Origin of the sequence: Edaphobacter modestus (assembly GCF_004217555.1) — a bacterium.
GTDB classification, from domain to species: Bacteria; Acidobacteriota; Terriglobia; order Terriglobales; family Acidobacteriaceae; genus Edaphobacter; species Edaphobacter modestus.
The window spans coordinates 922,747-1,153,432 of sequence record NZ_SHKW01000001.1 but is presented as its reverse complement, the minus strand read 5'-3'; the positions used below and the strand labels follow the sequence as shown (position 1 = coordinate 1,153,432).

Here is a 230,686-nt window from a genome sequence, read left to right as displayed (position 1 = left end):
GCAAAGCAAGAAAATAGACCCAGATGTCAGAAGTGGTTCAGCAGCTCGGAGAAGGCAGCCAGTTCGAGCAGATGCTGCCCTGCTGGAGGTTGTTGCACGGTCTCGTGTTCCAGAATCCAGGTGAAGCTGTGCGGAATGAAGATCGCATGAAGACCGGCTGCGAGCGCGGGATTGATATCGGAGCGCGGACTGTTTCCTATCATCCATGTGCAGGCTGCATCGCACCGATGATGTGCGGAGAGCGCGAGATAAGCCTGGTCGTGCTTTTCAGGGAGAACTTCTACAGCACTGAAGTTAGGCGCGAGACCTGAGCGCTCGAGCTTTCCGGTTTGTTCCGTGGGATCACCCTTCGTGACGAGGATGAGCCGGTGGCGGGTTGAGAGTTCGGCGAGAGTTTCGGAGACCCCGGGAAGCAGTTCAATCTCGTGATGCGCGATCAAGTCGGCAAACCCGTGGATACGCCGGTGCTGTTCGTCGGTGACGGAGGAGCCGGAGAGCTGTTCGAAGCAATTAACAAGGGAACGGCGGAAGCTTCGAAGACCATAACCATGGGCGGCAATCGTTGCATGTTCGCAGTGATTGAGGTGTTCGCGGACCTCCGCCGCGGTATGCACCTTGTGATCGAGATAGGAGATGAAGGCGGCGATGGCGCGCTCAAAATAGACGTTGTTTTCCCATAAGGTATCGTCGGCATCGATCAGCAGGGTATGGCCCGGGGATCGTCGTGAGTGCTGCGAGGAGTGTGCCACATGGTCATTATAAAGAGTTCGGCGCTGGAGAATCTTCGACAGGAGGCAGCAACCCCGCGCTGTCCTATCCTGTAGAGGGGTACCTATGCATTTGAGAATGATTGGATCGACCCTGCTGCTGGGATTGTGTTCTGTCACTCTGCTGTTCGGGCAGACTGCGAACGAATCTGTGCCGGGAAGAGAGGCGCCGGGGAGTATTCAAATTCCTCCTCCTTCCATGGCCGGAGTCTCACCGCTGGCAGGCTCGATTCGAGCCGAGGGGATACCCGATGAAATTGTGTCCCTGAACTGCGTCGCACTGATCTCGTCGCTGAAGATCGAGAAGAACGTCGTTACCTTCAGCGGGATCAACCATCTCTCAGCTGCACAACAGGTTCATATCCTGAAGCTGAACCGAGCCACATATCTCAACGACGCCACCTTGACGGTATTAGCCGCGACGCCGGTCTCTTTTACGGCAGCGTTTTCTCATCCCGACGTCTCTCCGATCAGCGATGGTGGAACGGCCCTGCGTACGGATTGTGGAGCGAAGGCGAGCTTTCGCAGCGATCAGAAGGTGGATGTGTTTCACAACAATCTGAACTACTTCAGGCGGCATCTCTCCTCGGATATCGGGTTATTCACCTACGATAATTTTCTTCCCCTCGAACAGGATGCGCACTATACGTTTTCGACGTTCAGCGCGCCGAGCTACAGCTGGGGCAACCATGGCGGTTGGGGAGTACAGAAGGATCGTCATCAGGAGGTCGTTTTCAACAGCCGCGGAATCGCCCAAGCAAACACTCTGTGGTGTCACAAGCACGGAACGGGTGACGTGGCATGCGGCGATTACGTATATGGGTATACCGATGGCGGAAGCACGGCGCAGTCCGATGAGGGTTTTACCGTGGATACACGGCAGGGTGGCGAGAGTGACGCCTACTTTCACGGAACCGTTGGCAAGGGCGCTACGGCGGGAGCGACCGTTCTTCCTGTCGTGTTCAGCTCCGGACAGGAGACAACAACCGACGGTGCATTTCTGCTCGATATCACCAAGGGAAGACTGTCGGGGACGGTTTCGGGAGTCGATGCTCTGGTGGACGGAACATCCGTCCATGTCCTTCCGGTGAGCCTTGCGGGAGAGCAGCATCTGACCGCCTCAACCGGAATCGGTATTATTCAGACGCCGCTTCCCATCATCGCAGTCGCGAACATTCCCGAGACCATCACGCTCGAGATCAAACTTACGAGTGGATCGTTCAAGCCGGGAGTGGCCTGCCTTGCTGGAGGCTGGTATCCGGAACATGTTTCGATTACGGCGGTGGAGCCTCCCGCAGGGCAGAGGCAGAGAGTTACCGTGATTCACAAGAATCCCAATCCTACAGCGGAGACCGACCCCAGCAATCCTTCGTCGTTATGGCAGGGGAGCGTCTGCGGCGATTACCTTAGCCTCGACAGGAATTTAGCTCGGGATGGTTTTCGGACCAGCTACGCGATTGTAGGGGCTACTGATCCCGAGCATATTGCTTACGTGTGGAATGTGAACGGATCGGTTCGTCAGAACGGAATCAAGCTCTATTCCGCACCGGTACCGTTGAAACAACTGGTAAGAAAGGGGGGCGTTGTGACGGCGAACTTTGCGAGAGCGAATACATCTTTCCTCTACAACCAGGCACCTTCTGTGGTGATCGCCGATGCTGCTAATCCCAGCTTCAACGGGACGGTGTCCTCGCCGGTCTATGTGGGCGGACAAAATGTCTCCGTAAGCTGGAAGCAGCCCGGTCCGGACGCGACCTCTGCTTCAGCGACGATAGATCTTCCGGCAAGCTCCTACGGATTCCATCTCTATCCGGGGGCGGAGATTCTGGCACCGCAGACTCCAGAGGGGGTTTCGTTGGAGCCAAACACTGTGGCATGGGAGGCCGGAGACATTATCGAGAATCCTCACAATCCCAGCTTCCAGATGCGCTTTCGTACAACCGGGGTAACACAGCATACGCCGCCCAGCGGAGCCGATTCCCGTGGCGAGCTCTGGACGTTTCGAGGGGCGGGAATCTCCGCCAACTTCCGTCCCTCGACATGGGTCAACACCAATCCATGCAAGCTTTACATGGGATGTGGCGGCACCCTGGACCCGATCATCTGGACGACCCATCGTGGACCGTATGGGATTCTGAACCGTATTGACAGTGCGCCGATGAACGGCGGTGTGCTTTTCCGCGTGGGCTGCGATTCCCTTGGGTGCGATCATCCTGCTCCCTACGCGTTGTTCGTTATGCAGAACGGATATATCTCCTACGATCCGGCGACGAGCACGGTGAGTACGGCGGCCTTCAAAGCGGACGCGCTCACTTCGAAGAGACTTCAGGTAGAGGGCGCCAGTATCGACAAGCTGTCTCTTCCGAAGACCGGGGACAATGATTGTCTCGGAGTGAAGGACCACGTTCTTGTCTCCGGCAGGTCCCAGCCGCAGGGCGCACCCTGTATCGCTTCGATTCATTGGCGTGGAGGCAATGGATTGACGGTGCAGCAGTCTGGCAGCGCAGCGGAGCCAACCTACACGATCGTTCCGGAGGCTGGGTACTATATTCCGAAGCTGGGCAACAGGGGGAACGCTGAGCCACCGCCCTCTTCCGCTTCCACGCCAGTGGCCGCAAGCTTCACGGTGGCAGTGGCCAATGCTGGCGGAAGCATCAGCTGCGCCGCTGGATACCGATGCAGTGCCGAGCGTGGCCGGATCGAACTGGCTTCCAACAGAAACGCGGCTGCAGGGAAGATCGTTCGCGTTCAGGCAAGGCTGGAAGCCGGAGAGGTATGTACGGCCACGCAGAATGGCGGCACAGCATTCTTCGGCATCGGTAGCGGAGGCGAGAGCGTGGCGGGGTTTGATATTACTTCAGGTCTCGCAATCTCTGGAAAGGTCGTGATCGACTATTTCTGCCGTTGAGCCGGGTGGCACTCGATTGCAAGAAGGGGATCAAACATCGGGTGTTCCAAGCCAGGTTCTTTTCGCACACACCACGTTGGAGATACACTGCGAATCATGGCTGCCTCGATGTACATCGTGGTTGAAGGAGAAGATCCGGGCTTCGATATCTTCGTGAACGGGCGCGCCCTGGCTCGCAACGAGGACGCCCTGGAGAAGCTTGCTCTCCGCCTCGGAGTTCGACCGCTGATCGAGTTTTTTTCCGCGGACGAGAACTCGATGTCGCTTTTGATTGAAGAAGGCGCGGGGAATCGGGAGCTGATGCATCGACTTCCGCCGCCGCAGTGGTATACGGCGAGCGATGGTTTGGCGAGCGTGGAGGCGTTGATCGGCGCGCTTGAGCACGAGCCACAGCAGCTAGGCTCGGAGGGAGAGCAGATACTCGGTGAATTGCTGGAGTACAGACAGGTTCTCGGGAAGACCAGGCAGCGCGAGATGCGTTGGCATCTTGCCGTGAGCTGGCGCTAGAGGGCGACCGGGTGGGTCGCATGCGAAACATAGCTGGTTGCGTATCGGGAGCTGCCTTCGATCAGGGCGGCGATCTCTTCGATTGTTCCGATGCCTCCGCGGGCTCCCACTGCGGTGCAGTTGAGCGCGGCGGCGGCACAGGCGAAGTCGAGCTGACGGCTGAGAGGCCAGTCCTGAAGAAGCCCGAAGATAAACCCTGCGTGAAAGATGTCTCCCGCTCCTGTGGTATCGGCTACGGGAACGCAATAGGCAGCAGCATGGTGAAACTCATTTCCATCGAAGGCAAGGACGCCCTCGTGGCCGAGGGTGGCGGCGGCAAGCCGACAGCCGTAACGCGAACGCATGACGCTCAGCGCAGTCTCGAGAACGGGCTCTCCGGTAAGACGGGTGGGAAAGTCGCGGCTGACAATGAGGTAGTCGATGTTTTCGAGGAGCTGGTCCACCTCTGGATAGATCTCATCGAGATCCGCGATTACGGGCACGCCCGCGGAGCGAGCCCATCGCGCTGCAACGGTCGCTGCTGCGGTGTCGTAGCCGTCCACGTGAAGAGCACGGGCGTTGACGATCCATTCCCTATTAAGTTCCGCGGGACGCAGCGCGAGACCTTCGTCCCGGCGCGACAGGACGGTACGTTCCCCCTGGGCGTCGACGAGGACGATGGATTGCTGGCTTGCGCAGCCGGTTGCCGTAAAGAGATGAGTCTCGACTCCCGCACGCGCGAAGGCGTCGCGATGGAGCTTTGCGGCGCTGTCGTCACCCAGCTTGCCGACGTAGCGCGTCTGTAGACCCCATTGCTGACACGCGATGACGGTTGTAGCAACCTGTCCGCCGGGAAGAATCGTCTTTTCGCGAAACTCGATCTTGGAACCTGGGGAGGGGAAGCTGGGGATGGGAATTACCGTATCCGTAGCATTCAACCCGACGCCGACCAGGTCAACCTTCGACGTTTTCATCATCTTTTCAATGTAAATGAAATGGTCCCGGCGCGTCCGGCCGGGTGTCTGTTGGAACTGGGCGTCGGTCTAGCGGGTAGCATCCGTGACGAGATCTCCTTCGCCAAGTTTGCGATGAAAGACGACCAGCACAATTCCGTAAAGGGAGCGGGCGGGCGAGTTCGGGATCGTAGCGGGGGGTTTTGGTCCCGCATGAGGGCAATGAGCACCGTTGACCTTGTGCCAACTAAGCCGGATGCCAAGCTCATCGAGGCGGGCGAGTACCATCAGGCGGTCTTAGAGAGGGATCTGGGGATCCTGGCGACCCCCAAGATTATAAGCAACTCACCCCGTATGTCCGGAGGTGTTTAGTCCCGGCATTTGATGGATGGGATCGAGAGTAAATTGATCCGGTTCAGTTTGCCAGCATTTGCAGATGGCTTCGTAGGGTGTGAGGCCACAGAGGGTCTTGAGTCTCCTGGCGAAGTTGTAGGCGGACAAGTGCGCTTTGAGTTGTTGGTGCGTGTCGTAGAAGAAGCGTTTGACCGTGGCTTCCTTGATGGTGCGGTTCATCCGTTGGACCTGTCCGTTGGTCCAGGGATGGTTCGGCTTGGTGAGGCGGTGTTCGATTCCGTGGACATGGCAGGTCCGATCGAAGGGATGGCCGCGGAAGCGGGCGGTTGGACCCTGGCGATTCTTCTCCGATGCGGCCATTCGTGAAATCCGCGATATACAGGTTTCCAGCAGGATCAAAGGCCAGTGCCGTGGGGAAGCTCAAGGATTGGCTCCACCCGTTGATACTCAGGACGGAAACAACTCCTCCAGGCGTCATCACCAATACTCTGCTGGCTGTACGCTCGCCAGCTTTGTGCGACTTTGAGAGATCCAGATACGTCACAGACGCCATGCGCTGAGATCTTGATTGCGGAACTGATCTCGAAGGAAAAGTTCACAAAATGGCACCGTCAACTTGAAGGGTGTCCTCTTATTCCACCACATTTCGATGAAGCTCTTCAATCACCATAGCCATAGCCACGAGGCCAGAAAGCTCACACCCTGTATCGGAATACGTCAGATCACAGAGCAGGTCGGGATCTTGGCAATCATCTCCTTTTCGCGGAAGCTGTGCGGAGGTATACCGGAACCCTTTGATTTATATGAAGTGTTGATGATTCGAAATCGGACTCTTGCACTCGCTGTCTCAAAAAGTACGAAGGATTCTGCAACTTAGAGGCGAATTGAGTGTCTTTTATTAAAGACGAATTGTTGGGTTGTTTGACCCTTCACACCTGGTCAGGAGAACCCGTTGCAAGTTGATCCAAACGAACACTCTACAATCGGCCCCGATCACCACCGACCTTCCCCTACCGCAAAAAAAACTCACCAGCGATTGATGCGGATTGGCGTGTGGTTTCTATTGCTGCTTATCTTCGGTGCAGGGTTCTTTCTCGTGCTGCGGCATCACGACGACACGAAAAGACGTACAACATCCTCACGTCGTGGTGCCGCTGGAGGAACCGCCACGGTAACCCCTGTCGCGGCACAAAAGGGTGATATCGGGGTCTATCTCGATGCCATTGGGACTGTGACGCCTGTCTATACCTCCTCCATTACGAGCCAGGTGAATGGGATAGTGACCGAAGTGCATTACAAAGAGGGACAGATGGTACATAAGGGCGATCCTTTGATCGAGATCGATTCGCGCCCTTATCGTGCAACCCTGTTGCAGGCGCAAGGCATTCTGGAACGGGATGAAGGGGTATTGGCGCAGGCCAGGATGGATCTGGATCGATATCGTGCTGCGTGGGCCCGCAATGCGATTCCCAAACAGACGCTGGATGATCAAGAAAAGCTTGTGTCGCAGGACGAGGGAACCGTAAAGGACGATCAGGGCACGGTTCAGTTCGACCAGATCCAGGTCGACTACTGTCACATCGTCGCTCCCATCACGGGTCGGATCGGTTTGCGTCTGGTAGATCCCGGCAACGTCGTTCAGGCGACAGGAGCGACGACCCTTGCGGTCATCACGCAGATACAGCCGATCACTGTCATCTTTACCATTCCTGAAGACAGTCTCGAACAAGTCCAGCCTCGTCTCCGCGCGAGGACGAACCTTGTGGTCGACGCCTTTGACCGGTCGGCCCAGAAGCAGATTGCGTCCGGCACACTGTTGACGCTCGACAATCAAATCGATACGACGACCGGAACGGTAAAGGCTCGAGCTTCTTTCGTCAATAAAGATGCGTCTCTCTACCCTAACGAATTCGTGAATACACGGCTGCTTGTCAATACGTTGCACAATGCGACTTTGATTCCCTCTTCAGCGATTCAACATAACGGCCAGGCATCGTATGTGTACGTTCTTCAAAACAACACCGCTCACATGCGAAGCATCAAGCAGGGCGTGACCGATGGCGGCACGACCGAGGTTGAAGGCATCAATCCGGGAGATGTTTTAGCCAACAGCAGCTTCGATAAGTTGCAGGACAACTCCAAGATCGTCGTATCCACAAAACAAATTGCGGCCAGCACCAGTGGGAGTACGGCTCCTTGAGTCCTTCGCGTCCTTTCATTCTCCGTCCCGTCGCGACGGCACTCCTTATGGCCGCAATCCTGTTAGTTGGCATTGTCGGTTACACCCAGCTCCCTGTCTCCGCTTTGCCCGAGGTCGATTATCCGACCATTCAAGTTCTCACGTTTTATCCGGGGGCAAGCCCGGACGTGATGGCGACGACTGTGACTGCTCCGCTGGAGCGTCAGTTCGGCGAATTGCAGGGCCTGAGCCAGATGACCTCGACAAGCTCTGGTGGCAACTCAGTCATTGTGCTGCAGTTCAATCTCAACCTGAATATCGATGTTGCGGAAGAGGAAGTGCAGTCAGCGATCAATGCTTCGCAGAGCTTTCTTCCTGCGAATCTTCCGGCTCCTCCGATTTATAGCAAGACGAATCCGGCCGATGCTCCAGTGCTGACGCTGGCAGTCACGTCGAATACGATTCCGCTTTCTCAGGTGGAGGACCTCGTCGACACGCGGTTGGCTCCCAAGATCTCGCAGCTCAATGGCGTGGGTCTCGTAAGTATCAGCGGCGGACAGAAGCCGGCGGTACGGATTCAAGCAAACCCGACCGCACTGTCTTCCTACGGCATTGGCCTCGAAGATCTCCGCACTGCCGTTACCAACTCGAGTGTCAACGCTGCGAAGGGAAACTTCGATGGGCCTCGTCAGGACTATCAAATTGACGCGAACGACCAGCTCGTTACCAGCCATGACTACAACAAAGTAGTTGTCGCCTATCGCAATGGAGCGCCGGTGATGTTGACCGATGTGGCCAAGATCATTGATGGAGTTGAGAACAGCACCCAGGCAGCCTGGATGAACCAGACTCCAGCGATCATCCTCAATGTACAGCGGCAACCGGGCGGCAATACCATTAGTGTCGTCAAGAGCATAAAGAAGCTGTTGCCACAACTGGAGGCGAATCTTCCCAAGGGAGTTCAGGTCACAACACTCACCGACTTGACGACGCCCATTCAGGCGTCTGTTAACGATGTTGAGTTTGAACTCCTGCTGACGATCGGACTGGTCGTCCTGGTTATCTTTCTCTTTCTGCGAAATCTCTCTGCGACGATCATTCCGAGTGTGGCCGTGCCGCTATCGATTGTTGGCACCTTCGCGGCGATGTATGCGCTTGGATACAGCCTCGATAACTTATCTCTGATGGCCTTGACCATTTCGACAGGCTTCGTTGTCGACGACGCTATCGTGATGGTCGAGAATATCTCCCGCTACCTTGAGGAGGGCGAATCTCCCATGCAGGCGGCGCTGAAGGGCGCCGAGCAGATCGGGTTCACCATTCTTTCGCTGACCGTCTCGCTCATCGCGGTGCTGATTCCACTGCTCTTTATGGGTGACGTGGTGGGGCGCCTTTTTCGCGAGTTTGCGGTCACGCTCGCTGTGACCATCGTGATCTCGGCAGTCGTCTCGCTGACGCTGACACCGATGATGGCGTCGCGAATCCTGAAGCACGACCCGGAAGACCAGCAGGGGCGCTTCTACAGGGCTTCCGAACATGTCTTCGAACGGATGATTGCGTTTTATGGGCGAACGCTGAAGTTCGTGCTTCGCTACCAGACCATCACGCTGCTTGTCGCATTGGCTACGTTGATGTTGACGGTGTACCTCTACATCATTATCCCCAAGGGCTTCTTTCCAGTGCAGGATACAGGCGTTATCCAGGGCATTTCGCAGGCTCCGCAGACCATCGGCTCCAAAGCCATGGCGGAGAAACAGAAGGAACTCGCGAAGGTCGTTCTGGATGACCCCGCCGTTGAAAGCCTGTCATCTTTTATCGGCGCCGATGGCACCAATACCACCACCAACAGCGGCAGAATGTCGATCAATCTGAAGCCACTGGAGCAGCGCAAGCTAAGCGCAGCAGATGTTATCCGCAGGCTTCAGACCAAGCTCAGCAAGGTGGACGGCATTCAACTCTTCATGCAGCCGGTGCAAAACATCTCGGTCGATGACCGCGTCAGCCGTACACAATATCAGTACACGCTTGAAGATCCCGATCAGAATGAATTGAACGATTGGACGAATCGTTTTGTTGCGCGCCTGAAGCAGTTGCCGGAACTGGAAGATGTTGCCACCGACCAACAGATGGGCGGCTTGGCAGTATCTTTGGTGATCGATCGCCCAACGGCCTCTCGCCTGGGTATCGCTCCCACGACGATCGACAATACGCTCTATGACGCCTTTGGGCAGCGGCAGATCAACACGATGTACACGCAGCTGAATCAGTACCATGTGATTCTGGAGGCGCAACCGCAGTTCCAAGTCGATCCCAACAAGCTGAACCAGCTTTACATCCAGGCCAATGCGGCCTCAGGGACAAGCGGAGCCGGAGCCTCTACCTCTTCGGGAAAGGGTTCCACCTCAGCCGGGTCGAATGCCCTTACCACTTCTGCGCTGTATACGGCTTCAGCGAACACTCTCACACCGCCAGCCAACGCTCTTACCTCGAGTACGGCCGCATCCAGCGGCGGAGCGACCTCTGCCGGCGGCACAAGTTCAGCCACGAACAACGCTGTTCCGTTGGGCGCCTTCTCTCATTTTGAGACGACAACAGAACCACTTTCGATAACGCACCAGGGGCAGTTCCCGTCGATCACCGTCTCATTCAATCTTGCCCCGAATGCTGCGCTGGGTGGTGCCATTACAGCCATCGACAAGGTCCAGAAGGACATGCACATGCCGGCAAGCCTGCAGGCCGACTTTCAGGGCACGGCAGCCTCTTTCAGAAATTCACTCTCTAACGAGCCTCTGCTGATTCTGGCGGCTCTTGTTACGGTCTATATTGTCCTGGGCGTTCTTTATGAGAGCTTCATTCACCCGATTACCATCCTGTCGACGCTTCCTTCAGCAGGCGTCGGAGCCTTCCTCTCGCTCATTCTCTTTCACCAGGATCTGAGTGTCGTCGCCATCATCGGCATCGTCCTGCTTATCGGCATCGTTAAAAAGAACGGCATCATGATGGTCGACTTCGCCCTGGAGGCAGAGCGGCAGCATGGCAAGAGCTCTACTGAGGCGATCTACGAGGCTTGCCTGCTTCGATTCCGTCCCATCATGATGACCACGATGGCTGCGCTTCTAGGCGGCCTTCCACTGGCATTCGGAACTGGCATCGGCTCAGAACTTCGCAGACCGCTTGGCATCGCGATGGTTGGCGGCCTGCTGCTCAGCCAGGTGCTCACACTCTATACAACTCCGGTTATCTATATCTTCTTCGACAACCTGGCGCGCCGCTTCTCTCGCAAACCGGCGCGGGTTCACGGCAGCGATGAACCACAACCGGCGGGGCAGGCGTGAGCATCTCCGCGCCCTTTATCCATCGTCCGGTAGCAACGACACTGCTCACAGTTGCCATTGCCATCGCCGGGGCAATTGCGTTCCAGGTGCTTCCGGTCTCGCCCTTGCCTCAGGTAGACTTCCCCACGATCTCCGTCAGTGCAAGTCTTCCGGGTGCGAGTGCGGAGATCATGGCGTCTTCCGTCGCTACACCTCTCGAGCGGCAGTTCGGCCACATAGCGGGTGTCACCGAGATGACCTCTTCCAGCAGTTTGAGCTCTACCTCGGTAACCATTCAGTTCGATCTCAGCCGCAATATCGATGGCGCAGCGCGCGATGTGGAAGCAGCCATCAACGCAGCCAGAACGTATCTGCCCGCCAATCTTCCTGCCAATCCGACCTATCGCAAGGTCAATCCGGCCGATGCTCCCATCATGATCCTCGGTCTCACCTCGGACAAGTATGGCCCCGACAAGCTCTACGATGAAGCCTCCACCGTAATGCAACAGAAGCTATCCCAAATTCAAGGCGTGGGGCAGGTGAATGCTGGGGGTGGGGCCTTGCCCTCTGTTCGAGTGGAGGTGAATCCCACCAAGCTGGCCAGCTATGGACTTGCGATGTCCAATATCCAGTCTGTGCTGAGCCTGCAGAACTCCAATCTGGCCCGAGGGCAGATCTCCAACGGCGATATCAGCGCCGATATCGTCGTCAATGGCCAGATCACGCACGCCGAGGACTATAAGCCGATCATTGTCGGTTACAACAAGGGGGCAGCGGTACGTCTCTCCGATGTGGCCGATGTCGTCGATTCGGTGCAGAACGTACGCGCTGCAGGCTATCTGAACGGCAAACGTGCCGTGACGCTCGTCATTTTTCGGCAACCAGGCGCCAACATCATCGACACAGTAGACCGCATTCGAGCACAACTGCCTTCGCTCGAAGCGTCCATCCCGCATGGCATCGATACAACGGTCGTTCTTGACCGAACAACGACGATCCGCGCATCGGTCCACGATGTTGAGCGAACCCTTATTATCTCGGTCGGCCTGGTCATCCTCGTCGTGTTTATCTTCCTGCGCAACGGCCGGGCTACCCTTATCCCTGCGGTCGCCGTGCCTGTTTCATTGATCGGCACCTTTGCGGTCATGTATCTGTTCGGCTATAGCCTCGATAACCTCTCGTTGATGGCGTTGACCATTTCCACGGGATTCGTCGTGGACGACGCCATCGTCGTCATGGAAAACATTGCGCGCCACCTGGAAGATGGCATGGACCCCTTCGCAGCCGCATTGAGGGGAGCGAAAGAGATCGGCTTCACGGTGGTGTCCATCAGCATTTCGCTGATCGCAGTCTTTATCCCGCTTCTGTTGATGGGGGGAATCGTAGGCCGCCTCTTCCGCGAATTTGCTGTCACGCTCTCCACGGCCATTCTTGTGTCGATGGTCATCTCGCTGACGACCACTCCAATGATGTGCGCCTACCTGCTGAAGAGCGAGCACGAAAAAAAGCATGGCCGCCTCTACATGGCCACGGACAGGTTTTTCGAATGGATCCTTGATATCTATCGGCACAGCCTGCATTGGGTTCTCGATAATCCGGGATTGACCCTCACCGTTTTATTCCTCACGGTTGCACTCAACGTCGCCATCGTCATCAAGATCCCGAAGGGCTTCTTTCCACAGCAGGACACAGGTGCGCTCGCCGGCGGAGTACAGGGTCCCCAGGACTCATCCTTCCCGGCGATGAACAGCTCTATCCAGCAGTTAGAAAATGTGGTCAAGAGCGACCCCGCGGTCGAAAACGTGATCGCCTTCACCGGCGGAAACGGCGCCACCAACACCGGAAATCTCTTCATTGCACTGAAGCCTCTTGAAGAGAGAAAGATCGGCGCTCCGGAGATCATTAACCGTATTCGGCCGAAGTTGAATCGGCTGCCGGTTGCATCGGCCTTCCTGCAAGCTTCGCAGGATCTTCGAATCGGAGGGCGGTCGAGCAATGCGCTCTATCAATACACGATTCAGGCGGACAATGTCACCGATCTGAAGACCTGGGGTCCAAAGCTGCTTGCAGAGATGAAGCGCCTGCCCGGTCTTCAGGATGTCAACTCAGACCAGCAGAACGGTGGCCTCGATGAGTTGTTGACCTACGATCGCGTCACCGCCGCCAGGCTCGGCCAGTCGGCCCAGTCGCTTGATGCTGGCTTGTACGCGGCCTTCGGTCAGTCCGAAGTCTCTCTTATCTATACGCAGTTGAATCAGTATTACGTCATTCTGGAGGTTGCACCTCAATACTGGCAAAGCCCTGAAGGCTTGAAAGATGTCTACTTCCACTCGGCCAACAGCAGCAGCACTACCGCCAGTGGCAACGCGCCGCTCTTCACCATGGCTACCAGCCGGGCCAGTACGACTCCTTTGGCACTCAACCACACCGGCCTCTTTCCTTCTGTTACCGTATCCTTCAATCTTGCGCCTGGGGTTTCACTCAGCGATGCTACGGTGGCCATCGACGACATGCAGCAGCGGCTGGGAACACCCTCGTCTGTTCGAGGCTTCTTCGCCGGGACGTTGCAGGCCTACCAGCAATCGCTGGGCACGGAGCCTCTGCTGATTCTGACGGCTCTCTTTGCGGTATACATCGTCCTTGGTGTTCTCTACGAGAGCCTCATGCATCCGCTCACGATTCTTTCAACGCTACCCTCGGCAAGCGTTGGCGCCATGCTTGCTCTCATGCTCTTCAAAGAAGATCTCAATGTAATCTCCATCATCGGCATTGTGCTGCTCATTGGGATCGTCAAGAAGAATGCCATCATGATGATCGACTTTGCCCTGCAGGCAGAGCGTGAGGGTGGCATGAACACCCAGGACGCCATCTTCGAAGCCTGCATGCTCCGTTTTCGTCCCATCCTGATGACCACGATGGCTGCTCTCTTCGGCGCTCTTCCTCTGGCCTTCGGAACGGGTACGGGCTCTGAGCTTCGCCGCCCGCTCGGCATCACCATCGTTGGCGGTCTCATCGTAAGCCAGCTTCTCACGCTCTACACCACGCCGGTCGTGTATCTCACTCTCGATAAACTCCGCTTGCGAATGCTCGGCAAGGAACATGACACCTTCAATCCCTCGGATGGCGCAATGTCCTCCAGCGCAGATTAATTCGACGAATCACGGATGTATAAATTATGACCACCCTTCGCGTCCACGTTGCAATCTCCTCTGCTATCGCGATGTTGTTGCTGACAGGCTGCAGAGTCGGCCCTAAATATCAGATGCCTCCCGCTACGGCGCAGGCCCCTCCGGTCTCCTACAAGGAGTCCCCAACTCAGTTCACGGACACCGATGGATGGAAGGTCGCACAGCCGCAGGATGCGATGCTGCATGGCAGATGGTGGGAGATCTACAACGATCCTGAGCTGAACGCTCTCGAAGATCGATTGAACATCGACAATCAGAACATCAAGCAGTTCTTTGAGAACTTCATGGAAGCCCGCAACCTCATCGCCCAGGCGCGCGCGCAGCTCTATCCCACGCTCGCAACCTCTCCGGCTTATCAGCGCTCCCGCACCTCTTCCAATCTGACGAACTCGGCCTCAGCCAACACTGGCCACGAGAGCTCTGTCGGCGATCTTGCGTTCTCCGCCTCGTGGGAGCCCGATCTATGGGGCAAGGTCCGCAATACCATACGCGAACAGCAATACAACGCACAGCTCAGTGCCGCCGACATGGAAAACGAGCGCCTCACCGAGCAGGCCAGCCTCGCGATCTTCTTCTTCGAGCTTCGGGGGCAAGACGCCCTCAGGGAGATTCTCGACAACACCATTACCGCCGATCAGAAGTCTCTCGATTACACCCGCGCCCAATACGAGACTGGTGTTGGCGATGAGATCTCCGTAGTCGAGGCGCAGAATACACTGCAGAACGTCCAGTCCGCGGACACCAACCTCGGCGTCGCCCGCGCCCAGTTCGAGCACGCGATCGCGGTCCTCATCGGGACGCCAGCCTCCGGCTTTTCGATACCTGTAAAACCTCTTCTCACCACCGCGCCATCCATCCCCATCGGAGTGCCGTCCCAGCTTCTGGAGCGTAGACCCGACATCGCCGCCGCCGAGCGCAACATGGCGTCGGCCAACGCCCAGATTGGCGTCGCCACCGCGGCCTTCTACCCGAACCTTACGCTGTCAGCTGAAGGCGGCCTTCAGAGCTCCACCTTCGAACACTTCCTGGATTGGCCCAGTCGCTTCTGGTCCATCGGCCCGTCGGTCTCTGAGACCATCTTTGATGCGGGCCTCCGGCGCGCCACCGTGAATCAGTTCATCGCCGTCTACAACGCCGACGTCGCCGGCTATCGCCAAACCGTCCTCACCGCATTCCAGCAGGTCGAAGATAACCTGGCCGCAGTTCGCATCCTGTCGACGCAGATGCAGCAGCAACAGGCGGCGCAGCAATCCGCAGAGCAGTACGTCAGCCTCGCGATGGCGCGATACCAAACCGGCATCGACCCATACATCAACGTCGTCATAGCGCAATCCACCCTGCTTGCCGACCAGCAGACGCTCGCCACGCTGCACATTCAACAGATGACGGCCTCCGTACAGTTGATAGAAGCTCTTGGCGGAGGATGGGATAACTCGCAGCTACCGACACCGGCACAAGTCTCAAGAAAGCTGACCAGAACGGAAACTACTATTCAGAAGTGATCTGTGGAAGTCAGGTGAGACAAACTTCGGCCGAGTGGATTGCTCTCGAGTGGGGAGGCAATTTGAGAGGGTTGGCGGAGAACGTCGTGCCGCGTTGTCGCTATTGAACTCACAAGGCGTAAGGGAGAGGCTGCGTGATATCAAGCAGGTTTGCCCCAACCGCCACCTCCGGGAGTCTCTACTCTGATGCGGTCCTCTGTTGAAGCCTCGATGCTGCATTTCGGAGGAAGTTCTCGAGTTTCGCTTTGATGTTTGCAGCAACGTGAGTCCAGCTTTGCATCTTCTCCTCCATAAGCCCATAAGGGAGAAAGTACGTCTCTCGGTGAGAAGCGTAATCCGGGTAGGGCAGAGAACCTCGATCTCGCGAACAATTCCATCGCCTCCACGGTATAGACCCTCCCCGCCGGAGCCGTCGCGATAGCTGTATTGGCGCACGCGGAACGGATAGGAGTACTCAAGCGCCTCGACAGGAGTATTGAGGGAGTTCGTCATGTGCGTATGGATGCCGGAGATGCCATCAGACGTAGGGCGTGTCCCCATGCCACCGGCGATAGTCTCATAGTAGGCGAAGGATCGCCGGTACGAGGATCGATGCCTCCGATGGTCAGGTTGTTCATTGTGCCTGAGCTGGCTGCCGGAACGCGGTTCGGGAGAGCCTTGGAGAGAGCGCGCAGCAATACATCGACGATGCGCTGCGAGGTCTCCACGTTTCCTTCTGCGACCGTTGCGGGCAGAGCGGCGTCGACGATGGTGCGCGGTTCGGTGAGCACGGTGATCGGCCGCATGAGCCCTGCAGTGGCGGGCGCATCCTCGGACAGCAGGCAGCGCATTACATAGTAGACAGCTGAGTACGTAATGGAATAGAAAGCACTGATACTGCTCTGCACCTGTGGGTGGCAGCCCTCGAAGGAAACGACAGCCGTACGTGCATCGGCATCCAGATGGAGTACGACGCCGATGCGTAGCGGTGTATCGCTGAAGCCGTCGCTGTCCAGAAAATCCTCCGCACTGAAACTGCCGCTCTGCACCTGGGCGAGTTGTGTGCGCATGAGCCGCTCGGAGTAGTCAAGTAGCTCGATGGCGAGTTGCTGTGTGCGTCCGAGGCCAAACTTGGCGAAGAGCTCTTGCACGCGGAGCTCTCCGACCCGGCAAGCTCCAACCTGGGACATTAGGTCTCCGCGGCGCTCGTCGGGAGTGCGGACGTTGTTCAACAGGAGAGTGAGCAGGGACTCATTCAGAACGCCGCTCTCGACGAGACGTATGGGCGGAATGCGTAGCCCTTTCTGATAAATCTCCCGGCAGAGTCCCATTGATCCGGGACAGAGTCCACCGACGTCAGCATGATGGGCGCGCACCGCGAGGAAGGCCTGAGGCTCATCCGGCTGATCGGCAACAAAGACGGCTAGAACCATAGTGATATCCGGAAGGTGCGTTCCGCCGTTGTAGGGATCGTTTAGGATGGCGACGTCGCCGGTACGAAGGGTCATGGCCTGGCGCGCGGCTCTGACCGACATGGGCATGGAGCCGAGATGAGCGGGCACATGATCGCGCATGGCGATGACCTGGCCGGATCTATCGAAGACGGCGCAAGAGTAGTCTCGGCGCTCCTTGATTCCTAAACGCTCACTTTCTTGACCAGGACTCTGCAAGATGGAAAGCACCATCCATCTACGAATCGAATGGTCGTTCTTGACCCAGACAAAATCAGTAGGGACTACATCGAGTTGGCGGGTGTGAGTATCGATACAACTTTTCACGGTGGAAAATCCCGGCCCTAGACCAAAGAAGAACCCGGTGGAAAGATATTTGGTCCCTGGTACCTCCTCAGACAGAGAAATGCTATTAGGTATTCGTTCTAAGCTATTGATTTTATGAGCTCGGGTTGATCGAGACCAGAATCCGCTGACGTTGGCCCGACACTCGCTAGTGAAGTCCTGCTCGACAAGCGTGGTCTCAAAGTGGGGCGTGAGACGTTGCGGACGTGATGGTCGACGATGGATTGTGGCTGTCAGGCAGCGCGAAATTTCTGTGCCACAGGCCCTGAGAAGCAACGCTTAGGGGTTTCCCTAAATTTGTAATTTATTCCTTTCTGGTTGAAAACTATTGCTCTCCGTCATACACTTCTGCGCATGAACGAAGCGAGTACCTTTTACGGTTCAGCTTCAATCGCCAGCCTCTCTCTCTACACATCCGTGAGGCGACTCTTTTCCTTCGTTCGTAATCTGCTTTATTGCTGCATCCCGTTTGTGCTGGCTACTCCGGCATTCGCCTCAGGAAAAGACACAAGCATCTTCTCGCCGGCCTCTCCTTCGGCCGATTCGATCTCGTCGCTTGGCATCTTCACGCTTGTTCTTACGCTTGGAATTTTTATCGTCGTTGCAGGAATGCTGACCTACGCTATCGTCCGCTATCGCACTCGCCCCGGCGACGACGGCAGTGAGCCTCCCCAGGTCTACGGGAGCACGCAGATCGAACTCTCCTGGACGATCATTCCTGTCCTCATCGTGACGGTACTTTTCCTTGCGACTGCGCGCGTCATCTTCGCCATTCAGGACGCACCCAAGCCTGTCTCCGCTCTCGACGTCACTGTTATAGGCCATCAGTTCTGGTGGGAGTTCCGCTATCCCAGGCTCAACATCGTCACAGCCAACGAGTTGCATGTGCCAGTTAGCAGTGCGGCGTCGGTTGCGCCAACCTTTCTTAAGCTGACCTCGGCGGATGTCATTCATAGCTTCTGGATACCACGCCTCTCCGGGAAGACCGACCTCGTTCCCAACCGCATCAATGAACTCTGGATGGAGCCCAGGGAGACAGGTTTGTACGAAGGACAATGCGCTCAATTCTGTGGCATTGAGCACGCCAAGATGTTGCTCCGCGTCTACGTCGATACGCCCGAGCAATTCGCGGCATGGGTACGTCAACAACAACTGCCCGCCACCGAGCCTGCAACGGACGCCGCCATCGCGGGGCGCCGCCAGTTTGAGTCACAGGCCTGCATCAATTGCCACGCCGTCGGCGGAACTGTAGCGAATGGACGCTTTGGACCAGACCTGACTCACCTGATGAGCCGAAAAACGATTGCCTCTGGAGCCGCACTGAATACGCCTGAGAACCTGGCCGATTGGATCGACAACCCCGATCACTTCAAGACTGGATCGCTTATGCCATCGATGCACCTGGGCCAGGCTCAGGTCGAACAGATCACCGCTTACCTCACGACCCTCAACTGAGACGAGGGTGCTTATAAGTGCACAGCTGCGAACAGATTGAGAAGGAGAGAGTTGATGGCTGGCTCAAGCATTCCACTTCCCGGTGGTGTCTCCGAGGCTGAGCAGCATGCTCACCCCAGCGGTCTCGCGACGGTGCTCGAGACGCTCCACAGTTGGGTTATCACCGTCGATCATAAGAAGATCGGCATCCTCTACATTCTTTACTCTCTTCTGATGTTCGTCGTTGGCGGCATCGAAGTTCTGTTCATCCGCTTGCAACTCGCTGCTCCGGGGAATCACGTTGTCTCTCCCGAGACCTACAACCAGCTCTTCACCATGCACGGAACCACCATGATCTTCTTCGTTGCCATGCCGATTCTTTTCGGCATTGGTAACTATCTTGTGCCCCTCATGCTTGGGGTCCGCGACATGGCCTTTCCCCGCCTCAACGCCTTCAGCTTATGGATGACGGTCTTCGGCGGCCTCCTCCTTTACTACAGCTTCATCGGTGGCAGCGGCCTGCAGGGAGCCGGAACCGCTCCGGATATAGGATGGTTCGCGTACGCTCCTCTCTCTGAGCGAGCTTTCTCTCGCGGCCATAGCACGGACTACTGGGCGCTGGCACTTATCGTCAGCGGCTTCGGTTCCATTGGTACCGCAATCAACTTCATCGCTACCACTTTTTCCATGCGATGCAGGGGGATGACCCTTTTCCGGATGCCGCTGCTGGTATGGCTCTACCTCGTCAGCTCCGGGCTTGTCATTCTTGCTGTCAGCCCGCTCACTGCCGCACAGTTCATGCTTATCATCGATCGATATCTCGGTGGCCATTTCTTCGACACGCAGGCAGGAGGTTCGGCCCTCGTCTGGGTGCATTTCTTCTGGATCTTCGGCCACCCGGAGGTCTACGTTCTAGTGATGCCCGCCTTCGGCATCGCCAGCGAGATCATTCCTGTCTTCTCCCGCAAAGCCATCTTCGGATACGCTGCGATGGTTGCGGCTTCGGTCGCCATCGGTCTCGTCAGCATCAGTGTATGGGCCCATCACATGTTCACGGTAGGCATGAGCTCAGTCTCCAACGCTTTTTTCACGCTTTCCACCATGCTTGTCGGCATACCAACGGGTATTAAAATCTTCAACTGGTTAGCGACCCTCTGGGGCGGAAAGATCCGCTTCGCCACGCCCATGCTCTTTTCTCTTGCCTTTCTCTTTCAGTTTCTGATTGCCGGGCTCACCGGGATCATGCTCTCCGTGGCCCCATTTAACTGGCAGCTTCACAACTCCTATTTCGTCATCGCGCACTTTCATTACGTTATCGTCGGGGCGATCCTCTTCATGATCTTTGCCGGGTTCTACTACTGGTACCCCAAGGTCACCGGCCGCATCTTGAATGAGCACCTCGGCAAGCTTCACTTCTGGATCTTCCTGATCGGCTTCCACATAACCTTCGACTTCATGCACATCCCCGGCATTTTGGGAATGCCGCGTTCGATCTACACCTACGAGGCCGACCGCGGCTGGGGCACCTGGAATCTCATCGTTACCGTCGGAGCCTTCATACAGGCAATCGCCATCGCGATCTTCGTCTACAACCTCATCGTCTCCTACTTTCGGGGAGATAAGGCTGGTCCTGATCCATGGGATGCCTGGACTTTGGAATGGACTACACCTTCGCCGCCACCGTCCTACAACTTTGAGGCTGAACCCGTCGTATCGAGCCGCCGTCCTCTTTGGGACCTCAAGCATCCTGAAGACCCGGACTCCTTTGACTGAGAGAGCAGCATGAGCACAGTATCCATTCAAGCTCCGAGCACTACCGACTGGCATCTTCCCTACAAGGGTCGCGTCGGCATGTTCACCTTGATCTTCGCCGAGACCGCTGTCTTCACAATCTTCGTGGTTGCTTATATCTACTACATCGGCAGGAGCCTCTCAGGCCCAACGCCGCGTGAGGTCCTCGAGCTCCCCATCCTTAATACCGTCTTCCTGCTCTCGTCAAGCCTTACCATCGTGATGGCCGAGCGCGCTTTAGTTCGTCGTGCGATGGGTGCTTTCAACACCTGGTGGGGACTAACGATTCTTCTTGGCCTCATCTTCCTCTTGGGTACGGCTCGCGAATGGCACAAACTCATCACGGTCGATGGGCTTACCATCAGCACGAACCTCTTCGGTACGACTTACTACTCATTGGTAGGACTACATGCCACGCACGTCGTCGTCGGCCTCATCATGTTGCTCATCGTGCTCATCTTTTCTGTATCGGGAAGCCTTCACCCCAAACACACCGATCGCGTGGAGACACTAGCGCTCTACTGGCACTTTGTCGATGCCGTATGGGTTGTCGTATTCACCGTTGTCTATGTGGTTGGGAGGTAGCAGCGCATGGCCCATTCTCAACAACAGGTACACGGCGATGGTGGCCACGTTGTACTGCCCTCGCCAACAGCGTGGCCGCTCGTCCTGGCTGTCGGACTTGCTCTCGGCTTCACCGGTCTCGTTACGAGCTTCTCCATCACGGGCATCGGCATTGTCCTAGCGGTAGTGGGCATCGTAGGCTGGGCACGCCAGGTACTGCCGGACGAACAGCACGAAGCCGTGACGATCGTCCCATATGCGCTAGCTGTGGAGACGGCCGGGCGCCGCGTGACCCACATCGAAGGCGATGCCACGCACCGCGCCACGCTTCCTCTTGAAACCTACACGATCGCCTCAGGCATCAAGGGCGGTTTCGCCGGTGGCACGGTCATGATTCTGCTGGCGGAGCTTTACAGCGTCCTCAAATACCACAATATCTGGTACGTGGTGAATCTGTTGGGTGGCGCTGGGGTCGCCGAATGGACAAATCCTACACCGGCTGAGCTTTCTTCCTTCCACCTTTCAGCTTTCGTGATTGCTGTTGTCATTCACACATCAACGTCCTTCCTCGTTGGCCTGCTCTACGGCGCTCTTCTCCCCATCATGCCTCGACGTCCAATTCTTCTTGGAGGCCTGATCGGACCGGCTCTCTGGACGGGCTTGCTCCACTCCATCCTCGGTATCGTCAATCCATTCTTTGACTCCCGTATCAACTGGTGGTGGTTCGCGCTATCGCAGGTAGGCTACGGTGTCGTAGCCGGTTGGGTAGTGACGACCCAGGGGCGTATCAAACGCATGCAGGGAGCTCCACTGCGTGTCCGGCTTGGTCTGGAGATGCAGGAGCCAAGACCCGAATCGCATAAAGAGGGAGAATGAGACGGTCTGTCCAAATCGCGGCTCTCGGGCTTCTTTGTCTCGCATTGTCGGGATGCGATCAGCTTCCCGGCAAGCCCGGCCCAGAGCCCGAAGTTCCACGGCCCGACGCCGTGCTCTCTTTCACGACTCTCTATCGCCAGAGTTGCGCCGGCTGTCACGGCGATGACGGCGTCAAAGGAGTCGCAACTCCCATCGGCCTTCCCGAATATCAGGCCCTGGTCGGCGATGCTGCATTGCGCAACGTAATCGCCAACGGTGTTCCCGGAACCTCCATGCCCGGTTTCTCCCGTGCAGTTGGAGGAACTCTGACTGCGCAGCAGATCGACGCTCTCGTTCGCGGTGTACGCTCCACCTGGTCTAAAGGCAATGTCTTCAGCGGAGTGCATCCGCCAGCGTATGCGGACGCAACACCCGGCGACCCTGTGGCCGGCGCGAAAGTATACGACGATTCCTGCGCTCGCTGTCACGGCAAAGTTAGTGGTCCGGTCGGTCGCGACGGCTCCGTGCTGAACACGTCGTTCCTTGCGCTCGTCTCCCCGCAAATGCTTCGTACGACAGTCATTATCGGTCGCCCTGACTTCGATAAGCCCGGCTGGCGTAGTATCAATCCAAATCACGCCCTCAGCGACGAGGAGATACGCGATGTCGTCGCCTTCCAGCTCTCGAAGCGTAGTCCTACACCGGGCCAGCCTTATCCGTTGCAACCCAACTACGCGCCTCATTCGGGAGGCAAGCCATGAGGCCTCGCATCCCCCTTCTTCGTTATAGCGCTCGCACAAAGCCGCGCCAAGGAGCATCGCAATGAACCAGGAACCCGAACACCCGCCACCCGTCGAGCCCGCGGTCTCGAGTGTGGCGGAACAGGACCATCGAGGGGAAAGCCGGCGCAGCTTTCTCTTCAAGCTCTCCATCGCCATCAACGGAGCCGTCGCTCTGCTTGTTGCCACTCCTGTCATCCGCTATCTGCTCGGACCGGTGCGCAGCAAAGGAGATTACGACTCATGGATTGTGCTAGGCAAAGTCGATGACTACAAGCCCGGCAACACCGTGCTGGCAACCTATCGCAATCCATACAGTCACCCGTGGGACGGCGAAACAGCCAACGTCGCCTGCTACGTCCGCCGTCAGTCGGCTACCAGCTTCACGATTTTCGCCGTCAACTGTGCTCATCTTGGGTGCCCGGTTCGCTGGTTCCCTCAGTCGCAGCTCTTCCTCTGTCCCTGCCACGGCGGAGCCTACTACGCTGATGGATCTCGCGCAGCCGGCCCACCCGAGCGCGACCTCTTCACCTATCAGTACCGGATCGATGGTGACACACTGATGCTTCGAGCCGGCCAGATGCCAACACTCTCGAACGAGGCGCGCCTACGCTCTCCCGGCGGATGTGCCGGTATGCAGTCATCCGGGGTAGCGAACTCTCAGCTCGTCAAAGGAATTACGCCATGTCCCAAAGCGCCAGTCCCTGGTACAAGCGAATCTACGATTGGGTAGAGAACCGTGTTCAGCTCGCGGACTTCGTTCGTGAATCCGCCGAGCACCCGGTACCTGCGAAGACCGCATCCTGGTGGTACGTCTTCGGCAGCGCCAGCTTTGTTCTGTTGATGTTGCAAATCGTTACCGGCATTTTGCTCGCGATGGTCTACGTCCCATCCGCCGGAGAAGCATGGAACAGCCTGCAGGTCCTCAACCATCAGCTTCCCCTCGGATGGTTTCTTCGAGCCATGCACGGATGGGGCTCGAACTTCATGGTTGCTGTCGTCCTCATCCACATGGCACAGGTCTTTCTCTTTGGAGCCTATAAATTTCCCCGCGAGCTTACCTGGCTGCTCGGAGTCTTTCTGCTGCTGATGACTCTCGGCATGGCCTTCTCAGGACAGGTCCTGCGCTTCGATCAGGACGCTTACTGGGGACTAGGCATTGGCGCCTCTATCACCGGCCGCGTGCCGTTCCTAGGAGGCCAGCTCGTCCACCTCTTGCTTGGGGGGCCCATCATCGCCGGCGCGACGCTGAGCCGTTTCTTTGCTCTGCACGTCTTCGTTCTTCCAGCCACGATGCTCGCCTTCGCAGGTCTGCACGTTTGGCTCGTGCTCAAGCTCGGCATCAATGAGTGGCCTACCCCGGGTCGCCTCGTCAAACGCGAAACCTACATTAAGGAGTACAACGAGCTATCGCACAAACATGGCCTCCCCTTCGTGCCTGGAGCCGTCTGGAAGGACGCGATGTTTGCCGCAGCCATCGTCTTCGCAGTCGCTTTCTGCGCGGCCATCTTCGGTCCCTACGGCCCTACCGGAACTCCTGATCCCACCATCATCCAGACTGTCCCCAAGCCCGACTTCTTCTTCCTCTGGATCTACAGCGCTCTTGCCTTTCTTCCCCCGGATCTCGAAACGCCTCTCATCTTTATCGTTCCGGTCATCGGCATCGGCATACTTCTCGCGCTGCCTTTCGTTGCGGGCCTGGGCGAAAAGAGCTGGTATCGCCGCCCTGTCGGTGTGCTCACTGTGACCGTGCTTGCAGTCGGCCTGGCTACGCTTACCAACCTCGGAACCTACACTCCGTGGAGTCCGCACATGGACGCCTGGAGCGCGGACACCATCCCCGTCCGTTATCTTCGCGACAGCACGCCGCTCGAGCGGCAAGGCGCGCTCGTCTTTCAGGTCAAGCAGTGCCGCAACTGCCACGAGCTCGGCGGTACTGGAGGCCAGCGAGGCCCTGCTCTCGACAAGGTCGCAACACGCCTGACAGAAGATCAGATCATCCGTCAGGTTATTCAGGGAGGCGGCAACATGCCAGCTTATGGCGCGGCGCTCTCTCCAGCCGAGGTAACAGCTCTCGTCGCCTTCCTCGACACAATGCATCCGCCCAACCAGAAGCCAGCTACCGACGCGTCACGAAGCATCGCTGAAACGGACAAGCCTGCATCTGGGCAGCCGGTCGAATCCATCAAGCGCTAGTCATATCGTTCGCTGCTCCCATGGTCCCTCAGCTCTCCACTGCTTCTTCGTCCGCCATCCAGCAAGCCCTCGCCAGCTCATGGGCGATCCCTCCGTGGACGACTCTCCTCCTGCTGCTTACAGCCTTGGTCTATCTGCGCGGCTGGCGCAAAGGCCACGCGCTCCGCCCAGGTGAACTTCCATCATGGCGCGCAGCGTGCTTTTTTTTCGGCTTGGCCTCGCTCTGGTTGGCGATAGCATCGCCTCTCGATGCCCTCAGTCGTTTCCTGCTTTTGGCGCACATGGTCCAGCATCTGGTGCTGATGACTGTCGCTCCGCCACTGCTGCTCCTCGGAGCGCCATCGGTTCCACTACTCCGTGGATTACCGCGCGCGCTTATCCAGGAGTTTCTCGGCCCCCTCCTGAGCATCCGTCTTCTGCGCCGTGCGGCTCACATCCTGCTGCACCCCGCCTTCGCCTGGCTTGCGATGAACATTGCCTACCTCGGATGGCACGTTCCCGCAGCCTACGAGCTCACCCTTCGCTCCGATGCCTGGCACGAATTCGAGCACGCATGTTTCTTCATCACATCGCTGCTCTTCTGGTGGACGGTGCTTCAGCCGTGGCCTTCACGATCCGTATGGTCGCGTTGGGCCGCCGTCCCCTATCTCATCACCGCCGATCTGGTGAACACCGGCCTCTCCGCCTTCCTTGCCTTTAGCGGCCGTGTCCTTTATCCCACCTACGCTGCCTCGCCCCGTATCTTCGATATCTCTGCTCTCAACGACCAGATCGCAGCCGGAGCCTTCATGTGGGTTGCCGGCTCGACGCTCTACCTTGTTCCCGCAGTGGCAATCGTCTTCCATCTGCTCTCTTCACCGCGCTACCGCCAGCACGCAAAGCCCGCTGGGAAATTCGTCATCCTTCAGCCGAAGCCTTCAGCAGCTACCCGCTTCGATATCCTCAAACTTCCGGTCATCGGCTACCTGCTCAGAGCGCGTTATGGCCGACAGATGCTTCAAGCCGTAAGTCTCCTCCTGATTGCACTCGTCATCGCTCACGGCCTCATGCCAAACCAGATGGCGGCGATGAACCTGGCGGGCGTCTTTACGTGGAACATCGTGCGCGCCCTCGCCCTGCTTGCAATCCTCTTCGCCGGAAACCTCTTCTGCATGGCCTGCCCCTTCATGCTCCCGCGCGAGGTGGGACATCGGCTCGGGCTCGCCCGTTTCCGCTGGCCCTCCTGGTTGCGCCTCAAGTGGATCGGCATAGCACTCATCGCTGTCTTCTTCTTCTCTTATGAACGCTTCTCCCTCTGGGACAACCCCACCCGCACCGCCTGGCTGCTCATCGCCTACTTCGCCACGGCTTTTGCTGTAGACACCTTCTTCAAGGGAGCGAGCTTCTGCAAATACGTCTGCCCTATCGGCCAGTTCAACTTCGCAGCATCGCTCGTCTCGCCCATCACCCTCGATGTCTCCAGCCAGTCCACCTGCACCGCCTGCACCACTCGTGATTGCATCCGAGGCAACCCGCAACAAAGAGGCTGTGAGCTAGATCTCTATCTACCGCAGAAGGTAGGCAATCTCGACTGCACGCTTTGCATGGACTGCGTCAAAGCCTGCCCGCACGACAACATCGGTCTCTACCCGCGTTCCCCTGCAGTCGACATCCTCGACTCACATCCTCGCTCGTCGCTCGGTTCGCTGGCTGGCCGCATCGACATTGCGGTCCTTACTCTCGTCCTGATCTTCGCGGCCTTCGCCAATGCTGCCGTCATGGTCGCACCCGGCAGACGCCTGCTTCAGACATTCGCTTCCAGGCTTCCATTCACTGCTACGACCTTCGGGAGTGCCTTTGCAGTAGCGTTCCCCTTCATTCTTGCACTGGCAATCTTCGTTCTGCTCACACGCATGATGCACCGATCATCCCGCTCGACCGAACCCACCCGCACCTTCTTCACCCGCTATGCTTTAGCTCTTCTCCCGCTGGGTCTTGGACTCTGGGCAGCTCATCTGCTCTTCCATCTCGTGACGAGCTTGCCCACGATCCCACTGGTCTTCCTTCAGGCCCTGCACGATCTAGGCTTATCTGCGGTCACTCTGCCAGCATGGAACTCCATGGCCACATTCTCTGGAGCGTCCTTGCTGCAGTTTCAGCTTGCTCTGCTCGATGGAGGCCTGCTCCTCGCTCTCTACCTAGGCTGGCGACTCTCATGCCAATTAGCTCCCGACCGGCGCTGGTCTGCCTGCGCGCCTTTCTCTCTCACCACGATCGCGCTCTATGCTCTGGCCTTCTGGCTCCTTCTGCAGCCTATGGAGATGCGCAACATGATGAACATGGCGTGGTCGCTTCTCGAGCCGATGGCAGGGAATTCCGTATGATCGCCCGTCGAGCCAGCTCTCTCATTGCGTTATTCTTCACGCTCTCTCTCTTCGGCATCGAGACCGCGTCGGCTGACGGAGGCCGCCTGCAATTCCGCGAACCATGCGGACCCTTCCTTGTCTCCCTCTTCGCCCAGCCCGACAATCTTCTGCTGGGTCCAGCCGACCTCAGCGTGCTCGTACAGAATAACGGCGGTCACAATGGCTCTGGAAAGATCGCATTCGATAGCCGCGTCGTCCTTGTCCTCACTCCGCCTGCTCCATCCCCCCAACATCCAATGACCGTCACCTTATCTCATCAAACTGCCACCAACCACCTCCTGCAAGCCGCACAAGTTCAATTCACACAGTCCGGTCCATGGAAGGTAACGGTAAGGGTTTCAGAAGGGGCAAGTCAGGGCCAGTGCTCCACTACTCTTCTGGTGGGTCACCGAAAAACCGATCCTGTCACGACATGGCTATTTCTTGCCATCCCCGCTCTGCTCGTTCTTGTTTATGCCATTGCTCAGACGAATCGGCCAATTCGGCCACCACCTGATATGGTGAACCCGTCTCTGATAGACGACCTTGGCGCAACCAGCCGGGTAATGTGAGTGCGCATTGGCCCGCTGAGCGTATCGAGGGATACGTATCGTCGGACACAAGAATCAAGGCTTCGATTCCTCGTGTTCTATCGAAAGGTATCACGCATACACGCGCGCCCCTTTTGGCTGGAAGACTCCTTTCTTACGCGGGCTGTGGCAGGAAGCGCGAAGAAGGGAATCCATGAAAGCGAAGCTGGAGACAACGCCAGGACTCCACCGAATAAAGCACAATCTTGTGGTAGATCGCGTACTCATCGGGCCAACCAGAGGGGTGGGTACTCCAGTCGATGTTGAGCGAAGGCTGCCGATGATTGAATGCCATGAGGATGAGCGAAGTGCGGCCGAGGTGATAAGGCGAGCTGATGACCTCGGCCGACGACCAGCGCTGCTGGCGCATGATCTGCGCGGAATAGAAGATGTTCTGAATGGTGTTCTGCGCCTGCGCCTCTTCGACGATGTCCGCAGGTGGAACGCCCTGGCTTGCCGCGAACTGCGCCATGCTGTGCGCTTCGACGAAGTGGTTATGGGCCGCGCCGCCGGTCATGATGATATGCGATGCGACGCCTGCCTTGTACTCGCGAACTCCCTCGAGCACTCGCTCGCGCTGCTCCGGCGACGGTGTACCGTCAAGGCGCGACGGTGTACCAAGGACGACGATCGTGTCGAAGTGGGTCGCGGCGGTGTTGTGACGGGCAATCGTAAGGAAATTGCCGTAAAGGACGAGTGCAAAAATCCAGACACATAAAAAAAGAACGAAGAACGTCTGTCGAAATAGCTTCACGCGATTAAGGTAGCAGAGCTCTTGTCTTGTTGGATGAATTCAAGCATGCTGTGAACCTCCGCAAGGAGCTTGGGGAGAGAAAACGGCTTGGGTAGAAACTTCCAGCCATGCGTCTTCATCTGGTCAAGCTGTCCGGAAGACACGATAACTCCGGACATAATGAGCACGCGAAGCGAGGGCCGGATGGACTTCAACTCCCGGGCAAGATCGAAGCCGGAGCGTTGCGGCATCGAATAATCCGTGATGACCAGATCGATACCCGGGGAGCGGCTGAAGAGCTTGGCTGCTCGGTCGGCATCTCCTGAAACATGGACGGTGTGACCTTCGTGTTCAAGGAAGGTGCGGATCAGTGAGCGAATGTCGGGATCGTCGTCGACTACAAGAATTTTTGCGGATCTTTTCTTACTGGATAGCGAATCGAGATGCATTTGATTCCAACTCTAGAGTGCTTCAGGTTATGACTCTGTTTTGGATGCACCGGACAGTTCTTTAATTGCCTGTGCCTTTTCAATCTTTCCCTTAGGTTAAGACGGCGGCAGCCTGTGGATGTGAGCGAGGTTACCGTTGCATGAATCAACAGCCATTTCCCGGTTCATGCTGTGAGACAGACGAGTCGACCACCCTCGGAGAAGCGCTCCGGATGAATCGCCGCGGCGAGATGTGCAAGTCCTTGTGTAAGAGAAGCGATTGCGGGAGTGTTGAGATATTCATCGGGAACGCAGTAGACTCGACGATTGCGCACTGCGCGCAGGTGGCCCCAGTTTCGTTGAGCGATGACACGGTCAAGCGGAACGCGACTGCCGGCCCCGCACCACGCGAAGATCAGCACGTCGGGGTCGGCCGCTGCGATCTCTTCCGGAGTCGTCCGGCTGCCCGGGGAACCAAGAAAGATTCCCCCGCTGGCCTCGATCAACTCCGCAATCCATGCCTGCGAGTGGATCAGAGGCTTGCCCCATTCTTCGCAATAGATTGTAACCTTCTCCAGATGGGCCGTAGCGGCCCGCATCTCGGCAAGGGCCTTCTGAAAATCTTCGATAAGCCATTCGGCCTGGAGCACACGATCGACCTGTCGCGCGATCAGGCGTGTGTCGTGCATGACATCTGCCAGGGAGTGAGGGGCAAGCGCCAGCAGCGGAATCCCTGCTTTGAGAATTGCCGCGAGGGATTCCAGACGGTATGGGACCGAGGCGATAATCAGGTCCGGATCGATGCCGTCCAGCTCCGCCGTGCCTGTGTTCCAGGAATCTCGAACGATGGGCAGTTTCAACTCTGCGAGCGATGGTAAGGCTTCCAGGCAATATTTCGTATGGGCGCAGAGCTCATCCAGCCGCCCAAGAGCGGCAAGGGTGAGAGTGATCGATGGTTGAAGACTGACAATACGCACGAATGACCTCCTTTAGCTGAAGAGAAACTCCTTCGTGCGAAGCTCCTTCACTGTATCCCGCAGCTTGGCTGCTTTCTCAAACTCGAACTTCTTGGCAGCTTCACGCATCTCGTTCTCAAGTCTTACGATATAGGTGTCGAGCTCCTGCTGCGTTGCGAATTCCGGCATATCGCTCATCTCTTCGGTGAGATCGGCATAGTCGGCATTGAGAATTCCTGCCAGCGTCATCTCTGTCGGACGAATGATCGACTGCGGTGTGATGCCATTCTCTTCGTTGTAGACCTGCTGAATCTCGCGGCGGCGGTCCGTCTCATCGATCGCTCGCTTCATCGATTCGGTCATCCTGTCGGCGTAAAGGATGGCCCGCCCCTCGAGATGGCGGGCAGCGCGACCGATCGTCTGGATGAGGGAGCCTTGCGAGCGCAAGAATCCTTCTTTGTCGGCATCGAGAATTGCAACCAGAGAGACTTCGGGAAGATCGAGACCTTCACGGAGTAGATTGATCCCGATCAGCACATCGTATTCGCCCTTTCGAAGGTCACGGAGCAGCTTGATGCGTTCCAGAGTTTCGATCTCCGAATGCATATAGCGGCACCGCACGCCCACCTCGGTGTAGTATCCGGCGAGATCTTCCGCCATTCGCTTGGTGAGAGTGGTGACAAGAACTCTCTGGTTCTTCTGGGTGCGATCTCGAATCTCTGCGAGCAGATCGTCGATCTGTCCTTTGACAGGGCGGATCTCGACGATGGGATCCGTCAGACCTGTAGGCCGGATAATCTGCTCCACCACAACACCGGCGGCCTTCGTCAGTTCATAGGGTCCCGGTGTCGCAGACACGTAGATGATTTGACTGGTTCGCCCCTCAAACTCTTCAAAGCGCAGCGGGCGATTATCCAGAGCGGAGGGAAGACGAAATCCATAATCGATCAGATTCTGCTTGCGTGAGCGGTCGCCATGCCACATGCCGTGAAGCTGCGGAACGGTGACGTGCGACTCATCGATGAAGATAAGAAAGTCGCGAGGGAAGTAGTCGAGCAGCGTTGGCGGGGGCTCCCCCGGAAGCCGTCCGGAGAAATGCCGAGAGTAGTTTTCGATTCCGTGGCAGTAGCCGACGGACTTGATCATCTCAAGATCGAAACGGGTGCGCTGATGAATGCGCTGCGATTCGACCAGCCGCCCTTCTTTCTCGAGCTGAGCTTCCCATTCGAACAGCTCGGCAAGAATAGAATCGATCGCCGTGGCTTTGCGTTCCGGCTGCACGACATAGTGGCTCTTGGGATAGATGGGAAGGCGCGAGTACTTCTGCTTCACCGAGCCGAAGAGGGGATCGATCTGCGAAAGGGAATCGATCTCGTCGCCGAAGAGCTCGATCCGGTATGCGTTTTCGTCATACGTGGGATAGACCTCGATGACGTCTCCTCGTACACGAAACGTTCCGCGGCGAAAGTCGACGTCGTTGCGCTCATAGAGGATCTCGACCAGCCGACGCGTAATATCCTCGCGCCGCACGCGCTGACCCTTTTCGAGCATCAGGAGCATGCCGTAGTAAGCTTCGGGCGAGCCGAGACCGTAGATGCAGGAGACGGAGGAGACGATGATGGCATCGCGTCGCTCGAACAAGGATCGCGTCGCCGAAAGCCTCAGCTTATCCAGCTCTTCGTTGATGGTGGCCTCTTTTTCGATGTAGAGGTCGCCGGACGGAATGTATGCCTCGGGCTGGTAGTAGTCGTAATAGGAGACGAAATACTCGACCGCGTTGTTGGGGAAGAATTGTTTGAACTCGTGGTAGAGTTGGGCGGCCAGGGTCTTGTTGTGCGCGAGGATGAGCGCAGGCCGGTTCAATTCTGCAATGACCTTCGCCATGGTGAAGGTCTTTCCAGAGCCGGTGACTCCGAGCAGAACCTGATCTTTTTCGCCTGCGTTCAGGCCGGAGACAAGTTCGCCAATCGCGCGAGGCTGGTCACCCTGCGGTTTGTAGGTCGTGGTGAGCTGAAAGTCCATCTGCACATAAGATAGTGGAAGTGACAGGGAGGTTGCGGAATGAATGAAGGAACCCAGTTATGGCTGATTCGCCATGGCGAGACGGAATGGAGCCTCAGCGGGCAGCACACGAGCCGGACCGACATCCCCCTGACGGAGCATGGCCGGCGCCGGGCAGAGGAACTGCGGGATTATCTTGAGGGCACAAGCTTCAACGCAGTGTTTGTCAGCCCGATGCAACGAGCGCGGGAGACCTGCGCGATCGCCGGGTTCGGGGACCAGGCGGTCATCGACGACGGATTGAAAGAGTGGGACTACGGCATCTACGAAGGGAAGACGACGGCGCAGATCCGCGCGGAGGTTCCCGGCTGGAGCGTGTGGAAAGACCCGATTATCGACGGCGAGACCGCCGACCAGGTTGGTGTGCGCGCCGACGGCGTGATTGCGCGGTCCCTGGCGGCATCGCCCGGAGGTGGGAAGGTCGCTCTTTTCGCCCATGCGCATATTTTGCGAATTCTTGCCGCCCGATGGCTGACGCTTGCAGCCAGGCAGGGAAGCCTCTTTGCGCTTGGCACCGGAAGCGTCAGCGTGTTGGGGTGGGAGAGAGAGAACCGCGTCATCGAGTCCTGGAACCGCAGTTTCGAATAGTCACGATTTTCAGCCGCCGCGATTTAGCGGTTGTACGGGCTGTGCATGGAGCTTGCGGATTAAGAGTCCGGCAGCTACGGGGTTACACGATTGCGTGGGGCGATGTGCTCGGGCTGGAGACCCATGCCGATCAGGCGTGCAGTGAGATATTTGAAGCCGGGGATCTGTACGATCAGACGGAAGATCAGGGGCGGATGAACGGGGCCCGGATTCTGCAGGACACGATTGAGGATGCGGTGCGCAAAGACCTGAAACGCCTGGGTTCGGCGAACCGCTTTCTGCCGATACTGCTGGACCTGACCGAGGTGATGCGGGGTGAGCGAGTTGAACCGCAGAGCCTCGGAGAGGATGTTGGCGGTAGCGACCGCGTCCTGTAAAGCGATATTGATGCCTATTCCGCCGACGGGCGACATGGCATGGGCTGCATCGCCGATACAGAGCAGGCCCGGTGAAGACCATCGCTGAAGGCGGTTGACCTGCACCGTGAGTAATTTCACTTTGTCCCACGAGTCGATCTCGGCCACCCGATCGCTGAGAAACGGAACGATACGCGCGAGGCTCTCCTGAAAGGCACCTATTCCCGCTTGCTGTAGCTGCGGAAAGGTGTCCTTTGCGATGAGGTAAGCGACTTGAAAGTAGTCGATGCGATTGATGAGGACGACGAGGCGGCCGTAGTTCACGTAGCCCAGCCCGTTTTCCGGATCGGAGTCATGGCGGGGAAGACGCAACCAGAGCACGTCGATCGGTACGCCCTCTTCGAGGAGAGGAAGGTGAGCGGCCTGGCGAGAGAGGGCATGGCGTCCATCGCAGCCGACGGTGAGTTCGGCGGGAATCTCGACAGTACCATCGGGTGTGCGGGCCACAACGCCTGTGGTGACGCCATCGGCTTGAATCAGGCCGGTTGCCTCCCAGCCCATGCGAAGCGTGAAGGTGGGAAGCTTCGCTCCTTCGGCGGCGAGGAAGTCCAGGAAATCCCACTGCGGCATCAGGGCGATGTACTTCGCGTGGGTTGGAAGATGAGAAAAGTCGGCCATCGTGACGTTGAAGTTACCGAACCAGCCGGACATATGCGCAATCTTGGAGTGGCGGATGGCAAGCAGCTTATCCAGAAGGCCAAGCTCGTAAAGAAGCTCGAGCGTAGAGGGATGAATGGTATCGCCGCGAAAGTCGCGAAAGAAGTCCTTGTGTTTTTCGAGGACAGTAACGGGGATGCCTTCCCGGGCGAGCAGAAAGCCCAGCATGATTCCGGCGGGGCCGCCGCCGATGATGCAGCACGTGGTCTTTGCGGGGGAAATATCTGTCTCGCCCATAGGTGCGATGAAGGTAGCAGGGCTGTTTTGCGGGGTCAATGATGGAGAAGCTGGCGGACCATGTTAGATTCGAGCCATTCCCACTCTTTCAGGAGACAGGCATGCGATGGCTGCGCTCGATGTGCGTTGTGGCTGCAAGCGTTGTTTTGGGCAGTACGTTGGTATCGGCTGAAGACACTGGAAGCGACCTGGCCAGGGGACAGGAGTGGTGGGCGGTTGTTCAAGCGCTGGCCAATGACTCCATGCGGGGGCGGTTGACCGGAAGCGACGACTACCTGAGGGCCGCCGCCTATGTCGTCGATCGATTTAAATCGTACGGTCTCGAGCCTGCCGGTCTGAATGGAGGCTTCTATCAGCCGGTCAAGTTTGATGTGCAGCGTGTGCTGGCGGACAAGTCGTCGATGAGTCTGGTCGTCGACGGCATGGTTGAGCCGCTGTCGCTGGGGATGGATGTCGTACTCGGCGCGCGTTCGGCGCAGGTGGACCAGGTGGATGCTCCGCTGGTTTTTATCGGATATGGACTGCATTTGCCTGAGGCGAAGTATGACGACTTCGACTCGGCTGCGGTGCCGTGGAAGTCTCTTAAGGGCAAGATTGTCGTTTACATCAATGGCGGTCCCTCCGATCTGCCGGGACCACTGAAATCGTATGCTCGCACGGCTCCATTTGCGAAAGCGCTGCGCGATGCCGGTGCGGTGGGAGCGATTTCGATTCCAACGCCGAAGTCGATGGACTTCGGATGGCAGCGGGTTGCGAGCGGGGCATCGCAGCCCGGGATGCGGCTGGCGGCGACTTCGGATGCGGCCGCGGTGGCGGCGAAGCATCCTGCGTTGGCTGACGATCACGCGTCCATGTTCTCGGCTACGTTCAATCCGGCGGAGGCGGAGAAGCTGTTTGCCGGAACAGGTCACACCTTCGCGGAGATTCTGGCGCTGGCAGATGCGCAGAAGCCTCTGCCGCGGTTCGCCCTGGGCAAGAGCGTGCGCGCGACCGTGGTGGGAGAGCATAGCCAGGTCGAGTCACCGAACATTGTCGCGAAGCTGGAGGGTTCGGATCCAAAGCTCTCCAAGGAATACGTAGTGGTCTCAGCGCACCTGGATCACCTCGGTGTTGGAGCTCCGATCCACGGGAAGACGATCTACAACGGCGCGATGGACGATGCTTCGGGCGTCGCGAGCGTGCTGGAGACGGCGAAGGCGTTCAGCCAGGCGAAGACCCGGCCGAAGCGCTCGATTCTTTTCGTGATCTTCACGGCCGAGGAGAAGGGTCTGCTCGGCTCGCGTTACTTTGCCGGTCATCCAACCGTTCCCGAGAGCTCGATCAAGGCGGATCTGAATCTCGATATGTTCATGCCGCTGTTTGCGCTGAAGAAGCTGCATGTGCAGGGTCTGGAGCAGTCGACACTGGCGGAGGATGCGAAGAAGGTTGGTGAAGCGCACCACATCGTCATCGCACCGGATCCGGAGCCTGACAGGAATTCGTTCATTCGCACAGACCAGTACAGCTTTGTGCAGGCCGGTGTTCCGGCCTTGGCATTCAAGTTCGGCTGGGAGGCCGGTTCGCCGGAGTACAAGGCGTGGCGTGGATGGCTGGCGGAGCGGTATCACTCGACTGCAGACGATCTGTCGCAGCCGGTGGACCTGGTTGCGGCGGCGCAGTTCAACAGCTTTTACGCTGATCTGGCCAGAACGGTGGCGGATAATCCAGCGACGCCGCACTACTTCGAGACGAGTTTCTTCCGCCGGTTCGAGACGAAGCGCTGATCTGCTTCGCCTGCCTCAGCCGTCACGCAGATGGAGACCGGGCGCTGGCGGTCGCGCCCGTATAAGCTGGAGATATGTCTGCTCCTTCTCCGCGGCTTATTGTCTTCGACCTGGACGGAACCCTGATCGATTCGCGCCAGGATCTTTGCAACTCGGTCAATGCGATGCTCGATCATCTCGGGAAGCCGGAGCTACCCGATGAAGTGATTGCGAGCTACATCGGCGATGGAGCTTCGATGTTGGTGCGGCGCGCGCTGGGCGATCCTGAGGGCGACGCTCACGACGAGGAGGACGTTGCCAGGGCAGTGCATTACTTCCTCGAGTACTACAGGGTTCATAAGCTGGACTTCACCTATGTCTATCCGGGCGTGATGGATTCGCTGGCTGCGATCCGGGCGGCGCGGCACGAGACCTTGATGGCTGTGCTCACCAACAAGCCGGTCAATCCGTCGCGGGATATCTGCGACTACTTCGGGCTGTCGGATTACTTCTTTCAGAATTATGGCGGTAACAGCTTCCATACGAAGAAGCCTGATCCTCATGGCCTGGTGGCGCTGATCGCCGAGGCCTCGGCGCTGGCGGGCTCCCGGATCGCTCCGGCGGAGACACTGATGATCGGGGATACCGACGTGGATGTGCTGACGGCGCGCGCAGCTGGCGCGGTCTCGGTGGGGTGCAGCTTTGGCCTGGCTCCTGAGCGGCTGGCAGCGGCAAGGCCTGACTTCATGGTGGACTCTCCGGCCGGCTGGACCCGCGTTGCGGGAGTACCCTCCCCCCTGTCTTAATTGTGCAAAGTCTTCAAAAGATTGCATTTGACTCCGGATCTGGTTCAGACGGGCTCCAAAAACATAAAAACGCGCCTCGGTCGACCGGGGCGCGTTCGTTTTTTGCAGCTGAGTTAATTGTAGAACAGGAGAGAGAACGGATCGGCAGTGTTAATCCCTATTGATTTCAGTTGTTTGCGCTATTCCGGGACTTGACACGTCGGTGAGCCCATTTCGAGCCGGTAAGATACGCATCTTCGTCTATCGGATGGTGATATCTCCCGAGCCGGTGTTGGCGTGGATGAGCGGACCACCCCCATTGACCGAGCCGTTGATGTGATGGCGATTGAGACTGCCCTGCATGGAGATGGGCTGCGCGACATTGACCGAGCCCGATCCGGTGTCGGCCACGAGATTGAATTTAGCACCGCTGCCAATCGCCATCTGGATGGAACCGGAACCCGTGGAGAGCTTCCAGTCGGTGGTGGGCTGACCTTCGACATCGATATCGCCGGATCCTGTGGAGGCTTTGAGGCCTCCGTTGACGCCGTGCAGATGCACGGAGCCCGAGCCGGTTTCGGCACGGACATCGCCGGGACCCGACTGGCGGAGCTCAACGTCACCTGAGCCCGAGCCTAAGGTCGCTGCTCCCTGGATTCCGCTGGCATGAACCGATCCCGAGCCGGTTTGAGCCTTGAGGGTTGCACCTACATTGTCGATGTTGAGATCGCCGGAGCCAGTGGCAGCCGTGATATTGGAGGCTTTGGGAAGGGTGACGTCATAGTCGATGGAGATATTGCGGAACAGGTCGTTGGAGTGCCGCTCGCCGACCGTGATCTCATTTCCATTTTGAACGATGGGAGGGTTGCTCGCGATCTGACGGACCCGGGCCTCGGCATCGCCGCCCATCCAACTGTTGTTGCTATGAACGTGGCCGACGATGTGAACCTGATTGTCCGAACCGGGCTTGAGACGGATGTAGCCGGAGCCGGTGGAGACGGAAACATTGGGCGAGCCGCTGACGTTGAGGGTCCGGTCGAAGTTGCCCTCTGCGGCGAAGGCGGTGGTTGCGATAGAGAGTGTGGCGATCGCGAGGAGGGATCGTGCGGTCATGGTGTTGCCTCCGAATGCTGTTGTTTACGCAGGGTGGAGCAGGTTTGTTCCGGTGTTTTTTGGCGTGTGGTTTGTGTTGTTCTGGTGGGGATGGCTGTGGCCACGTCTCCTGGCGACGATGAAACGGCCGCGAGATGGATACATGGCGTCGGAAGCCAAGGGTACACGTGCTGCAGTGGCGATTCGGGAGAAATACTGAGATTCTTCGCTTCGCTCAGAATGACGACTTCTTAGCACTCCCTTGTTCCTTTAGGACGCTCCTGCTACTGCTGTAGGATGACGGTTTCGCCGGCGTTGAGACCGGAGAGGACCTCGGTACGGGTTCCGTTGGAGATTCCGGCCTTGATGGCGACCTTGCGGCGACCCTTCTTCTCCTTGGGATCGGGCACTTCGACGGAGGCGCTGCGGTCCTTATCGTAGAGGACAGCCTGTTCCGGGATGGTGAAAACGGCCTTGTGCTCTTCCAGAAGAATCTCGGCGTTGGCAGTCATGTTGGCTTTGAGCTCGCCGCCGGGATTGTCGATGGAGACGCGGACTTCGAAGGTGGTGACGTTGTCTTTCTCGACGCCGAGAGGAGCGATCTTGGTGACCTTGCCGAGGAAGGTTTTGTCCTTGAAGGATTCGACCTTGATGCGAGCGGGCTGGCTCATGTAGACCTTGCCGATGTCGGATTCGTCGACCTTTCCCTGTACGTAGACCTGGGTGGTATCGCCGATGGTCATCACGAGCGTGGCGGTTGAGCCCATAACGAGAATGGAGCTGACGGCGTCGCCAAGCTCGACGTCGCGGGAGAGAATGACGCCGTCCATCGGGGAGGTGATGGTGGTGTAGCTGAGCTGCTCCTCAAGCTGCTTGAGCGAGGCCTGGGATTGCTGAACCTGGGCCAGCGCCTGCTGGAGCTTGGAGGTATCGACGGCGATCTGGGCGACGGCCTTGTCGCGGGTGTTGGCGGCGGCAAGATACTTCTGCTGCGCGTCGTCGAGGGCCTGCTGGGAGACGACGCCATCCCTGGACATGGAGAGGGCGCGGTCGTAGGTGTGTTTGTACATGGGCAGGTCGGGCGCCTCGGCGTTGACCTTGTCGTACTCGATGGCTGCCTGGGCGGCGCGGGCGTTGGATTCGGCCGCGGCGAGCTGGGCCTTCTGGGCATTGACCTGGGCGAGGATCTCGACCTGGTCGAGCTGAGCCAGCACCTGGCCCTGCTTAACGTGCTGGTTGATATCGACGTCGAGCCGGGTGACGATACCGGAGGCCTTGGATTTGAGCTCGACCTTGGTGATGGGCTGCACCTTGCCGGTGGCGACGACGGATCGGGCGATATCTCCCTTTTCGACCTTCGCAAGCTGTGAGGGTTCAAGCTTGGCGCTATTTCCGCGCGCAGCCACGGCGACGCCGAGAATCACGGCGATAACCAGACCGATAACACCGGACCAGATCCATACTTTTCGCTTTTGTTTCCGTTGTGTGGCCAAGGTCGTACTCCCCCGCAGGTTACTGTTGCGTTCAGTGGAAGATGTTGCGTTCTCGCAGTGTGACTACGCAACGATGCGGCGCCTGGTTCCCTAAAAGTTTAGAGAAAGGGAGCGAGGGGCCGGAGACTGAGAGTACAGCTTTTGCGGGAGAGGAAGGAAGAGCAGAGTTCGGGTCAGGCGTACTTGCGCAGGACTCCGAGAACCTTACCCTGGATGCTGACGCTGGAAGCCGGGGCGAAGATAGGCGCCATCTCGGTGTTGGATGGCTGGAGACGTATCATACTGCCCTCGCGATAGAAGCGCTTGAGGGTGGCGTCGGACCCGTCGATGAGAGCGACGATGATCTCTCCTTCGCGGGCGGTGCGGGTGCGCTCGACAAGGACGTAGTCGCCGGAGACGATGTGCTCGTCGCGCATCGAGTCGCCGCGAACCTCAAGGGCAAAGACCTCGCGGTTGCCGATGATGTCGCCAAGCGAGATGCTCTCCGCGGTTTCGATGGCCTCGACTGGCCTGCCTGCGGCGATTCGGCCGAGCAGAGGAAGGCGGTCGGCACGCTTGTTCCCACGCGCAGGAAGGACATCGATAGAACGGCTGCGGTTGTGTGCGCGTTGCAGCAGCCCCTTGTTCTGAAGATTGGTGACGTGTTTGTGGACCGTAGCGAGCGAGCTGAGGCCGAGACCGCTGGCGATTTCCTCATAGGAGGGGGAGTATCCGTTCTTCTGAGTAAAGCCGGAGAGAAAGTCGAGAACCTCTTTTTGCCGCCTCGTGATTGCCATGCAGGAATTGTAGCGAATAAAAAGCGAATTGCAAGCTACTTTGTTGATGCCCCCTTCACCGCAGGCTTTCCTCTTCATTTCTGAGAAAACCCTTATGACTGATTCCCGTTTTGAAATGTCATGTGCAAATAACTGCATATGACACTTGTAAGCGTGCTGCCGATACACCAAGGTAATAAAACACCGCAGGGCACTGAGCGAACAGATACCGGGCCGTCGGTGCGCAAGGGAGGCGACATGCAGGTTTTGATTGTGGAAGACGATGCTGCGTTGGGATTGTTTCTGGAAAAGGGATTGAAACTCGAGGGCCACGACGTCACGCGGGTCGGGGATGGCGAGGCGGCGCTGGAGCGGCTGGATGAATCCAGCCCTGATCTCCTGGTGCTGGACCTGAGCCTTCCGAAGCGAGATGGCGTCGAGGTGCTGATGGAGATGCAGGGCCGTTTCGAGAACACCGCAGTGCTGGTGCTGACGGGACGAGGCATGGTGGAGGAGCGGGTAAAGTGCCTGAACTTAGGAGCGGATGACTTCCTGCTGAAACCGTTCAGCTTTCACGAGCTGACCGCCCGATGCAGGGCGCTCCTGCGAAGACGCGAGCGTTTCGCGGACCCGGTGCTGCGACACGGAGACGTGGAGCTGAACCGGATGGAGCGACGCGTGAAGCGGAACGGCACCGTGGTGGACCTGACGGCAAAGGAGTTCAGCCTGCTGGAGTATTTGGTCCAGCGGAAGGAACGTTGCTGCAGCCGGGCGGAGCTGCTAAGCGGGGTCTGGCAGATGTCGCCGGATGCAGGCACCAATGTGGTGGATGTTTATGTGAACTACCTGAGGAAGAAGCTGGGTGCTGCGGCCGTGGAGGATGACGATGGGCACGCGGTGATCGAGACGATCCGGGGCGAGGGATATCGCATGAGCAGCGTGGCGAAGAAACAGCCGAGACGAGCGCAGATTTTTACGGTGGGCTCGGCGTGGGCGGAGGCGTAACGGGATGGAAGGGATGCTTGTCGGGAAGCTTGTGGAACAGATAGACGGCCTGCTGCATGGGCTTTGTCAGCCGCTCACGGTGCTGCAGTGCAGGCTTGCCCTGGGGGAGCTGAGCGGCGAGCCGTCGGCGATGCGCACGGCCATCGGAGCGGCTCTGGGAGAATGCGCCCGGCTCAATGAGAAGGTAGGCGCGATGCGGGAGATGTTGCAGGCAGCCGAGAGGCAGGGGAGTTAGATGGCGATGGCGATGGCGGGCGAGGCGGCGATGGTGGTGGGGACAGGAATGATAGGGACAGGGGTTCTGCTGGGCGCGGCGTCGACGCGCAAGGTGGTCCTGGCGAGCGCGGACGCAGGATTACGGGGGAGGCTGAAGAACTCGCTGGCCGGGATGCGCTGGGAGGTCTATGAGGCCGCGGGAGGAGCGGAGGCGATGGCACGGCTGGACGAGGTGCGGCCCGAAGCCCTGCTGGTTGACAGTTGGCTGCCGGACCTGGAGGTCGGTGAGTTCGCGGGACAGATTCGAATGCTCTACCCGGCAGTGGAGCTGATGCGGATGGATGGAGGTGCGGATGGGAAGGCGCGGAGTCCGCGACGGAACGAGCTGCTGCATGCTTTGCGCGAGGCGCAGGGGCCGGTGGCGAACGATACAGCGGCGTGGAACGCGGCTCCAGTGGCCGTGCCCGTGGTCCCCGTCGTGACGCGAATCGTGGAGAGCGATGCGAGACGGTCACCGGAGGCAGGGATGATGCTGCCGGAGATGATCGGCGAGAGCGCCGCGATGCGCGAGCTCGCGCGGCTGATCCGGCTGGTCGCGGCGCGATCGACGACGGTGTTGATTGAAGGGGAGACGGGAGCCGGGAAAGAGGTGGTTGCGAAGGCGATTCATCGTCTGAGCGATCGCGTGAGCAAGCCGTTCGCGGTGCTGAATTGTGCGGCGATTCCAGAGGCACTGCTTGAGGCGGAGCTGTTCGGACATACGCGCGGAGCCTTCACGGGCGCGGTGCAGTCGCGCACGGGGCGCATTGAAGCCGCGCATGGAGGAACGCTGTTTCTCGACGAGATTGGAGAGATGCCGCTGGCCCTGCAGGCGAAGATGCTGCGCTTCCTGGAGTGCGGGGAGCTGCAGCGCGTCGGAGACAATGAGACCACGCGGGTGGATGTCCGGATTATTGCGGCGACCCACCAGCCGCTGGAGAAGAGATCGGCAGAGGGAACGTTTCGATTAGATCTTTATCATCGTCTGGCGGTCTTTCCGGTGGAGGTTCCCGCTCTGCGGGAGCGTATGGAGGATCTTGGACTTCTGGTGGAACACATTCTCGCGAAGATGGGTGAGCGCATGCCGCGCAAGAGATTGAGTGAAGCCGCGATGGCACGGCTCAGGGAGCACTGCTGGCCGGGAAACGTTCGCGAGCTGATGCATGTGCTGGAGCGCGCGACGATTCTGGCCGGAGACGCGATGGAGATTGGCGCGGAGGAGATCCGCTATCGACGAACGCCGCGATGAGAACAGGAACGAAGAAACCCGCTGGTGAAGCATATTCCCCGATCCGCGCTGAATTTCCGATCGATATAACAGGGTCTTCAACAGATTGCTCAGGACGGGATCGAAGCAATCGGAGACGAGATGTAGTTTGCAATAGATCCAATCGCTTAGAGCGCTCTCATCTGAGAGCGCATTTTTTTGGCGCGTGAGGTGCATAGGCAAAGGTGGAGGTCTTGCGATGCAGGTAACGACACCTTTGAGCGATTCGCTGACACGCTATCTGGATCTGACGACGGAACAGATGAAGCTGACGGCGGAAAACATGGCGAACGTGGATACGCCCGGCTACAAGACGAAGGGCTTCGACTTCGAGCAGGAGTTTTCCCGGCAGATGAACCTTTCGAATGCGCCCACTCAGGCAGAGGCTCAGCAGCAGGAGGTGGATGGGCTGGTCTCGCGGCCGGACGGCAACAACGTTTCGATGGACCGCGAGGGAGTACAGCTGGCGAAGGCGCAGTTGCAGTTCAAGCTGGGTGTGCAGTTGTTGAAGAACGAGTATTCGTCGGTGATGAGCGCGATTCATGCGGAGGCGAAGTAAGCGATGAATTTATTTGGAGTGATGGATGTTAGCTCCTCGGCCCTGAAGGCCGAGAGAGTGCGGGCCGAGGTGGTGGCCTCGAATATGGCCAACGCGGAGACGACGCGGACGCCGGAGGGCGGACCGTATCAGCGCCATCATGTGGTCTTCGAGGCCGAAGGGGATGGAGGGTTCCATCAGTCGCTGGTGAGCCATCTCGTCGGCAACGGTCTTGCTTCGCTGCACGGCTCGACGCTGTTCGGAGAAGGAATGACCGACGCGAAGAGCACTCCGGGCGGAGTGGCGGTAACGGGTGTGATCAGCGATGGGAGCGCGCCGCTGCGGCGATTCGATCCACAGCACCCGGATGCGGGAGCGGATGGATATGTGTCGTATCCGGACATCAATCCTCTGACCGAGATGGTGGATCTGATGGGAGCGACCAGGTCGTATGGCATGAATGCTTCGGCGGTACAGGCAGAGAAGAACATGGTGTCTTCGTCGCTTGAGATTTTGAAGTAAATTTGCGGTTTTGATTTTGAGATTTTCTTGAGGTGAACGGATGAGCGATGTGTTGATGGGAAGCAAGATTTCGGCGGCGAACGGGTTCAACTCGATCGTGTCGCAGGGTAGTGGTGTGGCAGGGGGCGTGAACGGGAAGGATGAAACCGGCACACCGTTTGCGGGACTGCTGCAGTCGATGGTGCAGCAGACGTCGGCGCTCGATGACCAGGCCTCGACGGCGGTGAGCGGACTGCTGAGCGGTCAGGGTGTGGACATTCACCAGGCGATGATCGCGACCCAGAAGGCCAACATGGCCTTTGAGCTGGCCCTGCAGGTGAGGAACAAGGCCGTGGGGGCGTATCAGCAGATGATGGGCATGCAGTTCTGAGACCGGATTGCCGGGAGCAAGCAACACTCTGGCGTGCGGTGCGCCGCATGTTGGAGCACGAGTAAGAGCGAGCGGACGGAATGGCTGAGACGGGGCAGGAAGAGAAGACAGGATTGCAGCGGCCGGAGCCGGTGGTGATGAATCCGGCTGACGGCATTGTGGGCAGGGCAGCAGCGGTTGCCTCGAGGATGCGTGACAGGATCATGTCGCTGCCTGCCGGCAAGCGGACATGGCTGATGGCGTCGGCGGCGTTCATCGCGGCGATGGCTGTCGCGATGGCATGGTATGCCGGGCGCACAGACTGGAAGCCGCTGTTCACGGGGCTTGACGGCAAAGACGTGCAGCAGGTGTCGCAGGAGCTGGCATCGGCAGGGATCCCTTACCAGACCACACCGGACGGCGGCAGCATCGAAGTTCCGGCGGAGATGGTGGACAAGGCCCGCATGGAGGTCGCGACGAAGGGCATGCCGCAGAGTGGCCGGCTGGGTTTCGAGCTCTTCGACAAGCCGAACTGGGTAGGCAGTGAGTTTGATGAACGGGTGAACTACCAGAGGGCACTCGAGGGCGAGCTGGAGCACACGATCGGCACGTTGGGCGTGGTGCGATCGGCGAGGGTGCACCTTGTTCTGCCGAAGCAGTCCTTATTTACGAGCGAGGAGCGGGCGGCGAAGGCCTCGGTGGTGCTGAAGCTGAAGCGGTCCTTCCTTGGAGAGGAACAGGCGGACGCGATTCGCAGCCTGGTGGCGGGAGCAGTGGAGAATCTGAGTCCGGACGACGTAAACCTCGTAGACGCGGATGGGCGCGCGAATCTGAAGCCGAAGTCGAAGAACGCCGTAGCCGCCGATGTCGAGCAGGAGATGGAGGCGAAGCTGGTGGCGATGCTCGAGCCGCTGGCAGGACACGACAACGTTCGCGCGACCGTGAATGTGAGTTACGAGCAGGGAAATGAAGAGCGCACCGACGAGATCTATGATCCGAACCAGTCGGTGGCGCTGAGTTTGCAGAAGAGCGAACAGGTCTCCGAACAGCCACAGCGAGCGACGGGAGTTCCGGGGACGGCGAGCAACTCGCCATCGGGAGCTCCGGTGGGCGCGGTGCAGGGCTCGCAGGCGGCAGCGGCGCCGGGAACGCCGCCGTTGCTGCAGAAGGAGGCGCTGCCGGTGTACCCGCAGCAGGGAGGCGGCGCAGGGCAAAGCCTCCGTGAGGAGAGCGGGACCTACGGAGTGACCAAGCATGTGGTGCATACCGAAGAGGGACCGGGACGGGTGCGCAGGGTTACGGCGGCCGTCGTGGTGAACGATCGGAGCCTGGTGGATGGCACAGGCAAGATGCAGCACACCGTATGGAAGCCGCGAAGCGCGGACGAGATGCGACGGCTGCAGCAACTGGCGCAGGCGGCGGTGGGCTTTGATCTGAAGCGCGGTGACCAGGTGGTGGTGGAGAATGTGAGCTTCAGTTCGAATTCTCCGGAAGCTCGTCCTGCTGCGATGGAGCAGGTGCTGGAACAGGCGCGTACGCTGGCGCGAACGCAGCCGGGACTTGCGAAGACGGCGGTCCTTGGACTTTGTGCGATTTTGCTGGTGCTGTGTGTTCTGCGGCCGATGGCGCGGCAGATTGCGGAGACGCTGCGCGAGCCTGCACTGTTGCCCGCGGGAGCCGAGGTGGCGACGCTTGAGGCCGGGCATGAAGTCGCTTCTCTGGAGATGGCGGGTGTTTCTCCGCTGACACTGCCGGGTAAGACGAAGGAGATGATGCAGCACCAGGGGGTCTTCGAACAGGTGGCCGAACACATTCGGCGTGAACCCGTGCAGAGTACCCGGCTGCTGGAGGCCTGGATCGGTTCTACAGAGGAGATGGATTGATGGCGCAGCGAGGACAGGTAGCAGCCGCACAGACAGCGCAGCGGACTCCGCTGATGCTTCCCGAATCGTCGGGTTTCGAGCCGCTGGAGGCCTCAGGCCTGCGCAAGGCGGCGATCCTGATGGTGGCGCTCGGAGACGAGTTGGCGAAGACGCTGTTTCAAAGCCTCTCGGAGAGCGATGTTCACCGCGTGACCGAGGAGATTACGCGGCTTGGGGAGATTCGAGCGCAGCAGCTGACGCAGGTGCTGACGGAGTTTTACGGTCTGCTGGAGACGCAGCAGTACATGGTTCGCGGAGGACCGGAGTATGCGCTGCGCGTGCTGACAGAGGCCTTCGGGCCGTCGAAGGCAGAGGCCTTGCTGGCACAGGTGAAACGGATTCGGGAGCGAGCGCACGGCGACATGGCAGCGCTGCAGAAGATGGACGCTCAGCAGCTGAGCAAGTTCCTGGAGAGTGAGCATCCGCAGACGATTGCGCTGGTACTGGCTCATGTGGATGCGAAGCGTGGATCAATGATCCTGATGCAACTGCAACCGTCCATGCGCGTGGACGTGGTGAAGAGGCTGGCAGAGATGCGGCAGTTTTCGCCCGAGATGGCGCAGAAGGTTGCGCTGGTGCTGCACCAGAGGATGGAGGGCATGGGGAACGGCGGAAGGAAATCGTACTCCGGGTTCAAGGCTGTGGCGGAGCTGCTGAATCGGGTGGATCAAACCGCGAGCAAGGTGATTCTTGAGGAGATTGAGCAGGAGGAGCCGAAGCTGGCGATCGGGATTCGCAATCTCATGTTTACCTTCGAAGACCTGCTGACGGTTCCGGCGGAGAGCATCCGCGAGTTTATCGCGGCCGCGGACAAGAGGGTTCTGGCCATGGCGCTGAAGGGCGGACGCGAGAACCTGAAGGCACATCTGTTCAAGGCGATGAGCTCGCGTGCAGTGGAGATGCTGAAGGAAGACATGGACGTCATGGGACCGGTGCGAATGAAGGATGTCGGGCTGGCACAGCAGGAGCTGCTGGCACTGGCACGTCAACTGGAGAGTGAAGGCAGGATGATGCTGAAGATGGGAGCCGACGATGATCTCGCCGTCTGAGCCTGTACTGGAAGCAGTAGGCGGCCTGCGTGTCGTATTGCCGCTTGAGTTTGAGGAGCTAAAGGAATTGTCGGGCAATGAGCCCGGCGAACCCGTATTGGAGAGGCCGATCTTTGAAAGTGAGAGCGGAGAAGAAGATGCTCTCACCGAACTGGAAGCACGCTTGAGTCTTCAGACGGAGAACAGCCAGAGACAGATCGATGAAGTGAGGCAGCAGACGCGGGTCGAGGTTCGCGAAGAGCTTGCCGAGGAGCTTGAGAAGAAGATCACGCAGGAACGGGAGTCGGTCGCCAGATTGTGCGAGCGATTTTCCAGAGAGCGGACACGATACTTCGCGGAGGTAGAAGCCGAAGTTGTTCGGCTGGCCCTGGCGATTGCGGGGCGCGTGCTGCATCGAGAGATTGCGTTGGATCCGCTGCTGCTGCAGGGAGCTGTGAGGGTCGCACTTGAAAAGGTACAGGAGAACGGCTCGGTCCGATTGCATGTGCCTGAAGGACAGAAAGAGAAGTGGGGCCTTATTCTTGCTCGCGCACATCACGACGACGTGGTGGTCGAGGCCGACAGGCGGTTGGAGCCGGGAGAGTGCTTTCTGGAGACGAGCGTGGGACGGGTCGATCTGGGAGTGAAGGCGCAGCTGGAGGAGATTGAGAAGGGCTTCTTCGATCTGCTCCAACAGAGGCCGGCGTAATGACTTCGTCCGTGAGTACAGAACAGGGATCCTTGTTGTCGCCGTACTTCGCGCGGCTGGAGCGTGGTCCTTCCTGGCGCTGGAGCGGCCGCGTCATCGAGGCGAACGGACAGACCGTGGAATCGGAGGGCCCGTTGTGCTCGGTAGGGGAGTGCTGCGAGATCCTCGACGCGGAAGGACGCCGACATCGGGGCGAGGTCATTGGATTTCGTGGCCGCAATGTGTTGGCCATGCCGCTGGAGGCGACGCGCGGAATCCGGTATGGCGATGCGCTCTTCGCTACGGGCGTGACGCCGGGGATCGCGGTGGGCGAGGGCATGGAGGGAAGAATTCTGGATTCGCTGGGGATGCCGCTCGATGGGCTTCCTGCGCTGCGGGCACGGGAGCTGCGCCCATTGGATGGAGTGATTCCGCAGCCGATGGAGAGAGTTCCGATCAGGGAACCGCTGAGCACGGGAGTGCGTGTGCTGGATGGGATGCTGACGGTTGGACGTGGCCAGAGAATCGGCATCTTCGGCGGATCGGGTGTGGGAAAGAGCACTTTGATTGGCATGATGACTCGGAATACAGCTGCCGATCTGACCGTGGTGGGGCTGGTCGGCGAGCGCGGTCGCGAGGTGCGGGAGTTTGTGGAGGACTCGCTGGGCGAGGAGGGGATGCGTCGCGCGATCGTGCTGGTCTCGAGCTCCGATCAAAGTCCTCTGCTGCGAATGCGTGCGGCGCTCGCGGCCACGGCGGTTGCGGAGTTCCATGCGGCACAGGGAAAGCACGTCTTGCTGGTGCTGGATTCGCTGACACGCTATGCGATGGCGGCTCGTGAGATTGGCCTGGCTGCGGGTGAGCCTCCGGCGACGAAAGGCTATACGCCATCTGTGTTCACGCGGCTGGCAAAGCTGGTAGAGCGGGCCGGAAACTTCGAGCGCGGAAGCATTACGGCTTTCTATACCGTGCTGATGGAGGGAGACGATCAACAGGATCCGGTGGTGGATTCAGTGAGGTCGTTTGTGGACGGGCACGTGGTTCTGTCGCGGTCGATGGCGTCGGCAGGATGGTATCCGCCGGTGAACGTGCTCGATTCGCTGAGTCGTTTGATGCCGGCGGTTGTGAGCCGCGAGCACAAGAGCCAGGCGACGTTGATGCGAACGCTGCTGGCGGCGCATGCGCGGTCCGAAGATCTGATTCGGATTGGAGCGTACAAGCAAGGTGCCGATGAAGATCTGGATCGCGCGATACGCGCGATGCCGGCGATGCGGGCGTTTCTCGAGCAGGACAGCCAGGAGCGCATCAGCCTGGAGGACACGGTGGAACGGCTGACGGCGATGGTGTTATAGCGATGCAGCGACTGATGGCGTTGAGGCGGCTTGGCGCGGTGTACGGGCTGATCGAAGAGATTCATTCGATCGAGGCTCGAATGGCCGCGGCGGATGTCGGTGAAGCCGAGACGGCGATCCGCGCCGAGACCAACACGCTGCACCTGGCGTGGAGAGAAGAACGCGAGGCGATGCGAGGACAGGATAGCCTCGGCCGATCGGCGATGGCCGCCCGGGAAGAGGTTGCGATTCGCAAGACAAGGCAGCTGGAACCGATCCTTGAGAGGCGAAGAGAGATCAGAGAAGCAGCGAAGACCAGACACATGGACAGCAGGCTGTGGAGCGAGCGAATGAAGAGCCTGATCGACGGTGAAGCTGGGAAGATTGCAGCTCTGGAACAGCGGCGGCTACAGGCCGCATCGGACGACCGCTTTCTGGCCCAGAGAAAGGGAAAGAAGAGGAGAGCAGATCTGTTGCGAGAGAGACCGGAAGAGAGATGAGTCTCTCTTAAGAATCAGGACTGAGGTTTTGGCAATGTGCGTGCCTTTCTAAAAAGTGGAGAACGAACGGGATGAAGATTGCAGGAGTCCTCGGAACGGAAGAGATGCGTGGCAGCCTGATTGTGCCCGGACATGCGGGATCGAATCCCCAGAGTATGTCGTTCGCCGAAAGTTTTGGAAAGGACGTGACCGCTGGCGCGGAAAAGGAGCTTCTTTCCGAACGCAATCTTCGAGTGGGGATTCCGGTCCGTGGTGACGCGGCAACGAAGAATCCGATTCCGGCGTGGACGACCGAGCCGGAGCTGACTGGTACTGCCTTTACAGGGCAGGCAGGTGAGGGCTCTGTTCCAACCCCGACGATGCGGATTGCCTCGCAGTTGACGAAGAATATCGCCGATGGTGTCACGAGACAGGACACCGCGAGCCCGGCTGAAGGGAGTTCGCCTGCGGAGGAGGCAAGTATCCTGCCGTCTGCGGAGGGCGTTTCCACTGATATAGCGGGGAAGGCCCTTGCCGGGCAGAAGAGCTCTCTTGCGGTGCCGCCGGAGCCACAGAGTATGCCGAAGGCAGAGGATGCGGCTGCAGCGAAGCAGGAGCTTCCAGTGCCCAATGCCGGAACACCACGGATCGGTGTGGGACTGGCGGATGCTTTGATCGTTGCACTGAAGAGTGGCACCGGGCAGGCACCGGGTCATCGTCTTGGGGAGGATAAAAGCGAGGTCAAGTCTCGAGGAGACGGGACGCACCCAAAAGTGATGAAGAAGATCAGCAATGGGGATTCCGCCGCGGGCGCAGTGGTTGTAGAAGACACGCAGGCAATGACCGTCGCCCCGGTCTCCCAGGCAGTCACCGTCGCGTCAACAGAGGTACTACCGAAAGCGGCGGCGACTGAGTCTGCCGCAACAGGAGAACTCGCTTCCGTATCCCCGGTTGGCACGGCGACTCGAAAGGAAGCGGGTGGTGTGCAGAAGACGCAGGCGACGGGTGCTGCCGATTCTTCGGTACCGGTGAAAGCTGAGAGGACCACGGAGCGGGAGAACACCGTGGTGCTTCCGCCAAAAGATTCGGGTACGGATACGCACGACACGAGATCGGCCACAGAGCAACGAGGCCCAGGCGACGCGAGTGATGCACTTCATCAGCCGGAGAAGACGCATGCAGGCGTGACAGAAGTTCCGCCGGGTATGACATCGACTGTGACCCAGGTTCATGAGCATGCGTTGACGATTCCGTCGGGCGAGAAAGGCGCACCCGCCAACGTACACCCTGAGAGCGGGCAAGGCGATGCGGTTTCTACGTCGTCCCACCTTGACGGATCGGGCGAACACAAGGTTTTGACGGCGACGCCAACAGCGCTTGAAGTAGGAGTTCCCGGCGGCACGCATGGCTGGCTGAAGGTTCGCGCCGAGCTGGCTGACGATGGAGCCGTTCACGCCTCCGTGTCCTCGAGCTCTGCTGCCGGAACGGAGATGCTGCGACGCGATCTGCCGTCGCTGACGAGCTATCTACACCAGGAGCAGGTTGCGGTTAACTCCGTCGTTGTCCATCCACCCTCGAGCGTCATGGATCAGACGAATCTGTCCGGTGGCGGGAGCCAGAACCATGAGGCAGGGCGAGGCTCGTCCGACCCCCAGGCTGACTCCGGTCGTCAGAGTGCATCCGGGATGAGCCGCAACGAGGATGGCTCGCGCCAGGGAAGTACAGAGGACGAAGGCGGAGCAGTCTGGCCATCTTCGGTTGGGTATGCAGGGGCTGGCGGTTGGCTCAGTGTACGAGCCTAAAACAATGTTGTTTACGAGACGGAGGAAAAGATGGATCTATCGCAGTTGAATTCCCTTGTAGGAAATGGAAAGGCGGCGGACCGAGTGGCTACGGCGCTCGCTCCGAAGCCAAAGGCGGAGGTCTCGGCGAAGGACGCGACCGGAAGCGGATCGGACACGGGCAGCAGTTCGACCACGGATAACTCGACGATCACTGCGAACGATTTCCTCACGCTGCTGGTCACGGAGTTGAAGAACCAGGACCCGACGCAGCCTACGGATCCGAACGCTTATATCCAGCAGCTGGTTGGGGTGAACAGTCTCCAGCAGCTGATTTCGATCAACCAGGGGCTGGGAAGTCTTGAAACTACTATCGGTGATGCGGTAACGGGCTAACAGGCATCGTCGCTAACAGAGAGCACTCACGTTCCGCGTTTCTGGAAACGTAAAACAGAGCGGACTCCTTCGGGAGGGGCTGCGAAGAGATTCAACCAAGGAGAGAAGTATGGGATCGTTTTCCATTGCACTGAGCGGCCTGCAGGCCGATACAACTTCACTGAATACCATCGGGAATAACCTCGCAAACCTGAACACGACGGCCTATAAGGATCAGGCGACGTCGTTTGAGGATTTGTTTTACCAGCAGATCGGGACTTCGGGTTCCAACAACCCGTTGCAGGTCGGCTCGGGAACACGGGTCTCCGGAACCACAACCGACTATACCCAGGGCACACTTTTGCCGACGGGGCAGTCTTCGGATATGGCGCTGAGCGGCAACGGCTTCTTTGTCGTGAATCAGAACGGGGTGCAGCAGTTGACCCGGGCAGGCGACTTTCAGCTTAGCCAGCAGGGCAACCTGACGACGTCGGGCGGCGCAAGCGTGATGGGCTATCCCGCAACGAACGGCGTTGTGAATGTGAATGCCGGGCTTGTTCCGCTCTCGCTTCCGGTCGGCGTCACCCAGGCGGCGCAGGCGACTCAGAATATCTCGATTACGGCAAACCTGAATGCTGCGGCGACAGTCGGAACGGCGTTTACAACGCCGGTGAAGGTCTATGACTCGCTGGGCAACAGCCATGCGCTGACCGTGACCTATACCAAGACCGGGCAGAACCAGTGGGACTATAGCGTCTCGATGCCTGCGGGCGAGGCGACGGGAGCACCGACAAACAACACCGGCACGCTGACCTTCGATTCGAACGGAAACCTTACGGCTCCCACGGGGACGATCAGCAACATCACCTTCCCCACGCTCTCCGACGGGGCGAGCGATCTAAGCTTCAACTGGAACCTCGCCAGTGGCGGAAGTCCGACGATTTCGCAGACGACGGCGCCCTCCACCACAGGCGCCGCCTCGCAGGACGGATTCGCCAGCGGCAACTATGCGGGCTTTACGGTAGACCCGAACGGCGTGGTGACCGCGAAGTTCGACAACAACCATACCCAGGTGGTCGGGCAGGTCGCCGTGGCTTCGGTGACCAACACCCAGGGCATGGTGAGAGTCGGTAATAACAGCTACGAGACTACGGCAGCCTCAGGCGATGCGGTGGTTGGTGTGGCTGGCACCGGCGGACGCGGAACGATCGAAGATTCGACGCTCGAACAGTCGAATGTGGACATCTCGACTGAGTTTGCAAACCTGATTGTCGCGCAGCGATCTTTCGAGGCGAACTCGAAGACGATCACCACCTTCGATTCGCTAACGCAGACAACATTGGGAATGATTCGCTAACGAAGTACGGAAGAGGGAAAAGAGGGTGGCTGCGGCCGCCCTCTCTTTTTTTGATTTCACGACCTTTCCGGAATCGTGAAGTTTCCCTAATCGAGATAGAGCGATCGATGGCCTGCAGATTGCATGAAGAAGATGCATCATGGCTACTACACCTCCCGTTATCCAGGCAAAGATTACATCGGATCCGGTAAAGCTTCCGATGATGCCACTGCTGGCCGCCGTTGTACTTGGAGTGGTCGTCTCAACCGTCGCGGTCGGCGGTTTCCTTTACTACATGCTTCGTTCAGGGAAGCTTCCGATCCGGACCACAGCTGCACCAGCGGCACCGGCGGCGCTGCCGGCCAAAACCCATATGACGACGCTCGAGCCCCTGTTGGTGAACCTGGCCGATGCTTCCGGAACTAGTTTTCTGAAGATCGGACTCACCCTGGAGGTGGCAGATCCCGACGAGAAAGCTGAAAAGGAATCGAAGGGCGAGGGAGCTAAACCTGCCGGTCGCGAGGCCGATGCCGCGGTGCGTGATACGGCGCTGACGGTTTTGGGGCGGGAGACATCGGAGCAGCTGCTGGCCTCGGGCGGGAAGGAGCACCTGAAGAAGGAGCTCAAGGACGCCTTGGTGGACCGCCATCCCGAAATCAAGGTTGTGGATCTGTTCTTCACCGAGTTCCTGGTTCAACGGTAATAGAGAGCGCAGGAGAGAGATCGATGGCAGAGATAGAGCTGGCGAGAGTTGAATCCGCTGCACCGGTCGCGCCGCCGCAACAGGCGGCCGCGCCAGTTGCCCTTTTCGCGCAACCGTGGATCGCGCGAATCGAAGAGCACGCCTCGTGGCCGCTGCTTTCGCAGATGACGGTTGCGATGACCGCGGGAATCCCGCTGAGCGGATTCAAGATTGGTGATCTGTTGCGGCTGGAGCCGGGACAGATTGTGGAGAGCGCTTGTCCCCATACGGAGGACATTCCGCTGAAGGCCGGCCGGATGCAGGTGGCATGGAGCGAATTCGAAGTGGTGGATCAGCACCTGATGGTTCGGCTGACGCGGCTGGCGTAGCAGGGATAGAGAGCGATGGGAATAGGAATGCGAAGTTTGTCATGGAAGAGCGAGCCGGTGGAGAGCGCCATCCAGCATGGTCTTGCAGGTGTGCTGCTGCGGATGTGGGCCAATCGGCGATCTGCGAAGGCAGTGCGTCCGCGAGAGATAGAACTGCTGGAGACGTTTTCGCTCGGAGGGCGGCGCGAGTTGATGCTGGTTCGCTGCGCCGGCGAACGGTTCCTCGTGGGAGGAAGTTTCGACCGCATTGAGACCATGGTGAAGCTGGAAGCTGGGAGTGCGGAAGCTACACAGCGGGATGGACTATGCGGGTAAGACGTGCAGTGGTATGCCTGGCGGCTTTGCTGGGATGGTGTGGGCCATTGCTGTTCGGGCAGACCGGAACACAGGTCGCGCGAAACCGGACGGACTCGTTCTGGGTAAAGCGTCAACCAGTGGCACTGCGCACAGCGCATGAAGGCAACAGGAAGGCAACGGGCAAGACGGATCCCCGTAAGACCGCTTCGCATGAGGCCTCGACCGCAAAGGAGACTGCTCCTGCGATCCATGCGAAGGAGTCCATCGAAGATGCGATGAAGATCAATCACAGCGTACCGTGGTCGATTGTGCTCGGACTCACGCTGCTCACATTGATTCCGGCGCTGCTGCTTTCGATCACGCCGCTGGTGCGTCTGCTGGTGGTCTTTCACTTCCTGCGACAGGCGCTGGGAACGCAGACTGCGCCTTCGAACCAGGTGCTGATGGGGCTTGCGCTGATGATGACGTGGTTCCTGATGACTCCGGTTCTGCTGCAGGTGGAGCAGCAGGCAGTGAATCCCTATCGTGCGGGAACGATCTCGGGCGAGGATGCGCTGAGCCGCGGCATCCAGCCGGTCAAGCAATACATGCTGCGCTATGCGCGCGAGAAGGATCTCGCGGTCTTCGCGTCGGCGGGAATGACCGCGCGACCCCAGACCAAGGACGATCTTCCCGTGCAGGTGGTTGTACCTGCTTATATTTTGAGTGAGCTGAAGGCCGGGTTTCAGATCGGTGCGGTGCTCTTTCTTCCGTTCCTGCTGGTGGACCTGGTGGTGGCGAGCATAACCACGTCGATCGGAATGATGCAGCTTCCGCCGGTGGTGATCTCGACACCGCTGAAGATTCTTCTGTTCGTGATGGTCGATGGATGGAACCTGCTGGCAGACCAGTTGATCAAGAGTTTTTGAAGTGGAGAGGAACAGGATGGGACCGGATCAGACCGTCGAAATGATGCGCAGGCTGCTTGTGGAGGCGATGTTGCTGAGTGCGCCGCTGCTGATCAGCGCCTGCCTTGTGAGTCTGCTGGTGAGCCTGGCGCAGACGCTTACCGGTGTGCAGGAGCAGACGCTGACTGCGGTGCCGCGACTGGTGGTGGTATTCGTCGTCTCCATGCTTGCACTGCCGTGGATGATTCACCGGATGGTGGAGTACTCGATCCGTCTGTTTCACGACTTTCACCGATATCTGGGATAGAGATGGACGAACTGACAAAGACGATTCCGGTAGATTGGCCACGGTTCCTTACGGTCGCGCTGCTGGTGATGATTCGGATGAGTGGGCTGATGGTGTTCGCCCCGCTCTTTTCCTCCGTTGCCATTGCTCCCCGCATCAAGGCGGGCTTTGTCTTCGCAGTGACCCTGTTGCTGGCGCCTGCTGTTGGTGCTGTGCCGGATGCGAGGTCCTCACTGGACATGATGGCGGTGCTGGGTGAGCTGGGCGTCGGGCTTGTCTTCGGACTTGCTCTGATGATGCTCAATGAAGCCCTGATGTTTGCCGGAACTCTGCTGGGAATGCAGTTCAGCTTTTCGCTTGTGAACCTGCTGGACCCGAACTCGAAGATCGAGACCCCGGTGCTGGGGCAGATGTTGAACTGGCTCGGCCTGCTGGTTCTGATCGGAGCCGGACTGGATCGAACTTTGCTGGCCGCGATGGTGAGCAGCTTTCGATCGGTTCCAGTGGGGCACGCGATGATTCAGGCGAAGACAGGCGTGGCCGTGGCGGGGATGGCGGGAGGGATCTTTCTTGCAGGCTTGCAGCTTGCTGCGCCGGTGATCGCAGCGGCATTGGTTGTCGAGATCACGATTGCCCTGGTGAGCCGGATGGCTCCGCAGCTTCCGGCGATGGTGCTTGGAATTCCTGTGAAGACGCTGGTCTCCTTCGGCGTGTTGGTGGGGAGCCTGGCGTTGTGGCCGGGTTGGATTGAAGGCCACTTTACGGCGCTTCTGGATGCGGCGGGAAGGTTGATCGCGAAGGCATGAGCGGACAGGCAACCGAGAAGGCGACACCGCAACGGAAGAAAAAAGCCAGAGAGAAGGGCGACGGTGTTCGCAGCCGTGAGCTGCTCTCCGCGATGGCCATGCTGGGCGGCGTGCTGATGCTGGGTGCAACGGCACATGGATTCCAAGGAAGCTGGGGCAAGGTGTATCTCGAAAGCCTGCGGTCGGCCGGAGTTGGCGAGGTGAGTGGCGAACGAGGATGGATCGAGGCGGTGCGTCACATGATTCAGCCTGCTCTGCTGCCGGTGGGTCTGGTGCTAACCGCGAGCTTCGGTTGTGCGCTGATGGCAGGTGTGGCGCAAGCGGGTGGGGTGCAGATTTATGCGAGCGCAGTTGAGCCGAAGTTTTCGCGCCTGAATCCTGCGTCGAACCTCAAGAATCTCTTCAGTCTGCGGCAGGCGATGCGGCTTGTGAAATCGCTGGTCCCTGCAACGGTCATGGTGGCCCTGGGGTGGAGCACGCTGAAGGCGACGATGCTCTCGATGCCGGCGATGAGCATGGTTCGGCTGCCGACGACCTTTTCGAGTGCGTATGGGCTGGCCCTCGATGCTGCATGGCTGATGCTGGCGTGGTCGGCGTTGGATTACGCGATCGAATGGCGAAGCTGGAACGAGCGGCTGAAGATGAGCAAGCAGGAGATCCGCGAAGAACTGAGAGATTCGATGGGGAATCCGGAGATCAAGGGAAAGATCCGCCAGATCCAGCACGCGATGCGCAGGCGCAAGGTAAAGGCCGATATGTCCCGCGCCAGCGTCGTGATTACAAATCCGACGCATTATGCGGTTGCGCTCGAGTTCAGCTTCGAGACGATGCAGGCTCCGGTGGTGCTTGCCAAGGGGCGCGATCTGTTCGCGGCGGAGATCCGCGAAGAGGCGAAGTGGGCCGGAGTTCCGATCATTGAAAACCCTCCACTGGCAAGGAGTCTGTACAGGATGGTCGAGCCGGGTCATTCGATTCCATTCGAGCTGTACTCGGCCGTGGCGGGAATTCTGGCTTACCTGTACCGGCAGAAGGTGGAAGAGCGGATGCGCAGGCAGCGCCAGTCGCCTCCGGCACAAACAAGGAATAACTACCCGACAGCGATGGTCATGGGAATGCGTGGAGTGGGAGGTGGGATGTGAGCGCAGTAAAGACGGCGGGTGGCTGGACGCCCGCGAAGATGCAGGCGTTTATTTTGCCGGTGGCGGCGATCAGCGTGGTCTTTGTGATGCTGATTCCCATTCCGAGCTTCGTGCTGGATCTGCTGCTGGCCGCTTCGATTACCGCATCGGTGATCGTGTTTCTTACGGCAGTGCAGGTGCGGCGGGCGGTGGACTTCTCGGTATTTCCTACGCTGCTTTTGTTGCTGACGTTGTTCCGGCTGTCGCTGAATCTTGCCTCGAGCAGGAGAATTCTGCTGCACGGCCATGAAGGCACGGCGGCCGCGGGCTCGGTGATCGAGGCGTTCGGGCAGTTTGTCGTCGGGGGCAACTACGTCGTCGGCTTCGTCCTGTTTCTCGCGTTGATTGCGATCCAGTTTCTCGTGATAAGCCATGGCGCGGTGAGGACCGCCGAGGTAACGGCACGCTTCACGCTCGATGCTCTACCGGGCAAGCAGATGGCGATCGACGCGGATATGAACGCCGGGCTCATCGACGAGCAACAGGCCCGCAAGCGGCGGCAGGCGATCGCGCGCGAAGCCGAGTTCTACGGCGCAATGGATGGCGCCGCGCGATTCAATCAACGCGATTCGATGGCGACGATCCTGATAACGGTGATCAATATTGTCGCTGGTCTGCTGATCGGTGTGATTCAGCAGGGCGCGGACCTGGCGACGGCGGTGAAGACGTACACCATCCTCACTGTGGGCGATGGCCTGGTGACGATGATCCCGAGTCTCCTGGTCTCGGTAGCCGGAGGCATGGTGTTGACGCGAGCCTCTTCTTCGGGGGCTCTCGACCAGGAGCTGGGAGCACAGTTGCTCAAGGGGCGGAACACGTTGTGGATCGCGTGCGGCGTCCTGATTGCTTTGGCCCTGATTCCCGGCTTGCCGAAGCTGGCGTTCGTGTTAATGGCGGCGGGTGTAGCTCTGATCGCCCGGAAGCTGCCGGCGGCGCAGCCGCAGACCGCGGGAGCCGAGGCGGATTCCATGCCTGCGGGCAAGGCAAAGGCCGCCGCGGCCGCAACGGGAGAGAACCTCGCTTCGCTGTTGAAGATCGACGAACTGACACTGGAGATCGGCTTTCAGCTGATCTCCCTCGTGGACGAAAAACAGGGCGGGCAGATGCTGAACCGCGTGCGCGCGCTCCGCCGGCACCTGGCAACGGAGTTGGGCTTCATCGTTCCCTCTGTCCACATCACGGACAATCTGCGCCTGAAGCCGCGCGAGTATGTTGTGAGCCTGCGAGGTGTAGAGATCGCTCGCTGGCAGACGGAGCAGAACTGCCTGCTGGCTGTGAACGCGGATCCGAAGGCGCGGCCGCTTCCCGGTGTCGAGACCAGGGAGCCTGCCTTCGGTGTGAATGCGCGGTGGATCCAGCAGGGACTGGAAGAACAGGCGCTCGCGTCAGGCTACTCTGTGGTCGACCAGACGACCGTGATCGGAACCCATATGGGAGAGCTGATTCGGCGCCATGCGCATGAGCTGTTGGGACGACAGGAGGTGAAGCGTCTTCTGGACAGCATGAATGAGAGCCATCCGAAGCTGGTGGAGGAGCTGGTTCCGAAGCTCTTGTCTCTCGGCGAGGTGCAGCGCGTTCTGCAACAGCTGTTGCGCGAGCAGGTGTCGATCCGCGACCTGGGAGCGATCCTCGAATCCCTTGTGGAGTCGGCACAGCAGTCGAAAAACCTGGTTCATCTGGTTGAAGCCGCACGCCAGTCGCTTGGTCGCGGGCTGGTGCATCCACTACTCGAGAGTGATGGCGGGCTCAAGGTCCTAATGCTGGAACAGGCAGTCGAGAGCGAGCTTATCAACACCTTCGACCCGCAGAGCGCAGGGCTGCTGCTCGGCGACGGCTCCCGCAGCGCCGGACTCCCTGCGGATTTCCTGCGGCGGCTTGTGGATTCTGTGAAGCGGTTAACCGGAACCGTGCCAGGATCGGCCCTCCCCGTGCTCTTATGTCCGAGTCCGGCGCGTTATCACGTGCGGCGTTGGCTGGAGCCCTTTCTTCCCAAGGTAACCGTCCTCTCGCCGGTGGAGATTCCACCAGAGGTGAGGGTCAGAAGCATAGGCACGGTCGGCTAAGAGCAGGCAGGAACAGCAACAACTGGAGTCGGTGTTTGAAGGACGGAGGCAAGGATGAACGCAGGACGAACCATACCGCTCGACGTTGCGGCGGAAGCATGTGCAGGCAGACCGCAGTGGTTTGCAGAGGGAAATGAGGAGGCCGGCGAGATGTCTGCAGGTAAGTTGTTTACAGAACCCGCAGCGGGCTCAGATCAATCGGTAGGAACAGCGTCCGCGAACGAGCGGGATCTACTGTTGATGGAGCATCTCCCCACGGTTCGATATATCGCTCGCCGCATCCATGAGCGGCTGCCGCAGCATGTCGATCTGGATGATCTGGTTTCGGCGGGCGTCGTGGGTTTGATCGATGCATTCTCAAAGTTCGATCTCACCAAGAAGGTGCAGTTTAAAAGCTACGCACAGTTTCGGATACGCGGCGCTATTCTCGATTCGCTGCGAACACTGGACTGGAGTCCGCGTGAGCTGAGGCGCAAGGGCAGGGCTGTTGAAGAGGCCATCCGCGCCGTGACGCAGCGGTTGCGACGTGCTCCATCGGAGCAGGAGATCGCCTCGGAGATGAAGCTGACCCTCGCCGAGTACCAGCAGCTGCTGGGAGACCTGAAGGGGCTGGAGATCGGAAGCCTCCATATGGAGCGGTCCGAGGACTCGGGGGACGAAGAACTGGCCTACATCCCAGGATCGCCCGAAGAAGACCCGTTATTTCGCTGCCTGAAGGGCGAGATGAAGCAGCGACTGACGGATGCGATCGACGAACTGCCGGAGAAGGAGCGCATGGTGCTGACGCTCTACTACTACGAAGAGCTGACGATGAAAGAGATCGGTCTCACGCTGGGAGTCGTGGAATCACGCGTATCTCAGATTCACTCCTCGGCCGTGCTGCGGTTGCGAAGCTCGCTTGCCGGATTGCGGACCGCCAGTACAGAGAAGAGTTCAAAGACAGAACGTAGACGGCGCGCAACGGAGCGCTGACCGGAACCTCGGCTGCGGTGGATGAAGGAGAGGAACGATGGAAAAGAATCTCGGACAGGATGATATCGACGCGCTGTTTGCCGCAGCGGCAAACGCATCGGCGAAGTCGACCAAGGTTGAAGTAGACAAGGGGCCGGAGAAGTATGTCTTCAGCCGCGCCGGACAGATCAGCAACGACCAGCTGCGAGCCATCACTACGGTGAACGACCTGTTTGCGAGGAACCTGATGCACTCCATGGGAGCCTGGCTTCGGATGCCGTTTCGCGTGAAGCTGGTCGCGGGCGAGCAGCTTCCCTTCAGCGAATTTCTGGAGAGGCTCTCCGCGATGGCCTACATCTGCTCCCTGCGTCTGGAGCCCTTGGGAGCGGTTGGACTGCTCGAACTGGACCTGGCGCTGGTAGCGCCGGTAGTGGACGTCCTGCTTGGCGGTGTCGGCCGCGCAGCGCCACGGCGCGAGCCCACCGACATTGAAGAAGCCATCATGCGGGCGGTCATCGAGATGATCGTGCAGGAGCTGACCCTGGCCTGGCAGGCGGTGGGTCTCGAGTTCGCGTTTGAAAAACGCGAGACTGAAGCGCAGGCAGCCCGAACGATGACCCTGGGCGAGAAGACGTTATGCGTGAGCTTCGAGATACGAATGCCCGAGGTGCAGGGAGTCGTCAACCTCTGTCTGCCGGCGGTCGTGTTGAATGCGATCCTGCGTCGTTTGATTGCGGAGGGCGACCGGCCACGGCGCAGATCGAAGGAGTCGGCGGCCCGGATGCGAGAGCTGCTGGCTGAGTCGAAGGTGGAGGTGCTGCTGCAGCTTCCTGCGGCTCGTCTGCGTGCCAAAGACATCGTTGCGCTTGAACCCGGAATGGTCCTTCGGCTACCGGTGGCGCGACACGAGACCTCCGACTTGGTCGTCGGCGGACTGACGATGGCCAAGGCAAGCCCTGTGAGAAGCGGAGAACATCGCGGAGCGAGGCTGGAAGGTTTGATTCAGGGAGCGATGGCAAATGGGTCGCTCCACTCCGTAGCGCAGGCACGTGTGAACTAAACAGGAGAGCGAGATGGAACAGGCAGGAATTGAGGCAGCGAATACGGGACGCGAGTCGAAGATGGACTTGTTGTGCGATATCGATCTGGATGCAACACTCCGGTTCGGTGCGCGAGAGATGGCACTGCATGAAGTACTGGAACTCGGTCCGGGAACTGTAGTCGAGCTCGACCGCCATGTGACGGAACCGGTCGATCTGGTAGTAGGGGACAGGATCGTTGCACGCGGAGAGGTCGTTGTGATGAACGGCAACTTCGCTCTGCGTGTAACGGAAGTAGCGGCGCCGCAACTGCGGCTGGAGAGCATACGATGCTTTTTCTAAAGCGAACGGAAGCGGATCCCATGGGGACTTCCATACAGCCTGGCAGTCCAATCTCCTGGGATGAAGATAGCTATCGCACTTCGAGCGGCGTTCCCAGGTTAGCCCCCATCCCGCCGCGAACCTGTGCAAGCCAACAGTGTGCGACAACATGGACGGCCCCGTGGCGCAGCCGCAAGCGGCCGATCTTTGAGGATCAATGGGGCTGCAACGGACGATGTGTCCTAGAGATCGTAAGAACGGCGGTACGGCGCGAATCTGCAAGCCAAATGACGAATGCGTCGATGCAGCACAACCATCGGATGCCTCTCGGCTTACTTCTGCTGGCGCAGGGATGGATCACGCATCCACAGCTGCAATATGCGCTCGACGTTCAGCGCCAACAGGGCGGCCGCATCGGTGAAGTGCTGGTGGCCGAGTGCGGTATAGAGGCAGACAAGATTACGCGCGGCCTCAGCCTGCAGTGGAGCTGCCCTGTGTTGAACGCCAATGGCTTCTCCCCACGTGAGATGGCACTGGTTGCCCCGAAGATCTTCGTCGAACAGTGGGGCGCCTTACCGCTCAGGGTTGCCGGATCCCGAATCCTCTATCTGGGATTTGAAGACCGGCTGGACGCCACGGTTGCGTTCGCGCTGGAGCAGATGACTGGACTGAAGGTTGAAAGCGGCCTGATGAAGACGGAAGAATATCTGGCGAGTCGTATCGCCCTGCTCGGAAACAACGGCGTGGAACTGAGGGAGGAGGCCTGCGGAGAGACCGATGCCATGGCTGCAAAGATCACCGCACTGCTCGAACAGAAGCAGCCGGTTGCCTCGAAGCTGGTCCGCGTTCACCATCGCTATTGGCTGCGTTTCTGGCTGGAGACAGGAACAAAAGGCCACCATGGCACTCTGCCTCTCCATGGTGAAGACATGCTTGATTACGTTTTCACCATCGAACAGTAGAGCCGGACCGCATAGAAAGCTGCCCTCGCATTCGCGAGGGCAGTTCATTTTAGGGGATTGCTTTTTAGTGAGAGGTGGGGTCCAACGATAACCGGGAAACTCTACCGTTGAGAAGGATTGGCATCGGCAGAGCTCTCAGCGACCGTCTGCGATGCGGAGACTGTTGCAGCCGCCGGAAGGGAAGCAGCTTGCGATGGCCCCAGGCCGAGCTTGATGATGGCGCGGGAGTCGGGCATCAGCTTCGTCTGCCAGCCATTGTCGGCCTGAAACTTCTGCATGGCGCTCTCTGTAGCCGAATCCCAGTGACCACTCGGTTCGGTCATGTAGCCGGAATGCACGAGGGCCTGTTGAATCTGGGTGGCGCGGCTGTCGTCGATCGAGCGCTGGCCGAGATGTTTTGCTGCCGGCTTGGTTGTTGCGCGACGTTTGGTCTTGGCCACGCAGGGGGTAAGTGCAGTTGCTAGAAGCAAAACAGAGCTTAGGAGTCGGCCTGGCCGCATGAAATAGAAACCTCGCGCTACAGTGTGGGGCAGAGTGCCGTTCGTTTCTGCCGAACTCTTATCTAAGGGTATCCCGGTGGAGTGGAGGATGCAAGAAAAAGGTTGTCCAAAGATATACCTGCTTCCCGGTACAGGAAGCAGGTAGGGTCAACTTATGGTTCTCTTGCGGGAGGCGGCTTCTGGAGCTACCTCCCGCAAGGCGCTTTATCCGTTTCCTTACGGGAGGGTTCCTCCGACGTAGGTGCTTCCGCCGTCCTTCCGGAAGGGGGAGTGGATGACGAAGACCACGTCGTCCTTCGACTTCAAGGCATTGACGACAGCTCGGTACGAGGCTTCGTCGGTCACCGGTTTCTTGTTGATCTCGGTGATGATAGCTCCCTTGGCCAAACCGATTTCGTCGGCGAACGAGCCAGGCCGGACGGTTGTGACGATAACACCGTGGCTGATTCCGGTCTTCTGGCCTACCGAAGGCGGAATGGTTGAAACCGTGATGCCGAGCTTGCTCTGTCCGGCGTCGGATTCCTGCGGAGTATTGTCGTCGTCGTTATTGTCCCCTGCGAGATCGGCATAGGTCTTGGCGCGATCTCCAATCGTGATGTCCGCTGTGCTCTGCTTTCCGTTGCGGAGATACCCGATCTTGACGGTGCTCCCAACCTTGCGGGAGGAGATATCGTTCACCAGGTCGTCACCATCCTTGATGGGACGTCCCTCGATCGAGACGATGACATCACCGGGCTGGATGCCGGCCTTCGCGGCACCGCCATTGGGCGTAACGGTGGAGACGATGATTCCGTTCTTGAATCCGTACATGCGTCCAACCGCCGAGCTCATGGCGGACTGGAAGCTGATGCCGATTGAGCCGCGGACGACCTTATGTTCCGGTCCAATCAGCATGTTGTAGACATTGGCGATGATGTTGGACGGCATCGCGAAGCCGACGCCCTGCGATCCCATCGACTGAGTGTAGATCGCCGTATTCATGCCAACGACTTGTCCAGACATGTCGACCAGTGGGCCGCCGGAGTTGCCGGGGTTAATGGCCGCGTCGGTCTGGATGAAGCGCTGAAATTGCGTCTGCGAAACTCCAGTCGGTCCAGGAGCCTCGTCAATAGCACGGTTCTTGGCTGAAACAATGCCCGCCGAAACAGTCTGCGAGAGACCGAAAGGGCTGCCAACGGCGAGAACCCAATCACCAACCTGGGCGCCGTCGGAGTTGCCAAGTTTGATGGTGGGCAGAGGCTTGTCGGGTTCGATCTTGATGACGGCGATGTCGGTGTCCTTATCGACGCCGATTACCTTGGCAGGCCGTCCTTCTGTGTCCGGGCCATTATTCGGATCGGTGGAGAGACGGACAAAAATCTTGTCGGCTTTATCGACCACGTGGTTGTTGGTGATGATGTAGCCGCTGGGATCGACGATGAATCCCGAGCCGAGAGCGCGGCGCTCTCCACCTGCCGGACCATCACCATCGTCATCTCCACCGCCCGGGTTTCCGAAGAAGCGGTTGAAGAAGTCCTGCATGTCGCCCGGCTGCTGATCGTCATCATCTCCAGGGGTTCCCGGAGTTCCCGGAACAGGACCGCGCTGCGTGCCACGACGGCCGCGGCGGGTTTGAGACTGCTTCGGAAGCGACTCGGTATTGATGTTGACGACGGCAGGACCCACTTGTTTGGCGATCTGTGAGAAGCCATTGGAGAGGGTGGTCGCAGAGGGGATAACCAGCGGCTTCACGTCCGAGGTGTTGGGGGCCTGCTCTTTGCCGCTGACGCCGTGGGTGATCACCGAGCCGACGAGGATGCCGGCCGACAGTGTGGCCAAGAGGGCGAAGGTCGTAGTAAGACGATGGCTGCGCATACGCTCGAGCCAGCTCGTGAATTTGCTTGTCGGTGTATCCATCAAGAAATCGATCCTCTTTCGTGTGCTTCCTATCGCCCACCAGGGGCGGAACTGGCGAAGAGTTAAGTATAGTCCCCGGAGGCTTGGGAGATGCTGCGTCGCTGCCGAGTTCCTTCCGTGTTTAGACGCGAAGAGGAGGCAAAAGTATTCCTCAACATAGGCAAGATTAGGACAGATCTTGTGGACCGCCGGGCTCGTGCACTTTCTACAGCGGATGTTCCGATATGGGTGAGGGGGAAGGGAGAAGCTCTGTGAGCAGTATGCCAGTCAGGATCAGGAGCGCCCCCGTGAGGGAGCGGGAACTGAGGCGTTCGCCGAGAAAGAAGAATGAGGTTAGCCAGGCGAAGACAGGCTCCAGGGTAAGCAGAAGAGCTGTATGTGCCGGGGGAAGATGTTGCTGGGCCCAGCTTTGGATCGTAAAGGCTGCCGCCGTGGCGAACAGACCCGTGATCACGACAGCAACGACCAGGCGGGGCGTTATCGAGAGAGAAACGGGGCCTCCGAACGGCAGCGTGACCGCCATGATCAAGGCGGCGACCAGGATCTGCAGCGTTGCGAGCTGAGGAATGGGCACACGGGGCGACGTGTGAGCCAGTGCGAGCAGGTGTCCGGCAAAGGCGATTGCGCACAACAGAGTCAGCAGATCCCCGGGGCCGATGGAGCTGAAGAGATTCGACCACCTTGTTCCCGTGGGGGTGGTGAGAAGCAGCAGCCCACTGAAAGCAAGAAACGCTCCGAGGACGGTAACGATCCCCGGAGCGGGAGCCGATTGAGGACGCAGCCCAGGGATCGCCGTCAAAAGCGGAACGAAGACTACGACAAGACCCGTGATGAAGGCGGACTTCGCCGCTGTCGTTCGGGCCAGCCCGGCGGTCTGAAACTGATAACCGGCTGCAAGGAAGATGCCGACGATCGCCCCGGCCGCGACGGTTCGGCGGGAGATCTTGCGGAGCTGGCGATGATTCATGATCGCCAGAGCCATTGCAGCCAGGCTCATGCGAAGCAGATTGAAGAGCAGGGGGGAGGCATCGTGCAGGGCATCCTTTACCAGCACAAAGGTGAAACCCCAGAGGGCAACGACCGCGAGAAGCAAGAGGTGCGCGAGCGCAGATGGAGTGAGTCGGGACAAATGGCTCCTGAGAGGTGCAGATCTATCTCAAAGATAGCGGAGGCCGCGACGACTTCAGGGCTCTCGCGGGACGGCGGCGTCGGATCCCGCAGCCGACCATTCGAGCGCGAGTTGCGGCGCAATCTGCGTGGACGCGAGTAGAAGAAGAAGAATGCGACGCAGGGCGATCTCCCGGCCATTCGGGTCATACCACTCTTCGAGAGTGTGGATGCCGCCGCCGGTTCCACCGGTTCCGATGGCAAGCGCGGGAACTCCGAGCGAGAGTGGAAGATTGGCATCGGTCGATCCCAGGCGCAGCTCCGTGTTGAGGTTGAGATGGCGGTCGACGGCGCGAAGGGTCGAGATCAAAGACGAATCGTTGGACAGGGCGGCGGCGGGGCGGTCGCCGATGGGTTCCAGCAGAAGGGTTGGCGGATGGGGTGTCGATGCGAAGGGGGCGACAGCCTCGTCGGCGAGGCGGCGGATTTCGACGGCAGCCTGATGGAGAGGGTGGGCCTCGCTCGAGCGAAGTTCGATAAGAGCGCTGGCGGAGGAGGGAATCGAGTTGACCGATGTTCCCCCAGAGATGAAACCGACGTTGAGAGTGGTAAGGGGAGCGGAAGGGAGCGGAAGGTCGGAGATGGCGGTCAGCGCGCGGCTAAGCAGAAGGATGGGGTTGGGTGTTCCGGCATCGGACCACGAGTGGCCGCCGGGGCCTGCAACGGTGAAACGGAAGCGCAGGCTGCCGAGTGCACGGGTCACTACAGCCGTGCCGCTGCCCTCCAGAGCGATGGCTGCCGCTATGCGGCCGCGATACGGGCCATGCTGGAAGAGATGACGCATGCCGCGAAGGTCGCCCTCGCCCTCCTCTCCGACATTTGCGGCAAACAGAATCGTCGCCGGAGGATTGATGCGCGCATGACGAAGGGCAGCGGCGAGTGCCAGCAACGCGGATAGCCCCGCCGCGTTATCGCAGACGCCTGGACCGTGGATACGCGAACTATCGGTTCGCTCGATGGGCTCGCATGGTGTGCCTGCGGGAAATACGGTGTCGAGATGCGCCGATAGCAGGATCACCGGCGAGGCTGAGTCGGAATCGCCCTCGGGCGCGAGCTCGGCCAGCGCATTGCCTTCGTCGTCCAGGTGAACATTCGCGAGCCCAAGCGAACGGAAACGCTCTAGAAACCAGGCTGCCCGGGGTTGTTCTCCAAAGGGCGGGGCGGCGATTCGAACCATCTCGAGGAGCCAGCGGCGAACCTGCGGCTGGTGCAGGTGAAGCCAGTGAAAGGCTCGATGCACCGCGGTAAGGGCTGCCAGATTGGAGATGCGTTGATGGGCGGAGGCAGACATTGGTTCTTTGAAGGTTAGCGCGATTCGTCCCCGGGCCCGTAATCGACAGTGACAAGAAAGAGTCCCTGGGGAGGAGCGGTTGGGCCGGCGGCCGATCGGGATCGAGCAGCAAGGATAGCCGGAAGGGAGGTAGCGGGAGTGCGTCCCCGCCCGACGTCGATGAAGGTTCCAACGAGATTACGCACCATGTGGTGAAGGAAGCCGGAGCCGGTGACACGATAAATGAGCAATTCGGATTCGAGATTCCAATCGGAGGCAAAGATGGTGCGAATCGCAGTCCTCCCAGCGGGCAGGGAGGAGCATTCCTCCCCCTCCGCACCACCGCGAGCCGCCAGGTCGGGATCTGTGGCGGCAAAGGAGGTGAAGTCGTGGGTGCCGATAACGTTCCCAGCGGCCTGCTGCATGGCGGAAAGGTCGAGAGGCCAGGTGCAATTCCAGACAAACGGGGCCAGCGTCGGGGGACAGATCCGCTGTGGAGAGACACGGTACTCATAGGTCTTGCGCCGTGCGCTGTGGCGAGCGTGAAACTCCTGCGGGATGGAATCGACGGATAGAATCCGGATACTCGCAGGCAGGATATGGTTGAGAGCGCGCTGCAGATTCCCTGCCGGAATGGGAGATTCCAGCACGAAGGACGCAACCTGCGCCAGCGCGTGAACTCCAGTATCGGTGCGGCCGGAGCCCTGGGGGAGCACCCGTTCGCCGGTAATATGGTGCAGTGCCACAGCGAGAGTGCCTTGAACGGTAGGCAGGCCAGGCTGTATCTGCCAGCCGTGATAGGGGGTGCCATCGTAGGCAATCGTGAGCTTCCAGTGAGGCATGGGACAGATTGGACGGTAACACGGCGGGTGCGGGAAATGGGACGGGATCGGGTCCGGGCAAGGTTCTAACGCCAACTAACAAACGAAGGTTGCTATACTTAGCGGGCTACGAAACAGAAATTTTTCGGGCAGCCCCCGGAACGAAATGGCGCCGGTGTGCGTATCAGTGCCCAGTCGTACCTTTTCTCGAACACATCAGCAGGGAGTAACCAGCGGGTCATCATCTTTAAAGAGTCCTAAGCAAGGCACTGTGCGTCTTTAGTAAAACACTGGAAAGTAAAAAGAACGGTCGCGCCCCGTCCTCGGTCGTGATGGGGCTGACAAGGGAAAGTATCCCGGTGAGCTCTCTCCCGAGTGGGGGAGTGCCCGGTCAGAATCAAAGGGAAGCTTGGAGATCGCATCGTGAGACTAAGGGATATGCAGGCAGCAGCGTGCATCGGACTGCTGCTGATGAGCGTGATTACACAGCCGTTGGTGGCGCAGCAGACGAACGTACAGCCGCAGACAAATCCTCAGCCCCAGACCCAGACCAGCCCGACCGCTCCTGCACCAGAACAGCCGGTGGTTACGGACACAACGGGTACACCTGGCCTTCCACAGGCTCCTCTGCCCAAGCCGACCGAGCCTTTCTTTTTGAGGGACACGGAGGTGGACTATACCAAGCCGAAGAGCCACTTGTGGAACCCGATCGCACCCTACACCGCGACCAACGTTCCCCAGGCGCGCCTTGGAAATACCCCCCAGTTGGATCAGCTGGTGCGCGACGGCAAGATCTACCTGAGCCTGAATGATGCGGTCACCCTGGCGCTCCAGAACAACTACGACATAGAGATCGCAAGAATCAATCTGGATATCGCCGACACCGATATTCTCCGGACCAAAGCCGGCGGCACCATTCGCGGTGTCAACACCGGTCTGGTGCAGGGAACGATCGGCGGAACGACGCAGACGGTTACGGGCGGCGGCGGCCCCGGTGGCACGTCGACCGCAGTCGGCGGCGGAGCAGCGGGTGCTACAGGTATCGTTTTGAGCACCAACGGCGGCGGTCCGCTCCCTATAAATCTGGACCCTGTGTTGACCGGACAGCTGCAATATGAGGCCGCCAATACTCAACAGACGACGACCTTTATCACCGGTACCGATACGCTGCAGCAGAATACCGGCACGTATAACTTCGGTTACCAGCAGGGATTTATAAGTGGGACGACGTTCAACTTCACCTTCAATAATTCACGTTCAACAACCAACAGTATTCGTTCCAATTACAGCCCGCAGCTGAACTCCCTGTTTCAGGCCAGAGTCACGCAGAATCTGTTGCAGGGCTTCGGTCCGGGACTCAACGGGCGTCTCATGCTTCAGGCGAGGAACGACCGTCGTATTACGGACTCGGCCTTCCGCCAGCAGTTGTTGTTTACAGTTACCCAGGTAGAGGACATCTACTGGGGCCTGGTAAGTGCTTATGAAGATGAGCAGGCAAAAGAACGGGCACTTGCGCAGTCAACACAATTAACGGCAGACAATCGCAGGCAGCTTGAGATCGGTACCCTAGCTCCGCTGGATGTAGTGAACTCCGATGCAGCCGTGGCGAGTGATAAACAGCTCCTGGTCGCTTCGCAGACCAATCTTGAGTACCAGCAGCTTCTGATGAAACAGGCGATCGCTCGCAACCTGAACGATCCCCAACTCTCGAACGCCCCAGTGATTCCGACCGATCGAATTAGCCTGGACCGTCTTCCTGAGGAAGATACCCCTATTGAAGATCTGGTAAGGCAGGCTTATGCGAACAATCCGCAGATCGAACAGGCCGCGCTGAACATGAAGAACAACGAGATTACGATCAAGGCCTTCAAGAACAATCTGCTTCCGACGGTGAATGCGTATGCTTTCTACGGCGGGTCGGCACTGGGTGGTCAGCAAAATCCAGTCGTGACCTGTTCGGATCCCAACACTGGCCTCCCGATCCCTTGCAACATTCCTCAAAGCGGTTACAGCGATGTCTTGGGTAACACCTTTAATGGCAAATACCCGGACAAGGGGGCAGGCGTCAACATCAACATTCCGCTGCGCAACCGCATCGCACAGGCGGATCAGGCCCGTTCGCAGATGGAATATCGTCAGTCGGAGATGCGGCTGCAGCAGCTCTACACGCAGACACGGATCAATGTGATCAACGGGCAATACGCTTTGACCAACGACCGCGCCCAGGTGCAGGCGGCGCAGGCCTCGCGCGATTTCGCGGTGCAGAGTTTGGATGCGGAACAGAAAAAATACAAGCTTGGAGCTTCGACAACAGCGCTGGTTCTGCAGCAGCAGAGGAACCTGGCAATCGCCGCCAACAACCTGATCTCGGCGACAGCGGTCTACGCAAAGGATCGTGTGGCGCTTGGGCAGCTTCTCTCCACTCTGCTGGATAAGTATGGCATCAACATTGTGGATGCCGCGACGGGGAATATCACCCATCCGCTGGCGATTCCCGGACTTACCGCGCCGAAGCCACAGGAGACGCCGCAGCCCCTGTCGACCGCTCCAGCCGCTCCTCCGCAGTAAGCTGAGAGCGACGTTTGTACGAGAGCCCGGACGATGTCCGGGCTCTCTTGTTTGTACACGAAGTGAGCGGGCCACCAGAGATTTGATCGCCATCGCTGCACTACACTGAAGGTATGAGTGAAGGACACAAGACACCGTCGGAAAACGCACTTGCAAATGCAGCCTCCGCCTACCTGCGATCCGCAATCCATCAGCCGGTAAACTGGCACGAGTGGGGTGAGGAGGCCTTTGCCCGCGCCAGGGCCGAGGACAAGCCGGTCCTTCTGGATATCGGCGCCGTGTGGTGTCACTGGTGTCATGTCATGGATCGGGAGTCCTACGAGAATCCCGAGACGGCAAAGCTCATCAACGAACATTTTGTGGCCGTGAAGGTGGACCGGGACGAGCGTCCCGATGTCGATACGCGTTATCAGGCTGCTGTCTCGGCTATAAGCGGACAGGGAGGATGGCCTCTGACCGCCTTCCTGACTCCTGATGGGAAGCCCTTCTTCGGCGGAACCTACTTCCCACCCGAGGATCGGCATGGCCGGCCCGGGCTCCCGCGCGTTCTGCTGACGATGGCAGAGGCCTTCCAGAAGAAGCGAGGAGAGGTGGACGACTCCGCCGTCAGTGTGATGGCCGCGATCGAGCATAGTGAATCATTCATGGGCCGGGCCGGTAATCCGGGGCCCGAGCTGGTCGCCAAGCTGATCGATTCGGCGTTGAAGCAGTTCGACGCGCGGTCGGGAGGCTTCGGGTCGCAACCGAAGTTCCCCCATTCCGGAGCCATCGATCTTCTGCTCGACGTCGCATCGCGAGGTTCTTCGCTGGCCGCTCCAGAGACAGCCGATCAGGCAAAGACGGCGGCGCTGGTGACGCTCGAGAAGATGTCTCGCGGAGGAATCTACGACCATCTGGCCGGAGGATTCCATCGGTATTCGGTCGATGACCGCTGGGTGGTTCCCCACTTTGAAAAGATGGCATACGACAACAGCGAGCTGCTGAAGAACTATGCCCATGCCTTCCAGAGCTTTGGCGAGCCAGAGTGCGCACGTGTAGCGAAAGAGATCATCCGCTGGATGGACGAATGGCTGAGCGACCGTGAGCACGGGGGCTTCTATTCCTCGCAGGACGCAGATTTCTCGCTCGATGACGATGGCGACTACTTCACCTGGACCCGCGAGGAGGCTGCAGCCGTTCTCACACCTGAGGAGTTCGCGATGGCCGGAGCGTTTTACGATATTGGCGAGATCGGGGACATGCACCACAACCCGGCGAAGAATGTGCTGCATGTCCGGACGACGTTCGAGAACATCGCCAGGGCAAACGGCATCGGGTTCGACGTGGCGAGAGATCTTCTCGCATCGGCAAAGACGAAGATGTATGCCGCGCGCCAGAAGAGGCCGATCCCATATATCGACAAGACGATGTACGTCGGCTGGAACGGGATGTGCATCTCGGCCTATCTTGAAGGGGGGCGAATCCTCGACCTGCCCGAGGTTCGCGACTTCGCCTTGAAGTCTCTGGACCGCGTGCTTGCATCTGCGTGGGACGATACCGGGCTGGCGCACGTCGTCGCCTATGGAGAAGGTGTCGGTGGTCAGCGGGTTGCGGGATCACTCGAAGACTATGCCTTCCTCGGCAACGCCGCGCTCGATGCGTGGGAGGCCACTGGGGAGATGCGTTATTACGACGCCGCCCAAAACATCGCGGAAGCACTCGTTACCCGTTTTTATGACAACGTTGGTGGCGGTTTCTTCGACACCGAGATGGCGGCCGCGGGCCAGCAGAAGCTAGGCGCTTTGACCGTACGAAGGAAGCCACTGCAGGATTCGCCCACGCCGGCGGGAAACTCCATTGCGGCTACATTGCTGCTTCGCCTTGCAGCCCTCAACGACCGTGACGACTACACTGCGAAGGCACTCGAGACGCTCGAGACCTTTGCCGGAATCGTGGAACACTTCGGCCTTTTCGCAGCCAGTTATGGTCTCGCGCTGCAGCGCATGGTGAAGGGACCGGCGCAGATCATTATCCTTGGCGAGGACGCACAGGCACGCCAGCTCGAGACGGCTGCGCGCTCGCCCTATGCGGCTAATAAGAGTGTCATTCGTCTGCGAAGAGAGCAGCTCAGCTCGCTTCCTCCATCGCTAGCAGAGACACTCCCTCATCTGCCCGGCATCAAGGATGGATCGTTGGAGAGCATAGCCGTTGTTTGCACCGGAAGAGGGTGTCTGCCTCCAGTAAAGACAGTCGAAGAACTGATGGAATCCCTGACTCGAACTTTGTAGGACGCTGTGACTCGATTGTCGCGCGCGCAGATTTCGTTCTGGACGACATTGCAAAAGGGCTGATGTTACCCCCCGAGTGTCGGAGCTGCCGGAGGTGCAGTGGGATCAGCCTTCTGCTGCATCACCAGCATGTTCGACGAGATGCCCAGCGGGATGCCTTCTTTTTCGAAAGCCAGGATGATGCGGCGGCGAAGCTCACGCAACACGCCGTCCCGTTGATTCACGCGAACCCGGATATTGATGGGATAGATGACCTCGCGGCCGCGAATTTCGTTGACTCCAAGAATCTCCGGGTCGGATATGACGACATCTTTGAAGGCGGAGTCTCCGCGAACCCCGTCCGCCAGCTTTCGAAGCAGATCCATAACGTGGTCCGGATTGGCGCTCGCATCGACTGAAACCGAAAGCTGCGCGACGGAGAAGTCTCGTGACTGGTTGGAAACTGTTGCAATCTGGCTGTTGGGAATGACGTAGAGCGTGCCGTCTCCATCGCGAAGGCGCGTGCTGCGCAGGGAGAGATCCTCGACGGTGCCCTTCAAACCGGCAATGGCGACCACCTCGCCGACGTTGTACTGATCCTCCAACAGAATAAAAATGCCGTTCAGCATGTCCTTGAAGATAGACTGTGCACCCAGGCCGATGCCCACACCGAGAATTCCCGCGGACGCCAGAAGCGGTTCGTAGGGGATGCCGAAGAGAGTCAGAATCTGCAGGAAAGCCAGGAAACCAATGACTCCAAAGGAGGTAGCTCGCAGGATTGACGCCATTGTGCGCATCTGCGCCGCGCGATGAAAGTTGCCCACCTGCTGCGCCGCCCGCCGCTGCAATCGTGTTACGAAGAACCGAACGAGCCGCAGAAGTATAAAGGCGACAATAAGAACAGCAACAAGTTGCGGCGCCTTATCGCGAACAAAGACAACAACATACTGATGCCATTGGTTGGAAACGATGTAGGAGAGACGTTCTTCCTGGGGTGTTCCTTGCAGGGCCGTGGCCAGATGGAGCATGATACTGGCATCTCGCTTTCGCAGTGGAGTTGTGTCCCTCCAGCATGCAGGAACTTCACGATTGGATGCAATTGGCGAAGGGCGAGAGGAGGAGGCCGTATGAAGAGACTACGGTTCACCGGCACGTGGATTTTGGTTGCCTTAGGAAGTTCGCTGGTAGCTGGGCAGGGCCAGAGGCAAGGCGGTACTCTGCCTCCAATTCAGCAGGTCCCTTCCAGATCCAATTTCCCTCCGATGGGGGCAACCGGGCCGATGGGGAGTGGCGATCCATCGGCAGGTCCGGATATTCTCGGCTCGCGCATAGCCGAGCAGCAGGCACGCTCGCGGAATAACGAGCGTCAGAGGCGGTTGGAGTCGGACACCGACAAGCTGGTGGGTCTGGTGAACGACTTTAAACAGCAGCTTCAGGACGAAAAGCAACTCTCGCCGGCCGATGTAAGCAAACGAGCCGAGGAGATTGAAAAACTGGCCCGAAGCGTCAAGGACAGGATGAAAGGCTGATTCTGCCGTTATGGTTATGGTTGCGTAAAGTACGCAGCCACGCTCACCTGTGGAAACGGCAGAGTCGAGGTTCCCGGTATGGCCGTGGATCGCAGCGTATCGACGATGGTGGCGGCGGGCCAGTCCGGATGGGCGGCACGCAAGAGGGCGGCGGCCCCGGCTACCAGCGGAGCAGAAGCGCTGGTCCCGATAGCCTGAACGTATGCAGCATGGCCGAGATTGAAGCATCCGAAGCTGTGGGCGGAGTCAGAAGGCATTCCCGACAGCGTGCCCGGAAGCCCGGAACTGCAGGCTCCGCGCACCCACCCGCTGACATCCATGTCACCACCGGAAGGATAGCTTCCTCCTGGAGCCGCGAGTGCATTGAGCGGCGCTCCATAGTTGCTGTAGTAGGCGAGCGAAGACGGGCCCGCCACGCAGGTCGATCCCGCACTGATGTTTTCCGTGCATTCAGGATTGGTTGACGCGACTACGGCAAGCACGCCGCGAGACTGTGCGGGAATCTCGACATATCGAGGGTTGGTAAGGTTGGTCCCGTCGTTGCCAGACGCCGCTACAAGAACCGCACCTGCCTGAGCGGCCGCATAGGTAATGCGGTCAAATGCTGTCTTCGTTCCAGCTCCGTCGCCAGTCGAGAGATCGAGCATCGTGCCAAGCGACATGGAGATGACGTCGGCATGGTTGGCAATCGCATCGTCGATCCCCTGGATTACCCAGCTCAGCAGGCCACTCGCCTCTCCAGCATTGCAACGAGCCTGATCGCTCGTTCCGGTTGTCGCGGGCATCCGTTCCAGCACCTTGATGTTGAGCAGTGTTGCTGCGGGCGCAACTCCCACGGTCTTCCCGCTGCCGGGGCCCAGCGCTGCGGCAGCAAGGGAAGCGGTCCAGGTTCCATGCCCGTCCTGATCCTGGGGCGACCCGCTGTCGCACACGCTGGGCAGCTCGGCCGGGTTGACGTCCGAGAGATTCAACGCGAGGTTGGGCGCGATATCTGGGTGTGAGGCGTCCACGCCACTGTCCAGAATGGCGATGCGGACGCCTTGGCCTCGTGTCGTATCCCAGGGCCCGTGGATCGGGCCTCCGGGGATGCTGCCGCCGTAGCCGCCTACCTGGCGCACGGCCCATCCCTGCGGCGAGTTGTAGTAGGTGTCGAAACTGGAGGCACCCACCGCAACCGAGAAGATGGAATCCGCTACTGGCTGCACGCGGAGATGGTGCGCGGTCACGATCCGATCGTGGAGCACAAATTCCACGTCCGGCTGCGCAGCCAGAAGGCGCATGGCCGCTGCATCGTCTTCGGTCGCCGCTTGCGCGGACGAGCCCGCCAGCCTGGGATGCGAGGTACGCTGAAGCGTCTGAATGGCGGCGATACCAAATCGTGCGTGCCGCTCCATCAAGTGTGCGCCAATCGCCTGAGCACGGGCGTCTGCATCGGAGGGCACAATGCCGTCCCGATAGACCACCAGATACCGATTGGGAACGATCGCATCCGCCGATGCATTTACCGATGTACTCTGCGACGACTGAGAGAAGAGTCCTGGCGCGGCCGCGAGCAATGCGCAGAGATGGAGACGGCGAAGGAAAGAAGCGGGCACGAACAGCACCTCGATCGTTTGGGCTGATCTTCTGATCGGCAAAAAAGAAACTCGGCGTAGTCGGCGCGAAAGAATGTGTTATTACTTTGGTTTATCAGGCAGGCTCGGGTTTGAAGAACGCATCAGGCCCTGCATTGACCCTGTTTGAGGCAGCATGCTCTAATTGGCCGCTCTGCGGAGCCAACCCAGGAAAGTCCGCTGAAGATGCAGATTGCTGATTCAAGGAGACCTTTGCATGCATGCAGTAAGCCTTTTGGCTATTTTGTTTCAAGAGCAGGTTCCTTACACACCTGCGACGGGAGATGCAAGTGATGGGCGGATATGGCTCTGGATCGCGCTTGGGGTAGGAATGCTTGCGCTGGTCGCAGCCGTAGCTCTGGCCCGCACCGTAATCGCTGCTGATGCCGGAACCGCGGACATGCAGGTGATCTCAAACGCCATCCGCGAGGGCGCCGAGGCCTTTTTGAAGCGCCAGTACCGGACGATCGGCGTGATTGCAATCATCCTGGCAGTAGTACTCTTCATCGGCTATCACATGTCGGATCGAACGGCGCCTTACGCAGTCAAGACGGTGGTGAGCTTTCTGACGGGAGCGATCTGTTCTGCGCTCGCTGGATACACGGGGATGTACTGCTCCATCCGCGCCAACATCCGCACCGCCTCGGCGGCTCGTACGAGCCTGAACCTGGCCCTGCAGATGGCACTGCGCGGAGGCGCAGTCACGGGACTGGTGGTTGTTGCGCTCTCGCTACTTGGTATCGGAGTACTGTTTCTCCTCTTCGGTGGTCTTGAAAATCCCAGGGCTGTGCCGTACCAGCTGGTGGGCTTCGGCTTTGGGGCGTCCCTTGTGGCGCTCTTCGCCCAGCTCGGAGGCGGCATCTATACCAAGGCCGCGGACGTGGGCGCCGATCTGGTAGGGAAGGTGGAGGCCGGAATACCGGAGGACGACCCCCGCAATCCCGCAGTAATCGCGGACCTCGTTGGAGACAACGTCGGCGATTGTGCCGGCCGTGGAGCCGACCTGTTCGAGTCCACTGCCGCCGAAAACGTGGGCGCGATGGTCCTCGGCGCTGCCCTGTATCCCGTCTTCGGCATCAAGGGAATCCTCTTTCCCCTCATCGTGCACGCGGTCAACCTGATCGCCAGCATCGCCGGCGTCTTTGTGGTGAAGTGCAGTGAGCACGAAGATCCCATGCACGCACTCAACCGCGGCTTCTATCTCACGTCGGGGCTGGCTCTGCTCGGCTTTGCGGGCGCGGTATACACCATGCTGAACGGACCGGCGGTCGAACCTCTCTGGCTCCTGGGCTGCGGTGTTATCGGTCTGGCGACGGCATTCCTCTTTGTGTGGATCACTGAGTACTACACAGAGTCGATCTATCGTCCGGTAAAATCCATCGCCGAGGCTTCGCTGACCGGACCGGCAACCAACATCATCAGCGGTATCGCCGTGGGCATGGAGACCCCGGCAGTTCCCGTCATTGTCATCTCGGCCGCGCTTCTGCTCAGTTACTACTTCGGTGTGCGCGGGCTGGCTGGCATCGTCGGCATCAGCGAGTACGAGAAGGGCATCTACGGCACTGCCATCGCAACGATGGGCATGTTGAGCTGTGCTGCCTACATTCTCGCGATGGATACCTTCGGTCCTATCACTGACAACGCCGGCGGCATCATTGAAATGTCGCATCAGCCGCATGAGATTCGCGAGCGCACCGACAAGCTGGACTCAGCGGGCAACACGACCAAGGCGCTTACCAAGGGATACGCCATAGGGTCGGCATCCCTGGCGGCGTTCCTCCTCTTCTCCGCATATCTCGAGGAGATCAAGACCATCGTCACCGATAAGGTTTTGAGCGCAGGGGGCTATATGCCCGCAGGATGGAGCTTCACCGATATCAATCTCGCTCAGGTCCCTGTCTTCGTCGGCGCGCTGCTGGGTGCGATGCTGACCTACCTGTTCAGCTCGCTCGCCATCAAGGCTGTGGGCCGTACTGCGCAGATGGTCGTTCAGGATGTAAGGGCACAGTTCCGTGAGAATCCGGGAATTATGGCGGGGACATCGAAGCCGGACTACGGTCGCTGCGTCCACATCGTCACCGGGGCCGCACTGCGTGAGATGGTCGTCCCAGGTCTACTCGCGGTTGGATTGCCGGTGGCGGTCGGGCTGATCTTCCGGCACCTCAGCCCCAGCTATCACGCCAATACGACTGTCTATGCCCCCGGAACCATTCTTCCTGTCCCGGCGATTGCCGGTCACGCCGTTAACCTTGCCGGAGCGGAGGCGGTAGCCGGCCTGTTGATGGTGGGCACGATCTCCGGTGTTCTCCTTGCCATGCTGATGAACAACGGCGGCGGCGCCTGGGATAACGCGAAGAAGTTTATCGAGACGGGGCAGTATGGCGGAAAGAAGAGTGAGGCACACAAAGCAGCCGTCGTTGGCGACACGGTGGGCGATCCCTTCAAGGACACCGCTGGCCCCAGCCTGCACGTGCTCATCAAACTTCTGGCGACCATCACACTGGTTCTTGCTCCACTGTTTGTCTAGAACAACCCAGGTCGATGGTGAGATCTGACGAAACTCAGGATCTCGCCATCGACCTGCCCTCACAGCCAACGCAGGTGTCGCAGGTCCCGTATACCGGTACTCAATTTTTTAGAGTCCAGCGTGAGAGAGTGTTGACATCATGGCTTGGTTTCGCTTATTCCTGTGTGCCCGGTGCAACTCAATTCGGTTGCATAACCGGTACAATCTTCTTCGGGAGCGTGAGTTTCGCGCTGGCCCAGGATAAAGTGCATGGCCCGTCAATCTGGAAGTGGAGTTGCCGAAAAGAAGAAGGCTGCTGGTGCAGTAAGCGGAACCACGCTTACGCGGGGGCAGCTGGTTGAATTCTATCGGCTGATGTATCTTTCCCGGCGAACAGACGATCGCGAGATCGTTCTCAAACGTCAGCAGAAAATCTTCTTCCAGATCTCCTGTGCGGGTCACGAGGCTTTGCTGGTGGCGGCAGGTATGGCGATGCGGCCGGGCTACGACTGGTTCTTTCCGTACTATCGCGACCGCGCCATCTGCCTGGCTCTCGGCAATACCGTCGAGGACCAGTTCCTGCAGGCCGTCGGTGCAGCAAGCGATCCGGCAAGCGGAGGACGTCAGATGCCATCGCATTGGTCCAGTCCGAAGCTGCACATCGTCAGCCCGTCTTCCTCGACTGCGACCCAGTGCCTGCATGCCGTCGGTTGCGCCGAAGCGGGACGCTATTTCGCCAAACATCCTGAAGCGGCCGCAAAGCACGACGGAGAGTATCGCCAGTTCAAGGACGTCGTCTTTCATGGCGATGAGGTCACCTATGTCTCGATCGGTGAGGGCTCAACCAGTCAGGGTGAGTTCTGGGAGGCATTGAATACGGCGAGTAACGGCAAGCTGCCGGTTCTGTTCGTCGTGGAAGACAACGGTTATGCCATCTCCACGCCGGTGGAGGCGAATACTCCCGGTGGAAACATCTCGCACCTGGTGGCGAACTTTCCGAACTTCCACTTCGCCGAAATTGACGGCACCGACGCTATCGCCAGCTACAACGCGATGGTTGAGGCCGTGGGGTATTGCCGTGCAGGCAAGGGACCCGCTCTGGTGCACGGACACGTCATTCGTCCCTATTCGCACTCGCTGAGCGATGATGAGCGACTCTACCGCACCGTCGCAGAGCTTGAGGCGGACGCCTTGCGCGACCCGATCTCACGTTTGCAGATGTGGCTTCTCCGTGAGGGAATTCTGGACGCCGAAGCGATCAATCGTCTCGAACGGCAGGTCGATGAAGAGGTGCAGCGCGCCGCGGATAAGGCTGTCATGGCCACGCTCCCCACTCCCGACACCATCCTGCGTCACGTCTACTCCGAAAACCTGACACCGATGGATCGGCGTTTTGAGCGGCAGCCGGAGATCACGGCCGACCGGAACGAACGTACGATGGCTGACCTGATCAATCTCTGCCTCAAGGACGAGATGCGCCGCGACGACAGAATCGTCGTCTTCGGAGAGGATGTCGCCGATGCCACACGCGATCAGCCGCTGCGAGAAGGCAAGCTGAAAGGGAAGGGAGGCGTCTTCAAGCTGACCTCCGGCTTGCAACTCGAATTCGGCAACGATCGTGTGTGGAACTCGCCACTTGCTGAGGCAAACATCGTAGGCCGCGCCATCGGTATGGCAGTGCGCGGACTAAAACCCGTCGTCGAGATCCAGTTCTTCGACTACATCTGGCCGGCGATGCACCAGATGAGAAACGAAATGGCCGTCCTGCGCTGGAGATCGAACGACGGCTTCAGCTGCCCGCTCGTGATGAGGGTTCCCATAGGGGGGTATCTCACCGGCGGCTCCATCTATCATTCGCAGTCAGGCGAGAGCATCTTCACGCACACGCCCGGCGTGCGCATTGTGATGCCCTCGAACGCACTCGACGCTCTGGGCCTTCTTCGTACCGCCATCCGCTGCGACGATCCCGTCCTGTTTCTCGAGCACAAGCGCCTCTACCGTGAGACCTTCGGCAGGGCAATCTATCCCGGCCCGGACTATACGATTCCGTTCGGAAAGGCGAATGTCGTGCGGCCAGGAAAAGACATTACGGTCGTGACCTATGGCGCTGTGGTTCCGAGAGCGCTGCAGGCCGCACAAAAGATTCATCGTGACAAAGGCATCGATGTGGAACTGATCGATCTGCGAAGCCTGGCCCCCTACGACTGGGAGACCGTCACCGAGAGCGTGCGCAAGACCAGCCGCGTCATCATCGCCCATGAGGACATGATGAGCTGGGGCTATGGTGCCGAGATCGCAGCGCGCATTGCCGACGAGCTCTTCCACGATCTCGATGCCCCCGTGCGTCGCGTGGCTGCCATGGATACCTTCGTCGCCTATCAACCTCTTCTCGAGGATGTCATTCTTCCGCAGTCCCACGACATCTATGAAGCAATTGCCGATCTCGCCGCATTTTGAATCCAGGATGTGTGTGAAGATTGTTGGGCCTGGCGAAACATCCGCCCGGAGATGGAGTTGTTAAGACAAGGACTTTAGCAATCGGCACTGACTGCTTCCACGAGAGGTCTCATGGCGAATCCATCCATCACAAGACGGGGTTTCATGAAGGACGGCGCACTAGCGCTGGTTGGAACCTCCGTTATCCCCAGCTTCCTTGCGCGCAGCGTGATGGCACAGGCAACTACAGCGGCGGCCAACAATAAAAAGCTGATTGTGCTGTTTCAGCGGGGAGCGGCCGATGGATTGAATATTGTCGTGCCCTACCGCGAAAAGAACTACTACGCCATGCGCCCCTCCATCGCGATCCGCCAGCAGGAGGTGCTGGACCTGGACGGCTTCTTCGGCCTGCATCCCGCCCTGGCTTCGCTCAAGCCGCTGTATGATCAGCGCCATCTGGCGATGGTGCATGCCGCTGGATCGCCTGACATGACCCGCTCCCACTTCGACGCGCAGGATTATATGGAGAGTGGAACGCCAGGAGTGAAGGTCACTGCGGATGGCTGGCTCAACCGGGCGCTGCAGGAAGAAGATCGCCATCGGGCTTCGTCACCCTTTCGTGCCGTGGCTCTCGGGGCTCAGTTGCCCAGAACGCTTGAGGGGCGTGTGCCGGCGATCGCAATGAACCACCTGAAGGACTTTTCCATTGCAGGTCAGGGCCAGCAGGCCTCGCCGATCAGCAATGCCTTTCAGGCCATGTACGACTCCAGCTCAAACTCCATCCTGCATGGCACCGGCCGGGAGACCTTCGAGGCCGTCAAGATGCTTAGGGCGGCAGACCCCTCAAAATACCAGCCGGCGACTGGGGTGACCTACCCAGGAACCTCCTTCGGCAACAGCCTGCGGCAGCTCGCCCAGCTTTTGAAGTCCAACCTCGGTGTGGAGGCAGCGTTTTCCGATATTGGAGGGTGGGATACCCATCAAAATCAGGGAAATAGCCAGGGACAACTTGCCAATCGGCTCCGCGAGTTCTCCGACTCCATCTCCGCCTTCTGGAAAGATATGGATGGCGACGCTGGTAATGTCACTTTAGTTACCATGTCGGAGTTTGGCCGTACCGCTCGCCAGAACGGGACCGGGGGAACTGATCACGGACATGCGAATGTGATGTTCGTTCTAGGGGGAGATGTAAGAGGTGGAAAGGTCTATGGTCAGTGGCCTGGACTGGATAACGAAAGGTTGAACGAAGGCCGGGATCTTGCTGTAACCACAGATTTTAGGAGAGTCCTTGGAGAAGCGGCGGCACATTCGCTTGGAAGCCGGAACCTTGATCTTGTCTTTCCTGGGGGAGCTCTCGAACGTTCCGGGTTCCTCGGGATTCTGGGCTAGCTAAACCTCGCTACCCGCTTCTGGCGTATCCCGTTTTTAGAATACCCTCCAGTTGCATATTCAAAAAAATGTAAGAAACCCACACAACTTTTCATTGCCCTTGGCGTCTTATTGGATGTAGCACATAAACGCCGAGGTTAGCGGTCCCCACAGCTTCGGCTTCACCTATCCGCAACAAACTCCCCCACCCAATGTGAGGCCTCCAGTGTATCGGGGGCCTTCTCGCCTTTTATAATCAGGTGGTTGTCAGGCAAAACCGAGTCGTCGGTCCAGCGAGCACACCCCAGCTCCATAGAAAAGCAGCATAAGCGCGATCACCATCAATGCCATGGAGTACTCGGAACCGGCGTATCCGTGATGCCGGTTGACCATGACGACCGCGACGAGCATGTTGATGGCCAGGAGGAATGCAGCGAACCGGGTAAAGAGTCCCAGAAGAATGAGGATCCCGCCGAAGAATTCCGCGAGCGCAGAGACAGTTCCCATCCAATATGGAAGTCCCAGCGAAGCCACAAAGCGGCTGTGGTGTTCGATCGCAGCAAAGGTATTTCCGCCATGAAATCCTCCTGCGGGGATTACCTTGCCATAGCCGTGATAGACCATTGCGGCCCCGAGGACCAGCCGGAGAAAAAAAGCGCCCCACGGCTGCAGATTATTCAGTGATTTAGACATAGTTTCCGCCTATCAGGGGATACCTTCGAGCCTAGCGCAATCGGGAACCGTTCAGCGCAGTTTTGTCTCTCCGGGTGCCGCAGAAGGCACGACTCCATATTGGTCAAGAAAGCGGGTGACGGCCTCATGGAAGAGCCCGTCGGAACTCGCGTCGAGCGAAACCGTAATCTTTGGCTCTGCCGCCGTGCGAAAGGCGGTGGCCGTTGTGCCATGATCGCGTGCTATCAGAAGCTTTGGCTTTTGAAGCCGCGACAGAGGCTCCGTCAGCGGAAAGTCTTCGTGGAACAGAAGACTGGTAGGCAGCAGCCGGAAGCGGGGATCCTGGCCAACGACCTCATCCAGATCGGCATAGGGTGAATCGAGGATAATACCGGGAATCTCCGCATGGGTCATAGCCAGGCTTGTCGCCAGCGACGCCCCCACGCCGACGCCATAGGGGATGATCGCTTCCCCGCGAATCTTTCGGGTGTTCGTCAGGTAGTTCCAGGCGGCCTCGCTGTCTTCGGTCATACGGCGCTGATCCGGATGGACGTTTGCGCTCTGACCGTAGCCACGATAGTCAAAGGCAAAGACATTGAGACCTGCGCGCTGGAGGGCCGTCTGTGTCTCCGCAAAGGCCGCTTCCGTTCTGTCGCCTGCGGAGAGGAACAGGATGGTGAGTCCTCCATAGCGGCTATCCACGTCTGCAGCCAGCCACTTACCTGTAAGTTGTGGCTGCCCCGAATCTCCCGGCGCGAAATGGATCAGAGAGCTCTGGGCTAATTCCTGAACGGAAGTGCGAACCGGATGCAGCACCACCTGCCACTGCGCCCGATAGAAGAGAAAGCAGAGCGTCAGGTAGGTGCATACGGCGGCGGCCACAAAGATGGCGGCGAGCGCCTTCAGAAGCCAGGCTACTTCCACAGTCTCTGCACGCTGTCGTTTTTGTTTGGGTTTCGAAGCAGAGTGAGGCATCGGCAGTTCCGTTATGACTTTAGCATTTCATCGCGATTCTCCCGAACCCGTTAGCATGAAGAAGGAAGGAGTAGGAATTGGCAAAGTGGGTTAGACTGTGCGGCCTCGCGGAGGCTCCTGCTCCCGGCGCTGTCGCAGAGGCAGAGGTAGACGGTATTGCGGTCTGCCTGGCGAATGTTGGAGGGGAACTGTCCGCTCTCGACAACTGGTGTCCTCATCGCCGCGGCCCACTCGGTCAGGGATGGGTGGAGCGCGACTGCGTTGTGTGCCCGTGGCACTCGTGGACCTTTCACGCAAAAAACGGCAAGGCCGAGTTTCCGCCAAACGAGCGGGTTGAGATCTTTCCCCTGCGTGTTGAAGGGGACGACGTCCTGATCGATCTCGAGTAGTCTCTTCCGCGTTTCGAGCGACACACCCGATGCAGGCCAACTCTTGTTATCCTTCACTCAGCAATGGCCAACAAACCTATCGTCCTAACGATTCTCGACGGTTGGGGCTACCGTCCCGACACTCACGGCAACGCAATCGCGCTGGCTCGCAAGCCGAACTATGACCGGCTGATGGAAGACTTTCCCAATACGCTGATTCACGCCAGCGATCGATTCGTCGGTCTACCCGATGGCCAGATGGGTAACTCAGAGGTCGGCCATCTCAATCTCGGCGCCGGCCGCGTCGTCCGCATGGACATCACACGGATCGACGAGGCTATCGCCGATGGCAGCTTCTTTGAGAATCCCGCGCTTGTTCAGGCTGTCACGCTCGCTGCCCAGGACAACCGCGCGCTGCATCTTCTTGGTCTCGTCTCCGATGGCGGTGTGCATTCGCAGCAGCGACACCTCTATGCGCTGCTGCGCCTCGCAGCCAGGCACAAGCTCACGCGCGTCTTCGTTCATGCCTTCACAGATGGTCGCGACACGATGCCCACCAGCGGCCTTGGTTATCTTGAAGCCCTCGAGCAGCAGATTCGCGAGATCGGTGTCGGCCAGATCGCTTCGGTATCAGGCCGCTACTACGCCATGGACCGCGACCTTCGCTGGGAAAAAGAGCGCCAGGCCTTTGATGCGATCGTCACCGGCTCTCCCCAGGGAGGAACCTGCACCGATCCGCTGGCCCGGATCCGTGAGTTCTATAGCAACGAGATCACCGACGAGTTCATCCCGCCCTTCACGGTCGTCAATCAGCATGGAACTCCTATCGGACCGATTCGCTCGAACGACGTCTGCATCTGCTTCAACTATCGCGCCGACCGCGTTCGCCAGATTACACGTGTACTTGCCCGCAACTGCGACCTTCCCGGCGGCCTGGCCGCGAACGACGCCCGCGATCTGCCCAAAGCCTCCGAACTCGATCTCGAGATCCCTCGCGTCGAGGCTCCTTCCAACATTCACTACGTGTGCATGACGCAGTACGACAAGAACTTCACCGTCCCGGTCGTTATTCCATCTGAGTCGATGGACAATCTCCTCGCGAACGTCATGGCCGATGCCAACCTGCGCAACCTTCGCGTCGCCGAGACCGAAAAGTACGCCCACGTCACCTACTTCTTCAACGGAGGCATCGAGAAGCCATTTCCCGGCGAGGACCGCGTTCTCATTCCATCGCAGAAGGTGGCAACGTATGATCTCGCCCCGGAGATGTCCGCTGCCGGGATCGCGGATGCCGTCATCAAGGCCGTCAACGACACGGCCTTCGACGTCATCATCGTCAACTTCGCCAACGCCGACATGGTTGGGCACTCCGGCAGGATCGAGCCCACCGTTCGCGCCGTGGAGACCGTCGACACACACCTAGGACGCATCTTCCAGGCGGTCAAGCAGCGTTGCGGAGCTCTTCTGGTCACTGCCGATCACGGTAACGCCGAGTTGCTCATCGATCCTGTGACCGGCGGACCCCATACAGCTCACACAACCAACCCGGTGCCCTTCATCCTCGTTACCGACGAGTGCGACACCAGCCACCACGCGATCCTTCGTCCCGGCGGAAGCCTGCGCGATATCTCGCCCACCATCCTCAAGCTACTCGGCTTGCAAAAGCCGTACGAGATGACGGGGGATGGCCTGCAAAACACCTGATCGCGCTGCACCTCAAGATGTAAAGTAGGAATGGCAGCGATTTTCTTCGCTGCCATTCCTACTTGTTCCATTTTTTGAAGAGACTCCGTCGTGCCTTTCCGCTGAAGCTAGCTCAAGATGCTGACGGCGCCTTCCGGGGTCTTCGTAAAGCCATGAATCACCTTGCCGGCCTGATCCATATGCAGCAGCGTCAGCTTGTCGGGAGCGATCTGAAGGTGGCTGAAGCCGTAAACCTTCGCAGCATAGGGTCCGCGTTGCGCCTCGTCGATCTTCAGGGTGTAGAGATCGGCGCCGCCGCCTCCTGACATCACGAACGAGGTGGGATGCCCATCGAACTCCAGATGCTGCATATCGTGGTCGTGCCCGGCAAGGTAGAGATGAGCCTTGTGCTCGCGCAGCAGAGGCTCCCAATCGGCGATCAGAACCTTATGGTCGCCATGCGGCCCATTCGAATAAATCGGATGGTGCGCGATTACGATGAGATACGGCGTGCGCCGCGGCTTCTCCAACTCAGTCTTCAACCAGCGAAGCTGCTCGGCCTGCTCCTCCGGGGTGAGAGTGAAGTTGACACCTGGGGCCTTGTTTCCCTGGGGATGCGGCATGTTGCTGTCCAGCGCGATGACCGTCACCAGCGGCTTGGCCGAGGGAAATTCAAAGCTGTACCAGCGCGAGGGCATCGTCCACCGCGTTCCATTCTTCTTGGCGTAAGCAAGTTCGGCCTCGACCTTACTCTCCGGCATCCGTTGATAGTCGTGATTTCCCAGCACCCCGTAGGCAGGGCAATCAAAGCTCGAGCGCGGGTACATCTCTTCAAACTGCGTCTTCCAGCGCGGAGAGTCCACTCCACCCGTCAAGTCGCCGTACCAGTTGTCGCCAAGCATCAACAGGGCGTCGGGCTTCAGCCGATGCTCATGAACGTAAGCCTGCATAGCCTCGGCAACGGTCTTCTGGGCCGTGAAGTTCTCATAGCCCCAATCCCCGACCATCAACCACTGCAATCCTTCCGCTTGTTCATGAGGCTTGGCGAGCGAGGGCAGGGAACCAAATCCAAGACCGGCAATTGCACTAAATGCAAAGCTTTGACGAAGAAAACCACGACGACTAAGAGTCCCATTCATATCGCGCTTATATCACCTGAAAGTAAAATTAGTTTGAATGGAAGCCTAGAGCTCGCGCCGTCCTTCAAGCGCGCGCGACATCGTCACCTCATCCGCGTATTCGATGTCGCTGCCCGCGGGAACACCCGTCGCAATCCGCGTCACTTTTACGCGAGTATTGGAGCGGCGAATCTCATCGACCAGATAACGTGCCGTCGCTTCGCCTTCGGTTGTGGGCGAGGTCGCAAGAATCACTTCATCGACCTCCGGAAGTCGAGTCATCAGGTTCGCAATGCGAAGCTGCTCCGGTCCCACGCCTCCAATCGGCGACAGTGTTCCGTGCAGCACGTGGTACACGCCTGCAAAGCTCCGCGTCTTCTCGATGGTTGCAATGTTGGTCGGTTCCTCCAATACGCATATGAGCCGCTGATCGCGTACCGCACTGGTGCAATAGCTGCACGGATCGACGTCGGTGATGTTGTTGCAGATCGAACACAGCCGCAGATGCGCCTTCAGCTCTCGAATCGCGCCTGCGAGCTTCTCCGCGTCCTCCGCCGACGACCGGAGCACATGGAATGCCAGGCGCTGGGCGCTCTTCGTCCCGATCCCCGGCAGCTTGCGCAGCTCATCGATCAGCCGCGTCATCGGCTCGGCAAATCGCGCCACTAGGTGAGCCCCGGCAGGTTCAAGCCGCCCATCATGCCCGCAACATTGGCCTTCATGGCATCATCGGCGCGCCGTCCGGCTTCGTTGACTGCGGCGATGATCAGGTCTTCCAGAAGCTCCAGGTCGCCTGCCGAACTTCCGATGGCCGTGGGATCGATCTTCAGTCGCAGCACTTCCTTTTTTCCGTTCATCTTCACCGAGACCACGCCGCCGCCGCTTGTGGCTTCAACCGTTGTCTCTGCGAGCTTGCGCTCCATCTGCTCCTGCATCTGGCGCGCCTGCCCCATCATCTCTTTCATCTTGCCGAGATCTGAGAAATCCATATCCAGTCCTTCTTCCTAATCGTTGTCGCGAAGATCGATCACGTTGCGAATCTCGGCGTTGAACAGGCGCTGCGCCTGCTGCACGACGGGGTGTTCCATGGCCTTGGCCTGGGCGCTTCCCGTCTTCGCCGCTCGCGGCTTTTTGGCGGCCGCGGCGTTTGCCGCGCCCGGCAGAAGTACCAGCTTGAGCTGGCCCGCGCCCGAGCTGCGTAGCGCCGTGCGAACGATCCGGTCTGCGTCCGCGTTGATCACCATGGGCAGCATCGTCTTCGATAACTCGGTCTGCACACGGATCTCGTCCCCGGTGACCGTCCATTCAGCGTCAGCGAGCGCATCCGCCGCGGATCCCTGGCTCCTGGCCGCCGATAAGGCTTCAATGGCCAGCCGCTGCAGATCCTCCGCTGACCGGCTTCCGGCCGCGGGCGGTTCCGCCATTGTTTTCGCAGGAGGAGCAGTCTCCGGTTCGAGGATTGCAGCAGGAACCGACCCCGCTCCCAGCATCTCCGCAGCGACTTCGATCGCAGTAATCTCGGCAACAGGATCAGTCTCAAGGATAGAAACCGCAGGAGCCGGAGGCGGTGGCAGCTCGGGCTGAATCATGACCTCGCGCTCGACCGGGGGAGTTTGTGGCACTACCGGAGCGGAAGCTTGCGGCGGAGCCGGAGCGGGAGTCCGTGGCGCTATCGGAGTTGGCTCGTCGAAAGTCTTCCGGTTGCGATCAGCAGCAAAGGGAGAAAATGCAGGCTTCGAAGGAGCTGGCGGCGGAGAAGAAGGCGAAGCAAAGGCAGGAGCTGGGCGCGGTACAGGAGTCGATGGTGCCGAGGCACGTGGCCGTGGCGACTCCGCCCCGCCGGAACCTCCCGTCGTCGGGAAGCGGCTCAAGAGCTCCTCCACTGGCAGCAGTCGCTGCAGATGAACCAGCTTCAGAAGCCCGAGCTCGAAGTGGAACCGCTGCTCCTGGCGATATCCCAACTCATCGAAGGTGCGCAGCATCACCTGGAGAAACCGCGTCAGCTCCTCCTCTGTAAACAACGCCGCCGACCGGCCCGCACGGCGCTGTTCATCGGCGGAGATCTGCAGCAGCTCCGTTGAACCGCCGTCCGCCTCCACGCCGGCGATCTTGGCGATCACGCAGTTGCGCAGATAGCGCACGAACTGCCGTGCCAACTGCGCCGGGCTGTTACCGGCATCCAGCAGGTCATTGGCGATCGTCATCACCTCTGCGCTACGGTTGCCATGAATGCCCTCGAGCACGCGCTCAAAGACTGCATTCGCAACCGTCCCCATCAGCTCGCGAATCTGCGATGCGTCGAGCCGCGGTCGGCCATCTTCCACAGGCGCGCTGGCGATCGCCTGATCCATGATGGAGAGAGCGTCGCGCATCGACCCATCCCCGGCCTCTGCGAGCAGCGCCAGGGCACCTTCGTCGGCGTCAACCCCCTCCTGCGCGGCGATCCCCCGGATCTGCGCAAGAATATCGACCAGCTTCACCGCGTGAAAGCTGAAGTGCTGGCAGCGCGAGCGCACCGTCTGCGGAATATCCTCCGGCTGCGTCGTGGCCATCATGAAGACGATATGGTCCGGCGGCTCTTCCAATGTCTTAAGCAGGGCATTGAAGGCCGCGTCGGTAATCTGGTGCGCCTCGTCGAGGATATAAATCTTGTAACGGTCGCGTGCGGGCCGGTACCTCGCCGCATCGCGCAGCTCGCGAATCTCGTCGATGCCGCGATTGGTGGCGGCGTCGATCTCGATCACGTCGACGGCGTTTCCCGCACGAATCTCCACGCACGATTCGCAGACCTCGCAGGGCTCGGCCGTGGGCCGCTCAGCACTGCCGATCATAGTGCGGCAGTTCAACGCCATCGCCAGAATGCGGGCGATCGTCGTCTTTCCGATACCTCGGTGTCCGCTGAAGATATAACCGTGGGCGATCCGACCCTGCGTGAGCGCATTCATCAGCGTCACGGTCACATGATCCTGCCCCGCGACATCGGCGAAGCGCTGCGGACGATACTTTCTCGCTAAAACCTGGTATGCCATAAACGCTGGCGGCGCTTAGCCGCATCTCGCTATTGTAGCGTCCGCAGGAGCCTCAGGCTTTTGCGGCGCGGCGAGCCTTGCGAGCCCGGCGCTTCACCTCGTCCTCGCTGAACATGGTTCCCCTGCACTTGGCCGACCCGCAGTGGCAATCCGCGTCGTCGTCATCACTGTCGTGCAGATGGTATTCGTAGGTCAGCTCCTCGCCCGGAGCGACGTCGCGAGTCGCGATGATCCATATCTCATCCCCGATGTGCTCGGTCTCGCAGTTCGGATCGCAGGAATGATTGATGAACATCGCCGTGCCGAAGCCGTCGATCACGTCGCCGTTTCCGGTGCTGAACAGGTACGTGATAAAGCGATCCTTGTAGCGCTCATCTGCCTCATCCTTGGTGAAGCGTGGCCCGTCATACCGAATCACCTTGCTTCCCTTACGAATGCGCCGCGTCGTGTAGCAACCGGCAGCGTGGATGGACGAAGAGCGAATCATCAGGCCAGGGATCATCGAGAACTCATTCTGAATGTGTGGATTTTGAAGCAGAGGAACACGCGTCCGGCGGAGCAAAAAAAGTCTTTTTTTACAAGCCGGCCATGCTGAATATAACAAACCTGCGCGCCCAGGCGTCAAACCGTCGAGACGCGTAGTCTAAATAAATAACGATGATGAGCCGCCTTTCGATTCGCGTCCTCCCGCTCATCGCCCTCTTCGCGATGACCGCACTCGTGTGCGCTCAGACGCCCCTGCCCGCTGCTCCATGTCCGCAAAAGACCGATAAGGCCTCCGGCAGCTCCGAGGGCAAACCTCAGCCCGGCAACGATCCCTGTGCCGCTTCTACAGGAAAAGAGGCCCCCACCGCGCAGCGCTTTCCGTTCCCCGGCGAGTCCGACCCCCCGAAGACGCAGCCGCAGCAGAACCCGCCCGATGCTCCCGCGCCGGGAAAACCACCTTCCACAGCCGATAAGTTCCCATTCCCGACCTCGGCTCCGCCCATGCCCGGTTCTGAACCCGGCAGCTCGAGCAGCGGCTCCAGCTCCTCCAGCTCCGACGATCCTGCAAATACTCCCTCCGCCGACAAACCCCCGCTCGACGATAAAGCGGACAGTCCCAAACCCTCGGGACGGCGGCGACTTCCCAAGGTCGAAAAGCTCCAGACCGACGAAGACCGAGCCGAGGAAGACCTGAAGGTATCCAAGTTCTATGAGGATGCAGGCAATCTCAACGCCGCCTATCTCCGCGCTCAGGATGCGGTAAAGTCTCTGCCCTCCGACCCCGAGACACACTTCGCTCTTGCTCACGTCGCCGAGAAGCTCGAGAAGCGTGAGGAGGCCATCGCGGAGTACAACGCTTACCTCAAACTGAATCCCGACGGTCTCAGGATCAAGCAGGCGCGCAAAGCCCTGGAGCAGCTCCAGCACTAACCGGGAGTTCGATTACGACAGGTGGTTGAACAGATTATCCTGCTGCAGCGCGGTGATCACGCTAAGCAGCGCCTGATACTGCGTCTGGCTCGCCTGTAACCCCGTCGCCACAGCTGCAGGATCGGATGCGACCAGAGAACCCTGTTGCACCTTCAACTGTGCCTCCTGCGTCTGCGCATAGGTGCTCGTGGACTGAATTGTGCTCAAGGAGTTGTTTAGAACGCTGCGTTGCGTCGAAACCGTACTCAACGCATCCGTCAACGCAGAGCTGTCCGCCGAGATGTTCGCCGTGGGCGCCCCGCTCGTAAGGTCCGACACCAGCTGATTCAAAACTCCCAGAACCCCCGAGCTGCCCGAGCCGAAGATCGACGAGCCCGGCAGGCTAATCTGAATCTTCTGGCCTCCCGGAGTCACGATCGTCTGAACGTTGCTGTCACCTTGGTAGTTTGTCGTCGCGGGTGTCGTCGTCGTATTGAGGCTGAAAGGCGTCGTCGTTCCCTGGCTTCCCGAGAACAGAAAGCTTCCCTGGTAGCTGCTGTTGGCCAGCGAAAGCACGTTATCGCGAATCGACGTGACCTGTTGTGCGATCGAGTCCAGATTCGCACTGTTGAGTGTGCCGTTTGCCGCGCCCACCGCAAGCGAGATCGCAGAGGTCACCTGCGAGACAACCTCGCCCAGAGTAGAATCCGTCATCTGCAGCCGCGACGAAACGCCCGAAGCCGTCTGCACGAAGGTGTCGATGCCTGCGATCGTGCCATCCAGCCGCAGGCTCTGTGTGGCCGCGGCAGGGTCGTCGGAGAGAGAACCAACACGCAGGCCACTGGATAGCTCCGCAGCAAGATTGTTCGAGTTGTTCATCGCGTTGTTGAGTGACTGGACAACGCTATTGAAGTAAGTAGGGTCTGCTCTCATGGTCTTCGCTCCCTTGTCTTTCGCTTACGAGACGGACGTGGTTACACCAAGGTTGATCGCGCTCGCCATCAGCTCATCGGTGATCGAAAAGATCTTGGCCGCGGCCTGATATGCCCGTTGATATTGCGTAAGGTTGGCCGCTTCTTCATCGAGCGAGACACTGGAGAGCGAATTGCGCTGACTCGTCAACTGGGTCAACGTGGCCTGTTGGACGGTGTTGTCCGACGAAGCCGAGGCCGCGGCGTTTCCGATCTGTCCCATCAGGCTCGTCAAAAAGTCCAGCGGGGTCTGGCCCGAGACCGTCGCTCCATTCGCCAGCCCGGCCAGCAGCAGGGCATTGCTGGTTCCCGTGGAGCCCTCGCCGACCGCCGCCGCAGCGATCGACTGCGGATCCGTCGTTGCCATCCCGATCAGGACCGCTGCGCCATTTGCGCTGCCCGGAAGCTGAAAGATGGCCGCGCCCGGATTCCCATTTCCATCCAGTCCCTGCGCATTGACCTGGTTGACTTGGGTTCCTATCTGATAGGCAAGCTCGTCCAGCGAGCTCTGGTACTGGGGCAGCAGCTGGTCTCTCGCCTCGAGGGCTCCGCCAAGTGCGCCTCCCGTTAATCCTGCCGTCACATCCTGCGGCGGAATCCCGGCCATGATGTGGGTCTGTCCCGAGATCTGAGACGTGCTCATCGCGTAGGATTGCGCGCCGCTCACCAGCACCGCGCCGTTGGTCGTGGTCAGGGTAATCTGGTTGTTCTCGTTGGTGATCTGATCGAGACCGATGTACTGCGAAAGCTGCGCGATCGCCTGTTGTCTCTGGTCCTCGAGCACGCCGGCGTCGCTGTTCGGGCTGGAGTTTGAGATCTTCTGGTTCAGGGTCGCGATCGTTGAAAGCAGGCCGTTCACATTGTCGACGTACCCCGAGACCTGCTTGTCCAGATCCGAGGCGACGCCCGCCATCTGGTTCGACGTGGAGTTGAAGGCGCCCACCAGGTTGCTTGCCGCCGAAATAACCTTCTGGCGTGTCGCCGAATCCGACGGATTCGCCGTGAGCGACGACAGCGCGTTGTAGAAACCGTTCAAAGCCGTGCCCAGAGCCGTCGAGCTGGCAGAGGTCGAGCTTGAACTGAGCCCGAAGATACTCTGAACCTGGTTGAGAGCGTCCTCAAGCGACTGGCTCTGCGCCTGCACCTGGGTCTGCTGCTGTACCCTCTTCTCAAGAATGAGGTCGCGCTGCGAGGCCGCCGCGCCGATGCTCGCTCCCTGGCCTACGGAGACGTTGCCGATCGTCACGCTGTCGTTCTCCGTCCAGGTTGCAACCTCCCGCGTGTATCCGGGAGTGTTCTGGTTTGCAACATTGTTCGCGGTGATATTGAGTGCCGTCTGATTTGCCATCAGGGCCTGTTGCGCCAACGCCAGTGCGGAAGCCAGTGTTCCCATCTCTTGTATTCCTCTCCCCTTCTAAGCCTTCGAAGCACCTTCGTTGCGTTCCTCCGGTCGGAACCCCGGATCTCACAAGCAGCATCCTTCGCTCTTCGAGCGTAAGCATCCTCTCGAGATCGAAACGCGACAGCGCCTCGATCGTTCCTTCCAGCATCCCGGACATCGTCTTCTCCGTCGTGCTCACAGCGTCACTTCAGAAGCGAGTCCATGACCTTGCCGGCAACATCGGAGGACGAAACGTTATAACTTCCATCGGCGATCGCCTTTTGCAGCGCCTCCACCTTCGAGGACCGTACATCCGATCCGCCGAGGGCCTGGGAGATCAACTCGCCCGTGGGGCTCAGTGTCGCGGCGTCTGTCCCGGTGCGGCCGGCGGGCTGTGCTTCGGCGGTCTTTGCCTCGGCAGGACGGGTCTGTGAAGCGGATGCAGGGGCGATCGGGTTCGAAACCTGCATCCTGTCGCCAATTCCATTTGAGTAGCTCATTCATTCCTCCAGCTACGTGAGTTCATCGGCAGGGATGGGGCAAACTTTAGTACCGTAAGTGATGAAAATCGTAACCACGCCCAAGGAACGATCGTTTGCCTTCTACCCAGAAAGATTTCTTTCCGAAGCCCACAAAGGCTGTAACATCCCCGGCCTCGCTTAGCTGTGGAAGGTAGAAACCCAATCCTCCGGATCTTTCGACAAAGACCTCTTGCCTCTGGCTGCGGTACGATTCTCTTCGAATGACCTCGTATGCTCTTCCGGCTCGGTTCAGTCCCAAATCCTTCGTGCCTATACCGCTCTGCTACAACTCCGTCCCGACTGGGGAGGTGCCCTCATCCTCTCCCTTGGGCTCTCGCCGGATGGCGCAGCTCTCGCCGCCGCCGCCAACATTGCCGGTGCGGTCTCTCTCTCAATCGACAACGCCCCAGGCCGCATCCGTGAGATTGTCCGCGCCGGAGCCGTAGCCTTCGTCGTCCATACGCTGGATGAGGCGATTCGCGCCATGAAGAACGAGGTCCGCAAACGCGCCTCGCTCTCTGTCGCCCTCAGCGCCGATCCTCTCGCGAGCCTCGAAGAGGCGGCCGCACGCGGTCTCGCACCGCAGCTCTTCTCGAGCCTCCTTCCTCTCGATCCGAAGATCTCCGAAATTGCCTGCCGGTTTCAGGCCTTGGGAGCGGACCTCGTCGCCTTTGCCGAGAACCCCGGCTCGCTCCCGGCCGGTTTCCGCAGCAGCGAATCCATCCTCGCTCCGTTCCTCGAGAGCCGCTCCTGGCAACTCCGCACCTGCGCCTTCGAGAGCCCCACGGACCTCCGAACCTTCGATCGTCGTGCCCTCGCACTGATCCCGCCGGAAGACACGCTTCGACGCACGTGGCTTGAATCAGCACCCCGCATCCTTCAGCGTCAGCGTCCGTCCGAACGCTCCCTTTGGCTTTCTTCTGTGGAAGAAGAGGCCCTGCAGTGAAGGCTGTCAAGCAGCAATCTTGTATAAGTGCATGAAATGCAGATATTTATCGAATGCCGATCAGTTCCATCTCATTCCGTAAAATAGGAAGTTCTGGAAGAAATTCTGGTTGGGTCGAAAAACGGGTCGTTGAAGCAGGTACCGATAAACCTCATTTTATGAATACTTTGTGCAAAAAATTCAGGGGGAGGGCCTACTCCGCGACCGCCTGGATGCGCTGCCACAGCGCGGGAATTCCCGCGCTGGTCTTCGACGAGACAGGAAGAATCTCTTCCACTCCATGCTCCTCTTTCAATGCCGCCAGATTCTTCGCCAGGACGTTTTTGGAAAGCCGATCCGCCTTCGTCCCTACGACGACAAAGGGCCGCTGCGTCTGCTGAAGGTAATTGATCAGCAGTCCATCGCTCGCCTGCGGTGGAATATTGGTATCGACCAGGCAGACACAGAGCGCCAGAGTCTCCCGCTCCCCGAGATAGGGCTCGATGAACTGTGGCCACTCCGCCGAGATCGACTTCGAGATCTTCGCGTACCCGTACCCCGGAAGGTCGGCAAAGATGATCGAGGGCACAGTCTTCTGCTTCCCCCCGGAACCTTCATGCAGGGCAAAAAAGTTGATCGCACGCGTTCTTCCCGGGGTTGAGGAGACACGAGCCTCCTTGGACCCCAGCAGCGCATTGATCAACGACGATTTGCCCACGTTGGACCGCCCCAGGAACGCGACCTCGGGCCTGCCATGAGTCTTCGACTCGGTGGGGAAGTGAGCTGCATCGGTAGCAGAGAGAAGAAAGACAGGATTCAGCCGCATGGTTCCAGTCTATCGGGACCGGGCTGTGCGGGATACCCAACGAAAAAGAGGCGCCCCCGCGAAGGGACGCCTCGATGTACAGAGGAAGTTATCTAGTTATGGTGAGCGGAGCCTGCAGGGTAAACGCGACCACGGACTCAGCTGGGATCACAATGTCCTTGTTGCCGGTCATTGCCGCACCTGCCGTTCCGGCTCCAGCGCCAACCAGACCGCCTATCAGCGCGCCCTTTCCGCCACCAGCCAGGCCGCCGATCAGGGCGCCTGCACCCGCACCACCACCGACCATGCCGGCGGTCCGCTTGCCTTTGCCCTTCTCCGTCTTAAGGTAAGAGTCGGTCGTTACCGCGTGTCCGCCGATCGAGGTGACCTCGATGGCAAGATTGCCCTCACCCTTGAACTTGCCTCGGCCTTTTGCGGCTGTCACAGTTCCTTCAACTGGAGTTCCTTTAGGCAGAACCGTCTTGCCGCTGGAGGAAGTCAGTGGCGCGGACAACTCGCCGCTGAAGGGTTGGCCAACATCGCTGTTCTTTGCGCTTAGCTGCTGTGAGATCACCACCGAGACGTGTGCTCCCGTTGGAGCAGTGACACGAACAGGCGCAGGAGGTGCAGGGGCTGGGGCGGGTGCTGGTGCAGCCGCCGACTCAGGTGCTGCTGCTGGTCCAGCGGTTGGGGCAGTGGCCGGAGTGGCCGCCGGGGCTGCAGCATTCGATGCTGCCTGGTCTGCGGGAGGGGGAGCGGCCGGGGCCGCCTGTGATGCTGCGTCATTGGCCGGGGCCGCGGGCGTCGAACTCTTGCATCCTCCCAGGAGGAGAACAGTGGTCAAGGCAAACGTGGTTGCCAGATTCCGTTGCATAGCGCGCATGAAGTCTCTCCGGGTACTGAAAATCTCGGTAGCAATATACTCCCCATAGAGTACATCTGTGGCTGGGAGGTTGTATGTAACTCTTTCTACAGCTACTTTTTCATTTTTGACGATTCGATGCTGCGGCGGATTTATGTCCGCTTCCCCTCAAAGTATTGCTCGATCTCTTCGAGAGTCTTCCCCTTGGTCTCCGGCAGAAAGAAAGCGGCCACGATAAAGTAGATCACCGTAAATCCTGCGAAGAGAAAGAACATGAACGAGTAACCATACTTGCTGACGACGGGAAGGAAGATTCCTGCCAGTGTCGTCGAGACCAGCTGATTGATGACCAGCGCAATGCTCATGCCATTGGACCGGATTCGGGTTGGCATGAGCTCTGAGAGAGCCAGCCAGACGCCGACGCCAGGACCGATGGCATAGAACGACATGAAGAGATACAGCCCGATGGCAACCAGCCAGCCATGATGTGAATCGGGAACCCGGCCCACGAGCGCGCGGTCGATCTTGAGTGGAGCTGTGCGAGCCGCGTCTAGATCGGCAAAAGGATTCTTGAAGAACGCCTCGACCCTGTTTGTGGGAACAGCGCTCTCGCGCGTGATCCGAATCGGCGCCGCGCTCGGATCGTCAGAGCGGACGAAGCTCGTGGCTGCGGTGAAGTCTCCGTAGGAGTAGATGACTGCCAGGGATGCGCGCTGACTATCGATGGAGCCTGCTTTGCCGCCGGCGTTGTCGAGCAGATGTCTTGCCTCGGCCGGATTAAAGGCAAGGTTGACAGTCTGATCGGGAGTCACCATCGCTTGTACGGCGTCGCGGCAGTCCTGATTGAGCTTCTCCGTGCCGAGAAACAGCAGGCCTACGCCAACCAGGGAGACGATGATGCCCGAGGTCCCCACGATGAAGAGGAACTTGCGCCCCTTACGATCGATCAGGGTCATGCCGACGATCGTCATCAAGAAATTGACGATGGTGAAAACCACGTAGCCCCAGTGGGCATGCAGGTCCGAGAGCCCACTCTGCAGCAGAATGGCGGTGTTGTAGCCGATGATCGAGTTAATTCCCGTCGCGGTATTGCAGAACAGGATGATGCATGCCAGAAGGAAGGGAATCACGTACTTCCTCCGCAGAAGCGAATCCTTGAAGGCCTCGCCTGAGCGCGGAGATGCCTTCGCGGCAGCGATGCGCTCCATCTCCTTCATCTCGATCTCTGCCTGCTCCGTCTCGCGCGAACGAAGTAATGACGCCATCGCCTTCTCGCGGCGGCCGCGCAGGAAAAGCCATCGGGGCGACTCGGCCACAAAAAAACTCCCGAGGACAAACAGGACTCCCGGGGGGAGGGACACCCAGAAGATTCGCCGCCAGGCCTGGTCCTTGAAGGCGAAGACGGTGGCGGCGTCGGAGATCCGGGTCACGGTTTCGACGCGGTAACTGTAGTAAATCCCGATCAGCGCGGCGGAGACGATGCCGAGGGTCAGCAGCCATTGAAAGACGGCAGTGCCTTTGCCTCGATTGCTTGCCGGCAGACACTCGGCAAGGTACAGCGGAACGACGACGCCGATGAGTCCGCCACTGATGCCCTGCAGGAGCCGTCCAAAGAAGAGAGGTCCATAGCCATGGGCGACTGCGATCATGGGAATGCTGAGGACGAAGGTGAGCCCACTGATCATCATCAGCGGCCGACGGCCCATCCAGTCGGCCAGAAGACCGGCGAAGAGGGTCGAGATGACGCTGCCGAGCAGCACCGCCGCTACGATGATAGAGAGCTGGCCTGCATTCAGCCCGGAAGTTGCTTCCAGGTAAGGTAGCGCTCCCCCGATAATGCCGACGTCTACGCCGTACAGCAGGCCACCAAGTCCCGCCACCAAAAGAAGAAAACGGTTGTATTTGGAATTCATCCCGACAGGCTGGGCAGGAGTGGAATGCGATGCGTTAGAGGTCATAGGCCATCGAAGTTTGAACTTGTGTTATGCAGCATGAAAGCGGGTCCACGAAGAAAAAGCGCACAAAAAATCGTTGTTTCGGAATCGATGGGCCTTGTCGATCTCCGCGCGCTCCCGGCGCACTCTACAAGACCGTCGACTGTCATCCCTTTTCGAATTCACCTATGCTGAACACGATATCAGTCCTCGGCGAGATAGGAAACGCAGAACTCTATCGGAGACCGTTGTGGCATGCAGACGACGAATTCCCTTCACGGATCGTTCTGGTTCTGCAGGCTGAAGAATCTTCCATCCGGACTTATTGCTGGACGGAGAGGTATTTCGTCGGACGTAATCCTGCCCGCGAAAACATGGCTGGTCGGGGTCACTTAGGAGCTTGTTGAAATAGGTTCTGGCTTCGTCTGATCTGGGTGTTGGTCCGTCTCTGTTGTATGCGTGGCGACGAGCGGGTTCAGGGTGAGATGTTCAGTTGTGTGACGTTGGAGCAGCGGGTTCCACAGGATCATCCTTTGCGCGAGATTCGCAAGTTGACGGATGCAGTTCTGGTGTCGCTGAACGAGGATTTCGATGCGCTATATTCGGCATCAGGCCGTCCTTCGATTGCGCCCGAGTATGTGCTGCGGGCGCTGTTGTTGCAGGCGTTTTATTCGGTGCGTTCGGAGCGCCAGTTAGTCGAGCAGCTGAACTACAACCTGCTGTTCCGCTGGTTCGTCGGCCTGGGCATGGACGACGCGGTGTGGAACCATGCCGTGTTTTCCAAGAACCGCGACCGGCTGCTGACGTCGGACGTGGCGCAGCGGTTCTTCGCCGAGGTGAACGTGCTGGCGAAGCGCTTCATGAGTGACGAGCACTTCACCGTGGACGGCACGCTGATCCAGGCCTGGGCATCGCAGAAGAGCTTCCGGCCGAAGGATGGCTCCGATGATGGCGACGGCACTAACTTCCGTGGGCAGAAGAGGTCGAACGAGACCCATCAATCGACTACCGATCCGGAGGCGCGGCTCTACAAGAAGAGCTATGGCAAGGAGTCGAAGCTCGCGTACCTGGGCCATGCGCTGGTGGAGAACCGCAACGGCCTGATCGCCGCCGCGATGGCGACCCAGGCCGACGGCCATGCCGAGCGCGACGCCGCCCTGCTGATGCTCGACGAGCGGCAGAAGAACAGCTCGCGGCGCATCACGGTTGGTGCCGACAAGGCCTACGACGCGAAGGACTTCATCGCCGGAGCCCGCGCCCTCAACGTCACCGCACATGTGCAGAAGAACGACAAGGGACGCCGCTCGAACCTCGATGGCAGGACCACCCGGCACGCCGGCTATGCGCTCAGCCTCAGCCGCCGCTGGCTCGTGGAGAAGACATTTGGCTGGTTGAAGCAGACCGGTCCGCTCGACCAGCTGAAGGTGCGAGGACTCGCCAAGGTCGACTGGATCTTCGTCTTCAGCTGCGCCGCACATAACCTGCTGCGTCTGCCAAGGCTCATCCAAAGCCATACTCAGCAGGACCCACAGCAGCAGTGCGCCTGAAGGCCGGTTGAGTCTTCAACCCGGCAAGAAAACATGCCGCAGAATCCGCCAGCCAGCCGTCATAAACAACCCAACTCCCCTGCATCAACCCAAAACCTCATCAGTAAAGGAGTCAGCTCTAGCTATTTCAACAAGCTCCTAGAAGCGTTGCGGCACCGAGCGACCGACGGGATTGGCCATCCGTTGGAAACGAGGTATGCTTCTGAGGAACGGTATTTCAATATATGAGTGAATCCTTTTACCTGGAAAACAAGGTAGCTCTCGTCACAGGCGGCGCCAGCGGCATCGGGGCTGCAACGGCACGGGAGCTTTCACGCGCCGGTGCGCAAATCATCCTTGCGGATATCCATCTTCCGGCGGCGGAGGCGCTGGCGGCCGAGCTTCCGGGTTCGCGTGCGGTGAAGATGGACGTAACCGACTCGGCTTCGATCGCGCTCGCCTTCGCCGGGATTCCTTCTCTCGATATCCTTGTGAATAACGCAGGCATTGGCCTGGTGGGCGATATCTCGCGCACGTTGGAAGAGGACTTCGAGCGGGTGATGCGGGTGAACGTCAGCAGTGTCTTTCTTGTCACCAAGGCTGCTCTGCCGCTGTTGCTGGCTGCACGAGGATCCATCGTCAATATAGGCTCCGTAGCGGGCTCGGTCGGTGTGAAACAGCGATTCGCGTACTGTGCCAGCAAAGGTGCGGTTCAGGCAATGACACGACAGATTGCGGTGGACTACCCGAAAGAGCTGCGCGTCAACTGCATCGCCCCAGGTACTGTCCAGACCCCCTTCGTCGAAGGCTATCTCGAAAAGTACCACGCGCACGAGAAGGAAAAGGTACGTGCCGAGCTGGTTTCGCGCCAGCCGATCGGAAGGCTTGGAACCCCTGAGGACATTGCATCCCTTGTCCGCTTTCTTTGCTCGAAAGAAGCGGAGTTTATCAACGGCGCCGTTATCCCCATCGATGGCGGATGGACTGCCGCATAAACGGCAGACACCGCTTTTATGATCTGTACTCTTTATATTCCGAAGAAGGGAAGGTCTGAGCCTTGAATGAGATTTTGATTACCGGTTTTCGCGTCATCGATCTTCGCTTTCCCACCTCACGCGAGCACATCGGCTCTGACGCAGTCAATAAGGATCCTGACTACTCGGCGGCTTATTGCGTTCTCGAGACCAACGCCGGCCTGACCGGCCACGGCCTTACGTTTACGCTTGGGCGTGGCACCGATCTCGTGGTTCAGGCGGCAAAGTATCTGTCGCGCTACGTGGTCAATCGTTCCCTCGGTTCCATCACCGACGACCTCTGCGCCTTCTCGCGCCAACTGACCGAAGATACACAGTTCAGGTGGCTGGGGCCAGAAAAGGGTGTGATTCATCTGGCCGCAGGCGCTCTCATCAATGCGGTCTGGGATCTCTACGCCCGTGTCGAGAAGAAGCCGTTATGGCAGCTCCTCTCCGACCTTGAACCTCGCCATCTGCTCAAGGCGGTCGATTTTCGTTACATCGATGACGCCCTCTCGCCGGATGAAGCAAGGGAGATTCTCGAGCAGGCGCGCAGCGGCAAAGCAGACCGCCTGGCCCGGTTAAAAGAAACAGGCTACCCGGCCTACACCACCTCGGTGGGATGGTTTGGTTACTCCGAAGAGAAGATTCGGCGCCTTTGCCACGAAGCTCTTGCCGAGGGCTGGACACACTTCAAATTGAAGGTCGGCGGAGATCCGGCTGAGGATCTTCGACGCGGCCGCATCGTTCGTGAAGAGATCGGCTGGACGAATAAGTTGATGGTGGATGCCAATCAGAAGTGGGGCGTGCTTGAGGCCATCGATCGCACCCGCCAACTCGCAGAGCTGAAGCCCTGGTGGATGGAGGAGCCGACGAATCCCGACGATATTCTCGGCCATGCGCGCATTCGCCATGAGGTTCCCGCGGTTCGCATCGCAACCGGCGAGCACTGTCACAATCGAGTCATGTTCAAACAGTTCCTCCAGGCGAAGGCGCTCGATGTCGTTCAGCTCGATAGCTGTCGCGTGGCCGGGGTGAACGAGAATCTCGCTATACTTCTACTGGCAGCGAAGTTCAACACTCCCGTCTGTCCGCACGCAGGCGGAGTTGGGCTCTGCGAGTACGTCCAGCATCTGTCGATGTTCGACTTTCTCTCCGTCTCCACGACCATGGAAGATAGGGTCATCGAGTTCGTCGACCATCTTCATGAACACTTTGTCACCCCGGTTCATATTCGGAACGGTCACTATCAAGTGCCGAGCGAAGCGGGATACAGTATCGAGATTCGCGAAGAGTCTCTCAACCGCTTTGCGTATCCGCAGGGCGAGGCATGGAGCGGGCAGGCATGAAGTTCGTTACGTTCTCAGGAAAAGACTCTTCAACCCAGAATCCTTCCGTGGCTTTCAGTCGCGATGTGCCTACGCCAGGCGTGTTGATCGACAGCGAGATCGTCGATCTTACGGGTCTCGCGTACCCAAGTGTTCTCGCCATTCTTGAAGGTGGCAACCTTGCGCTGGCCGAGGTTCGAGCGAAACTGGATAAGGCGCCACGCGTCGCTCTCTCCGAGGTTACGCTGCACGCGCCCCTCCGTCCGCCTCGCATCTTTGCTGTAGGGCTCAACTATGCCAGCCATGCCGCTGAATCGAAGATGGCGGTGCAGAAGGTACCGACTGTCTTCATGAAGCTGTCGAGCTCCGTCGTTGGCCCGGATGCGCCTGTGATTCTGCCGAAGGTCAGCAGCCAGCCTGATTACGAGGCCGAGCTCGGGGTCGTCATCGGAAAGGCCGGTTACCAGATCGCAGCCTCCAACTGGCAGCAGTACGTCGCTGGGTACACGATCGTCAATGACGTCAGCGCGCGTGACATTCAGCTTGCGACCTCGCAGTGGACCCTTGGCAAATCCTTCCCAAGTTTTAGTCCACTTGGCCCGGCCGTCGTCACTGCCGACGAAGTTGCCGATCCGCACGCTCTCGATATCTCCCTCACCATCGACGGCGAGACGCTGCAGTCGGCGAATACCCGCGATCTCATCTTCAAGATTCCCGCTCTGATTGAATACATCTCCAGTACAACGCCGCTCGAGGTCGGTGATGTCATCAGCACCGGCACACCCGAGGGAGTCGGTCTTGGGCGAACGCCGCAGCGCTGGCTGAAACCGGGAGAAGAGATGGTGATCACGATTGAGAAGCTGGGTAGCCTTCGAAATCGCACCGTCGCCGAAGAATAGCTTCAGGACAACGCAGCGGTACGATCTGCACGGCACATCGTGGCGAAGTTCGTAATGACGCTCACAGGGGATACGAAGACTTCAGACCTTCGTGTACTCTCTGCGGTATCTGCCATGATTTTCTGGAGCACCTTTCAACAGCATCGTCACCTGACGTCTCGTCTGTGGGCGTCTTTTTGCTTGATGATGCTGTTGTCTGTAGCTGCTGAAGCACAGACTCTCGCAACAAGTGTTCCGCTCCTGTTGCCTTCGGCGATCGCTTTTGATTCCCAGGGCAACCTCTACATCGCCGAGACGGCGAATCATGTTATCCGCAAAGTTGACCGCGAGGGCGGCATCACGGCAGTAGCTGGAACAGGAACCCAGGGATACGACGGGGATAACTCCGCGGCCATCTCTGCGTTGCTCGATTCGCCGCAAGGTCTGGCAGTGGACGCGCATGGCCTCTACATCGCGGACACTCACAACCATCGCGTTCGCAGGGTTGATCTCATCAACGGCATAATCACCACGATCGCAGGTAGTTCCACGGCTGGCGCGGCAGGAGACAACGGTCCGGCAGCCGCTGCGCTGCTCGATCGTCCGGGTGCGCTTGCCCTCGATGGAAAGAGCAACCTCTACATCGCTGATTCCGGCAGCCATCGCATCCGCCGTATCGATGCCGGAACGGGAGTCATCACAACCGTTGCGGGGGCAGGAGCTCAGGGATACGAGGGCGATAACGCCCGCGCCGTGTCCGCCCTGCTGGATTCACCGCAGGGAATTGCAGTAGACACCGGCGGCAATCTCTACGTGGCCGACACGAACAACCATCGCATTCGCCGCATCGACGCTGTGACAGGCATCATTACGACCCTTGCCGGCACCGGCGTCTTCGGCTATGCGGGCGATTCGAGCTCTTCTGCCGCAGCGAGACTGGCGCTTCCGCAGGGCCTCTCTGTGGGTTCGGACGGGAACATCTATCTTGCGGACACTGCAAATCATCGCATTCGCCGCATCGACGGAACGACTGGCATGATCACGACAGTGGCCGGAGATGGCACGCAGGGCTTTTCCGGTGACGGCGGCGCGCCGGTGTCTGCCTCCCTGGACAGCCCGCGCGCCACAACTCTCTCTTCTTCCGGCCTCGTTACCATTGCGGATAGAGGAAACCAGAGGGTTCGCCAGCTCTCCGGGGATACGATCCAGACCATTGCGGGCCTTGGATCGGCCATCCCGGTTCAGATATCGCTGTCTGGAGCCGGCACGGTCTCCTATGGCTCGGGAGAATTGACGGCATCGCTCACCTCATCGACCGAGGCGACGGGTAGTGTCGTCTTCTTCGATCAATACGCCGGGACCTCCGGTGCCAGCGTTGTGGTTCCGCTCTCTTCGAACGCGGCGGTGTTCGACATGTCCGTGCTGCAGGCCGGTCAGCATACCATTACGGCTTCCTACAGCGGCGATGCATCTCACAGTGCCGCGCAGAGTACTGCCTTCTCGTTGATGGTCAACCAGCTTCCCGTCACGGCCATCGTTGCGCCGGCCTCGCTTCGTTATGGAGACGATCTCCCGTCGCTCCAGGGGAGCCTCAGCGGGGTTCTTCCGCGCGATCAGTCCAGCATTTCGGCGACCTATTCGGTCGATCTGCCAGTACATCCCGGGGTTGGAGTCTATCCCGTTGGCGTGGCGCTGACGGGATCGGCAGCAGGGAACTATACTGTCTCGTCGGCGCCTACCCTGACGATTACGAAGGCCGCCACCATCACAACTCTGAACGTGGCCACCGCGACCCTCGTCTCTGCCAGCAGCGTCGACGCCGGTCAGCCTGTTCAGTTCAGCGTTCACGTAAGTACGACGACCACCGTAACTCCGACGGGAACCATCCTTCTCTCAGATGGCGCAACCCTGCTCACGGCGGCAAGCCCAAACCGATCAGGCGATCTGACCTTTGCAACCTCGGCTCTTGCCGCTGGTCCTCACAGCCTCAGCGCAGTCTATTCGGGCGATGCGAACTTCCTGTCGAGTACATCACCTACCGCACTTTTTGTCGTCGATACGCCGCAGGTCGGACCTGGCGACTTCACGCTGGCGCCGAGCAGTGCGACCACGCAGACGGTTGTCTCCGGTGGCTCTGCCGACTTTTCGCTGGTCGTCAATACGAACGGGAATATCTCCAGTCCCGTAACTCTATCTGCGTCAGGCTTACCCGATCTCGCTACGGCCTCGTTCAATCCAGGCAGCCTTCCGCCCGGAACGCCTTCAGGGTCCTTCGTCATGACCATCGCAACGCCAAAGACCGCACATGTAGGGCGGGAGATGAATCGCCTGGTCTTTGCAGGGTTCTTTCTCGTCTTTCTTCCGTGGGCCGGCCGACGATATGGATCCTCGCGCCCGAGACTGATTGCAGTTCTTCTCTTCTCGTCACTGCCGCTCTTTACTGGTTGCGGCGACCGCATTCGAACGGGAAGTGACACCACAGTTCCACCGAAGTCTTACACGATCACGGTTACCGGGACCGCCTTGGGCAATGCCGGAACGACTCTTCAGCACACGGCCACCGTGACCCTCATCGTTCAGGCCGCAAATTAGGCCGGAGCCAACAGCTTCAGCAAAAAGAACACCGCAACCCCTGCGAAGAAGATCAGCGCCATCCGAATCCCAGGTTCACGGTTCACCTCCGGCACGAGATCGGTTGCGGCCACATAGATGGTCACCCCTGCTGACAGCGGCAATCCTGCCCGCACCCAACCGGGCTTCAGGTTGATGACGAAAACCCCCAACAGCGTCATGGCGCCAAGAATCATCGCCGAATTGAGTGCAGCACGCTTTCCTCGGCCGCTTGCCAGCATGACGCTGGCTACCGTGAAGCCTTCAGGCAGCTTATGCAGGAATACCGCGATAAAGATGACCCATCCCAGCCAATGGGAGAGCACAAAGCCGGATCCGATCGCAATGCCGTCGAAGAATGTGTGTGCCGCAAGTCCTAACAGAACCGAATAGCTTGTCTTTGCCGAGAGAAATTCGTGATGGTGCGTCTCCTCGCCAAAGTGAAAGTGGGGGACCAGCGTGTGCTCGAGCAAATGCACGCCACAGTAACCGGCGAGAATCAGAATTGGCGCCCATCGAGGATTCAGGGCCAGGCCCTCCGGCACCATCTCCAGCACCGCCGCGGCGAGCATAAACCCTGCTCCCAGCGCAACAAAGTAGCGTAGCGCGCGTGCTGAGGGGGAGCGTCGTACAAGAAGCAGACCTCCAAGATAGTCCGCGAGTCCTGCCGCTGCTCCCAGCGTCAGGCTCAACCAAAGCGATGACATCGTCTATCCGTTCCTGGCGGAGCGTAAGGGTCCGCCGTCTTCCACAAGATAGCGTTCGAGCCAGGTGGCCCTCATCGCAATGAATCTAAGGTTCATATCCTGCTAATTTTACCTGTCTCCGGCCATTGCGATTCGCGGGCCAGCACCAGCACCACGCCTATCCCGCAGAGCAGGACCAGCCCTTCAAGCCGCTCGGACCAGACGTGCAGCCGTTCGAAATCGATTCGCGCGGGGGAGGAGATGTCGGCCGTTTCGATAGCGCCACCTGCCGCGATTCGATCCCGTTCCATGGAAGGAAGAATCTGGAACTGAGAATACGCCGTGACCGCAAGCATGATTCCGGCCAGGACCATCTCGATCGCGAAACCGACTCGCGCCGGTACCTCGGCACGGAACCAGAGGGTCGCGGTGGCGAGACAGAACAGGACCCCGCCAACGAGACCGATCCAGTGCAGGATCGAGAGAGAGCCTCCCACCACAAGTCCAGCATCGTGTGTGCTTGGCAGCCGGCCGAAGGCGACCGGAGCCACTACAAACGCAAAGAAGGCCAGCCCACCAACCCAGGCTGTCATCGCCAGCAATCGCAAGGCCCGAAGAATTCGTTCGAACACTAGACCAGATCCCTCCCGATCAGGCGTTGTATCCGATCTTTGATCGGAGGATGCGTGGAGAACAGATTGGCGAATCCGCCACTACCCAGCAGCGGCGCAACAATAAATAGGTGCGCCGTCGTAGGCGAAGCCTGCAGGGGAATTCGCCGGGAATAGTTGTCAAGCTTTTGCAATGCGCGCGCCAGTGCATACGGATTTCCCGTCTCTTTCGCCCCCGTCGCATCTGCTTCGTATTCGCGCGAACGCGAGATCGCAAGCTGAATCAAAGTCGCCGCAATCGGCGCCAGGATAAGCATGAGCAGGCCGGTCAGGCCTCCGCCCCCGCGGTCCCGGTCGTCGCGGCCGCCGTAGCCTCCGAAGAGGGACGCAAAGTATCCCATACGCGCCACCATCGTGATGGCGCCGGCCAGCGTCGCCGCAATGGAGCTGGTGAGGATGTCGCGATTCTTGACGTGCCCCAGCTCATGCGCAAGCACACCTTCGAGCTCCTCATCGTCCAGAAGATTCAGGATACCGTGCGTTACCGCGACCGAGGCGTGCTTTGGATTTCTACCCGTGGCAAACGCATTCGGGCTCTCGCTTGGAATCACGTAAACCTTGGGCATGGGGAGCCCCTGCTTCGCCGCCAGCCGTTCTACGACGTTGTACACGCGCGGTAACTCTTCTCGTGTGGCCGGTTGGGCGCGGTACATCGCAAGAGCCAGCTTGTCGGAGAAGAAATAGGTGCCGAAATTGAATGCAACCGACAGCACAAACGCCAATACCATCCCGTTCCGTCCGCCGAAGTGGTCTCCGATGAAGACCAGAAATACGGTCAGTAGTACCAGAAGGAGCGTCGTTTTGAAGGTATTCATCTCACCCTCGCAGAGGTTTTACCTCTTGAGTATTAGACGTCCCGGCCCGTTCTCTGCGTGACAGCGCCCGCTTCAGCACAACCTCGAGCGCCGCCTTTTGTTCAGCATACTCTGCTTCGCCCAGCCTGCCCTCCAACCTGTCGGTTTCGACAGCAAACAGCTCCTCCTTCAGACTTGTGAGCAACGCACCGGGACCGGTGGGAACATTCATTCCCCCTGACAGCACGCCGACTGTGGCATCGGCGCTCTGCGGATTGTTCTTCAACATGAAGCCCGCGCCTGCTGCCATGGCCAGCCCTAAGCCGCCAAGAATCCACCACTTGTACTTCGACCACGGATCATTGGTCCCTTCAGGGTCAATCGGATTCCCCAGTCCCCCTCCAGGGCGGGTATCGGTCGCCGCCGTACCAGCCTGCTGTGGCGCGCCGGCGGATCCCGGTTGTCCACCCTCTGCCGCCGGGGTTGCCGCGCTATCGCGAGGAAGCTGTCCGGTTCCCGAGATCGTGAATCCCAAGGGCTGGGATGGCGACACATTACGCGCCACATAGGTCTGAGCCGTCGTCTCCTCGGTCACGGGTGTATAGCTCGCCGACGGTCCCGGCTGAAAGCTCATGCTCTTCGGCATCATGATGGCGACCGTGTCGGTGTTCATCGTGGGCTTCGGAGCAAGCTTCAGACTTCCGTCGTAGGGAAGCCGATACGTGATCTGAAAGCGGGTCTCGCCGGGGCGAATCGGGAAGACGAAGGTGTAGTGATTCGCGTCGCTCAGGGGCATCGGCGAGGCCTGTACCGGCATCCCTCCCGGTCCCAGTGCCGCCGAGCCTTCGACCACCGCGCCCGCGGGAAGATAGAACTCGAAGGGACGATCGCCGAACTGCGTCTTCGGTGGGGTCGAATCGTTCTTCACGAAGAAGTTCTCCACCACGCGCAGCGACTTCCCGCTCTCATCGGTCTGGATGCGCATGACGTCGGCCTCGCTACTTATCCCCGCGACCTTCGCTGCGGCGTCGTAGACCTCTACGTCAACCGACTGCGTTCCTGGAGGCGCTGGCCGAAAGTAGTTCGCCTTATCATGGGTCACGCGGATCAGGTGCACTCCGGCGTCCGGAAGCTCCAACGTAAACTGTCCCTTCGCGTCGGTCTTGGTCCTGGTGGACTCCTGCATACCCTGGGCAAGGCGAATCAGCACGACATCGTCCCCAGCCGCGGGCTTGTTATTGGTCTTATTGGTAACGGTGCCGGTGATGGACTCGGCGAGGGCGAAACCGGAGAAGGCTGCAGCCATGGCTGCAATTGCCGCCAGGCGTCGAAGGCTGAAAGATGAGCAGGTCACACTTCAAGTCTACGTCAAACGAAGACAATCGCGGACGGAGGAACTAGGCACGGCTGCCGCGTGCACTCATGCCCTTCTGTTCAAGCAAATCCATCTCTGCGATTACCTTGGCGGCTTCGTCTTCGAGCGCAGAGCGTTGCTCTTCGTAGTCCTGCTCAGGATACTTGCCCGCCAGATATTCGAAGTTCAGATCGCGTAGGTTTTCGTAGATCACATCCTTGCGTTCGCGCAGATAGTCAACGCGGGTCTTGTCGGCCTGAAAGAACGGATTCCGTTCTGGCCAGAAGATGAACGCGAAGAGTGCAATAGCAAGAACAACTCCGGCAATAGCTCCCATCAGTACTCCGTCTCCCGGCGGATACGCGCCCGCACGGCATCATCGGTGGCCTTCAGATCGTCGGGGCCTCCCGCGGACACCAGACGCCCGGCGCTGCGCTTCCGCCATATCGTTATCAGAAACCCCGTACCGGCGGTCGCAAGCAAAAAGACGGCCATCGGGGCGATCCATGCGACATTATCGAAGCCCCCGCGAATCGGAGCTGCCAGCACCGTAGGGCCGTACTTCGCCGCGAACCAGTTGAGGATCAAAGTATCCGTGCCTCCGGAGCCGATCTGCTGCCGCAGCTCTCCGATCATGCGGTCCGAGTCCGGGCACCCCACATGATTGCACTCCAGCAGAATCTGCCCGCAGCCGCATACGCACATCATCTCGTGACCCAGCCTGCCGAAGCGCGAGCTCGAATCGGCCGCACCCAGCATCATCACGGCAAGCAGGCATATCGCCGCCCCCTGCCACCAACGTCTGGGGGTGATCAGCCTAAGCATGATTCACCTCGGCCTCGCCCACAGGTAAGGGAACCGCAACTCTCGCCTGGGCGGGAACGCGTGTCAGGTTCGGCACCAGCGCAAGGAAGGTGCCCATGACCACGATCAGCACTCCGATCCAGATCCAGTTCATCAGTGGATTGATGAAGACCTTGATGATCGGCTTGTCGGTGTCGGGATTCTTACCCTCGTAGATGACGTACAGGTCCTCGGCCAGCGTCGAGCGCAGCGCTACCATCGTCGAGCTCGTCTGGCTTGCATGGTAGAAACGTCTCTCGGGAGCAAGCTGCGTAATCTTCTTCGATCCCTTGAATACATCCAGCAGGGCATACTCGGTGTCGTAGTTCGGGTTTGAATCCTGCGTAAAGCTCTGGCACACCAGACGGTAGGCTCCCATCGTCATCGAATCACCGAAGCCCATCTCCTGCTCGCGCGACTGATTGAATGCCCCGCCGGCAATCCCGATAAACATCACGACGATGCCGAAATGAACGATGTAGCCGCCGTAGCGCCGGGTATTGCGGCGTACCAGCAGTACCGTCGAAGCAGCCAGGTTCTTTCCCGTCTGGGTCTGCACAACTCCGGCGCCGCGCAGAAACTCCGCGCCGATTGCCGTAATCACACCCGCGGCCAGCGTGAAGGTGATCAACGAGAAGAGCTCCGCGTGCATATCGTCGCCTGCGCTCCAGGGACGCACACCGCAGGCGATCACCACCACAAAGGTGACGGCCATCGCGATCAAGGGCAGAACGAAGTTACGCCGGATCGAACGCAGCGAGGTCGAACGCCAGGCCAGCAGGGGACCAATGCCTGTGAGGAAGAGAAGGAACAATCCAATAGGAAGGTTGACCCGGTTGTAGAACGGCGCGCCGACGGTGACCTTCGAACCCTGCACATACTCGCTCAGAACGGGGAACAGTGTTCCCCAGAGGACCGTGAAGCACGCCGTCAGCAGTATGAGATTGTTGAACAGGAAGCTCGACTCGCGGCTGACCAGAGACTCCAGCCGGTTCTCGCTCTTCAGATGATCCTTCTGCCTGAAGAACGTAAACAAACAGACCGAGAACACCACGAGGATAAACCCATAGAACCAGCCACCGATGGAAGATTGCGCGAAGGCATGCACGCTGCTCACAATGCCCGAGCGCGTAAGCAGGGTTCCGAGGATCGTCAGCAGGAAGGTCGAGAAGATCAGCCAGACGTTCCACGTCTTCATCATCCCGCGCTTCTCCTGCATCATCACCGAGTGCAGAAACGCCGTCCCTGTCAGCCACGGCATCAGGCTGGCATTCTCAACCGGATCCCAGCCCCAATACCCGCCCCAGCCCAGAACGCTGTACGCCCAGTGTGCCCCAAGAAAGATACCGCAGGTCAGGAACATCCACGTCACCATCGTCCAGCGGCGCGTGATATGGATCCATTTTTCGCCGGGATACCGCATCATCAGTGCGCCCAGCGCAAAGGCAAACGGAACCGAGAACCCTACATAGCCGAGGTACAGCATCGGCGGATGGATCACCATCTCCGGATACTGCAGCAGAGGATTCAGTCCGAAACCATCCAATGCGACCGGTCCCGGCTGAATGGCAAAGGGAGGAGCAGCAAAGTTCAACAGAAGAAGAAAGAAGACCTGTACCCCGGCGAGGATGGTCGAGGCATATGCCGAAAGCCGCACATCCACCTTGTGCCGCAGCCGCAGGACAAACCCGTAGGCGCTCAACAGCCACGCCCAGAGGAGAAGCGATCCCTCCTGGCCGCTCCACAAGGCTGAAAACTTATAGGCCGTGCTTAGATCCCGGTTGGTGTGGTGCAGGATGTAGCTGACCGAATAATCGTTCGTAAAGGCGGCCCATACCAGCGCAAAGGCCGCACAGGTCAACGCAATAAAACTCGCAAGGCCTGCCCGCCGTGCCGTTTCGCCCAGCCGTCCGGCTCCGTCGCCGCCAGCGGTAAGACCTGTAGCTGATCGGGAGCGCCAGAGCGCGATTGCGCCAAACACCAGCGTATAGGTACTCAGGGCAAGGGCCAGGAGCAGGGCAAAACTCCCGAACTCAGGCATGGGGTGGGTTCGCATGAAGTCCTCTCCTGCATTCTCTCAAGCGTTTGGCAGATCAAGCAATGAAAGAAGAGAACATGGCGGTTATCGCGCAGCCTTCAGGCGGGTGCGGCAATCACAAGCGGTACTGCGGAATCGTCGATGACAGCAGCGCCCGCCATTTGCTCCACGCAGGCCAGCAAATGCTCTGGTTGGAGCGGCTTCATCCGAAACTCGACATCGAGTCCTTCGTACTCACCTTCCGCCTCTTCCAACCCGCTGATCACCAGGACTGGAATCTGTGGCATCAAATTTCGAATTTCGCGGGCAAATTGACTGCCGCTCATGCCGGGCATGATGTGATCGGTGATTACAAGATGGACTTCCGACGGAAGTTCACCACTACGAAACTGTTCCAGAGCATAGGTCGGGTTCAGTGCCGTAATCACGAAGTAGCCATTTAGCTTCAAAATGGCCTGACGTGCCGCAGCTTGCACGGCATTGTCGTCTACGAGAAGAATTGTCCTTGTTAGCATCTACAACTCCGGGGAGAATCTCGGCAGGCGTGCATACGGATCACACTCTCCCCACATGGAATAAATTTGAGACGGAGAAAATGATCCGCAAAGAGAACTACACAAGTGTCATTCAAACTTGGCAACTTTTGTTCCGCTCCACGGCGGACTCAAACATTGTTGCAAACTGTACTTTCTAACTGCGATGCGTCCGGCGGCTCTCGGGTTTTCCGGCTGTCTCCGAGAATTCTGGTTATCGCGGGTTTCGCTCTCATATCGGGGCCTGACGAGGGAAGGCACCCGATTCCATCGTGCCGTTCCCGAAGAATGACTCGAGGCCGACCTGCCATACGCTAGACGAGGAAAGGTTAACGATTTAGAGTGACCCCAACAGCAAAGCTTGCGGAATCAAAAGGGAAACAGTGACTCTGTCCATTATTGACTGGCTGATCATGCTGGTCTATTTCGTCTTCGTCCTTGGGATCGGGTTCGCCCTCAAGCGCTACATGCGCACGTCGAACGATTTCTTCCTCGCCGGACGGTCCATTCCGGCCTGGGTCTGCGGCCTCGCCTTCATCTCGGCGAATCTGGGTGCACAGGAAGTCATCGGTATGGGGGCTTCGGGCGCGAAGTATGGCATCAACACCAGCCACTTTTACTGGATCGGTGCTATCCCGGCGATGGTCTTCGTCGGCATCTTCATGATGCCTTTCTATTACGGATCCAAGGCCCGATCGGTGCCGGAGTATCTCCGCATGCGCTTCGATGAGAAGACCCGCGCGCTAAACGCCTTCTCCTTCGCCATGATGACCGTGCTCTCCTCCGGCATCTCGATGTATGCCATGGCGCTGCTCATTCAGACCCTCGGGCTCTTTCGCGGGATTATTCCCGACCAGTACATCTTTCACGTCTCGGTCTTCCTCTCCGCGATCATCGTTCTTGCCTACATCTTCCTCGGGGGCCTCACCAGCGCCATCTACAACGAAGTCCTGCAATTCTTTCTTATCGTCGCCGGATTCGCTCCCCTGGTCTGGATCGGTCTCCGCAATGTAGGTGGATGGCAGGGAATCAAGCACACCTTACCTGCTGCGATGACGCATTCGTGGCGGGGCATGGCCCATGCCAGCACCAATACCCTCGGTGTCGAATGGATCGGCCTCTCCATGGGGCTCGGTTTTGTGCTCAGCTTCGGGTACTGGTGTACCGATTTTCTCGTCATTCAGCGCGCCATGGCGGCGGACTCCGAGGTCTCCGCGCGCCGTGTACCGCTCATCGCGGCCATTCCAAAGATGTTCTTTCCGTTCCTGGTCATCCTCCCGGGACTCATCGCCGTCAGCATTACTTCAAAGGTGGTGACACCCGAGCAGAAAGTCCTCTCCTCTGGAAATCCCGTCACAGGCGTTCGCTCCTCCTCTCCGTCCGCTGCCGCTGTTGTTTCCTCGAAGAATCCGACCGTTCTGGACGATTCCCACCCTCACGGTATCGTTCCGGAAAAGACCAACCCTCTCACTGGTCAGCCAGTCCTCGATAGCAATGGTCAGCCGGTCTATAACTACGATCTCGCCATTCCTGTCCTCCTGCTTCACTACTTCCCGACAGGAATTCTTGGCCTCGGTCTTACCGCCCTGCTTGCCAGTTTCATGTCGGGCATGGCCGGGAATGTGACCGCCTTCAACACCGTCTGGACCTACGACATCTATCAGGCCTACATCAACAAAAAGGCTACCGACGCCCACTATCTGTGGATGGGCCGCATGGCGACCGTAGGCGGTATCCTGCTCTCCATCGCGGCCGCTTATGCCGCCACCAGCTTCAACAACATCATGGACGCGCTGCAGCTGGTCTTCTCCTTCGTGAACGCGCCCCTGTTCGCCACCTTCCTGCTGGGAATGTTCTGGAAGCGCACCACGGGCCACGCCGCCTTTACCGGTCTGCTTTCAGGAACTGCGGCGGCCCTGATTCATCACGGCCTCACCATCCCTGCCGATACGGCTCCTGGAATCCACGGCGGCTGGATCACTATCGTCCATCGGTATCCGAGTGACATGGCGCAAAACTTCTGGACGGCTATCTTTGCCTTCTCGGTCAACCTGATCATCACAGTCGCGGTCAGCCTCGTCACCAGGCCGCGCGAAGACCACGAGCTGGTAGGGCTCGTCTACTCGTTGACTCCCAGGCCAGTGGAGAGTCACCTGAACTGGTATCAGAAGCCTTCCACACTGGCCTATGGTGTTCTCGCTATGTTGATCATCCTCAATCTTGTCTTCGCATGATCTCATTGCGTTCGCCTTACCTTTGTAACTCTGTATCCTCGTAGCAGGAGCACGCACCCATGGGACTCGACATCCGCCTTCCGCTCGGCCTTATCTTTCTCGTCCTCGGCGGCATTATGACTGGTTACGGCTTCGTGACTCGTCACTCGGCCATCTATGGACGCTCGCTCGATGTAAATCTCAACCTCGACTGGGGGCTGGTCATGCTCCTCTTCGGCGCGGTCATGTACCTTGTGGGCCGCCGTCAGCGATGGCAGGACGATCCAGTCAATCCCCGCCCCTGGGAGCGCAAGGGCTCCGCACCGCGCCCTTAGTCTCTTACCGTCCTGATCCGGGAATAGAGTGCCAGTCGCAGGCGCGTAATTCAACCATGCTCATCTTTCCCACGCATTCGCTTGCAATAATGGAGACATGAAGCGGCGCATCATCCGGCAGTATGAGTTTATCCGCAAGATCGGCGCGGGTGGCAGTGGCGTTGTCTTTCAGGCCAACGACACCCTGCTCCAGCGCCCTGTCGTCATCAAGCTGCTCAAACGCGGCAACCTCACCATCGAGCAGATGCGTGCCACCCAGCTTCGCGAGGCCCGCCTGGCCTCTGCCATCGACCACCCCAACGTCTGCGCCATCTACGACGTCGGCGAGGCTCCCGCTGAATCCGGCGACGCCGAAGAAGCGTATATCGTCATGCAGTACATTCCCGGCAAATCCCTCGACAAGATCATCGCCGAGGGAGCTTCCAGTCTCCAACTCGTCCTCTCCGCCGGAATCCAGATAGCCGACGGCCTTTCAGCCGCACACTCGCTCGGCATCTTTCATCGCGACCTGAAGCCGGCCAACGTTATGCTCACAGACGGCGGCCTTATCAAGATCCTCGACTTCGGTCTCGCCCGTCGCCTCTCGCTCGACAAGACCGACTTCGACCCCTCAGGCCCCTCCGATCCTCGATCGCTTCCTCCACTGGGCGCAACCTACACCGCGCGGGGTGGAACCATCGCCTACATGGCGCCGGAGCAGTTCGTCACGGGACAATCGTCGGTCCAGTCCGACCTCTTTGCCCTCGGACTCATCCTCTACGAGCTCTCCACCGGTCGTCATCCGTTTCATCGCCCCGACGCCCCCGACTTCCAGACCATTCGCGCCACCCAGTTCGCGGATCCACCGCCTCTGCGGGAGATCAACCCCGCGCTCCCGGTGGAACTCGAAAGCGTCATCCTGCGCTGTCTCGAGAAACAGCCTGCCGCGCGTTTCGCGTCTGCCGCAGACATTCGCGAGTCGCTCAAGACCGTCATGCGTTCCATGCAGCTCGATACCGTCCTCATGCCCGGCGGCGAATCGCTTTCGCTTCACTCGCAGGGCCGCCGTGCGCTCGAGCCGCCCGAAGAGGAGAAGCGCACCACTGGCATTCTCTCGATGCTCGCCGAGCGCTTCCGCGAGTCCGGCTCCTCGGCAGCCAGCAAGGAGACCAACAGCATCGTCGTGCTTCCGTTCATCAACTACGGTCCCGCCGACGTCGCGCCCCTGTACGGCTACGCCCTCGCCGATGCCATCGCAACCCGCCTGGCACGCGTAACGTCGCTCGTCGTTCGTCCGTCGAGTTCGCTCACCTCCATCCCCACCCAGCAGCTCGATCCTCTCAGCGTGGGAAAGAAGCTGCTCGTGGATTTCGTCCTTGCCGGAAACTTTCTTCGTTCCGAGAAAGGCTTCGACCTCAACTGGCAGCTGCTCGACGTCTCGCGACAGAGTGTGCGTGCCGGTGGATCCATCAACGTCGCCTCTTTTGATCTGGTCAGCGTTCAGACCGAGATATGCAATGAGGTCTTCAGCACGCTCCAGGGAGTCGGTGGATTCAGTGGAACACAGGAGAATCACCGCTCACCCTCCCTCACCGAAGATCTCTCCGAGGAGTACCTCCAGGCCCGCGCGCTTCTCTCCTCCTTCATGACCCGTACCGGAAGCCGCGACGATCTCGATCGCGCCCGTGAGCTCTTCGAATCTGTCATCAAGGCCAACGAAAATTACGCACCCGCCTGGTCCGGTCTTGGAGTCACGCACCTTCAGTACACACGTCACGGTCTCGGCGGCCAGATGCATGTCCTCGAAGCGCGCCGCGCCTTCGATCGCGCATTGCAGCTCGACCCCGGCTCCGTGGAGGCCAATCTCTATCGCGTCTATATGCTTCTTTCCCGTGGCGAAAAGGAATCCGCGCGCCATGGAATCGAACATCTCCTCCACACTGCCGGCAACGACTGGAACGTCCGTATGGTGGCCGGAATCACGCTCCGCCTCGACGGCATGTACGAGGATGCGCTCGAGCAGTTCAACGCTTCGTTGCGAATGAACCCTTCGAACGCGGCCATGATCTACAACCATCGGGCTCGCGTGTACCAGTACCAGAACCAGCTCGAGCTCGCCGACGAAGAGATCGAGAAGGGGCTTACCCTCGAGCCTCGTCAACCGCTGCTGCGCATCTCGCGCGGCTATCAGCAGATGCGTACCGGCGATCTGCCTGCCGCCATCGAGACCCTCGAAAACGTGATCCGAGACGAGCAATCCCTGCGGATCGTCTTTCCGACTATTGCGCTCTGTTATGTACAGCTCGGCAATCGGGAGAAGGCCGCGACCTTCATCATCGACGAGACCCTGGCCGCGGCCGAAGCCGACAGCGAGATGGCCTACCGCCTTGCTACATACTTTGCAGTCGATGGCGACGAGAGCGAGGCCCTGCACTGGCTGCGCCGCGCGATCTACCTGGGCAACGAAAACTATCCGTGGTTCTTGAAGAATCCGGCCTGGAAACGGCTCTCCGGCCATAACGACTTCGAGCGTATCCTCGAGGATCTCAAAAAGAGCTACCGCCGCAATCAGAAGAACTGGAAGCGCTTGCTCGCCCAGGTTCGAGACTAAAGTAGATCTGCAAAAGCAAAGAGGAGCGAGGCGATGCCCGCTCCTCTTCTGAACCGCTCCAGCAGTTCTTATTCGCTGGCAGCTCTGAGGGCAGTCCCCGCATCCGTGTTCATCGCCGTTCCCTGGGCTGCGTCCACCTGCTTCAGCGTCAGCGGCATCGTCATGCTGAACACCAGCCGTGAACCTTGGTCGAGCGTCGCCTGACGCTCCTGCTTCAACCACATCACAGTGCTTACGCCAGCTCCTACTCCGGCTCCCACGACGGCTCCAACGCCTCCGCCGAGCATGGCTCCGGCCACCGCTCCGCCGCCGGTCGCCAGGGCCGCCACCGCCAGGGTCTCCTTCGCGCGATCCCGGCGCTTCAACGTTCCTTCGCGATCGACATTGAAGTTCCCCAGGGTCGTATCGATGAGTTGTGCATGAATGGGGTACACCGTTCCATCGGGCAGGGTTACATGCTCCGGCTCCAGGTGCAGCGAGGCTACGCCTGAGATGCGGCGGCCTGCATGAACTGCCGTGACGTGCCCTTCAAGAACCGATCCGATCGGGATGATGACCCGTCCATGGTTTGTGATAGCTTCCATCACTTCTGCGGTGAACTTTGCGCCCGGTTCCGTCGTGGCCGTCGAAAGCTGCTCACGCATCCGGACATGTAACAGAGTGCCTTCGTTGATCTCGCCTTCGCGTTCCGGCACGCTGGTAACGATCTGGGCGTCCACGTCTACCGCAGCAGCCGGGGCGGCCGTCTGTGCAACGGCAGCGTTTTTATAAGGGACATAAGGTCCGTAGGTCTCGCCCGCGGTCTCAGGCTTTGCAGCCGAGGGCTTTGCCTGCGTCAGGGGACGTCGAGTCGTCTCTGTCTCACTCTTGGCTGACGAAGCTGCCGCATCTCCGTTGTCCGCGTCGATCGTGACGGGTTCCGGGTTGGAAACCCCTGTCCGTCCGGTTTGCGCCGCCAGTGGCAGTGTTGCGACAACGAGCGCAGCTGCAGGAATCATCCGAATCTTCATGGGCCAGCATCCTCCAGGTACGGCATGGCACTTCGCACATGCCTTCCTCATTTCAGTTTAAGACTTCAAAGAGCGGCTTTCCTAAAATCCCTTCAAGGGAATCGATCCTGCTACTACGTCTCTGAGCACCCATCGGCTATCGTTTTACCCTCTTGTTCGTCGGTCCCGACAGGGCACAGAACCCTTTGCTAAAATCCAACAGGTGACGTTCCCGGGCGCGAAGATCGTGGAGACAATCGGTTTAGCTGGCGGTCGGAGCATCTCCGTAGACCGCCGCCCGAAGCTTAACGAGCGCCTCACCCACCGCATTATTCCCCAAAACTTCGAATCACCTAACGACAGGAGCAACATGACTGAGATCGTCTCGATTCACGCCCGCGAAATCCTCGACTCCCGCGGTAATCCCACCGTCGAAGCCGACGTCGTTCTTGACGGGGGAGCCCGCGGACGCGCCGCAGTTCCCAGTGGAGCCTCTACCGGCGAGCATGAGGCCGTCGAGTTGCGTGACGGCGATAAAGAGCACTACCTGGGCAAAGGCGTTCTCAAGGCGGTCGAAAACGTCGAATCCATCCTCTCTCCCGAGCTGACCGGCATGGATGCCTCCAATCAGCGCCTCATCGACGCGACCATGATCGCGATTGACGGCACCGAAAACAAATCCAAGCTCGGAGCCAACGCCATCCTTGCTGTCTCCATGGCGGTCGCCCGCGCATCCGCCGAAGCCCTCAAGCTTCCGCTCTACCGCTATCTCGGGGGCGTCAATGCCTGTATTCTCCCAACGCCCATGATGAACATCATCAACGGCGGCTCCCATGCCGACTCCAACGTCGACTTTCAGGAGTTCATGGTCATGCCCGTCGGCGCCGAGACCTTCTCCGATGCCCTGCGCTGGGGAACCGAAACCTTCCATACCCTGAAGAGCGTTCTCAAGAAGAAGGGATATAACACCGCCGTCGGCGACGAGGGCGGCTTCGCCCCGAATCTGAAGTCCAACGAAGAGGCCCTCGACCTCATCCTCGAGGCGATTCAGCTTGCCGGCTATCAGCCCGGAGAAGACATCGCGATCGCCCTCGATCCCGCTTCCAGCGAGTTCTACAACAAGGAGACCGGAAAGTACGTCTTCAAGAAGTCTGACAAGCGCGAGCTGTCTTCCGCCGAGATGGCCGCCTTCTGGCAGCAGTGGACCGAGCGCTATCCCATCATCTCCATCGAAGACGGCCTCGCCGAAGACGACTGGGACGGCTGGCAGATCCTCACCACCGCCATTGGCGATAAGGTGCAGCTTGTCGGAGACGACCTCTTCGTCACCAACACCCGCCGGTTGCAGCAGGGAATCGATCAGAAGATCGCGAACTCCATCCTGATCAAGGTGAACCAGATAGGAACCGTATCCGAGACGCTCGATGCAATCGAGCTCGCTCGTCGCTACGGATACACTTCCATCATCAGCCACCGCTCCGGCGAGACCGAGGACGTCTTTATCGCCGACCTCGCGGTTGCCACCGGCGCCGGACAGATCAAGACGGGATCCGCATCCCGTACCGATCGCATCGCAAAGTACAACCAGCTCCTCCGCATCGAAGAAGAGCTTGGCCAGGCCGCCGAGTTCCTCGGGATCGAGTCCGTCAACTTCGGCGAGTAACGCCTCTCCATCCCAATGCGCTGGTGCCCTTCGGCATCGGCGCATTGTTTTTTTACAAATCCTTCAAATAGGAGATACTGTCTCGGTCCCAGTTGCTTGCAAACGGCCAGAGCCATACGACGATTCCGCACAATCGGTCATCCTATCCACAAGAATCTCCAGAAGTTTTGCTGTAACTGATCGGGATATCCGCCGGTCAAACTTAGCGGACGCTCAAAATAAAGGAGAAACCGATGCAGCTTGGCATGGTAGGTCTTGGAAGAATGGGTGCGAACATGGTTCGCAGGCTGGCTGCACACGGACATGAATGTGTCGTCTACGATCGTTCCGCTGATGCCGTTGCTGAGCTCGCAAAGGTGAAGGGCGTTACCGGCGCTTCCTCTGCCGAAGATCTTGTGAGCAAACTCACTCCGCCTCGTCCCATCTGGCTGATGATTCCCGCCGGGGTCGTCGATCACTCTCTGGCCGAGTTTGTCCCTCACCTCAAGTCCAACGACATCCTCATCGATGGCGGCAACTCCTACTACATCGACGACATCCGCCGTTCCAAAGACCTGTCTCCCAAAGGCATCCATTATGTCGATGTCGGCACAAGCGGTGGAGTCTGGGGCCTCGAGCGTGGCTACTGCATGATGATCGGTGGTGAGAATGAGGTCGTCCAGCACCTCGATCCCATCTTTCAAGCCATCGCTCCCGGTCCCGGCGACGTTCCCCGTACACCTGGTTTCGACAATATAGGTGGCACCGCCGAGCAGGGTTATCTCCACTGCGGAGCCAACGGCGCTGGCCACTTCGTCAAGATGGTGCACAACGGAATCGAGTACGGCATGATGGCTGCCTACGCAGAAGGGCTCGGCGTTCTCAAGGGAGCCAACATCGGCAAGCACACCGAAGAGATCGACGCCGAGACCACGCCACTGCGCGATCCTGAGCACTACCAGTACGACTTCAATCTTCCTGCAGTCACCGAAGTCTGGCGTCGCGGTTCCGTCATCGCCTCCTGGCTGCTCGACCTCACCGCCTCCGCGCTGGCCGAAGACCCCCAGCTCTCAAAATTCAGCGGACGCGTCTCCGACTCCGGGGAAGGACGCTGGACGGTCAAGGCGGGCATCGACGAAGGTGTTCCGATTCCCGTCCTCACTACGGCTCTCTACGAGCGTTTCAGCTCTCGCGGTCTCGCCGGCTTCTCCGATAAGCTTCTCTCCGCCATGCGCTACGAGTTCGGCGGCCATCTCGAGAAGCCGGCCACCAAGTAACCCCTAAGCTACAAGGAGAGATTCTTTGAGCACGCAAGCTCCCACTGTCCAGCCCGCCGTTCCCTCCGATGCACTCGTCTTCTTCGGCGCCACCGGAGATCTCGCCTACAAGAAGATCTTTCCCGCCCTGCAGGCGATGACCAAACGAGGACACCTCAACGTACCGGTCATAGGAGTCGCCAAGGCAGGCTGGAATCTCGATCAGCTCAAGGCGCGCGCGCAGGATTCGCTTGAGAAACACGGCGGTGTCGACCACGACGCTTGGCAGAAACTCTCCTCGCTGCTCCGTTATGTCGATGGTGATTATGAGGATCCGGCAACCTTCGCTGCCGTCCGCAAGGAATTGGGCGCGGCCCGGCATCCTGCGCACTACCTCGCCATTCCGCCCTCTCTCTTCGAGAAAGTAGTCGAGCAACTCGTCAGCTCCGGCTGCTCCAGCGGTGGCCGCATGATCGTCGAGAAGCCCTTCGGTCACGATCTCGCATCCGCACAGGAACTGAACCGCGTGCTGCTCTCGGCGTTCCCCGAGTCCGCCATCTTCCGCATCGACCACTACCTCGCCAAGGGACCCGTGCACAACATGGTCTCCTTCCGATTCTCCAACGCTTTCCTTGAGCCTCTCTGGCATCGCGACTACATCGAAAGCGTGCAAATCACCATGGCCGAGAACTTCGGCATCCAGGGCCGCGGGGCCTTCTACGATCAGAATGGCGCTATCCGCGACGTTATCGAAAACCACATCTTTCAGGTCATGTGCAATCTCGCCATGGAGTGTCCCGCGCGCCGTGATAGCGAATCCATCCGCGACGAGAAGGTAAAGGTCCTCAAAGCCATCCCTCCCATTGAGCCCTGCAATCTCGTCCGAGGTCAGTTCATCGGCTATGACGATGAGAAGGGCGTTGCGCCAGACTCCACCGTCGAGACCTACGCCGCCATGCGCCTCGAGATCAAATCCTGGCGGTGGGATGACGTCCCCTTCTACATCCGCGCAGGAAAGAATCTGCCCACCACCTGCACCGAAGTCATCGCGCGGCTCCGGCGCCCTCCGCAGACGCATCTTACCGATCCCGGTCCGCAGAACTACATGCGCTTCCGCATCATGCCCGAAATGACCATCGCCCTCGCTGTCTCGATAACTGCGGGAGACGAAAACAGCCCGCGCCTGCCGGTCGAACTCGAAGCCTGCCGTCATCCACGTCCCGAAGAGATGGAAGCCTACGAACGCGTCCTCACGGATGCAATGGCTGGCGACGCGACCCTCTTCGCGCGCCAGGATTATGTCGAAGAGGCCTGGCGGATCGTCGATCCGATCCTCAAAGCGGCTACGCCAGTCTATCCCTATGCTCCCGATACATGGGGACCCACCGATGTTCCCCTCCAGGTACAAGCCAACGTCACTCCTCCGGGTGGTTGGCAGATTCCAGCATCCGATTCGTAGCAGCACACATCTAACCGTTTGTTGCGTCACGAATTACTAGCTACGTCTCTCCATGTGAGCTCGAGGATCAGGGCCCACGCCAACACGTTCACGTTGTTGCAGCGTCGTTGCCGCACGCATTGCATGTGGCCGACGCTGCTTTTGCATGCCTCGCGATGACATTTCAACAGTCAAGCATATAATCGTTATCCCCGCAGGATCCACGTATAGGAGGATGCCAATCGTGGCAATCGACGAAAAACAGGATAAGGACACCGCAACATCCCTTGGCAGGCTTACACGCCGCTCCTTCCTCTCGCGGATGGGTGCTGCCGGAGTCGCAACCGCAGCCGCCCCGCTCGCTGCAGCGACTGCGACGGCAGAGCCCGCAGCACAGACCGCAACCGCCGCGCCGGCGATCCCCGGAACCATTCCCGTGACCCTCAAGGTCAATGGAGAATCGCACGCTGTCCAGATCGATCCCCGCGCCACACTCCTCGACACGCTGCGCGAGACCCTCCATCTCACCGGTACCAAGAAGGGCTGCGATCACGGACAGTGCGGAGCCTGTACCGTGCACCTCGATGGTCGTCGCGTCAATAGCTGCCTGACCTTCGCCGCTATGCATCAGAACTCGGAGATCACGACCATCGAAGGACTCGGCACCCCCGAGCATCTTCATCCCATGCAGGCTGCCTTCGTTGCTCACGACGGTTTCCAGTGCGGCTACTGCACCTCCGGTCAGATCATGTCCGCTTCCGCCATGGTCAAGGAGCCCTGGGGGCCTGCCGACACAGACGTGAAAGAAGGCATGAGTGGCAACATCTGCCGCTGCGGAGCCTACCCCAACATCGTCGCTGCCGTGCAATCGGTCCGTCGATCTGCGTAGAAAAGGAATAGAGCGATGGAACTCTTTGAACTCGTTACCCCCCGAACCGTTCCTGAGGCCGTCAAGGCTCAGGCCCGTTCGAACACGGCACAAAATCGTGCCGACGTCCGCTTCATCGCCGGAGGCACCAATCTCGTCGACTACATGAAGCTCAATGTCGAGACGCCCAGGCAACTCATCGACATCAACTCTCTCCCTCTCACCCAGATCGAGTCCACGCCCGATGGCGGAATGAAGATCGGCGCGCTCGCACGCAACTCCGATGTCGCCAATCATGCTGCCGTCAAGGCCCAATCCGCTGTACTCTCCGAGGCACTGCTCGCTGGAGCCTCGCCGCAGCTTCGCAACATGGCCACGACCGCAGGCAATCTTCTTCAGAAGACACGCTGCGTCTACTACCGCGACACCACCACTGCCTGCAACAAGCGCGAGCCCGGTTCGGGTTGCTCCGCCATTGGCGGATACAACCGCATGCTCGCCATCCTCGGCACCAGCGAGCACTGCATCGCCTCCAACCCCTCCGATCAGAACGTCGCCCTCACCGCACTCGAGGCAACGATTCATATTGAAGGCTCCAAGGGTCCTCGTGCTATTCCCATCGCCGACTTTTACCTCCTCCCTGGAACAACGCCTCAGAACGAGACGGTTCTGGAGCCCGGCGACCTCATCACCCATGTCACGATTCCCGCACTGCCCGCAGGGGCAAAGAGTTACTATCTCAAGCTGCGCGACCGTGCCTCCTACGAGTTCGCGCTGGCCTCTGCCGCCATCGTCATGAAACAGTCCGGCGGCAAGGTCGACTTCATCCGTGTCGCGATGGGCGGTGTAGGAACCCGTCCCTGGCGCTCCCTCGAGGCGGAAAAGTCACTGCACGGCAAAACCGCCACACCCGCAAACTTCCGTGCCGCCGCAGAGGCTGCCTTGCACGGCGCAAAGCCTCAGAGCCAGAACGGTTTCAAGGTCGAGCTGGCAAAGCGGTGTCTCGTTCACGCGATGGCCCAGGCGAGCCAGAACGCCTAAGGATAAGGACTATGGATCAGATTAAGGAATCGAAGGTGATTGGCGTCGCAACGCCTCGCGTTGATGGCCCACTCAAGGTTTCGGGTTCGGCGATGTATGCCTCCGACCACCACTTTCCGGGCATGGTCTACGCGTGGCCGGTGTGCGCGACCATCTCCAGCGGAACCCTCACGGGGCTCGACACTGCTACAGCAGAGAAGATGCCCGGCGTCATCGCCATCTATCATCGCCAAAACATCGGCAAGCTCTACCGCACGCCACCGAGTGCCGGCTTCACGATGATCGTCGACGAGAAGCGTCCTCCCTTTGAGGACGACACCATCCGCTACCACGGCCAGTACGTCGCGGTAGCCGTCGCACAGACGGTGGAGCAGGCTCGTGCCGCCGCCGAATGCGTGAAGACCACCTACAACAAGCAGACACACAATGTAGATGGAAAGCTTCTGAACAGCGCGCTCACCTCACCGAAGCCCGAGGAGAAGAGCAAGCGCGGCGATACGGCTGCAGCGCTCAAAGACGCGAAGTTCAAGGTCAACGAGGTCTACACCATGCCGGTGGAGACTCATAACCCCATCGAGCTTCACGCCTCGGTCGCGGTTTATGACGGCGATAAGTTCACCCTCTACGAGACCTCGCAGGCCGTCGTGAACCATCGTGACGTGATGGCTGCGATGCTCGGCGTTCCACCGGAGAAGGTTCAGGTCATCACCCGCTTCCTAGGCTCCGGCTTCGGTGGCAAGCTCTGGCCCTGGCCCCACGGCCTGCTCGCAGCCGCATGTGCGCGCAACCTCAAGCGGCCGGTCAAGCTCGTCGTCAGCCGCCAGATGATGTTCCAGAGCGTCGGTCACCGTCCTGCCATCGATCAGCGCATCCAGCTTGCAGCTACACCTGACGGCAAGCTCACCGCAGTCCAGCAGGACTACGTCAACCACACCTCCATCCTCGACGACTACGACGAGGGCTGCGGCGAGATCACGCCCTTCATTTACAGCACACCCAATCTGCTCGTCACCGGTGGTCTTGCCCGCCGCAACGTCGGCAACCCCACCGCCATGCGTGGCCCTGGAGCCGTCCCCGGACTCTACGCTCTCGAATCCGCCATGGATGAGCTCGCGATTCAGCTCAAGATGGATCCCGTCGAACTCCGCATCAAAAATGAGCCCACGATGGATGAGAGCCTTGGGATTCCATTCTCCTCTCGTCACCTCAAAGAATGCCTCACCACCGGCGCGGAGAAGTTCGGCTGGTCGCGCCGTACCCCCGGCATCGGCTCCATGAAGCAGGATGGACTCACCCTCGGCTGGGGAGTCGCCGCGTGCTCCTGGATCGCCGCTCGCATTGAGACCGAGGCCTCCGTCGAGCTACGCCAGGACGGTACCGCTCGCATCGCCTGCGGGACTCAGGACATTGGCGGCGGAACCTACACCGTCATGGCCCAGGTCGTTAGCCACGAGACCGGACTTCCTCTCAACAAGATCGATGTGGTCCTCGGGGATTCGTCCCTTCCTCCCGGTCCAATCTCGGGTGGTTCCTGGGTTACCGCTTCCATGACCCCATCCGTCCTTGAAGCTGCACAGAAGGCATCGAAGTCTCTCCTCCAGGTGGCGACCACCTCCGAGGGATCCCCCTTCAAAGGCAAAAAGCAGGATGAGCTCGAGCTGGCCGACGGCATGGTCCGCATCAAGGGGCAGGCTCAGGGAGCTGTACCCATGGGCGAGATCCTCCGCGCTGCGAAGATCAATGCCGTCTCCGGTACGGGCAAATCCGATGGAACTCTCGGCGGTAAGCCGAAGTTCTCCTTCCACTCCTACGGAGCGCAGTTTGCCGAGGTTACCTGGCAGCCCGAGATCGCCCGTCTCCGCGTCAGCCGCGTCGTCACCGTCATCGATGCCGGTCGCATCCTCAACCCGCCCCCAGCCCGCAACCAGATCGAAGGCGCGGTCATGATGGGTGTCGGCATGGCCCTCTTCGAGGAGACGATGTACGATCCCCGCACGGGTGCCCCGATCAACAACAACCTTGCCGACTATGTCGTCGCGGTGAACGCCGACACTCCCAACATCGACGTCACCTTCCTCGACTACCCGGACTACAACCTCAACGCGCTCGGCGCCCGCGGCGTAGGCGAGATCGGCCTTGCAGGCATCGCTGCCGCGATCACCGGTGCCGTTCATCATGCAACCGGCGTGCGCGTGCGCAATCTCCCCATCCGCATCGAAGACCTGCTCGATCCCGTGAGCAAAACAACCCACGTCGCTTAATTGGATTGGAACGCAACCTGCGTTCCAATCCACAGCACACCCCTTGACGCACCCGATAAAATAAATTCAGAAGACAGAAAGGCCCGGAGCAACATTCCGGGCCCTCCTTTTTTGCCGCGAAGACTACCGCGAGCGATCGAGGTCCGGACCTATCTCTCTTTGTTCGAAGATTTTGCGCAATTAACGCCGGGTGGGGATGCACCTGTTGAAACCGCAACCAGGCGCCGCGGCATGGCCGAGCAGAGCACCCGAGGAAGCTGTTAGAATCTATTAAATCCACTCCTCGGAGAGGCAATGCAAGCAATCTTGGCGCTCGAAGACGGGCGCATCTTTCGCGGCAAAAGTTTTGGCGCACGGGCGGAGTGCTCCGGCGAAGTGGTCTTCAATACATCCCTGACCGGCTATCAGGAGATCTTTACCGATCCCTCCTACGCGGGGCAGATCGTCGTCCTTACCAATCCACACATCGGCAACTACGGAACCACACCGCACGATGCCGAATCGAAGAAGCCTTACATCGAAGGCCTCGTCACCCGCGAGTTCTCGCCGGTCAGCTCCAACTGGCGCTCGACCCAGGTCGCTGACGAGTACCTCGAACGCTATGGCGTTCCTGTCATCGCCGAGGTAGACACCCGCGCGATCGTCCGCCACCTCCGTGCCAATGGAGTGATGCGCGGCGTCATCGCCAGCGGCGACAACCTCGACGCGGAAGCCCTCGTCGCCAAGGCCCGCTCCATCCCCAGGATGGAAGGCACCGATCTGGCCAGCGTTGTCACTACAAAGGAACCGTACAAGTGGGACGCGACCGAGCCCAAGAACCAGACCGGCGATCCGCTTCTGAAGCCGTCTGCGGATGGTGACGCCCTCCACGTCGTCGCCTACGACTTCGGCATCAAGGAAAACATCCTGCGCATGCTCGCGCGCGAGAACATCAACGTCACCGTCGTCCCGGCAAAAACACCTGCCGACGAAGTCCTGGCGATGAATCCCGACGGCATCTTCTTCTCCAACGGCCCTGGCGACCCGGAGCCACTCGACTACGCCATCAAGAACGTGCAGAAGCTGCAGGGCAAGAAGCCCATGTTTGGAATCTGCCTCGGCCACCAGATCTTCGGCCTCGCCCTCGGCGGCAAGACCTACAAGCTGAAGTTCGGTCATCACGGCGGCAACCATCCGATCATGAATCATCAGACCGGTAAGGTTGAGATCACCGCCCAGAATCACAACTTCAACGTCGACCCGGACTCGCTGCCCGATAACGTCGAGAAGACTCACACCAACCTCAACGACCAGACGCTCGCCGGGCTGAAACACAAGACCGATCCAATGTTCAGCGTCCAGTACCATCCCGAGGCCAGTCCAGGTCCTCACGACTCCCACTACCTCTTCAAAGACTTCCGCAAGATGATGGAAGAGTGGAAGAAGTAGCAATCTTGATCTCGGGCATTACAACAAAGGGCGCAGATTGAAGCGCCCTTTGAAACGCCAGCAGGTTTCAGCAACAAGAAAGACGTAGAGATGCCACGCAGAAATGACATCGCGAAGATCCTTGTGATCGGCTCCGGGCCGATCGTGATTGGCCAGTCGGCGGAGTTCGACTACTCCGGCACACAGGCGTGCAAGGCGCTCAAGGCCGAAGGTTATGAAGTTGTCCTGATCAACTCGAATCCGGCCTCGATCATGACCGATCCCGAGGTCGCCGACCGCACGTACATCGAGCCGCTCAACGTCGCCTATCTTGAAGAGATCATCCGAATTGAAGTGGAGATGATGTCGGCAGGCTCGGGGAAGTTCGCCGTGCTTCCCACCGTTGGCGGACAGACGGCCCTGAATCTTGCAGTCGACCTCGCCGACTCGGGCTTTCTCGAGAAGTACGGCGTCGAGTTGATCGGCGCGAAGCTTGAGGCAATCAAGAAAGCCGAGGATCGTCTCCTGTTCAAGGATGCGATGAATAAGATCGGCCTCGATATGCCGAAGTCGCAGCTTGTAAACACCGTGAGCGCAGGACTCGAGTTCGCTGCAAAGATCGGTTTTCCCGCTGTTATCCGTCCGAGTTTCACGCTCGGCGGCTCCGGCGGAGGTATCGCCTACAACCGCGAAGAGATGACCGAGATCCTCTCGCGCGGTCTCGACCTCAGCCCAGTGCACGAGTGCCTGATTGAGGAAAGCGTGCTTGGATGGAAGGAGTACGAGCTTGAGGTGGTGCGCGACCTCAAGGACAACGTCATCATCATCTGCTCGATCGAAAACTTCGATCCGATGGGAGTTCATACCGGTGACTCGATTACGGTTGCACCCGCGCAGACCCTGACCGACCGCGAGTATCAGGTGATGCGTGACGCGGCGATCCGCGTGATTCGCGAGATCGGTGTGGAGACCGGCGGAAGCAATGTGCAGTTCGCCGTCAACCCGATCACGGGTCGCATGACTGTAATCGAGATGAACCCGCGCGTCTCACGTTCCAGCGCTCTGGCCTCGAAGGCTACCGGCTTTCCAATTGCGAAGATCGCGGCACGGCTCGCCGTCGGGTACACACTCGATGAGATCCAGAACGACATCACCAAGGCAACGCCTGCCTGCTTCGAGCCCACCATCGACTACGTCGTGGTGAAGATTCCAAAATGGCAGTTTGAAAAATTCCCTGGCGCCGACGAGACTCTGGGGCCGCAGATGAAATCGGTCGGCGAAGTGATGGCGATTGGACGCACCTTCAAGGAAGCGATGATGAAGGCTGTGCGTTCGCTCGAAACCGGCAAAAAAGCCTCGGCCGACGACATCGAGCCGCGCCGCTTGACGCAGCGTCTGGTTACTCCGCATCCCGAGCGCCTCGCTTACATCCGCTACGCCTTCGAGAAGGGTATGACCATCCGCGAGGTCGCGCGCGCGACAACGATGGACCCCTGGTTCCTGCATCAGATCAAGCAGATCACCGATGAGATCAGGGCCATCGGGGGAGTCGGCATCGATGAAGTAACAGCCGATCAGCTTCGCACCGCCAAGCGAATGGGTATCTCGGACGAACGGCTTGCTGCCGTCTGGGGCTTGACTGGCGCGGAAGGCACTGCGAAGGTACGTGCGTTGCGCAAGAAACTCGGCGTCCAGCCGGTCTATAAGCTCGTCGATACCTGTGCCGCGGAGTTCGAAAGCTTTACGCCTTATCTCTACAGCTGCTACGACGAGGAGGACGAGGCTGCGCCGACGTCGAAGAAGAAGATTCTCATTCTTGGCAGCGGGCCAAATCGAATCGGGCAGGGAATCGAGTTCGATTACTGTTGCTGCCACGCCGCGTTCGCTCTGCGCGAAGACGGCTACGAGACCATCATGGTCAACTGCAACCCGGAGACTGTCTCGACCGACTACGATACCAGCGACCGGCTCTACTTCGAGCCGTTGACGCTTGAGGACGTGCTTGCAGTCTATGAACATGAGGCATCGTCCGGTGCCGAGATCGGAATGATCGTACAGTTCGGAGGGCAGACGCCGTTGAACCTGTCGCTTCCGCTCAAGAAGGCGGGTGTGCCGATCATCGGAACGTCGCCGGAATCCATCGACCTGGCAGAGGATCGCAAGCGCTTCGGCAAGCTGATTGAAGAGTTGGAGATTCCGCAGCCGCAGGGCGCGATGGCGACCAACGTGGAAGAGGCGGTTGCAGGTGCAAATCGTGTAGGCTACCCCGTGCTGGTGCGCCCCTCCTACGTTCTGGGCGGACGGGCGATGGTCATCGCGTATGACGATGCCGCAGTGGTCCGCTACATGACGACTGCAATCGAATACTCGCAGGAACGTCCGGTGCTGATCGATCATTTCCTTGAGGACGCGACCGAGGTCGATGTCGATGCTCTATGCGATGGCGATGACGTGGTAATTGCAGGCATCATGGAGCACATCGAAGAGGCCGGCATTCACTCCGGAGATTCTTCCTGCGTGCTTCCAGCCGTCGATATTGCTCCCGAAGTTCTGAATACGATTCGCGATTACACACGCAAACTTGCCATGTCGCTCGAGGTTCGCGGTCTCGTCAATATTCAGTTTGCGATCCAGCGCGGCACGGTCTTCGTGATCGAGGTGAATCCTCGGGCGTCGCGCACGGTTCCGTATGTCTCCAAGGCGACTGGAATTCCGCTGGCGAAGATTGCTTCGCGGATCATGGTAGGGCAAAAGCTCAAGCAGCTTCTGCCGGAGCAGGTCGTGTCTGGAAAGGACCTTGGAACAGGTTCGCACTTCTTCGTCAAATCTCCTGTCTTTCCATGGGGCAAGTTCCAGGGCGTCGATCCGGTGCTGGGACCGGAGATGCGTTCGACCGGTGAGGTCATGGGAGTTGCGGACAACTTCGGCGAAGCGTTTGCCAAGGCTCAGATCGCCGCAGGACAGCAGCTTCCAATGAAGGGAACAGTCTTTCTTAGCGTGAATGATCACGACAAGAAAGGAGCAGTGCCACTCGCTCGGCAGTTCGTCGAGATGGGCTTCCACCTTGTGGCTACGCATGGAACCGCGGAAGTGCTTGAGGCTGCCGGGCTGCAGCCAGAGCGTGTTTATAAGGTCAAAGAGGGCAGGCCCAACGTTGTGGACCTGATCAAAGGCGATCGGATTCAGTTGATCGTCAACACTCCACGCGGGCAGGACACGTTCTTCGACGAGAAGGCAATTCGTCGAGCGGCGGTGCAGGCTCGAATTCCTACGATCACCACTCTGGCCGCAGCGCGCGCTGCTGCGGAGGGAATCTCGGCTTTGCAGCGCGGAACGCTGAGTGTCTTCAGTCTGCAGGAACTGCACGCTGGCCGGTTGAGAAAGGACTATATCAGTGCTACTTGAAGGCCTTCATCTTCCGCTGACCACACCCTTCTATCCCGATGGCCGGCTGAATCTTCGTAAGATCGAGCACAATGTGGACCGCTACTCGAGGACACCGGCGGCCGGTCTGGTCGTTCTCAGTGAGACCGGCGAGGCGGCGATGCTCTCGGACGCTGAGAGGCGCGAGGCGCTCCAGACCGCGATGGGTGCTGCTGGCGAGACCAAGGTGATGATTGCGGGCGTCTCACGCGGAAGCGTGGCGGGAACGCTGGAACTGGCGGAGTTCGCCGCGACTGTTGGATACGATGCGATTCTGGTGAACCGTCCGGCGTTTCTGAGGGAGGAGCAGCATCGCGAGACCCTGACCTTCTTTCAGGCGATCGCCGATCGCTCGCCTGTGCCGGTGATCCTGTACTCCGTCGCGTCCGCTCCGCTTTCGGTTGAGACAATCGCCGAGCTTGCGGCGCATCCGGGCGTGATTGGATTGGCGGATGAGGATGCTTCCGGCGGACGGATCGAGAGGATACGCGAGCGGACCTCCTCGGTCCGGCGGGACGTTACGGTGACGACGGTCTTTGCCGCGGTCACCGGGCGCATGCTGGCGGTGAAGGAGGCCGCCGGCGGGGCGACGTTTGTTTCGGCTGAGAGCCTGGGTGGCGGCGCGGCGTTGGCGACGGCTCCTCCTAAGCCTGCGATCAAGACTCGGTCGAAGACGGTCAGCTTCCAGGTTGTCTGCGCCAGCTCGGCTGGGATGCTCGCAGGCTTGCGTTCCGGGGCTGTGGGGGCCATGCCGGGGTTTGCGGCTTCGGCTCCTCAGGCGTGCTATGAGGTTTATGCAGCCTGGAAGGATGAGGACCAGCCTCTGGCCGAAGAGAAGCAGGCACGGATTGCGCCGGCGATCGCGAAGGTCGAGTTGGAGCTGGGCGTGCCGGGAGTTCGCTTCGGCTGCGATCTGAACGGATACTTCGGCGGCCGTCCTCGGCTTCCGCTGCTGCCGCTGACCGAGACTCAGCGAAGTGACGTCGAGAGGGTGATGGCAGGCATACGGAACTGACCCTCCCCCATACTGATATGTTGCAAAATCTTCCAAAGATTAGACTTAGCCTGGTACTTCGGTACAGGTCTGAGTCTGCGGTATGGTTCTGGAAGTCTTTTTCTTCTTGCTTTATGTTTTAAGGCTAACAGCAGGGGCGAAACTGATCGGCAATTTTATGTTCCTGAATCATCGGCATTTAGGGGCGATATGGCCTTGACAGGTTTTTCTGGTTTTGCACTCGGCAGGCATTCCGCAAAAAATACTTAGATTCTTCGCTTCGCTCAGAATGACGGTTTTGGAAGATGTTTTGGCGGTTGGAGGAGAAAACGAATGGTGTTTATCTGTGGGAGGAGGAACGCAGATCCCTCCACTCCGCTTCGCTCCGGTCGGGATGACACCTCATGGGGGTGATATCGCACTGATCGGGATGAGACCTCATGGCGTGGCATCGCACTGGTGGGGAGGACATCTCACGGGGTTACACCGCACTGATCGGGATGATGCCTCATGGGGTGGCACCGTACTGGTCGGAATGACATCACGGGGATGAGACCTCACTTTGGCAGCTTCAGTTTTTCCGTCTTCCTCTCTTTCTTCCTTCTTCATACTTCCCCTCCTAGTGAACAGCCTGACTACAAGGAGCATTTTGTCAGCTACGGGCAGGGTAACGCCCGTAGACAGCCTGTCTACATGTCTACAGGTCCATGCAAACCATGGGGAGGCCTGCAAACCGTGGGCCGCCAACTGCTAGAGTGCATAGGCAGCGGGGATCAGCAGGAGTGCTGGAACCGGAATAGGCTGGGAAAGGTTTGGTATTGCAGAAGATAAAAGGGGAAGGGTGTTGCGAGAGTAGATCTAACGCTTGGGGACGACGGTGACACCCATGCCGCTCAGCTTGCTGCGGGCCTGCATGGCTTCGGGAGAGTTTGGAAAACGCTGGATGAGGGCGCGAAGCTCTCGAATGCCGGCGTCGTTCTGCTTAAGGGCGATCAATGCCTGGCCCTTATGGAGGTGGGAGACGGGAACCTTGTTGCTGTCGGCGTACTGCTCGATGACGCGGTCGTATTCCTTGATGGCGTCCTGGTAGCGGCTGGCGCGATAGGCGATCTCGCCCTGGTAGAAGGAGGCATTTCCGGCCAGGGGATGGTCGGGATAGGACTTGACTACGTCGGCAAACTCAGAAGAGGCGAGCTGATATTTTGCTCCCATGTAATCGCCGAGGGCGGTCTTGTAGAGATCGTCAACTGGCGGTGCGGCTGGTGCGGCGGTTGCGGTGGGAGACTCGGGTGCCGGCGCCGCCTCTGACAGGGGCGTGCCGGCTGAGGGCTTTCCCCTGCGAACCGGCGCGGGGCTCGTGACGGGCGGCGGCGTATTGGCAGGCGGGGCGGCGTTGTCAGCGGGGATTCCGCCGGTCGCGGGAGGCATGTTCGAGTTCATCTGCTGCTGCTGGCTCTGGATGTCCTGGGTGAGCTTTTCAAGGCGGGCGAACCGGGCCTTTACCTCATCGAGGGAATCATTGAGCGACTGGATCTGGCCAGAGACCTGGTCAAGCTTCGAGTCCTGCGCCTGCTGGCGGGTTTGGAGCTGCTTCTGCAGACCGTCGATGTTGACGGACATGCGGTTGACCGAGTCCGCGCTCTGCTGGACGAGATCCTTCATGACGCCCATACGCTCGTCATTGGACTGCTGGAGACGGGCTATGGCGTCCTGAAGCTGCTGGACCTGGGTCTGAAGCTGCACGATCTCCTTGCTTACGGCGAAGGCAGGAGCGGTTGGAAGGAGAAGGGACGCCCCGAGGACGGCGCAGGCCATCGAGACCGAACGTCTGAAGATGGGGATAGGGATGTTCATGGCGGCTTTTGTGCCTCGTATTTCTTTGTTTCAGCGTGCCGATGATTTAGACCCTCGCGCTGCCTGAAAGCGAGCGGCAGACGCGAGGGCCGTAGGTTGTGCGACCTTGCCTTGATTAGCGATCGAGCGAGAACTGGGCCCGGCGATTCTGCTGCCAGCAGCTCTCGTTCTGCTCGGTGCAGAACTGCTTCTCTTTGCCGTAGCTGATGACGCGGACGCGCGATGCGGCTACGCCGGCGTTGACCAGCGCGGTCTTGGCTGCATTGGCGCGGTTTTCGCCGAGAGCCAGATTGTACTCAGCCGATCCGCGCTCGTCGCAGTAACCGCCGATGACGATCTTGATGGCGGGGTGCGAGTTGAGGTAGGAGGCAGCGGTCTGCGACGAGCCCTGTGCGTCGGGGCGGAGATCGTAGCTGTCGTAGTCAAAGAAGATGTCTTTGACGTTCTGGTGGAATGCCGCCTCGGAGCCCATGTCGCCACTGTCGGAGGGCGCGGAGGGCGCCTGGGGAACTCGGACGGTTACGCGGACGTTCGAGTCGGCGGTGCCACCGTCACCCTTGGCGGTGAGATGGAAATCGGTCGAGGTAGAGGGCGAGACGGTCTGGGTGCCGTTGACGGGGACCTCGCCGATGCCGTCGATGGTGACGGAGGTGGCGTTGGTGGTACGCCAGTTCAGCACAACGGACTGGCCGACATCGATGGCAACTGGATCGGCCGTAAGGGTGGCAGTAGGCGCGGGGGAAGATGTCGGCATGGGGCCGAGCGAAGCGGGGTTAACCGCCTTATCTTTCTTATGGCAGCCAGTGACTGTGCAAAGGGCGGCCACAATAGCAGCCATAACCAGAGCCTTGCGGTAATTTGCGGGCGATACGTTCATTGGAGGGTTCTCCTGCTCTTTCTTTTTCTCAACCAGATGGAACTAAGGTTTCAGGTTATCTGCGAGGAGTGGAACTTCTCGCAGGGGAGAGTTGCATAACTACTTCCAGCTCCAGTTTGGCATGTCGGCTCCTGCGCCGGTCAGGTTACGGCGACCGGTGCCGTCGGCCAGCACGCTGACGATTCGTGTGCTGGAGGCACGACCGTCAGGTGAGTTGGCGAAGACAAGGTGGCGGCCATCGGGAGACCACGAGGGGAAGTCGCAACGGCCAATTTCATGGGTGACCTGAATCCAGCGCTTGGTGGCGACCTCCATCACGTAGATGTCCTGCCCGCCGGGCGCTCCGGGGCCGTACTTGCGATCCCAGGCGAAGGCGAGGAACTGGCCATTGGGCGACCACGAGGGCGAGGTGGCATAACCGCCGTCGGTCATGCGCGTGACGGCCGAGCCGTCGGCATCCATGACGTAGAGCTGGGGCAGATGGGTGCGTCCGCTGACCCATGCGATCTGCGATCCGGTCTTGGGGTTGAAGACGGGCGAGACGTCGGGTCCGCGGAAGCTGGTGACCCGGCGCACGGATCCGCCGTTGGAGTCGGTGATATAGATCTCAGGATCGCTGGTACGCGAGGAAGAGAAGGCGATGTCGTGCCCGTTGGGAGACCATGCGGGTGAGAGGTTGGTTCCGCCGGCGGATGGGAAGTTGACCATTCGGTTGAGCAGAAGCGAGTACATGCGGATCTGGAAGCCATCGCGACCGAGCGAAGAGAAGGCTATGCGGCTGTTGTCGGGCGCGACGCGAGGCGAGATGGAGACGGTGCCCAGATGGGTGATCTCGTGCTGATTGGCGCCGTCGTAGTCCATTGCCCAGATCTCTTTATTTCCGCCGGCAAACTTGACGTAGTAGATCTTGGTCTCGGCGATGCCGGGGACGCCGCCGCCGAGGCGGAAGATGATCTCGTCGGCGAAGCGATGGGCGACCTGGCGGGCCATCTCATCGTTGGCCTCTTCGTTGTACTGCTTGGAGAGGACTTGAGGGAACTGGGTGTTCTTCGCGTCGAAGAGAAAGCCGTTGACGGTGATGAGGCCGCCGGAGGTTCCGAAGGCTCCGAAGGCGATCATGGCAGCGTTGGCGGGTGCGACGGACCATTGGGCGAGGTTGATCTCGCCGGGCGCTCCCGGGGAGGCCTGCGGCAGAAGACTCTTCGATACGACGTCGAAGATGCCGGCGTTGGTCAGATCGTTGAAGAGTGTGGTGTCGAAGGTCTGCTTGAGAGGTGTGGTCTGCGCGTCGGCGGCGACGGGTTTGAAGTCGGCGACCGCGATGCGGATGTTGGAGACGCCGGCGGAGGTTTCGGTCTTAAACCAGTCCTGGGCATGCAAAGTCTCCGAGGGGAGGGAGAGCAGAGCGAAGGCTATGAGGAGGAGCCCGGCGGGACGCAGAAGAAGTTGTGACAAAGGTCGAGCCTGACGATAGATCATCTCTTTTATCGTAGACGCAAAGAGGGCGGACAGGGTTATTTTTGATGTGCGAAACGCGAACCAATCTTTATACAGCCATGAGTTTCTATCGTTTAGCGTCGCCCTGTTTCTTGTGGATGGACCAGAGGATACTGCGCCGGATGAGGTTGTAAAGGATCGGATTCTCGTAATCCTCTTTGCGGTGGCCGAGGGCAAGGTAGACCTCGCGGCTGCTATCGAAGGTCTGGAACCAGGCGAGGGGCAAGGGATTTGGGTAGCTGTTCGGCTCGGTGCGCATCTTTTCGAGGCCAGCGAGTTTGGTTCGATCGGTGGTCAGGAAAGGGTGGATACCAGGGCTGAGGTGATCGGTGAAGTAGCACTCATCGGTCCAGGAGAAGTCGGTTGCCAAACCTCGTGTGGCCGGAAAAGCAGGGTCGGCTACGTGAATCGTGAAGGTTTGCAGACGAGGGTGCTCCGTAAATTTTCCGCCTACAACCTGCCAGTAGTAGGGCCACGCTCGCTCTGAGCCTGAGGCCGAATGGATGGCGACGAAGCTGTGGTGGGATTGGATGTAACGCTTGAACGCCGCACGCTGGTCATCGGTGGTGAAGGCTTCGTTATTGCTGTTGGCGAAGATGAGGGCGGCGTATTGGCGCAGATTGGCATCGGTGAATACGTCGGACGAGTCGGAAGAGTCAACGCTGAAGTGGCTCTCAGCTCCCATCTTTTTGATGGCTTCGACGCTGGTGGCGATGTTGTCGTGGACGTAGCCCTTGCCGTCAGGGGTGTAGTTGCGGGTGTACACGAGCACTTTAGTTTCCGCGTGGAGAACGGCCGCGGACAGGCTCAGGACGAGCAGAGAAGAGGCAATTCGGGGAAAGATGGACACGGACGATTATGCCGTCAGGGCTGGGTGTAATGGAAGGTGTATTCGACGGTGATGTGGTCTCCGGCGGGAAGGGGACCGAAGCCTTCGACTCGCTGCACGGCACGCAGGGCCGACTGGTCCAGGGAGGGAGAACCGCTGCGTGTCTCGAGGCGTGGGTTGGATGGAGCTCCGGAGCGGTCGATATCAAACAGGACAGTTACGCTTTTGCCGACGGAGGCACGAGGATCGGCCTCCTGGGTGTACCAGTTCTGCGCGACGGTGCGGTTGACGATGTTGACGTAGTAGGCGAAGCGGCTGCCGAAGGCACGGTCCTGCACCATGGCGGAGGCGGTGCCGTTTTTGAGCTCGAGGGTGGCCTGCGGGATGCGGATGCCCGCAGTCTCGCCGGTAGCGGCCTTGTTGGGCTGGGGCGGCGTGGGCTGCGGATGCTTGGGAGGCGCAGGCGTGGGCTTCTCGGCGACCTTGGGCGGCTTCGCCTTCTCCGGAATCGTCACTTCGTGGGGCTCGGGCGGAGGCTCGGTCTTTTCCGGTGCGATGAGGGGCGCAGGACTGGGATTTTCGGAGGTGAGGACGCCGGTGTCGAGCTCACGCTGCTTGGGGGGCAAAGGAAGCGCGGCGACCATCGTGGCCTGGATCGCGCCTGCGGTTGAGGCATTTTCTCCCCAGTTATGACCGCGATTGTGGAAGTAGGCGAGTCCACCGATGAGAGCGGCAACGGCAAGATGGAGCACGAGCGAGCCGACGAAATTTTTGCGCAGGTTGTCGTCTGCAAGTTGCTCGTCGGGATTCCAGGTGAGATCTGCCATGTCTTCTTCGGTCAGGTTTTATGGTGCTACTTATTTTCGATGGGTCGAGTGACGATGCTGATGTTGGTGATGCCGGCCAGCTTGACTGCGTCCATGACGGAGGCAAAGGCTCCGAAGGGGACACGCTCGTCGGCGCGAAGATAGATGACGCGCTTGGCCGGGTCACCTTTGCCGGTGGTGCGCAGGCGCGCGGGAAGCTCGTTGACGTTGACGGGCTTGTCCTGCAGGAAGACATTCTGCTCGCGGTCGATCGTGACGACCATGCGGTCTTCGGTGACCTGGCTGACGGTACGGGTCTTCGGGATGGCGACGTCGATGCCGGACTGCAGGACGGGCGCGGTGAGCATGAAGATGAGCAGGAGCACGAGGACGACGTCGACGAGCGGCGTGATGTTGATCTCGGCGAGTGCGGTCTGGGTGCGTCCCTTTGCGCTGAATGCCATGGCTAAAAGGCCCTCCTGCGGGGCAGCTCTTCGGCGGCATAGGTCGGGGTCGGGGGCTGGGGCGGCTGCGTCGGCGTGACCATGGCTGCGTTCTCGATAGCGTTGAGAAGCTCGCGACCGAAGTCGTCCATGCGCGCACCCTGTTCACGGAGGCGAGCGGTGAGCTGGTTGTATCCGATGACGGCGGGGACAGCGACGACGAGGCCGGCGGCGGTGGTGATGAGGGCCTCAGAGATTCCGGGGGCTACGGCGCGGAGAGTGGCGGCGCCTGCGGTGCCGAGTCCGTGGAAGGCATCGATGATTCCCCAGACGGTTCCGAAGAGACCGATGAAGGGTGCGATGGCGGCGATCGTGGCAAGCCAGGTCATGCGCGACTCCATGAGGGTGAGGGATTCGCTGGACGCGGTTGCGGCGGCGCGTTCGAGCGCGATGGGGTTGCGTGGGAGCCCGCGGCCACCGTTCTGACGCTGGTACTCGTCGTGGATCTCGTTGAAGACGGAGACGAGCGGGCTGGGCCGGAACTGTTCGGCGACAGTGGCGACTTCGCTGAGACGGCTGGACTTGCGGAAGGCGCGGAGGAACCGCTTGCTCTGCTTGTCGGCGCGGCCCAGACCCGACCATTTGGAGAGCATGATGGTCCAGGAGAAGATGCTAGCCAGCAGAAGGAGAACGAGCACGGCGAAAGCGACCGGTCCGCTGTTGTGGATCATCTCGGCAATTGCGCTGGAGCTGGCTGTGTTGGCCGGAGGAACGGAGGCGGCGTCTTCCTGAAGGAAGTGAAGGGCGAGGGCTAGGGTCCAGACCATAGTTATTTGTCCACCAGAAAGTAGTGTAAATCGTTGGACGCGGCGTAAACAGGCAAGGGCAGCATACAGTCAGATACATGACGGGTACGAGAGGCATGGAAGGCTTGTTCGCCCGCGAGGTGGATCGGGAGAGGAGTAGGATACTTTGACTCAGCAAGATTGGGCCTCGAGGATTCCCTTTGTGAGTGAAAGCTCGGAGAAGACGGGCGGACTACCGGTTTGCGTGGACGTGCGCGCGCCGGAAGATGAAGTGCATTTCCAGCAGATTGCCAACTCGGCGCCGGTCCTGATCTGGCTGTCCGGAACCGATGCTCAGTACACCTGGTTCAATAAGCCATGGCTGGAGTTTCGCGGGTGCACCCTGGAGCAGGAGTTTGGAAAGGGGTGGATGGCCGGCGTCCATCCCGACGATCTCGATCGCTGTCTGAAGGTTTATGCGGAACACTTCGAGACGCAGGAGCCGTTCCAGATGGAATACCGCCTGCGGCGCAGGGACGGTGTCTATCGCTGGGTTCTCGATCATGGCTTACCGAGATTCGGGGCATCGGAGGAGTTCCTGGGCTTCATCGGATCGTGCACCGATATCACAGAGATGAAGATGGCCGAGATCGCATTGCGCGAATCGGAGAAACTCGCGATTGTGGGGAGGCTTGCATCCTCGATCGCGCATGAGATCAATAATCCGCTTGAAGCGGTCACGAATCTTTTGTATCTGGCCGCGCAATCGGCGGATGAGGCGACGAGGGCCAACATTGAGGCCGCGCAGCAGGAGTTGATGCGAGTCTCCCACATCACAGCCCAGACGCTGCAGTTCCGCAGGCAGAGAAGCTCTCCTGAATCCGTCAATATCGTGGATCTGCTGCATTCGGTCCTATCCCTGTACCGGGGGAGATTCACTCAGGCGAGCATTGCGGTAGAGAGCGAAGAGGTCGATGCACCGCACCTGATCTGTTATGCGGGAGAGATCCGGCAACTGCTTGCCAACCTGATTGGGAATGCGCTGGATGCGATGCCGATGGGAGGGAAGCTGCGCATCCGGGTTCGTACGGCGCGCGATTGGCGGGACGGCAGCCGTGGAGTGCGGATTACGCTGGCGGACAACGGGTACGGAATGGACGCGGAGACCAGGCAGCACATCTACGACCCGTTCTTTACGACGAAAGAGGTTACCGGGACTGGCCTTGGACTCTGGGTGAGCGCAGGCATCGCCGAGAAACACCATGGAAGCATCAGTGTGCGGAGCAGCAAAAGGCCCGGCGAGTCTGGCACCGTGTTCTCGGTGATCTTTCCTTACCGCGGCGCATTGTCCGATAAAGATCCGGTTCGGCGATCCTAGGCTGAGGTTGTGCCGGGTGTTTTGTGGGACGAGCTTCGGTCGTTTCTCCTGGGATGAAGCGGATGCGGTACCTCTTGCCCCGCCTGCATGACGCGCATGAAACAATAGAGGTCGAGGCATTCTCGCTGTGAATCCCGCGGTCGGCTTATACCTTTCCATCCCGTTCTGCAAGGCGAAGTGCAGCTTCTGCAACTTTGCTTCGGATGCATTCGGGGCCACGCGGATGGATGCCTATGTGGATCGGCTGTGCGAAGAGATACGCGAGGCGCGGCGAACGGCGGAAGCCCTGGGAGCGCAGTTGGAGAGCGTGACCGACTCCCTGTACTTCGGAGGCGGGACACCGAGCCTGCTGTCAGCAGAGCAGTTTCAGCGCATCTTTTCGGCGATACGCGATAGGTTCGAGATTGCCGCCGGCGCCGAGGTGACGCTGGAGTGTGCGCCAGGACAGCTCGCAGACAAGACGCTGGAGGAGCTTCTGCGTCAGGGGACGAACCGCATCAGCCTGGGCGTGCAGTCGTTCGTGGATCACGAGGCTAAGGCAGTGGGCCGGCTGCATACAGGAGCGATGTGCGAGACGGAGATTGAACGGCTGCGAGCGGCGGGAGTTCCAAAGATCGGCATGGACCTCATTGTCGGGTTGCCGCATCAGACGGAGGCGACGTGGAGAGAATCGCTGGAACGCACATTGGCCAGCGGTGTGACCCATGCGAGCGTATACATGCTGGAGGTTGATGAAGAGTCGCGGTTAGGACGCGAAGTACTCTCCGGGGGAGGAAGGTATGGCGCTGCGAGTGTTCCCGAAGAGGACGAGACGGCTGCGTGGTATGAGATTGGCTGCGAGATTCTGAATGGAAACGGAATGCGGCAGTACGAGATCTCGAACTTCGCGCGCGAGGGATATACGTCGCGGCACAACATGAAGTACTGGAGGCGCTTGCCCTATGTCGGCTTCGGGCTCGACGCGCATTCGATGTTGGCAGCTGGGGAAGACGCTGTTCGATTTCAGAATGTGGATGACCTGGATGTCTACGTGGGCGACGCCGCACAAGGGCCATTGGCTATCTTTGCGGATAAGGAAAAGAGACCTGAGCCGGAATGGGTAGGAAGGGAAGCGGCTTTCGAAGAGTCGCTGTTCCTTGGACTCCGGCTGATCGAGGGCGTAGACCTCGGCTCCCTGCGTGAGAAGTTCGGTCGAGCGATGGTTGCCGGGACGATGCCCGGTTTGAGCGATGCTCGCGAGGCCGGGTTTCTTGCAGGGCATGGCGATCGAGTCTGGCTTACGGCGCGAGGGCGGCTGGCCTCCAATGAGGTCTTCAGCCGTCTGCTGGCTCCCGCAACGACCTAGAAGCATGAGTGAAAGGACAGGAGAGAAAGAGAGCATGATCGATCTGCGCAGCGATACCGTGACACGACCAACAGAGGCGATGCGAAAGGCTATGGCCGAGGCTGAAGTGGGGGATGACGTGTACGGCGAAGACCCGACGGTGAACCGGCTGGAGAAGGAGGCCGCAACCGTCTTTGGCAGGGAGGCTGCGATCTTTGTCCCGACGGGAACGATGGGAAACCAGATTGCGATCCGTCTGCATACGGAGCATGGGCAGGAGGTCATCTGCGAATCGCGGTCGCACGTGCTGGACTGGGAGATGGCCATGATGGCCGCCTTTGCGGGCTGCCAGGCGCGCACCGTCGAAGGGGAGCGTGGAATTTTGACGTGGGAAAAGATCCGCCACGCGATCGGACCGAAGATCTATTACCGTCAGCCCACGGGGCTGGTGTGTCTTGAGAATAGCCACAATATGGCGGGCGGAACGGTTACTCCGCTGGAAGTGCTGAAGGAGATCTGGCGTGGAGCGAAGGCAGTAGGGCTGCCGGTGCACCTGGACGGGGCGCGGGTGTTCAATGCCGCGACCGCGCTGAATCTGACCGTGGCCGAGTTGACGGAGGGATTCGATACGGTGATGTTCTGCCTGTCGAAGGGACTGGGAGCGCCGGTGGGATCTATGCTGGTGGGCTCGACAAAGGCGATAGAACGGGCGAGGATCTTCCGCAAGGCGCTGGGTGGAGGAATGCGGCAAGCGGGAGTGATTGCGGCGGCAGGCCTGATCGCCTTGAAGGATATGACAAAGCGGCTTGCGGACGATCATTCCAATGCGAGGTTGCTGGCGGAGGCGGTGGCGGAACAGGCCAGCGCGGAGATCGACCTGAATGCCGTGGAGACGAACATCGTAATCTTCGACTTACGCGGAGAGGCCGATGCGGCAGCCTTTTGCGCGGCGTTGAAGCGGAAGGGCGTGCTGGCGAGCGCGATCGGGCCGCATCGTGTCCGCTTTGTGACGCACTACGACGTTAGCCGTGAAGACTGCCGGGAAGCTGCGGGAGTTGTGGCGACCGAGCTTGGAGCGTTCTAAAGCTGCGGCAGAGCTGCTGCAGTAGCGATCTCCGGTTTTTCTGACAGGGATACGGTGACGACGGTGCCGTGGGAGCCGGCACTGGTGTCGCTGGCGATCTCAATCCTTCCACCGTGTTTACTGACGATGCCGCGGCTGACCCACAGGCCGAGCCCGGTCCCGTGCTCCCCCTTGGTTGTGAAAAAGGGCCGGAAGAGCTGCGATCGGACAACTTCGGGGATCCCCGCGCCGTTATCGGAGATGGTCACGAGGGCTCCAGGTCCTCCAGCCCCGGTGACTGAAACGTGGATCTCCCCGCCGGGACTGGCAGCTTCCGCCGCGTTGGTGATGAGGTTGGTAAAGACCTGGCGGAGCTCCGCGGGAAAAGCTTCGACGACGACCGGAGAGGGGAGATCGGTACGGATTCCGACGCCGAGCTCGTGAAAGCGGTGCTCCATGAGAAGAAGAATGTCTTCGAGGATGCTCTTGAGATCGACAGGGACGGGAGCGCGAGACTCGCGATAGAGGCCCAGCATCGCGCGGCTGATCTGTGTAACCCGAGCCAGCTCGCTTTCGGCCATGTCAATGAACTGCCGAGATTCCTCCTCGGTGCCGCCGGTTCGTAAAAGGTAGAGAAGGTTCGATACGGCGTCGAGGGGGTTATGGATCTCGTGCGCGATGGTGGCGGCGAGGCGTCCGGCTACGGCAAGCTTTTCGTTGGCGAGAAGAGTTTCCTGAGTACGGCGTTCGAGCGTGATATCGCGGAATACAAGGACGATGCCAACGATCTCGCCCGTCTGATCGGGGATCGGAGCGCCGCTGTCGGCGATGAGAATCCGTGTTCCATCTTTACGGATGAGTGCAGTGTCATGGGCCAGGCCCACAACGCCACCAAGGCGCTTGACTTTGGCGACCGGAGTTTCGACGACTGCGCCGGTCTTCTCGTTGACGATGCGGAAGACGTCTTCGAGCAGGCAGTTGAAGGCTTCTTGCTGGCTCCAGCCCGTAAGCTCGGCGGCCACCGGGTTCATCATCTGGATGCGACCTTCGAAATCACAGGTGATCACACCGTCTCCGATAGAGGCCAGGGTGGTGCGCAGACGCTGTTCTGACTGGAAGATCTCCTCCGCGCGATGGCTGAGGACCTCAAGGGAGGTTCGATAGGCCGAGGAGACAGCATTGAGCCTGCTGCGAGTGAAGAGCCCGATGAGGACGCCCATTCCAAGGGCGATGGCGATGAGAGCCTCCACCATGTTCAGGACCTGGCGGTGCCACTCCCGGATGCGAACGGATCGACTGCCCTCGGCATGCTTTGTAATGGCGCCGAGATCCTCCCGAACCTTATTCATCAGCGTCTTGCCATAGAGATTGAGATCGACGTCGTTTGCCTTTCCTCCGGCCCGGACGGTGGCCATGATGGGAAGAGCGAAGGCGTCATGCCAGTTCTGATATTCGTTGAGGAGATCCTGGAGATTGTCCCTTTGCACGGGGTCTAGGCGAACGGCCGAGGAGAGGTTGTCCAGTTCCGCAGGGATGTTGGCTTCGGCCTGGCGAAAATCCGCCAGAAAACGATCATCTCCTGTGGCTTCATAGCCACGCAGGCCGGATTCTTCGTCGGCGATGAGTTTGGCGACCTGTGCAGCCTGCGCAATGTTTGCGTCGGCCTTCTGGATGAGCCGAACGGTCTCATTGGCTCCGCGTACCTGCAGGTACAGTGCTCCAGCCGTGATCAGCAGAGCGATGACGGGAAGCAAAAAGACCTGCCGCAGGATTCGATTGAACTGGGTAAGATTCACGTCGTCGGTGGCCTGTCTCGGTTACTGCGTCGTTACGGATTGTCGCAGCAGGCTCTGAAGCTTTTGCAGCAGAATGGGAGCCCCTTCCCCCTTGGTCATGTATAGGTCGACCAGAGAGGTAACTTCTGAGGGGAGACCAATATACGCAGAGAGAAGAAGAATCGGAACCTGGGGCTTGATCTGGCGCATACGTCCTGCGACCTCACCACCATGCATTCCGGGCATGGAATAGTCGAGTACAACGGCTTCAACCGGCTCTGTCTCGAAGAGACGAAGTCCGCTTGTGCCATCGAGGGCGGTGAGGACCTGGTAGCCGGCCCGCTCAAGGAGAATCTTTCGGACCTTGAGTCCGACCAGTTCGTCATCGACACAGAGAACGAGGTGGGGGTTCTGCACCATAAAATTCATTCCATCAAGGGCGAGCATTGTTCTGTTGGAACGAGAGGGAAAGTCTAGCAGACGCCCTTCTCAGTATACGTACGCAGGTCCCTCGAAACCAGTCACCGAGGATTTACCGTACGTTAGCAATTCTGGAACTCTTATTACGCTAAGCTGTAGACGGAAACGTCGCGTAATTCGGTTGAGGTCGATCCCTTTGAGTCAGACGATTTTTCTGTTGGAAGATGACGCCGATATCTCTCGGCTGGTGCAATATCACTTGGAAAGTTCCGGATTCACGGTCCGTCCCTATCTTGCTGTAGGACAGGTACTTCCCGATGCAGAGCGTCAACCCCCCGCTCTATTTCTTCTGGATATCATGGTCCCGGGTGGAGATGGCCTGGATCTTTGCCGCAGACTGCGGCAGAATCCTACGTTGAGCGTGGTGCCGATCATCTTCCTGACTGCGCGCGCGGCGGAGAGCGATCGGGTACACGGTCTTGATCTAGGGGCAGACGACTACATCACGAAGCCTTTCGGAACGCGCGAGCTGGTGGCGCGAGTGAAGGCCGTGTTGCGTCGGTTTGAACGGCCAACCACGCCGTCCGTGGTGAAGTTTGAGAATATTGAGATTGATGGCGGCGCGATGCAGCTTCGTGTCGGTGGCGATCTGGTGACGACGACGGCGACGGAGTTTCGCCTTCTCGATTATCTTGCTCGGCATCCTGGACGAGTCTTCAGCCGTGACCACTTGCTTGATGCGGTCTGGGGCGATGCGCGATTCGTAACGCCGCGCTCGGTCGACGTGTATGTGCGTAGAATTCGGGAGAAGATCGAGCTGGACGCTGAGACGCCACGTTTTCTTAAGACGATGCGCGGTGCAGGATACCGATTTGAAATCCCGAAGACGGCGCAGATTCCGGCTTAAAGAGGGTTAGCCGTGACGCGTCGTCTGTTTTTCTCGTTTTTTCTATGCATAACGGTCGCGTTGGCCTTCGTTGCTTTACTGGGACTCGACGGATGGCTCGTTAAAATGCTGGTCGTCCTGGGATGCGGCGTGTTCGTTGCCGTCCTGGCGTCGCGTCTGCCGCAGCGAGACCTCGCAAACTTCGAAACTGCCGCGGCGGCCATCGGCACGAGTCCTGTGGTCGTTCCGACTCCGCGGTTCAGTGACTTCGAGGGGCTGGCTCAGGCGATTTCGCACTCTTCCAATCATGTTGAACAGATGCTGACCAACGCCGCCGAGAGCAGGCGGGAGCTGGAAGCGATGATCGACAGCATGCAAGATGCCGTCGTTGCGGTCGATGTGGCGGGACGCATCCAGTGGACGAATCAGCGAATGCAAAAACTGATTCCGGGGACGCCGTTTTCGAGCTCCGTCCGGATAGGTCACGCGCTGGTGCAGACCATTCGCGACCCTGAAGTGCTGGAGTGCGTGCGGCTTGCCCTGGAGCAACGTGTGGTGAGCGAGCGGCGGTCTACCTCGCTTTTGCCGGGCCGGATCTTCGAGGTGGCTGCCTCGCCAATGCCGGGAGGCGGAGCTGTCGCCGTGCTCCACGACATTACCCGGATCGAGCAGATGGAACGGACCCAGCGCGAGTTTGTCGCGAATGTGAGCCATGAGCTGCGGACGCCGCTGACCTCGATTACAGGATACGTAGAGACCTTATTGGACCATGAGGACAGCCTGAGCCCTCAGGCTCGCGAGTTTTTATCGACGATCCATAAGAACGCGACGCGTATGAATCGCCTGACCGAGGATCTTCTGGTGATGGCGAGGGTTGAGTCGTCCGAGCAGGAGCTTCATCCGGCCGCGGTTCGCGCCGATATGCTCGTGCGCGATGCAGTTCAGGCGATGAGCGGGATGGTGCAGGATGAAGAGGCTGTTCTTAGGATAGGGGAGGCGACGGACTGTGAAGTCTATGCGGATCAGGATGCGGTCGTTCAGGTGTTAAGCAATCTGATTGAAAATGCAATCAAGTATGGGAAGCCACGCCCGGAAGAGCCGAGCCGGGTGCTCGTCAGCGTGAAGGCTGAGATCGAGGGGGTAGAATTCCGTGTCCAGGACTTCGGTCAGGGAATCGCTTCCGAGCACCAGTCGAGGATCTTTGAGAGGTTCTATCGGGTGGACAAAGCTCGGTCGCGAGAGTCAGGGGGAACCGGGCTTGGATTGGCGATTGCCCGCCATGTCGTGGAGACGCAGGGGGGAACGATCCGGGTGGAGAGCGAGCTTGGTACCGGAAGCACCTTTATTTTCACTCTGCCAAGAGCTTCGAGTGGGGCTATCTAGCCTGTTTTCGTCGTTTCACTGCGATGTAACCTTGCCGTAACAATTCCCGCGCACACTTAAATGCAGGTATGCGGGTTCAGCCTGCATATTATTTGCGAGGGGGAAGTGTGAAAAAGAGCATCATTGCAGCAGGCGTGTTGGCTTTCGCGGCCATCGGAGCCGGCGCACAGAACTTGAACGGGGCTGGAGCTACGTTTCCGTATCCGATCTATTCGAAGTGGTTCAGCGAGTATAACCAGCAGCATCCTTCGGTGAAGATCAACTACCAGTCCATCGGTTCGGGCGGCGGGATTCGCCAGGTATCGGACGGAATCGTAGACTTCGGTGCGTCGGATGTCACGATGACCGACGAGCAACTCGCGCAGGCGAAGGTCAAGGTCATGGCCATTCCTACTGTTCTAGGCGCGGTGGTTCCCGTGTATAACCTGCCCGGCGTGAATAAAGATTTGAACTTTTCGGGCGATGTGATCGCCGACATCTATCTCGGCAAGATCACCAAGTGGAATGACGGCCGTATCGCTAAAGATAATCCGGGTGTAAGCCTGCCGGATAAGGCGATTCTTCCCGTCTACCGCTCTGAAGGAAGCGGAACGACCTTTATTTTTACAGACTATCTCTCGAAGGTCAGCCCTGACTGGCTGAGCAAAGTCGGTAGGAACGCTTCAGTCAAATGGCCCACCGGCATCGGGCAGAAGGGCAATGAGGGCGTCGCTGGAATGGTCCGCCAGTCGCCGAATTCGTTCGGTTACGTGGAACTGATCTACGCGTTGCAGAACAAGATGTCGTTCGGTTCGGTGAAGAACGCATCGGGCAAGTTTGTAAAGGCCTCGACCGATGGCGTGACTGCGGCGGCTGCATCTGCAGCGAAATCGATGCCTGCTGACTATCGCGTATCGATCACCAATGCGCAGGGAGCAGCTTCGTACCCGATCTCCAGCTTCACGTGGCTGCTGGTTCCGATCCATTCCACCGATGCAGCGAAGACAAAAGCGCTGAAAGACTTTTTGAACTGGATGCTCGATCGCGGCGAGCCTGAGGCTTCAGCTTTGAGTTATGCCTCGTTGCCGAAGCAGGTGCAGGACATGGTTCGCAAGACGGTTGCTCAGATCAAATAATGGAATCGCGCCGCGCGTGTTTTGCTATCGGGATTCGCGCGGCGTGCCTGTTTTACCGGATACAATCACACTGAACGTCCTTAGCAGGAATTATTTTTCTCCCGTCGCATGAGTATTCAAAGAGAACACGGCGCATCGCCCGTTAGAGCTCCGATTCCTGCGGCTCCCGCGACGGAAGGCAACTTGTCATCCTCGTCGGAACCGGTCTCAGCAATCCGTAGCTTTTTAAACTCGCGTGGCAGCGGACGGATAGCAGATACAAGTTTTGCCACGCTGATGCTGGTCTGCGCCTGCACCATCTTTGTCATTGTCCTGTTTATCTTCTGGATCTTGATTCGTAATTCGCATTTGAGCCTTGTCGCCTTCGGCTGGAAGTTCTTTACACGCGAGGCGTGGGATCCGGTCTCGGGAGACTTCGGGGCTCTTCCATTTATCTACGGTACGCTGGCGACTTCGTTGCTTGCATTGGCAATGGCCGTGCCGCTGGCGCTTGGCGTGGCCATCTTTCTCACCGAGCTATGCCCTCGTCCGCTGCGAGCTCCGATATCGTTCCTCAGTGAGTTGCTGGCCGCGATTCCCAGCGTGGTTTATGGCCTGTGGGCGGTCTTCGTGCTGGTACCCCTGATGCGGGACAGGCTTGGCCCCTTTCTGGTAAAGACGCTGGGTTGGACGGGTTTCTTTGAAGGCCCCAACTTTGGAGTGGGTCTGCTTACGGCGAGCATGATTCTCGCGATCATGATCTTGCCCATCATCTCGTCGCTGACACGCGACATCATGACGGCAGTTCCCAACAGCCAGCGCGAAGCAGTGCTGGCATTGGGAGCCACGCGGTGGGAGATGATTCGCATCGGCATTCTGCGGAATTCGCGAATCGGAATCGTGGGCGCGGTGATGCTGGGGCTCGGCCGCGCTTTGGGTGAGACGATGGCGGTCACGATGGTGATCGGCAATCATCCGGTTGTCAGCAAGAGTCTATTCGCTCCCGGATATACGCTGGCCAGCGTCGTTGCGAATGAGTTTTCCGAGGCCACCGGCGATCTGTACTACAGTGCGCTTATCGAGATCGGTCTTGCCCTCTTTCTCGTCACCATCGTCGTCAACGCAATCGCCCGCCTGATGGTCTGGGCCGTTACGCGCGGCGCACCTACGAGGACCTCCTGATGAGCACACAACCCATCGGGGCTCAGCCGCTCGGAGATCCCCGCAAGCCTTCGCGCGCCAATGTGGCGAGACGTCAAGCCGCTGATTATGTTGTGAGTGGTCTCGCGATTCTGGCAACCGTTGTTGTGCTCGCACCGCTGGCTGCGATCCTCTTCTATCTGGTCTACAAGGGAGCCTCGTCGCTCAACGTCGCCTTTTTCACGCGCATTCCGGCTCCGGTGGGCGAAGAAGGCGGCGGTATGGCCAACGCCATTGTGGGTTCGGGAATCATCCTCGCGCTAGCCAGCCTGATGGGGATTCCGATCGGGATCGCAGCCGGGGTTTATCTTTCGGAGTTTGGCCGCGGAAGGTTCCTGGGGAACGCGATCCGCTTTACCGCGGACGTTCTCAACGGGGTTCCGTCCATCGTGATGGGAATTGCGATCTACTCGCTGGTTGTCAAACCGCAGCAGCACTATTCGGCTTTCGCCGGAGGCATTGCACTGGCGATCATGATGATCCCGACGGTGACCCGCACGACGGAAGAGATGCTGGCGACGGTTCCGCACGCAGTTCGAGAGGCGGCCCTGGGTTTGGGCGTGCCGAAGTGGCGGACGGCGATCTCCATCAGCCTGCGAACCGCATCGCCGGGTATTATCACCGGTTGTATGCTGGCCTTTGCGCGGGTCGCTGGTGAGACGGCGCCATTGCTGTTTACTGCATTCGGAAATCAGTTCTGGAGCTTCAACCTGAACCAGCCGATTGCCGCGCTACCGCTCCAGATCTTTGTGTACGCCATCGCCCCATACGATGAGTGGCACCGGCTGGCATGGGCGGGTGCGCTGGTGCTTATCGCTCTTATTATGGTTTCGGTGACGCTTGTCCGCATCTTCGCCAATCGCGGAATGCTCAAGGGAGGAAGTTAGTGGGAGTCGGTATCTTAGTTGAAGATTTGAACGCGTGGTATGGGTCGACGCACACCTTGCAGGACATCAACCTGCATATTCCGGCCAACCATGCGACCGCTCTCATTGGGCCTTCGGGCTGCGGAAAGTCTACCTTCGTTCGCTGCCTGAATCGCATGCACGAGACCAACCCTATTGCCCGTGCCACCGGTACTGTGAAGATGGGAGATGTCGATATCTATCGCGATGCATCTCCGGTGGAGATTCGCCGCCGCGTCGGCATGGTCTTTCAGCGGCCGAATCCATTTCCGACGATGTCGATCTACGACAACGTGATCAGCGGCCTCAAGCTGAATGGCTTCCGCAATCGCCGTGTCCTGGATGAGACAGTGGAACGCTCGCTCAAGCAGGCCGCTCTCTGGGAAGAGGTCAAGGACGATCTGAAGAAAAAATCCGGAGCCTCGCTCTCCGGAGGCCAGCAGCAGCGCATGTGCATCGCTCGCGCGCTTGCAGTCGATCCCGAGGTGCTGTTGATGGATGAGCCGGCCTCTGCACTGGATCCTGTCTCGACTTCTAAGATCGAAGACCTTATCTTCCAACTTAAAACGCAGTACACGATTGTGATCGTGACGCACAATATGCAGCAGGCTGCACGTGTCGCGGAGAATACTGGATTCTTCCTGAACGGAAAACTGGTCGAATTCGACTCTACACACAAGATTTTCACCAATCCTCGCGATAAGCGAACCGAGGATTACATCACCGGGAGGTTCGGCTGATGCGAGTGAAATTTCATCAGAGCCTGGACGAGCTGAAGGAACGGCTGCTGGTCATGGCGGGAATGGCAGAGCAGGCGATCCAACGGTCCATCGAAGCCTATCGCACTCGCGACCTAAGCATCTGCGAACTCGTCCTGCGGTCGGAACCTGCTATCAATCGTCTGGAGCGTGAGATCGATCAGATGGCTCTCGATCTGCTGGCGATGGAGCAGCCCACCGCGATCGACCTTCGCTTCATCCTCTCTGTGATTCGAATCAATGCCGATCTGGAGCGTGTAGGGGATCAGGCGGTCAATATTGCGGTACGCGTGCGGGAGATGGGTGCGTTTGCCAACATCGATCTTCCGGTCGATATTCCAAAGCTCGCCGAGCTTGCTTCGGCGATGGTACGTAAGGCGCTACAGGCTTTTATAGAGGGCGATGCGGATCTGGCGGATTCAGTCTTCGTGATGGATGATCAGGTGGACAACATGAATGACGCTGCCTATTACGCTTTAAGTACGCTGATCAAAGATAAGCCTGAGCTGACGCCGCAGTCGTTGAATGCCCTGATCATTGCGCGGAACCTGGAGCGCGTGGGCGACCACGCTACCAACATTGCGGAAGACGTCATCTTCTGGGTTCGCGGAGCCGACGTTCGCCACCACGCAACTCCGGCTCAATAGAGTTTTCGTTCGTTACTCCGCTTCTGCGGTCCACCAGGTGAGGCCGGGAAGCATCGGGTAGTACAGTCCGAGGCGGATGGATGCCTCAGGTATGGCATTCAGCATCGTGCGTGCATAGGCGGTCAGTTGTCCGGCATATCGCTCACGCTCTCGCGCCAGAAATTCCTCTCGCGCCGTACCGGTGTAGTGCGTCGTCTTGTAGTCGACGATCCAGAGATAGTCGTCACCGGGAGCAAACGGTTCGGCACCGGCACGAAAGATCCGGTCGATGCGCACACTCGAACGTTCTTGCTCCCACGAGGTGATGGCGTGTTCGCTGGAAGCCTCATTGCGTGCCATCAAAACCCAAAGACCTTCGGGATCCTGCAACGTGGACCTGAGAGCCTTTTGTACGCGCGCGGCAAGTGGATCGACGGCCTGAGGGGAAAGACCGGAGCTGCGAAGGACGGCTGCGATGCGAGGTAACCATCCGGCGACCTTCTCCAGAAGGTCCTGCGTGGACGATCCTGCAGAAAGCTCTGCCGAAAGTGTCTCGAGAAAGAGATGAACCGCGGTTCCGAATGCGCGAACCTCGAAGGAACCCTCCGGTCTTCTGAATCTTTGTGCGATAGCAGGCTTAGGCGCGAACACAAAGGTGCTTGTGGGCTGCAGGAGGGGGGAGGGATGGAACTGCAAGGGAAGTCGATGCAGGATGGCTGCCTTTGGCTCCTCAGCTTCTGCCGCGAGGCTTGGGAGGACGAGACTTTCGACGGCAGGGGGCATGGCGAGGACGGGTGCGATCAAGGGTCTGGAGCTGAGCTGGGTATCGACAAAGTGCGGCTCTGCGGCCGCCCATGCTGCCTGAAGCAGGCTGCCGGCCGTTTGGCGGATGGATCCATCCTTGTTTTGTTCTGGTGATGCGAACAGGTGAAGCTCTTCGCGCGCGCGAGTGCAGGCGACGTAAAAGAGACGGCGGGATTCGGCATCTTCGCGCGATCGCTGGATACGGTTGAGCCATGAATTGAGGGCCTCGGAATCCCGCCCTTTGCCTGCGATGGGTGCCAGCAGTATCTGTGCGGCGTGTTCATCCGAGGAGGTCATCTCATTCCACGAGAGGAGACGGCTACGATGATTGCGGCTCTTCCTCTCCAGCCCTGGAACGAGCACTACATCCCATTCAAGGCCCTTGGCACCATGAATGGTCATCAAATCCACGGCACCTGCCGTCGCCGCAGAGGGCTCGGCGTACAAAGACTGGAGACGGAGACGGATCTGGGCGAGATCGAGGGTGCCATGCCTTTCCACTTGGTCGAGCAACTCGAAATAGGTTCTGGCGTTGGTTCGCTGCTCCTGTGTCAGCGGTGCATCTCCGCCAAGGGATCGCCATGTTCGTTCGACCCACTCGGCCAGGGAGAGGCGGGAGTGTTGGCTGAGAGCTGCCTGCAGGACTGGCCAGATTCTCGCCAGACGCTGACAACTCTCCTCGCTTAGCTCTTGGCCTCGCTGGAGGATGAGCTCTTCCATCGTCTTGTCGGTCAGTGTGGGATCGTCCTGGCCGGTAAGAAGGTGGAGCTCGGAGAGTTCCAGGCCGCACCAGGGAGCTCGCAAGACAGCAAGCCAGGCGATGCGGTCAGCAGGGTGAAGAAGGGCGCGGGTCAGGGCGAAGAGGTCCAGGATCTCCGGCCGCTCATCGAGCGACTCAATCTTGACTGCCCGGAACGGAATCGGCGGCGTGCTGCGCTCCCGTTTCAGCTCTGCGATGATCTCGGATAAGTGGGCTCGATTGCGAACGAGGACGGCAATCCTGACAGGCCCCGAACGGTCGGAGTGGGGAGGCCTCGACCTCCACTGATCGACGATTCTCCGTACTTCGAGCGCCTCTCGCCGCGCACTCCTGCGATGAAGGCGTCTTCTTTCCCCAGCGGAAGGAGCGGAAGGCACGATCTGGGTATGCCAGACAACGCTGCTTGATTCTCTGGAGGGTCCGCGAACGGGCTCGGCTGCGACGTAGGGCGCTTCCTGCGAGTTTTCCTGGTCGATCTCTGGGAGAAACAGCAGCTTGAAATCGTCGTTGAAGGAACGGACAAGATCTCCCTGCGATCGGAAGTTGGTCGTGAGGCGACAGCAACCGAGTTCAAGGTCTCCAAGATGTCCCTGCTGCATGGTGCGGATAAAACGTTCCACACGCGCTTGCCGAAAAAGATAAATGGATTGCTTCGGATCGCCGACGAGAAAGACGGTCTGGCTTCGTCCGTCCCAGCCCTGCGTGAGAAGTTGAATCAGCTCATACTGGCTCGTCGAGGTGTCCTGCATTTCGTCGACGAGGATGTGCTGAAGCCTGGTTCCCATGGTGGTTTCGAGCGCCACTCCTTCGTTGCGGAGGGCTGTGCGGGCCAGAAGGCCGGGTTCGGTGAAGTCGCATTCCCCGCGTTCCGCGAAGACAACCTGAAGCTCAGCCAATGCTCGATAAAGAACCCGGAAGAGAGCTTTGGCCACACGCCACTGGTCCTGCGGATACTTTGCCGGGGGCAGTGCGGCTACCCCCTCCATTGCTTTGAGTAGGTCGTCCCGATCTTGAAATTGTTGAACGATTTCACGCAAACGCTTGGACTGGCTCTTGTCGATATCAAAGTTGATGTGATTTCGATTGAAGCCGGCGCGCCAGCCTCCGGATGGTTTCACCAAGAGATGGGCCAGAGCTTTCCAGTGCGCGAGATCATCTTCTGTCTCACCCGGAGCACGATACAGGCCCGCACAGATGGAGATGGGCGATGGCTGACCATTGTGACCTTCATTTCCTCCCATCTCAGCCGCCACCGTCGCGAGATCGTGCAGCAGAGGGGAAGGAATCAGGCGTGTAAGCTTCGACAGTTCTCTGCAGATTGCATCGGCCAGAGTACGTTCAATCTGCGGCAGAACCGTGTGGTCCAGGTACTCTTCCTCCAGCATCTCGTGTCCGAGAGGAACCAGTCGCGCCCATTGATCGCGCAGGGCAAGCATCTCGGCCAGCAGCTCTCGCACCTGCGAAAGATTTCCATCGCGGTGCAAGAGGACCAGGCGAAGAGCATCACTGAGTGCGGTGTCGTCGCCGCCCAACTGCATCAGTGTATGTTCCGCGGCAAGCCGGTAGAGAGAGGACGCATCCTCGACAGGGGACAGCGCTCCATTCCCGGAGAGGATGGGCAGGCCGCGTGCGATCTCGGAGCAGATGGAATCGATGGTGCGAACATTGAGCCGGCGCGGATGTTCGAGAAGGCCCCAGCCAAGACTGCGGTCGCGCTCGAGCACAGCCAGTGCAAACGCGCGAGTCTCGCGCTCGAAGGCATGGTGCGTCCTGTCGGGACCGGCGGCTTGTTCCAGCTGCTCGAGGACGCGATCCCGAATTTCGCCAGTGGCCTTGACGGTAAAGGTGATCGCGAGCACCTGTTCGGGCTGCTCAACTCCGGGCAATGCCAGCAGCTTGAGGTAACGCTGGATCAGCAGCCCGGTCTTGCCGGAGCCTGCCGGGGCCTCGACGATCCAGGACCGGGTGACATCCAGTGCACGCTCGCGCTCCCCGAGGTCGGGTGGCTGTGTGGAGGAAGATGTTGCCTTCTCTGGCTCAGAGGGAAAGGAGAACAGCTCACCCATTCCCAGAGTCGATGCCTGTTTCTTCATCAAAATCCTCATCGAAGGCTGCCGGGTTCAGACGGCACAAGATTCGCTGCGCGCAGTGAGCGCATGTGGTTGGATAGCTTTTGGGATCGACCAGCGGGAGACCATGGTGAAACTCGGAGGCAAGGTTCTCAAGAATCCCTCGCCACCGGACGAGTTGATCCTCGAGGGAGAACTCAGGACGCTTTGAAGCCTCTTTCCCGGCTGTAATCTTGCGCGTGAAGCTCTCGAAGGCCATGTCTTTGCCGGTTCGAACCTGCGCAAACGCGATATCGGCAAGCGTCATCTCTGGCTGCGCCGCAGTCGAGAGCACAGCATAGAGAGGAAGCTGGGGCTCATCTGGACGCTCCGTCTGCCACTGCGCCGCTTTTGCTCCTCCGGTCTTGTAGTCGATGATGACCTCGCCATTCTCGGTGACGTCCACACGATCAACACGGACATTCAACCGCAAGGGGCCGATGCGCACGTCCCTGAACTCTTCCTCGCTGAGCTTGACAGTAAATGGTCCGCGATTGAGTTCGATGTCGAGCCACGAATTGAGGAGCCCTGCCAGTCTGGCCCGCTGCAGATCGACGTAGGCCTCCTCCCAGCGTGTTGTAGTCGCGGCAGCAGCGCGCTCGAGACCGTACTCTATGGAATCGGCCAGCAATCTCTCGCGGTCATTCTGAGGCATCGCCTTAAGTGCCGCATGGGAGCGCACCTGCTTCCAGAGATGTTCGAGCGCTCGATGAACAATGCTTCCTCGCTCCGCCGCATCCATACCCAAGTCGATCTCACGGAGCTCGGCAGATCCAAGACGTCGTTCTGCGAACGCACGAAAGCTGCACGCGGCCTGCAATTTGAGGATTTCCGCTCCACCAGGGACAGCGTGATCGGGGAGGGGAGGCGGAGGATTCCGATCGGAAAACTCTTCGAGTTCAACCGTCAGCCTCTGTGGCTCGGGAGGCGACAGCGTCTGTGCGTCGATGGTTTCCAGGTGCAGGGTTCGAAGAAGCGGCGAAGGCCGTTGTGCACCTTCGGGACCCTCGGCCGCGTAGCTGAAGATGGTAAAGGGAGCGCTTTGGCCGATTCGTTCCGTCACAAGTCTCGAACGCATGTCGTCGACGGCGGGGTCGGCACCAGGAACGCCAAGGTCTCGCTGGAGCGGCCATGGGAGGAGGGGATTGGTCGCACTCTTCATGGGCCATGCGAGATCGCCCGCACCCAGAAACCAGATTGCGTCGAATCGATTGCCCGCTGCCTCAAGCGGGCCCATCACCTGGACCGGGGCGTAATGAGAGGCGGGGGCAAACAGGGTCTGCTGTGCCATGCGTTCGAGCTCTCGCAGAGCCTGATCGAAGGAGATGGGGACGCCATCAAAGTCCAGAGCCGTCAACTCATCCAGTGTGCTCTCCCACTTCTGGCGAAGCTGGAACTCTGCGCTGTCTTCGCCTTCGGCCCGACCCCATCCCGCTGCCTGAAGGCGGTTGCGGATAAGATCGGCCCACGCCGCATGGCTACGCAGCTCGTGAGTCTGGCTGGCGCCGGATCGGTTCAACGCTTCGAGCGCATCGAGCAGGCGCGAAGGACGCATTCGATGACGGGATCGACGGAAGGAATTGATAAGCCATGGAAGCGAGATCTCCGGACGCAGAAGCTTCGCTCGTCGAAGCTCGAACGCGTCAAAGGCTGCACGTGCGCTGCGTTCGCCCTCGTCCATTGCGAAAAGGGGTGAGACGAGCAGTGCGCTAACTCGCTCTATCGGGAGAGCTGTTATAGGCCACCTGACGAGATCGAGCGCAACCCGTACCAGCGGTGTCTCCGAAAGTGGAACACCGAGCGAGAATTCGTACGGTCCTGTATGGTTTGCTGTCTGAATGTCTTCAAGCTCAGGAGCCAACACTTCTCGGAAGACACGATCGATCGCGCTGCGCCGGCTCTCGAGGTTGGGAACGATGACAGCGATGCGTGTATTTACATCTGTGCGGAGAAGGTTCTTGGCCCAACGTGCGGCCACGAAGATCTCGCTGATTTCGTCCTCGGCGCGTGCGATGAATCTGTGTAAAGGAGCTTGTGTGATGGGAAGCGTGTCGATGCGCGCGCCCGATAAAGAGATTGCAGAGACGAGAGTCTGTTGAGCAGGCGTCATCTCATCGAACCCGACCAGGGCAATCGGCCTTGCGTGGAGCAGGCGGCCCTCTTCGGTGGCTGCTCGCAGGGCGTCTTCGAGAGCTGCCCGGGGTAACAGCTTTTGCATGCGGCAACGACGCTCGAATTCAGCAGCCCAACGCTGAAAGGCTTTTGTCTCAGGACTGCCCCAGGATCCCCGCAGTCGCTCCCGGCCATGATGGCGGGCCAACAATTGCCAGGCGTTCGCGGCCATCTCCGCGAGGGAGTCCAGCGACTGCAGGCTTGCGGCCAGATCCGTGTCCGTGGCAAGAACATCGCGCCACAGCTTGTGCTCCTGGAAGCGGTTTAACAGCAACTCCGAGGCTCTTCCGTGGACGAGCAGGTTTCTCCATAGACTGGCTACCCAGGCGTCCCAGGGAAGAATCGGGGCAGTCTCCCAGCTTTTCAGACCCAATTGCAGATTGTGCTGATCGAAGGAATAACGCAGGGTGCGGGCTGCGCGCTGGTTCGCTGTCACTACAGTTGCTCCGCTTTGGAGTGCATCAGCGATCGGCTGGGGAAGATCTACCTGGAGCACAGCGCCCATATCTATCTCTGGTTATACGCCGAATCCTACTGGAAAAGTGGCGCTCCAAGCACGTCAGGACGCGTCGCCGTGGTCCACGTATCATCAGGAGAGGAGTCTGCCTCGTGAATTGGAAACATCCCGGTCTCTTCGCTCTTCTGCTTCTACTCTCCACGTTGGTGCCGGGTTGCCGGAAGAGCCAATCTTCGAAATCGGAAGACACTGCCCTGACAAGTCAGGAGAAGAGCTTTCCGATTCGGGGTAGGGTCATCGGCACGGATGCTACCCATGTAACGCTTGCTCACGAGGCCATTCCGGGCTTCATGGAAGCCATGACCATGCCTTACAAGCTCAAGGACCCGAGCGTTATAAGCGAGCTGCATCCCGGAGACACCATTACCGCGACCCTTCATGTGAAGCAGGATGAGGGAGGGTATCACGATGCGGCGCTCGACAATATTGTTGTTGTTGCACAGGCGCGGCCCGATTACAAGCCGGCGAAGCAGTACCATATTCCCCAGGTGGGAGAGGCTGTTCCGGACTTTCGTCTCACAAACCAGAGCGGCCACACCATCCATCTGAGCCAGTTTCATGGCAGGGTTCTGGTTGCGACGTTTATCTATACACGTTGCCCGTTCACCGATTACTGTCCGCTTATGAGTCGCAACTTCGCGGAGATCGATCAAACGCTGGCTACGGATCGCACGCTTTATGCAAAGACGCATCTGCTCAGCATCAGCTTCGATCCCGCATACGATACTCCGGCTGTGCTGCGCAGCTATGGCGGAGCCTACACGGGGAAGTATACGAAGGAAAGTTTCGCGCACTGGGACTTTGCCGTGTCTCCGGAGAAGGAGCTCAATGCCATGCTCGAGTTCTTCGACGTGGGCCTGACCACTGGCGAGGACAAGACCTTGACCCACTCTCTTTCAACCGTGGTGATTGGGAAAGACGGTAAGATCGCCGCCTGGTATCCAACCAACGACTGGAAGCCAGCGGACGTGGTGGAGGCGATCAAAAAAGCGGCAGCGGTTTAGTTTTTCTTGAGAGAATTTACTGGCCACAGATGTATGCCTCAAGATGCCGGATCGTCTCTTCCTGCTCGGTGATGATCCAGTTCACCAGATCGCCGATAGAGAGAATGCCTGTTACTCTTCCACCCACTCTTACCGGAAGATGGCGAATGCGATTCTTCGTCATGATCTGCATGCAGTCCCCGACGGTATGTTCGAGGGAGACGCAGAGAGCGGGGGCGCTCATGATCTCCGAAACCGCGGTCTCTTTGGAAGATCGTCCTTGCAGGATGACCTTGCGAGCATAATCTCGTTCCGAGATCACACCGACCAACTCGCTGCCTTGCATGACGAGTAAGGCTCCTACCTCTTTCTCCGCCATCTTTTCCATGCACTGATAAACGGAGGTATCGGGGCTCGTGGACCAGAGGTCCCGTCGCTTTTTCTTCAGAACTTCGCTGACAGCGGTTGCTAACTCGCTCATTGGTGGTCTCCATGGGTTGAAGAGCGCAGGACGGTCGAACAGGCGAGCAGCTTAGTCCCTTCGCGCATGATTTGGCAAAATGTCGACGTTCTTTATGATTGGAGTGATCTCAAAGGAGCGTATCCATGGCGAAGTTGACCATCACATTCGGAGTATTGCTGATTCTGTTGGCCCTGGTTGGTTTTGTCTCGACCGGAAGTTCTCATCCTACGGCGCTGATCCCGGCCGGTTTAGGCCTGCTCTTCGTTGTCTTCGGCGTTCTCGCGAATACAGCCGATTCCAAAAAACGGATGCTGTGGATGCATATCTCGGTCACCGTAGCCCTGCTGGCGTTTCTGGGCACTATCCCAGCCGATATTCAGGCGGTGCGCATGTCGCATGGAGCGGTTTATCCACATCCCCCCGCTGTCCTCGAAAAAGCCGCCATGTCGCTGCTCAGTCTGCTTTACGTTTTGTTCTGCGTGCGCTCGTTTGTGAATGCCCGGGTCAATCGAAGCTAGACGCAACGACGCCTGCCGGGACGTGCCACGATGTTCCGGCAGGCGTACACTTCCAATAAGATGCCTTCGATTGGACCTTCGAGCTTCGGAGCTCCCGGAATGAAAGCTGCCGACCGTCCCTCCCGAGGGGCGGGGAGTTCGGACGCTCCAGCCAAGCAGAAACCGAACCTGAATCGCGTTTTGCCCGAGATGTGGCAGCTGATGAAGCCGCGGCGCCTGTTGCTGGGCGGCAGCTTCCTGCTGATGGTGATCAACCGGGCCAGCGGCCTTGTTTTGCCGGCGTCGACGCGGTATCTCATCGACAACGTGATGGGCCAGCATCTGCTCAGCCAGTTGCCGCTCATCATTGGAGTCGTTGTCACCGCAACCGCGGTGCAGGGCATCACCTCGTATACCCTCACGCAACTTCTTTCCAAGGAAGGGCAACGCCTGATCGCAGAGTTGCGGATCAAGGCGCAGCAGCACATCGGTCGCCTTCCCGTCGCCTTTTATGACGCGAACCGGACCGGAGCCCTGGTTGCCCGCATCATGACAGACGTCGAAGGCGTGCGGAATCTGATCGGAACAGGAATCATCGACTTTCTTGGTGGCCTGCTCACGGCGTTGTTTGCATTCGGCTACCTGATCCACCTCAGCGTGCAGATGACCGTCGTCACATTCATCATCCTGGTGATCTTCGGCCTTATCCTCCAGCGTGCCTTCAAAACTATCCGGCCCATCTTCCGCGAGCGCTCGAAGATCAACTCGGAGGTTACGGGCAGGCTTACGGAATCGCTGGGCGGCGTCCGCGTCATCAAGGGATATCACGCGGAAGAGAGCGAGGCGCGCGTCTTCGCGGCGGGGGCTCACCGGCTGCTCGCGAATGTCATCTCGTCTCTGACCGCGCAGTCGCTGATGTCGCTGGCTTCGACGGTTGTGCTGGGCGTGGTCGGGGCACTCGTTATGTACCTCGGAGCACACCAGGTCGTCGACGCCAGGCTGACGACGGGCGGCTATGTCACCTACGTGATGTTTCTCGCGTTCATGATCGCTCCGATCGTGCAGCTGGTCTCTATCGGGACACAGCTTACCGAAGCAGCAGCGGGCCTGGACCGAACCTCCGAACTGCTTTCCGAACAGACAGAGGATGTGGAGCCTGGCCGCATCCACGACCTAGGCGGGTTGCGTGGCGAGGTGGCGTTCGACAATGTGACCTTTGCCTACGATCCAGGCAAGTCCGTTCTGCACGGCATAAGCTTTCAATCGCACCCTGGTACCGTTACTGCGCTGGTGGGTTCGTCCGGGTCCGGTAAATCTACCATCATCTCTCTCGTCTGCGCCTTCCACACTGCCACCAGCGGCCAGGTGCTGGTGGACGGCGTCGATCTCGCAACCGTGCGCCTGGCGAGTTACCGCAGCCAGCTTGGCGTCGTGCTGCAGGAGACCTTCCTCTTCGATGGAACGATTCGAGAGAACATCCTGTTTTCGCACCCGACCGCAACCAAGGGGCAATTCGAAGAGGCCTGCCGGATCGCTCGAGTGGACGAGTTTGCGGAACGCTTTCCCGAAGGCTACGAGACGATCGTCGGCGAGCGCGGCGTAAAGCTCTCGGGCGGTCAACGCCAGCGGCTCTCGATTGCGCGAGCGATTCTGGCTGATCCCCGCATCCTGATCCTGGATGAGGCGACCAGCTCTCTGGATTCGGAGTCAGAAGCCATGATTCAGGACGGACTGAATCACCTGATGAAGGGCAGAACGACCTTCGTTATTGCGCACCGACTTTCGACCATTCGCCGCGCCGAACAGATTCTTGTGATCGAGGCAGGGAACGTCGTCGAACGGGGAACCCATGAGTCGCTTTACGCTCTGGGCGGCCGCTACTACGACCTCTACACCCGTCAGCACGGCCTGGAGACCAATCTCTTTCTTGCTCCCGGTGAGGGGGACAAGATTGAGGAACCGGAGACGACCGAGGTTTAGTGGCCGTCCCGGCTCCCGTTGGACTTTTAAAATTCCGCTCCCATCTCCCTTAGCAGAAACGCATAATCGAATGCGATCTCCTTGAGGTAGTCGTAGCGGCCGGATGCTCCTCCATGGCCCGCGTCCATGTTGATGTGCAGCAGCAGCAGCGTATCGTTCTTCTTCAGAGTCCTCAACTTCGCGACGTACTTCGCAGGCTCCCAGTACATCACCTGCGAGTCGTTAAGGCTGGTCTTGACCAGGATCGCCGGGTAGTCGCCCGGTTTCAGGTTGTCGTAAGGAGAGTACGAACGCATGTATCCGAATGCCTCGGGCTCGTTCGGATTTCCCCATTCCTCGTACTCCGCGACCGTCAGGGGCAGCGAGGCATCGAGCATGGTGTTCATGACGTCAACGAAGGGCACATGCGACAGGACGACTCGGAACAGATCGGGCCGTTCATTCACGACCGCTCCCATCAGCAGACCGCCGGCACTTCCGCCTTCGATGGCCACCTTATCGTTCGCGCCATAGCCCTGGGCTACGACAGCTTCCACCACGGCGATGAAGTCAGTGAAGGTATTGCGCTTCACCATCATCTTGCCCGCGTCATGCCAGGCATCACCCAAATCGCCACCGCCGCGAATATGCGCGTAGGCAAGTACGACCCCACGATTCAGCAACGAGAGCCGTGCCGGGCTGAAGCCGACCGGAAGAGGATAACCGTAAGATCCATATCCGTAGACATAGAGCGGGTTGGAGCCGTTCTTGTGGAAGCGGTCTCTGCGATAGACGAGGGAGACGGGAACGCGCACGCCGTCAGGAGCCGTGACCCAGAGCCGTTCGGAGGCGTAGTGAGCGCGATCGAAGCCACCGGGGATCTCCTGCTCCTTGAGCAATTCCGAGTCTCCGGTGGCAATGTCGTACTCGTAGACGGAAGCGGGCGAGACGAGCGATTGGTAGCTGTAGCGGAACTTCGTCGTCGAGAACTCCCGATTGACGTGCCCCATGGCGGTGTAGGTCGGCTCGGGAAAGGCAATCTTTTGCGGAGATTCGAGGACTCCATCGTCGACAAAGCGGGAGACGGAGAGAGATGTCAATCCTTGTTCGCGCTTGGAAAGTACGCAAAATCTGTCGAATACATCGAAATCCTCAAGTGGAGCTTCCTTGTCCTCCGGCAGGAACTCCTTCCATTCTTCGCGTCCCCCGCCATCCACCGGCACAGTCACGACGCGGAAGTTCCTTCCTGTATCGTTGACCCGAATGTAGAAGAGCCCGTTGCGATGATCGACATAGTACTCCTGGTCATCCAGACGCGGTGCGATGACGAGAAAGACTCCACCTGGAGTGTCGGCAGAAAGGTAGCTGCACTCGTTAGTGGTGTGGCTTCCGGCCTCCAGCATGAGGTATTTGCCGTCGCGGGTCTTCCCTACAGCGAGGTTGAAGCGCTCGTCCCGTTCTGCATAGATCACGGCATCGTAGCTCGCGGCATCGCCGAGCCGGTGCCGAAAGAGCTTGTCCTGTCGCTTGGTGACGGCATCTTCCGTGGTGTAGAAGAGCGTACGAGAGTCCTCAGCCCACACCAGTGAGCCGACCCGCTCCGCAGCGTCCGGGTATTCCTCGCCTGTCGTCAGGTTGCGAATGTGCAGGGTGTACTGACGGAAGCCGGTATTGTCAGTCGAGTAGGCGAGCTTTTCGCCGTCGGGGCTTACGCTCAAACCACCTACGGCCATGAAGGCCTGGCCCTCCGCGAGTTGGTTCACATCCAGGATGACCGCTTCCGGCTGAGTGGCGTCGTAGATCTCGCCCGCCGCCGCCGCCTTTTTACGGCAGTGAATCGGATATTGGCTTCCTTCCACGGTTCGCGTGTAGTAGTACCAGCCTCGTTCGCGGAAGGGAACAGACTGATCGGTTTCCTTGATATGCGAGAGCATCTCTGCGTAGAGCTTTACCTGCAGGTCCTCGGTCGACTTCATCGCCGCAGCGGTATAGGCGTTCTCAGCCTCCAGGTATCGGATGACTTCAGCCGATTCCTTGTCGCGCATCCAACGGTAGTCGTCTTCAAGGGTCTGGCCGTGCAGGGTTGTGGGCGTCGACTCTCGACGAGCCACAGGCGCCGAGACTGCCAAGCCGGTAGAGAATGTTTCGGAGCGCGTCGGGGCGGCACTAAGTTCGGTTGTTTTTTCCATCGCTCTGAAAGGATATCGCGTTCCAGGAAGAGTTTCGGACAACCCTTGCTCGCCACCTTGCACCCATCCAAGGAGTGCGTACAGGCGGTCGATACAGCGCTACAATGGTCCGCCGAGGAGGCCTGTGATGAGGCGTTCTGTCCTTTCCTTCTTTGTCTTATGCTCTATGGTTGCCTTTGCGTCTTCCGCTTTTGCGCAAACTGATCCGACGATGCCGCCTCCGGCCTCCCAGAACCAGTCGAACCAACCCGGCCATGCGGTTCCTCCTCCGACGTCGCTGCAGGACTCCAGTGGTGCACCAGGTGATACGGCGCAACAGATGAAAGACAAGATGTTTGTGCGGAAGGCAGTCCAGGGAGGACTGGCTGAGGTCGAACTCGGCAAACTTGCCGCCGAGAAGGGCGCAAGCGAGGATGTCAAAGCCTTCGGAAAGAAGATGGTCGAAGACCACACCAAACTGAACGAAGACCTCGCACAGCTTGCGGACTCAATTGGTGCGCGCCTGCCCAGGAAGATGGACAAGGACCAACAGGCTGCGTACGAGAAACTGAGTTCGTTCTCTGGCGAAGATTTCGACAAAGAATATATCGTCTACATGGTCAAAGATCATCACTCCGACCTGAGAGAGTTTCGCATGGAGGCAAGCAGTACCCACGATTCCGATTTGAAGGCTGCGGTGGATAACGGAGCGCAGATGATTCGTCAACATATGATCGCTGCTGACAAAATGGCGCACGACCGCGGTATTCCAATGCCGGGACACCATCACCAGCAGGAAAACTCGTCCACGCAAAACCCGCTCCCTGCGCCGTAGTGTGCGCACTACAAAGACCGCAGAGGCGTTGGCGTCGTTCCTCAGATCCATTGGGCGTAAAATGAGCAGCATATGAATCGTGCCTCCCGATGGCTGGGGATTGTTTTACTGCTTGTTCTGCCGATGGCTCTGGCCGGCGAGTCGGTAAAGTCACTCCCAGCGCCGACCGGATACATCAATGATTTTGCGGGTGTGCTCACTCCCTCCACGAAGCAGGAGATGGAGACGCTCTGTGGGCAGGTGGATCGCCAGGCACATGCACAGATAGCCGTGGTAACGATCAAGACCCTCGATGACGATCAGACCATTGAGGAGTTTGCTACCGAGTTGGAAGACAAATGGGGCGTCGGCAACAAAGAAGACCGGGGTGTTCTGATGGTCCTTGTGATGACGCCTCGACGGGGGCGCATCGAGGTAGGGTATGGTCTTGAGGGCATCCTGAACGACGCCAAGGTCGGAGACATCGGCCGCTCCATGGTTCCAGCGGCTAACCGGGGTGATTACAACACCGCCGTCCCCCTCGGCGTCAGACAGCTTGCAGGCATCATCGCGCAGGATGCCGGCGTTACTTTATCCCTGCCTGCTCATCAATATCACCGGCAGGGGGTTGGGGAACAGCCTGCACCTCTGAGTCTGACCCAGGTTCTCCTGGGCGGAGGAGCAATCCTTCTGTTGCTGTTTTTCCTGGCCCGCACCGGCAATATGGGGCTCATCTTCTTCCTTCTCGGAAACCTCATGGGAGGCGCGGGAAGGGGCGGATACCGGGGCGGAGGAGACGACCGCGACGGATGGGGTGGAGGCGGCGGCGATGGGGGCGGATTTGGAGGTTTTGGCGGGGGAAGGTCGGGCGGGGGAGGGGCTAACTTCTGAAAACCGAACCTTTTCGGCGATATGCAGCAATGTGGTTCAGCAGAGCAATATCACGGGAATGATACAGTACAGCCGGTAGCACTTCGGCCCGTAACGAAGCTCAAGGAAGGGAACTGTTCGAGAGATGAAACCTTTATGGATTGTTTTGGGCGCTGTCGGCCTCATTCTTCTTCTGCTGCTCTTTGTAGGCGGAAGCTATGTAAGTACAAAGAATACGCTGGTCCAGAAGAATGAAGCCATCAACCAAGCTTATTCGCAGGTCAATGTGGTCCAGCAGCGGCGACTGGATCTCATTCCGAACCTTGTAGCCTCGGTAAAGGGCTATGTGGCTGAAGAATCGACAATCCTCACCAACATTGCAAATGCGCGTGCCGGCGTGCTTGCGGCGGGTTCGGACCGGGCGGGCGCCATCGACGCCAACCGCAAGCTCGACGTCGCCCTGGGACCCTTCTTCCGGCTGCAGGAGCAGTATCCCAATCTGAAGGGGAATGACCAGTTCATGCGCCTGAACGACGAACTGGCCGGGACGGAGAATCGCATTGCTGTGGAACGGCAACGGTACAACAGGGTACTGGAGGACTACAATGTCTACGTCCGGCAGTTCCCCAATAGCCTCTGGGCCGGTATGGCCGGCTTTCATTACCGGGATGAGTATTTCAGGGGGAATCCGGAGAACAGTGTCGCGCCCAAGGTCGACTTCTCGAAGTAGGAACAAGCCGAATGAACCTTGGCACGAAGAAAGGCCGCCGCGAACTGCGGCGGCCTTTCTTTTGGGTGTCAAAGGCTGGAGCTACCGAGGAATCGGAAATTACTTGCCGAACGAAGAGATCGCGGTGGCCTCGTCATCGCGTACGTCGAAGACGGTATAGAGCTTGGTGATCTGGAGCAGATCTTGAACCTTTTTGGTCAAATTGAGCAGCTTCAGTTCGCCGCCGGCGTTTTTGACCGTAGTGAATGCGCTCACAAGTTCGCCAATACCCGAGCTGTCGATGTAATTGATGTTGCCCAGGTTCAGAAGAATCTTCTGCTGGCCCTTTGCCAGTAGATCGCGGACTGCATCGCGAATCGTTACGCTGCCTTCGCCGAGGGTAATCCGGCCGCTCAGATCCAGGATAGTGACGCCGTCCACCTGGCGCGTAGATACTTTCATGCTCATGATTAGTGTTCTCCTTAGGTCCCCGACTTCGCGGGTGTGCGGTGCTTGATGAGGGTCAGCTCGGTGCCGGGATGCAACTGGCGAAAGTTTACCTCATCCATGAAAGACCGAATCAGAAAGATGCCGCGACCTGATCCTCGCAGAATATTTTCAGGAGCGAGGGGATCTGGCAGCGTGTTCGGATCGAGTCCTGGCCCCTGGTCCGTGATGCGAATCACCAGATCTTCTGATGTGGTTTCAAAAGACGCAGTGATGTGCTTGTTGAGATCGTAAGCGTTTCCGTGCAAGACTGCGTTTACCGCTGCCTCGCGGACCGCCATTGCGATATAGGGAATCGTGTCCTCGTCAAAGCCCGCGCGTTGAGCATACTGTTCCGCCGTCTGCTCAATTTTGTTGACACTGTCCAGAGTGGAATCCAGAGTGTAACTGACGCGGCTTGTCGTTGAGTCGGCCAAGGCTGTCCTTGAAGTTCTTGTGTGCCCGTCGTCAACGGCAGACAACAGCGATGATGGCAGTGTGCTTGTGCTCGTCCCGAATGTCAAGATTTGCTCCTTCCGCCTTGCTCCCGCCCGTGCCGGAAGGCCGCCGGTCCGGGACTTTCTAACTAAACACAACCCAGGTACTATCGGCAAATCTCATGCGCTAACATGCGAAGACGAGGACATTCGCATGCGGAATCTCATTACCTCGGTTTGTGCCTGTTTTCTGCTGGCGCCGGCCGCTCTTGCCCAGCAGGGAAACCCCGCGCAGCCGGCGCCACTGGCCGCCATGCCATACTCCCCGAGCCTTGACCTCGCGTCCGTGGACCGCGGCGTTGACCCCTGCGCCGACTTTTACAAATTTTCCTGCGGCGGGTGGATGAAGAATAACCCGATTCCTGCCGACCAGGCCCGCTGGGACGTCTATTCCAAGCTCGCGAACGAGAATCAGCAGTTCCTGTGGGGCATTCTTGAGGCAGACGCCAAGGCCGAGGCACGCACCCCGACCCAGCAGAAGGTCGGCGACTATTTCGCGGCCTGCATGGATACTGCCACGATCGACAAGCTCGGCGCCGCGCCCGTCAGGCCCACCCTGGATGCTATCGATCCCATCCGGGACCGTAAGGCGCTGATCGCTTACCTGGGACCGCTGAACCGGCATGTGCCCGGGACTTTCTTCTTCGATGCCGGCTCCACGCAGGACCCGGGAGATTCGAGCTCTGTCATAGCCGAGATCTCGGCGGGAGGCCTCAGTCTGCCCGACCGCGATTATTACCTCAAGACCGATCCTAAAAGCGAGGAGATTCGGAAGGCTTATCTCGTTTACGTCCAGCGAATTCTTACACTTTCCGGAGAGCCTGCGGCGAAGGCCCGGAAGGATGCAGCGACCATTCTCGGCATCGAGACCGAGCTTGCGCGTGCATCGCTGACACGAGTCGAGCGCCGCGACCCCTACAAGCAGTACCACAAGATGACCGTTGCGCAACTGGAGGCCCAGAGCCCGGTTGTCAGGTGGCCTGATTATCTTCGTGCCCAGGGACTGGAGAACATCACGACTCTCAACGTCGCCCAGCCTGCCTTCCAGAAAGCCGTCGATCACGTCCTCACGGAGGAGTCGATCGATAATTTGAAAGCCTATCTCCGGTTTCACGTCGTCACGACGGCTGCTCCATCGCTCTCTGCCCCCTTCGAGCAGGCTGCATTCGACTTCTACAGCCGCCAGCTTCGCGGGGTTCAGCAGCTTCCTCCACGTTGGAAGCGTTGTGTCCGCCAGGTCGACCACGGTCTTGGCGAGGCCCTTGGTCAGGAGTTCGTCGCCCGAACGTTCTCGCCGCAGACGAAGCAGAAGACTCTGCTCATGGCCGATCAGATTGAGCAGGCCATGCAATCGGAGATCGATCATCTTGACTGGATGAGCCCTGCAACGAAGCGGGAGGCGACGCGCAAGCTGCACACCATCCGCAACAAGATTGGCTATCCCGATAAATGGCGCGACTACTCGAAGCTGGAGATCAAGCGCGGCGATTACTTCGGCAATGTCCTTCGCGTAGCGGATTTCGAGACGGCGCGTAACTTCGCGAAGGTCGGTAAGCCCGTCGATCGCGACGAATGGCAGATGAGCCCACCCACAGTCAACGCGTACTACGACTCGCAGATGAACGATGTGAACTTCCCGGCGGGCGTGCTGCAGCCTCCGCTTTACGATCCGAAGATGGACGACGCTCCGAACTATGGCGACACTGGTTCGACGATCGGTCACGAGCTCACCCACGGGTTCGACGACGAGGGCCGCCAGTTCGACGCCGAAGGAAATCTGAAGGACTGGTGGACCCAGACGGACGCAAAAAACTTCGAAGATCGCATCAACTGCCTGCGCGACCAGTTCGCGAATTATGTTGTGGTGGATGACATTCACATCAACTCCAAGCTCACCAGTGGAGAGGATGTGGCCGATCTTGGCGGCACACTGATCGCCTACATGGCATGGCAAAAAGCTACCGAGGCTCAGCGCCTCGCGCCGGTAGACGGCTTCACTCCTGACCAGCGTTTCTTCATCGGCTTCGCCCAGTGGGCGTGCGAGAACACTCGCGAGGCTAACAGCCGTCTGCAGGCCGCTACCGATCCACACTCCCCGGGCTTTGCCCGGATCAACGGAATTGTCACCAACATGCCGGAGTTTGCCACGGCGTTTGGCTGCAAGGCGGGCCAGCCGATGGTGAAGGCGAAGGCCTGTAAAGTCTGGTAATCTCGCGCGAGCAACTATGACCCGTAACGGCAATCAACGGACGACGGTTTCGGCGCTGGTGGGCAGCACTGTCGTGGGCACGCAGGGCTCGCTCCTGGGCCGGGTTCACGAGTTCGCCGTGCTGCCTGGCGACGATTCCTCACGTGTGCTGGGGTTCATCCTGAAGCTCTCCGGCGGCCGCTCCGGCGTACAAGGCGAGATGGTAGCGGTCAAGGACCTCGAGCGATCTCCAGGTGGCCTGCGCCTCGCTCCAGGCGCTTCGCTCGTTCCGGCTCCCCAGGACCCCGCACTTGTTCTGCTGGAGCGCGATCTTCTGGATCAGCAGATCATCGACGTCCATGGCCGCAAGGTGGTACGGGTCAACGATGTCAATCTGGACTGGGAACACACCCCTGAGTCCCAACTGTCCCTGCGGATCGTAGAGGTCGAGGTCGGCCTTCGCGGAGCCGTTCGTCGTTTGCTCAAGGGGCTTCCTGTTGGAGCGGTGGACCGGGTGGCCTGCCGCTTCAGTCCCAGTGTCATTCCGTGGGAGTTCGTCGATCTTATCGATCCGGCGCGTCGGGTTCGCCTGAAGGTAGATCAGGATCGGCTCTCCCAGATGCACCCTTCGGATATCGCCGACATCCTCGAGGAACTCGCTCCACCGGAACGACAGGCCCTCTTTGAAAGCCTCAACGAGGAGATTGCCGCCGAGACTCTGGAGGAGGTCGAGCCCAGACTGCAAAAGTCCCTTGTCCAGGCTTTGGCTGATGAGCACGTCGCGGGAATTGTTGAGGAGATGGATCCGGGAGCCGCAGCCGACCTTCTTGCGGAGTTGTCGGAGGAGAAATCAGAGGCCATCCTCGAGGAGATGGATCCGGAAGAGCGCCAGGAAGTGGAGGAGTTGCTCGAATTCTCTCAAGACTCTGCTGCCGGCCGTATGACAACCGAATATATCGCTCTTCCGGCAACCGGCACGGTGGCAGACGTTCTCGTCGCGTTGCGCGAATTCGAAGGGGATATCGAGCTCATTACGGACATCTACCTGCTCGATGAAGAGGAGCAGGTAGATGCATTGGTTCCTATTGTTCATATCCTTCTGGCAGGGCCGGTGGCATCGCTGGCCGAGCTGCCCCATGGACACCTCGTCACCTGCCAGCAGGACGCGAGCGGCAGGAAGGTTGCAGAACTCTTCGACAAGTACAATCTTCGTTCTTTACCGGTGCTCGATACGGAACGCAAGCTTGTCGGTGTTGTCCACGCAGAGCAGGTGATCGCTTTGTTAAGGAACCAATAGGACGACAAAGTCGCCAGATCGTCGATAATTGAACCGAATGAAGATTCTCTACGCTGCGAGCCTTTCGCCGAACGACTCTGCGCTGTACCGTCTCTGGGCCCTTGAACGGCTTGGGCATCAGGTTCTCTCTCTCAATTCGATTCCGTATGCCCCTTCGAATCCTACCGTTCGCCGCATCGTCTTCCGGCTGGTCATGGGACCGGATGTAGATCGCTTGAACCGAGACATCATTCAGATGGCAGAGCGTGAACGTCCCGGTCTGCTCTGGGCCGACAAAATGTTATGGATGAAGCCTCGAACACTCGATCATCTGCGCTCACTCGGTATCACCACGGTGAGCTACATGATCGATAATCCGTTCGGGCCACGCCGCGATCCGGGCTGGAGGCTCTACATGAAAGCCATCCCTCACTACGATCTCCACGTCGTGCAGCGCGATAAAAACATCGAGGACTATCGCTCGCGCGGAGCCCGCGATGTCATCAAAATTCAGACGGCCTACGAGCCCACCATGCACTTTCCTCCGCCCGAGGGCTGGTCGGATCGCGATCGCAATCGTGACGTCTCCTTTTCAGGCACCCATTACGACGATCGGGGCGCCGTTCTTGCGAAACTCTCGGAAGAGTTCAATGTGGCGATCTCAGGACCACCGCGTGGGTGGCAACGCGCACTTACGCTGGAGCAGTTTTCGAAGTTGTATCGCGAGGGGGAGCTCTATCGGGATCAGTATCGCGAGGCGATCTGGCGATCGAAGATCAACCTGAGCTTCATCACGCATTCGAATCAGGATGAGTTTGTCCACAAGAGCTTCGAGATCGCAGGATGTGGCGGCTTTTTGCTTGCCGAGCGATCACAGGGCCATATGGACCGGTTCGTAGAGGGAGAGGAGGCTGTCTTCTTCACCGGCTTTGACGAATTGGCAGAGAAGATCCGCCGATATCTGCCGGATGCGGCTGCGCGTGAACGAATCGCGGCTGCCGGCCATCGCCGGGCCCAGCGTGATGGCTACCATAACGATCACCAGGTCTCCCTCATCCTGGAGCGCGCCGAATCGATATCACGCTCCAGGCCCCGCTGACCGTCTACTACTCGCTGACCGTCACCAGCCGGATCGCCGAAAGGTTCCTCACCCAGCGCTGAGGCTTCTTGTCGGCGCTGGCCACAAGCTTGAGCTGTCCATCCTCGCCCAGTGAGCCACCATCCACCGCTGTCGCAACGAGTACATCGGCTTCGTGCTCTGAGCCTTCGATCTCTGTTGCCGAGTAGAGCACCCAATACTTGTCGGTTCCTTCGGCAACCAGATAGCTGTGCAGCATCTTGCGATGGGTCGGTTGTCCGACGGCAAAGCCGGATCTCGCCAGAAGGTCGCTCAGCGCCACTCCTGTATAAGCCTCGTCTTTTTTCGTGTGCTCGTTATGAACCTTCACGGTTTTCTGAGGCATGGCTGCCAGCTCCGTGAGAGTAACGGTCGATGTCTTGCCGTCCACGGTAATTTGAAGCTGGGTGGAGGAGCAGCCTTGACGTGGGCATGTTCCGCCATCGTCTGGCTGCCCAAAGGGCGGATCCCGACAAGCATTGCAACGGCGAGCAAGAGGGAGAGTTGTTTTGGGGCCATGCAGCAATCCTAATCGGGAAATGGAAGTGACGACAGGGAAGAGTGTCATCCGGCCACGCCCGAATTGACGATGCAGACTCCACAAACCAGAGAAGGAAGATTCCTGAGCCCCGTCTGCCTGAGCTCCCGACTCCAAGCTATACTTGACTTATGTCCATCGTTCGCAACGCTGCCGCTATCGCCAAGGGAATGAGTGTCACGCTGAAGGAGATGTTCCAGCCGACGGAAGTCGAGAACTATCCCGATGGCAAAGGGCCGATGCGCGGCGCGAAGTTTCAGGAGCGCTTCCGCGGGAAGCACCAGCTTCAGCGCGATGAAAACGGTCTGGAGAAATGCGTCGCCTGCTTTCTATGTGCCGCGGCCTGTCCCTCCAACTGTATCTACATCGAGGCGGCAGAGAATACCGAAGAGAAGCGTATCTCGAGCGCCGAGCGCTACGCCAAGGTCTACAATATCGACTACAACCGCTGCATCTTCTGCGGCTACTGTGTCGAGGCCTGCCCCACGGACGCCATCACGCATGGTCACGGTTTCGAACTGGCATCCTTGAACGCGACCACCCTCGTGATGCGTAAGGAAGACCTGCTGGTTCCGACTCCTGTGCTGCCTGATGTCGTGCTCTCCGACAAGGACGAAGCCGAGATTCTGGCCTGAATCTGTGACGGCCGCAATGGTGATGCAATTTCGATCGATTCAATGAAACAATGGAAGAATTATCCTTCCGGTATAGCGGCTCAACTCGATGGAATCCACATCCCCCAAACCTTATATTCTTCACCTCTGCAGTCGAGAGATGTTGCGACCTTTGCGCGACCAGATCCTTCGCATCTCCGGATTCGATGTGGACTCCACGTTGAACACCGCCGAAGCTCTCCGGATGTTTCAGTCCCGGAGTTACGATCTCGTACTTGTCGATGTGGAAGGCGAGACTGGCGTTGCGACTGCAGAAGATCTCTGCTCCAGCATTAAAACTGAGCAGCCCAGTCAGCGTGTGGCGTTCGTTTGCAACTGGCGAGTTGCGATTCTTACAAATTGCCCCGACGACATTCTGCGCACAGAGTTTGATCCCGCAGCATTTGTCAGTGGCGTGCGCGATATTCTGCAGGAACAAGGATAAACAGCCGGTTGCTTGCGGCACGTTTGCTCCTGTGTTACAAAGGATATGTTCAGTCTGTTTCGGATCGATATTCCGCCTCAGACGCGAATTTCATGAAGAGTGGTTGAGGGACGAGCCCTGTGACGCCACGACAACCGGCCTGAAACCATTATTTCAGGCGACCGGTGTCAACTCTCTCCTGGAAACGGGGAACATGAGATTCGGGGCGAAACCTTGTTCAGTAGCCCCGCGATTTTCAAATCCGCCTATCTGCATGTGTTTGCACATGTGCAGTATTCCACGAGAGACGTCATACGACTTTTACCCTCCTCCGCTATTGGAGAGAGCGTAATGAGCTATTCCTGTACGTCGACGGCCTACGAACTAAAGTGCAATGAGTGTGGCAAGCGATTCGGAAACCAGCCGCTTTCCGCATGCCCCGACTGCCTCGCTCCCCTTGAGGTGATCTACGATCTGGACTCGGCACGCGGCGTCTTCACTCGTGAGGCCATCGCGAAGGGACCAGCGAATATCTGGCGTTATGCCACTCTGCTGCCGTTGCCAAAGGGTTTTGAACCCGACCTTCCTGTGGGATTCACTCCGCTGGTTAAGGCGAGGAATCTGGGCCGCCGTATTGGAGCGAATCATCTCTACATCAAGAATGACGCCGTATGCTTTCCGACTCTCTCCTTCAAGGATCGTGTCGTCTCGGTTGCGCTTGCCAACGCGCAGGGCTTCGGGTTTGACACCGTCGGTTGCTCCTCGACCGGAAACCTTGCCAATTCCGTAGCAGCTCAGGCGGTTCGTCTTGGTCTGAAAGCCTGCATTCTCGTTCCGGCCGACCTTGAGCCGGCGAAGATTCTTAACACCCAGGTCTACGGTGCCCGCCTGGTGCGTATCGACGGCAACTACGATCACGTCAACCGCCTCTGCACCCAGATCGCCGAAGAATACAACTGGGGCTTCGTCAATGTAAATCTGCGGCCCTACTATGCTGAGGGCTCCAAGAGCGTCGGCTACGAGATCGCCGAACAGCTCGGCTGGCGTCTGCCCGATAATGTCGTCGTCCCCATGGCCGGTGGTTCCTTGATTCGCAAGATCCGCAAGGCCTTCCAGGAACTCATCTATCTCGGCCTCGTCGAAGACAAGCCCGTTCGCTTCTTCGGAGCACAGGCCACCGGTTGCTCTCCCATCTCGCATGCGGTCAAACAGGGGTGGGACTACATCGAGCCGCAGCGACCCAACACCATCGCTCGATCGCTCGCCATTGGCAACCCTGCCGACGGACCTGCAGCCGCAAAGATGATCCGGCAGACTGGTGGATGGGCTGAGGACGTCTCCGACGTCGAGATCGTCTCTGGCATCCAGGAACTCGCCGAGACCGAAGGCATCTTTACTGAAACAGCAGGTGGAGTTACCACAGCCGTTACAGCGCGTCTTTATGCGCATGGCCGTATCTCCTCTGACGAGATTACGGTCAGCTGCATTACTGGAAACGGTCTCAAAACCACCGATGCGCTGGCCGGTCACTATCAACAGGAGCGCGCGGTCCGCCCACGTCTTGCGGACTTCGATGCCTATCTTCGCGAGCTCGATGGCGTCGCCGAGCCCGCCTTGGTTACAGTAGGAGGAAACTGATTTATGGCCATCAAGGTAACACTTCCCACCGCCTTTACCCGTCATACGGACGGTCGCAAGCAGTTCGATTCAACCGCGGAGAATCTCCCGGCTCTTCTCTCCGACATCGATCAGACCTTCCCCGCACTGGGGACGCAGATCAAGGATGACGATGGCAAGCTGCGCCGCTTTATCAACATCTACGTCAACGACGAAGATATCCGCTTCCTGGGTGGCGAAACCTATGCCTTTCAGGATGGCGACGAGATTATGTTGATTCCTTCCATTGCGGGCGGTTGCTAACTCGACGCTGGTAAGTCAGAAAGGGCGCTCATGGAGCGCCCTTTTTTAGTTCTTGGGTCCAAGAAGGATATTCTGTCTCCCTGGCACTAGAGCAACGATTCTCGCGCGATCAAGCTCTTATTTTGCAGACGCTAGATAGCTTAAGCGACAAGAAAGAGGCATCTGCAATGTTTCTCATCCTAGCTGTGGTCTTGTTTGTTGTTTGGATCGCCAGTTTCCTGGTCTTCAAAACTGCCGGCATCCTCATCCACCTGTTGCTGTTGTTCGCGATCTTGTCGATCATTATGCATTTCATCAGTGGAAAACGCGCTGTCTAATTCATACGCAAAAAGCCGGGCCTCGGAGGAGGCCCGGCTTCGGAAGAAGCTACCGGAATGACGCTACTGTCGAGCCACCGGCTGCTCCGGCAGTTTGATACCCGGCAGAACGGGTGATAGCGCTTCTGGCTGCTCTTCTTTCAGTTCGGGAAGCTTTCCCTCCAACGCGATCTGCAGCACCTGGTCCATGTCCTGCACAAAGTGGAGCTTCATCGAGGTCTTGAGTAACTCGGGAAGATCCGCAAGATCCCTCTTGTTCTCATCCGGAAGAATCGCTTCGAAGATTCCTGCCCGATGTGCGGCAAGTAATTTCTCCTTGAGACCGCCGATGGGCAGAACCTTTCCGCGCAGTGTGATCTCCCCGGTCATCGCGATATCGCGGCGTACCTTGATTCCCGTCAGGGCGCTTGCCAGCCCTGTTGCCAGGGTAATGCCAGCCGAGGGGCCGTCCTTCGGGATTGCTCCTTCTGGAACGTGTACGTGGATATCGACGTTGCGGTAGAAATCCTTGCTCAGGCCTAGCTGATGCGAGCGAGAGCGCACGTAACTAAGTGCGGCCTGTGCGGACTCCTGCATGACATCCCCGAGCTGGCCGGTCGTCGTGAGCTTGCCCTTGCCGTCAAGTACCTGAACCTCGGTTTGCAGGATCGTGCCGCCCATCTCCGTCCATGCAAGTCCCGTGACAAGCCCGACCTCGCTCTTCTCATGGACCTGAGAATCGCGGAACTTCGCAACTCCAAGTAGATCGGGAAGATTCGCAACCGTGATGATCTCCTCATGGGTCGGACCATTCTTCACCACGCGACGAGCTACCTTGCGGCAGACATTGCCAATCTCGCGCTCCAGGTTTCTGACGCCCGCCTCACGGGTATAAGCGCGAATAAGCAGCCGAAGCGCATCGTCCTCGAACACGATCTGCTTCTCGGTCAATCCGGTCGCTTCCCGCTGCTTTTTCACCAGATACTGCTTGGCGATCTCCAGCTTCTCCAACTCGGTGTAGCCGTGCAGGCGCAAGATTTCCATGCGGTCCTGTAACGGGCCGGGAATTGTGTGCAGCACATTTGCGGTTGCTACAAACAGCACCTGCGACAGGTCATACTCCACATCGAGATAGTGGTCTTGAAATGAGCTATTTTGCTCAGGATCAAGCACCTCAAGCAGGGCACTGGCCGGATCTCCCCGGAAGTCCGATGCCATTTTGTCGATCTCATCCAGCATAAAGACAGGATTTTTCGTTCCCGCTTTCTTCATCGACTGGATGATCTGCCCGGGAAGGGCGCCAATGTAGGTACGACGATGCCCACGGATCTCGGCTTCGTCTCGCACACCGCCCAGCGACATGCGGACGAATTTGCGGCCTGTCGCTTTTGCAATCGACATTCCAAGCGAAGTCTTACCGACTCCTGGAGGCCCTACAAAGCAAAGTATCGATCCCTTGGGATTCTTCACCAGTTGCCGCACCGCGAGAAACTCGAGGATGCGGTCCTTGATCTTCTCAAGCCCATAGTGATCCTCGTTGAGAATCGTCTCGGCGTGATCGATCGAGCGGATCTCCTTGGATCGCTTCTTCCATGGCACAGCCAACAGCCAATCGAGGTAATTTCGCGAGACAGTAGACTCGGCGGACATCGGTGGCATCGCTTCGAGCTTTTTCAACTCCTGCAGCGATTTCTCCTGGACATCCTTGGGCATTCCAGCCGCTTCGATCTTCTTCCTCAACTCATCAAACTCGGATTTCTCGCCGCGCCCAAGCTCCTTCTGGATCGCCTTGATCTTCTCGTTGAGGTAATACTCCTTCTGCGCCTTCTCCATCTGGCGCTTCACCCGCGACTGGATCGTTCGGTCCATGTTCAGCTTCTCGATCGCCAGGTCGAGCACATCGCCTACACGCGCCAGCCGCTGTTCCGGGTCAAATACTTCCAGCAGTTGCTGCTTCTCTTCAATAGGAAGCTGAAGATTTGCGGCGATTGTGTCGGCGAGCTTGGCTGGCTCGTCCGGACGGACGCTCGCTGCCATCGTCTCGTAGTTCAAGGATTGCTGCAGCTTCACATACTGCTCGAAGAGCGAGTGAACGCGCTGCATCTGCTGCTCGACCTGCGGCGTCATCTCCAGCTGGGTACGGCCCGTGCGAACTGTAGCCACGAAGAAGCCGTCCGTGTCGTTCACTTCGATAGAGCGCGCCCGTTCCACCCCTTCGACCAGGACCTTAATATTGCCATCCGGCATCTTCACGCTCTGTACGATGTTGCCAATGGTCCCGGTGGCGAAGATATCCTCTGCGCTCGGCTCATCGACCGATGCGTCATGCTGAGTTGCAAGGAAGATCTTTCGGTCGCCCGAGAGAGCCTCTTCCAGGGCCCGCACGCTCGACTCGCGACCGACGACAAACGGCGTCATCATGTGAGGGAAGATGACCATGTCCCGGATCGGCATCATTGGAAGTTTCTGTGTGCCGCCGCTTAACGTTTCTTTCGATGGGTTGCTCATGTTCTCCCCGATTAGACGCCCGAACGAATGCAAAGATGCAGCCCGCATCCGGGTTCAGGTGGATTGTACTGCTTGTCGTACTGCAGGTGGATAGCGAAAAAGTAGCAGAGAAAGTAGTGCCATCGCTCCTCCAGCGAGATCACTCGATCTGACCCGAGCTCTGCTGGAAGAGCAGAGAAATCCCTGGCGCTATTCTCGCCAAATCAAAGCAAGCCGCGTAGCGATCAGCCGGCCTTTTCAAGCAGCATCGGAACTGTCAGATCGCGATTCTTTACCATGGTATCGGTGATCGCGATCTCCTTGACCTTCTTGTTTCCCGGAATGTGATACATCAGGTCGAGCATCAGCTCCTCGATGATCATGCGCAAGCCGCGGGCACCCACTTTGCGCAGCAAAGCCTCGCGGGCAATCGCCCGGGCGGCCTCTTCGGTGAAGGTCACCTTTACGCCTTCGAAGTCAAATAGCTTCGCATACTGCTTGAGAATCGCGTTGCGTGGCTTCGTAAGAATTTCTATCAGGGCAGCCTCGTCCAGCTCGTCCAGAATGCCCATCACAGGGAGACGGCCCACAAACTCTGGAATCAGGCCGTACTTCAGCAGGTCCTGAGGTTCTGCCTGACGCAGCAGCTCTGAATCTCGCTGTGCCCGGATCGGCATGACGTCGCCGTCTGCCGTGGCGGGATCGGCGACGGCCCGGAAACCCAGCGCCTTCTTACCCACTCGCCGGCCGATGACCTTCTCCAGTCCCACAAACGCGCCGCCGCAGATAAAAAGGATGTTCGTCGTATCGACAGCGGTGAACTCCTGATGGGGGTGCTTGCGTCCGCCCTGCGGCGGAACGTTGGCGACCGTACCCTCCAGAATCTTCAGCAACGCCTGCTGGACACCCTCGCCGGAGACGTCACGAGTGATCGAAGGATTCTCATCCTTGCGCCCGATCTTGTCGATCTCATCGATGTAGATGATGCCGCTCTGCGCTCGCGCTACGTCGCCGTCTGCGGCCTGCAGCAGCTTCAGGATGATGTTCTCCACATCCTCGCCTACGTAACCGGCCTCAGTCAGCGTCGTGGCATCCACGATTGCAAACGGCACGTCCAGCATCTTCGCGAGCGTGTGTGCCAGCAATGTCTTTCCCGACCCCGTCGGACCCACCAGCAGAATGTTCGACTTCGCCAGCTCAACGTCATTGCCGCGAGTCTTGTTCATCTGGATTCGCTTGTAGTGGTTGTAAACAGCGACCGCCAGCTTCTTCTTGGTTGTTTCCTGCCCGATCACATACTCGTCGAGGAATGCCTTGACCTCTTGAGGTTTGGGGAGATGGGCCGGAGCCGCCCCAGGCTGTGCCTCGGTACGATCATCCTCGAGAATCGAGTTGCAGACCGCCACACACTCGTCGCAGATGTACGCCCGCGGGTAGTCCGATGGTGACGAGATCAGCTTAGCCACAGCATCCTGCGACTTATGGCAAAACGAGCAGCGAAGCGATTCCTCTGAACCCCGGGATGTTTTCATAGGTGCGACGACTCCTGGTATTACGGTACTGCCAACCTGCTATTAACAAGTTTACACCCGTTTGGTCCGCAAGCGTCCCGCAGAGGTATCTGTCTCAATGACCTTTGAATACCTCGCGTGGGGACAAAAAAGCCCGGGCCGAAGCCCAGGCCTTCCCGGTTCCATCCCGCGCACTAGGTACGGGGCCGATCGATAATGTCATCGATGATGCCGTACTCCTTGGCCTGCGGAGCTGTCATGATGAAGTCCCGCTCCACGTCCCGTTCGATTCTCTCCAGCGTCTGGCCCGTGCTGGCGCTCATCAGCTTATTGGTAATCTCGCGGATACGCAGGATCTCGCGTGCGTGAATGTCGATATCCGTCGCCTGTCCGCTCAGGCCGCCCATCGACGGCTGGTGGATCAGGATGCGCGAGTTTGGCAGGGCAAACCGCTTGCCCTTCTTGCCCGCCATCAGCAGAAACGCGCCCATGGATGCCGCCTGGCCGATGCAGAACGTCACCACATCATTCTTGATGTACTGCATCGTATCGTAGATCGCCAGGCCTGCCGTGATGGATCCGCCAGGCGAGTTGATGTAAAGTTGAATGTCCTTCTCAGGGTCCTCGCCGCTCAAAAACAACATCTGCGCAATGATCACATTCGCGATGTTGTCGTCGATCGGAGTTCCCAGGAAAATGATGTTGTCACGCAGCAGACGGCTATAGATGTCGTAGGCGCGTTCGCCACGGCTCGTCTGCTCGATCACCATCGGTACTAGTCCCATAACACTCTCTTTCTTTTCGAAGCCTGCGGTTAGGATCGTTGTTACGCCCTACGAGGCCAGCTTCTCGTAAAGCACGCTTGCAGTCTTCTCGCGGCGCATCTGTTCGCGAATCCTGTCCAGGCCGCCGTCCTTGGCTAACCGCTCCCGAAGCGTATCCAGGGGTTCCCGCGACTGGATCGAAAGCATCAGAAGTTCGCGCTCCAGATCTTCTTCACTCACCGCGATCTGTTCGGCTTCGCCGATCTTGTCCAGGATCATCGAGGCTTTCACCTCGTTCAAAGCCTGATCCCGCTGCGCTGCACGCAATCTTCCGAAGTCCAGCTTACGCATGTCCTCGGCACTCATTCCTTGCTGTGCCAGGGCGCGGAGCCCACGGTCCAGGCGCGCATCCACCTGCTGCTGTACGAAAGATTCGGGAACAGGGAACTGGAATCGCTGCACCAGTCCGTCCAGCATACGGTCGCGAGCCTGGCTCTCGAGCGCGCCCTTCTTGCGGTCTGCCGCATGTTCGCGCAGCTGCTTCTCGAAGTCCTCCCAACTCTCGTAGCTGCCAAGCTGCTTGGCGAACTCCGTGTCGCGCTCGGGATAGGTCTTATGCTTGATCGCCTTCACCGTAACGTCGTAGCCGACAGTCTGGCCTGCCAGCTTTGGCTCGCCGAACTCAGCAGGATACGTCACCTCAAAGCTCATCTCCTGGCCGGGCTTGGTTCCACGCAATGCCTCTGTAAATGCCGGCAGCGTGTTCTTTCCGCCGATTTCGACCAGCACGTCTTCACCCGCAATCGGCTCGCCCTTGGTCGTATTCTCCGCGCCATCTTCCGTCACGGTCTGGGCCAGGTCCTTTACCTCGCCCTTGAACTGGATCTCAGCCCAATCCCCATCAACGAGAGCGCGATCCTCTTCGACAGGCTCTACGGTTGCATGGCTGTCCAGCACGCGGCTCAGCTCTGCCTGGTACTCGTCTTCCGTCAGCGCAACTTCGGGCCGCGCAATCTTCACGCTGTCGTAGCCCTCAACGCCAAACTCAGGAGCAACCTCGAACGCAGCTTTGAACTTCAACGGTTCGCCATCATGAAGCTGCAGATCCAGAAGCTGTGGCTCCGAGATCGGGCGAAGCTTCTGTTCGTCGATCGTCTTCCGGAAGCGCTCCGAAACCAGGCTCTCGAGAACCTCCTGCCGAAGCTCCTTGGCAAACTTCGATCGCACCAGCGACTCCGGGACCTTACCCGCGCGGAAGCCGGGAATTCGAGCGAGCTTCTGGTATCGCTTCACGACACCCTTATAGACCTTGGAAACCTCATCGGCTGCTACTTCGACTTCAATCTCACGCGTCAGCTCCGGGTTCAGCGTGGGACCATGCTGATGCGAATGGTCATGGTCGTGTTCATGATCGTGGGCGTGCGTCTGCTCCGCCTCTGGCTGCTGTTCGGCAGCGTTGGTCGTCTCTGTCGTTTCTGTCGGGGTCAAGTCCATGCCTTCCAATGTGGGTCACGTGAAATTGCGCCGCAGTCGCTAATCCAGCTTTCAGGACCACGCGGCACGCGCCTCCTACTACTGTACGAGGCATCGTCCTAGAGGGTCAAACCAGCTCCGTCCTTCCGCTCATGCCCCAGCCCTCCCGTCCAAAATCAGCGATATCGATCTTCGGCTGCGGGAGGGCCATAGATCTCCAATCGTATCCTCCATTGGACCGATTTCCCCGGCTCAACCGTGACCATGCCGGTATTCTCCTCCTTGGACCATTCGTGTCCGAAGGGGTCGTCATAGTTGAATCGCGGTTCTATCAGGACGAACTTCCGGTCGGCGGGCGCCTCCACATGCACTGCCTTGATCGAGGGACTCAGCATCGTCATCCTGAGGCCAAAATCGTTTGCAGCATCCCAGAGCTCCACCACAGGGCCAGAATCTAAGGAGATCTGCCGCAGGTGAACAAAAGTGTCATTCAAACTAAGGTTTTTGAGCGCTGTTCCGGCTCGGGGGCTGAAGTCACCCGGTGTCCCTTCTACCGAGACCAAACGACCACTGGGCGCGCCCGAGCGACGATCGGGAATCTCTTCCTTCATCACGCTCGGCAATCGAAGAGTCACCTGTCCCCGGTCGTCGCTCACCAGCGCGAACCTGGGTCTCCATCCAATTCCTACCGGCTGCGGTGTGTCGCCGGTATTCGTGGCAACCACCTTCATCTCCAGGGCACGGCTGCTTAGCTGCAAGGTGGATTTAACCTGCATCCGTGAGGGCCAGGCCCCCTCGTAGTCGCCTGCCTCGTAAACCGCCTCCGCCTCGCCGCCGTCGGGCATGACATTCGTCTTTACCGAGGTTCCCGCTCTCGAGAGCAACAGTCCTCCGGTGGCTACGCTCGTCCCTCCCCGACGTTCCGCTGGGAGCTTCACATTTGTTCCGCGCCAGCTCGTCACCAGGCTATCGCCTGAAGGAGTGCCAAAGATCTCTCCAGCCCACGGAGCCTCAATGGCTCCCCCCATGGCAAGACTTTCCCTGCCGTTCGTATCTGTTCCCGTACCGTTCATTCGCTTCGTAGCTTCTTCCAGCGCGGGCGAATCCAGCAGCTTTACCACGCCCTTCTTCGGCAGCCTCGCCGTAATCTGAAGCACATTCATCCCGCGTCCCGGAAGAAGCGTCGCGGAGAGAAACTGTGGCACGGTCCCACCCTCAATGGCCGATCGCTCCAGCATCAGAGCGTCCTGCCCTCCCGGCTGTGGCGGAAGCGGAGCGTGAGGTCGGTCAGAGCGTTTGAAATCGGCCTTCAATCTTGCAAAACGACCTCTCGTATGTGCGCGCCAGCCGATCGCCAGAGCCATGAGCACAAGTACGACGGCGGCGATGGTCACGACCCCGGAACGAAGCACTACCTGCTTCCACAATTGCCTTCCCATTTCCGCTAAACGCTGGGTTGCCAACCTCAAATACATTCGGCTCAATCTTGGGTCTTCCAATGCACCACCTAAACAAACTGTGACTACAGCTAACGATTCTATGGAATGGATGAACTTTATGCTGTCCAGCGTTCATCGGCCGAGGGAATATCATTGGACTGAGTGAGACGTACTGCTCCAATTTCCCTTCCACCACCGCTGCTCCGCATCCAGCAAACGATTATCTCCTGCGAGAGCTGTACACGCCTTCGGACCTACTGCAAGGGCATCGGCGAGACCCGTCGGCGCGCCTATCAGGACCAGGTTTATTGGGCCAGACCCGTTCCCGGCTTCGGAGATCCGCGAGCCCGCGTGCTTATCCTGGGCCTCGCTCCGGGAGCCCATGGGGCCAACCGCACCGGACGGCCCTTCACCGGAGATGGTTCGGGTCATTTCATGTACCCCATCCTTCACGAGACCGGATTCGCGAATCAGCCGCACGCCACTTCGCGCGAGGACGGTCTGCGGCTGCGTACCGCATGGATCGCCTCGGTTGTTCGTTGCGCCCCGCCCGGCGACAAGCCGACTCCTCAGGAGATTCGCAACTGCGGTTCGCACCTCGCTGCCGAGATCGGCCAGCTCAAGTCGCTCCGGGTCGTCGTCTGTCTCGGCAAGATCGCCTTCGACGGTTACATTGCCCATCTGTTCTCCCAGCGCGTCATCGAGAGGAAGTCTGCCTTCCGCTTCGCTCACGGTGCACACTATCTGTTGCCAAACGGCAAGCACCTGCTATGCAGTTACCACCCCTCCTTGCGCAATACCAACACGGGACGTTTGGATAGCGCAATGTTCACGCGGGTCTTTGTCAAAGCAAGGGAGCTCTCGGGCCTGGACCATTAGCCCATTCGTTAGAACCACTTAGGGCATGCCGTGCGCGGAATGCCTCGGCGGAGGCCAACCAAAGACAGGATGCTCGAATCCTAGGGATGGAGAGTGTCTGAATGACGATAAGCAAACTACTACACCGAGGTAACTCCCGCATGAGTGCAAAAAACTATTGGCTGGCTTTTGGGATCGGAGTCTCCGCTGGAGCCGCGATTGCCCTTCTTTATGCTCCACAGACCGGGGTACGCACGCGAAGGAAGCTGCGAAAGGGAATTGGAGAAGCAGGAGACTATTTGCAGGAAGCTGGCGACTATCTCAAATCTCAGGCAGAACAGTTCAGCGAGGAAGCGCAGGACGCCGTTAAGCGCGCCCGCAACCAAGCCGTCCATCTCGTCGACAAAGCTGGCGGTCAGGCCAGCGATGTCGTCGATACGGTCTCCGGTGCTGTAACCAGCGCCGTGAAATCGGCAAAAGCCCTCGTTTAAGTTCCATCCCCGATGGAAGCAGCTGCGCGACCTACTCCGCGGGACCCACCGTAACCACGAAGTAGGTCGCTGGCGTGTCTCCCACGTTTTGGATGTAGTGCTTGTCCCCCGCCACGCAAAGTCCCATCTCTCCCGCATTGAGTCGCTGGGCCTTCCCATTGACCGTCAGCTCCACCGTACCTTCGCGAACCAGCCATATCTCGCTATGCAGATGGCTCTCGATGGGCTCATGCGGTGCTCCCACCTCCTGGGTCGTTTCATGGATCTCCAGGCGGATATCCCCCGCCTTCAGCATCCCCATCGCATAACGTCGGGAAGCCCGCTTCGGAATGGCTCCATGCGAGACCGGTCCGGGCTTGAAGACTCCTGATTCCAGCATGGGAAGCGTTGCGCCTTCGGCTTTTCCTGGCAATGCGGCAACCCCGGCAAGCAATGCCGGAAGCAAGGTGGTGAACTCACGACGATCCATTAGACCTCTCTTCGATTCAGTTTCAGGACGGCGATTAAACAATACGCCCCGGCCATGAGGCCGGGGCGTATTTGTTTTCTGGATACGATCTAAACGGCCGACAGAGCGAAACCTCCAACCTTCTCTTCGCCATCGTTCGCGATCGGTCGATAGAAGAGCTGGTTGTTCTCCATGTAGACCTCGAGGAACGCCGGTCTCTGCGCGATTCCGCCCGCAATCAGCGCCTCCGATAGCGGATCCTCGACGTACTTCTGCAGGGCCCTGCGCAGCGGCCGAGCACCGTACGTCCTGTCCGATGCCGTCTTCTCGATGATCCACTTTTTGGCTTCGTCGGTCACCGAGATCGTAATCGCCTTGTGCACGAGGTTCACATTCAACTGCTGCACCAGGAGTTCGAGGATCTGCATCAGGTCCTGATCATTCAGCGAGGTGAAGATGATGATCTCGTCCAGACGGTTCAGGAACTCTGGATTGAAGGTGCGCTTGACCTCGCCCTTTACCAACTCCTCCATCTTGTCGAGCACCATGTCTTCCTTCTCGCTCTGGAAGCCCAGCCCCTGCCTCTTCTGCAGGTGCTTCGCTCCAATGTTCGAAGTCATGATGATGATGCAGTTCTTGTAATCGACCGTGTTGCCAAGGCCATCTGTCAGCTGTCCGTCTTCAAACACCTGCAGCAGCAGGTTGAAGACATCCGGGTGCGCCTTCTCGATCTCGTCCAGCAGCACCACGCAGTACGGATTGCGCTTCACGCGCTCCGTCAGCTGTCCGCCCTCTTCGTATCCCACGTATCCCGGAGGCGAACCGATCAGCTTGCTCACGGAATGCTTCTCCATGAACTCCGACATATCGAACCGGATCAGCGCCTTCTCCGAGCCAAACAGGAACTGCGCCAGCGTGCGCGCCATCTCCGTCTTGCCCACGCCCGTCGGTCCAAGGAACAGGAAGCTTCCAATCGGACGCGCAGGATTCTTCAAGCCCGCACGCGACCTGCGAATTGCCCTCGCCAGCGCCGAGATCGCCTTCTCCTGCGAGATCACGCGCTTGTGAAGCTCTTCTTCGACGCGAAGCAGACGCTGCGTCTCCTCTTCCTTCAGCGACGTCACCGGAACGCCCGTCCATCGACTAACGACATCCTCGATGTCCTCGCGCGTCACAATGCCCGCCGAAGAATCGTCCAGGTGATACTTGTCCCGCAGCGCCCGCAGGTTCTCACGCTCCTTGCGCTCCTCGTCCGAGTAGAACCGTGCCTTCTCGAACTCATGATTCGCAATCGCGTTCTCCATGCGGTGCACGATGAATTTGATCCGCTTCTGGACCTCGGTCAGCTCTTCGGGAAGGGAAGTCTGACGCAGTTTGACCCGCGCTCCTGCTTCGTCGATCAGATCGATCGCCTTATCCGGAAGGAACCGGTCAGGAATGTACCGGCTCGAGTGCGACACCGAGAACGTAATCGCATCGTCCGTGTAGCTGACAGCATGAAACTTCTCATACTTGTCCTTGATCCCCATGATGATCTTCACCGCGTCCTCTTCGTTCGGAGGCGGGACCTTCACGGCCTGGAATCGGCGCTCCAGCGAACGATCCTTCTCGATCGACTTCCGATACTCGCCCGGAGTCGTCGCACCGATGCACTGGATCTCGCCGCGGCTCAGCGCCGGCTTGAGGATGTTCGCTGCATCCAGCGATCCCTCTGCCGATCCTGCTCCCACCAGCGTGTGCAGCTCGTCGATGAACACGATGGAGTTCTGATTCTCCATCAGCTCCTTCATGATCGTCTTCAGTCGCTCTTCGAACTGTCCGCGATACTTCGTGCCCGCAACGATCAGTGAGAGGTCGAGCGCCAGCACGCGCTTATCCGCCAGGAAGCTCGGAACCTCGCCGTCTGCGATCTTCTGCGCCAGCCCTTCGACGATGGCCGTCTTGCCTACGCCAGGCTCCCCGATCAGCACCGGATTGTTCTTCGTCCTGCGGCACAGAATCTGAATGACACGGTCCACTTCAGAGTCGCGTCCGACCAGAGGATCGAGCTGCTGATCCATGGCCGACTGTGTAAGATCACGCGAGAACTCCGCCAGCATGCTCTGCTCGCCTCGCTGGCTCTTGCTCGACTGCGACGACGGGGTCTTCTCCTGCGTCGTCCGCTGCAACTCCTCGCGGATCGCCGGCAGCCGCAGGCCGCGCTCGGTCAGAATCTCCGCAGCAAAGCACTTCTCCTCGCGCAGTAATCCCAGCAAGAGATGCTCGGTTCCAATATGCTTGTGCGAGAGCCGTTCGGCCTCCTCCGCCGCGTATGCCAGAACCCGCTTGCACTCGTTCGAAAGCGGCAGGTCCACCGAGGTCGAAACCTTCTCTCGAATCGTCGTATGTTGCTCAATCTGCTTGCGAATCGATTCCACCGACGCATGCGACCGCAAGAAGCGGTTCGTCAGCGCCTTATCTTCTCGCAACAGACCCAGCAACAGGTGTTCCGTTTCAATATAAGGTGACCCGAATTGACTTGCCTCGTAGCGAGCAAAGAAGATTACCCGCCGCGCCTTTTCCGTGTAGCGTTCGAACATGTTCTCCCCTTCGAACCCGGCCCCCCACCTCCGGCCCTGGGAGCCGTCGATGGCGCCATTACCACTACCATTCCCTGCGTCAACCTGCCCGCCAAGAGAACACATTGGGTGCTACCGCTCTAAGCGGCGCATCCATCCACTTGTACTAGTGTAGTCTCCGCGTCAACTTCCGTTCCATCTCGCAAAAGTTACTGTTTACACTACATCAATATCTATTCGACGCAATATGTGAAAAAGGGGTTCATAACTGCCGAGGTACGGCGTAAGTCCTTTTGGTGCGGTATCCGTCAAGAGGTTCATACCCCGCTCTAAAGCCGTTGCGTCTCCTCGAGCCGCCCACCCTTCAAACGCAGCATCCTGTCGCATCTCCCCGCAAAATCAAGATTATGCGTCACGAGAACGCTGGTCAGACCATGAGCCCGGTGCAGCCCCTGAATCAAATCGAATACCGCTGCGCCCGTTTTGGTGTCCAGGTCGCCGGTAGGCTCGTCCGCCAGCAGAATCTTGGGCTCCGTCACCAGCGCGCGCGCCAGCGACACCCTCTGCTGCTCCCCACCACTCAGCTCGCCCGACCGGTGATGTCCCCGTGCCCCAAGTCCTACCTCGCCCAACCAATACGCCGCCCGATCGCAGGCCGTCGCCCTTACCATCCCTCGCGCCAGCAATGGCATAGCCACATTCTCCAGGGCTGTGAACTCCGGCAGCAGGTAGTGGAACTGCCATACATAACCTACATCGCAATTCCGAAACTCTGCCGCCTGCTTCGGTGTAAAACGGCTTAATCTTGCCTCCGCACAAAACACCTCCCCCGCCGTCGGCTTATCCAGCGCGGCCAGCAGATGCAGCAGCGTGCTCTTGCCCGCGCCGCTCTCCCCCACAATTGCCACCATCTCGCCGGCGTAAACCGTCAGGTCCAGACCGCGAAACAACTCCACCTCTCCCTGCGCTGCTCCCGACACCATCGGATACACCTTCGTCAGGCCTTCCGCCCGCAGCACAACCCTCGGCCCGACCGAGGCCACCGGCAAAGGCTGCAGGTTGCCGTGAGCTCCGCTGTCCTCCATTCTTCCTTCGCTCAACTCCTCACCTCGCGTCCAGAATGGGCTCCCAGGGCAATCGCCAGGCGGTTCCATGCATTGATCGTCGAAATCGTCAGCGTCAGGTCCACTGTCTCCACCTCGCTGAATACGGCCCGCACCTCTTCATAGACCACGTCCGGTGCGTGCCCATCCTGAATATTGGTTACAACTTCGGTCCATGAGAGCGCCGCCCGCTCCCGTTTCGTGTACGCCTGCGAACTCCGCCACTCCGCAACAGCAATCCGCTCAGAAGTCTCGTTCATCTTCTGCAACTGAGCCGTGTGCACCTCAATGCAGTATTTGCACCCATTCAGCAGCGAAGCCCGCAGCCGCACCAACTCCAGCAACGTGTGATCGAGTCCCGAATCAACATTGAGATAGTGTTCCAGCTCCCGCAGCTTCGACACACCTTCAGGCGCGATCTTCCAATACTTAATCCGCACATCACTCATACCGCAGGGCCTCCGCCGGCAACACCTTTGCTGCGCTTCCACTTGGATACAACGTTGCGAGTAAGCTCACCCCCAGCGATACCGCTCCCACGATCACCCCATCCCATACCCGTGGCGCAAATGGCAGGTGGTCGATCGAATACACCGCTGCATCGAGAGGAAATCGGTAGTGGCCGCCCAACCAACTCAACCCATATCCCAGGATCAGGCCGAGCACAGTGCCAATCACACTGATCAGCAGTCCCTGCAGCAGGAAGATTCTCCGCACCTGCATCTCCGTCACCCCGAAGCTCATCAGCACGGCGATATCGCGCGTCTTCTCCATCACCATCATGGTCAAAGCGATCAGAATATTCAGCGCAGCGACGCACACAATCAGCGCCAGTACGATAAACGTCACCATCTGTTCCAGTTTCAGCGCGCGGAACAGCTCCCGGTTCTGCTCCATCCAGTTCGTCGTCTGGAATCCCTTGCCTGCCTCCTGCTCAATCACCCTTGCAATCCTGTCGGCGCTGTACAGGTCATCCACCTTGAAGCTGATTACCGAAATCAGGTCTGGCTCTGAAAACAGGCGCTGCGTGTCTTTGAGCCGCATGAAGGCGTAGCTCGAATCGTATTGGTAAAAGCCGGAGCTGAAGATTCCCACTACCTGGCAGCGTTGATACTTCGGCACCAGACCCAGTGGCGTCAATTCGCCCTGCGGACTCGTCACCAGGACTGTATCTCCCACCTTCGCCCCGATCGTCTCCGCGAGGTCCTTCCCAATCACAATCGGAGGCACTGCTTGTGCCGCCACCGGGCGTTCCGGTGTGTCAGCTCCACCAGGAATTGGGTGCTCCCTCTTCGCGCCGACTCTCTCGTCACTAAGGTGGGTTGCCGCCGCAGAAGCATCCTGTGGCTCCAGCGCCGCCGCCGACCCTTCCGTCACCTTCTGCAACAGGTCTCCCACCGTCCGCTCGTCCGCCGGAATCACACCTTTGATCAACCCACCGCCACTTCGCGCCCCTCGCGAGATCAACACCTGCCCATACAGTCCCGGAGCGGCAGCCGTCACGTGCGGTATCTTCCTCAGCCGATCCAACAGCGGACGCCACTCGCGGATTCCATCAGCGGCCACTCTCATCAGATCGACGTGCGCGGTCGATCCCAGGAGCCTGTCCTGCATATCGCGGCGCATTCCATTCGTGATCGCAAGCGCGATAATCAGCGACGCCACACCAGCCGCAACTCCGATCACTGAGATCGCCGTGATTACCCCCACCACAGCCTGTCGCCGCTTCGCCCGCAGGTACCGCGCCGCAATAAACAGTTCAAATCGCATCGAACCCAGCTTACTAGGTCACACCCGTGTATGAGTTTTGCCACGAATCTTCAGAAGAAAGAGTGCACCGCTCTCATCGAATCTCCCTGTCAGAACAGTGTCATCCTGAGCGTAGCGAAGTCGAAGGATCTGCGTCTGTCGAAGCGCGGGAACTTCCCCTCACCATTGGATGCCCCCTCTTCGCGACGGCCTTGTCATCGCCAAGTGGGTATTCGAGTGAAGCTAGAACATTACCGCCCGGAAGCCCACCCGGATCTAGTGCACCATCACCTTTGGCAGATTCCAGTGCATCCATACCGCCATCATCCGCAGCACAAAACAGACCACCGCTCCTGACGTCATCACCATCCAGCGGGGCACCCTCAGTCGCAGTCCAATCACCACCACCAAAGCACCGGCCAGCGCCGCAGCCGCATAGACATCGCTCTGGAGCACTCCCGGCACCCGGTTCAGCAGAATATCCCGGATCGTGCCTCCACCCACTCCTGTCACCGCTCCCATCAAAACCGACAACAGAGGATTGATCCCGAACTCCATCGCCTTACCCGCGCCTGCGATCGCGCACAACGCCAGGCCGGCCGCATCCAGCGTGATCACCAGTTGCAAGGGCACCTGCTGAAAGAGTTGGTAAAAGAAAAACACCGCCCCGCCACCCAGAAACGCTGTCGCCGGGTATCTCCAGTCACGCACGCTGTTCGGCGGAATCGCCCCGATCATCAGATCGCGGATCATACCTCCTCCCAGCGCTGTCGCAAACGAGATCACCAGCACGCCGAGAATATCGAGGTTCGACCGGATCGCTGCCAGCGCACCCTCGACGGCAAACACGCAGACCCCCATCAGATCCACAACCAGCAGCAGAAAGTCAGGGCGATACAGGTTGAGCCTGCCGACGCCGCGTTGCGTCCGTTCGGCAATCCCTTCTGTCACCGGACCACCGCCTTCACCGCGGCCATGTTTTCGTAACGGTCATAGATCCGCACTGCAATCACATGTTCCTTCGCATCGGCTACTGGAGTTGTTGTTTTGGGGATCTCCGCTGTGAAGTCATAACGTTCTGCCATGGAATCCGAGACCTGCCCTACAGGCTCCAGGTACTGCCATGGGCCCGCGTCGAGCGAGTACTCCGCATGCGCGATCGGCGAGGTCGCGTCGTGCGCCTCAAGAACCGCATGAATCCTCGGCGCCGTACCTACCGCCGCGGGGACAAGAGTCGCAGTCAGCGCGCCAGGCACCGGAGGCGTCGTATCCACCACGAAGACCTGGCTCACCCGCTCGCCGGTTAAGGCTTCAGAATCCTCATGCACCGGGGCATCGCTTCCCACGACCTTCAACTCATAGCTGCCATCCGGCAGCAGGGAAGAGTCGAAGCTGAAAAAACGGTCGCTGATCTTATCCTTCAGCAGGCGCCAGTTCTGCTCGCCCACCCCGCGATACCAGACCGCAAACACCAGGTCATCGCCATTGTCGTCGTGGGCCAGCCAACGCGCCGTTACCGAGCCCTTATCCTTCTGTGCCGTCAACGGAGTCGTGTTTGCATCCGGCTGAAAGCTCACTCCGGGAGCGGCGCCCGGCGGTTGCGGAAACGCCACCTGCACCGTGGTGCTTGCCGGCGTACCTCCACCAGCCGCCATCCGGGCGCCCGGTTGAACCACGATCTCATCCAGTATCGGAGCGACGTTCCGCGTCAGGTAGTTCAATCCGACCGCATCAATCCCTGCCGGCGTGCCAGGGTGCAGAACCACCTTCCACTGCGCGAAGCGGCCCGGTGGAACCGTCCCTGCCCCATCCACACCCACTCGCACCCAATCGCTCCAGCCCATTAAGGGACTCTCGACATTGCCGCTGCGCAGCCACAGCTCATAGTTCTGTGCAGCGCCGTCGGCACGTCGCTCCACCCGTCCCCATTGCGAGTAACCCTGCGCATCGAAGACTTCGCTCGTGTACACCGACTCTTTCGCCGCCGCATCCCCCAGCTGGAACAGCTTGCCGCTGTTGCTGGTTGCCACCAGCAGGCCATCTCTCGCGGGTGCAAACGCCATGCCCTGCGCGGCTTCCAGGTGAGCCACATCGGTGAACCTTCCCGGCATCCCCACATCCACCCGATAGACGCGTCCACGGTTTCCCGTCGCCGCCCACAGCGTCCCGTTGCGGAAGGCGAGCGCGTACACCACATCGTCCTTCATGGCGAGAAGACGTGCCGGGGTTCCATCCTTTGCAATCCGATAGATCTCGCTTCCGTCCGGTACCAGCGAGTTCGCCCCCGCGGCCGTCGAAGATCCCGGCTGCGCAAATGTCACCGTGATTCCAACATTCCCCGTCACCGGCAGCGGAGGCAGTGGCATCGCCGCCCGCGCTCCCACGCCTGCCGCATAGACGTTCCCGGCCTCATCCATCGTCAGCGAAGTGATCTCTCTCCTCGGAGCCGCATACGCCGCAAACGGCTTTGCCCCCGCAGCCTTCGTATCGATCCGATAGATCACGCCCGCGCCATCCGAACCCGCCCAAAGAGTCCCATCCGGGGCCATCATCAGGCAGCGGATATGCTGATCCGCCGTCTCAAACAACACCTCCGCCTTGCCTCCGCCCGCAGGAACCCGATACACCACCGCAGGCGCTCCCGCTGCGATATAGACATCGCCATTTCTGCCTGTCGCAAGATCCCACAGATACTTCGGCTTCTCCTCTGTCGTCGCAGGATCGAAGATCACCGTTCCCGCGCCTCCACCGGCAGCAGTCCGATAGACCTTCCCATCCGGCGAGGTCGCCGCAAAAACCGACCCATCCGGGGCCACCGCCAGCGCCTGCACCGCCAGTTCCTTCGTCTCGAGCAGCTTCACCGTCTTGCCATCGGGAGCCACCCGCATCACCACGCCCGTGCCGGCCGCGGTTCCTCCCAGGCCCAGATATCTGTTTCCTCCGCGATCGCTCGCCAGAGACCACACATAGCTCTTGCCCGTGTCATACAGCATGGACTTCTCCGGGCCCGCCTCCAGCCGGCCATCGCTCCGGATAGCCACGCCATCCGTCGAGCCGCGCTCCATCGTGTCATAGCGATCTACCGTCCACAGCTTCGTGCCCTGCGCGCACATCGCACCCGCCAGCATCACCGGCGCCACACATCCAAGAACCAGATACCGTTGCATCATCGTGACCTGAGTCTAAAGCACCGGAACGCAAGAAGGGCGGAGACCCTGGTCTCCGCCCCGTTACAAAATTCAACCGTCATCCGCGCACTAGTTCGCCAGCACTACCCTGTACCGAACCTGATTCTTCTTCACCTTGGTAACGGCATCATTGGCCTTCGCCATCGCAAACGACTCGGTGATTGCCTTCACCCCATGCCGCGCCGCCACATCCAGCATCTCGTGAAGGTCCCTCGGGCTCCCCGAAGATGAGCCGCAGATCATTCGTTGGCCTCCAATCAGGGGAGGAGCCTGCAACTGAATCGCGGAAGGAGGAGCGCCCACCAGGCACAAGACACCATTCGGCCGCAGGGCATTCACATACGCCGACCAGTCCTGGTCGGCATGGATCGTCGACAGCAGCAGATCGAACGAGCCCGTAACCTTCTTCAGGGCACCCGTGTCGCGCGTATTCACAAACTCATGCGCACCCAGATCCTTCGCCTCGCTCTCCTTCTCCTTGGAGGTGGAAAATGCGGTCACTTCAGCGCCAAAGACCCGCGCAAACTGAATCCCCAGGTGTCCAAGTCCTCCGATCCCGATCACACCCACTCGCGAGGAAGGGCGTGCGCCAAGATTCCGTAAAGGCGTGTACACCGTAACTCCCGCGCATAAAAGCGGCGCCGCATTCTCGCTGTCGAGTCCCTCGGGAAGAGGGATCGCGAACCGGGAGTTAACACGCACTTTATCGGCGAATCCGCCATTACGGCCAACGCAAGTCGGCTGTGCCTGCGCGCAGAGGTGTTCGTCGCCCCTTCTGCACCACTCGCACATCCCACAGCTATCCGCCTGCCACCCCACGCCCACACGCTGTCCCGGCGAAAGATTACGGACGTGCGCACCGACTCCTACAACCGTGCCCACGATCTCGTGCCCCGGGATAAACGGATACTTGCTGATTCCCCAATCATTGTCGATCAGGTTGATATCGCTTCGACAGACTCCACAATGGGAGATCTTGATCTCAACCTCGTATGGCTTGATCTCACCCGGATCGAATTTATACGGCAGCAGTTGCGCACCGGCCGCGTGCACAGCCAAGCCATGGATCTCACTCATTTGAAGTAGGTGTCCTTTCGCGCTCGGCTCCCCCGGCGCTTGTGATTTTGATGCTACATCATCCCTTTGAGGGAAAGGCATCTACTCCTCCGACGGTACAATGACATCTAAATCAAGCTATATCCAAATTTAGCTTCTATCGAATCGTAAGATTCAGCACCTGCGATCCGCTCACCGCATAGTCTGTTTCCGCCGCCGCGGCTTCCACCACGCTCTCGCCGGTCAGGTTCAATCTCTGAGAATCCCTGAGGGGCCCAAGTACATTTGCCATCGACAAAGGAACTCCCGGAAGCGTCTCTCCATCCAGCACCGCCTGTGCCTCTCGGCTCAGCAGAGTAACATAAACGCGATCATTCCCATGCAGCCGGTTCATCTGATCCACCGCGTCCGCCAGGCCCTCCGCGCGGCGCGAAGGGCCGCTTGGCGACAGCAGTCTGTCTACGGTCGCGCCATCGCTTACCAGAACCCGCAGACGTCCCGAGGCCAGATTCGGAGGCAGCTTCACCTTCAGCCGCATGATTCTCGACTCTGCCTGGTACGGACGTAACGTGACCTCCGCGTCAACGGTATCGCCGGCACTTGCCTCAAGCACCCCCAGCCGCGCCGACTCCAGCGTCGCCGTCCGGCGCTCCGGAATCCCCGTCACCTTCAGCTTCAGATCGGTCACCACTGGCTGATCCTGGGGATTGCCATACACACGGCTGAAGCGGTCGTTTACGAACAGCGCTGCATTGATCGCCGCGGGGTTCAATTCATTCTGGGCAACGATCCCCGACATTCGCACCGGTGCAAGACCCTGTACGCCGATCTCCCCGCTCATCCTGTAGCTCATCTCCGCCGTGGCCGTGTTCGTGCTCTGCAGGCTCTGATACACCGACACCAGCATCGCGGAAGGAGTCAGCTGGCGATTGTCCAGCACCTCGAAATGAAACGTCTTGTGCTTTGCAGAGACCGTTGCGCCCGGCACCGGAGGCTGCACCACCTCTACGGTCACAGGAATCATCCTTGCCTTGGTTCCGAACCGCCCCATAATCGCCGAAGCACGGTCCTCCGTGAAGGCTCCCACCGTCTCCGTCGTGTTGACGATCTTGAATGCATTCAGCGGAGAGGGAAGCGTCGTCACCACCGCCGCCTTCGTCATCGGCATATCCACCGGGCCATACTGCGTGATCGGATGCCCGCAGGCCAGCAGTCGCGTCGCGTCCACGTACGTCACCGTGCAGGTTCCCGCAACCGAAAGATCGCCCCGCACCAGCACCGCGCTCACCGCCGAACCCGGCACCAGCGGCTCCGGTTGTACCGCGTCCGCATCCGCGCTGCCCAGGCCGGCTACAGGAGTCATTCCCATCGCCCGGAACCGATCCCCGAACCGGTCGACGGCCTCCTGGCTGAACCCGCTGAAGACCAGCGGAGTCTCCATCGCCTGCATCTCGACGCCAGAACCGGCATTCACTGCGGGAAGACCTGTCGCACTCGCCTCTTCGGCTCGCGTCCTTGTGCCTCGGGCCGCCGCCGGACGAACCTCGTCGTCCCGAACCTCCAGCATCTGTTCGATCGGCGTGATGCCAGCAATCGGCTCCTTGCTGAACTGCCCGATCCGGTAGCTCAGCGCGCCCACCAGTCTGCCGTCGATGTACACCGGGCTTCCGCTCATTCCCGCAACCACACCGGTAAACTCAGGCTTGGCTCCGTAAAGCCGCGCCAGGATCATATCCCGCCCAGGCCCAAGAGAATCCTTCAAAACACCCAGGATCTCGATCTGCATTGGCTCCGGATTCACGCCTTCGAAGACCGTGTAGGCCACGCCCTTCATGCCACGCTTCAACTGTGCCAGGGGAAAGATCTTTGCCTCGCCCGAGCCCCCCATCGCCGCTGCCGCTGTCGGTGGCAGGGCGGCCGCTCCCATGGCCGTCGCGCTCGCGGCCGAGCCAGTCGTCTGGGCTTCCGCCCCATGACCGCACGCCACCACGGCGCCCGATACCACCAGGCTCAGCAACAGCCCTCGCGTCTTTCGCTCGCTTATCACGTCTACAAGACTAGAGCGTACTCCGCCGCAATACCAGCGCAGAAACACGCTCTGAGCCGTTCTCCTTTGGGAGGCCTCGTCTAATGCTAACCATTGGACGTCTTAGGCGGTCAAAAGCTGTTGTCCAACAAGTAGCTCCATCGTCCAAGGGACGGAGTACATTGGCAGATGATGATCCCTTTCCAGCGAACTCGTCTTGCGACCCCTGTTCTTCTTGTCCTCTTCGGCCTCGGTTCCGTTCCTGCCACCGTGCTCGCGCAGACACCCCAGCAGCAGACGCCTCCGCCGGCCCCGCCGGCCGACGATTCCGCCGGTCCCCAGACCGACTCCGGCCCCATCGTCATCAAAAAGAAGAAGGAAGAAGAGGCGCCCCCGCCGGCCCCGGTCGCTCCTCCCGCACCCAAGGTAAAAAATCCCAATAACGAGGTCTATTCCCTCCGGGTCGACGTACCCATCGTCAACCTGGACGTCAACGTCATCCTCGACAAGACCCACCAGTTCGTCCCCGGCCTCAAAGCCCCCAACTTCCTCGTCCTCGAGGACGGCGTCCCTCAAACCATCAGCAGCGTCCGCATGGCCCAGACTCCCATTACTGCCGTCATGCTTCTCGAATTCGCGTCCAACAGCTACTACTTCATCCGCGACATGCAGAACGCCTCCTTCAGCTTCTTCAACACCCTCCGGCCGGAGGACTACGTCGCCGTCATCACCTACGACCTCCGCACCCACATCCTTACCGACTTCACCAACAACAAGCAGATCGTCGGAGGCGCCCTGTCCTCTCTCATCATTCCGGGCTTCTCCGATACCAACGTCTTCGACGCTCTTTACGAGACGCTGGACCGCGTCAGCCGCATCGAAGGGCGCAAGTACATCATCCTCATCGGAACCGGGCGCGACACCTTCTCGAAGCTCACACTCGACAAGATTCTTGCCAAGGTCAAAGCGACTCCCAACGTCACCATCTTCACCATCGGAACCGGAGCCCTGGTCCGCGAGTTGGCCGATGCGCGTGGAGGCATGGGATCCATCACACGCCTGGACTATCTTCAGGCAGACAACCAGATGAAGACCTTCGCTCGAATGACGGGCGGAATGAGCTTCAATCCCATGTTTCAGGGGGCTCTTCCCGACATCTTCTCGCAGATCAACGACTCCATCCGCAACCAGTACGTTCTTACCTACCGGCCTACCAACAGCAAGAACGATGGTTCCTACCGCCGCGTCGAGGTCAAGCTGGTCGACAACGAGGGCCATCCCCTGCAGATGCAGGATGAAAAACACAAACCCCTCAAGTACTCCGTTATCGCCCGCGACGGGTACCGCGCCAAGAACGAGGTCGAATAGGCTGTCAAGACCACTGCAATCATAAATTATTCAAAACAGGGAAGATAAAAGCCATAAAACCTGCCGGTTAGTTTCATCCGCTTCGCTATACTGAAATGAGAATTATCCGCTTCATACTGAGAATGAAAGACGAAAGCCCCGGCCATCTTCCGGGGCTTTCGTCTTTCCGAAAACAACCGCACTTCTAACCAACAAGAGGCAATCAACAAGCACATCATCCCGAGCAATCAGCAACAACCACATCATTCCGAGCGAACAACAACAAGTACGTAATTCCGAGCAAAGCGAGGAATCCCAGTATTTTGCATCTGCAGCCCAAAACCCAAACGAGAGGAAATTCTCCTAACCGCCACATTTCAGATATTTTAGAAATAAAGTATCTGAAATCAATATTTTAGAAGCATATACCCGTAGTAAGTCAAACCGAATCAATATTTTACGCAAAACAAGGCGGAGGGGCCCCTAGCGCGGTCGAGGCATCGTCAGGTCGAGATCCGTCCTGCATATCTGCTTGGTCAGCAGAATGATCTGCCCCACATGCTGCTGCACGTGACCCACAACCTGGTAGATCGCCTCGAGCTTCGTCACCTCGCGCCCCTGAGGAACCGTCTTCTCCACCAGCTTCTCCGGAGCAAGAGAGTCGATCACGCTCCGAGACTCGCGCACCGTCTCCTCGAAGAGCGCGATCAATTCAGCGACCGTCATGCCTCCATCGGCGCTGAACTCCTTGTCGCGCAGCCGGACATCGGCAGCGCCTCCGACGCCATGCATGATCCACTGCCGCATGTTGCCGCAGAGATGCAGGATCAGGTTGCCCACAGTGTTCTCATGCGCACCGTCTCGTTTCCAGACCTGATCGTCCGAGAGTCTGTTCAGGCAGCTTGTAAGGAAGCCAGTCATCTGTTCGAGCTTCGTACTCGAACAGCGCAGAAATAAAGCTCCGATCTCATTGTCCATGCAGGCATTGTAGATCGTGGAGGTTTGACCGATTCGCCCTCAAGCCGTACACTCAGAAGAGTCGGACGTCAGCATGAGTGAGCAGTGCAACGCACGCGAATCTCTGCGACTCCAACGAATCTGTTGCCTCCTCGTTCAATGGTAGGACAGTCGGCTCTGAACCGATCAATCGGGGTTCGAATCCCTGGGAGGCAACCACAGATCATTTATTGCTCGGTATGGAATAGCCTCAATAGGCCGTCATTCTGAGCGAAGCGAAGAATCCCAGTATTTCGTCTTTCGCAACGAGCTTTTACAAAAGCCTCATCACTGCGTCACCGTAATCTCTCGCAGGTAGTCGAATGTCCCCGATCCCTGCGGCCTTACACCTTTGACTCTCTTCGTGTGGACCACCTCGTTGTTCGGATACCAGAGCGGAATTCCCGGCAGGTCGGCAGCAAGGATCTTCTGAACCTCGACGTAGTCCGCTCGCCTCTTCTGCTGATCGATCTCACCCGCAGCCGCGGCGAGCAGGGAATCGACTCGAGGATTCGAGTAACGGCCCCGGTTCGCCCCCTTCGGAGGAAATGCGCTCGACCCATAGGTGTAGCGGAAGATGTCAGGGTCTTCATTCGATCCGATCCACCGCAACGCATACATCTGAAACGCGCCGCGAGTCACGTCCGAATAGAAGGTTCCAAACTCCGCCGAGCGGAGATCGAGCCGAATCCCGGCAGCTCGAAGCTGCTGTTGCAGCACCGCTGCCATCAACCGTGTCGTCTCATCGGTCGAGGTCTTCAACGTGATCCGCAGACGAATACCATCCGGGCCACGATGAAAGCCGGCCTCGTCCAGCAGCTTCGCGGCGCGCTCTACGTCATGCGGATACTGTGCCATCTCGCTGTCGCTCGCGGCTGCCCAGTGTCCCGCGGGAAGCATCGTGTCGGCGAGCCTTGCCTGTCCGCGCCAGATCGAGTCGACGATCGCCTGTCTATCCATCGCGAAGGCGACGGCCTGCCGAACCCGCCGGTCCCGCAGCACCGGATCGTTGACGTTGAAGTTCGTGTAGATCACGACCGAACTGGGTCCGGACTCGATCTTCAGGTTCGAAGTCTTCTCGAGCGTGTGGATCATATCGAAGGTCAGCACATTGCTCGCAAGGTCCGCCGACCCCTTCCGCAGTTCGAGCGCGCTGGTAATCGCGTCCGGGACCACCGTGAACCGAACGCCGTTGATCTTCGGAGCGCCAGCCCAGTAGTCCGGGTTGCGAGCGACGATGACCTCTTTATCCTGCACTGCGCTCACAAACCGGAACGGTCCCGAGCCAATTGGATGCAGCCCGAAGTCGCGGCCGGATCCGCGAGGAACGACGCCAAACAGGCCATCGCTCATATTGAAAAGCAGCCCTGCATCGGGATGCTTCAGCCGCAGGACGAGTGTCAGCCGGTCGCGAACCTCGACACGATCGACCGAGGCAAACGCACCGCCCTTAGCGGTAATCAGCGTGCCATCGATCATGCTGCGGATGGTCCAGGCAACGTCTTCGGACTCGAGAGGGCGCCCGTCGTGAAACCGCACACCATCGCGCAGGTGAATCACCAGCGTAAGAGGATCGGGCTGCTCCCAACTCGTGGCAAGCCACGGCTGCAGATTGTAATGCTCGTCCTTCTTCACGAGGGCATCGAAGATTACGCCGCCAACGCGCTCCGACTGTGCATCGGTACCTTGCCGCACATCGAGATTGTTCGGGCTGCTCTCGATAATCATGACCACCGTCTGCGGATCATTGGTCGACCGATGACAGCCAGCGAGCGCAGAGAGAAAGATCAGGCTGAAAAGCATCGAGCGCCATCGACGGGGCCTTGGAGCATGCAACGCGAAAAGACACCGGATCATCCGCGTGTCACCTTGCCAAGAATGACCTCTCGCCGAGCTCCGGTCGCGCTCGGCACATTTCCGGGAAGTCCGTTCCAGGTAAGCCAGGCGAATAGCGCGAACGCTGCGGCCTCCTTGGCCTGTGCGGGGATCCCGAACTCATCCGTCGCACGAACGCGAACTCCGAGCGGCTCAAGCCCGTCTCGCAGCATTCCCATAAGAGTCGCGTTTTTTGCGCCTCCTCCCGCGACGACATACTCGACCGCTCGCGCCATGGGAGCCTTCTGACCGAGGTGGGGCCAGACGAACCTGCGATAGGCATCGAGAACCGACTCCGCCGTGAGCGCTGTCGCAGTGGCGATGATATCCGCCTCGCTGGCGTGGGCCTTGCGACACAGGGCAATGAAACGCTCGACGAACGCCTCCCCGAACTCCTCACGACCACAGCTCTTGGGCGGAGGGGCAGAGAAATATGGTTCGCGCAGCAATCGTTCCACCACCTGCCTTATAACCGTACCCCGTTTCGCCATGGTTCCGTTGCGATCGAAGGGTTTAGCAAACAACTGTGTCATACATGCGTCGATAACCATGTTCGACGGGCCGGAATCGAACGCCTGCACGTCCGAAATCCGAGCCCCTGCAGGAATCGCAGTCATGTTCGCGATGCCGCCGAGATTCTGCAATACGCGGCTCGTTTTTTGCGAGCGGAACAGGACGAAATCAAGCATAGGGACCAGAGGTGCTCCCTGCCCGCCGGCGGCCAGATCTGCCGGACGAAAATCACTGACCACCGGAACCTGGAGCTTGTCGGCGATGACGGATGCCTCTCCGATCTGCCATGTGCAACGCACCTCGCCGCCCAGGTACTTCGAAGGTGCACCCTGGTGATAGATCGTCTGGCCATGACAGCCCACAAGACCAACTTTTACTCCGAACTGTTGTGCGGCGCTCTCTACGGCATTTGCGTAGACTTCGCCCAATCGCCAGTTGAGCCTCGACATCTCCGCAACCGAGATCGCTTTTGCATCCATCGCCGACAGCACCGCGCTTCGCAGAGACTTCGGATAGGAAAACCCTGCCGCTCCGAGCAACTTCAAGCGAGGTGTTTCGCCCTTCACGGTCTGAGGAGCAATTCTGCACAACGCGACATCGACTCCGTCGGCCGAGGTCCCACTCATGACCCCGGCTACTACAAGGCTCTTCGGCTTCATCCCTTCAGCTCCCTTTGCAGTTCTGCGAGCAGATTCAGCGCCTCGCGCGGTGTCAGTCCATCGACATCGACCTCTGCAATTCGATCCACGATGCGCTGAGAGAGCGGCGTGAACATCGTCATCTGCATCGCGGGAACGTGATCCGCTGCTGCCTCGCGCACCTGCTGACTTTCAGCTCGCTCATGGAGCTTCAGCACCTCGCGGGCTCGTGCGATTACGCCTGCAGGAAGCCCAGCCAGTCGCGCAACCTCGATGCCGTAGCTCTTGCTCGCCGGCCCAGCCTCGACGGCATGAAGGAATACGATGCCCCCGGTTGTCTCCTTTACTGTGACCCGCAGATTCTTGAGCCGCTCGAGCCGCTCTGCGAGCAGGGTGAGCTCGTGATAATGAGTAGCGAAAAGCGTTCTCGCGCCGATGCGATTGTGGAGATGTTCGACCGTCGCCCAGGCCAGGGAAAGGCCATCGTAGGTTGCGGTGCCACGACCCATCTCATCGAGCAGCACGAGAGAACGGTTTGTCGCCGAATTCAGAATGGCCGCAGTCTCGGTCATCTCGACCATGAAGGTTGAGCGACCGCGTGCCACGTTGTCGCTGGCTCCTATACGTGTGTAGATGCGATCTACGAGGCCGAGCCTCATACGCTCCGCAGGAACAAAGCAGCCGCATTGCGCCATGATGACCAGGAGAGCGGCCTGCCGGAGGTAGGTGCTCTTACCACCCATGTTTGGTCCCGTGATCAGCAACACCGAGGGTCCGGCGTCCGCGTCCAGGTGGACGGAGTTGGGAACGAACCTTCCTGTTCCCGACTCCTCCAGCCGGCGTTCGACGACCGGGTGACGGGCCCCGATGAATTCCAGCTGGCCTCCTGCCTCGACGACCGGCCGAGTCCAGCCACGCAATGCGGAGAGGTGTGCAAAGCAGCCGAGAAGGTCGATCTCGGCCACGCGCCGGGCGGTTTCGCGCATCCTTCCCGCAGCATCGAGAAGCTGTCTCCGCAGCTCGTTGAAAATCTTTCGCTCGATCTCGCCGGAGCGCTCCTGGGCGGTGAGAATTTTTGTCTCGTAGTCCTTCAGCTCAGGAGTGGTGAAGCGCTCCGCGTTCACCAGGGTCTGCTTGCGCTCATAGTCGCCGGGAACTGCCTTGGCATTGGCTTTCGTGACCTCGATGTAGTAGCCAAATACGTTATTGAACCGGACCTTCAACGATGTGATCCCTGTTCGCTGACGTTCACGCTCCTCAATGGCGGCCAACGCCTGACGTCCGCTTCGGCTCAACTCCCGGAGTTCGTCGAGCTCAGCATTTATCCCGGGGCGGATGACACCGCCATCGGCAAGGGAGACTGGCGGATCTTCCGCGATAGTCGTCGCGATCAACTCATAAAGGTCTTCCAGTGAATCGAAACCATCCGCCAATCTGCGCCACTTCGATGCGTCGAATTCCCGGGTTGCAGCGAGAAGGCCAGGAAGACATTGAAGGGTAGCGGCCAGAGAGGTCACCTCCCTGGGGCCAGCCGAATCGAGCGCTAAACGCCCCAGCAGGCGCTCCAGATCAAGAACGCCGGTCATCGCCTGGCGCAGGGCTTCACGCCGGCGAAGATCGCCCGAGGCCTGAGCCACAGCCTCAAGGCGCGCGTCGATCTCTGCCAGATCGCTGGAAGGTCTCAGCAGGGTGGCGCGCAAGAGACGCTTTCCCATGGGGGTGCAGCAGGCGTCCATGGTGTAGAAGAGGGTCGTCTGCTGGGTTTCTCCTGAAAACAGGGGTTCTACCAATTCGAGATTGCGGACGCTGACCCCATCCAGCTCAAGACAGGAGGATCGCTCGTAAAAGCGCAGACCGTCTACGTGCTCCAGGCCGCCCTGCTTGGTGGCCCTCATGTAATGCAGCAGTGCGCCTGCCGCGATCCCCGCAGCTTCGTGGCCTGCCAGACCCAGTCCGTCCAGCGAGGCAACACGAAAATGGCTTCGCAGAAGAGGAAGTGCATGGTCCGCAGTGAAGACCCATTCCTCGAGTGGCGTTTTGGTGCGAATGGCATCCAGTCCTGCGAATCCCTCTTCGACTGCTTCACCCGTAAGGTTGACGCCTCCGAGTAGACCTGCGCCATAAAGCAGCTCGACCGGCCTTACACGACCGAGCTCGTCTGCCGTCTGCGCCCATGCGGAGGGGCCTGAGAATTCGGTGGCTCGAAACTCGCCGGTGGAAAGGTCGAGCAGAGCGATCCCGCAGGCCATGGAGGTATTCGATCCTGCTACGACAACGCTCGCCAGATAGTTGCTTTGCTCCGCCCCGAGTGCGGGATCGAGGGCGGTTCCCGGCGTCAGGACCCGGGTTACCTCGCGACGAACGACTCCTTTGGCCTGTTTCGGGTCTTCCATCTGTTCGCAGATGGCGACCCGATACCCTTTCCGCAACAACCGTTGGAGATAGGTTTCGGCAGCATGATAGGGAACGCCGCACATGGGAACGCTTTTGGCCTTGTCGCGGGCCGTAAGGGTGAGTTGCAACTCGCGGGCGGCGACAACTGCGTCCTCGAAGAAGAGCTCATAAAAGTCTCCCATGCGAAAGAACAGCAGGGTATCCGGGTGGGCGTCTTTTGCTGTCCGATACTGCCGCATCGCGGGCGACAGTGTCGCCAGGTCTCCGCTAAGTGCGTGTGATGTTTCCTGTGTCATTGAAGAATGGCCAGAATACCGCACCTTGGCTACCGGCACCTTTCCACACACGGTATACTGGAGATTCGGCGCAACCTCGCCGTGAACGTACCCATGTCTCTCCTCTGGCTCAGAGTCGCAGTTCTTCTCTACGGCGTTGCCGCGCTCGCGGTGTTGCCGGCCGCACTCTACGAGCGTCCGCGGTGGAACAAGATTGCGATTCCAGCAGCGGTTGCCGGACTGCTCTTTCATTTTGTCTCTTTGGCCGAGATGCTGATTGCAGCCCATCATCGTCTTCCAGTCGATACGCACGAGAGTCAGGCGCTGCTGGGGTTGATTTTTGCGGCGGCGTTTTTGATCGTCTACTGGCGTTACCGGACGGTCTCCCTCGGCGTCTTCGTTCTTCCGATCAGCTTTCTTCTCGGCTTGGTCCCTGCTTTCCGTCCCGGTCAGGAATCCACGCCTTTCCCCCAGTTTCATACCGGCTGGATCTTTCTGCACATCGCACTTTTGCTCGCAGCCTATGCGGCGTTGCTGCTCTCTTTGCTCGCGTCCGTGCTCTACCTCATCCAGGAGCGCGATCTCAAATCAAAGCATGCATCTTCAAAGGCTTCGTGGCTGCCGCCGCTTGAGACGACCGATCAGATTGCCTTACGATCCCTTCTCTTTGGACTGCCCTGCATGACCGCGGGCCTGCTGATCGGTTCCCTGATCGCCCAGCAGACGATTGGTCCCTCGTATTTTCTCGATCCCAAAGTGCTGCTCTCTTTCGCGATGTGGCTCGCTTATATTGCGATGATCTATATCCGGCGGCACTCCGGCCTGCGAGGCCGGCGTGCTATCTATCTCTCAGGATTTGTCTTTCTGGTAGTTCTCGCCGTGTGGTCGGCTAACGAGTTTTCCGCAGTCCACAGGTTTACGACGCCATGAGCCGCAATCAACATCTCGTGCTGATCGGTATCAACCATACGACTGCCCCCATCGAGGTGCGCGAACGGCTTGCCATTCCCGCAGGCCGCCTCGCCGATGCGACCCGCACGCTGGTTCATCAACCCGGTATTCGCGAGGGGCTGATCCTCTCCACCTGCAACCGAGTGGAGTTGCTTACGTTGCAGGAAGAGAGCTCGTCCCCGGGGGGAAATCTGCTCGGATTTCTGCACGAATACTTCGCTGTGCCGCCTTCGTCGATAACCCCGCACCTTTACGAGTACCGGGAGGGTGAAGCCGTTCGGCATCTGTTTCGAGTGGCAAGTTCGCTTGATTCCATGGTGGTCGGAGAGCCGCAGATTCTTGGCCAGGTGAAGGAGTCCTACACCGTGGCGCGCGAGGTCGGCGCGGTTAACGGCTCACTCGACAGTCTCCTGCAACGCGCCTTCACGGTCGCAAAGAAGGTTCGTTCCGAGACGCAGATCGGTTCCAGTTCGGTGTCGATCGCTTCGGTTGCCGTTGATCTGGCCCGCAAGATCTTCGGTTCCCTTGAGGGCAAGACTGTGCTTCTGGTCGGTGCAGGGAAGATGTCAGAACTCGCTGCCCGACACCTTATTCAGCAGGGGGCAACCAACATTCTGGTCGCGAATCGTACGCTCGAACGCGCCGAGAAGATCGCTGCCCAGTTCCGCGGTCAGGTGATTCCCTTCGAGGATCTTTATGACCAGGCCGCTCGCGCCGATATCGTGATTACCTCGACGGGAGCTCCGCAAAAACTCTTCGGAAGATCGCATGGGCAGCACTTTCTGCAGAGTCGCCGCAACCGACCGATGTTTTTTATCGATATCGCAGTTCCACGGGATGTCGATCCGCGCATGAACGAGGTCGAGGGCTGCTTCGTCTACGACATAGACGACCTCCAGCAGGTCGCTGCCGCCAACCTGTCCGATCGCAGCCGGGAGGCCGCCGCGGCAGAGACAATCATCAGTAGGGAAGTCGATAAATACCAGCAACGCATGCAGTCGCGGGGGGCTGTTCCCGCCATTGTTGCCCTCCAACAAAATGCCGAAGCGATTCGAGAAGCTGAACTCGCACGTTCCGCCAAACGGCTTGCGTCGTTGACCCCTGAGCAACGGGAGACTGTCGAGTCGCTTACAAGGTCACTCACCGCAAAGCTTCTTCATCCTCAATTGACCGCTCTGCGGGCAGCAGCACAGAATCCCGAAACATCTAGAACCAACGACCCCGACTAAGCCCGTCTCGCAGAGTCTTGAATCTTGGCGATGCAATCTGGCTCCTGCCTATGCGCTGGGGGCGAGCGCGTTCATAAAAGGCGGCGGCATCGATGTCTCGGGCTTTCACGCGGTCTGTTTCCAGACGGGATGTTCTTCAACGATCGGTGGGTCTATTTCTGTCTGGCCATCAATGGGGACGCGAAGTAAGAGACCGACCCCGAGACGGTGACGGCTTTGTGGCCCGTTGCAAGCACAGCGATGTCTCTGGTGAAAGAGCGTCTATCGTCCTGACATCGGGGCGCGACCCGCAGAAATTGTGGCTACGCCGTGCACAGTTATCAACACGGAATCTCTAAAGTTGTTGCGCTTCTAAAGCGAGCTATGTCAAAGCTATCGCTGTACTTAGAGATGTATCTTTTTGTTTAGACTCGCGTCTAATTTTCAGAGGTTGAAAACATGCCAAGGTTGAAAGCATTCGTATTCATCCTGGCGACTCTGAGCGCATCTTCCTACGGGCAAAATGCGAACCCAGCCGGTCCAGGGACACTCAACTATATCGAGGGGCAGGCCGCATTGAACGGCCAGCAACTTTCCTCCCAGTCTGTAGGCAACACCACTCTCGCACAAGGGCAATCAATCTCTACTTCCAATGGGAAGGCGGAGATTCTTCTTACACCAGGCGTTTTCCTTCGAGTCGGATCAAACAGTACCGTCGAAATGATCTCGCCTGCTCTTACAAAAACAGAAGTACGGCTTGTGCAGGGCCGTGCCGACATTGAGATCGATCAACTCTATAAACAGAATCTTTTCCTCGTGGATGTGCCGAACGGTCAGGCCCACCTTGTGAAGCAAGGGCTTTATGGCTTCGATGCCGGCAATTCGTCCGTCCGTGTCTTCGACGGTGAAGCGGATGTCTATCCCGGCTCCAATCTGAACACCAACATCGAGCCAATCAAGGTTAAAGGCGGGCGCCAGATCGCTCTCAACGACGGTACTGCAAAGCCGCAACATTTTGATAAGGACCATGCGGCGGACGATTTGTACAACTGGAGCAGCCTTCGCTCTCAGTATCTGGGACAGGCGAACCTCGGTCTCGCCCAGGCATACGCAGGTAATACCGGGTTTTACCCGGGATGGTACTGGGCCGGAGCACCATTTGGTTACACGTGGCTTCCCGGTGACGGGCTGTTCTGGAATCCATTCGGATATGGGTTCTATTCGCCTTACTACATCGGGGGTGGAGGTTTCATTTATGGCCGCTATGGTCGTGGCTTCTATCCAGGAGGTTATGGCGGATTCCGTGGGTCTTATGGAGGAGCCTACATGCGCGGAGGCGCAGCTTCGGGCGGATTCCGCGGAGGTATGGGCGGCGGAGGCGGTCGCCGATAAACGACGTGGCCCTATCGGCATGAAACATAAGGAGGCGAGCGCAGACTGCTCGCCTCTTTTTCATACGCTACATTCCCTCTTGAAATCCCGTATTCTGAATAGGTCATGTTCACCCCCATCCGCATCGGCTCCCGCGGTTCCCAACTCGCGCTCTGGCAGGCCAATCATGTTCTCGAGGCTCTGCGCGCCACCGGCCATTCCGCCGAGATTGAAGTGATTCGCACGACAGGCGACCGGATGCAAAGCTCCGACTTCGTGCCTCCTCCGGAGATTGACGGCAAGGGAATCTTTATCAAAGAGATCGAAGAGGCGCTTGCAGAGGGACGCATCGATCTTGCGGTGCACTCTCTCAAGGATCTGCCGACGCGACTATCCCCGCGCTTCACCCTTACTGCTATTCCGAAACGTGCCGATGCTCGCGATGTCTGGGTCTGTGAACCCTATTGGGCTCTGCACACTCTCCCACTTGGCGGCAGCATTGGAACAACAAGTCCTCGTCGCAAGGCCCAGTTGTTGTCACTTCGTCCCGATGTTGCGTTTGTCGATGTTCGAGGCAATATCGACACACGCCTCAGGAAGCTTGCCGCAGGTGAGTGCGACGCCCTGGTCTTGGCCGCTGCCGGACTGGATCGACTTGGCCGCACGGAATGGGTTCACCAGCGATTCTCGCCGGAGGAGCTGTGTCCTGCTCCAGGTCAGGGTGCGCTTGCGATTGAGACCCGTAGCGGTTCGCACCCCATCGATGAGGCCCGGGATCTTTTCGTCGCTCAGGCGATCGCCGGGCTCGATCACAGTGAAACTCGTTTTTGCGTAGAAGTCGAGCGGATCGTGCTGGACGCGCTCGGCGGAGGATGCTCCCTTCCTGTCGGGGTTCATTGTTTGCCTGCATTTGAAGGCTGGCGGGTCTTCGCCCAGGTGATTGCGCCGGACGGGGAGTCCATGGTGGCAATTGATACCGAGGCACCTGCTTCCATCGAGAGTGAATCTCTCGGCCAAAGAATCGCGGACGATCTGAAATCGCGAGGAGCCCTGGAGCTTCTCACTCCGTCTGTTATCTAGCGGTACGCTACATCTGGCGGATCAATCCATCGGGTGTTGATGTTTTGCGTGCCGAATCCCTATAAACTGCTTAATTGTCATTGTCGAAGTTGCGAGGTGGAATTGAACGAAGGTCGTTGGGTATTGTTGATTGCGAGTGAAGTGGGTGGAACGGACTCGGTTTCTGATCGCGCGATGGAGCGTCTGGTCGGTGCGATCCGTGTAGAGGGATATGAGGTCATCCGGACCTCCACGCCCGAGGATGGCCTGTCGCTCGTAACCTCCGATCCTTCGTATTCGGCAATTCTTCTGGATTGGGATCTTGAAGGGGAAAGTCAGTTTGATGAGCGCGCGGCGCTCAAAATCTTGCGGGGTGTTCGGCATCGCAACAAGAAGATTCCGATCTTCCTTATTGCCGATCGCACTCTGGTCAGTGAACTTCCTTTGGAGGTCGTCAAACAGGTCCATGAGTATATTCACCTCTTTGGCGATACCCCGGCTTTTATCGCCAATCGTGTCGACTTTGCCGTCGAACGTTATCATGAGCAGCTATTGCCGCCGTATTTCCGGGAGCTGAAGAAGTACACCGATCAGGGTGCGTACTCCTGGGACGCACCTGGTCATATGGGCGGGGTCGCTTACTTAAAACATCCTGTAGGCATGGAGTTTCAGCGTTTTTTCGGCGAGAATCTCCTTCGCTCGGATCTCGGTATCTCCACCGCGCAGCTCGGCTCATGGCTGGACCATATTGGTCCTCCTGGCGAGTCTGAGCGCAATGCGGCGCGCATCTTCGGAGCTGACTGGACCTTCTATGTACTCGGTGGCTCGTCCACGTCGAACCAGATTATCGGCCATGGCGTGATCGCACAGGACGACATCGTTCTTGCGGATGCAAACTGTCACAAATCGATCTGCCATTCCCTAACCGTTACGGGTGCCCGTCCGGTCTATATGAAGCCCACCCGCAACGGCTACGGCATGATTGGTCTGGTTCCACTGAAGCGATTCAACCCGGAGTTTATCCGCGGGCTTATCGATCGTAGTCCCTTGACCAAGGGAGTTGAGAACCAAAATCCCACCTACGCGGTTGTCACTAACTCCACATACGATGGTCTTTGCTACGACGTGAATCGCGTTGTAGAAGAGCTCTCGAAGTCTGTCCCCCGCGTCCACTTCGATGAGGCATGGTATGCCTATGCGAAGTTCCACAAAATTTATCGCGGCAGGTTCGCCATGGATGTTCCGGATGACATGACGGATCGTCCTACGATTTTCTCGGTGCAGTCGACGCATAAGATGCTCGCGGCGTTTTCCATGGGCTCGATGGTTCACATCAAGCTCAGCCCGCGTGCCCCACTGGAATTCGATCAGTTCAATGAATCGTTCATGATGCATGGTACGACCTCCCCGTTCTATCCATTGATAGCGTCACTCGATGTAGCGGCGGCGATGATGGATGAGCCGGCCGGACCGACGCTGATGTACGAGACGATTCAGGATGCCATCAGCTTCCGGAAAGCGATGAGCTCGGTCGCGCATCGTCTGCGGGCTGCCGACAGTGGCGACGGATGGTTTTTCCGTTTGTTCCAGCCGGATCAGGTCTCCGATCCTTCGAACGGAGAGAAGTACGTCTTTGAGGAAACTCCGGACGAACTTCTCGGCTCAACGCCGGCCTGCTGGACGTTGAAGCCCGGCGAGGATTGGCATGGCTTTAATGACGAGGACATCGCAGATGGCTACTGCATGCTCGACCCAACGAAGGTCACCATACTTATGCCGGGAGTCAATGCTCAGGGTCAGGTAAGCGAGTGGGGGATTCCGGCGGCTATTCTCACGGAGTTCCTTGACTCTCGCCGCGTCGAGATCGCTCGTACTGGCGACTATACCGTGCTGGTGCTCTTCTCCGTAGGAACGTCGAAGGGTAAATGGGGTTCGCTGCTTGAAAATCTTTTCGAGTTCAAGCGTCTTTACGATAGCGAAGCTCCGCTGGAAGAGGCTCTTCCCGAGTTGGTCGCAAAATACCCTCATCGCTATCGCAACGTTACTCTCAAAGAGTTGTCCGACGAGATGCACGCGGCAATGATCGAGCTTAATCTGCCCACGCTCGTCGGTGAGGCCTGTGATGAAGACTTCGACCCCGTTCTCACGCCCGCGCAGACATATCAGAAGCTCCTTCGGAATGAGACGGAAAAGATCCGTTTCACACAGATGCACGGGCGGATCGGAGCCGTGATGCTCGTCCCTTACCCCCCTGGAATTCCCATGTGCATGCCAGGAGAACGTCTCGGCGGGCAGGACAGCCCGGTTATCCGCCTGATCCTCGCCACAGAGGCATTCGGCAAGCGGTTTCCCGGCTTCGAGCGCGAGGTTCATGGCATCGAGGTCGACGAGCAGGGCAATTACTGGATGCGCGCTGTTGTGGAGATCCCCGGGCAAAAACACCTGGGGAATGGAACTGGCAACGGCAAAGTTCATCCACCCAGCGCGGCACCTCCGCTTAAGAAAAGCCGCCGGTCGCACCAGCCTAGACATAATCCTGAATAAATTTGGACGATTTGAATCAGAGGCTTCCAACGCGGCAGCTCGTTTCGACATCTTAGAATGAGCTCGATGAAATCTAGGCCCAGCCGTTTACTCATCCCATCTCTGCTTATCTTCGCCGCCGTCGTGGTTGCCTTCAACGCGTGGTTCGGCTTCCGCGCGATTCAATCGCTCCACGATAGCGAGTATCGCGTTTCCCATACCTGGCAGGTGATCAATCAGGTCGAGAGCATTATGAGCTCTGTCAAGGATGCAGAAACCGGCAATCGCGGTTATTTGATTACGGGAGACGAAAGTTACCTGGAGCCTTACACGATAGCGCGTCGCGAGCTTCCTTCCAAGCTCGATCACTTTGCCTCTCTTACCTCCGACCGCCCGCACCAGGCCGTTCAACTCTTGGAGATGAGAGCAGTTCTTGAGCAAAGACTTAGCTTGCTGCAACAGGGAATCGAGCTTCGGAGGAGTAGTGACCACGACACCATTCGGTCGCTCGTGTTAAGCGGAACCGGCAAGACGGAGATGGATCATCTTCGCCGCATTGCTGACAGAATGGAGTCTGAAGAACGCCACCTGTTGGAAATCCGTACGGTGATCGTCGACCAGGATAATCGTCGAGCACACTACATCGTTGCTCTGGCAAGTGCTCTCGACTTCTTCTTTATCGCATTTCTGTTTCGATACTTTGCCACGGAACGCGCCATGCGGTACGCCGCCGAAGTGGATGCGGAGCGCCTTGCGGTGGCTCGCAACGAGGCCGAGCGACGTGCCGATGAGGTTCGCTCGTTGAACGCATCTCTCGAACAGAGAGTCAAGGAACGAACGCGGGAGCTTGAAACGATCAATCATGAGCTTCAGGCCTTCAGCTACTCCGTGTCTCACGATCTACGCGCGCCTCTTCGCACCATCGACGGCTTCTCCCTTGCGCTCGAAGAGGACTACCAGGAGGCCGTTGACGAGACTGGACGGGACTATATTCGCCGTGTTCGCAATGGAGTGCAGCGCATGGGGCAACTCATCGACGCTCTGCTTCAACTCTCCCGTATCACTCGTACCGAAATAGGCCGCGAACAATTTGATATGAGCCAAGTCGCCGAGTCCGTTGCAGCGGTTCTACTTGAGGAGAACCCGGAACGGAACATCGTTTTTCGTATCGAACCAGGTTTAAGGGCCGACGGAGATTCCCGCCTCGTGCGAGTTGCCCTTGAAAATCTTTTTGGGAACTCAGTTAAGTTCAGCTCCAAACGCCCAGATAGCCGAGTTGACTTTGGATGGGACAAGGAAAAGGCCGCATGGTTTGTTAGAGACAATGGAGCTGGTTTCGACATGTTTTACGCCGACAGGCTCTTCAACGCTTTCAATCGCCTCCACGGTGACAAAGATTTCCGAGGATCGGGAATAGGTCTGGCGACCGTTGCACGCATCGTCCACCGCCACCACGGCACGATCTGGGCAGACAGTATTGTCGATCATGGCGCCACCTTCTGGTTTACGTTAGGATAACGAAATGACGGATGCAACGAAGTTGATTCTTCTGGTCGAAGACGATCCCGACCATGAGCTTCTTACCATTCGAGCTCTGAAGAAGTCGAATATTGCAAATGATGTTCGTGTGGCGCACGACGGCGAAGAGGCGATTAATCTGCTCTTTGGCGAAAACGCGATTACACCCCAGGTGATCCTGCTCGACCTGAAGCTGCCAAAGATCGATGGGCTTGAAGTACTCCGCCGAATACGTTCCGGGGAGACGACGCGGCTTCTTCCTGTGGTCGTTCTTACCTCGTCCGACGAGGAACGCGATGTCGTGCGTTCCTATCAACTTGGTGTCAACAGTTACATTCGCAAGCCGGTCAGCTTCAATGATTTTGCAGAGGCAACCCGGCAGCTTGGCATGTACTGGCTGGTACTTAACGAATGTCCGCCGCAAACTTAGAATCGAATCGACTTCGGGTTCTGCTCGTCGAAGATAATCCGGACGATGCATTTCTTCTGGAGCGTCACCTCCGCCGTAATGGCTTTATGCCTCAGATGGTTCGGGTCGAGACCGCATCGGATATGCTGCGCCGGTTGGAGGAGGACGCGCTCCCTGACGTCATCCTGGCCGACTATAACCTCCCAAGCTTCAGCGGCCCTGCCGCTCTCAAGCTGCTCCACTCCACTGGACTCGATATTCCGTTCATCATGTTTTCCGGAGCTGTCTCCGAAGAGACAGCAGTCGATGCCATGCGCTCCGGAGCACACGACTACGTCTCCAAGCAAAATCTCGCAAGGCTCGTTCCTGCGATCCAGCGTGAACGGAACGAGGCGGTAACTCGAAGAAACCGTCTTGCCGCAGAGCGCGCACTCAAGGCCAGTGAGGCCCGATTCCGCTCTCTCGTCGAAGCGCTTCCTCTTGGGCTTCTGATCAGTGATCCTTTCGGAAAGATTCACTATGCGAATCGTGCAGTTGAACGACTCCTTGGCTATAGCGGTAGCGATCTCCTCACCGGCGCCTTTACCCTTACAAACATCTCTCCTGTCCTGGCTGAACACCTGGAGAGCCTTATAACGAGCTCTGTCGATTCCGAGCCATTCGAGATATCTTGTTCCCGTCTCGATGGCCAGTCGGTCGACGCGCTCATAGGAATGTCCTTTCTTGACTCCGAATCGGTCAATGGAGATCGCCAGGTAGCAATCTTTGTCGCCGACCTGTCGCTCCAGAAGAAGAGCGAGGAGGTCATTCGTCGCACCGAAAAGCTCGCTGTGGCTGGAAGGCTTGCCGCTTCCATCTCTCATGAAATCAATAATCCGCTGGAGGCTGTGACCAACTGTCTGTATCTTGTTGCGCAAACCAACCTTCCCGAGGATGCTCGCCAATATCTTGACCTTGCGCAGAAGGAACTGAACCGCGTCAGCCAGATCACCGTCCAGACCCTGCGCTTCTATCGTGCTTCCACCAAGCCGACTGATGTGGATCTCCACGAACTCATTGAAACCGTGCTCGCACTTCTCGAGCCTCGTTTCCGGCAGCTGGACATTCAGATTGTTCGTGATCTGCGCGCTGAACCCACACTCTTAGCCCATGACGGGGAACTCCGCCAGGTCCTTGCCAATCTCATTGGCAATGCGATTGATGCGGTCGGGCAGGGAGGTCGAATTACGATTCGCAGCCGTCCCACTCGCGACTGGAAACACGATCGTCGCGGGGTCAGTCTTTCAATCGCCGATAATGGCATAGGCATGGAGCCGAGCGTCCGTGATCACATCTTCGAGGCTTTTTTCTCGACGAAGGGGATAACCGGAACCGGGCTTGGCCTATGGATCTCGCGCGAGATCATTACCAAGCACCAGGGGAGCATTCATGTTCGTTCGCGTCAGGCGACGCTTGGGGCTCGCGGTGGCACGATCTTTCGTATTTTGCTGCCGACGCATGATGGACCAGCCGCTCTCAATCATCTCGTTCTCCATAGAGAACAGCCCTATCTGGCAGATCGTGACGACTCTACCATCGCACAGGTGTCCTGAAGACTCGCACATACAATAGGAGTGTGGACGAGATCTCAGCTCTCACTAGGCGTCGCATACTCATCACACGCACACCAGGTCGTGCGTCGGAATTGGCGACCTTGCTCCAGAACGACGGTGCGGTAATCTTATCCATTCCTACGATTGAGATTGTTCCTCCCGAGTCCTTTATGGCTCTGGATGAGGCCCTGGCTCACCTCGATGACTTCGACTGGGTGGTCTTCACCAGTGTGCACGCCGTGGAGGTCTTCGGTGAACGCCGCAAGTCGGAGAGCGTACCTAAGAAGATCGCCGTGATAGGACCAGCTACCGCCCGGGCCGTTGAGAAGATTGGGATGAGAGTTTCGCTTCTCCCCCCGCGCTATATAGCCGAGTCACTCGCTGAATCGCTCGCGCCACACGCTAAAGGGGCAAGCGTCCTCTTGATCCGCGCTGCAGAAGCCCGAGACGTACTTCCCGCAACGCTGCTTCGCGCAGGAACACGGCTCACAGTCGTTGACGCATACCGCAACCGTATTCCTGAAGAATCGATTCCTCGACTTCGGGAGCTGTTCGGCTCGCCGGTGGACTATCCTGATGTCATCACCTTCACCAGCGCATCTACTGCCCGCAATCTCAAAACTCTTCTCGATGCGGCGAGAATCGCTTTGCCCATAGGTATTGGGCTCGCTTCCATCGGCCCTATCACGTCCCAGGCTATACGTGATTTGGGGCTGGAGCCGACCGTTGAAGCGGATGAGTCGACTATTCCTGCTCTCGCTCAAGCAATTGTTCGCTATTTTGGAAGAAGATCAACATGACGCAGACAGCTCAGATCTGGGATTTCCTGCCGAAGCGAACGGCTTAACAGGGTTGTCAAAGAGTGTGCGAGCTCCACGTTTTATCTGAAGAGTTGCAGAGTTTCTCGAGAGTACAGTCCACGCATCGCGGCTTTCTCGCCAGGCAGACCTGTCTTCCATGGTGGATCAATTCATGTGAGAAGTTGATCCAGCGGTCGGGTGGAAGGATCTTCACCAGGTCACGTTCGATCTTCTCAGGCGATGTGTGATCCGTCAGCTCAAGGCGGCGCGATAGACGCATCACATGGGTATCGACGACCACGCCTGATGCGATCCCATACCAGGACCCCAGAACGACGTTTGCCGTCTTGCGGGCTACGCCAGGCAAGCGAAGAATCTCTTCCATCGCTTGGGGGACCTTACCTCCGAACTCTTCAGCGACTATGCGAGCAGCCCCTTGAATCGATTTCGCCTTATTGCGAAAAAAACCTGTGGAGCGGATCAGCTCTTCGATCTCCGGAAGGGAAGCAGCTGCCATGGTCTTTGGTGTAGGAAAGGCTTTGAAAAGAGCCGGGGTTACGAGGTTCACCCGGACGTCTGTGCATTGCGCCGAGAGGATCGTCGCAACCGTAAGTTCCCATGCATTGCGATGATTCAATGCACAGACAACGCCAGGATAGGTCTTCGCAAGTATGTCCAGAATGGCTGCAACCCGCTTTGGATTCAAAGGGTTCCAGACAGGCTTCTTCCTGGCACGATTGATAGCTGCTGCTTTCGCTTGCGGCATTCTTATCCGATGTGATCCAACATCTCTGCTGGGGACACGCGAACACAGCTGAAGATGGGCGTGTCCTGCAGGGTATACATGCTGATCTCGGTCTCACGAAGCTGTTGCACCAGATCCAGGAAATCCTCAGGGAAGTTCGTCTCGAATGCGACTACGAATTCCTGGTCGTCGATTCCGAAGGAGTAGGTTGTATTCAGCTTCACCCGTGGATAGCTCAGCCCTATACGAATGTGTTCGTCCATCAACCGTTTCCGTTCATCGGCGGGAAGCAGATACCAGGAACGTGTCTTCCAGAAGGGATAGATGAAGATGTACTTCTGCCCCCCAGCGCGGATCGCACCGCGCCCTTCGCCTTCGCTTTCGTCAGGTCGATCGATCTGATATTGCGATCTCTTCGTATTGCGAGGAAGTTATGTGGAGTTGTCAGGTATCCATCTAGGGGAGAGGCCATCAACTCACTGCGCATCCGGTTCAGTTCATCCACAGCATATCCGATCGACCAGACGCAATGTCCACATCCCCGCGCGTGCCGACCGTTGAATAGGTCATCGACAAAAACTCGCCGGGCTTGTTCCATTTCTCCAGAACGTCCATGAAAGCTGCTTTGTGCGCAATCTTCTCTTCGGCCGGAAGTCTGCGCCACTCAGGCATGATTTTGAAGAAGCTGAAGCAGACGATCTGTCTTTTTACCGGGGGCTTGGAGGGATCATGTGGTTGAGCTCCGTAGCTGGTTGCCGGGCGCGATCTTGCAGGTACATCCCCTGTAGCAACCGGAGCGACAACAGTGTCTGACATGAGCAAATTCTCCTAATACCGTGTTTCGTTGATCGCCTGCTGCGATGAATTGTGGCTCGCAGTCAACTCATCGCGTCGTAAACCTATGCAGTCATGATAGAGCACTCTGGCAGGCAAGTCATTTTGACACCGCTTCGATCTCGGCCGGAACCCCAACCGCAGAATCGATTGGCCGAGGGAACAATTTGTCCCTCAAGGCCAAGGCCGGGAACTCTACGATCTTCGTAAAGAAGATTCCGACAATTACACCCAAAATAGACGGAGCCACCGCGATCCAGACCGCGGCAAACCAATGAGGCAGGTGCGTCGATACCTTCACCGCCGGCTCAACGACAGATACATGCCACAGATAGATTCCATAGGAATAGAGTCCTATCCATGCCACAAATCGGTAGAGGGCAGGCCGCTTTTTTCCTTCGCGGCGCCTGTAGAACAACATTAGAACGGCAATCCCCATTGCGTTTGCGCAGTCGAAGGTAAGAGAAGTAGCAATGGGCGAGTGAAGATTCAGGCGGAAATAAATAATCGCGGCCACAATAATGGATAACCACAACCATCGCGGTCGTTGCAGGCGGCGAAAGGTCTCAGGCGCATAGTGGTAGAGAGTTGCGAGCAGCACGCCTTCGAGAATTCCATCAATTCGTGTATGCGTTTCGGAAAACACGTTATGGCCATGTGCCGCAAGTATCGCTCGCAGCACAATGACGCTGAGGGTCATCCCTATCAGGAAGAAGAAAAACATCTTCATCCTTACCTTGAGAATCGCTGCGACTGCCAGCAGCAGAACCAAGATTATGTAGGCGTGCTCTTCGACAGCCAGACTCCATGTATGTGCAACGCCGCCCACATAATTTTGAACGTTCAGCAGATTGCCCCATAGCTGTTGCAGAGACCGATGTCCCGTCAGCAGCATCAGCACAATGAACAGATAGTATTGGGGCCATATCTTGAAGCCGCGCCGAATCAGGAAGACCTTGCTGTTGATGCGTCCCTTAAGCTTCCACTCCTTGATAAGGAGGCCGCCCACGAGAAAGCCGCTCAGGACGAAGAAGATATCGACACCTGCCCAGCCAAAGTGCTGAAACCCCAATAACCTGAACGGATAAAAAAGGATGCCTTTGGGCGAGTGGAAGTCAAGCACCATGAGGATGGCGATACCGCGCACAAAATCGAGTTCGATCTCGCGTTTCAATAGTTCAGGCCCGTTCGTTCAGTCAGCTTTCGTAAATAATAGTCTGTGACAGGATGACGTTTCTCTTCATATTAGCGTACAGACCTGCGCATCGACCCGCTATACTGCGACTGCATGTCTGAGAAGATCCTCACCATTCTTGCAGGATTCATTATTTCCGTCATTTCCGCCGGAGGTTACGCCGGCATTGCATTGCTCATGGGCATTGAATCCGCCTGTATTCCATTGCCGTCCGAGATCATCATGCCGTTTGCCGGATATCTTGTGCATACCGGACAACTCAAGCTCTTCTGGGTTGCTACAGCTGGCGCGATCGGTTGTAACCTCGGCTCGATTCCGGCCTATTGGCTAGGCGCAATCGGTGGCAGGCCTGCTATCGAGCGTTTCGGACGGTACGTCCTACTCGGTCGTCATGACCTCGACCGTACCGAGCATTTTTTCCAACGGTTCGGGGGGATCACGGTCCTGATTGCGCGCCTCCTTCCCGTCGTTCGCACTTTTATCGCCCTGCCTGCTGGCATTGCACGTATGCCGCAACTTCGATTCCACGCCTATACATTCATCGGTTCCTGGCCCTGGTGCTATGTGCTGGCTTATGTTGGCATGAAGCTTGGCGATCGCTGGGATTCGGATCCTCGGTTCAAGGAGATCTTTCATCGATTCCACTTTGCGGTAGAAGCGGTTCTGCTCCTCGGCATTGTCTGGTTTGTCTGGACTCATTGGCGAAATCGCATACGCAGCGAGGCCGCTTGAAGGTTCCTGTAAGGCCTGATTTTTGCGCTAGACGCCGAAAGCTCAGTTACCGCTAAAGGCCTATAAACACTGGCTTTTATTTGCAGCATCGTCTCCGGTGAGCGATACTAACCCTTCCGCGCGCGCACGGAAAATCGCAACAAAAGAAGGGTACTGTCACGCAATGTCTACACCCAACGCCGCAGTCACCGAAGCGGCAGCCAGCATTACGCCAGCTCAAGGAAAATTAGGTGTCATGATCCCCGGGATGGGAGCCGTTGCGACGACTCTGATTGCCGGCGTCGAGGCCATCCGACGCGGTCTCGCTCTCCCCATTGGATCCACTTCTCAGATGGGAACGATCCGTCTCGGTAAGCGAACTGAAGCCCGTAGCCCGCTGATTAAAGATTTCGTTCCGCTCGCTTCACTCGATGATCTCGTCTTTACCGGATGGGATATCTTTGGCGGCAACCTCTATGACGCCGCAAAGACCGCCCAGGTGCTCGACAACGATCAGTTGCAACAGATTCGACCTTTTCTTGAATCCATCGAACCTCTGCCTGCGGCGTTCAATCAGCACTATGTGAAGCGGCTCGAAGGCAAGACGGTCAAGACCGGAAAGAATAAATGCGATCTCGCCAACCAGATTCGCAACGACATTGCCGAGTTCAAGACCAGGACCGATCGCCAGGTGATGATCTGGTGCGGTTCCACCGAAATCTATATGGAGCAGGCCCCGGTACACCAGACTCTCGCGGCCTTCGAAAAAGGCCTCGTTGAAGATGATCCCGCGATCACTCCCTCGATGCTCTACGCATGGGCTGCGCTCAAGGAGGGAATCCCCTTCGCCAACGGTGCTCCAAATCTGACGGTCGATATCCCGGCTCTGCAGGAGCTGTCGAAGAAGATGAACGCACCGATTTGTGGCAAGGACTTCAAGACCGGTCAGACGTTCATCAAGACCGTGCTTGCGCCCGCATTCAAGGTCCGCAACCTTGGCGTCGCCGGATGGTACTCGACGAACATCCTTGGCAATCGCGATGGAGAAGTACTGGATGATCCCGAATCATTCAAGACCAAAGAGGTTTCAAAACTCGGCGTCCTCGAACACATCTTTCAGCCTGAGCTTCATCCCGAACTTTACAAGGACCTCTATCACAAGGTTCGCATCAACTACTACCCACCGCGTGGTGATAACAAGGAAGGTTGGGACAATATCGATATCTTCGGCTGGCTCGGTTATCCGATGCAGCTCAAAGTCGATTTTCTTTGCCGGGACTCGATCCTCGCGGCGCCGCTGGCGCTTGATCTCATCCTCTTCATGGACCTTGCAGCGCGCACACCTTCGCTTCGGGGGCTCGGCATCCAGGAGTGGCTCAGCTTTTATTTCAAGGATCCGGACTCTGCGCCTGGAGTGTATCCAGAGCACGATCTCTTTATCCAGAATATGAAGCTCAAGAACACTCTCCGCCACATTATGGGCGAAAGCCTGATCACTCACCTCGGCCTTGACTACTACGGCGAGTAGTCATTTCGGTTTCCGGGCTGCAAGAGTGGATCTTTGCAGCCCGGCCATTCAGTCTATTTGCGCCGGAACATGGGAAGTATCGCCGCTTTCTGTGCTTCGAGAGCCGGTCTTCTCATGCTCAGCGGTTACTTGCTGAATGACCTGACGGGCTATACCAAGCCCTCCGCTCTTGGAGATCGCGGTCGCTACAGCTTCGATTCCAAAGCTCCTGATGGTGTCTGATCCACTGTCGGAGCTTTCCTCTCCGCCCCAACTATCTTCCTTCGGACCAAGCGGCTTCAACATCTCCTGCAACATCATGCCTTCGAACTGCTGAGCAGCGTCGGCTAACTTCGCGCGCGTACGCGGATCCTGTTCGGAGCTTCGCGTCGTAACCTCTGAGATGTTCATCATAAGACCTCAATCTCTGCTTCCAAGGCTCCGGCGGATTTCATCGCCTGAAGGATGGAGATCACGTCACGGGCGGATGCGCCGATGGTCTGAAGGCTGCGAACCAGATCGTCCACGGTAGCACCTTGCTTCAACTCGATGCGGTTTACCGGTTTATCCAGTGCGTCGACACTTGTCTGGCGAACAACCTTTGTATCTCCACCGCCAAAGGCGTTCGGTTGCGAGACCTGAAACTCACTTACGACATTCACAGCTAATCCACCGTGCAGAATGGATACCGGTTGTAGAACAACAGTTCCTCCAATCACAACAGTTCCAGTACGCTCATTCACGATCACCTTCGCTCTGGGATAAATTGGGACATCGATCGATTCGACCTCTGCAAGAAATGCAGGTATCTCCTCCCCAGGCTTGGCTGTCAGAAGAATCCTGCGACTATCGACAGTGTGAGCAGCTACCCTGTCCAAGGTGTGATTGATAGCGCTTGCTACCGATTCTGCGCTTCGAAAATCGGCGTCATTCAGAAGTAGAGAAAACTCGCTTTTCCCATCAAGATCGAGCGGAACCGCTCGCTCAACGATCGCACCAGATGGAACCCTTGCTGTATTCGGATGATTTACCTGTTTCACATTGCCGTTTACGCTGACGGAATATCCGCCTACGGCGAGAGGACCTTGTGCCTGCGCGTAAATCTTGCCATCCGCTCCATAGAGCGGCGTCATAAGCAGAAGACCGCCTTCGAGGCTGCGTGCGTCGCCGGCGGAAGAGACCGTGATATCCAGCTTTGTCCCCGAACGAGCAAATGGGGGAAGCGTAGCAGAAACAAATACGGCAGCAAGATTCTGTACTCGAATCGCTCCGGCAGGAACACTCACGCCCATGCGCAATAGTGTGGATGCCAGTGTCTGCGTCGGAAAGGTTGTCTGCTGACTATCTCCAGTACCCTGTAGGCCCACGACGATTCCGTATCCAACCAACTGGTTGTCACGTATGCCTTCAATTGTCGCGATATCCTTGATGCGCGCCAGCTTCTGGCTGGCTCCCGCCTCAATAGCGACAAGATGCAACGGGAATAGGAAGATCACACACCAGGCATATATCCCACATCGACGGATCCGCACTGCTTTCTTCCAAAAGGTCCCTGAAGCCATCATCTTGATCCTGCTCCTGAATCTAAAAGATCAGTGCCCACTGCAGCAGCCTGACCAGTGCGTTAGGTCGATGTGTGTAGTCGTTGATGATTCCCTTGCCGCGAACCTGGAGTTCGAGGCTGGAGATCGCCGTAGAGAGGATCCTGTTCTGTTGCGAGATGTCCTCCGGGCGAACGATGCCATGAAGCACGATCGTCTGGGTCTGCTGGCTGAACTCAACCTGTCGTGCGGCTTCGATGACAAGCATCCCATTCGGAAGCACTTCGATGACCTGACCGCCAAGAATCGTACTCAGGCTGGAGTTCGTTGCACTCGTGCCCTGTGCGTTCAGTCCTGCAGAGGAGGTTTGGTCCACGAGATTCTGCAGTGCGTTGCCGGCATGCAGCATCCCGAAGAGAGCCGATACCTGTGAGCTGGCATTCGAGGCCCGTGAATTCTTTACCGTCCCGTCCGTTGATGCTGCCAGACTCTCAGAGACCACAACGGAGATCAGGTCATGCGGCCGCATTGCCCGGACATCTGTCATCATTCGGGTCAATCTTCCACTATCGACCCAGATCGAACCTGGCGCTGCCTGCGAGATCGAGTTCTCCGCCCGTACGCGCTGCAGATACGAGTCGAGCGACGTCTCTGCAACATTGGTATTAGGACGTATCAGTTTCTTAATGTCCTGCGCATGTCCGTTCAATGTAGGTGCCCAGAGAAACGTGAACTCCAGAAGGATAGACAATACGCGAAGAGAGAGGCGCTGGTAGCTCGCGCTCCGTTGTTTTTCTTCCGACAAGAAAGGCCATCTTCTCATGGGTGAATCTCCACTCGACCTGCCCCACGCACAATTCCTGAGAACATCCGCTCGCGTTCAGCCTCGAAACCTGAGGTGACCACTCGTACATGCACGATGCTTCCGGCAGATCCGGCCTCCATGGCCCGACCAGATACCTCAATTCGAAGATTATTTTCCTGGCCCACCAGTTGGACAAGATCGCCGGCATGAACAACCGGAAAGGGTGTCGGCAACGGCGGGGACACGGGGCTAGCGCTGAGAGAAGCGAATGCATTCTGCGACTTCGCCTCAGACAGCAACATGGCGATAGATGGGCGGTCTGGATGATTGCAGCTGGCAATGACTGCCCAGCGGCGGTTCAGCAAAGGGTCCCAGCGCACGCTAGCGATCCTGTAACCGTCCGCATGCGCCAGCATCGTTGAGGTCGCACCGGATTCGATAGCCTGGACGACCAGGGCCGGACTTCGCAGGCAGACCGGCTCCATTGCAAAGCCAGGCAAGCTTCCCGCCACGGCAAGGGCAATGAGCGGATAGATTTTAGATTTAGATATGGACAGTAGCGTCATGGTAATTCCTAACGAACCAGGCCATTGATCTGCGAGTACATGTCATCGGCTACATGCACGACCTTTGAGTTGCTCTCATAGGCGCGCTGGGCAAGAATCATCTGCACGAACTCGGCGACGACATCCACATTGGAGCCTTCCAGATACCCCTGCTGCAGTGTTCCCATTCCGGTGTTTCCCCCCGGTGTGTCAGTGATGGGAACTCCGGAGGCGTCAGACTGAAGAAAGAGATTGCCACCGATAGATTGAAGCCCCCCGGGGTTCGCGAAGTTTGCCAGCTGTATGGTTCCAAGCTGCGCTGGAGTCGCCTGTCCGGGTATCGTTGCGGATACGACGCCATACTGCGAGATCATGACGTCTTTGGCGTTCGAGGGGATCGTGATGGAAGGCAGCACAGGATCTCCGTCGGTGGTGACCAGAACACCCTGATTGGTCGGGTGGAAGTTTCCAGCACGCGTGTAGGCGATCGTGCCATCTGGTCGCGAGATCTGGAAGAATCCACTTCCCTGAATGGCGAGATCGTAGGTATTCGAGGTCTGGTTATAGTCTCCCTGGGTCATAATCACCTCGGTCGCAGCCGAACGGGTTCCGAGACCGATCTGGAGACCTGCTGACGTTGTCTGCTGGGTCTGGGGAGACCCTGGGGTAATCATGTTCTGGTAGATCATGTCTTCAAACTGGAGGCGACGGCGGCGAAATCCGGCTGTCGCCGAGTTGGCAAGATTGTTCGCCACAGTATCCAGATTGGATTGCTGTGCACTCATGCCGCTGGCTGCTGTATAAAGTGCTCGAATCATAAGGCGCTCCTTGGTGGATTTCAGACGCGCGGCAGTTCTTCGGTCGCGGTCTTGTCAAATTCGTTGTTGAAGACGCTAAGCGCCTTTTGCATCATTTCTGCCTGACGTTGGACGAGAACTAACTGCATCGAGCCATGAATGGCGTCCTGGTTTGCTCCTTCGATCGCACCCTGCTCGATGTCTCCTTCCGCCGCGATTGGTTTTTCTCCGTTCGCGGTAAAGCGGCTGGCACCTTCAGCAGTCAGGGCATATCGGTTCGTGAAATCAAAGATCGCGATCCGCCCGGCAATGGCGCTTCCTTGTGGAGTCGAGACAGACACGCTTCCATCCGGAGAGATATGAACGGATCCGGTAGGGATTGTGATCGGCTGCAGTTTGGCGTCCAGGACTGGCTCGCCGGTGCTGGTTTCAAGGACACCGGCGGGGGAGCGGCGGAAGGCACCGTCACGGGTATAACGTATTCCCTGTGCAGTTTGAATAGCGAAGAATCCATTGCCCTGTATCGCCAGATCAAGTGGGTTCCCGGTCGTTGCAAGCTGTCCCTGTCCAAGGTCCAGAGCGTCTCCACCGAGAATGCCGAAGTTGTTGACCGTGCGGCCGACCTGCGAGTCGGCCGGAGAGCCGGGGCGGAGGCTGTCGACCAGAACTCCGCGAAAGAAATCGCGTTGCGCGCGAAATCCACTCGTTCCAGCGTTTGAGAGATTGTTTGCGGCGGTGTCGAGAGCCTGTGTTCGCCCCATCAGCCCCGTGTATGCCGCATAAAGTCCGCTGTCCATGCTGAGTGATGAAGCAGGTTCGATGCCAAAGTAGGGAGACGCAAGGTTAGAGAGACCTAAGCTGGCTCGCGCTCAAGCATTCTTCCTCCAGGCCGATAAAAGTCAAAGCAACAATGATTGTGGAGGCTAGGTGCGAGCGCTAATTATTGATGATTCAGCGGTGATGCGAAAGGTGATTGAGCGGGCTTTGAGGCAATCCGGTCTTGATTTCACCGAGGTTGTGCAGGCTTCCAACGGAGAAGAGGCGTTGGAGGTTCTGCGCGGAGATGTTGCCAGCCCGTTGAAGATTGGATTGATCATCAGCGATATCAATATGCCGGTTATGGATGGTTTGCAGTTTCTCGAGGCCAGGCGGGATCAACAGCTTGCCGTCGGTGTTCCTGTTGTCATGATTACAACAGAGGGAAGCGAGCCGTTCGTCCTTCGGGCGATTGCGGCAGGAGCGCAGGGATACATCTGCAAGCCCTTCACCGCCGAGCAGGTGAAAGCACGGGTGTTGCCATTGCTCGAGGCTGCTTAGCCGTGACAGCATGGAAGGCTCAGTACAGTGAATGGGCGGGTCGACTCGATTCTGCGGTCTCCGAGGTCTTCGAATCGATGCTGGAGCGAAACTGCACTCCCGTTGAAGAGACACCGGCCGTCGATCATTCCATCTCGGCCCAGATTCTGTTCTCGGGAGCGATTCGCGGAGAGTGCATGCTTTTTGCGAGCCGCTCGGTCGCACAGGTCACCGCAGAGGCCTTGCTTGGAGTTACATCAGAGGCGGCCGAGTCCATGGTAGAAGATGCGATCGGAGAACTCTGCAATATGATCGCCGGTGGATGGAAGAGCAAGCTGGGCCCCGAACAGGCCGCAAGCGCAATCTCTCCGCCGTTGATCTCAACGCTGCAAGGCCCCGGAAACGTTCAACGGACGGAGGATAGTTTTCGACGGTTTTACAGCTTCGAGGGGCACGTGTTTGGCGTAGAGATGGTCTTCTAGCCAAATGTTGTTGTTCCAGGGTATCTCGAGAGGGAAGCTCTGCGAACTGCCTGTGTCTGAATAAACATAATGAAAGGGTGCCCTTTGCAGGCACCCTTCTTGTTTGATTACCGGCTTGTTTTATCGACCTATCGGACGACCGATTGAAAGAGCGGTGACGTGAGAAGCGACGCAAACTGACTGTCGGAAGAAGAGTAGGAGACAGTCAGCGTGCCGGCACTTGAATCGATCGTGGTCTGATCCAGCGCGCTCTTCTCAAGAGGGTTGCCCTGAGTCTTTTTGAGCAGGGAAACACCCTTCAGCAGAGTCGCGCAGGTCGCGGCGGTCATCGTATCGCTCATCACCACAGCCATATCGAACTTGACGCCGTTCTGAAAATCCATCGTATAGCGCGAGCTCTTCATACGGGTGCGGACCGTGTCGTAGTCGGCCAGCTGCGACGCGTCCCCCAGAACGGATCGCATCATGGTCTGGGTGCCCTTTTGATCGAGCAGACTCCACACGGCACGCTGTTCGACCGATAGCATCTCGTTTGCCATGTCGCTGTTCTGGAGAAAATTCGGGGCGACCCCGTCGCGAGCGTCGAGTGCCGCCTGGAGCGATGTGTGATCGCCAAACACCATCGTGGTCTGGTTTAGAAATGCCACACTCATTCCATTTGAGCCCATGGGATAGATGCTGTTGTTCCGCAGGGTGGTGGGCTTTACCTTATTCTTCGCAAAATTCGCCATGATTTCGCGGGTATGGAACTGCCCCTGGGCTACTCCAATGATGTGAGACCCCTGGGAGGCCGCATTCTCCCGGAAGGCTGCGAAGGTGAGGACATCGGCGTCATCATCCACCTTCAGGCCCGAGGTCTTGAGCGCCCGTTCCAATCGCTTGAGTTCAGGAGGAAGAACGCGATCCTTAAGCTCCATTGCTGCGGACGAGTTCTGCATCGCACGATAGTCAACGGAGATAATCTGCTGAACATCGCGAGGAATCGCCGACTTCGCATCACTCGAGAGCTGGGCTGCCGAGCATAGGGCAGCCGAACAGGCGAAGAGGGAGAGAGGGAGGAAGGATTTTAACATCTGCAAGAGATTGACTCCTTAGGCAAGCCAGAAGTCCAGGCTTTCGGTCCGGACCACTTTCTATTGTTTCTTGATTGACGACATGAAGCAAGCGTCCTTATCTTCCACTTTTGACGTAGCAAGACCAAAAAGGTCCGCTAGCCTAACATGCCGCTCTGTTTCCCGTCACAGGCGACCAGATCCGCCCACCGTGCTTCCGGCGACCGGCCATTCGAGCGGATTCTTGAGCCGACGCTCCACAACCTTGAGGGCTGGATCAAAGTTGGGGATCTTCGCGATCCACTCGGCATCTTTTTCGTAAGCAGCCTCGGGAATCAAACCAATCAACTCGCTATCGTCGAGCTCAGCTCCATAGCGAAGCGCAAGCTCTTTGAGGCGGGCATAAACCTTTGTCATCGGGGTGGCAACGTGATCGGTAATATT

The 230,686-nt window shown here is 58.7% G+C and carries 198 protein-coding genes, 1 tRNA gene, 3 pseudogenes and 1 riboswitch (1 of these 203 cut by a window edge); of the genes and pseudogenes, 113 read left to right on the top strand and 89 right to left on the bottom strand.

What is annotated here, in order from left to right; genetic code table 11:
* Positions 1 to 26 precede the first annotated feature (26 nt).
* Positions 27 to 749: an HAD family hydrolase gene (locus tag BDD14_RS04820; RefSeq protein ID WP_130417808.1), complete on the bottom strand. Its 723-nt coding sequence runs from the start codon at positions 747 to 749 to the stop codon at positions 27 to 29.
* Between the two features lie 85 nt (positions 750 to 834).
* Here BDD14_RS04820 and BDD14_RS04815 point away from each other — a divergent pair, with 85 nt between their 5' ends.
* Positions 835 to 3,675 (top strand): hypothetical protein, encoded by a 2,841-nt coding sequence (locus BDD14_RS04815; RefSeq protein ID WP_130417807.1) that lies wholly within the window; start codon positions 835 to 837, stop codon positions 3,673 to 3,675.
* Between the two features lie 96 nt (positions 3,676 to 3,771).
* On the top strand, positions 3,772 to 4,182 hold the full coding sequence (locus BDD14_RS04810) for a hypothetical protein (RefSeq protein ID WP_130417806.1): 411 nt from the start codon (positions 3,772 to 3,774) through the stop codon (positions 4,180 to 4,182).
* On the opposite strand, the gene BDD14_RS04805 is transcribed toward BDD14_RS04810, so the two are convergent.
* From BDD14_RS04805 to BDD14_RS34300, 4 genes and pseudogenes are all read right to left on the bottom strand, one after another.
* The gene (locus tag BDD14_RS04805; protein WP_130417805.1) at positions 4,179 to 5,138 is read right to left on the bottom strand and encodes a carbohydrate kinase family protein; all 960 of its coding nucleotides are present in this window, start codon (positions 5,136 to 5,138) and stop codon (positions 4,179 to 4,181) included. The two genes, BDD14_RS04810 and BDD14_RS04805, sit on opposite strands and share 4 nt — an antisense overlap.
* 66 nt (positions 5,139 to 5,204) lie before the next feature.
* Entirely contained in the window at positions 5,205 to 5,402 is a 198-nt protein-coding gene (locus tag BDD14_RS04800) for a hypothetical protein (protein ID WP_130417804.1), read from the bottom strand.
* Between the two features lie 57 nt (positions 5,403 to 5,459).
* A pseudogene (locus BDD14_RS04795) lies at positions 5,460 to 5,777 on the bottom strand (integrase core domain-containing protein); the annotation flags it as partial.
* A gap of 73 nt (positions 5,778 to 5,850) precedes the next feature.
* Positions 5,851 to 5,946, bottom strand: a pseudogene (locus BDD14_RS34300) (hypothetical protein); the annotation flags it as partial.
* Positions 5,947 to 6,420: 474 nt separating this feature from the next.
* Here BDD14_RS34300 and BDD14_RS04790 point away from each other — a divergent pair.
* From BDD14_RS04790 to BDD14_RS04775, 4 genes are read left to right on the top strand one after another with little or no spacing between them, the layout of a single operon-like run.
* Positions 6,421 to 7,668, top strand: coding sequence for an efflux RND transporter periplasmic adaptor subunit (locus BDD14_RS04790; protein WP_130417803.1), 1,248 nt, complete (start codon positions 6,421 to 6,423; stop codon positions 7,666 to 7,668).
* The gene (locus tag BDD14_RS04785) at positions 7,665 to 10,982 is read left to right on the top strand and encodes an efflux RND transporter permease subunit (RefSeq protein ID WP_130417802.1); all 3,318 of its coding nucleotides are present in this window, start codon (positions 7,665 to 7,667) and stop codon (positions 10,980 to 10,982) included. Before BDD14_RS04790 ends, BDD14_RS04785 begins: the two co-directional genes overlap by 4 nt.
* Positions 10,979 to 14,110 carry an efflux RND transporter permease subunit gene (locus BDD14_RS04780; RefSeq protein ID WP_130417801.1) on the top strand — a complete coding sequence of 1,044 codons (3,132 nt, stop codon included), beginning with the start codon at positions 10,979 to 10,981 and terminating at the stop codon, positions 14,108 to 14,110. The genes BDD14_RS04785 and BDD14_RS04780 overlap by 4 nt, the downstream gene beginning before the upstream one ends.
* A 26-nt stretch (positions 14,111 to 14,136) precedes the next feature.
* Positions 14,137 to 15,651, top strand: coding sequence for an efflux transporter outer membrane subunit (locus BDD14_RS04775; RefSeq protein WP_130417800.1), 1,515 nt, complete (start codon positions 14,137 to 14,139; stop codon positions 15,649 to 15,651).
* A gap of 140 nt (positions 15,652 to 15,791) precedes the next feature.
* Here the strand turns inward: BDD14_RS04775 and BDD14_RS04770 are convergent.
* Positions 15,792 to 17,315, bottom strand: a pseudogene (locus BDD14_RS04770) (hydantoinase B/oxoprolinase family protein).
* 465 nt (positions 17,316 to 17,780) lie between these two features.
* Here BDD14_RS04770 and coxB point away from each other — a divergent pair.
* The 9 genes from coxB (at position 17,781) to BDD14_RS04725 (ending at position 28,001) form a co-directional block, all read left to right on the top strand.
* Complete coding sequence (coxB, locus tag BDD14_RS04765; RefSeq protein ID WP_130417799.1) at positions 17,781 to 18,881, top strand: cytochrome c oxidase subunit II; 1,101 nt, start codon at positions 17,781 to 17,783, stop codon at positions 18,879 to 18,881.
* A gap of 54 nt (positions 18,882 to 18,935) precedes the next feature.
* Positions 18,936 to 20,633: a cytochrome c oxidase subunit I gene (gene ctaD / locus BDD14_RS04760; RefSeq protein ID WP_130417798.1), complete on the top strand. Its 1,698-nt coding sequence runs from the start codon at positions 18,936 to 18,938 to the stop codon at positions 20,631 to 20,633.
* 9 nt (positions 20,634 to 20,642) lie between these two features.
* Positions 20,643 to 21,236 carry a cytochrome c oxidase subunit 3 gene (locus BDD14_RS04755; RefSeq protein ID WP_130417797.1) on the top strand — a complete coding sequence of 198 codons (594 nt, stop codon included), beginning with the start codon at positions 20,643 to 20,645 and terminating at the stop codon, positions 21,234 to 21,236.
* 6 nt (positions 21,237 to 21,242) lie between these two features.
* Positions 21,243 to 22,091 (top strand): hypothetical protein, encoded by an 849-nt coding sequence (locus tag BDD14_RS04750; protein ID WP_130417796.1) that lies wholly within the window; start codon positions 21,243 to 21,245, stop codon positions 22,089 to 22,091.
* On the top strand, positions 22,088 to 22,831 hold the full coding sequence (locus tag BDD14_RS04745; protein ID WP_130417795.1) for a c-type cytochrome: 744 nt from the start codon (positions 22,088 to 22,090) through the stop codon (positions 22,829 to 22,831). The genes BDD14_RS04750 and BDD14_RS04745 overlap by 4 nt, the downstream gene beginning before the upstream one ends.
* Before the next feature lie 61 nt (positions 22,832 to 22,892).
* Positions 22,893 to 23,582, top strand: a complete 690-nt coding sequence (locus BDD14_RS04740; RefSeq protein WP_130417794.1) for a QcrA and Rieske domain-containing protein — start codon at positions 22,893 to 22,895, stop codon at positions 23,580 to 23,582.
* Positions 23,534 to 25,045: a cytochrome b N-terminal domain-containing protein gene (locus tag BDD14_RS04735; protein WP_130417793.1), complete on the top strand. Its 1,512-nt coding sequence runs from the start codon at positions 23,534 to 23,536 to the stop codon at positions 25,043 to 25,045. Before BDD14_RS04740 ends, BDD14_RS04735 begins: the two co-directional genes overlap by 49 nt.
* A 20-nt stretch (positions 25,046 to 25,065) precedes the next feature.
* Entirely contained in the window at positions 25,066 to 27,408 is a 2,343-nt protein-coding gene (locus tag BDD14_RS04730) for a cytochrome c oxidase assembly protein (protein WP_130417792.1), read from the top strand.
* The gene (locus tag BDD14_RS04725) at positions 27,405 to 28,001 is read left to right on the top strand and encodes a hypothetical protein (RefSeq protein ID WP_130417791.1); all 597 of its coding nucleotides are present in this window, start codon (positions 27,405 to 27,407) and stop codon (positions 27,999 to 28,001) included. The genes BDD14_RS04730 and BDD14_RS04725 overlap by 4 nt, the downstream gene beginning before the upstream one ends.
* Before the next feature lie 133 nt (positions 28,002 to 28,134).
* On the opposite strand, the gene BDD14_RS04720 is transcribed toward BDD14_RS04725, so the two are convergent.
* The 4 genes from BDD14_RS04720 to uvrB all read right to left on the bottom strand — a co-directional run bounded on the left by BDD14_RS04720 (position 28,135) and on the right by uvrB (position 32,158).
* Positions 28,135 to 28,773, bottom strand: a complete 639-nt coding sequence (locus tag BDD14_RS04720) for a YdcF family protein (RefSeq protein ID WP_130417790.1) — start codon at positions 28,771 to 28,773, stop codon at positions 28,135 to 28,137.
* Positions 28,770 to 29,201: a response regulator gene (locus BDD14_RS04715; protein WP_130417789.1), complete on the bottom strand. Its 432-nt coding sequence runs from the start codon at positions 29,199 to 29,201 to the stop codon at positions 28,770 to 28,772. Before BDD14_RS04715 ends, BDD14_RS04720 begins: the two co-directional genes overlap by 4 nt.
* A 164-nt stretch (positions 29,202 to 29,365) precedes the next feature.
* Complete coding sequence (locus BDD14_RS04710; protein ID WP_130417788.1) at positions 29,366 to 30,157, bottom strand: ABC transporter substrate-binding protein; 792 nt, start codon at positions 30,155 to 30,157, stop codon at positions 29,366 to 29,368.
* 12 nt (positions 30,158 to 30,169) lie between these two features.
* Positions 30,170 to 32,158: an excinuclease ABC subunit UvrB gene (gene uvrB, locus BDD14_RS04705; RefSeq protein ID WP_130417787.1), complete on the bottom strand. Its 1,989-nt coding sequence runs from the start codon at positions 32,156 to 32,158 to the stop codon at positions 30,170 to 30,172.
* Between the two features lie 39 nt (positions 32,159 to 32,197).
* Here uvrB and BDD14_RS04700 point away from each other — a divergent pair, with 39 nt between their 5' ends.
* A complete protein-coding gene (locus tag BDD14_RS04700; protein ID WP_130417786.1) occupies positions 32,198 to 32,785 on the top strand; it encodes a histidine phosphatase family protein in 588 nt (195 codons plus the stop codon).
* A gap of 74 nt (positions 32,786 to 32,859) precedes the next feature.
* Here the strand turns inward: BDD14_RS04700 and BDD14_RS04695 are convergent, their stop codons facing one another.
* A complete protein-coding gene (locus BDD14_RS04695) occupies positions 32,860 to 34,095 on the bottom strand; it encodes an FAD-dependent oxidoreductase (RefSeq protein ID WP_130417785.1) in 1,236 nt (411 codons plus the stop codon).
* Between the two features lie 101 nt (positions 34,096 to 34,196).
* Here BDD14_RS04695 and BDD14_RS04690 point away from each other — a divergent pair, with 101 nt between their 5' ends.
* Together BDD14_RS04690 and BDD14_RS04685 are read left to right on the top strand one after the other, a co-directional pair.
* Positions 34,197 to 35,858, top strand: a complete 1,662-nt coding sequence (locus BDD14_RS04690; RefSeq protein ID WP_130417784.1) for a M20/M25/M40 family metallo-hydrolase — start codon at positions 34,197 to 34,199, stop codon at positions 35,856 to 35,858.
* Positions 35,859 to 35,932: 74 nt separating this feature from the next.
* Positions 35,933 to 36,643: an HAD family hydrolase gene (locus BDD14_RS04685; protein WP_130417783.1), complete on the top strand. Its 711-nt coding sequence runs from the start codon at positions 35,933 to 35,935 to the stop codon at positions 36,641 to 36,643.
* Between the two features lie 240 nt (positions 36,644 to 36,883).
* Here the strand turns inward: BDD14_RS04685 and BDD14_RS04680 are convergent, their stop codons facing one another.
* Positions 36,884 to 37,735, bottom strand: coding sequence for a DUF4097 family beta strand repeat-containing protein (locus BDD14_RS04680; protein ID WP_130417782.1), 852 nt, complete (start codon positions 37,733 to 37,735; stop codon positions 36,884 to 36,886).
* Between BDD14_RS04680 and BDD14_RS04675 the strand changes: the two genes are divergently transcribed.
* Positions 37,734 to 37,934: a hypothetical protein gene (locus BDD14_RS04675; RefSeq protein ID WP_130417781.1), complete on the top strand. Its 201-nt coding sequence runs from the start codon at positions 37,734 to 37,736 to the stop codon at positions 37,932 to 37,934. The genes BDD14_RS04680 and BDD14_RS04675 overlap by 2 nt on opposite strands.
* 64 nt (positions 37,935 to 37,998) lie before the next feature.
* On the opposite strand, the gene BDD14_RS04670 is transcribed toward BDD14_RS04675, so the two are convergent.
* Positions 37,999 to 39,207, bottom strand: a complete 1,209-nt coding sequence (locus BDD14_RS04670; protein ID WP_130417780.1) for an efflux RND transporter periplasmic adaptor subunit — start codon at positions 39,205 to 39,207, stop codon at positions 37,999 to 38,001.
* Between the two features lie 173 nt (positions 39,208 to 39,380).
* Positions 39,381 to 39,983, bottom strand: coding sequence for a transcriptional repressor LexA (gene lexA / locus BDD14_RS04665; protein WP_130417779.1), 603 nt, complete (start codon positions 39,981 to 39,983; stop codon positions 39,381 to 39,383).
* A 237-nt stretch (positions 39,984 to 40,220) separates the two neighbouring features.
* On the opposite strand from lexA, the gene BDD14_RS04660 reads away from it, so the two are divergent.
* The 26 genes from BDD14_RS04660 (at position 40,221) to BDD14_RS04535 (ending at position 62,700) form a co-directional block, all read left to right on the top strand.
* On the top strand, positions 40,221 to 40,967 hold the full coding sequence (locus BDD14_RS04660) for a response regulator transcription factor (protein ID WP_130417778.1): 747 nt from the start codon (positions 40,221 to 40,223) through the stop codon (positions 40,965 to 40,967).
* Between the two features lie 4 nt (positions 40,968 to 40,971).
* Positions 40,972 to 41,202, top strand: coding sequence for a hypothetical protein (locus tag BDD14_RS04655; RefSeq protein WP_130417777.1), 231 nt, complete (start codon positions 40,972 to 40,974; stop codon positions 41,200 to 41,202).
* Entirely contained in the window at positions 41,203 to 42,471 is a 1,269-nt protein-coding gene (locus BDD14_RS04650) for a sigma-54 interaction domain-containing protein (protein WP_341273291.1), read from the top strand.
* A 217-nt stretch (positions 42,472 to 42,688) separates the two neighbouring features.
* Positions 42,689 to 43,048 (top strand): flagellar basal body rod protein FlgB, encoded by a 360-nt coding sequence (gene flgB, locus BDD14_RS04645; protein WP_130417776.1) that lies wholly within the window; start codon positions 42,689 to 42,691, stop codon positions 43,046 to 43,048.
* A gap of 3 nt (positions 43,049 to 43,051) precedes the next feature.
* Positions 43,052 to 43,549, top strand: a complete 498-nt coding sequence (flgC, locus tag BDD14_RS04640) for a flagellar basal body rod protein FlgC (protein WP_130417775.1) — start codon at positions 43,052 to 43,054, stop codon at positions 43,547 to 43,549.
* Between the two features lie 40 nt (positions 43,550 to 43,589).
* Complete coding sequence (fliE, locus tag BDD14_RS04635; RefSeq protein WP_242617738.1) at positions 43,590 to 43,919, top strand: flagellar hook-basal body complex protein FliE; 330 nt, start codon at positions 43,590 to 43,592, stop codon at positions 43,917 to 43,919.
* Positions 43,920 to 43,999: 80 nt separating this feature from the next.
* Complete coding sequence (gene fliF, locus BDD14_RS04630; protein ID WP_130417774.1) at positions 44,000 to 45,781, top strand: flagellar basal-body MS-ring/collar protein FliF; 1,782 nt, start codon at positions 44,000 to 44,002, stop codon at positions 45,779 to 45,781.
* Positions 45,781 to 46,869, top strand: coding sequence for a flagellar motor switch protein FliG (gene fliG, locus BDD14_RS04625; RefSeq protein ID WP_130417773.1), 1,089 nt, complete (start codon positions 45,781 to 45,783; stop codon positions 46,867 to 46,869). Before fliF ends, fliG begins: the two co-directional genes overlap by 1 nt.
* Positions 46,853 to 47,557, top strand: a complete 705-nt coding sequence (locus tag BDD14_RS04620) for a FliH/SctL family protein (RefSeq protein WP_130417772.1) — start codon at positions 46,853 to 46,855, stop codon at positions 47,555 to 47,557. Before fliG ends, BDD14_RS04620 begins: the two co-directional genes overlap by 17 nt.
* On the top strand, positions 47,557 to 48,888 hold the full coding sequence (locus tag BDD14_RS04615; RefSeq protein WP_130417771.1) for a FliI/YscN family ATPase: 1,332 nt from the start codon (positions 47,557 to 47,559) through the stop codon (positions 48,886 to 48,888). Before BDD14_RS04620 ends, BDD14_RS04615 begins: the two co-directional genes overlap by 1 nt.
* Before the next feature lie 2 nt (positions 48,889 to 48,890).
* Positions 48,891 to 49,367 carry a hypothetical protein gene (locus tag BDD14_RS04610; RefSeq protein WP_130417770.1) on the top strand — a complete coding sequence of 159 codons (477 nt, stop codon included), beginning with the start codon at positions 48,891 to 48,893 and terminating at the stop codon, positions 49,365 to 49,367.
* Positions 49,368 to 49,438: 71 nt separating this feature from the next.
* Positions 49,439 to 51,148, top strand: coding sequence for a hypothetical protein (locus BDD14_RS04605; protein ID WP_130417769.1), 1,710 nt, complete (start codon positions 49,439 to 49,441; stop codon positions 51,146 to 51,148).
* A 30-nt stretch (positions 51,149 to 51,178) separates the two neighbouring features.
* A complete protein-coding gene (locus BDD14_RS04600; RefSeq protein WP_130417768.1) occupies positions 51,179 to 51,523 on the top strand; it encodes a flagellar hook assembly protein FlgD in 345 nt (114 codons plus the stop codon).
* A gap of 109 nt (positions 51,524 to 51,632) precedes the next feature.
* Complete coding sequence (locus tag BDD14_RS04595; RefSeq protein ID WP_130417767.1) at positions 51,633 to 52,859, top strand: flagellar hook protein FlgE; 1,227 nt, start codon at positions 51,633 to 51,635, stop codon at positions 52,857 to 52,859.
* Positions 52,860 to 52,998: 139 nt separating this feature from the next.
* Positions 52,999 to 53,541: a flagellar basal body-associated FliL family protein gene (locus BDD14_RS04590; protein WP_130417766.1), complete on the top strand. Its 543-nt coding sequence runs from the start codon at positions 52,999 to 53,001 to the stop codon at positions 53,539 to 53,541.
* A 23-nt stretch (positions 53,542 to 53,564) separates the two neighbouring features.
* Positions 53,565 to 53,909: a FliM/FliN family flagellar motor C-terminal domain-containing protein gene (locus tag BDD14_RS04585; protein WP_130417765.1), complete on the top strand. Its 345-nt coding sequence runs from the start codon at positions 53,565 to 53,567 to the stop codon at positions 53,907 to 53,909.
* Between the two features lie 36 nt (positions 53,910 to 53,945).
* The gene (locus BDD14_RS04580; protein ID WP_165419925.1) at positions 53,946 to 54,224 is read left to right on the top strand and encodes a flagellar biosynthetic protein FliO; all 279 of its coding nucleotides are present in this window, start codon (positions 53,946 to 53,948) and stop codon (positions 54,222 to 54,224) included.
* Entirely contained in the window at positions 54,215 to 55,114 is a 900-nt protein-coding gene (gene fliP / locus BDD14_RS04575; protein WP_242617737.1) for a flagellar type III secretion system pore protein FliP, read from the top strand. Before BDD14_RS04580 ends, fliP begins: the two co-directional genes overlap by 10 nt.
* Before the next feature lie 16 nt (positions 55,115 to 55,130).
* Entirely contained in the window at positions 55,131 to 55,400 is a 270-nt protein-coding gene (locus tag BDD14_RS04570) for a flagellar biosynthetic protein FliQ (protein ID WP_130417763.1), read from the top strand.
* Positions 55,401 to 55,402: 2 nt separating this feature from the next.
* Positions 55,403 to 56,185 carry a flagellar biosynthetic protein FliR gene (locus BDD14_RS04565; protein ID WP_130417762.1) on the top strand — a complete coding sequence of 261 codons (783 nt, stop codon included), beginning with the start codon at positions 55,403 to 55,405 and terminating at the stop codon, positions 56,183 to 56,185.
* Complete coding sequence (locus BDD14_RS04560; protein WP_130417761.1) at positions 56,182 to 57,324, top strand: EscU/YscU/HrcU family type III secretion system export apparatus switch protein; 1,143 nt, start codon at positions 56,182 to 56,184, stop codon at positions 57,322 to 57,324. The genes BDD14_RS04565 and BDD14_RS04560 overlap by 4 nt, the downstream gene beginning before the upstream one ends.
* 38 nt (positions 57,325 to 57,362) lie before the next feature.
* Positions 57,363 to 59,426, top strand: a complete 2,064-nt coding sequence (flhA, locus tag BDD14_RS04555) for a flagellar biosynthesis protein FlhA (RefSeq protein WP_130422714.1) — start codon at positions 57,363 to 57,365, stop codon at positions 59,424 to 59,426.
* Between the two features lie 54 nt (positions 59,427 to 59,480).
* The gene (locus BDD14_RS04550; protein ID WP_130417760.1) at positions 59,481 to 60,398 is read left to right on the top strand and encodes a sigma-70 family RNA polymerase sigma factor; all 918 of its coding nucleotides are present in this window, start codon (positions 59,481 to 59,483) and stop codon (positions 60,396 to 60,398) included.
* Between the two features lie 37 nt (positions 60,399 to 60,435).
* A complete protein-coding gene (locus BDD14_RS04545; protein ID WP_130417759.1) occupies positions 60,436 to 61,437 on the top strand; it encodes a flagellar motor switch protein FliM in 1,002 nt (333 codons plus the stop codon).
* A 13-nt stretch (positions 61,438 to 61,450) separates the two neighbouring features.
* Complete coding sequence (locus tag BDD14_RS04540; protein WP_130417758.1) at positions 61,451 to 61,759, top strand: FliM/FliN family flagellar motor switch protein; 309 nt, start codon at positions 61,451 to 61,453, stop codon at positions 61,757 to 61,759.
* A 266-nt stretch (positions 61,760 to 62,025) separates the two neighbouring features.
* Complete coding sequence (locus BDD14_RS04535; RefSeq protein ID WP_130417757.1) at positions 62,026 to 62,700, top strand: cyclic di-GMP-binding domain-containing protein, MshE-related; 675 nt, start codon at positions 62,026 to 62,028, stop codon at positions 62,698 to 62,700.
* Positions 62,701 to 62,801: 101 nt separating this feature from the next.
* On the opposite strand, the gene BDD14_RS04530 is transcribed toward BDD14_RS04535, so the two are convergent.
* The 5 genes from BDD14_RS04530 to truA all read right to left on the bottom strand — a co-directional run bounded on the left by BDD14_RS04530 (position 62,802) and on the right by truA (position 68,375).
* On the bottom strand, positions 62,802 to 63,170 hold the full coding sequence (locus BDD14_RS04530) for a peptidoglycan-binding protein (RefSeq protein ID WP_242617736.1): 369 nt from the start codon (positions 63,168 to 63,170) through the stop codon (positions 62,802 to 62,804).
* Positions 63,171 to 63,416: 246 nt separating this feature from the next.
* Positions 63,417 to 65,096, bottom strand: coding sequence for a trypsin-like peptidase domain-containing protein (locus BDD14_RS04525; protein WP_130417755.1), 1,680 nt, complete (start codon positions 65,094 to 65,096; stop codon positions 63,417 to 63,419).
* Positions 65,097 to 65,301: 205 nt separating this feature from the next.
* On the bottom strand, positions 65,302 to 66,225 hold the full coding sequence (locus BDD14_RS04520; protein ID WP_130417754.1) for a DMT family transporter: 924 nt from the start codon (positions 66,223 to 66,225) through the stop codon (positions 65,302 to 65,304).
* 54 nt (positions 66,226 to 66,279) lie between these two features.
* Positions 66,280 to 67,554, bottom strand: coding sequence for a M20/M25/M40 family metallo-hydrolase (locus tag BDD14_RS04515; RefSeq protein ID WP_130417753.1), 1,275 nt, complete (start codon positions 67,552 to 67,554; stop codon positions 66,280 to 66,282).
* A 14-nt stretch (positions 67,555 to 67,568) separates the two neighbouring features.
* The gene (gene truA / locus BDD14_RS04510; protein WP_130417752.1) at positions 67,569 to 68,375 is read right to left on the bottom strand and encodes a tRNA pseudouridine(38-40) synthase TruA; all 807 of its coding nucleotides are present in this window, start codon (positions 68,373 to 68,375) and stop codon (positions 67,569 to 67,571) included.
* Between the two features lie 402 nt (positions 68,376 to 68,777).
* On the opposite strand from truA, the gene BDD14_RS04505 reads away from it, so the two are divergent.
* Together BDD14_RS04505 and BDD14_RS04500 are read left to right on the top strand one after the other, a co-directional pair.
* Positions 68,778 to 70,922, top strand: coding sequence for a TolC family protein (locus BDD14_RS04505; RefSeq protein ID WP_341273290.1), 2,145 nt, complete (start codon positions 68,778 to 68,780; stop codon positions 70,920 to 70,922).
* Between the two features lie 113 nt (positions 70,923 to 71,035).
* On the top strand, positions 71,036 to 73,189 hold the full coding sequence (locus BDD14_RS04500; RefSeq protein ID WP_130417751.1) for a thioredoxin domain-containing protein: 2,154 nt from the start codon (positions 71,036 to 71,038) through the stop codon (positions 73,187 to 73,189).
* 65 nt (positions 73,190 to 73,254) lie between these two features.
* Here BDD14_RS04500 and BDD14_RS04495 read toward each other — a convergent pair whose 3' ends face one another.
* Entirely contained in the window at positions 73,255 to 74,196 is a 942-nt protein-coding gene (locus BDD14_RS04495) for a mechanosensitive ion channel family protein (protein WP_130417750.1), read from the bottom strand.
* 99 nt (positions 74,197 to 74,295) lie between these two features.
* Here BDD14_RS04495 and BDD14_RS04490 point away from each other — a divergent pair, with 99 nt between their 5' ends.
* Positions 74,296 to 74,697 (top strand): hypothetical protein, encoded by a 402-nt coding sequence (locus BDD14_RS04490; protein ID WP_130417749.1) that lies wholly within the window; start codon positions 74,296 to 74,298, stop codon positions 74,695 to 74,697.
* A gap of 14 nt (positions 74,698 to 74,711) precedes the next feature.
* Here BDD14_RS04490 and BDD14_RS04485 read toward each other — a convergent pair whose 3' ends face one another.
* Positions 74,712 to 76,292: a S8 family peptidase gene (locus tag BDD14_RS04485; protein ID WP_242617735.1), complete on the bottom strand. Its 1,581-nt coding sequence runs from the start codon at positions 76,290 to 76,292 to the stop codon at positions 74,712 to 74,714.
* Between the two features lie 235 nt (positions 76,293 to 76,527).
* Between BDD14_RS04485 and BDD14_RS04480 the strand changes: the two genes are divergently transcribed.
* The 3 genes from BDD14_RS04480 to BDD14_RS04470 all read left to right on the top strand — a co-directional run bounded on the left by BDD14_RS04480 (position 76,528) and on the right by BDD14_RS04470 (position 82,641).
* The gene (locus BDD14_RS04480; RefSeq protein WP_130417748.1) at positions 76,528 to 78,837 is read left to right on the top strand and encodes a sodium-translocating pyrophosphatase; all 2,310 of its coding nucleotides are present in this window, start codon (positions 76,528 to 76,530) and stop codon (positions 78,835 to 78,837) included.
* 249 nt (positions 78,838 to 79,086) lie between these two features.
* Positions 79,087 to 81,273 (top strand): alpha-ketoacid dehydrogenase subunit alpha/beta, encoded by a 2,187-nt coding sequence (locus tag BDD14_RS04475; protein WP_130417747.1) that lies wholly within the window; start codon positions 79,087 to 79,089, stop codon positions 81,271 to 81,273.
* A gap of 111 nt (positions 81,274 to 81,384) precedes the next feature.
* A complete protein-coding gene (locus BDD14_RS04470) occupies positions 81,385 to 82,641 on the top strand; it encodes a DUF1501 domain-containing protein (RefSeq protein ID WP_242617734.1) in 1,257 nt (418 codons plus the stop codon).
* 246 nt (positions 82,642 to 82,887) lie between these two features.
* On the opposite strand, the gene BDD14_RS04465 is transcribed toward BDD14_RS04470, so the two are convergent.
* Complete coding sequence (locus BDD14_RS04465) at positions 82,888 to 83,313, bottom strand: DoxX family protein (protein WP_130417746.1); 426 nt, start codon at positions 83,311 to 83,313, stop codon at positions 82,888 to 82,890.
* A gap of 51 nt (positions 83,314 to 83,364) precedes the next feature.
* Positions 83,365 to 84,267 carry an alpha/beta hydrolase gene (locus tag BDD14_RS04460; RefSeq protein WP_130417745.1) on the bottom strand — a complete coding sequence of 301 codons (903 nt, stop codon included), beginning with the start codon at positions 84,265 to 84,267 and terminating at the stop codon, positions 83,365 to 83,367.
* 77 nt (positions 84,268 to 84,344) lie between these two features.
* On the opposite strand from BDD14_RS04460, the gene BDD14_RS04455 reads away from it, so the two are divergent.
* Both BDD14_RS04455 and gpmI read left to right on the top strand, forming a co-directional pair.
* Positions 84,345 to 84,656, top strand: coding sequence for a Rieske (2Fe-2S) protein (locus BDD14_RS04455; RefSeq protein ID WP_130417744.1), 312 nt, complete (start codon positions 84,345 to 84,347; stop codon positions 84,654 to 84,656).
* Positions 84,657 to 84,719: 63 nt separating this feature from the next.
* Positions 84,720 to 86,339: a 2,3-bisphosphoglycerate-independent phosphoglycerate mutase gene (gene gpmI, locus BDD14_RS04450; RefSeq protein ID WP_130417743.1), complete on the top strand. Its 1,620-nt coding sequence runs from the start codon at positions 84,720 to 84,722 to the stop codon at positions 86,337 to 86,339.
* 107 nt (positions 86,340 to 86,446) lie between these two features.
* On the opposite strand, the gene BDD14_RS04445 is transcribed toward gpmI, so the two are convergent.
* The 5 genes from BDD14_RS04445 to BDD14_RS04425 are packed head-to-tail and all read right to left on the bottom strand — an operon-like array spanning position 86,447 to position 90,967.
* On the bottom strand, positions 86,447 to 87,457 hold the full coding sequence (locus BDD14_RS04445; RefSeq protein WP_130417742.1) for a metallophosphoesterase: 1,011 nt from the start codon (positions 87,455 to 87,457) through the stop codon (positions 86,447 to 86,449).
* A gap of 45 nt (positions 87,458 to 87,502) precedes the next feature.
* Positions 87,503 to 88,102, bottom strand: a complete 600-nt coding sequence (gene recR, locus BDD14_RS04440) for a recombination mediator RecR (RefSeq protein ID WP_278045469.1) — start codon at positions 88,100 to 88,102, stop codon at positions 87,503 to 87,505.
* Positions 88,102 to 88,425 (bottom strand): YbaB/EbfC family nucleoid-associated protein, encoded by a 324-nt coding sequence (locus BDD14_RS04435; RefSeq protein WP_130417741.1) that lies wholly within the window; start codon positions 88,423 to 88,425, stop codon positions 88,102 to 88,104. Before BDD14_RS04435 ends, recR begins: the two co-directional genes overlap by 1 nt.
* Positions 88,426 to 88,440: 15 nt before the next feature.
* Positions 88,441 to 90,465, bottom strand: a complete 2,025-nt coding sequence (dnaX, locus tag BDD14_RS04430; protein WP_130417740.1) for a DNA polymerase III subunit gamma/tau — start codon at positions 90,463 to 90,465, stop codon at positions 88,441 to 88,443.
* Positions 90,466 to 90,517: 52 nt separating this feature from the next.
* Complete coding sequence (locus BDD14_RS04425; RefSeq protein WP_130417739.1) at positions 90,518 to 90,967, bottom strand: SET domain-containing protein; 450 nt, start codon at positions 90,965 to 90,967, stop codon at positions 90,518 to 90,520.
* A 155-nt stretch (positions 90,968 to 91,122) separates the two neighbouring features.
* Here BDD14_RS04425 and BDD14_RS04420 point away from each other — a divergent pair, with 155 nt between their 5' ends.
* Positions 91,123 to 91,881 (top strand): tetratricopeptide repeat protein, encoded by a 759-nt coding sequence (locus BDD14_RS04420; protein ID WP_130417738.1) that lies wholly within the window; start codon positions 91,123 to 91,125, stop codon positions 91,879 to 91,881.
* Between the two features lie 12 nt (positions 91,882 to 91,893).
* On the opposite strand, the gene flgL is transcribed toward BDD14_RS04420, so the two are convergent.
* The 3 genes from flgL to flgM form a co-directional block, all read right to left on the bottom strand.
* Positions 91,894 to 92,793: a flagellar hook-associated protein FlgL gene (gene flgL, locus BDD14_RS04415; RefSeq protein ID WP_130417737.1), complete on the bottom strand. Its 900-nt coding sequence runs from the start codon at positions 92,791 to 92,793 to the stop codon at positions 91,894 to 91,896.
* Positions 92,794 to 92,817: 24 nt separating this feature from the next.
* A complete protein-coding gene (gene flgK, locus BDD14_RS04410; protein WP_130417736.1) occupies positions 92,818 to 94,224 on the bottom strand; it encodes a flagellar hook-associated protein FlgK in 1,407 nt (468 codons plus the stop codon).
* A 191-nt stretch (positions 94,225 to 94,415) separates the two neighbouring features.
* Entirely contained in the window at positions 94,416 to 94,712 is a 297-nt protein-coding gene (flgM, locus tag BDD14_RS04405; protein ID WP_130417735.1) for a flagellar biosynthesis anti-sigma factor FlgM, read from the bottom strand.
* Positions 94,713 to 94,923: 211 nt separating this feature from the next.
* Between flgM and BDD14_RS04400 the strand changes: the two genes are divergently transcribed.
* Positions 94,924 to 95,679: a hypothetical protein gene (locus BDD14_RS04400; protein ID WP_165419924.1), complete on the top strand. Its 756-nt coding sequence runs from the start codon at positions 94,924 to 94,926 to the stop codon at positions 95,677 to 95,679.
* A gap of 193 nt (positions 95,680 to 95,872) precedes the next feature.
* Here BDD14_RS04400 and yihA read toward each other — a convergent pair whose 3' ends face one another.
* From yihA to BDD14_RS04385, 3 genes are all read right to left on the bottom strand, one after another.
* Positions 95,873 to 96,484: a ribosome biogenesis GTP-binding protein YihA/YsxC gene (yihA, locus tag BDD14_RS04395; RefSeq protein ID WP_130417733.1), complete on the bottom strand. Its 612-nt coding sequence runs from the start codon at positions 96,482 to 96,484 to the stop codon at positions 95,873 to 95,875.
* An 88-nt stretch (positions 96,485 to 96,572) separates the two neighbouring features.
* Positions 96,573 to 97,346, bottom strand: coding sequence for a hypothetical protein (locus BDD14_RS04390; protein WP_130417732.1), 774 nt, complete (start codon positions 97,344 to 97,346; stop codon positions 96,573 to 96,575).
* A 131-nt stretch (positions 97,347 to 97,477) separates the two neighbouring features.
* Positions 97,478 to 99,283, bottom strand: a complete 1,806-nt coding sequence (locus BDD14_RS04385) for an MFS transporter (protein ID WP_130417731.1) — start codon at positions 99,281 to 99,283, stop codon at positions 97,478 to 97,480.
* Positions 99,284 to 99,714: 431 nt separating this feature from the next.
* Between BDD14_RS04385 and BDD14_RS04380 the strand changes: the two genes are divergently transcribed.
* The 5 genes from BDD14_RS04380 to BDD14_RS04360 all read left to right on the top strand — a co-directional run bounded on the left by BDD14_RS04380 (position 99,715) and on the right by BDD14_RS04360 (position 106,596).
* On the top strand, positions 99,715 to 100,806 hold the full coding sequence (locus BDD14_RS04380; protein WP_130417184.1) for an IS5 family transposase: 1,092 nt from the start codon (positions 99,715 to 99,717) through the stop codon (positions 100,804 to 100,806).
* 224 nt (positions 100,807 to 101,030) lie between these two features.
* Positions 101,031 to 101,780, top strand: coding sequence for an SDR family NAD(P)-dependent oxidoreductase (locus BDD14_RS04375; protein WP_130417730.1), 750 nt, complete (start codon positions 101,031 to 101,033; stop codon positions 101,778 to 101,780).
* A 62-nt stretch (positions 101,781 to 101,842) separates the two neighbouring features.
* Positions 101,843 to 103,147: an enolase C-terminal domain-like protein gene (locus BDD14_RS04370; RefSeq protein ID WP_130417729.1), complete on the top strand. Its 1,305-nt coding sequence runs from the start codon at positions 101,843 to 101,845 to the stop codon at positions 103,145 to 103,147.
* Positions 103,144 to 104,025, top strand: a complete 882-nt coding sequence (locus BDD14_RS04365) for a fumarylacetoacetate hydrolase family protein (RefSeq protein ID WP_130417728.1) — start codon at positions 103,144 to 103,146, stop codon at positions 104,023 to 104,025. Before BDD14_RS04370 ends, BDD14_RS04365 begins: the two co-directional genes overlap by 4 nt.
* A gap of 39 nt (positions 104,026 to 104,064) precedes the next feature.
* Positions 104,065 to 106,596 carry an NHL domain-containing protein gene (locus BDD14_RS04360; RefSeq protein WP_130417727.1) on the top strand — a complete coding sequence of 844 codons (2,532 nt, stop codon included), beginning with the start codon at positions 104,065 to 104,067 and terminating at the stop codon, positions 106,594 to 106,596.
* On the opposite strand, the gene BDD14_RS04355 is transcribed toward BDD14_RS04360, so the two are convergent.
* The 8 genes from BDD14_RS04355 to BDD14_RS04320 form a co-directional block, all read right to left on the bottom strand.
* Complete coding sequence (locus BDD14_RS04355) at positions 106,593 to 107,321, bottom strand: ZIP family metal transporter (protein WP_130417726.1); 729 nt, start codon at positions 107,319 to 107,321, stop codon at positions 106,593 to 106,595. The two genes, BDD14_RS04360 and BDD14_RS04355, sit on opposite strands and share 4 nt — an antisense overlap.
* 92 nt (positions 107,322 to 107,413) lie before the next feature.
* Positions 107,414 to 107,932, bottom strand: a complete 519-nt coding sequence (locus BDD14_RS04350) for a DUF4149 domain-containing protein (protein WP_130417725.1) — start codon at positions 107,930 to 107,932, stop codon at positions 107,414 to 107,416.
* Complete coding sequence (locus BDD14_RS04345; RefSeq protein WP_130417724.1) at positions 107,932 to 108,786, bottom strand: zinc metalloprotease HtpX; 855 nt, start codon at positions 108,784 to 108,786, stop codon at positions 107,932 to 107,934. Before BDD14_RS04345 ends, BDD14_RS04350 begins: the two co-directional genes overlap by 1 nt.
* 1 nt (position 108,787) lies before the next feature.
* Entirely contained in the window at positions 108,788 to 110,119 is a 1,332-nt protein-coding gene (locus BDD14_RS04340; protein ID WP_242617733.1) for a carboxypeptidase-like regulatory domain-containing protein, read from the bottom strand.
* 43 nt (positions 110,120 to 110,162) lie between these two features.
* On the bottom strand, positions 110,163 to 110,456 hold the full coding sequence (locus tag BDD14_RS04335; RefSeq protein WP_130417723.1) for a hypothetical protein: 294 nt from the start codon (positions 110,454 to 110,456) through the stop codon (positions 110,163 to 110,165).
* Positions 110,456 to 110,944 (bottom strand): cytochrome c-type biogenesis protein, encoded by a 489-nt coding sequence (locus BDD14_RS04330; protein ID WP_130417722.1) that lies wholly within the window; start codon positions 110,942 to 110,944, stop codon positions 110,456 to 110,458. Before BDD14_RS04330 ends, BDD14_RS04335 begins: the two co-directional genes overlap by 1 nt.
* Positions 110,937 to 113,018, bottom strand: coding sequence for a heme lyase CcmF/NrfE family subunit (locus tag BDD14_RS04325; RefSeq protein WP_242617732.1), 2,082 nt, complete (start codon positions 113,016 to 113,018; stop codon positions 110,937 to 110,939). The genes BDD14_RS04330 and BDD14_RS04325 overlap by 8 nt, the downstream gene beginning before the upstream one ends.
* Before the next feature lie 80 nt (positions 113,019 to 113,098).
* The gene (locus tag BDD14_RS04320) at positions 113,099 to 113,515 is read right to left on the bottom strand and encodes a response regulator (RefSeq protein WP_130417721.1); all 417 of its coding nucleotides are present in this window, start codon (positions 113,513 to 113,515) and stop codon (positions 113,099 to 113,101) included.
* A 401-nt stretch (positions 113,516 to 113,916) separates the two neighbouring features.
* On the opposite strand from BDD14_RS04320, the gene BDD14_RS04315 reads away from it, so the two are divergent.
* The 3 genes from BDD14_RS04315 (at position 113,917) to BDD14_RS04305 (ending at position 118,671) form a co-directional block, all read left to right on the top strand.
* Positions 113,917 to 115,767 (top strand): sodium:solute symporter family protein, encoded by a 1,851-nt coding sequence (locus BDD14_RS04315; protein WP_130417720.1) that lies wholly within the window; start codon positions 113,917 to 113,919, stop codon positions 115,765 to 115,767.
* Positions 115,768 to 115,826: 59 nt separating this feature from the next.
* On the top strand, positions 115,827 to 116,081 hold the full coding sequence (locus tag BDD14_RS04310; RefSeq protein ID WP_130417719.1) for a hypothetical protein: 255 nt from the start codon (positions 115,827 to 115,829) through the stop codon (positions 116,079 to 116,081).
* A gap of 97 nt (positions 116,082 to 116,178) precedes the next feature.
* A complete protein-coding gene (locus BDD14_RS04305) occupies positions 116,179 to 118,671 on the top strand; it encodes a serine/threonine-protein kinase (RefSeq protein WP_130417718.1) in 2,493 nt (830 codons plus the stop codon).
* A gap of 68 nt (positions 118,672 to 118,739) precedes the next feature.
* On the opposite strand, the gene BDD14_RS04300 is transcribed toward BDD14_RS04305, so the two are convergent.
* A complete protein-coding gene (locus tag BDD14_RS04300; protein WP_130417717.1) occupies positions 118,740 to 119,681 on the bottom strand; it encodes a hypothetical protein in 942 nt (313 codons plus the stop codon).
* A gap of 349 nt (positions 119,682 to 120,030) precedes the next feature.
* Between BDD14_RS04300 and eno the strand changes: the two genes are divergently transcribed.
* The 9 genes from eno (at position 120,031) to BDD14_RS04255 (ending at position 134,011) form a co-directional block, all read left to right on the top strand.
* Entirely contained in the window at positions 120,031 to 121,323 is a 1,293-nt protein-coding gene (eno, locus tag BDD14_RS04295; protein WP_130417716.1) for a phosphopyruvate hydratase, read from the top strand.
* Positions 121,324 to 121,556: 233 nt separating this feature from the next.
* Positions 121,557 to 122,579: a phosphogluconate dehydrogenase (NAD(+)-dependent, decarboxylating) gene (gene gnd / locus BDD14_RS04290; protein ID WP_130417715.1), complete on the top strand. Its 1,023-nt coding sequence runs from the start codon at positions 121,557 to 121,559 to the stop codon at positions 122,577 to 122,579.
* Between the two features lie 25 nt (positions 122,580 to 122,604).
* Positions 122,605 to 124,017, top strand: a complete 1,413-nt coding sequence (gene zwf / locus BDD14_RS04285; RefSeq protein ID WP_130417714.1) for a glucose-6-phosphate dehydrogenase — start codon at positions 122,605 to 122,607, stop codon at positions 124,015 to 124,017.
* A gap of 223 nt (positions 124,018 to 124,240) precedes the next feature.
* The gene (locus BDD14_RS04280) at positions 124,241 to 124,885 is read left to right on the top strand and encodes a (2Fe-2S)-binding protein (protein ID WP_242617730.1); all 645 of its coding nucleotides are present in this window, start codon (positions 124,241 to 124,243) and stop codon (positions 124,883 to 124,885) included.
* Between the two features lie 15 nt (positions 124,886 to 124,900).
* On the top strand, positions 124,901 to 125,905 hold the full coding sequence (locus BDD14_RS04275; RefSeq protein WP_130417712.1) for an FAD binding domain-containing protein: 1,005 nt from the start codon (positions 124,901 to 124,903) through the stop codon (positions 125,903 to 125,905).
* Between the two features lie 11 nt (positions 125,906 to 125,916).
* A complete protein-coding gene (locus BDD14_RS04270; RefSeq protein WP_130417711.1) occupies positions 125,917 to 128,166 on the top strand; it encodes a xanthine dehydrogenase family protein molybdopterin-binding subunit in 2,250 nt (749 codons plus the stop codon).
* Between the two features lie 294 nt (positions 128,167 to 128,460).
* A complete protein-coding gene (gene carA / locus BDD14_RS04265; RefSeq protein ID WP_130417710.1) occupies positions 128,461 to 129,594 on the top strand; it encodes a glutamine-hydrolyzing carbamoyl-phosphate synthase small subunit in 1,134 nt (377 codons plus the stop codon).
* A 90-nt stretch (positions 129,595 to 129,684) separates the two neighbouring features.
* The gene (carB, locus tag BDD14_RS04260) at positions 129,685 to 132,978 is read left to right on the top strand and encodes a carbamoyl-phosphate synthase large subunit (protein ID WP_130417709.1); all 3,294 of its coding nucleotides are present in this window, start codon (positions 129,685 to 129,687) and stop codon (positions 132,976 to 132,978) included.
* A complete protein-coding gene (locus BDD14_RS04255; protein ID WP_130417708.1) occupies positions 132,968 to 134,011 on the top strand; it encodes a dihydrodipicolinate synthase family protein in 1,044 nt (347 codons plus the stop codon). Before carB ends, BDD14_RS04255 begins: the two co-directional genes overlap by 11 nt.
* An 837-nt stretch (positions 134,012 to 134,848) precedes the next feature.
* On the opposite strand, the gene BDD14_RS04250 is transcribed toward BDD14_RS04255, so the two are convergent.
* From BDD14_RS04250 to BDD14_RS04220, 7 genes are all read right to left on the bottom strand, one after another.
* Positions 134,849 to 135,844 (bottom strand): tetratricopeptide repeat protein, encoded by a 996-nt coding sequence (locus BDD14_RS04250; protein WP_242617729.1) that lies wholly within the window; start codon positions 135,842 to 135,844, stop codon positions 134,849 to 134,851.
* Positions 135,845 to 135,959: 115 nt separating this feature from the next.
* On the bottom strand, positions 135,960 to 136,721 hold the full coding sequence (locus BDD14_RS04245) for an OmpA family protein (RefSeq protein ID WP_130417707.1): 762 nt from the start codon (positions 136,719 to 136,721) through the stop codon (positions 135,960 to 135,962).
* Between the two features lie 99 nt (positions 136,722 to 136,820).
* Complete coding sequence (locus BDD14_RS04240; protein WP_242617728.1) at positions 136,821 to 138,176, bottom strand: translocation protein TolB; 1,356 nt, start codon at positions 138,174 to 138,176, stop codon at positions 136,821 to 136,823.
* A gap of 109 nt (positions 138,177 to 138,285) precedes the next feature.
* Complete coding sequence (locus tag BDD14_RS04235; protein WP_165419923.1) at positions 138,286 to 138,990, bottom strand: ThuA domain-containing protein; 705 nt, start codon at positions 138,988 to 138,990, stop codon at positions 138,286 to 138,288.
* A 92-nt stretch (positions 138,991 to 139,082) separates the two neighbouring features.
* The gene (tolA, locus tag BDD14_RS04230; RefSeq protein ID WP_130417704.1) at positions 139,083 to 139,874 is read right to left on the bottom strand and encodes a cell envelope integrity protein TolA; all 792 of its coding nucleotides are present in this window, start codon (positions 139,872 to 139,874) and stop codon (positions 139,083 to 139,085) included.
* 26 nt (positions 139,875 to 139,900) lie between these two features.
* Positions 139,901 to 140,317, bottom strand: a complete 417-nt coding sequence (locus BDD14_RS04225; RefSeq protein WP_130417703.1) for an ExbD/TolR family protein — start codon at positions 140,315 to 140,317, stop codon at positions 139,901 to 139,903.
* A gap of 2 nt (positions 140,318 to 140,319) precedes the next feature.
* Positions 140,320 to 141,123, bottom strand: coding sequence for a MotA/TolQ/ExbB proton channel family protein (locus BDD14_RS04220; protein WP_130417702.1), 804 nt, complete (start codon positions 141,121 to 141,123; stop codon positions 140,320 to 140,322).
* Positions 141,124 to 141,304: 181 nt separating this feature from the next.
* Here BDD14_RS04220 and BDD14_RS04215 point away from each other — a divergent pair, with 181 nt between their 5' ends.
* The 3 genes from BDD14_RS04215 to BDD14_RS04205 all read left to right on the top strand — a co-directional run bounded on the left by BDD14_RS04215 (position 141,305) and on the right by BDD14_RS04205 (position 144,867).
* Complete coding sequence (locus BDD14_RS04215; protein ID WP_165419922.1) at positions 141,305 to 142,459, top strand: two-component system sensor histidine kinase NtrB; 1,155 nt, start codon at positions 141,305 to 141,307, stop codon at positions 142,457 to 142,459.
* A gap of 127 nt (positions 142,460 to 142,586) precedes the next feature.
* Positions 142,587 to 143,804: a radical SAM family heme chaperone HemW gene (gene hemW, locus BDD14_RS04210; protein ID WP_130417700.1), complete on the top strand. Its 1,218-nt coding sequence runs from the start codon at positions 142,587 to 142,589 to the stop codon at positions 143,802 to 143,804.
* Positions 143,805 to 143,838: 34 nt separating this feature from the next.
* On the top strand, positions 143,839 to 144,867 hold the full coding sequence (locus BDD14_RS04205) for a threonine aldolase family protein (RefSeq protein WP_130422697.1): 1,029 nt from the start codon (positions 143,839 to 143,841) through the stop codon (positions 144,865 to 144,867).
* Here BDD14_RS04205 and BDD14_RS04200 read toward each other — a convergent pair.
* Together BDD14_RS04200 and BDD14_RS04195 are read right to left on the bottom strand one after the other, a co-directional pair.
* On the bottom strand, positions 144,864 to 146,642 hold the full coding sequence (locus BDD14_RS04200; protein ID WP_130417699.1) for an ATP-binding protein: 1,779 nt from the start codon (positions 146,640 to 146,642) through the stop codon (positions 144,864 to 144,866). The genes BDD14_RS04205 and BDD14_RS04200 overlap by 4 nt on opposite strands.
* A 21-nt stretch (positions 146,643 to 146,663) precedes the next feature.
* Positions 146,664 to 147,041: a response regulator transcription factor gene (locus BDD14_RS04195; protein WP_130417698.1), complete on the bottom strand. Its 378-nt coding sequence runs from the start codon at positions 147,039 to 147,041 to the stop codon at positions 146,664 to 146,666.
* 196 nt (positions 147,042 to 147,237) lie between these two features.
* Here BDD14_RS04195 and BDD14_RS04190 point away from each other — a divergent pair, with 196 nt between their 5' ends.
* The 7 genes from BDD14_RS04190 to phoU all read left to right on the top strand — a co-directional run bounded on the left by BDD14_RS04190 (position 147,238) and on the right by phoU (position 153,914).
* A complete protein-coding gene (locus tag BDD14_RS04190) occupies positions 147,238 to 147,948 on the top strand; it encodes a winged helix-turn-helix domain-containing protein (protein ID WP_130417697.1) in 711 nt (236 codons plus the stop codon).
* Between the two features lie 12 nt (positions 147,949 to 147,960).
* Positions 147,961 to 149,310 (top strand): sensor histidine kinase, encoded by a 1,350-nt coding sequence (locus BDD14_RS04185; RefSeq protein ID WP_130417696.1) that lies wholly within the window; start codon positions 147,961 to 147,963, stop codon positions 149,308 to 149,310.
* Between the two features lie 107 nt (positions 149,311 to 149,417).
* Positions 149,418 to 150,425, top strand: coding sequence for a phosphate ABC transporter substrate-binding protein PstS (gene pstS / locus BDD14_RS04180; protein WP_207231687.1), 1,008 nt, complete (start codon positions 149,418 to 149,420; stop codon positions 150,423 to 150,425).
* Positions 150,426 to 150,533: 108 nt separating this feature from the next.
* Entirely contained in the window at positions 150,534 to 151,586 is a 1,053-nt protein-coding gene (pstC, locus tag BDD14_RS04175) for a phosphate ABC transporter permease subunit PstC (protein WP_130417694.1), read from the top strand.
* Complete coding sequence (gene pstA, locus BDD14_RS04170) at positions 151,586 to 152,491, top strand: phosphate ABC transporter permease PstA (RefSeq protein WP_130417693.1); 906 nt, start codon at positions 151,586 to 151,588, stop codon at positions 152,489 to 152,491. Before pstC ends, pstA begins: the two co-directional genes overlap by 1 nt.
* Positions 152,491 to 153,249, top strand: coding sequence for a phosphate ABC transporter ATP-binding protein PstB (gene pstB, locus BDD14_RS04165; protein ID WP_130417692.1), 759 nt, complete (start codon positions 152,491 to 152,493; stop codon positions 153,247 to 153,249). Before pstA ends, pstB begins: the two co-directional genes overlap by 1 nt.
* The gene (gene phoU / locus BDD14_RS04160) at positions 153,249 to 153,914 is read left to right on the top strand and encodes a phosphate signaling complex protein PhoU (protein WP_130417691.1); all 666 of its coding nucleotides are present in this window, start codon (positions 153,249 to 153,251) and stop codon (positions 153,912 to 153,914) included. Before pstB ends, phoU begins: the two co-directional genes overlap by 1 nt.
* Before the next feature lie 12 nt (positions 153,915 to 153,926).
* Here phoU and BDD14_RS04155 read toward each other — a convergent pair whose 3' ends face one another.
* Entirely contained in the window at positions 153,927 to 157,550 is a 3,624-nt protein-coding gene (locus BDD14_RS04155; RefSeq protein ID WP_165419921.1) for a UvrD-helicase domain-containing protein, read from the bottom strand.
* A complete protein-coding gene (locus tag BDD14_RS04150) occupies positions 157,516 to 160,242 on the bottom strand; it encodes a PD-(D/E)XK nuclease family protein (protein ID WP_130417689.1) in 2,727 nt (908 codons plus the stop codon). Before BDD14_RS04150 ends, BDD14_RS04155 begins: the two co-directional genes overlap by 35 nt.
* A gap of 104 nt (positions 160,243 to 160,346) precedes the next feature.
* On the opposite strand from BDD14_RS04150, the gene BDD14_RS04145 reads away from it, so the two are divergent.
* Positions 160,347 to 161,258 carry an SCO family protein gene (locus BDD14_RS04145; protein ID WP_242617727.1) on the top strand — a complete coding sequence of 304 codons (912 nt, stop codon included), beginning with the start codon at positions 160,347 to 160,349 and terminating at the stop codon, positions 161,256 to 161,258.
* Between the two features lie 16 nt (positions 161,259 to 161,274).
* Here BDD14_RS04145 and BDD14_RS04140 read toward each other — a convergent pair whose 3' ends face one another.
* Positions 161,275 to 161,718: a CBS domain-containing protein gene (locus BDD14_RS04140; RefSeq protein ID WP_130417688.1), complete on the bottom strand. Its 444-nt coding sequence runs from the start codon at positions 161,716 to 161,718 to the stop codon at positions 161,275 to 161,277.
* Positions 161,719 to 161,843: 125 nt separating this feature from the next.
* Here BDD14_RS04140 and BDD14_RS04135 point away from each other — a divergent pair, with 125 nt between their 5' ends.
* Positions 161,844 to 162,218, top strand: a complete 375-nt coding sequence (locus BDD14_RS04135; protein ID WP_130417687.1) for a hypothetical protein — start codon at positions 161,844 to 161,846, stop codon at positions 162,216 to 162,218.
* A gap of 99 nt (positions 162,219 to 162,317) precedes the next feature.
* Positions 162,318 to 164,177, top strand: coding sequence for an ABC transporter ATP-binding protein (locus BDD14_RS04130; protein WP_242617726.1), 1,860 nt, complete (start codon positions 162,318 to 162,320; stop codon positions 164,175 to 164,177).
* 26 nt (positions 164,178 to 164,203) lie between these two features.
* Here the strand turns inward: BDD14_RS04130 and BDD14_RS04125 are convergent, their stop codons facing one another.
* Positions 164,204 to 166,345 carry a S9 family peptidase gene (locus BDD14_RS04125; protein ID WP_130417685.1) on the bottom strand — a complete coding sequence of 714 codons (2,142 nt, stop codon included), beginning with the start codon at positions 166,343 to 166,345 and terminating at the stop codon, positions 164,204 to 164,206.
* Positions 166,346 to 166,472: 127 nt separating this feature from the next.
* On the opposite strand from BDD14_RS04125, the gene BDD14_RS04120 reads away from it, so the two are divergent.
* The 3 genes from BDD14_RS04120 to BDD14_RS04110 all read left to right on the top strand — a co-directional run bounded on the left by BDD14_RS04120 (position 166,473) and on the right by BDD14_RS04110 (position 168,738).
* Positions 166,473 to 167,159 carry a DUF4142 domain-containing protein gene (locus BDD14_RS04120; protein ID WP_130417684.1) on the top strand — a complete coding sequence of 229 codons (687 nt, stop codon included), beginning with the start codon at positions 166,473 to 166,475 and terminating at the stop codon, positions 167,157 to 167,159.
* Positions 167,160 to 167,231: 72 nt separating this feature from the next.
* Positions 167,232 to 168,029: a TPM domain-containing protein gene (locus BDD14_RS04115; protein WP_130417683.1), complete on the top strand. Its 798-nt coding sequence runs from the start codon at positions 167,232 to 167,234 to the stop codon at positions 168,027 to 168,029.
* Between the two features lie 124 nt (positions 168,030 to 168,153).
* Entirely contained in the window at positions 168,154 to 168,738 is a 585-nt protein-coding gene (locus BDD14_RS04110) for a LemA family protein (protein WP_130417682.1), read from the top strand.
* Between the two features lie 99 nt (positions 168,739 to 168,837).
* On the opposite strand, the gene BDD14_RS04105 is transcribed toward BDD14_RS04110, so the two are convergent.
* Both BDD14_RS04105 and BDD14_RS04100 read right to left on the bottom strand, forming a co-directional pair.
* The gene (locus BDD14_RS04105; RefSeq protein ID WP_130417681.1) at positions 168,838 to 169,185 is read right to left on the bottom strand and encodes an STAS domain-containing protein; all 348 of its coding nucleotides are present in this window, start codon (positions 169,183 to 169,185) and stop codon (positions 168,838 to 168,840) included.
* Between the two features lie 14 nt (positions 169,186 to 169,199).
* Positions 169,200 to 169,640, bottom strand: a complete 441-nt coding sequence (locus BDD14_RS04100; protein WP_130417680.1) for an ATP-binding protein — start codon at positions 169,638 to 169,640, stop codon at positions 169,200 to 169,202.
* A gap of 214 nt (positions 169,641 to 169,854) precedes the next feature.
* Here BDD14_RS04100 and BDD14_RS04095 point away from each other — a divergent pair, with 214 nt between their 5' ends.
* Genes BDD14_RS04095 through BDD14_RS04085 form a run of 3 tightly spaced genes read left to right on the top strand, consistent with a single transcriptional unit; the run spans position 169,855 to position 174,263 of the window.
* Complete coding sequence (locus tag BDD14_RS04095; RefSeq protein ID WP_130417679.1) at positions 169,855 to 171,909, top strand: M13 family metallopeptidase; 2,055 nt, start codon at positions 169,855 to 169,857, stop codon at positions 171,907 to 171,909.
* A 16-nt stretch (positions 171,910 to 171,925) separates the two neighbouring features.
* On the top strand, positions 171,926 to 173,185 hold the full coding sequence (locus BDD14_RS04090) for a magnesium transporter MgtE N-terminal domain-containing protein (RefSeq protein ID WP_130417678.1): 1,260 nt from the start codon (positions 171,926 to 171,928) through the stop codon (positions 173,183 to 173,185).
* A 37-nt stretch (positions 173,186 to 173,222) separates the two neighbouring features.
* On the top strand, positions 173,223 to 174,263 hold the full coding sequence (locus BDD14_RS04085) for a CgeB family protein (protein WP_130417677.1): 1,041 nt from the start codon (positions 173,223 to 173,225) through the stop codon (positions 174,261 to 174,263).
* A 7-nt stretch (positions 174,264 to 174,270) separates the two neighbouring features.
* Here BDD14_RS04085 and BDD14_RS04080 read toward each other — a convergent pair whose 3' ends face one another.
* On the bottom strand, positions 174,271 to 174,627 hold the full coding sequence (locus BDD14_RS04080; protein WP_130417676.1) for a hypothetical protein: 357 nt from the start codon (positions 174,625 to 174,627) through the stop codon (positions 174,271 to 174,273).
* Positions 174,628 to 174,950: 323 nt separating this feature from the next.
* Between BDD14_RS04080 and nuoI the strand changes: the two genes are divergently transcribed.
* The 5 genes from nuoI (at position 174,951) to BDD14_RS04050 (ending at position 178,133) form a co-directional block, all read left to right on the top strand.
* Positions 174,951 to 175,454: an NADH-quinone oxidoreductase subunit NuoI gene (gene nuoI, locus BDD14_RS04075; RefSeq protein ID WP_130417675.1), complete on the top strand. Its 504-nt coding sequence runs from the start codon at positions 174,951 to 174,953 to the stop codon at positions 175,452 to 175,454.
* A 139-nt stretch (positions 175,455 to 175,593) separates the two neighbouring features.
* On the top strand, positions 175,594 to 175,917 hold the full coding sequence (locus tag BDD14_RS04070) for a response regulator (protein WP_242617725.1): 324 nt from the start codon (positions 175,594 to 175,596) through the stop codon (positions 175,915 to 175,917).
* 87 nt (positions 175,918 to 176,004) lie between these two features.
* Positions 176,005 to 176,117: riboswitch (SAM riboswitch) on the top strand.
* 130 nt (positions 176,118 to 176,247) lie between these two features.
* Positions 176,248 to 177,534: a threonine synthase gene (thrC, locus tag BDD14_RS04060; protein ID WP_130417673.1), complete on the top strand. Its 1,287-nt coding sequence runs from the start codon at positions 176,248 to 176,250 to the stop codon at positions 177,532 to 177,534.
* 3 nt (positions 177,535 to 177,537) lie between these two features.
* Entirely contained in the window at positions 177,538 to 177,816 is a 279-nt protein-coding gene (locus tag BDD14_RS04055) for a MoaD/ThiS family protein (protein WP_130417672.1), read from the top strand.
* 167 nt (positions 177,817 to 177,983) lie between these two features.
* On the top strand, positions 177,984 to 178,133 hold the full coding sequence (locus BDD14_RS04050; protein ID WP_130417671.1) for a lmo0937 family membrane protein: 150 nt from the start codon (positions 177,984 to 177,986) through the stop codon (positions 178,131 to 178,133).
* 63 nt (positions 178,134 to 178,196) lie between these two features.
* Here BDD14_RS04050 and lon read toward each other — a convergent pair whose 3' ends face one another.
* From lon to BDD14_RS04025, 5 genes are all read right to left on the bottom strand, one after another.
* Positions 178,197 to 180,620 (bottom strand): endopeptidase La, encoded by a 2,424-nt coding sequence (gene lon, locus BDD14_RS04045; protein WP_130417670.1) that lies wholly within the window; start codon positions 180,618 to 180,620, stop codon positions 178,197 to 178,199.
* 224 nt (positions 180,621 to 180,844) lie between these two features.
* Positions 180,845 to 182,131, bottom strand: a complete 1,287-nt coding sequence (gene clpX / locus BDD14_RS04040; protein WP_130417669.1) for an ATP-dependent Clp protease ATP-binding subunit ClpX — start codon at positions 182,129 to 182,131, stop codon at positions 180,845 to 180,847.
* Positions 182,132 to 182,304: 173 nt separating this feature from the next.
* Complete coding sequence (gene clpP / locus BDD14_RS04035) at positions 182,305 to 182,895, bottom strand: ATP-dependent Clp endopeptidase proteolytic subunit ClpP (protein ID WP_026386011.1); 591 nt, start codon at positions 182,893 to 182,895, stop codon at positions 182,305 to 182,307.
* 48 nt (positions 182,896 to 182,943) lie between these two features.
* Positions 182,944 to 184,368 (bottom strand): trigger factor, encoded by a 1,425-nt coding sequence (gene tig, locus BDD14_RS04030; protein WP_130417668.1) that lies wholly within the window; start codon positions 184,366 to 184,368, stop codon positions 182,944 to 182,946.
* Between the two features lie 155 nt (positions 184,369 to 184,523).
* Entirely contained in the window at positions 184,524 to 185,759 is a 1,236-nt protein-coding gene (locus BDD14_RS04025) for an aldose epimerase family protein (protein ID WP_165419920.1), read from the bottom strand.
* 189 nt (positions 185,760 to 185,948) lie between these two features.
* On the opposite strand from BDD14_RS04025, the gene BDD14_RS04020 reads away from it, so the two are divergent.
* Both BDD14_RS04020 and BDD14_RS04015 read left to right on the top strand, forming a co-directional pair.
* The gene (locus BDD14_RS04020; RefSeq protein WP_130417666.1) at positions 185,949 to 186,665 is read left to right on the top strand and encodes a uracil-DNA glycosylase; all 717 of its coding nucleotides are present in this window, start codon (positions 185,949 to 185,951) and stop codon (positions 186,663 to 186,665) included.
* 140 nt (positions 186,666 to 186,805) lie between these two features.
* A complete protein-coding gene (locus BDD14_RS04015; protein ID WP_130417665.1) occupies positions 186,806 to 187,135 on the top strand; it encodes a YtxH domain-containing protein in 330 nt (109 codons plus the stop codon).
* A 31-nt stretch (positions 187,136 to 187,166) separates the two neighbouring features.
* Here the strand turns inward: BDD14_RS04015 and BDD14_RS04010 are convergent, their stop codons facing one another.
* From BDD14_RS04010 to BDD14_RS03970, 9 genes are all read right to left on the bottom strand, one after another.
* Complete coding sequence (locus tag BDD14_RS04010; RefSeq protein ID WP_130417664.1) at positions 187,167 to 187,604, bottom strand: cupin domain-containing protein; 438 nt, start codon at positions 187,602 to 187,604, stop codon at positions 187,167 to 187,169.
* Positions 187,605 to 187,693: 89 nt separating this feature from the next.
* Positions 187,694 to 190,162 (bottom strand): ATP-dependent Clp protease ATP-binding subunit, encoded by a 2,469-nt coding sequence (locus tag BDD14_RS04005; RefSeq protein ID WP_130417663.1) that lies wholly within the window; start codon positions 190,160 to 190,162, stop codon positions 187,694 to 187,696.
* 308 nt (positions 190,163 to 190,470) lie between these two features.
* Positions 190,471 to 191,241: an ABC transporter ATP-binding protein gene (locus tag BDD14_RS04000; protein WP_479724007.1), complete on the bottom strand. Its 771-nt coding sequence runs from the start codon at positions 191,239 to 191,241 to the stop codon at positions 190,471 to 190,473.
* Entirely contained in the window at positions 191,238 to 191,693 is a 456-nt protein-coding gene (locus BDD14_RS03995; protein ID WP_130417662.1) for a carboxymuconolactone decarboxylase family protein, read from the bottom strand. The genes BDD14_RS04000 and BDD14_RS03995 overlap by 4 nt, the downstream gene beginning before the upstream one ends.
* Complete coding sequence (locus BDD14_RS03990) at positions 191,686 to 193,014, bottom strand: ABC transporter permease (RefSeq protein WP_130417661.1); 1,329 nt, start codon at positions 193,012 to 193,014, stop codon at positions 191,686 to 191,688. Before BDD14_RS03990 ends, BDD14_RS03995 begins: the two co-directional genes overlap by 8 nt.
* A 255-nt stretch (positions 193,015 to 193,269) precedes the next feature.
* The gene (locus tag BDD14_RS03985; protein WP_242617723.1) at positions 193,270 to 193,944 is read right to left on the bottom strand and encodes a trimeric intracellular cation channel family protein; all 675 of its coding nucleotides are present in this window, start codon (positions 193,942 to 193,944) and stop codon (positions 193,270 to 193,272) included.
* Positions 193,941 to 196,163: an SMP-30/gluconolactonase/LRE family protein gene (locus tag BDD14_RS03980; RefSeq protein ID WP_242617722.1), complete on the bottom strand. Its 2,223-nt coding sequence runs from the start codon at positions 196,161 to 196,163 to the stop codon at positions 193,941 to 193,943. Before BDD14_RS03980 ends, BDD14_RS03985 begins: the two co-directional genes overlap by 4 nt.
* An 87-nt stretch (positions 196,164 to 196,250) precedes the next feature.
* A complete protein-coding gene (locus tag BDD14_RS03975) occupies positions 196,251 to 197,258 on the bottom strand; it encodes an NAD(P)-dependent alcohol dehydrogenase (protein ID WP_130417660.1) in 1,008 nt (335 codons plus the stop codon).
* Between the two features lie 136 nt (positions 197,259 to 197,394).
* Positions 197,395 to 199,332, bottom strand: a complete 1,938-nt coding sequence (locus tag BDD14_RS03970) for a SpoIVB peptidase S55 domain-containing protein (RefSeq protein WP_242617721.1) — start codon at positions 199,330 to 199,332, stop codon at positions 197,395 to 197,397.
* Between the two features lie 120 nt (positions 199,333 to 199,452).
* On the opposite strand from BDD14_RS03970, the gene BDD14_RS03965 reads away from it, so the two are divergent.
* Entirely contained in the window at positions 199,453 to 200,631 is a 1,179-nt protein-coding gene (locus BDD14_RS03965) for a VWA domain-containing protein (RefSeq protein WP_242617720.1), read from the top strand.
* 462 nt (positions 200,632 to 201,093) lie between these two features.
* Here BDD14_RS03965 and BDD14_RS03960 read toward each other — a convergent pair whose 3' ends face one another.
* Positions 201,094 to 201,588 carry a DinB family protein gene (locus BDD14_RS03960; protein ID WP_130417659.1) on the bottom strand — a complete coding sequence of 165 codons (495 nt, stop codon included), beginning with the start codon at positions 201,586 to 201,588 and terminating at the stop codon, positions 201,094 to 201,096.
* 124 nt (positions 201,589 to 201,712) lie between these two features.
* Here BDD14_RS03960 and BDD14_RS03955 point away from each other — a divergent pair.
* A tRNA-Gln gene (locus BDD14_RS03955) sits at positions 201,713 to 201,786 on the top strand.
* Between the two features lie 108 nt (positions 201,787 to 201,894).
* Here BDD14_RS03955 and BDD14_RS03950 read toward each other — a convergent pair.
* Genes BDD14_RS03950 through mutS form a run of 3 tightly spaced genes read right to left on the bottom strand, consistent with a single transcriptional unit; the run spans position 201,895 to position 207,322 of the window.
* A complete protein-coding gene (locus tag BDD14_RS03950) occupies positions 201,895 to 203,409 on the bottom strand; it encodes an ABC transporter substrate-binding protein (RefSeq protein WP_242617719.1) in 1,515 nt (504 codons plus the stop codon).
* A 50-nt stretch (positions 203,410 to 203,459) separates the two neighbouring features.
* The gene (locus BDD14_RS03945; RefSeq protein WP_130417658.1) at positions 203,460 to 204,653 is read right to left on the bottom strand and encodes an anhydro-N-acetylmuramic acid kinase; all 1,194 of its coding nucleotides are present in this window, start codon (positions 204,651 to 204,653) and stop codon (positions 203,460 to 203,462) included.
* Positions 204,650 to 207,322: a DNA mismatch repair protein MutS gene (gene mutS, locus BDD14_RS03940; protein ID WP_130417657.1), complete on the bottom strand. Its 2,673-nt coding sequence runs from the start codon at positions 207,320 to 207,322 to the stop codon at positions 204,650 to 204,652. Before mutS ends, BDD14_RS03945 begins: the two co-directional genes overlap by 4 nt.
* A 6-nt stretch (positions 207,323 to 207,328) precedes the next feature.
* On the opposite strand from mutS, the gene BDD14_RS03935 reads away from it, so the two are divergent.
* From BDD14_RS03935 to BDD14_RS03895, 9 genes are all read left to right on the top strand, one after another.
* The gene (locus BDD14_RS03935) at positions 207,329 to 208,231 is read left to right on the top strand and encodes a cytochrome C assembly family protein (RefSeq protein ID WP_341273289.1); all 903 of its coding nucleotides are present in this window, start codon (positions 207,329 to 207,331) and stop codon (positions 208,229 to 208,231) included.
* Positions 208,228 to 209,481 carry a glutamyl-tRNA reductase gene (gene hemA / locus BDD14_RS03930; RefSeq protein WP_130417656.1) on the top strand — a complete coding sequence of 418 codons (1,254 nt, stop codon included), beginning with the start codon at positions 208,228 to 208,230 and terminating at the stop codon, positions 209,479 to 209,481. The genes BDD14_RS03935 and hemA overlap by 4 nt, the downstream gene beginning before the upstream one ends.
* A gap of 438 nt (positions 209,482 to 209,919) precedes the next feature.
* Positions 209,920 to 210,852 (top strand): FecR domain-containing protein, encoded by a 933-nt coding sequence (locus BDD14_RS03925; protein WP_130417655.1) that lies wholly within the window; start codon positions 209,920 to 209,922, stop codon positions 210,850 to 210,852.
* Between the two features lie 105 nt (positions 210,853 to 210,957).
* Entirely contained in the window at positions 210,958 to 211,911 is a 954-nt protein-coding gene (gene hemC / locus BDD14_RS03920) for a hydroxymethylbilane synthase (protein WP_130417654.1), read from the top strand.
* 96 nt (positions 211,912 to 212,007) lie between these two features.
* Positions 212,008 to 214,434, top strand: coding sequence for an Orn/Lys/Arg family decarboxylase (locus tag BDD14_RS03915; protein WP_423201745.1), 2,427 nt, complete (start codon positions 212,008 to 212,010; stop codon positions 214,432 to 214,434).
* Positions 214,435 to 214,500: 66 nt separating this feature from the next.
* On the top strand, positions 214,501 to 215,931 hold the full coding sequence (locus BDD14_RS03910) for a sensor histidine kinase (protein ID WP_130417652.1): 1,431 nt from the start codon (positions 214,501 to 214,503) through the stop codon (positions 215,929 to 215,931).
* A gap of 4 nt (positions 215,932 to 215,935) precedes the next feature.
* Positions 215,936 to 216,361, top strand: a complete 426-nt coding sequence (locus BDD14_RS03905; RefSeq protein ID WP_130417651.1) for a response regulator — start codon at positions 215,936 to 215,938, stop codon at positions 216,359 to 216,361.
* Complete coding sequence (locus BDD14_RS03900) at positions 216,343 to 217,932, top strand: hybrid sensor histidine kinase/response regulator (protein WP_130417650.1); 1,590 nt, start codon at positions 216,343 to 216,345, stop codon at positions 217,930 to 217,932. Before BDD14_RS03905 ends, BDD14_RS03900 begins: the two co-directional genes overlap by 19 nt.
* A gap of 23 nt (positions 217,933 to 217,955) precedes the next feature.
* Positions 217,956 to 218,732 carry a uroporphyrinogen-III synthase gene (locus BDD14_RS03895; protein ID WP_278045468.1) on the top strand — a complete coding sequence of 259 codons (777 nt, stop codon included), beginning with the start codon at positions 217,956 to 217,958 and terminating at the stop codon, positions 218,730 to 218,732.
* A 55-nt stretch (positions 218,733 to 218,787) separates the two neighbouring features.
* On the opposite strand, the gene nth is transcribed toward BDD14_RS03895, so the two are convergent.
* The 4 genes from nth to BDD14_RS03880 all read right to left on the bottom strand — a co-directional run bounded on the left by nth (position 218,788) and on the right by BDD14_RS03880 (position 221,485).
* Complete coding sequence (gene nth, locus BDD14_RS03890; RefSeq protein ID WP_130417649.1) at positions 218,788 to 219,498, bottom strand: endonuclease III; 711 nt, start codon at positions 219,496 to 219,498, stop codon at positions 218,788 to 218,790.
* A 2-nt stretch (positions 219,499 to 219,500) separates the two neighbouring features.
* Positions 219,501 to 219,833, bottom strand: a complete 333-nt coding sequence (locus BDD14_RS32870) for a chlorite dismutase family protein (protein ID WP_423201783.1) — start codon at positions 219,831 to 219,833, stop codon at positions 219,501 to 219,503.
* Positions 219,834 to 219,969: 136 nt separating this feature from the next.
* On the bottom strand, positions 219,970 to 220,293 hold the full coding sequence (locus BDD14_RS32865; RefSeq protein WP_242617717.1) for a hypothetical protein: 324 nt from the start codon (positions 220,291 to 220,293) through the stop codon (positions 219,970 to 219,972).
* Positions 220,294 to 220,411: 118 nt separating this feature from the next.
* Positions 220,412 to 221,485 carry an acyltransferase family protein gene (locus BDD14_RS03880; protein WP_130417648.1) on the bottom strand — a complete coding sequence of 358 codons (1,074 nt, stop codon included), beginning with the start codon at positions 221,483 to 221,485 and terminating at the stop codon, positions 220,412 to 220,414.
* Positions 221,486 to 221,599: 114 nt separating this feature from the next.
* Between BDD14_RS03880 and BDD14_RS03875 the strand changes: the two genes are divergently transcribed.
* Together BDD14_RS03875 and BDD14_RS03870 are read left to right on the top strand one after the other, a co-directional pair.
* Positions 221,600 to 222,238: a DedA family protein gene (locus BDD14_RS03875; RefSeq protein ID WP_130417647.1), complete on the top strand. Its 639-nt coding sequence runs from the start codon at positions 221,600 to 221,602 to the stop codon at positions 222,236 to 222,238.
* A gap of 163 nt (positions 222,239 to 222,401) precedes the next feature.
* Complete coding sequence (locus BDD14_RS03870) at positions 222,402 to 223,745, top strand: inositol-3-phosphate synthase (RefSeq protein WP_130417646.1); 1,344 nt, start codon at positions 222,402 to 222,404, stop codon at positions 223,743 to 223,745.
* A 48-nt stretch (positions 223,746 to 223,793) separates the two neighbouring features.
* Here the strand turns inward: BDD14_RS03870 and BDD14_RS03865 are convergent, their stop codons facing one another.
* The 6 genes from BDD14_RS03865 to BDD14_RS03840 all read right to left on the bottom strand — a co-directional run bounded on the left by BDD14_RS03865 (position 223,794) and on the right by BDD14_RS03840 (position 228,209).
* Entirely contained in the window at positions 223,794 to 224,138 is a 345-nt protein-coding gene (locus BDD14_RS03865) for a hypothetical protein (protein WP_130417645.1), read from the bottom strand.
* Positions 224,135 to 225,217 (bottom strand): flagellar basal body P-ring protein FlgI, encoded by a 1,083-nt coding sequence (locus tag BDD14_RS03860; protein WP_423201782.1) that lies wholly within the window; start codon positions 225,215 to 225,217, stop codon positions 224,135 to 224,137. The genes BDD14_RS03865 and BDD14_RS03860 overlap by 4 nt, the downstream gene beginning before the upstream one ends.
* Positions 225,218 to 225,308: 91 nt before the next feature.
* Positions 225,309 to 226,088, bottom strand: coding sequence for a flagellar basal body L-ring protein FlgH (locus BDD14_RS03855; protein ID WP_130417643.1), 780 nt, complete (start codon positions 226,086 to 226,088; stop codon positions 225,309 to 225,311).
* Entirely contained in the window at positions 226,085 to 226,636 is a 552-nt protein-coding gene (locus BDD14_RS03850) for a flagella basal body P-ring formation protein FlgA (protein WP_130417642.1), read from the bottom strand. The genes BDD14_RS03855 and BDD14_RS03850 overlap by 4 nt, the downstream gene beginning before the upstream one ends.
* 8 nt (positions 226,637 to 226,644) lie before the next feature.
* Complete coding sequence (flgG, locus tag BDD14_RS03845; RefSeq protein ID WP_130417641.1) at positions 226,645 to 227,433, bottom strand: flagellar basal-body rod protein FlgG; 789 nt, start codon at positions 227,431 to 227,433, stop codon at positions 226,645 to 226,647.
* Between the two features lie 20 nt (positions 227,434 to 227,453).
* Positions 227,454 to 228,209 (bottom strand): flagellar hook-basal body protein, encoded by a 756-nt coding sequence (locus BDD14_RS03840; protein WP_130417640.1) that lies wholly within the window; start codon positions 228,207 to 228,209, stop codon positions 227,454 to 227,456.
* A gap of 130 nt (positions 228,210 to 228,339) precedes the next feature.
* Here BDD14_RS03840 and BDD14_RS03835 point away from each other — a divergent pair, with 130 nt between their 5' ends.
* Positions 228,340 to 228,729, top strand: coding sequence for a response regulator (locus BDD14_RS03835; protein WP_130417639.1), 390 nt, complete (start codon positions 228,340 to 228,342; stop codon positions 228,727 to 228,729).
* Between the two features lie 2 nt (positions 228,730 to 228,731).
* Positions 228,732 to 229,190, top strand: a complete 459-nt coding sequence (locus tag BDD14_RS03830) for a chemotaxis protein CheX (protein WP_130417638.1) — start codon at positions 228,732 to 228,734, stop codon at positions 229,188 to 229,190.
* Between the two features lie 128 nt (positions 229,191 to 229,318).
* Here the strand turns inward: BDD14_RS03830 and BDD14_RS03825 are convergent, their stop codons facing one another.
* Positions 229,319 to 230,263: a hypothetical protein gene (locus BDD14_RS03825; protein WP_242618221.1), complete on the bottom strand. Its 945-nt coding sequence runs from the start codon at positions 230,261 to 230,263 to the stop codon at positions 229,319 to 229,321.
* A 165-nt stretch (positions 230,264 to 230,428) separates the two neighbouring features.
* Positions 230,429 to 230,686, bottom strand: the final stretch of a protein-coding gene (ftcD, locus tag BDD14_RS03820; RefSeq protein WP_130417637.1) for a glutamate formimidoyltransferase. Its footprint extends 693 nt past the window's final position; only the last 258 of its 951 coding nucleotides appear in the window; its start codon lies off the right edge, out of view; the stop codon is at positions 230,429 to 230,431.

What these genes read in the sequence shown, in the direction of transcription:
- BDD14_RS04815 (WP_130417807.1), top strand. Translation starts at nt 835, where the DNA reads ATGCATTTGAGAATGATTGGATCGACCCTGCTGCTGGGATTGTGTTCT.
- BDD14_RS04810 (WP_130417806.1), top strand. Translation starts at nt 3,772, where the DNA reads ATGGCTGCCTCGATGTACATCGTGGTTGAAGGAGAAGATCCGGGCTTC.
- BDD14_RS04805 (WP_130417805.1), bottom strand. Translation starts at nt 5,138, where the DNA reads ATGATGAAAACGTCGAAGGTTGACCTGGTCGGCGTCGGGTTGAATGCT.
- BDD14_RS04800 (WP_130417804.1), bottom strand. Translation starts at nt 5,402, where the DNA reads ATGGTACTCGCCCGCCTCGATGAGCTTGGCATCCGGCTTAGTTGGCAC.
- BDD14_RS04775 (WP_130417800.1), top strand. Translation starts at nt 14,137, where the DNA reads ATGACCACCCTTCGCGTCCACGTTGCAATCTCCTCTGCTATCGCGATG.
- coxB (WP_130417799.1), top strand. Translation starts at nt 17,781, where the DNA reads ATGAACGAAGCGAGTACCTTTTACGGTTCAGCTTCAATCGCCAGCCTC.
- ctaD (WP_130417798.1), top strand. Translation starts at nt 18,936, where the DNA reads ATGGCTGGCTCAAGCATTCCACTTCCCGGTGGTGTCTCCGAGGCTGAG.
- BDD14_RS04755 (WP_130417797.1), top strand. Translation starts at nt 20,643, where the DNA reads ATGAGCACAGTATCCATTCAAGCTCCGAGCACTACCGACTGGCATCTT.
- BDD14_RS04750 (WP_130417796.1), top strand. Translation starts at nt 21,243, where the DNA reads ATGGCCCATTCTCAACAACAGGTACACGGCGATGGTGGCCACGTTGTA.
- BDD14_RS04745 (WP_130417795.1), top strand. Translation starts at nt 22,088, where the DNA reads ATGAGACGGTCTGTCCAAATCGCGGCTCTCGGGCTTCTTTGTCTCGCA.
- BDD14_RS04740 (WP_130417794.1), top strand. Translation starts at nt 22,893, where the DNA reads ATGAACCAGGAACCCGAACACCCGCCACCCGTCGAGCCCGCGGTCTCG.
- BDD14_RS04735 (WP_130417793.1), top strand. Translation starts at nt 23,534, where the DNA reads ATGTCCCAAAGCGCCAGTCCCTGGTACAAGCGAATCTACGATTGGGTA.
- BDD14_RS04730 (WP_130417792.1), top strand. Translation starts at nt 25,066, where the DNA reads ATGGTCCCTCAGCTCTCCACTGCTTCTTCGTCCGCCATCCAGCAAGCC.
- BDD14_RS04725 (WP_130417791.1), top strand. Translation starts at nt 27,405, where the DNA reads ATGATCGCCCGTCGAGCCAGCTCTCTCATTGCGTTATTCTTCACGCTC.
- BDD14_RS04715 (WP_130417789.1), bottom strand. Translation starts at nt 29,201, where the DNA reads ATGCATCTCGATTCGCTATCCAGTAAGAAAAGATCCGCAAAAATTCTT.
- uvrB (WP_130417787.1), bottom strand. Translation starts at nt 32,158, where the DNA reads ATGGACTTTCAGCTCACCACGACCTACAAACCGCAGGGTGACCAGCCT.
- BDD14_RS04700 (WP_130417786.1), top strand. Translation starts at nt 32,198, where the DNA reads ATGAATGAAGGAACCCAGTTATGGCTGATTCGCCATGGCGAGACGGAA.
- BDD14_RS04695 (WP_130417785.1), bottom strand. Translation starts at nt 34,095, where the DNA reads ATGGGCGAGACAGATATTTCCCCCGCAAAGACCACGTGCTGCATCATC.
- BDD14_RS04690 (WP_130417784.1), top strand. Translation starts at nt 34,197, where the DNA reads ATGCGATGGCTGCGCTCGATGTGCGTTGTGGCTGCAAGCGTTGTTTTG.
- BDD14_RS04685 (WP_130417783.1), top strand. Translation starts at nt 35,933, where the DNA reads ATGTCTGCTCCTTCTCCGCGGCTTATTGTCTTCGACCTGGACGGAACC.
- BDD14_RS04675 (WP_130417781.1), top strand. Translation starts at nt 37,734, where the DNA reads ATGGTGTTGCCTCCGAATGCTGTTGTTTACGCAGGGTGGAGCAGGTTT.
- BDD14_RS04680 (WP_130417782.1), bottom strand. Translation starts at nt 37,735, where the DNA reads ATGACCGCACGATCCCTCCTCGCGATCGCCACACTCTCTATCGCAACC.
- lexA (WP_130417779.1), bottom strand. Translation starts at nt 39,983, where the DNA reads ATGGCAATCACGAGGCGGCAAAAAGAGGTTCTCGACTTTCTCTCCGGC.
- BDD14_RS04660 (WP_130417778.1), top strand. Translation starts at nt 40,221, where the DNA reads ATGCAGGTTTTGATTGTGGAAGACGATGCTGCGTTGGGATTGTTTCTG.
- BDD14_RS04655 (WP_130417777.1), top strand. Translation starts at nt 40,972, where the DNA reads ATGGAAGGGATGCTTGTCGGGAAGCTTGTGGAACAGATAGACGGCCTG.
- BDD14_RS04650 (WP_341273291.1), top strand. Translation starts at nt 41,203, where the DNA reads ATGGCGATGGCGATGGCGGGCGAGGCGGCGATGGTGGTGGGGACAGGA.
- flgB (WP_130417776.1), top strand. Translation starts at nt 42,689, where the DNA reads ATGCAGGTAACGACACCTTTGAGCGATTCGCTGACACGCTATCTGGAT.
- flgC (WP_130417775.1), top strand. Translation starts at nt 43,052, where the DNA reads ATGAATTTATTTGGAGTGATGGATGTTAGCTCCTCGGCCCTGAAGGCC.
- fliE (WP_242617738.1), top strand. Translation starts at nt 43,590, where the DNA reads ATGAGCGATGTGTTGATGGGAAGCAAGATTTCGGCGGCGAACGGGTTC.
- fliF (WP_130417774.1), top strand. Translation starts at nt 44,000, where the DNA reads ATGGCTGAGACGGGGCAGGAAGAGAAGACAGGATTGCAGCGGCCGGAG.
- fliG (WP_130417773.1), top strand. Translation starts at nt 45,781, where the DNA reads ATGGCGCAGCGAGGACAGGTAGCAGCCGCACAGACAGCGCAGCGGACT.
- BDD14_RS04620 (WP_130417772.1), top strand. Translation starts at nt 46,853, where the DNA reads ATGATCTCGCCGTCTGAGCCTGTACTGGAAGCAGTAGGCGGCCTGCGT.
- BDD14_RS04615 (WP_130417771.1), top strand. Translation starts at nt 47,557, where the DNA reads ATGACTTCGTCCGTGAGTACAGAACAGGGATCCTTGTTGTCGCCGTAC.
- BDD14_RS04610 (WP_130417770.1), top strand. Translation starts at nt 48,891, where the DNA reads ATGCAGCGACTGATGGCGTTGAGGCGGCTTGGCGCGGTGTACGGGCTG.
- BDD14_RS04605 (WP_130417769.1), top strand. Translation starts at nt 49,439, where the DNA reads ATGAAGATTGCAGGAGTCCTCGGAACGGAAGAGATGCGTGGCAGCCTG.
- BDD14_RS04600 (WP_130417768.1), top strand. Translation starts at nt 51,179, where the DNA reads ATGGATCTATCGCAGTTGAATTCCCTTGTAGGAAATGGAAAGGCGGCG.
- BDD14_RS04595 (WP_130417767.1), top strand. Translation starts at nt 51,633, where the DNA reads ATGGGATCGTTTTCCATTGCACTGAGCGGCCTGCAGGCCGATACAACT.
- BDD14_RS04590 (WP_130417766.1), top strand. Translation starts at nt 52,999, where the DNA reads ATGGCTACTACACCTCCCGTTATCCAGGCAAAGATTACATCGGATCCG.
- BDD14_RS04585 (WP_130417765.1), top strand. Translation starts at nt 53,565, where the DNA reads ATGGCAGAGATAGAGCTGGCGAGAGTTGAATCCGCTGCACCGGTCGCG.
- fliP (WP_242617737.1), top strand. Translation starts at nt 54,215, where the DNA reads ATGCGGGTAAGACGTGCAGTGGTATGCCTGGCGGCTTTGCTGGGATGG.
- BDD14_RS04570 (WP_130417763.1), top strand. Translation starts at nt 55,131, where the DNA reads ATGGGACCGGATCAGACCGTCGAAATGATGCGCAGGCTGCTTGTGGAG.
- BDD14_RS04565 (WP_130417762.1), top strand. Translation starts at nt 55,403, where the DNA reads ATGGACGAACTGACAAAGACGATTCCGGTAGATTGGCCACGGTTCCTT.
- BDD14_RS04560 (WP_130417761.1), top strand. Translation starts at nt 56,182, where the DNA reads ATGAGCGGACAGGCAACCGAGAAGGCGACACCGCAACGGAAGAAAAAA.
- flhA (WP_130422714.1), top strand. Translation starts at nt 57,363, where the DNA reads ATGCAGGCGTTTATTTTGCCGGTGGCGGCGATCAGCGTGGTCTTTGTG.
- BDD14_RS04550 (WP_130417760.1), top strand. Translation starts at nt 59,481, where the DNA reads ATGAACGCAGGACGAACCATACCGCTCGACGTTGCGGCGGAAGCATGT.
- BDD14_RS04545 (WP_130417759.1), top strand. Translation starts at nt 60,436, where the DNA reads ATGGAAAAGAATCTCGGACAGGATGATATCGACGCGCTGTTTGCCGCA.
- BDD14_RS04540 (WP_130417758.1), top strand. Translation starts at nt 61,451, where the DNA reads ATGGAACAGGCAGGAATTGAGGCAGCGAATACGGGACGCGAGTCGAAG.
- BDD14_RS04535 (WP_130417757.1), top strand. Translation starts at nt 62,026, where the DNA reads ATGACGAATGCGTCGATGCAGCACAACCATCGGATGCCTCTCGGCTTA.
- BDD14_RS04525 (WP_130417755.1), bottom strand. Translation starts at nt 65,096, where the DNA reads ATGGATACACCGACAAGCAAATTCACGAGCTGGCTCGAGCGTATGCGC.
- BDD14_RS04515 (WP_130417753.1), bottom strand. Translation starts at nt 67,554, where the DNA reads ATGTCTGCCTCCGCCCATCAACGCATCTCCAATCTGGCAGCCCTTACC.
- truA (WP_130417752.1), bottom strand. Translation starts at nt 68,375, where the DNA reads ATGCCTCACTGGAAGCTCACGATTGCCTACGATGGCACCCCCTATCAC.
- BDD14_RS04500 (WP_130417751.1), top strand. Translation starts at nt 71,036, where the DNA reads ATGAGTGAAGGACACAAGACACCGTCGGAAAACGCACTTGCAAATGCA.
- BDD14_RS04495 (WP_130417750.1), bottom strand. Translation starts at nt 74,196, where the DNA reads ATGCTCCATCTGGCCACGGCCCTGCAAGGAACACCCCAGGAAGAACGT.
- BDD14_RS04490 (WP_130417749.1), top strand. Translation starts at nt 74,296, where the DNA reads ATGAAGAGACTACGGTTCACCGGCACGTGGATTTTGGTTGCCTTAGGA.
- BDD14_RS04480 (WP_130417748.1), top strand. Translation starts at nt 76,528, where the DNA reads ATGCATGCAGTAAGCCTTTTGGCTATTTTGTTTCAAGAGCAGGTTCCT.
- BDD14_RS04475 (WP_130417747.1), top strand. Translation starts at nt 79,087, where the DNA reads ATGGCCCGTCAATCTGGAAGTGGAGTTGCCGAAAAGAAGAAGGCTGCT.
- BDD14_RS04470 (WP_242617734.1), top strand. Translation starts at nt 81,385, where the DNA reads ATGGCGAATCCATCCATCACAAGACGGGGTTTCATGAAGGACGGCGCA.
- BDD14_RS04465 (WP_130417746.1), bottom strand. Translation starts at nt 83,313, where the DNA reads ATGTCTAAATCACTGAATAATCTGCAGCCGTGGGGCGCTTTTTTTCTC.
- BDD14_RS04460 (WP_130417745.1), bottom strand. Translation starts at nt 84,267, where the DNA reads ATGCCTCACTCTGCTTCGAAACCCAAACAAAAACGACAGCGTGCAGAG.
- gpmI (WP_130417743.1), top strand. Translation starts at nt 84,720, where the DNA reads ATGGCCAACAAACCTATCGTCCTAACGATTCTCGACGGTTGGGGCTAC.
- BDD14_RS04445 (WP_130417742.1), bottom strand. Translation starts at nt 87,457, where the DNA reads ATGAATGGGACTCTTAGTCGTCGTGGTTTTCTTCGTCAAAGCTTTGCA.
- BDD14_RS04435 (WP_130417741.1), bottom strand. Translation starts at nt 88,425, where the DNA reads ATGGATTTCTCAGATCTCGGCAAGATGAAAGAGATGATGGGGCAGGCG.
- dnaX (WP_130417740.1), bottom strand. Translation starts at nt 90,465, where the DNA reads ATGGCATACCAGGTTTTAGCGAGAAAGTATCGTCCGCAGCGCTTCGCC.
- BDD14_RS04425 (WP_130417739.1), bottom strand. Translation starts at nt 90,967, where the DNA reads ATGATCCCTGGCCTGATGATTCGCTCTTCGTCCATCCACGCTGCCGGT.
- BDD14_RS04420 (WP_130417738.1), top strand. Translation starts at nt 91,123, where the DNA reads ATGATGAGCCGCCTTTCGATTCGCGTCCTCCCGCTCATCGCCCTCTTC.
- flgL (WP_130417737.1), bottom strand. Translation starts at nt 92,793, where the DNA reads ATGAGAGCAGACCCTACTTACTTCAATAGCGTTGTCCAGTCACTCAAC.
- flgK (WP_130417736.1), bottom strand. Translation starts at nt 94,224, where the DNA reads ATGGGAACACTGGCTTCCGCACTGGCGTTGGCGCAACAGGCCCTGATG.
- flgM (WP_130417735.1), bottom strand. Translation starts at nt 94,712, where the DNA reads ATGAGCTACTCAAATGGAATTGGCGACAGGATGCAGGTTTCGAACCCG.
- yihA (WP_130417733.1), bottom strand. Translation starts at nt 96,484, where the DNA reads ATGCGGCTGAATCCTGTCTTTCTTCTCTCTGCTACCGATGCAGCTCAC.
- BDD14_RS04390 (WP_130417732.1), bottom strand. Translation starts at nt 97,346, where the DNA reads ATGCGCGCTATGCAACGGAATCTGGCAACCACGTTTGCCTTGACCACT.
- BDD14_RS04385 (WP_130417731.1), bottom strand. Translation starts at nt 99,283, where the DNA reads ATGACCTCTAACGCATCGCATTCCACTCCTGCCCAGCCTGTCGGGATG.
- BDD14_RS04380 (WP_130417184.1), top strand. Translation starts at nt 99,715, where the DNA reads ATGCGTGGCGACGAGCGGGTTCAGGGTGAGATGTTCAGTTGTGTGACG.
- BDD14_RS04375 (WP_130417730.1), top strand. Translation starts at nt 101,031, where the DNA reads ATGAGTGAATCCTTTTACCTGGAAAACAAGGTAGCTCTCGTCACAGGC.
- BDD14_RS04365 (WP_130417728.1), top strand. Translation starts at nt 103,144, where the DNA reads ATGAAGTTCGTTACGTTCTCAGGAAAAGACTCTTCAACCCAGAATCCT.
- BDD14_RS04355 (WP_130417726.1), bottom strand. Translation starts at nt 107,321, where the DNA reads ATGTCATCGCTTTGGTTGAGCCTGACGCTGGGAGCAGCGGCAGGACTC.
- BDD14_RS04345 (WP_130417724.1), bottom strand. Translation starts at nt 108,786, where the DNA reads ATGAATACCTTCAAAACGACGCTCCTTCTGGTACTACTGACCGTATTT.
- BDD14_RS04335 (WP_130417723.1), bottom strand. Translation starts at nt 110,456, where the DNA reads ATGGGAGCTATTGCCGGAGTTGTTCTTGCTATTGCACTCTTCGCGTTC.
- BDD14_RS04330 (WP_130417722.1), bottom strand. Translation starts at nt 110,944, where the DNA reads ATGCTTAGGCTGATCACCCCCAGACGTTGGTGGCAGGGGGCGGCGATA.
- BDD14_RS04325 (WP_242617732.1), bottom strand. Translation starts at nt 113,018, where the DNA reads ATGCGAACCCACCCCATGCCTGAGTTCGGGAGTTTTGCCCTGCTCCTG.
- BDD14_RS04320 (WP_130417721.1), bottom strand. Translation starts at nt 113,515, where the DNA reads ATGCTAACAAGGACAATTCTTCTCGTAGACGACAATGCCGTGCAAGCT.
- BDD14_RS04310 (WP_130417719.1), top strand. Translation starts at nt 115,827, where the DNA reads ATGGGACTCGACATCCGCCTTCCGCTCGGCCTTATCTTTCTCGTCCTC.
- BDD14_RS04305 (WP_130417718.1), top strand. Translation starts at nt 116,179, where the DNA reads ATGAAGCGGCGCATCATCCGGCAGTATGAGTTTATCCGCAAGATCGGC.
- BDD14_RS04300 (WP_130417717.1), bottom strand. Translation starts at nt 119,681, where the DNA reads ATGAAGATTCGGATGATTCCTGCAGCTGCGCTCGTTGTCGCAACACTG.
- eno (WP_130417716.1), top strand. Translation starts at nt 120,031, where the DNA reads ATGACTGAGATCGTCTCGATTCACGCCCGCGAAATCCTCGACTCCCGC.
- gnd (WP_130417715.1), top strand. Translation starts at nt 121,557, where the DNA reads ATGCAGCTTGGCATGGTAGGTCTTGGAAGAATGGGTGCGAACATGGTT.
- BDD14_RS04275 (WP_130417712.1), top strand. Translation starts at nt 124,901, where the DNA reads ATGGAACTCTTTGAACTCGTTACCCCCCGAACCGTTCCTGAGGCCGTC.
- BDD14_RS04270 (WP_130417711.1), top strand. Translation starts at nt 125,917, where the DNA reads ATGGATCAGATTAAGGAATCGAAGGTGATTGGCGTCGCAACGCCTCGC.
- carA (WP_130417710.1), top strand. Translation starts at nt 128,461, where the DNA reads ATGCAAGCAATCTTGGCGCTCGAAGACGGGCGCATCTTTCGCGGCAAA.
- carB (WP_130417709.1), top strand. Translation starts at nt 129,685, where the DNA reads ATGCCACGCAGAAATGACATCGCGAAGATCCTTGTGATCGGCTCCGGG.
- BDD14_RS04250 (WP_242617729.1), bottom strand. Translation starts at nt 135,844, where the DNA reads ATGAACATCCCTATCCCCATCTTCAGACGTTCGGTCTCGATGGCCTGC.
- BDD14_RS04245 (WP_130417707.1), bottom strand. Translation starts at nt 136,721, where the DNA reads ATGAACGTATCGCCCGCAAATTACCGCAAGGCTCTGGTTATGGCTGCT.
- tolA (WP_130417704.1), bottom strand. Translation starts at nt 139,874, where the DNA reads ATGGCAGATCTCACCTGGAATCCCGACGAGCAACTTGCAGACGACAAC.
- BDD14_RS04225 (WP_130417703.1), bottom strand. Translation starts at nt 140,317, where the DNA reads ATGGCATTCAGCGCAAAGGGACGCACCCAGACCGCACTCGCCGAGATC.
- BDD14_RS04220 (WP_130417702.1), bottom strand. Translation starts at nt 141,123, where the DNA reads ATGGTCTGGACCCTAGCCCTCGCCCTTCACTTCCTTCAGGAAGACGCC.
- BDD14_RS04205 (WP_130422697.1), top strand. Translation starts at nt 143,839, where the DNA reads ATGATCGATCTGCGCAGCGATACCGTGACACGACCAACAGAGGCGATG.
- BDD14_RS04195 (WP_130417698.1), bottom strand. Translation starts at nt 147,041, where the DNA reads ATGGTGCAGAACCCCCACCTCGTTCTCTGTGTCGATGACGAACTGGTC.
- pstC (WP_130417694.1), top strand. Translation starts at nt 150,534, where the DNA reads ATGAGTATTCAAAGAGAACACGGCGCATCGCCCGTTAGAGCTCCGATT.
- pstA (WP_130417693.1), top strand. Translation starts at nt 151,586, where the DNA reads ATGAGCACACAACCCATCGGGGCTCAGCCGCTCGGAGATCCCCGCAAG.
- phoU (WP_130417691.1), top strand. Translation starts at nt 153,249, where the DNA reads ATGCGAGTGAAATTTCATCAGAGCCTGGACGAGCTGAAGGAACGGCTG.
- BDD14_RS04155 (WP_165419921.1), bottom strand. Translation starts at nt 157,550, where the DNA reads ATGAAGAAACAGGCATCGACTCTGGGAATGGGTGAGCTGTTCTCCTTT.
- BDD14_RS04150 (WP_130417689.1), bottom strand. Translation starts at nt 160,242, where the DNA reads ATGGGCGCTGTGCTCCAGGTAGATCTTCCCCAGCCGATCGCTGATGCA.
- BDD14_RS04140 (WP_130417688.1), bottom strand. Translation starts at nt 161,718, where the DNA reads ATGAGCGAGTTAGCAACCGCTGTCAGCGAAGTTCTGAAGAAAAAGCGA.
- BDD14_RS04135 (WP_130417687.1), top strand. Translation starts at nt 161,844, where the DNA reads ATGGCGAAGTTGACCATCACATTCGGAGTATTGCTGATTCTGTTGGCC.
- BDD14_RS04130 (WP_242617726.1), top strand. Translation starts at nt 162,318, where the DNA reads ATGAAAGCTGCCGACCGTCCCTCCCGAGGGGCGGGGAGTTCGGACGCT.
- BDD14_RS04125 (WP_130417685.1), bottom strand. Translation starts at nt 166,345, where the DNA reads ATGGAAAAAACAACCGAACTTAGTGCCGCCCCGACGCGCTCCGAAACA.
- BDD14_RS04120 (WP_130417684.1), top strand. Translation starts at nt 166,473, where the DNA reads ATGAGGCGTTCTGTCCTTTCCTTCTTTGTCTTATGCTCTATGGTTGCC.
- BDD14_RS04115 (WP_130417683.1), top strand. Translation starts at nt 167,232, where the DNA reads ATGAATCGTGCCTCCCGATGGCTGGGGATTGTTTTACTGCTTGTTCTG.
- BDD14_RS04110 (WP_130417682.1), top strand. Translation starts at nt 168,154, where the DNA reads ATGAAACCTTTATGGATTGTTTTGGGCGCTGTCGGCCTCATTCTTCTT.
- BDD14_RS04105 (WP_130417681.1), bottom strand. Translation starts at nt 169,185, where the DNA reads ATGAGCATGAAAGTATCTACGCGCCAGGTGGACGGCGTCACTATCCTG.
- BDD14_RS04095 (WP_130417679.1), top strand. Translation starts at nt 169,855, where the DNA reads ATGCGGAATCTCATTACCTCGGTTTGTGCCTGTTTTCTGCTGGCGCCG.
- BDD14_RS04090 (WP_130417678.1), top strand. Translation starts at nt 171,926, where the DNA reads ATGACCCGTAACGGCAATCAACGGACGACGGTTTCGGCGCTGGTGGGC.
- BDD14_RS04085 (WP_130417677.1), top strand. Translation starts at nt 173,223, where the DNA reads ATGAAGATTCTCTACGCTGCGAGCCTTTCGCCGAACGACTCTGCGCTG.
- BDD14_RS04080 (WP_130417676.1), bottom strand. Translation starts at nt 174,627, where the DNA reads ATGCCTCAGAAAACCGTGAAGGTTCATAACGAGCACACGAAAAAAGAC.
- nuoI (WP_130417675.1), top strand. Translation starts at nt 174,951, where the DNA reads ATGTCCATCGTTCGCAACGCTGCCGCTATCGCCAAGGGAATGAGTGTC.
- BDD14_RS04070 (WP_242617725.1), top strand. Translation starts at nt 175,594, where the DNA reads ATGTTGCGACCTTTGCGCGACCAGATCCTTCGCATCTCCGGATTCGAT.
- thrC (WP_130417673.1), top strand. Translation starts at nt 176,248, where the DNA reads ATGAGCTATTCCTGTACGTCGACGGCCTACGAACTAAAGTGCAATGAG.
- BDD14_RS04055 (WP_130417672.1), top strand. Translation starts at nt 177,538, where the DNA reads ATGGCCATCAAGGTAACACTTCCCACCGCCTTTACCCGTCATACGGAC.
- BDD14_RS04050 (WP_130417671.1), top strand. Translation starts at nt 177,984, where the DNA reads ATGTTTCTCATCCTAGCTGTGGTCTTGTTTGTTGTTTGGATCGCCAGT.
- lon (WP_130417670.1), bottom strand. Translation starts at nt 180,620, where the DNA reads ATGAGCAACCCATCGAAAGAAACGTTAAGCGGCGGCACACAGAAACTT.
- clpX (WP_130417669.1), bottom strand. Translation starts at nt 182,131, where the DNA reads ATGAAAACATCCCGGGGTTCAGAGGAATCGCTTCGCTGCTCGTTTTGC.
- clpP (WP_026386011.1), bottom strand. Translation starts at nt 182,895, where the DNA reads ATGGGACTAGTACCGATGGTGATCGAGCAGACGAGCCGTGGCGAACGC.
- tig (WP_130417668.1), bottom strand. Translation starts at nt 184,368, where the DNA reads ATGGACTTGACCCCGACAGAAACGACAGAGACGACCAACGCTGCCGAA.
- BDD14_RS04015 (WP_130417665.1), top strand. Translation starts at nt 186,806, where the DNA reads ATGAGTGCAAAAAACTATTGGCTGGCTTTTGGGATCGGAGTCTCCGCT.
- BDD14_RS04010 (WP_130417664.1), bottom strand. Translation starts at nt 187,604, where the DNA reads ATGGATCGTCGTGAGTTCACCACCTTGCTTCCGGCATTGCTTGCCGGG.
- BDD14_RS04005 (WP_130417663.1), bottom strand. Translation starts at nt 190,162, where the DNA reads ATGTTCGAACGCTACACGGAAAAGGCGCGGCGGGTAATCTTCTTTGCT.
- BDD14_RS03995 (WP_130417662.1), bottom strand. Translation starts at nt 191,693, where the DNA reads ATGAGTGATGTGCGGATTAAGTATTGGAAGATCGCGCCTGAAGGTGTG.
- BDD14_RS03990 (WP_130417661.1), bottom strand. Translation starts at nt 193,014, where the DNA reads ATGCGATTTGAACTGTTTATTGCGGCGCGGTACCTGCGGGCGAAGCGG.
- BDD14_RS03980 (WP_242617722.1), bottom strand. Translation starts at nt 196,163, where the DNA reads ATGATGCAACGGTATCTGGTTCTTGGATGTGTGGCGCCGGTGATGCTG.
- BDD14_RS03975 (WP_130417660.1), bottom strand. Translation starts at nt 197,258, where the DNA reads ATGAGTGAGATCCATGGCTTGGCTGTGCACGCGGCCGGTGCGCAACTG.
- BDD14_RS03965 (WP_242617720.1), top strand. Translation starts at nt 199,453, where the DNA reads ATGATGATCCCTTTCCAGCGAACTCGTCTTGCGACCCCTGTTCTTCTT.
- BDD14_RS03960 (WP_130417659.1), bottom strand. Translation starts at nt 201,588, where the DNA reads ATGGACAATGAGATCGGAGCTTTATTTCTGCGCTGTTCGAGTACGAAG.
- BDD14_RS03950 (WP_242617719.1), bottom strand. Translation starts at nt 203,409, where the DNA reads ATGCTTTTCAGCCTGATCTTTCTCTCTGCGCTCGCTGGCTGTCATCGG.
- BDD14_RS03945 (WP_130417658.1), bottom strand. Translation starts at nt 204,653, where the DNA reads ATGAAGCCGAAGAGCCTTGTAGTAGCCGGGGTCATGAGTGGGACCTCG.
- mutS (WP_130417657.1), bottom strand. Translation starts at nt 207,322, where the DNA reads ATGACACAGGAAACATCACACGCACTTAGCGGAGACCTGGCGACACTG.
- BDD14_RS03935 (WP_341273289.1), top strand. Translation starts at nt 207,329, where the DNA reads ATGGCCAGAATACCGCACCTTGGCTACCGGCACCTTTCCACACACGGT.
- hemA (WP_130417656.1), top strand. Translation starts at nt 208,228, where the DNA reads ATGAGCCGCAATCAACATCTCGTGCTGATCGGTATCAACCATACGACT.
- BDD14_RS03925 (WP_130417655.1), top strand. Translation starts at nt 209,920, where the DNA reads ATGCCAAGGTTGAAAGCATTCGTATTCATCCTGGCGACTCTGAGCGCA.
- hemC (WP_130417654.1), top strand. Translation starts at nt 210,958, where the DNA reads ATGTTCACCCCCATCCGCATCGGCTCCCGCGGTTCCCAACTCGCGCTC.
- BDD14_RS03910 (WP_130417652.1), top strand. Translation starts at nt 214,501, where the DNA reads ATGAAATCTAGGCCCAGCCGTTTACTCATCCCATCTCTGCTTATCTTC.
- BDD14_RS03905 (WP_130417651.1), top strand. Translation starts at nt 215,936, where the DNA reads ATGACGGATGCAACGAAGTTGATTCTTCTGGTCGAAGACGATCCCGAC.
- BDD14_RS03900 (WP_130417650.1), top strand. Translation starts at nt 216,343, where the DNA reads ATGTCCGCCGCAAACTTAGAATCGAATCGACTTCGGGTTCTGCTCGTC.
- nth (WP_130417649.1), bottom strand. Translation starts at nt 219,498, where the DNA reads ATGCCGCAAGCGAAAGCAGCAGCTATCAATCGTGCCAGGAAGAAGCCT.
- BDD14_RS32865 (WP_242617717.1), bottom strand. Translation starts at nt 220,293, where the DNA reads ATGTCAGACACTGTTGTCGCTCCGGTTGCTACAGGGGATGTACCTGCA.
- BDD14_RS03875 (WP_130417647.1), top strand. Translation starts at nt 221,600, where the DNA reads ATGTCTGAGAAGATCCTCACCATTCTTGCAGGATTCATTATTTCCGTC.
- BDD14_RS03870 (WP_130417646.1), top strand. Translation starts at nt 222,402, where the DNA reads ATGTCTACACCCAACGCCGCAGTCACCGAAGCGGCAGCCAGCATTACG.
- BDD14_RS03865 (WP_130417645.1), bottom strand. Translation starts at nt 224,138, where the DNA reads ATGATGAACATCTCAGAGGTTACGACGCGAAGCTCCGAACAGGATCCG.
- BDD14_RS03855 (WP_130417643.1), bottom strand. Translation starts at nt 226,088, where the DNA reads ATGAGAAGATGGCCTTTCTTGTCGGAAGAAAAACAACGGAGCGCGAGC.
- BDD14_RS03850 (WP_130417642.1), bottom strand. Translation starts at nt 226,636, where the DNA reads ATGACGCTACTGTCCATATCTAAATCTAAAATCTATCCGCTCATTGCC.
- flgG (WP_130417641.1), bottom strand. Translation starts at nt 227,433, where the DNA reads ATGATTCGAGCACTTTATACAGCAGCCAGCGGCATGAGTGCACAGCAA.
- BDD14_RS03840 (WP_130417640.1), bottom strand. Translation starts at nt 228,209, where the DNA reads ATGGACAGCGGACTTTATGCGGCATACACGGGGCTGATGGGGCGAACA.
- BDD14_RS03825 (WP_242618221.1), bottom strand. Translation starts at nt 230,263, where the DNA reads ATGTTAAAATCCTTCCTCCCTCTCTCCCTCTTCGCCTGTTCGGCTGCC.